The organism is Eubacterium sp. AF19-12LB (assembly GCF_003479125.1).
GTDB classification, from domain to species: Bacteria; Bacillota; Clostridia; order Lachnospirales; family Lachnospiraceae; genus Eubacterium_U; species Eubacterium_U album.
This window is the reverse complement of record NZ_QUGP01000003.1, coordinates 57,672-288,357: the sequence shown is the minus strand read 5'-3', so window position 1 is coordinate 288,357 and position 230,686 is coordinate 57,672. Positions and strand designations below refer to the sequence as shown.

Below are 230,686 nucleotides of genomic sequence, written 5' to 3'. Positions count from 1 at the left end.
CTTTCTAACCTTTTTCCACATCTGGCGTAGATATTCTGCACTGAACGGCGAATTTAAAAGAACATGCACCTCATCAATGTAAAACCATGTTGCTATTCCTCTCTCACCGTTATCAATTATTTTCTGCTGTATTGTTTCCATCATTACAAGCATTGCAAGTGGGGCAAGGGATTCCCCAAGGTCTCTTATTCCATATACAATGAATCTGTTGTTTACATTTATGTTTGTCTGATGGTTAAAGATGTTTAGTGCTCCGGTAACAAATATTTCAAGTCCAAGTGCCACGTCTCTTGCTTCCTTGTCTTCCTGTTCAAGAAGCCTGTTGTACAAGTCTTCCATTGTTACAAGAAGGCATTTGTATATACAAATGCCTTCTTGTTGTGGCATATTCCCAAACCCCTTTTACCTATCTAACCTTTACTTCCTCGTCTATTTTTATGTCCTTATCTGCCTTAAAATTTAAGAATTCTAAGCTGTCGAATATGCACTGCTTTTTCTAAAATCAACTAACTTCTTATCCCTCATGCTGAAATACCTCCCTTTCTCCGGACCAACAATAATGTGGTCCAGAAGAGGTATATCCATCAGATTACAGATATCAATCATTTTCGCCGTTGTCTTAATGTCTTCCTTAGACGGTTCTAATATATTGGATGGATGATTATGTAAAATCATCATGTTTGCTGCATTTAACAATATTGCTGATTTTAGTACTTCTCTTGGTGAAGCAATTGCATAATTAATAGCTCCAATGCTTGCCAGATTAAAATTTATTGGTTGAAGCTTACTGTTAAAATTGATTACACACAAAACTTCTCTGTATATGTCTCTTACGTAATCTCAACTGTCCTTGCCACCTTTTCAGGAGATGTGAGTTGTTCTTCTGATAACAGTGGACGTTCTTTTACAAGTCTAATTGATGCCTGATTTACCTTTTCCATCCGCTACAACCTCAACTTTTATAAAAAACTCTTCATTCTCACCATAGTTAGCAACTTCACTTTTTATTCTCTTTGCTAATTCTTTTTAAAAATCTTTCATGACTATCTGCCCTCTCTTTCCGGGGTTGATATTGCTCCACGGTCAACGTCATCAAGGCTCTTGTTTATCGTATCTGTTGCAAGTCTTAGTGTCCTTAAATCTTTGTCGTAGCAATACACCTGATTTGAAAGGCGGTCATTAATGTCTACCTGGTCCATATTGATTTCATAAACCATTTCTGCCAATTCATCAGGTGAACCAAAATCTGCTGATACGGCAATAACTTCATGGATACTTGATGGCAAGATCCTCAAACTCCCTATGGGGAACCGTCTTTAATAACTCTTTGTTCTGCTCGGCATTTATTAAAGTAAAAAACACGTTATCTTTAAGTCTTGATGTATCCAAAAGCTCTGCCTTGATTTCATCATTAAATGACTTGATTCCTCTTTCCATTGTTTCAGCTGCAATTCTTATGACCTCTTCATATTTTCCTGTTCTTTCATATTCTTCATAAAGATTATTTACATATATGGTTGGTGTGGCATTTTTTAACCCCGGAATGTCATAGAAATTCAATCCATCAACTTCACGGTTGGTTTTATTAACCTTTCTGATTACAACTCCACAATCCTTGTACTTTTCGTCCATATAATCCTTAATATCATCCTTAATTTTTTCCTTAAATTCTTCGTAATTTAAATTCATGTTCGTCCTCCTAAAAAATCCTTAATTTTAATTTTTGCTCTGTTTCACTCTTATGGTGGAACAACTAAAATGCTTTCACTTTTCATAAGACACCTCCATTTTTGCAATAAAAAATGCCCTATTGAAAAACAGTCAGTTCTTAAACTACTGTTCTCAATAAGGCATTTATTTATTTTTGATTTAAAGTTTTAAGGCCTGTTGCTCTCAAACTTTATGGTTATATTTTACTATTGCGGTGTGTCGATGTCGAATTCTATCGTGGATGGGATTTAGGATAATAAACCATATTGTAGTTTAAATTATTTGGTTGATGTGCAAAAAGGAAAGGTTGGGACACGGGGTCCCAACCTATTTCTACTACAACTGACTTCTTAACCTATGCTATTTTTGGATTTTTTATAATTCTGCTCAACCACTTTTCGTGTATGGAAAGAAGTTCTTTATTGATAATTTTTATCCATTTATTCGTAAATCTCTATTCATCTTCCTCCTCGAATATCCAATATAATTGTGTGGCAGTTCAGTCAATGGCTTCTCGACAACGACTGCCTTGATGTCTGTATGGAATCCACAGGAAAATACCGGATTCCTGTCTTTAATATTCTGGAAGATGAAATCAATGTTGTCATTGCCAATCCCAAATGGGTAAAGGCTGTAAAAGGCAACAAAGATGATACCAAAGATTCTAAATGGATTGGAGACTTGTTCCGTCTTGGGCTTGTCAAAGGCAGTTATATTCCTTGCAAGGCAGTCCGTATTCTGAGGGAATACACCCGCTATCGTTACAAGCTCGTTTCCTGTCGTTCAAGTGAAAAGAATAGATATCAGAATGCTCTTACTGTTTGTAATGTTGCATTAGATTCTGTTGTTTCCGATATCTTTGGGAAGTCATCCACGTCCATTATTGACTATCTGCTTGATCAATCGGGGACATCCATTAACCACGAAGAAATCGCATCTAAACTTCTTAGAAACCTCAAATCCAAAGAAGATGCTGTTATAGAATCCGTCGAAGGATATCAGATGACTGATACCCAAAAATACCGTATGCGTCTTGTTCGCGCACACATGGATTATATCACAGCCGAAATCAATGATGTTGATAAAATGATAGAAAATATGATTTCTTCTAATCCTGATTTTGAAAATGCTGTCCGGTTCCTCTGTACCATTCCGGGTGTCAAACGTGATAGTGCAATCACTATCATCTCCGAAATCGGTACGGATATGTCTCAGTTCTCGGGTTCCAAACGTTTATGTTGCTGGGCTGGTTTAACACCTGGCAGCAATGAATCTGCTGGTAAGAAGAAATCTGTCTGGATTACGCGTGCTGGTGTCTACCTCAAGCCTGCATTAGTACAATGTGCTCATGCAGCCGTAAAATCTGACAAATCTCCTTACTACAAAAAGAAATATGAAGCTCTAGTTAAACGTCGTGGCAAGAAAAGAGCCATTATCGCTATTGCCCGTATGATTCTTACTGCCATCTACCAGATGCTGTCTACCGGTGAGGAGTGGAATCCGAGCAATCTTTATAAAATCGATATGCCTGTAGCTCTTGTTGAAAAACAAAAGGCAAAAGCTATCAGACAGGCAAAGAAGCTATTACAACGTGAAGGAACACTTCCACCTGATAAGCCATTAGCTTCTTAATCTATTTTTTTAACTCTATAACACTTCAAAAAAGTTGCCTGCCTTAGACAGCTTATTCAAGTGCGCCAATTTATGGCTTGTTTCTACTTTCTTTCACACTATCTCCCTCTTAATAAACTTATTAGAGGCTACCTTTTCGCAGAATACAAGACATACATGACATGTCCAACTCTTGAAAAGCTAGCCTCTTTAATTACTTTTTAATTATTTAATTTTAAGTTTCTTCTTAAACAACTTAATGGCTTTCTTATTTCCTTTAAGTTTAGTCTTCTTAGACTTAATATTTTTCTTTGCTTTCTTGCTAAATGCATTCTTCTTTACAGTCTTAAGTTTGTCACCTTTGAATGTAATCTTCTTAATCTTGTTATCTCCTATAAATGCCTTAGAACTTATTGTCTTAACTGCTTTTCCAATTACTACTGTTTCAAGTTTTGAGCAGTTCTTAAATGCATTTTTTCCGATAACAGTTACCTTGTTACCTATTGTAAGCTTCTCAAGGGCCTTGCAGCCGGCAAACGCATTGTTACCAATTGTTGTTACATTTAATCTATATCCTTTACAATCTGCTCTGTCCGGAATTGTAACTTTCTTTATTTTATTCTTTTTAGCAGCTACTACACCAATAACCTTTGATTGTCCTACTGTTGCAGTATCAATTGATGTAATCTGGTATATTAAATTTCCTGCCGTATATGTCATTCCAACGTATACGCCGTAGCTATTGGTATGGCTGCTGCCTGTTGCGGGGATCGTTGCGGTTTCAAGAACCTTCTTGCAGACGGTGCATTCCTTATGCTTAGCGCCTTCTGCGGTTTCGGTAGCTGCCGTGTCAATGATCCACTCGCTGGTGCTGTGAGCCGCTTCGTCCTTTTTGTCGTGGCAACGAGAACATTCATGCCAGTGGTTAGTATCATCAGACTTCCATTCTGTGCCTGCGGTATGTCCGGGAGCCGGAATCTTCACACTGGTTTTATCGGTAATTTCTACCGATCCTGTTGCATCTGCGAACCACTTGTCACAGCCATCGCAGGTGTAGTATGCGGAATTGCCCGCAGTAGTGCAGGTGGCAGCTTTCGCAGCAACCAAAGTCAGATTGTGAGTGTGTTCTTCGTTTTTATTTTTGTAATAATATGTAACAACCGTTCCGTCCGAAACAATAGGCTTATTCAAGCCGTCAACCTTTATAAATTCATAATCATAAAGTGTTTTTGCCGGTGTTAAATCAAGCTTTGTGCCGTATGGCACGGTAAATGTTCCGCCGGCAGTGTTTGGAATTTCAGAGCCGTCCTCAAATTTATACTGAATTGAAACGGTTGTGTAGCGCTGTGTTTCCGTATTGTCGTCTGCAAGCACATTTCCGTTTTCATCGAGCACCTGAAATGCCACGGTATCGCCGCTCTTAAGCTGTGCATCAGACGGAATTTGATAAATAAGCGAGCAACTCTTTAAGCCTGAATTAAAGTCGCTTTTGATGTGATCCAAAGCACCGAGCGGCCAGAAATTTGCCTTATCATTCCAAACAGGAATGTCAAAGGTTTGTACTGTTTGAAGCGGATTCCCCGATGAATCGGTCGCAACGCTTCCGTCGGAGTGCTTAATCCACATTTTGAATTTTAATTGTCGTGCATTTTTATCTGAAATGTTTTGAATAACAGTTCTAAGCTCGATTTTTTTACCGTTCATATTAGTATTAAATCTGCTTTTGCTGTTGCCGCTCAAAAGTCGGTCATTGCGATTATATGTGTAATTATAATATGAACTTGTTTCAAGGTCGGTAAAATCAGACGGCTTTGAATAAGCGCCCGTATATTCCTTAACCTCGGGAGTTGCAACATAAAGGTCTACATCCTTAACAAGCTGAGACATTCGCTTGAAGCCCTGCAAACGGCAAACCTCACAGAATTGATAGTTTGTGTCTCTCATTATGCACTCATAACTTGAAACAAGCATTTTTGAGCCGTAAGCATTGCGGCAAGTATATGTGTTTCTAAAACCTAAAAGCTGTCGCCATTTTATCTTTTCCGGGTCTTCAACCGAGGAAAGATTGAGTGATTTAAGTTCCTTATCGTCAAGCAAATATCCGTTACTGTATTCATCACCGAGACCGAGCAAACCGTGTCCAAACTCGTGTGCAAAAGTTTTTGACGCACGATAACTGTCTGATGGCGAAATGAAATAATGGAAGCCGTATTCACGGTTATTATAAGCACCGCCGAAATCTGATTTTGTGTTTACAACCATAGCGAACTGAGCAATATAATCGTGAACATAATAATAAGGCTCATATTCCGAACCGGACGGAATTGTGTTTGGATCACACTTTTTTTTGATATGAGCATCGTGAATTTTCTCGATAAATTCAGGACCGATACATCTCTCAAAAATATGATTTTTCCACTGACTTCCGTGGAGATTATTAGAAATAACAGGCGAATTATATTTGTCGACTATAACATCAAAGAAGGTGCTTCCACCATTGTCAAAAGTCGATTCGGAAGCTGTGCAAAGAGCGTAAACATTGAATCTGTCGGCATAACTGCGATACGGTTCATATTTCATAGCGTCCTGCCAAAGTCGTTTGACATCATTGATGAATTTGCCCTGCTGACTTTTTGTGTATCCCTCGCCGCAAACGACAACAACCATATTTTCCGTGTCGCTGCGTGTTTTTTGGATGGTATAAACAGGGATGGTAGGATTAGAATATTTTCCGTCATTTGAATACCACGGGCCGAGGGTGAGCTGAATGCTTTGCTCGGTGCTGACATTCCAATCGGGATTTGCGTCCTCGGCAGGTTCCGAAATTGTATAATCATCCTCTTGCTTATTTGGAGCAGAGCCGATATAAGGACTGCTTTGTGAGCCGCTGCCGGAAGTTGTAACAAAATATTCGGAATCGAGATAAAATGCAGGTCTTACGCCCAAATCGGAATACCACGGAGCATAACGACCGACCTGACCCGATGAACTGATATAACGCATATCGTGATTGCAATCGGTAACAGGAGTGCGAAGCCAATAAGGCCAAGCCATACCGTCATTATTATACGCAACATAATAACCTTTGAGATTTTTCCACACGGCATTAGCCTGCTTTACATCAAGAAGAAAAACCTTTTCGGTTGTAGTTTCAAAATATGAACTGTCGTAGTTTGCCACCGCTTCCGAAATATCGGTGTAGTATAACAAATCCGAATTTGCGTCTCCATCAACTATGCCCTTGTTGTATTCGGGATGAGAAACGAGAGAACGCTGGGTAACGGTTTTCATTGCCGCAATTTCAGATTTTGAAAAAGCGTTGAGAAAACCCGCTTTTTCGTTGTACGCTCCCACACCGCTTACATATCCGTCTTTCGGAGGGTTGCCACAAAGCCAATCGACTTTGCCTTCAGCTGCGGTCGAATTTAACCAAGAACGCATATTGCTGTCTTTCCAATAGTTAGAACCGTAATCATCACGCTTATAGCTTCTGCTGTGTGATTTTGAATTGCTGTTGTCATTTGTTTTGGCATCATATGCAAGGGTGTCAACAATTTTGTCTGCAAGCATAAGCGGTCCGTTATTGTCAATGCTTACACATCGCCAAAGAATTGAGGCATTGTTATACGCGCCCATTTTAACATAGTCGCCAACCTTAATATCGGGCTTTGATGCCGCCTGAATGGTCATCGGCAAAACGGAAATTGCCATGCACAATGCCAAGAATATTGCGGTTATTTTTTTCGTCATTAAGGAACCTCCTTTATAAGCTATATATTTGCTTTTATTATATTGTAAGGTGTTATATGGGTCAATGAAAATCCAATTAAATTTTTGTTAATTTTACAGCCGACACATTTAATATTACACGAAGAAGAAAATCTTATTAAATAGGTTCTATACTTTACTTGGGGGTAAGGTATAGTTCCTTTTTTATCTTTTGTGATATTTCTACAAAAAAGTAGGCATAGATAAAATAATCTCTTATAATAGAATCACCACAAAACCACAAAGGAGATTATTACTATGCCTAACAATGATTATATTTCAAATATACTGGAAATAAAAGACCTTTTTATCACAAATATCGATTATACATCAAAAGAAAACCATATTTACTTCATGTTAAAGCGTAAAGACTGTGTCTGTCCTCACTGTAAAGCCATAACCAACAAAGTTCATGACTACAGGACTTCCATTATTAAAGACAGCCCCATTATGGGAAAAAGTACTTTCCTTCATTATAGAAAACGGCGATACCACTGTGATTCATGTGACAGACATTTTACGGAACCTTTTTCGCTTCTTCCTAAGAACTGTCGCCTTACCACCCGTTTATGTTTTGAAGCAATACACTTGCTAAAGAGTTCTCTTAATGTTTCAAATGTCGCCTCTCAGCTGGGGATATCCGTTTCCTCTATTTTCAGGCGGCTCAAAGACATCAAACATCAGAAACCGAAAACGCTTCCTTTAGTACTTTCAATCGACGAGTTTAAGGAAAATTCGGGTGGAAATAAATATCATTCCATTCTGACAGCACCAAAAGAGCATAAAGTTTTTGACATTCTTCCTTCCAGAACCCAATACAGGCTTGAAGAATACTTAAGAGACTTTCCCAACCGTAAGGATGTTCGTTACTTTGTTATGGATATGTACAAGGTTTATAAGGATATTGCACAGAGGTTGTTGCCTAACGCAACCATTGTTATTGATAAATTTCATGTGGTTAAACAGGTAACCGGTGCTACCGAAAGAGTACGAATTAGAATTCAAAAACAGATGCATCCTTCAAAGAGAAAATATTTCAAACGAAGCCGTAAATTAATTCTCGCCCATAAGGATAAGTTAAATGAAGAAAATCTTGAGGCTCTTGAAGTAATGTTACAGCAATCAAACGATCTAGCTCAGGCTTATTATTTAAAAGAACTTTTTTATGACTTTATGAACTCTAAAAGCAGTACTGAAGCCAAACCCAAACTTCGTAAATTTATTAATGCTGCCTCTGTCAGTGAACTGGATGAATTCAATTCAGTACTTATTACACTTGCCAATTGGGCGAAATACATACTCAACAGTTTTGATTGCCCATATACAAACGGATATACAGAAGGAATGAATAATAAGATTAAAGTAATTAAGCGAAATGCTTATGGATATAGGAATTTTGAAAATTTCAGAAACAGAATAATGTTATCATGTGATACTATATAAAAATCGTGTGTGATTACAAATCACACACGATATATATAAGTGATTACCCCCATGCTTGACAAAGAGCCAAAAAAAGAAGAACACCCTCTCGCCCATGTAAACATGGCTCGTGGATGTTCTTCTTTTTATTTGCACGGCTTTAGCCTGACTATTTCATCTGTTTTGCTACTTCAGCTGCAAAATCTTCTTCTTTCTTTTCGATACCTTCGCCTGTTTCAAATCTGATGAAGCTCTTAAGTGCAACTGGAGCACCAACTTCTTTTGAAACTTCTGCTAAGTATGCTTTTACTGTCTGCTTTCCATCTGCAGCCATAACGTATGTCTGATCAAGAAGACATACTTCTTTTAACTGCTTAGAAATACGTCCTTCAACTAAACCGTTGAAGATCTTGTTAGCACAGATTTCTTCCTTCTTGCTCATTGAAATAGCTGCTAATGAAGCAATAGCTTCTTTTGAAAGGAAGTTGAATAAGTACTTGTCGTTTTGTTTTTCTTCTAAGATTGCTTTGTCTTCAGCGCTTAATGCATCTGTGCTTAATGCTTCAGCAAAGATATCTTTCTGAATTGGCTTTGGAAGTGATGCTACATCATTTAAAGCACTATCAATTGTGATTTCTCTCATCTTAGCAAGTTCATCATCTGAGATGTCTTCTCTGCTAATATACTGTGGACTCATAGCTGCGATCTGCATAGCGATAGTCTTCATTGATGCTTCAACAGTTTCGTTAGCCTGTGCATCAGCTTCTACTAATACACCAATCTTTCCACCAGCGTGGATGTATGATACAACAACACCGTCAGATACGATTTTCTTAAATCTTCTGATGTTCATGTTTTCACCAATAACAGCAATCTGTGATGTTAATTCGTCTTTTACAGTCTTTGATGTGTCAAGAGCCCATGGTTCAGCGTATAAAGCTTCAACGTCAGCTGCATCTGAGTTAACGATCTGCTTAACTACGTTAGCTACGAATGTCTGGAACTTTTCGTTTTTAGCTACGAAGTCAGTTTCTGAGTTTACTTCTACGATTGCTGCTTTTCCATCTTCAACTAATGTTGCAACAACACCTTCAGCTGCGATTCTACCTGATTTCTTTACTGCAGTAGCTTCGCCTTTCTTTCTTAATACTTCGATAGCTGCTTCCTGATTACCATCAGTTTCAACTAAAGCTTTCTTACAAGCCATAATTCCAGCGCCTGTTAATTCTCTTAACTCTTTTACCATTGCTGCTGTAATATCCATTACTATATCCTCCTATTTAGAAAAAATTTAATTATTCTGCTTCTGTTTCAGCTACTTCTTCAGCTACCATTTCTTCACCCTGGTTAGCTTCGATAACAGCATCTGCCATCTTAGCAACGATGAGTTTAACAGCTCTGATAGCATCGTCATTACCTGGAATAACGTAATCTAATTCTTCAGGATCGCAGTTTGTATCAGCGATACCGATTAATTTGATTCCAAGTGCATGAGCTTCCTGAATACAAATTCTTTCCTTCTTAGGATCTACTACGAAAATAGCGTCTGGGATTCTCTTCATATCCTTGATACCGCCAAGGTTCTTTTCAAGCTTATCCCATTCTTTCTTAATTTCGATAACTTCTTTCTTAGGAAGAACATCAAATGTTCCATCTTCTGCCATCTGTTCGATGTCTTTTAATCTCTTAATTCTTGACTGAATTGTCTTGAAGTTAGTAAGCATTCCGCCTAACCATCTTTCATTTACATAGTACATTCCACAACGTTCAGCTTCTGTCTTAACAGCTTCCTGAGCCTGTTTCTTTGTACCAACAAAAAGAATTGTACCACCATCAGCTGCGATATCAGCCATAGCCTTATAAGCTTCATCAACTTTACCTACTGACTTCTGTAAATCGATAATATAGATACCATTTCTTTCTGTGTAAATGTATGGAGCCATCTTAGGGTTCCATCTTCTTGTCTGATGTCCGAAATGAACACCTGCTTCTAATAACTGTTTCATTGAAATAACGCTCATTTTTTTACCTCCATTTGGTTTTAATCTTCCGTCTGAATCCAATTCATCGGACAACCCCGAGCATGGGCACCGGTCCGATTTCATCAAACGTGTTTACTCTAACTTAGACATCTTATCATAAGTCATTTTATAATTCAAGCACTTTTTATTTACAAAAAACTGCCTTACTCACTATGTTTTCTCCACCATACTCATTTTTATATCTGTCTATTATTTCAGGTTCTCCCCAAAAATGCATAGGATAAATTTCATTTGCTCCAACATTTTTTATAAAATAGTCCATTCCCATATAATAGGCTTCTTCCTGTCTTGGATCAAGCGGTACGAAAGCAATATCTATCTTTCTTCCCTTCATGCTATCAATCTCTCTTTTAAAATTAACTTCCATATTTCGGTTCCAGGATTTTGGTTCTCCTTCCCAGTGCCACCAGTTCAAATCACCTGCATGATATATTGTACCATCTTTTTCACTTACTATAAAAGCTACCCCTTCATCTGTTGATTTCAATGTTTCGACAACTATATCATCTATCTTGTATTTTTCATGAGCTTGAACTCTTATTATATTAAGTTGCTCAGTCATTTTTGATAATATAGCATTTTTCTTTATTTTCTTAACAACATCGTAAGATAAAACATATGTTACATTATTATGCTTAGTCGCTATATCAAATATTATTTTACTGAAATGATCATCATGAACATGGCTTACCATTACGTAAATTTTCTTGTCCGATTTTATGGCTTTATCTATGTTTCCACCAATATAGTCAAACAAATATATATAATTTCTGCTTTCAACCATAAAACCACTATGTTTTAAATACGTAACCTTCATTCATTTACCTCTATTTTGCTGGAACAATTTCTAACCAATATCCATCAGGATCTTCAATAAAATAAATTCCCATTTCTTTATTTTCAAAACAAATGCATTCCATTTCTTCATGAAGTTTATGAGCTGCTTCCATATCATCTGTTTCAAATGCAAGATGGAATTCACAATCTCCAAGATTATAATTTCCTTTCCACTCTTTTAACCATGTTAATTCCAATTCAAAATCTGCTTCTTCGTTTGACATATAGACAATTATATATGAGCCGTCTTTTGCTTCTTTTCTGCGTGATTCTTTTAATCCTAAAGCTTTTGAATAAAATTCCATTGATTTATCTAAGTCAACTACATTGTAGTTTTCATGAACCATTTTAAATTTCATCTATTTTACTTCCTCTTTTTTCTTCAAATCTGTAACATATCCACATGTCGCGTCTGCGCATACTAACTTGTTTCCTTTTTCAAGCATATATCCACCGCACTCAGGACATTTTTCTGTAGAAGGTTTCTGCCATGACATAAAATCACATTCAGGATTGTCGATACATCCATAGTATCTTCTTCCCTTCTGTGTTTTTTTAAGAATAATTTCCTTTCCACATTTAGGACAAGGGATTCCTGTCTTTTCAAGATATGGTTTTGTATTTCTACACTCTGGAAATCCCGGACATGCAAGGAACTTACCGTGCGGTCCGTATTTGATAACCATTCTTCTTCCACATTCTTCGCATATTTCATCTGATTCTTCATCAGCAATTGTAATCTTTTCTAATTTCTTTTCAGCACTCTTTACAGCGGCATCTAAATCAGGATAGAAGTTTCTTATAACTGTCTTCCATTCTACTTTTCCTTCTTCCACCATATCTAAAAGTGATTCAACATTTGCAGTAAAGTTCAAATCTACAATTGCGCTAAATGCTGTCTTCATTACATTGTTAACCGCTTCTCCAAGTTCTGTTACATAAAGATTCTTCTTTTCCTTTGTAACATATCTTCTTGCAATAATTGTTGTAATTGTTGGAGCATAAGTACTTGGACGTCCAATTCCCTGTTCTTCTAGTGCCTTAACAAGTACAGCTTCTGTAAAATGAGCAGGTGGCTGTGTAAAATGTTGATTTTCATTAAATTCAACTAATGACAATTCTGATTCTTTTGTAAGTTTTGCAATTACATTATCCGTTGTTACTTTTTCGCTGTCACTATCTGTATAAACCTGCATAAATCCCTGGAAGTTAAGCTTTGAAGTTGAAGCATTAAAAATGTATTTGTCTGCTGCAACTTTTACTGATGTAGTCTCATATACGGCACTTGCCATTCTACTTGCTACAAATCTCTTCCATATTAACTGATACAATCTGAATAAGTCTCTGCTAAGCTGTTCTTTAACCTCAGCAGGTGTAATATTTACATCTGTAGGTCTTATTGCCTCATGAGCATCCTGTATCTTTTTATTAGATTTACTTGTATTAACTTCTTTTGTTATATTTTCAGCACCATATGTCTTGTCTATAAATTCTCTAACCTGAGTTTCTGCTGTATCTGAAATTCTTGTAGAATCAGTACGAAGGTAAGTAATCAAACCTATTGTTCCTCTTCCCTTAATATCCACACCTTCATACAACTGCTGTGCAAGTCTCATTGTTTTTTGAGTTGAAAAATTCAAAGTCTTTGAAGCTTCCTGCTGCAATGTACTTGTTATAAACGGAACCGGGCTCTTTCTTGAACGGCTTCCCTTCTTTACATCCTTTACTGTAAATTCAGCATTCTGCAATTCTTTTACAATACCATCAAGCTGTTCTTTTCCGGTAATTTCCATCTTTCCATTTCCATCTCCGTAAAACTCAACTGTTAATGGTTTCCTTTCTCCTTTTACATTTAAAGTTGCATTCATATCCCAATATTCCTTAGGAATAAATGAATTTATTTCTTCTTCTCTGTCGCATAACATACGAAGTGCAACAGACTGTACTCTACCTGCACTTAATCCTCTTTTTATCTTAGCCCATAACAACGGACTAATCATATATCCTACCATTCTGTCTAAAACTCTTCTTGCCTGCTGTGCGTCAACACGATTCATATCAATATCTCTAGGCTGTTTTAAAGATGCCTTTACTGCCGGCTTTGTAATTTCATTAAATGTTATTCTTGCTGTTTTTTTCATGTCAAGTTTCAATGCTGTTGCCAAATGCCATGAAATTGCCTCTCCTTCACGGTCAGGGTCAGTTGCAAGATATACTTTATCTGCTTTTTTAACCTGTCTTCTTAATTCTGCAAGTTTTCCACCTTTACCTCTGATGGTTATATATTTTGGTTCATAATCGTGTTCGATATCTATTCCGAGCGTACTTTTAGGTAAGTCTCTAATATGACCATTTGAAGCTACTACTTCATAATTAGCTCCTAAAAATTTTTTAATTGTTTTAACTTTCGCCGGTGATTCCACTATAACTAAATACTTCGCCATAATTACCCCTTTATATTTTTATTTATGTCACACTACAACCCTTGCATAATAATTTTCCATTGGTTGTTCTACCATTCCATCTAGTTGTAACTGTAACAATATTTCTGATAAACGTTCATATTCAATGCCGGTTTTCTCTATCAATTCTGAGATGTTAATCGGCTGTAAACCTAACTCAATATACACCAAGGAAAAATCTTTTTCAAGTAAATTTTCTTGAGACGTTATTTTTGAAGCCCTATTTTTTTCTTCTATATGCAATTCTTCAAGTATATCTTTTGCCGATGTTAATACCCCTGCACCAACCTTTAAAAGCCTATTACAACCGCCACTTAAAGCGTCTCCAACTCTCCCCGGAAGTGCGTAAATATCTTTGCCCTGTTCTAATGCCCATTCCACAGTTATTAGCGAACCGCTTTTTTCTTTTGCCTCGATTACTGCTACTATATCCGCCAATCCACTTATTATTCTGTTTCTCTGCGGAAAATGCCAATTAAGAGGTTTGCTTCCCGGTGGATATTCTGAAATTATCCCACCATATTCTATAATATTTTCATAAAGTTCAATATTTTCTATCGGATACACAATATCAACTCCACATCCAACAATTGCAAAAGTTTTTTCTCCTCCTTCAATTGCTCCTAATTGACTGTATGTATCAATTCCTCTTGCCATTCCACTAATTATCTGCACTCCATTTTCACTCAGTTCTTTAGCTATACTTTTCGCCATATTTCTTCCATAATTACTGCACGCTCTTGCCCCAACCATTGCAACTGTTTTTTTATCATTATCAGGTAGACTCCCTTTGTAAAAAAGGAAATATGGCTTATGGTCAAATATCCTTAATTTATCTGGAAATTCGTCGTCTTTAATTGTGACAAATTTTATATTATTCTTCTCTAATTCATCATAAAATCTGTTTTTGTCAAATTCAGTCTTTGCCTTAAGAATTGTCTCAACATCTTTCTTTGTAATATCTGTCATATTTAGTAATTTTTTCTCACTTGAATGATACAATTCTTCTATTCCATTTACACCTTTTAACAGTCTGTTTAACTTCGTATATTGTATATCTTTTACAGTTGAAATCCATGCAAAATAATCTCTTTCTTCCATATATATAGTATCCCCCTTTTTACTTCATCCAAGCCGGAGTTCTAAATGTCAAAGCCTTTGATATATCGCCCTTTGAAACATTTTTTCTCTCGTCCAAATCTGCTATCGTTCTTGCTACTTTTAATACCTTTCCATACGCCCTCATGCTCAATTTAAATTTATTAAAAATCTGTTCCATAAGTTCTTCTTCAGGCTTATTTAATTTACAAAATTCTTTAATATTTCTGCCATCTAACTGTCCATTGTAAGACACTGTTTCATTCTTATATCTTTCCCTTTGAATTTGTGCTGCTGCAATAACCCTTTCTTTCATCTTTTCTGAAGTTTTTTCACTTTTTTTAATATCCTTATACTCTACTCTGTTTAAATACACACATAAATCAAATCTATCTAATATAGGTCCACTTATTTTTGACAAATACTTATTAACCTCCCTTTGTGTACAGCTACATCTGTTTCTATCAGGATAATATCCACACTTACACGGATTCATTGATGCTATAAGTATCACATCTGCAGGAAATTCATAGCTTCCACTATTTCTTGAAAGCACAATTTTTTTGTCCTCTAACGGTTGCCTTAATGCTTCAATAACATTTCTCGAAAATTCAGGAAATTCGTCTAAATATAATACTCCACCATGAGCAAGGGTAACCTGTCCTACTTTTGGTTTCATTCCGCCGCCCGTCATTCCCGTTACCGTTGTAGTATGATGCGGACTGCAAAATGGTCTTTTATCCACTAGTCTTCCATCTAATTTCCCTGCTATACTATGAATCTTTGATATTTGTATTCTCTCTTCAAATGTCATATCAGGAAGTATTGTAGGAATAGTCCTTGCTATTACAGTTTTTCCGGCGCCTGGTGGTCCAACCATAAGCATATTGTGTCTTCCTGCTGCTGCAATCATCGCTCCTATTTTTCCCTGCTCCTGTCCGCAAATGTCTGCAAAATCATAACTTTCCTCTATTTCTTCCTGAATCTTCTTTTCTTCAAAATTAGCTTTTTGCCTTAATATTTCCTCGCTCAACTCATTAGGATTCATATCTAACACATACACTAATTCTGCAAGATTTTTCACTCCTATTATCTCTATCCATTCAATGGCTACACACTCTCCATAATTTTCTTCAGGAATGATGCATACTTTAATTTCCTTTGACACTGCCATTAAAACCATAGGTAATATTCCATTAACCTTTATCACATCTCCATTTAAACTTAATTCTCCCGCAATCATAAATTTACTGACATCCTGTTTTACTATATCAAGTGCTTTAAGAATCGACGCAGATATTGGCAAATCAAAATAAGTTCCTGATTTTCTTATATTCGCAGGAGCCAAATTTATCGTTATTCTTCTTGGCGGAATCATAAATCCCGAATTCTTTATTGCGGTTCTTACCCTCTCTCTTGACTCTTTTATTTCTGATGATAAAAGGCCTACCATATCAAATGATGGCAAGCCACTACATACATCTGTTTCAACACAAATCGGTAAAACTTCCGTTCCCGTAATTGCACAACAATTAACTTTACTAACCATATACCCTCCAAACATTCCGTTATTATTTAGGTTATAAGTTATCACATTTTATATGAATAGTCAATTGCCGATTTTATTTTTTCTAATGCTCTCTTTTCAATACGACTTACATAGCTCCTTGAAATGTTTAAATCCTTACCAATTATTTTCTGCGTCTCGCTCTCCCTCCCGTTCATTCCATACCGCCGCTCTATTATTTCTCTTTCTCGTTTGGTCAGTTTATTTTCTACAATATCCCTAATCATTTCTACATTTTCCTGTCTTTCCATATTACTTATTACGTCCTCATTATCTGACTCAACAACATCTATAAGACATATTGTATTTCCTTCTTTATCTGTTCCTATTGGTTCATTTAGCGATACGTCCCTGCTTCTTTTTTTCTCATTTCTAAACATCATTAGCATTTCATTTTCAATGCATTTTGCCGCATAGGTTCCTAAACGGTTTCCCTTATTTATATCATATGAATTTATTGCCTTTATAAGGCCTATTATTCCAATGGAAATTAAATCTTCATTATCTCTCTCACCCGAATATTTTTTTGCTACATGTGCAACAAGGCGTAAATTACTCTCTATTAATATATCCTTCGCCAGCTTATCTCCCTGTGCATATCTTTCCAGATATTTTTTCTCTTCCTTTGGTGTCAAAGGCTCTTTAAATGTCTTCAAAAAAGGCACCTCGTCACATGCTTTATACATTTTATGCACAAATCATATAACGGGTGCCTGTCATTTCTTATTTATTTTACGCAGTTACAACATCTTTTTTTCTAAGAATATCTCCAAGTTCTAAATCAATTCCTAAATCAATAAATAATTTTTGTTGTGGATGTGGACAACTTTCCATTTCATTTCCTTCTTCATCCTGAATTGAAATAACTTTAACTTCAATGTCCCTTCCATCCTTTTTCATAACCTCGATTGTATCTCCAACACAGAATTTATTTTTTTGAGTTATTGTATATTTATGTTCTCCAACTTTTTCACCAACAAGTCCTAAATAAACATAATTTCTTTCATATACATTTTTATCATATATCTGCGTTGTCTCGTCCGGTTTTCCAAAGAAAAATCCGGTTGTATACTGTCTGAATGTACACTGTGAAATTAACTCCCTGTACTTATCAAGGTTTGCATAATACTTATCAGGGCTTTCTAAATAATCATCGATTGCCATTCTGTATGTTCTTGCAACTGTTCCAACATAAAGTGCTGTTTTCATTCTTCCTTCAATTTTAAAGCTGTCAATCCCGGCATCTATAAGTTCAGGAATATGCTCTATCATACACAAATCCTTTGAGTTAAAAATATATGTTCCACGTTCATTTTCATAAACAGGCATATACTGTCCCTGTCTTGATTCTTCCATAACGGCATATTTCCATCTGCACGGATGAGTACATGCGCCTTTATTTGCATCACGCCCTGCCATAAAACTTGATAAAAGACATCTTCCTGAATAAGAAATACACATTGCGCCATGAACAAATGTTTCGATTTCCATGTCATCAGGAATATGTTCTCTTATTTCTTTTATTTCCTTCATTGATAATTCTCTTGCAGTTACAACTCTCTTAGCTCCAAGATTGTACCAGAAATTATATGTTCCATAATTTGTATTATTAGCCTGAGTGCTGATATGAATTTCAGTATCCGGAAGCATTTCTTTGGCAATTGTAAATATTGCAGGGTCAGCGATTATAAGTGCATCCATATTTACTGTTTTTAAATCTTCAAAATAAGCTCTTACAGGCTCTAAATCTGCATTGTGGGCGAGTATATTTGCAGTAACATATACTTTCACATTATGTTCATGTGCAAATTTTACACCTTCTCGCATTTCTTCTAATGAAAAGTTCTTCGCTTTTGCTCTAAGTCCAAATACTTCTCCACCAATATATACGGCATCCGCCCCATATTTTACTGCTGTTTTTAAAACTTCCAGACTGCTTGCCGGAATTAATAATTCTACATTTCTCATATTTATCTCTTCTTTACACTTATTGTTATTCCATCTCCAATTGGAACGATGGATGTTTCTAACTGTTCATTGTTCTTTACTTCATACATATATTCCCGCATTCGTTTATGAATTGTTCTGTCTCTTCTTCTTACAACATATTTAGATTCTATCAAATCACCTTCCTGAAGAACATTGTCAGTAATTAGTACTCCTCCTGTTTTCATTAATCTTAAAACATGCGGGAGAAAATTAATATACTGAGCCTTTGCCGCATCCATAAATACAAAGTCAAAGCTATCATCTTTTAGTGTAGGCATAATTTCCAACGCATCTCCTTCTAAAAGAGTAATCACATTTTCTTTTCCTGCTTTTTTTATATTTTCTTTTGCGATAGGAATTCTTTTTTCATAATTTTCTATTGTAGTAATTTTTCCATCTTCATCTAAACATTCACTAATTAAAATGGCTGAGTACCCAACTGCGGTACCCAGCTCTAATATTCTTTTAGGTTTTTTTATTGCCAGAATAACTCTTAAGAAACTTTCCATTTCTTTTCTGATAATCGGCACATTGTCCTTATGAGCTTCTATTTCTATCTGCTCTAAAACCTGACTATTATTTTTTTCCAACGAATGCATGTATGATACAATTCTTTCATTTACTATCATATCAACCTCTCTTATTCCGTTGTTGTCTCTTCTTCATCAGTTTTACCTTCACTTTTGATAACTTTTAATATTTTTTCACCGTTATCAGAAGTATTGAAAGTATATGTTCCCGGCTTTACAACCTTTACTTCATATATAAATGACTCAACCCATAATACTTTATCATCATTTATAATTCCGTATTCTTCTAATGTCTTTGCAAAATCTTTTATTGATGTGTTCTTAGTTACTTCAATTGTCATATCCATCCCAGGTGCAGGTGCTGCTCCCTTGTCTGTGAATAACTGTCTGCCAAATACAAAAGCTGCTGCTGCAAAATAGTAAATGACAACAAACATCACCAAATATTTTAATACTTTACTCATAACTCTTGCAAAGCCTTCTGATGTTTTTCGCCTAACCATAAGCTCCTCCCGGATTATTCAACTTCCATGATTATTGGAAGAATCATTGGATTTCTCTTCATCTTCTTCCATAAATATTCACCTAAACTATCTTTTACAACCATTTTAATTTTACCCCAGTCAACTGAGTTTTTACTTAAACAGTTGTCTAATGCTTCTGCCACAACTTCCTTTGCTTCGTCAATAAGATTTTCTGACTCTCTTACATATACGAAACCTCTTGTTACAATATCAGGTCCTGCAAGTAACTGATTTGTATATTTTTGCAAAGTAAGTACCACAATTATAATTCCGTTTTCAGCAAGATTCTGTCTGTCTCTAAGAACGATGTTACCTACATCACCTACTCCAAGACCATCAACTAATACGGAACCTGCAGGGACTTTTCCTGTAATCTTTGCATCATTTTCATCAATACTTAAAACATCCCCTGATTTCATAATAAATACATTTTCTTTAGGAATTCCTAATTTCTGAACTAACTGTCCATGAACCATTAAATGTCTGTATTCACCATGTACAGGTATTGCATATTTAGGTTTTAACAGAGAATATATTAATTTAATTTCTTCCTGACACGCATGCCCTGAAACATGTGTATCCTGGAAAATAACCTCTGCCCCCTTCATATATAATTCATTAATTACTTTACTTACGGCTTTTTCATTTCCAGGGATAGGTGTTGAACTAAACACAATAGTATCTCCCGGTTTAATACTTACTTTTCTATGAAGTGATGCTGCCATTCTTGAAAGGGCTGCCATTGATTCTCCCTGACTTCCTGTTGTAATAAGTACCAACTGGTCATCAGTATAATTTTTCATTTCTTCAATATTAATCAATGTATTATCAGGTATCTTTAAATATTCCAATTCTTTTGCAACTGAAATAATATTAACCATACTTCTTCCTTCTACTACAACTTTTCTGTTGTATTTGTCAGCTGAATTGATAATCTGCTGAACTCTGTCTACATTTGATGCAAATGTAGCAATAATAATTCTTGTCTTAGGATGTTCTGAAAAAATGTGGTCAAATGTTGCACCAACCGTACTTTCTGAAGGTGTAAATCCAGGTCTTAATACGTTTGTACTGTCACACATAACTGCCAATACGCCTTTTTTTCCTAATTCACTAAATCTTGCTAAATCAATTGCATCACCAAATACAGGTGTATAATCTACCTTAAAGTCACCTGTATGAACAATAACACCAACAGGTGTATGAATGGCAAATGCTGCCGCATCAGCTATACTATGGTTTGTCTTAATAAATTCAACTCTGAATTTACCTGCGTTTATGTTCTGACCATATTTAACTACTTTTCTTTTAACTATATCTTTGATCTGATGTTCTTCAAGCTTTCCTTCTATAATTCCCATTGTAAGTTTTGTTGCATACAATGGTGCACTGATTTCTTTTAAAACATATGGTAACGCACCAATATGATCTTCATGTCCATGTGTTATAAAAAATCCTTTTATCTTGTCCTTATTTTCTCTTAAATAAGTAATGTCCGGTATTACTAAATCTATTCCAAGCATATCATCATCCGGAAATGACAATCCGCAATCGACTACTATTATGCCATCTTCATATTCAAAAGCTGTCATATTCATTCCAATCTGCTCTAAACCGCCTAATGGAATTATTTTCAACTTTCCAGTCTCGCTCATTAATATTTCCCTCCTATATTTCTCCGTTCATATTCGTATTATACTAAATCTACATCTTCTAATAGTTCTGAAAAAATCTTTCCGATATATCCTACTTCATCTTCATCTAAAACTACTTCATAAACAGCTTCTTCACTACTATCATCTGATGTGTCCTTAAAAATATATGCTATCTCTTCATCTTCTTTTTCAACAAGAATATATTTTATATTATTTACTTTTGTTTCTAATAAAACTGTGAATTCTTCATTTTCACCCTGCTCATTTTTGAAAATTATCTTTCCATCCATTTGACTATATCTCCTCCTGAAAAATATATAATGCCCCCGCCCTTCGGTCGGCGGCTATTCGTCGGAAACATTTATAGAAAATGAACTTCGTTCATTTTGTTTCCTCCTATTACTTTTCTATACTAACTTTGGTATCTGCAAAGTACTTAATTAGGCATTTATAATTATTATTTATAATTATAAACATTCCTATCCTTCACGAAATAATACCTTCATTTTTTAATTAATCTAACTATTTATCTGCGTACATTCCATCAAATTAATGATTTTTTCCTGACAGTTAATAAAAATATCTATACATAGTCTGTTATGAAAAGTCATATTCCTACCATATAACTTTTAACGATGCGAATTAAGATAATCCTCTAGAATAATTGTGGCAGCAATCTGGTCAACATATTTGTATCTGTCTTCCCTTTTTATTCCTGCTTCATTCATTATTTCATATGCTTCAACCGTTGTTAATCGTTCGTCCTGAAAAATAATCTCCACTCCGCTTCTACGTGTAAGCATATCTGCAAATTCTTTTGTCTTTTCAACTCTTTCACCTGAACTTCCATCCATATTTACAGGTAATCCTAATACTATTAATTCAACATCATTTTCTTTAATAATTGTCTCTATTCTTGAAAGAGTCTTTCTTAATTTATTAGGTGATTCCCTTCTCACTATTTCCATGCCCTGTGCAGTCATCCCTAACGGATCTGTAATTGCAACTCCTACTGTCTTTGAGCCAAAATCAAGTCCTAATATTCTCATTATAACATTTCTCCTTTAAGCATACAGAATAAGCCCTGCCAAACCGTGGGCTCGCAAGCGCAGTCGCATTTTGGGGCTTTTGCTAATCGGCTTCGCCGCTTCCGCTTCCGCCAGCTCGAAACATTTGTTTCTCGCTGTTCTTGCGCCCGGCTCATGCGGCTCTGCGCAAGCGCAGTCGCATTTCCGGGCTTTTGCTAATCGGCTTCGCCGCTTCCGCTTCCGCCAGCTCGAAACGTTTGTTTCTCGCTGTTCTTGCGCCCGGCTCATGCGGCTCTGCGCAAGCGCAGTCGCATTTCCGGGCTTTTGCTACAAAAAAGAGTTTCTTCAATGAAACTCCCATTTGTATAGCCGTTGCTTATTTTAATTTGTTGTTGATATAATACTTAACTGTTTCTTCAATTAATTCATCGCGTTCTACTTTCATAATAAGGCTTCTGGCATTATTATGACTTGTAATGTATGTAGGATCTCCGGACATAATATAACCTACAATCTGGTTAACCGGATTGTATCCTTTTTCTGCTAACGCCTGATATACTCTTTCTAAAATCTCTTCAACGCCTAACTTCTGTTCCTGTGGAACTTTGAAGTATTGTGTGTTTCCTAAATTACTCATCTTATCCCGTCCTTTTGCCCTTTTGGCATTTTCCATGTACCTTTATACTAATATAAAACTTATATTGTGGCAAGCATTATTTCCTTGCCCACACCTTTTTTTTCAATATTTTCACAATTTAAACACTCATTTGCGAATCCAATTAATGAAACGTTTTTAATGTCTCCTGATATGTCTTTGTCACTCTTCATTATAACCTTAATATATTCTTTTGTGTGACCTACCCAATAATTTTCTCCTGCTACATTAATTATTTCTTCAAACAATACACTTACCTTTTTTCCTATAAATTTTCTTCTATATTCCATTGTAAGATTTTCGCCAACTTTAATCAAATCCTCGCTTCTTTCTGTCTTTACAGGCTCTGGAATCTGATTTTCCATTTTTGCAGCAACAGTACCATCTCGTTTTGAATATTTAAATACATGCAATTCTGAAAATCTTACTTTTTTTACAAATTCTCTTGAGATTTCATAATCTTCCTGCGTTTCACCTGGGAATCCAACGATTACATCCGTTGTAAATGCCGGATTGTCAAAATATTTTCTTAAAAGTTCGCATTTTTCAAAATATTCGTCAGATGTATAATGTCTATTCATTCTTTTTAATGTATTATCACATCCACTCTGCATTGACAAATGAAAATGTGGACATATTTTATCAACTTTTGCTAATCGTTTTGCAAAATCCTCAGTCACGATATTTGGCTCAAGAGAACCTAATCTTATTCTTTCAACACCTTCAATTCCGGCAATCATTTCAACAACATCTATTAATTTATTTTCATTATTGCCATATGAACTTAAATGAATACCTGTAAGTACGATTTCTTTAAATCCTTTTTGTGCAAGTTCTGTAACTTCCTGTTTTATATTGTCAAATTCCCTACTTCTGATTCTTCCTCTTGCATAAGGAATTATACAATATGAACAGAACTGATTACATCCATCCTGAATTTTTATATAAGCTCTGGTATGTTCTGTTACGGTTGCCAGTTCCAACTCTTCATATTCATTTGTGGCATTTATATCAATTACATTTTTATTATATTTGTTATCATCAAAATATTTTTGAAGTTCTTCAACTATATCTTTTTTCTTATTATTTCCAATAAGAATGTCAACAGACAAATCTTCTAACAATTTTTCTGTTGCTGTCTGAACATAACATCCTGCTGCAACTACTACTGCATCTTCATTCATTTTCTTAGCTTTATGAAGCATTTGTCTCGATTTTCTATCTGCCATATTTGTAACTGAACATGTATTTATAATATACACATCGGCCTTTTCATTAAATGGTACAATTTCGTAACCGGCATCTTCCAGCTTTTGTGCCATTGCCTCAGTCTCATATGCATTTACTTTACATCCTAAATTATGTAATGCTACTTTTAACATTTTTACAAACTCCAAACAATTTTTTTGATTAAATTTTGTATACTTTTATCATTGCCCTATTATCAGCCTCGTGTTAATATTGACGTATAAAAATATATTTAAGAGAGGTATTTATTATGAAAACAGTTACAATCAGCTTAAATTCAATTGATAAAGTAAAGGCTTTCGTAAATGACATAACAAAATTTGATTCTGATTTTGATTTAGTATCAGGTCGTTATGTAATTGATGCAAAGTCAATTATGGGAATTTTCAGTCTTGATCTTTCTAAACCAATTGACTTAAACATCCATAGCGAAGATGACGTTAACGCTATTTTAGATGTTTTAAAGCCATATCTTGTATAATTGATATTGCTAAAAAAGCAGGCAGGTTTGCCTGCTTTTTTATTACCCTCTTTTTTATTTAATTAGTCTCTTCTTATCTCGATTAATTCTGCAGTTTCAACTGCTTCCTTAAACATTCTGTCAATTTCTTCTTCCAAATGTGTTTCTGATCTTTTAATAATATTAATATTTGGTTTAGTAACCGGATGTTTAGCAACAAATGTTGTACAACAATCCTCATATGGAAGGATAGATGTTTCATATGTTCCAATCTTTAATGAAATATCTACTATTTCCTGCTTATCAAATGCAATTACAGGTCTGAATACCGGCATAGTACATACTTCATTTGTAGCTGCAAGGCTTTGCATTGTCTGACTTGCAACCTGTCCTATACTTTCTCCTGTTATAAGTCCTAATGAGCCTTCTTTATTTGCAAAATACTCTGCAATTCTCATCATGTATCTTCTCATAATGATAGTTAACTCATCATGCGGACATTTGTCATAAATATACATCTGTATATCTGTAAAATTAACTACATATAAATTCATTGGTCCTGTATACTTTGATATGATTTTTGCCAAATCAACAACTTTTTGTTTTGCTCTTTCAGATGTATATGGTGGTGCATGGAAATATACTGCATCAATATGCACTCCACGTTTTGCAACCATATATCCTGCAACAGGGCTATCAATTCCTCCTGATAATAAAAGCATACCATTTCCGGCTGTTCCAACAGGCATTCCACCCGGTCCCGGAATTATCTTTGAATAAATATTAATTTTATTTCTTATCTCGATATTAATTACAATATCAGGATTATGAACATCCACCTTCATTTCAGGGAATGCATCTAAAATTACGCCTCCCATTTCCATGTTAATTTCCATGGAATCCATTGGATAATTCTTTCTGCTTCTTCTGGCTGCAACCTTAAATGTAAGATTTTTATCTTCATAGTTATCTTCGATATGTTTTATTACATGTTTAGCTAAATCTTCAAATCCATTGTCCTCTATCTGCATCATTGGGCAAATGCCTACAATACCAAACACATATTGTAATGCTTCAATTGCTTCATCCATATCGCAGTCAGATTCTGTAGTAACATAAATTCTTCCTGCTTCTTTTGTTACAACAAACTCTCCATCTACACGTTTCAATGCAATCTTTGCCTGTTTAACAAGGGCATTTTCAAACAAATATCTGTTTTTTCCCTTTATACCAATCTCGGCATATTTAATCAAAAGTGATTGTGTCATTTTACTCTCCTTCTATCTTCTAACGTATTTTCTTAGCATAGGTAACAAGCTGTTTAACTGTTCCCCACAATATTCTATTTCTTTAATAGTGTTTAATGTGCTAAAACTAAATCTTACAGTTGATTCTAACAAATCTTTATCTATATTCATAGCTTTTAAAGTAGCACTTACTGCCGGTCTGTTAGATGAGCATGCTGAACCGGCTGATATATAAATACCTCTTTCTTCTAACGCATGAAGAAGTACTTCACTTCTTACGCCTCTAAAACTTGCACTTACAATATGCGGTGCACCTTTTTTCCCTTTCTGACTGTTTACAGTAACATCTTCCATTTCATTTAAAATATCAATAAGTCTGTCTTTTAAGGAAATAAGTTTGTCCACCTTTTCATCAAAATTTTCATAAGCTGCTCTTGCCGCTTCACCAATTCCTGCAATACCAGGCACATTCTCTGTACCTGAACGCATTCCTTTTTGCTGTCCGCCACCAAATATAATTGGCGATATTTTTGTTTTGTCTTTTATATATATAAATCCTGAACCTTTTGGTCCATGAATTTTGTGTCCGCTTACAGTAAGAATATCTATATTTAGCTTTTTAGGTTTTATGTCTAACTTTCCAAATGCCTGAATAGCATCAACATGGAATACAACATCTTTTTTTACTGACTTAATATATTTTCCAATTTCTTCAATCGGTTCTATTGCACCTACTTCATTATTTACAAACATAACAGAAACAAGAATTGTATTTTCATTCATAGCATTTTTAAGGCTTTCCATAGCTACAATGCCTTTGTTATCTACAGGTAGATATACAATCTCAAATCCCTGTTCTTCTAAGTATTTCATCGTTGCCGCAACAGAAGAATGTTCAATTTTTGTAGTTATTATTCTATTTCCTGCTCTTTTATTTGCATTAGCGCTTCCTATTATTGCAAGGTTATTCGACTCTGTGCCACCTGATGTAAAATATATTTCTTTCGGGTCTGTTTTTAATATTTTTGATATATTTTCCTTGGCCTGCTTAATATATTTTTCAGCATTTACACCTACCATATGCATAGATGATGGATTTCCATAATCCTGCGTCATAACTTTTACAACTATATCTTTTACATTTTCTGTCACTACTGTTGTGGCTGAATTATCAAAATACGCTTCCATTTTTGCTCCTTATTCTTCCATCATAAACATAATTACTGACATAATAGCCATGCCTGCCGTTTCAGTTCTTAAAATTCTTTTCCCCAAAGTTATTGGAGTTCCATTTTCCTCCATAACGGCATTTACTTCCTCTTTAGCAAATCCTCCCTCAGGTCCTATGAAAATTCCAACAGATGTGTCTTTTTTTAAGCCTCTAATGATATTTCTTGTCTTTTCCATATCATCTGCTTCTTCATACGGCATTATAATCATGTCTAATTCTTTAGCCATATCGATTGCCTGTTTAAATGTGCAGACATCATTTACTCTAGGAATTATTCCTCTTTTACTTTGTTTTGCTGCACTTTCTGAAATGGCATTCCATCTTTTCACTTTATTGGCTGCCTTTTTTGCATCTAACTTTACTATTGACCTTTTTGTACTTACCGGCACAATTCCATAAACTCCAAGTTCTACCATTTTCTGTATTACTGTTTCCATTTTATCGCCTTTAGGCAATCCCTGAAACAAATATACTTTTATAGGCAATTCTCTTCCCGGTCCGTTTATATCTAATATTTTTGCTTCAACTTTTTCATCATCCATATTTAAAATGCTACAGACATATTCCTTATCATTTCCATCGCTAATAAGTATTTCTTCTCCGATTTTCATACGAAGAACATTTTTTATATGATTAACATCACTACCTGTAACTAAAATAGTATCTTCTAATATATTTTCGGCATCAACAAAAAATCTATACATTCTATACCACTCTTTTAATCTAAAATCTTCTGTGCCATAATTGCACGCCAGTCACCTTGATTTACTGTTTCCATAAATTTTAATTTGTGATTTTTCTTTATGGCATCAACTACATCTTCTTCTTTCATGTAAATAATCCCTGATGAAATAAATATTCCACCTTTCTTTAAGAATTTATCTACGATTGCTGATATTGGAATAATTACATCTGCTAATATATTTGCAACAACAACGTCATATTTATTAAATCCGACTTTTTTCTGTAATTCTTCATCATCTATAATATTTCCATCATACAAATCAATGTCATCCATCGCAATATGATTTACCTGGAAATTTTCTTTTGATGCAGTAATTGCAGCCGGATCAATGTCAGTCATTGCCATTTTACCTGCCTCTAATTTTTTTGCAACTATAGATAAAATACCGCTTCCACATCCTAAATCAAGGACTGTATCACCAGGTTTTACATATTTTATTAGCTGATTGATGCAAAGTTGAGTTGTTTCATGTTTTCCTGTTCCAAACGCAGTCCCAGGATCAATTTCAATCATCTTCATATCTTTATGAGCTTCATCAATTTCTTCCCATGTAGGTTTAATATAAAATTCTCCTACAGTAAAAGCTTTAAAAAACTGTTTCCAATTATTAACCCAGTCAATGTCTTCTGTTATATCTTTTTCTATTGTTCCCTCTCCAACATTTATAAATAATGATGCTTCTTTTAATTTTTCTCTAACTTTATGAAGTAATGCTTCATCGTCATTATCTTCCTCTGTATAAAAACTTATATATGCTGTTCCATCATCTTTAGGAAGTGTTGGAAGATAATCTATAAACATTGCCTTCTTGTCCTCTTCTGATAAAGGCACATTGTCTTCTATCTGTATTCCATCTATCCCAAGTTCAATCATCAAACCACTTATATAATCTATAGCTTCTGTTGTTGTTTTTAACGTATATTTATTCCATTTCATAAATAAAATCCTCTCTTAAACCACAAAACATCATTTTATTATAAACGCTAAAACTTTTTAATGCAACCTTTCATAAATATCCATTTTAGCCTTTTCACTTTTTATTTTTCCATAAACTGTATGTTACAAAGTGGAACATACATCGCCGGGCACGCCAATATAAAAGAAACCTTATAAAAAGGAATTCTTCCTAATTATAAGGTTTCTCTCGTTTATTTATTATTGCAATTCAAACAGTTTATATATGTAGCTTTAATTATTTAACCTTAACTACTTTCTTAGCGCTCCATTCTTTGCTCTGCTTTCCATTCTTGTTTACAACAGCAACTCTAACGTAGTATTTCTTTCCACTTGTAAGATTCTTTAATGTTGCATTTGTCTTAGCCGTAACAACTTTCTTTGCACCAGCCATACTGCTCTTTGTTGAATACTGTACAACATATTTCTTTGCTACTGCACTCTTGTTAATAGTAACCTTAGCTACGCCTTTCTTAGCTCTTACTTTCTTAATTGTTGTAGCAACCTGTTTTACTGAAATGTTAGAACATTTTACAGATGATGAAAATGTAGGATCTCCATCCTTTGGTAATGTAACTAAACCATTGTAAAGACCTGCTAACTGTTCATCTTCTCTGTCACCCATTTCTCCGCCAACGCCAAAGTATAATGAAAGATGTCCACTATAATTCTTAGCCAAAGTAAAATCTAATGTTACTGTCTGTTCTTTATCCTGCTGTAACTGTACCCACTTAAATGCTAATGGAGCCTTATCAGGTTCGTATGCATTAGGATCATCTCCTTCAACCTTAACAAGAACCCATTTATCTAAATTAGTTGCTTTAAGTTTACAACTTACTGTATATGACTGACCTTTCTGGTACTTAAGGTTTTCATTCTTAACCTGAGCTCCCCAGATTCCACCCCAGCCAATTGAATTCATATCGGCTGTCCAAGATGACTTAGAATTTTCTGTCAAAGCTCCTTCTGCTCCTTCAGCCCATCCTGATGAAGCACCAAAGTAACTGTCCCATTCATTCTTAATTAATTCTGTTTTAGCTGCCTGAGTTGGTACTGCAGGTACTACTGCGATAGCCATTGCTGCTGCCATTGCTAATGTGGCGATTTTCTTTAAATTCTTTCTCATTTCAATTTTCCTCCTGAACTTTATAACTATTATACAGTCAGTATAGTTAAAAACGTTTCAAAAGTCAACATATTTTATTATAAACCACTTATTTTTTTGCTTGTTTTTGTACAATTTGACTATTAGTGATTATTCTCATTGGTTTTATTGTTCACAAAAACTTTTTTTTGCAAATTTTTCTTGTTTTATTGTTACTTAATTTAATATATACATTACTTATTTCTTCTTTATTTATTTAAATGATTGTTTTAATATTTTCTAACTTATAAAATTTTTTTCAAATTTTTAATATATAAAAATACGGATATAAAAGCAATTTTACTTTTATATCCGCAATATTTCTTTTTTCTAATCTCTTAATCTAGTTTAAATTTATCTTTAAAACTCTTTTTCTTTGGCTTTTCATCTTCACTTTGGTTTAGTGTATTTCCTGATATTTTGTCTAACTGTTTAATTAACTCTTTTTGTTCATGAGTCAATTTTTCAGGTACTCTTACAATCAAAGTTGTATATTGATCACCACGAACCGCTTTATTTCTAATACTTGGAACACCTTTTCCTTTTAATCTGATTCTTGTTCCTGTCTGTGTTCCCGGTTTTATATTAAACAATACATCTCCATCTACAGTGTTAACTCTTACATCTCCTCCTATTGCTGCCTGTGCAAATGAGATTGATGTATTTGTATATAAATCCATTCCATTTCTTTGGAAGTTTGGATTGCCTATAATTCTAACCTGTACTAATAAGTCTCCTCTTGGTCCGCCATTTCTTCCAGGTTCACCTTTTTCTCTGATTCTTACACTCTGTCCGTCATCAATACCTGCTGGAATTGTAACTGCAATCTTTTTAAGACTTGAAGTATATCCTGTGCCGTGACATGTTGCACATTTATCCTTTATAACCTTACCTGTTCCGTTACATTCAGGACATGTTGTAATATTCTGCATTGTTCCAAAGAAGCTCTGCTGTGTTGTAACTACCTGACCTCTACCTCCGCATCGGCTACATGTTTCAGGTTGTGTTCCAGGCTTTGCACCTGTTCCATGACATGTTGTACATTCATCTTTAAGATTAAGACTTAATTCCTTTTCGCATCCAAATACAGCTTCTTCAAATGTTATTCTGACTGAAGCACGAATATCTGCTCCTCTCATAGGACCATTGCTGTTTCTTGAACTACGTCTGCCTCCGCCAAATATATCTCCGAATATGTCTCCAAATATATCTCCAAAGTCTGCAGAATTAAAATCAAATCCTCCGGCTCCTGCTCCTGCGCTTCCATCAAATGCTGCATGACCGAATTGATCATACTGACGTCTCTTATCAGCATCACTAAGTACAGCATATGCCTCTGATGCTTCTTTAAACTTCGCCGCAGCTTCTTCCCCAGGATTTACGTCCGGGTGATATTTCTTAGCCAATTTTCTATATGCGCTTTTTATTGTGGCTTCGTCAGCATTTTTATCAACGCCTAATACCTCATAATAATCTCTTTTTTCCGCCATTTTTATCACCTTTCATATTAGTATGAATAAATAATCTGCAAATAAAACACGGATGTCATACCCTAGTCCTATTTTCATTATTTTTATATTAGTATAAATAACTTGTAAAACCCGTCCGGGCTAAACCCGGACGGGATACATTCTATCATATTCTATAACCCAGTGCTATATGTGTATTCAGATTATACTTCCTTGTAGTCACCATCAACTACATCATCTGCTCCAGCTCCTGCATTAGGATCCTGGTAAGCTCCCTGTGCTCCCATATCAGGACCTGCTCCCTGTGCTCCAGCCTGTGCCTGAGCCTGTTCATACATCTTTGAGAATACTTTCTGTGAGCTTTCCATTAATTTTTCTTTTCCATTCTTTAAGCTTTCAATCTGAGCATCTGTGATGTTCTGGTCATCTGTAATTTCAGCAATTACAGCCTTTAATGCATCGATGTCAGCCTGAACTGCTGCCTTATCATTTGCATCAATCTTATCACCAACTTCATTCAAAGCATTTTCTGTCTGGAATACCATTGAATCAGCTTCATTCTTAGCATCAATGCCTTCCTTACGTTTCTTATCCTGTGCTTCAAATTCAGCAGCTTCTTTTACAGCCTTATCGATATCTTCATCAGACATATTTGAACCTGCTGTAATTGTAATGTGCTGTTCTTTTCCTGTTCCTAAATCCTTAGCTGAAACATTTACGATACCATTTGCATCAATATCAAATGTAACTTCAATCTGTGGAACACCTCTCTTTGCTGGTGGGATTCCATCAAGTCTGAACTGTCCAAGGCTCTTGTTATCTCTTGCGAACTGTCTTTCACCCTGTACTACGTTGATATCAACGGCTGTCTGGTTATCTGTTGCTGTTGAGAATGTCTGGCTCTTCTTTGTAGGAATTGTTGTATTTCTTTCAATTAATCTTGTTGCGATACCACCCATTGTTTCAATTGATAATGAAAGTGGAGTAACATCAAGAAGTAAGATTTCGCCTGCGCCTGCATCACCTGCAAGTTTACCACCCTGAATTGATGCACCGATTGCTACACATTCATCAGGATTCAAACTCTTAGATGGTTCATGACCTGTAAGTTGTTTAACCTTATCCTGTACTGCAGGGATTCTTGTTGAACCACCAACTAATAATACCTTTCCAAGTTCAGATGCTGTAATTCCGGCATCTCTTAATGCATTCTGTACAGGAACTGCTGTTCTTTCAACTAATGCTCTTGTTAATTCATCAAATTTAGCTCTTGTAAGAGTTAAATCAAAATGCTGTGGTCCTTCAGCTGTTACTGTAATGTAAGGGATGTTAATGTTTGTCTGTGTTGCTGAAGAAAGTTCCTTCTTAGCTTTTTCTGCTGCTTCTTTAATTCTCTGAAGTGCCATCTTATCTGTTGTAAGGTCTACACCTGTCTTTGTCTTGAAGTCAGAAATCATATAATTTGTAATTGCTTCATCAAAGTCATCACCACCAAGTCTGTTATCACCTGAAGTTGATAATACTTCGATTACACCATCACCAATTTCGATAATAGATACATCAAATGTACCACCACCTAAATCGTATACCATAATCTTCTGTTCTTTTTCATTATCAAGACCATAAGCTAATGCTGCAGCTGTTGGCTCGTTGATAATTCTCTTTACATCAAGTCCTGCAATCTTACCTGCATCTTTTGTTGCCTGTCTCTGTGCATCATTGAAGTAAGCAGGTACTGTAATAACAGCTTCTGATACCTTTTCACCTAAGTAAGCTTCAGCATCACCTTTTAACTTCTGAAGAATCATTGCTGAAATTTCCTGTGGTGTATATTTCTTATCATCAATTGCTACTTTGTAATCTGTTCCCATATGTCTCTTAATTGAAGAGATTGTCTTGTCAGCGTTTGTAACTGCCTGACGTTTAGCTGTTTCACCAACTAATCTTTCACCTGATTTTGCAAATGCTACTACTGATGGAGTTGTTCTAACACCTTCTGCATTTGTAATAACTGTAGGTTTTCCACCTTCCATAACTGCTACACATGAATTTGTAGTTCCTAAGTCAATACCAATAATCTTTCCCATGATATATTTCCTCCTAAATTGATAATTTTCTTATTTCTCGGTTTTCCGAGTTCAAATATATGTTAAATAATTTCTTATTTGTAAAATTAATTAGCTACCTTAACCATGCTATGTCTTATAACACTGTCTCTATATTTATAGCCTTTCTGGAATTCCTCAACAACAACATTTTCTTCTAATTCGTCATTGTCTTCATGCATTACTGCATTGTGTAATTCCGGATCAAACTGTTGGCCTTTAGCTTCAATGACTGTAACTCCCATTTCTTCAAATGCTGTCATCAACTGCTTATATATTAAATTCATTCCCTGACCTGTTGGTGATTTTTGTTCTTCTTCTGATAATGCTGCGATACCTCTTTCAAAGTTATCCACAATCGGAAGAAGTTTTTCAATAATTGATCTTGCACCAACTTCAAACATTGCTGATTTTTCTTTTTCGCTACGGTTTCTGTAGTTTTGGAATTCAGCCATAAGTCTTTTATGTTTATCAGTTAATTCTTCTATCTGCTGGTCTTTCTTATCTTTCTTTCCAAATATTTTTTTCTTTTCTTTTTTGTCTGAAGAATTTTTATCTTCTGCTTCTTTTTTGTCTTTATCTTCTTTAGTATCTTCTGTTGTTTCTTTTTCAGTTTCTACTGTTTCATTTGTATCTTCTACTGTTTCTTCTTCAGTTTCAGATTTTTCTACCTTTTCTTCTTCAGGCATATCGTTAATATTCTTTTCCATTGGACCTTCCTTTCTATTCGTCTTCCTTCTTGAAAGCATCGCTTAACTGGCCCTTAACTGTTCTTAATGTCTCTACAACTTTCTCATAATCCATTCGCTTCGGACCTATAACTCCGATGGTACCTTTAATGCCATCTTCTAATTCATAAGTTGCTGTTACAACACTACAATCCTTCATTCCTTCTACCGGAGTTTCTTCACCGATATAAACCTGAATTCCTGTTTCATTATCATTTACCAAATTGGTTAATGGCTTCTTTTCTTCAAATGTTGAAAGCAACAAACTTGCATTCTCGTTACTGCTTAATTCAGGATACTTCAAAATATTCGTTGCACCTGATGTATAAATCTTCATCTGTGCTTCTGATGCAATGGCTTCTGTAATTGCCTGTAACACATCTGTTACTAATTCTTTATGTTCACCTGCATTAGATGTAAGTGTTGAAATAACAGCTATGTTAATCTGCTCAACTGCTAATCCTGCAAGACTTGTATTGAGTGCCACATTAAGTCTCAAAACCATTTCTTCATTAATCTGATCTTTAACTTTTATAATCTTGTTTACTACTCTGTTTCTTCCCGAAACAACAATACATAAAATCTGATTGTCATCCATAAGTGACAGCTGAATGAATTTTATCTTATCTTCGTTATCCCTTGATGTTGAAATCATTGTTGCATAATTAGTATTGGTTGCAAGCATCTTCGCCATATTCTGAAGAAGGGTTTCAACCTTATCAACCTTTTCAAATAAAAGGTTTTCTCTTTCAGTTACTTTCTTTTCTCTGTTGTCTAATTCCTGAACTTTTTCTTTCATTAAATCGTCAACATAAAGTCTGTAACCTTTATCTGTAGGAATTCGTCCTGCTGATGTATGAGGCTGAACTATATATCCCATCTCTTCTAAGTCAGCCATCTCATTACGAATGGTTGCTGAACTTAAGTTAAGATCTGTATACTTAGAAATGGTTCTTGAACCAACGGGCTCGCCTGTTTCCAAATAGTTACGAATGACTGCCTGTAATATTTTTACTTTTCTCTCTGTCAGTTCCATATTCCATCTCCTTTCTACTTTATTAGCACTCGTTAGTTTTGAGTGCTAACATCTTTCATAAATTAAAATAGCACCCACCATATTATTTGTCAACATTTTTGCAAAAAAAATTATAGAAACTTTTGTAAATAATTTGTGAACATAGAAAAATAGCACAAACCTTAAGGATGTATATAATATCGAAAGAACGCTTTCGCTGCTTGCAATTAAAAATGTATATAATATCGAAAGAACGCTTTCGCTGCTTGCCGCTCGTAGCAGTTCTAATGTTCCACCATATGGTCTGACATTAGAACCTTCGGTTCTAGTCATTCCATATGATGGAACATTGAACCGACGGCGGCAAATGCTCTTTCGGTATTATATACATTTATCCGGTTTGTGCTATGATTTTTATTAGTATTAAATAGAATATTTTCCATATTATAATAAAAACTCTGATAATACTACATTGCTTACATCAATTCCTCTTTCGGTAAGTTTTATATTGTCGTTTTCGGTTTTCAATAATTTCTCCTGTGTGAGTTTTTCTAAGACATTACCGTATACGTTTTCTATTTTCTTATTAAAAAGTGTTTCAAATTTAGTTTTGTTTACTCCTTCCATCATTCTAAGGCCTAAAAACATAAATTCTTCCATCTGATCATTTTTAGAGAGTCTTTCAATATTTTTATGAATTGAACCCAATCTGTTATAACCAGTATCAAAGTCTGTATCATTATCACTTTCCTTTTGATAAATTTTTTCTTTGAATACAGATTCATCTTCTCTTGATTGTTGATTATTATTTTCAAATTCATAATCATCTTCATCTTCAAATAAATAATCCATCATTTCTTCACTTCCATATTGAAAAGCTGTCATTTCATCCATATTATCTTCGCAATTGTATATTTCATTTATGAAAGCAATGTACTTATTTAAATCTGAAATATTATTATATCTTTCATTTTCTAATAAAGAAGCTGCTCCTATTCCAAAGCCAATATAATTTTTTCTCTGCCAATATCCTACGTTGTGTCTACATTCCATGCCTTCTTTACTATAATTTGATATTTCATATCTGTGATATCCATTTTCTTCTAAGATATTCTTTGTCATGTAATACATTTCACGCTCAGTATCTTCATCAGGAAGTATATCCTTTCCCTGCAATGCTGCTTCATTTACCCTGTCATACATTATCGTGCCTTCTTCTACTATAAGGCTATACGCTGATATATGCTCTGGATTCAAGGCAACTACCTTTTCTAGAGTTTCATTATATGATGAAATCGTTTGGCCCGGAAGTGCACTCATTAAGTCAATGTTAATATTGTCAAATCCACATTCTCTTGCTATTCGATAATTATCCAAAAACTCCTGCCATGTGTGTATTCTTCCGATGCTTTTTAATTCATCATCATTTGCCGACTGAAGTCCTATGCTTAATCTGTTCACTCCGGTTTTCTTGTAAACTTCTAATTTTTCTCTTGTCAAAGTGCCCGGATTACATTCTATTGTTATTTCTGCATTTTCATTTATATTTGCATATTTTTTTACTGCATTCATTATGCATTCAAATAAATGTGATTCCAATATAGAAGGGGTTCCTCCTCCAAAAAAGATTGAATCTACTTCATATCCATTCAAAATATTTTTTGACAATTCAATTTCTTTTATTAACGCATCCACATACTCCTCTTTAGTTTTGCAATCTGCCCTGTCGGAGAGAAAATCACAATAATCACATTTTTTTACGCAAAACGGAATATGGATATATATTTCTAAATGTTTGCTCATTTTTACCTCTCTTTTCAACTAATAAGGTCCCTCTGCCTGCTGCAAAGATACCTTTTATATTAATCTTCGTCCAATTTGAGTACTGCCATAAATGCTTCCTGTGGTATTTCAACGTTACCAACCTGACGCATTCTCTTCTTTCCTTCTTTCTGTTTTTCAAGAAGTTTTTTCTTACGTGAAATATCGCCACCATAACATTTAGCTAAAACATCTTTTCGCATTGCCTTAACTGTTTCTCTCGCAATTACTTTACTTCCAACTGCTGCCTGAATTGGAATTTCAAATAACTGACGTGGTATTTCATTTTTAAGTTTCTCGCACATTTTTCTGCCTCGTTCATATGCTGTAACATCCGGAACTATAAATGAAAGTGCATCCACTTCTTCCTTATTAATAAGAATATCAAGTTTAACTAACTTAGCTGCTTCATATCCTTTCAATTCATAATCAAATGACGCATATCCTCTTGAGCGGGATTTAAGTGCATCAAAGAAATCATATATTATTTCATTTAACGGAATATCGTATTCGAGTAATGCTCTTGAACCTTCTACATATTCCATTCCTATATATGTTCCTCTTCTTTGCTGACATAATTCCATAATAGCACCGATAAATTCAGTTGTTACCATTATTTCCGCATGAACAATAGGTTCTTCCATATGCTCAATTTCACTTGGGTCAGGCAAATTAGAAGGATTTGTAAGTTCTATAACACTTCCATCATTTTTATATATTTTGTAAATAACACTAGGTGCAGTTGTAACTAAATCAAGATTGTACTCACGCTCAAGTCTTTCCTGTACAATTTCCAAATGAAGCAATCCTAAAAATCCGCATCTGAAGCCAAATCCTAATGCAAGTGATGTTTCAGGTTCATACTGCAAAGCTGCATCATTTAACTGTAATTTTTCAAGAGCATCTCTTAAATCAGGATATTTTGCTCCATCTGCCGGATAAAGTCCACAGTAAACCATAGGATTAACTTTTTTGTATCCGGGAAGTGGTTCTGCACAAGGATTATCTGCATTAGTAATAGTGTCACCTACTCGCGTATCTTTTACGTTTTTGATGCTGGCTGTAATATATCCAACCATGCCTGCACTAAGTTCATCACATGGAATAAACTGTCCTGCTCCAAAATATCCTACTTCAACTACATTTGCTGTTGCTCCCGTAGCCATCATTTTTATATTCATACCTGCTTTTACAACACCATGTTTTAAACGGCAAAAAACAATAACTCCCTTATACGCATCATATAAGCTGTCAAATATTAATGCCTGAAGTGGTGCGTCAACATCTCCCTGTGGTGCCGGTATTTTTTCCACTATCTGTTCTAATACTTCTTCTATATTTAATCCTGTTTTTGCTGAAATAAGTGGTGCATCATGAGCTTCAAGTCCGATTACATCTTCTATTTCATTTATAACTCTTTCAGGATCTGCACTAGGCAAATCTATCTTGTTGATAACAGGGAATACTTCCAAGTCATGATCAAGTGCCATATAAACATTTGCCAAAGTCTGTGCTTCTACACCCTGTGCTGCATCGACAACAAGGATTGCACCATCACATGCTGCAAGGCTTCGTGATACTTCATAGTTAAAATCGACATGTCCCGGTGTATCGATAAGGTTAAAAATGTATTCTTCTCCATCTTTTGCCTTATATACCGTTCTTACTGCCTGTGACTTAATCGTTATTCCACGTTCTCTCTCTAGTTCCATATTATCAAGAACCTGTGCCTGCATTTCTCTGCTTGTTAACAATCCTGTTTTTTCAATAATTCTATCTGCCAAAGTTGACTTTCCATGGTCAATATGGGCAATAATGCAAAAGTTTCTTATTTTACTCTGATCAATGTGAGCCACTGTTGTTCCTCCATATTGTTTTATATTAGTTTCTTGTTTGATTATGTTCTATTTTAAATATAATGCATACTTTTCCATACTATCGCTCATTATAGCATATTATAAAACTATTTTCCATCGTGTTCTTTCAGATAAACTATGTAATGAGGTTGGTAATTTTGAGTCAAGATATATATACGAAACACATGACGAATATGTTGTTCTTCATTTAGTTTCCCAGAACAACGGGATTACTTTTATTCCTGATAAATTTTATATGTCGAGACCTTACAATAATTTAAAAGCCACCTCATGCAACAATAGTATTCTTTAACGTAGAAAAGGTAAATAATCAAATATCTACTAAAAAAATATACTATCATAAGCATATAGTGGCTTTTAATCTATAACTTGTGGCATTACATAATTTTACTTATTCAAAATCGTAAACCATTCCCCACTGATTTCTAACTGAAGTAAGAGTTTCCATTACATCTCTTACGATCTGAAGATTTTCCTGTCCTGAATTATTATTAATATATTCTTCCATATCCATAACTTCATATTGAAGTGCTTTTTTCGTATCACCTTCGTCTATAACCTCAGTATGTCCGTCAGCAGTATATGTAATTGTTGCTTTTTGAGCTCTTGGATATTCATCTATCTGTATATATCCCTTTTCTCCTGAAATAACACCTCTTTTTGGTTGTTTTGCTCTCATTGTAAGTGCAATAACAGACATTTGCCCATCATTATTTTTTAAAATAATTCCACTTGTTTCATCAACTCCTGTTTCAAAATAATTTGCAGTAGTAAGAATAACATTTGGTTTGCTTTCCATAAAATATCTGGCAAATGATACTGCATATACTCCTATATCAAGCAATGCCCCACCTGCTAATGATTTTGAGAAAAATCTGTTATTTACATCATATTCCTTGCAGCTTCCAAAATTAACCTGCACCATTTTTACCTTTCCTATTTCACCATCTTCTATCATTTTCTTTATCTTCTTATATAAAGGCATGTGAAGAAGTGTCACGCCATCACATATAACTAAATTATTTTTCTTTGCCACCTTGACGCATTCTTCTAACTGTCTGCTGTTTACCGTAATTGCCTTTTCACAAAATACATGCTTTCCTGACTTTAATGATTTAAGCATCATTTCATAATGCATATTGTGTGGAGTCGCAATGTATACTATATGAATATTCTTATCTGATAGCATTTCATCTAAATCATTATATGCATGTTCTATTTTATATTCTTTGGCAAAATTTTCAGCCTTCTCAAGCGAACTTCCACACACTCCATAAACAGTTCCATCTACTGCCCACAAAGCCTCTGCCATTTCACTGCCAATCCATCCTGTACCAACTATTCCCCAGTTTAAATTACTCATGATTATCCTCCTAACTTAATATCCACATTTTTCAAATTGCTTTTGTATAACACCACAATCTTTTAATCTATTACACGAATGCCACTTTCTCCTGCAATTAATGCTTTTGACACTATATTATAAAATAATGATGTTTCTACTATGCCTGTTATGTGCTTTAATTTTTCATCTAATGCTTTTACATCCTGCCCTTTTTCAAAGTACGCATTCATAAGATAGTTTCCGTCATCACTTAATAAAGTTCCCATTTTCATTTCTGTTGAACGTTCTTCTACTTTTGCTCCCATTTCTTCTAATTTAGATTTAACATATTCTTTTGCACTTTTTATTACTTCCACTGCAACTGCATGTTCAAATGTTAACTCATCTGAATATTTTTCTTCATCCGCTAATATCACATAATCTTTTGCCATAACAGCTACTATTTTTTCTCTTGTAAAAATTCCGCCATCAGTCTTTAACGCATTAAGATTTTTGTCAATCTCATTGCATCCGTCAAACGCAATATCAATTTGCTTAACAAATTCTAATGGTAATACTTCTATTCCTGCTTTGACACATAAATTCATTGTATCTTCGCTAGGTGTAACTGCTTTAACTTTCTTATTTCCATTTTTTAGTTCTTCAATAAGAAAAGCTATTGTTCTTCCTCCACCAAGTCCTATAACCATTCCATCTTTAATCATTTCATAAGCTGCTTTTGCACATTTTTGTTTCATTTTATAATTCCTCCTGTTAATATGTATTGCCCCCTCCCTTCGGTCGGCGGCTATTCGTCGGAAACATTTATAGAAAATGAACTTCGTTCATTTTCTATAAATGTTTCCTCCTCTTATAATTTTTCATCTGCCATAAGATTTTCACATTTGCTTAATCTTTCATAACTTTTCTGCTGTCCTACTGTTAAAAACAAATATAGAATTTCTATAATTGTTGTTGCTGATACTCTTGAGAAATAAAACTCATTTAAGAATAATTTTTCTCTGGTAGCCGTCTGTATATGATAGTCTACCGTCTTTGCAATAGTCGAATCGGGATTATTTGTAATGCCAATGGTTGTTGCTCCATTTTCCTTTGCGGCCTCAACCATTTTCTGAACCTGCTTCGACTCTCCTGTGTTAGAAATTGCAATTAACACATCTTGTTCTTTTAAAGTCATAGAAAATGATAATTGAGTTTCCCATATGCTTCCTGCCATGGAGCGGATTCCAATTTCATTAAACTTATATGCGCCGTCTAAAGCTACAGGAATCGTATTTCCTACTGCAACAAACTGTACAATTCCCGCATTCTGTATACTTTCAAGAATCTTATCAAATTCTTTTGTATCTATTAACGAAATGGTCTGCTTCATTTCTTCTATTTTATTTGCTAAAATATTTTGTAATGACTGTCCGATATCTTCTCTTGTAATATCATTAGAAACCGGTATGTTGTCATCACCTTCAACAATTTCTCTTGCCAATGCAATCTTCAAATGGTGAAATCCGTCCACGTCACACTTTTTACAAAATCGTGAAACACTTGCTACACTTGTTCCACTATTCTTAGCTAATTCTGAAATTGTCATATTTACAACTTCTTTATAATTGCTAAGTATGTAATTTCCTATCTTTTTTTCCTGTTCAAAAAACGAGTCATATAATCTGTTTATATTTTCAATTACCGAAATATTTTTTTTCATCTTATTTCCTTTCGCGAAAATCATTTTCATATCTTTATAATACATAATAATTTTTTTCACGTCAATATCTTTTATAAAAATTATTTTCTTGATTCCTTTTCTTATGAAAGATTTATTTTCCTACCACGTTTATTAATTTTTGTAAGACTAAAATCCACTTTGCCCAATTCAAAATGGGAATAATTTTTTCACTTCACATTTATTAATTTTTTAATAAATATTTTGACCTAATTAAATTTTTATTTTATGATTTATTTTAGATGTGATGAAAGTATCATAATATGCCTCAGAACTTGTAACATCTATGCCTTTATCACTATTATTTAAGTATTCGATTATTTTTATTATGAATTGGAGCATTATATATGATTATTTGTAAAAATAGAGAACTAAAAACCAAAACTAAACTTGTTATTTTTGATATGGACGGGCTGCTTTTTGATACGGAAAAGTTGTTTATGGAAACTCAGGCTCCTATATTAGAAAAATACGGTTATAAACAAAGAAAAGAAAATTATGTAAAAACATTAGGTATTGCCGGAGAGACTCTCAAACGTACTCTTTATGATATTTACGGTTCTGATTATCCTGATGAGATAATCTCTAACGAGACCCGAAAACAGGTGAATTATATAATTGAAAAAAACGGAGTTCAGATTAAGCCCGGAATAAAAGAGCTTTTGCAGGCTCTATTTGCCGCAAATATTCCATGTGTAGTTGCTTCATCCACTAAAACTGAAATTGTATTAAAATATTTAAAACGTGCAGAAATTGATAAATATTTTAGTTTCGTTATTGGTGGTGACAAAGTTAACGAATCTAAACCAAACCCTGAAATTTTTCTTAAAGCATGGAAATCAGTGGATGTTCCCTTAAAAGCTGCTCTTATATTGGAGGATTCTGAAAATGGTTTATTAGCTTCAAAGAATGCAAATATTCCTTCTATTTGCATACCTGACTTAAAATATCCTGAACCTGAGTACGAATCCATTCCTGCATATATTGTAGAAACGGGATTAGATGTTATTGATATTTTGGGAATTTAAATGAGTTTTATTTTTGTAAATTAATTAACTTTTTTTATTTTTGAGTTTTAAATAACTTTACTTGGAGAATTTGACCAACTTTATTGTTAAACTTTAAATAACTTTTATTTCGGAGAATTTAAACAACTTTATAACTCAGATATGAAATTTTTATTCACTTTAATTTAAAACAAAAACCACATCTTTACCTATTTTCTTTTAGTTAACTTTAAAAATAGTATATCTGATGTGGTTTTTATATTTCTAAATCTTATTTATATTTTTTAATCTGTTCACTTAAAAATTCAGGATCTTCAAAATAATCAATCTTCATTGCATGTTTAACTTCGCTTAAAGTCTGTGCTGCTCTTTCCTGTGCAACTTCTGTTCCTTTTTTAAGGATTTCGTATACACCTTCGATGTCTTTTTCGTATTCTTTTCTACGTGCTCTGATTGGAGAAAGCTCTTCCTGGATAACATTGTTAAGGAACTTCTTAACCTTAACATCCCCAAGTCCACCTCTCTGATAATGAGCTTTTAATTCATCAAGGTTTGCATATTCAGGAAGATATTCTGCAAAATGTCCTTCATTTGAAAATGCATCCAAATATGTGAATACTGTATTTCCTTCAATCTTACCCGGATCTTCGATACGGATATGATCAGGGTCTGTAAACATAGACATTACTTTCTTCTTAACTTCCTTCTCATCTTCTGAAAGATAGATACAATTTCCAAGAGACTTACTCATCTTAGCCTTTCCATCAATTCCCGGAAGTCTTAAGCATGCCTTATTGTCAGGAAGGAGAATCTGTGGTTCTACAAGTGTCTCCCCGTATACTGAGTTAAACTTGTGAACAATCTCTCTTGTCTGTTCAAGCATAGGCATCTGGTCCTCTCCTACAGGAACTGTTGTTGCCTTAAATGCTGTAATATCTGAAGCCTGACTGATTGGATATGTGAAAAATCCAGTAGGAATACTTGTTTCGAAATTACGCATCTGAATTTCTGATTTTACAGTAGGATTTCTCTGCAATCTAGATACTGTAACCAAATTCATATAATAAAATGTTAATTCTGTTAATTCTGTAACTGCTGACTGTACAAATATATTAGACTTAGCAGGATCAATTCCTACTGACAAATAATCAAGTGCAACTTCCATGATATTGTCTCTAATCTTTGCCGGATTATCTGCATTATCAGTTAATGCCTGTGCATCTGCAATCATAATAAAAATATCATCAAATTCACCTGAGTTCTGTAACTCTACTCGTCTTTTTAATGAACCTACATAATGTCCTACATGAAGTTTTCCTGTTGGACGGTCACCTGTTAAAATAATTTTTCCCATAACTACTATTTCCTATCTTCTATATCATTTTAATTTTATAAATTACTGTTTTTCCTCAAACACTAACATTTTCACATTATACCACAAATACTCTTTATGGGAAAGTTTCTAAAATATATTTCATACTGTGTTTCAAAAATACCTATTTTTTCTTTCAATATTTATTTTTTTCTTTTCTTTGACAGGCAAAACAACTAGGATTGTTGAAAAAAGAATTAAAAATATTCCCATTCCAAGTTTCCATGTCATTTCCTCTTTAAAAACAATCAATCCAATTATTACTCCTGTCAATGGTTCAAATGTACTCAGCAATGATGCAGTTAACGCACCACATAAAAAAGCACCTTTTTGAAATAATACCAATGCTATAACTGTTGCAAAAAATGCCAAACATATTTCTGCTAAAAATTCCTGCATGCTTCCTATAAATCTGAGTTTTCCAATAAATGCAGAAAATATTCCTGTCTCTATAGCAGCAAAAAAGCATAACCAAAAAGATATTAACATTACAGATTCACCCTTTAATTTAGATTTTTCCAATAATATAACATATAGTGAATATACTATTCCTGAAATTACAGCTAAAGCCATTCCTTTTACTCCAGCCTGCTTTTCCGGAGAATATAACATTATTATTCCCACTACGCACACTATAGCACACAAAACCTGTTTTTTTTCCATATTTGTTTTAAAAACTATAGCCATAATAATCATAACAGAAATAGGATAAGTAAAATGCAATGACGTTGCCAATCCTGAGTCTATGTAATTGTATGAAATATATAATAAAATTGGGGTAACTCCATATAAAATAGATAATCCCAATATTTTAATTAATTTGTCTTTACTTAACAGTATTTTTTTATTATAGAATCCTTTTATGATTATTGCCATAAATATACTCGCCCATAAAAATCTCCAAAATACAACCGAATAAGCATTACTACCACTTTTATACGCCATTTTTGTTAAAAAAGGCATTGTTCCAAAAAGAATTGCCGACGCAATTATATAGAGTTGTCCTTTCCAACTTTTTAACATTTTTTCCCTCTCTAACATAAAATATTAGACTCCGAAGTTTTCTATTTCTCCGGAGTCCATACACACAAAACTACTTACTTATATCTTTTCTTAATTAATTCAACCAAATCCTCCGTTATTTTTTCTGGTTCTCCCTGTCTAAATTTAGTGCTTCTTCCTTCATAGCATGTTTCGTATTCCTCTGACCTAACCATATATCCAACCATTCCATTTGTATATCCCCATATTATACAATATTTGGCTTTACTGGCTGCTTTTATTTGCAATCCGAAACATGAAAACAATTCAGCAGGTATCTGACATATCTCCAAATCTCCCAATCTTATTATCGATGCATCAAATTCATTTTTTACGTGTTTTTCATTATACTGTTGTTTTAAAAAAGTTAAACCACTTATTAATAGCTTTCTCTGATCAAAGTCTTTTTCAATTTTTAACTTTGCCACATCCTCACTTATTTCTTTTTTCAAATTTTCCATAGTGTCATTACTTTTGTCGAATTCGTCTAAATAATGATACTTATCTATTTTGATATCAGAAAATAATACCGGTTTATAGTCTCCTGCCATTCTCAATTGTGCAATTATTGCATCCCCTAATCTTTTAATCTCATCAAATCCAGCTTTTTTTCTATATTGTCTGTTTCCCATATCGCCACTTGCTCCTTGCATCATAAGTGGCGAAACACCCCATTCTTTCTCTATTGTCCTACTTAAATATCCAATAATGTCTGTTGTCAATTCAACACTCATTGGATCATTTACAGTTGCGTGACACGCTATGTTAAAACACCCTGCCACAATATTACCATTTTTATCAACAAACTTAATTTCTAATATATTTTTATCTTCAATACCTCCCTTGCCGTTTCGATTTCCATATAAACCATCGATAACTGTATTTCTAATGTAAGGTGTAACCTGTGTAAATCCTTTATTAAAGCACTCACTAACTGCTTCTTCAAACTTTTTGACTAAAAATTCCCTATATCCCGGAACAACTTTTACTTCATCCATTCCAAATGCATTTTCTTCTAATGTTTCAGGACCTGTATGGGTGTGAATTGTACCTATTATTATATTCTCATATGGTACATTGTACATCTTCTGTACAGATTTTCTCATAGTATCCGCTAATCTAAAATCTATTTCTATTATATCTATTTCTCCCCATACCATTAACTTGTTATTAATTTTGAATACTATTACAGTACACTCAAAACAATCATGAACTTTATTTGTTTTTTCGCTTCTCAAAGGATTTCCACTTACGAAGCATGGTAAGTAAGGTCCTGTGGGTGTGATTTTAACTGTACTTGTTGATACTAAAATCATAATAATTTCCTTTCTTAATTTTATTCATCTTCTTCATTCGCATCCGAACTTATTTCATTCACAAATTGTATTGTTTCTCTTGCTAATTTAACAGAGTTTGATAACTGCTCTTTGTTTATACATTCTTCAGGTAGTAACACAAGTTCCATTGCAAGAGGTGCATTTATACCTGTAATCAAAAATATATTTTCATTAACGTATGGGATAAATTTTTGATTTACACTTCCTGCTAAGACATCTGTCATTACAACGACCTTATCTTCTTTTGAAAATTTATCAAAGACTTTTTTAATTTCCTCTTCAATATTATAATTTTCCGTTACATAAGCCGAAATAGCATATACGTTTTCATTTACGGATGTTAAAAATTCTACTGTTTCCTTTAACCCATCTGCCATTCTATAATGTGATGCAAAAATATATCTAACCATAATTCCTCTCTCAACCTAAAAAATATTATCTTTTTCTAAAGGAAATTTCCCACAAAGAAATATACCTATTTCAATGTGTAGAAATTTCCCATTAGATATGTTATGCCAACAGTCCAGTTGCAGCACCTATACACCCAATAACTAATAAGCCTAAAATTATATATGTCAATTTAACGCCTTTTTTCAGCAATTTATAAACCACTACTGTTAAAGCCAACGGTAACATACAAGGTAATATTGCATCTAAAATATCTGTTTGTATATTCATAGACACATCTCCGTACTTAAACTTTAGCCCTGTTGTCATTGTTACTACACTTGGAATCATTGCTCCTACTACAAACAATCCTAAAATCGAAGCACATTCAGTAAAAGCATTTAACTTATTACCTATTGCTGAAATAAAGCTTGCTCCTAACTTATATCCATAATTCCACCACGATAGTCTCCAAATATAGAACACAACATATAATGTACACCATATAATTAATCCTATAGGGTTACCTTTAGTTCCCATATAACCGGCTATAGAACCAAATATTGTAGGTAATAATATCCATCCTAAAGAATCACCTACTCCAGCTAAAGGTCCCATTAGTCCTACTTTAAGTGACTGAACTGCATCCAAAGCCTCAAGTCCGTCTTTATCTTCCATTGCTAATCCAGCACCTAAAAGCAATCCATGAAAATATGGCATTGTATTATAATACTTAAACTGATTCATCATTGCCTTCTGATAATCATCATCATCAGGATAAATTTTTCTTAGTGCCTTTGCCTCTGCAAATGCTACTGCACCTCCAAGCTGTGTTTCATAATTAAACAGATTTACATTAATCCATGATCTTAATGCACAACGTCTTAAATCTTTTTTAGTCAATACTGGTGTTCTATCACTCATCTTCATCGAACCCTCCTTCCACAGAAACTGTTTCAGTTGTCGAAACAGCCTGTCTCTTGTAATACTCGTATGCTACTGCTGCACCTACAATAGCCACAGGCAATACACTCAAATTCATATATGCAACCAGCACAAAGCCAATTGCTACAAAGCCTATGTATTTCTTCGTAGGCATATATGTAAGTAACATTCCAATACCAATAACAGGTAACATTCCACATGCTATTGTTAATCCCCCTGTAAACCATTTTGGCATTGAATTAACTATAAAATCTGTTACATTTTCACCAAACGCTAAAATAATAAGTGTTGGTAAAGCTGCACTTAAGAAAAATAAAACAGGTCCTAAGTAAAGAATCCTCTCCATTTTTTTAAATTTATTTTCCATACAATATTTCTGTGCTTTTCTCACAACAAATCCATTAAGAATTTTTGCAATTACATCCATTTGCACTCCTAATGCTCCAGCTGCTATACCTACTGCAATTCCCACTGACATATCCTGCCCCGTGTGAATTGTAAGTGCAGTTGCAACTACCGCTGCCATTCCATAATTAGGAACACTTGAGCCACCAATTGCTGCCACACCAAGTGACATCAACTGTATACTTGCGCCAACTATCAAAGCAGTCTTCGGATCACCCATAACAGCACCTACCAGCACTGCATAAAACATATAATTGTCTGTTATAATCTGAGGACCATAGTTGTCTAAATACTGTAATCCTGCTATTACTGCCGCTGCGATTACAAATCCTATTGCCATTGTTTTTTCCTCCTACTTTCTTTATATTAATTTTTCCAACGGTTCAGGTTTATCATTTGGAACATACTGAACTAAAACTCTCGTGCCTTTTTCCATGATTTTTTTAAAGACAGATTCATCCTTTTTTTTCACATAAGCCCTTTTACTTACTTTTATACTTTCTGTATTTTCAGGCACTTCTGTTCCACCTAAAATTAGCGTTCCAATCTCATTTCCGTCCTCAATCAAATCTAAAATTATCTGCGGATCATTACATACAACAAAGACTTTCTGCCCATTGTATTTACCATTTTTAAAATTGGTATATGCAGTTTCTCTATTGATAATTGATAAAGAAACCCCCGACGGTTTTCCTATTCGCATTGCCTCCTTTAGCATTGGCGTATTAGCCGTTTTGTCATCAATTACCATAACTCTGTTTGCACCGGACTTTGGTGTCCACTGAGAAGCTACTATTCCATGTAACAATCTGTTGTCTAATCTTGCTAATGAAATTCCCATAATTTTCTCCTTTCCTGCTTTTAGTTTTTTTATTTTTAAATACATTCGTATCAACGAATTTCTCTATAAATATCCATAAGAAACTTTCCTACACCATCATTATTATTTTCTGTAATAACATACTTTGCACACTTTTTAACCTCATCTAAAGCATTTCCCATTGCCACTGGAATTCCTGCATAATTAAGCATTGATATGTCACTTTCGCTATCTCCAATTGCAACTACGCTTTTCCTATTAATTCCCAACTGTTCACATAACCACCCTAAAGCTATACCCTTACTAGTTTTTTTTGAACATGCTTCAACAGCCAATATGTTAGACTGCATAATTATTATTTTCTTATACTTATTCTTCAACCTCTTAATTTTTTTCACATCGCCAGGGCTGTTAAGTAATGTTCCTATTTTTTCAGGAATAATATTTTTCTCCATTATAATATCTATCAAACTTTCTTCATTCACACCTGATACTTCAAAAAATTCAGCAAACGTATTCAGTAAAAAATTTGTTATATTTTTTGTTGAATAATAAATTTTTTCGTTACTTACAAAATATGTAAATATTTGATATCTTTCCAATTCTTTTATTAAATCAATTGATTCAAATAAATCCATTGAAACTACTCTTAGATTTTTCTGTTTAACGCAATCTTTTATAATTCCACCATTCTCTCCAATAAAATATCTGATTCCAATTGGTTCAAGTTTCTTCTGAACAATATCATCATTTGACATCCTTCCGGATGTTGGCACAATGTATATACCTTTACTTATAATTTTCTCCATAACACGCATACTTTCAGGGGAAATCTTTTTGTTGTCATTTAATAGCGTGCCATCTAAATCTAATGCTATTAATTCTATTTTCTGCATGCAACCTCCTTATAATATGTTTTCACCTTCTTTTTAGTATATTCAAATATTAACACACAATTTCTGCATTTTATAGCATATAAAGCATAATATCATACTTTATTTTTGTGCTTACAGCACAATTTTATTGTGTTATAATGTATAATTATGAATACATTTTCGTGTATTAATCTGGCAAATCCGATTTTCTTCCCTAATGATTTAAAGGCAAAAAAGTCATAAAGTCTTTATCATAAAAAGAAATATATCTGATAATTAGGTTCTTTTATAACAATACCAAACTTAAAGACATATCATAAACTGCTATTTTATGCAGATTATGATATGTCACAAGCGCCTAATAAATACTTAAAAAGGAGATATTATCATGTCACTGACACTTGAATATTTTTATCAAAAAACAAGCACCAAATATAATTTAAAATTATTGACTACTTCTGTGAATCTTAATAAAGAAATAACTTGGGTATACCTTTTAGACGATATAAATAACAGTTCTTTTGTAAGAGGTGGAGAACTAATTATCACAACCGGTCTAACTACTAAATGCACTCAGAAACTAGACCATCTAATAAACGCGGCTTACATCAAAGGTTCCTGTGGTTTACTAATCAATACTGGTATGTATATTAAAGATGTTCCCTCTCGAATAATCGAATTTGGGGAAAAAAATAATTTTCCTATTTTTTCAATGCCATGGGACACTCATATAGCTGATATAATGCAGGAATATTGTAACGAAATTATTTCCGAGCAAAAAGTTGTTTTGCAAAAAAACAGTGTATTTCTAAGAAGTATTTTACGTTCTTCTTTAAAAGAAGATATACAGATTCTTAATCAATTCATAGGCTTTAGAGTTGTTGCCAGTAAAATACCTTTAACCATTCTACATTTTGCACAAATTGAACTTGATAATATTCATTATTATATTTGTTCCACTAATAGCATTATTTCTACCGATTGTAATATAGGCTTAAGTAATCATATTGAATCAATTGATTCAATGTACCAATACTATATGCAAGCCTATAAGGCTTTAAAAGTTTCATTTATAAAAGGACAAAATCTAATGCATTTTTCTGACATTGGACTTTACGACATATCTCTTTCTATTGATGACAAGTATGTTTGTGAATATGCCCATAAACTGCTTTCACCATTAAATGATAGTGAACTCTTAAATACTTTTCGTGTATATCTAGAATGTAATGGAAGCGTTAATTTAGTTGCTAATAAACTTTTTGTTCACAGAAATACAATTAATTATCGCATTCATCAGATAAAGGAGCAGTTATGCTTAGATTTAGACATACCTGAAAACAGATTAAAATATCTTCTTGCACTCTACATATGCGATTGTGATAATATTAACTTTTAATAATTATCTGCATAATTGAAATTTAACCTGAATTATTCGCAGAACAGACAGTATCTGAACTGACAATTGAACCATGAATATGAAAATTAATCCTTGCAGCCACTTTTACGGCATAGTCACGAATAATTCAGTATTAACAGTATTAACAATATTAATGATTAATTAACTATACAAAGGAGCGTGTTTATATATGAATAGAAAAAATATTAATGGAAAAACAGTTTCTTTTTCAAGGACTGAGCAGGTACATGTAATAAAGCCATGTGATTTAAATGGTGGCGGTCGTTTATTTGGTGGAGCATTACTTTCCATGCTTGATGAAATTGCCGGAATTGTTGCAAAGCGCCATTCCGGTTGCAATAATGTAACAACTGCTGCAATCGACCATTTAGACTTTAAAGATGGAGCCTATGTAAATGATTTGCTGGTAATTATCGGTTATGTAACATATACCGGAAACACTTCAATGGAAGTTCGCATAGATACTTATGTTGAAAATAATGAAGGAATGCGTCACCCTATTAACAGAGCTTTCTTTGTAATGGTTGCAATGGGCGCTAATAACAGACCAACAAAAGTTCCACCGCTTATCATTGAAAATGAATTTCAGCAGGCCGAGTGGGACTGTGCCCTTAAACGAAAAGAAAACCGAATCAAGATGAAGAATGATTTTTAATTTCATTCACATATGCAATATATTTTTCTCTTTAAATTTATAATTGCATTCAAATAAAATATATTTCACTTAATTAAATTAATTTATTTTTCACTTGACAATTTTTTATTTTCTGTTCCATCCCATTATTAAAGGCTCTCTTTTCTCAAACACTATATATTGTGTTTTTGTTTTTTAATTTTCGCAATATTTTGTAGACATTCGTTTAGCTTAGTGCTATAATCTAATGCATGCGAAAGAGTTAAACACCTTACTTGATTATCATAGTTTAACACATCGCTTTTTTATTGCCTAAAAACACAATGTATTTAATTGTGTTTAATATAGAACAGCATTATTATCGTATTTTTAATGCTGTATACATGATATATGAAAAGAAAGAAGGAACGAAAAAAATGATAAGTGTTATTAAACGTGACGGTCATAGAGCTACTTATGATCGTAACAAAATTGTATCAGCTATTCAGAAGGCGAACACAGAAGTCGACCAGGAAGAAAGAATTAGTGAGGAACAGATTTATAATATATTAGCTTCTATTGAAAACCGTGGTTTTGATGAGATGGCAGTTGAAGATATTCAGGATATTATTGAGCAGAAGCTTATGGCCGAGAAGAAATTTGTTCTTGCAAAAACATACATCATTTATCGTTATACAAGAGAACTTGTTAGAAAAGCCAATACTACTGATGATTCTATTCTTGCATTAATTGGTAATACTAATAAGGATGTTATGGAAGAGAATTCAAATAAGAATGCTGTAGTTGCATCAACTCAGCGTGACTTAATTGCCGGTGAAGTTTCAAGGGATTTAACAAGAAGAGTTTTACTTCCTGAAAAGATTTCTAAAGCTCACGATGAAGGAATTCTTCATTTCCATGATTCAGACTATTATTTGCAACCTATTTTTAACTGCTGCTTAATCAATATAGGAGATATGCTTGATAACGGAACTGTTATCAACGGAAAATTAATTGAAAGTCCTAAGAGTTTTCAGGTTGCATGTACTGTAATGACTCAGATTATTGCAAGCGTTGCAAGCAGTCAGTACGGTGGACAGTCTGTAGACATTAAGCATTTAGGAAAATATCTCCGTAAAAGCCGTGAAAAATATACAAGAAATTATCTTTCAAAATATGGAGATAAGGTTGACCCTGAGACATTAGAATCATTTGTAAATGACAGACTTTATGATGAATTAAAGTCAGGTGTTCAGACAATCCAGTATCAGATTAATACTTTAATGACAACTAACGGTCAGTCACCATTTGTTACTCTTTTCTTAAACATCGATGAAAATGATGAATATGTAGATGAAGTAGCAATGATTGTTGAAGAGATTTTAAGACAGCGTTATGAGGGAATTAAAAATGAACAGGGTGTTTACGTTACTCCTGCTTTCCCTAAACTTATATATGTTTTAGATGAACATAACTGCTTAAAGGGTGGCAAATACGACTACATTACTAAGATGGCTGTTAAATGTTCTTCTAAGAGAATGTATCCTGACTATATTTCAGCTAAGAAAATGCGTGAAAATTACGAAGGACAGGTATTCTCATGTATGGGTTGCCGTTCTTTCCTTTCTCCTTGGAAAGATGAAAATGGTAATTACAAATGGGAAGGTCGTTTCAACCAGGGTGTTGTAAGTATTAACCTTCCACAGATTGGTATTATTTCAGGACAGGATGAAGAAAAATTCTGGCCACTTCTTGAAGAGAGATTATCTCTTTGCTTTGAAGCACTTATGTGCAGACATCATGCATTAGAAGGTACACTTTCTAACGTCAGCCCAATTCATTGGCAGTATGGTGCTATTGCAAGACTTGGTAAAAATGAACCTATTGATAAATTATTACACGATGGTTATTCAACTATTTCTCTTGGTTACATTGGTTTATATGAAGTAACTAAATTAGTTAAAGGAGTTAGCCATACAGACCCTAAGGGACTTGATTTTGCATTGCGTGTTATGAAACGTTTAAGAGCTGCTTGTGATTCATGGAAAGAAAACACAGGTATTGCATTTGGTTTATACGGAACACCTGCTGAATCATTATGTTATAGATTTGCAAGAATTGATAAAGAAAAATTTGGCGATATCAAGGATGTTACAGATAAGGGTTATTATACTAATTCTTACCATGTTGATGTTCGTGAAAAGATTGATGCTTTCAGCAAATTTACTTTTGAAAGTCAGTTCCAGTCTATTTCTTCAGGTGGTGCTATTTCATATGTTGAAATACCTAACATGCGTAACAACCTTGAAGCTCTTGAAGAATTAGTTAAATTTATATACGATAACATACAGTACGCTGAATTTAACACTAAATCAGATTATTGTCATGTATGCGGATATGACGGAGAAATTATTATTAATGATGATGGCGAATGGGAATGCCCACAGTGTCACAACAAAGATCATTCTAAAATGAATGTAACAAGAAGAACTTGCGGTTATTTAGGTGAGAACTTCTGGAATGTTGGTAAGACAAAAGAAATTAAAGCACGAGTTTTACATTTATAGTAACATATATTTCCTACAGGGCCTTTGCAATTAATTTGGCGAAGGCCCATTTTAATGTATTATTTCAATAAATTTGGAGGTTGCTTATGAATTACGCAGATATTAAGCGTTATGATGTTGCTAACGGTCCCGGAGTAAGAGTTTCCGTGTTTGTTAGTGGCTGTACTCACAGATGTCCCGGTTGTTTTAACGAAGAAGCTTGGGACTTTAACTTTGGAAAACCTTTTACACAGGAAACAATTGATTATATAATAGATTTGCTTAAACCTGATTTCTACAAAGGTATTACGTTTCTTGGTGGTGAACCTTTAGAACACGTAAATCAGCAGGGGCTTCTTCCTCTTGCAAGAAAGATTCGTGAAGTATATCCTGAAAAATCAATTTGGTGTTTTACAGGATATGATTTTGAAAAAGATGTACTCGGTCGAATGATTAATGAATGGCCTGAAACTAAAGAACTTCTTTCTTACATAGATGTTTTAGTTGATGGTGAATTTATCGAAGCTCAAAAAGACTTATCTTTAGTATTTAAAGGTTCAGCTAATCAAAGACATATATTAGTTCAGGAATCAATGAAATCCGGCTCTCTTGTATTATGGGAAAAACCGGAATATATTACTAACTTTTAATATTCATTATGAAAGGATTTAACTATGACAGCAAATATTAATATTAAGAAACTTAAAGATTCAGCAGTCATTCCAACATACGGCTCTGAATGGGCTGCCGGAGCTGATTTGTATGCATGCCTTGATACACCGGCAACAATTCTTCCAGGAAATACTGTTTTCATTCCAACAGGTATCGCTCTTGAAATTCCTGTAGGTTATGCAGGACTTATTTATGCCCGCAGTGGTCTTTCCTGCAAACAAGGTTTGGCTCCTGCAAACAAAGTAGGTGTTATTGACGCTGACTATCGTGGTGAAATTATTGTTGCTCTTCATAATCATGGTGATTCTGCAAAAACTGTAGAACCCGGCGATAGAATTGCTCAAATGGTCATCACTCCATTTTTAACAGCTAACTTTATCGAAACAGATGAATTAAACGATACTGTTCGTGGTGAAGGTGGTTTTGGTTCCAGCGGAAAAAACTAAATAAAATAACGCTAAGTTATATGGCATCTTCAATTTTTATACAAAAATCGAAGATGCCATTCTTTATTCTCCCCGCATTACTTTATCTATCAGTACAGCAAGAGGTTCTGCTGCATTTACGGCCTCCTGATATGTATTTGTCTGAGCGCCAATTTCAATAAGCATACACTGTCTGCACACTCCAAGGTTATATTCATATGCATTAATGTAATTTCGTCGTGTAAAATCAGGATAATAAGCTTCCGCAGCTAATTTCATCTGGAGCGTAAGTGCTAGATTTTCAAATAAATAATCATTATGCAAATAGCTTATATCTCCACTTTCCTTAAATCTTGACATTCCATTTAAAAACATTATTTTAGCTGTTGGTTTTCCATTTATTTCTGTCACAAGATGGGTATTGTCATTTACGCCATCCCTATGTATATCCAACACCAAAGATATTGAAGGATTGTCTTTTAATATCTTTTTTACACCTTTTTCAGACTGGGTATAGGCTTCATTTCTATCAAGTACGCCATTTACAATATCATATGTTGTTTTATCGTGGATTACATTGTATCCAAATTGTTTTGATAATACTTTTTCCAATCTGTTTCCCACACCTATGATGGTTGTATTTTTATCCTCTGAATTACTATTTGAAAATGTCTCCATGGAATGTGTATGATAAATTAATATCTGAGGCTTTTTATTATTTCCTTTTATTTTAAATTTTTCGCTTAACGCCTTATCAAGTGGCATATCACTTTCTCTTATTGTAGTAGCTGCTGTAACAGTGTAAAATCTTTCAATGACTTTTTTAAACGAGCCTAAATTATCCTTTGTATATTTTGTGCCTGTCATTTTAGGTATTGGAACTAATTCTTTCTTCGCTTCTTCTACTTTTGTCTGTGGTTGTGTAGTTGTCTCTTCCACGGTTTCTAGTTGCGTCGTTTCCGGTTGTTCAGTTGCATTAACTTTATCATAAATTAACTGCACAACCTGTTTATATCCCGGGTCATTTGTATCATAAGAATATTCACTTCCATTTATATACTCTGTTACTACCGATTCTAAAATTTGTTTCTTCATTTCTTCTGACAAATCACCATGATTCTCCATATATATCATATACTGCGTTAATATGCTTGTATTTTCAATAATTTCTCCCACAAGAAAATTGGCTGTCTGCACGGCAGCCTCATTAATATTTTCTTTTGCTTTGTCTTTAACAAATGTATTAATGCATTTACTTGCTATATATATACTCAATACTATAATCAGTACTGACACAATTACCTGAAATGTCTTTTCTTTTACATTTAATCGCCATCCGTTTACATGTATTCCCTGCTGCACGCTATCACCTCAACATTTTATATTGATTAGCAGTATAATGGTAAAAACCTTTATCCCCACAATCATTATATGCAGCATGTTTATAATCTATTTATTGAATTTGCAATTATGGTACTTAGATTGTCTACAATTTCATCGACGTCTTTCGGCGTAACAAACATCTGTCCTATATCCTCTGTCATAATTTCTGCAAATAACTGATATTTTTCTTCAACAGTAAAATCCTCAAACACTTTTTGAAGACAGTTATTTTCCATATTCTGCGACAATAGATATATCAACTTATCCATCGTATCATTAACAATCGTAACACTATGCACAACCATAGGAACACCTATTGCTATTACTGTGCATCCAAGATTTTCCCTATTTAACCCCTCTCTATTATTTCCTATTCCTGAACCCGGTATAATTCCTGTGTCAGTAAGCTGAATTGTAGTTGTAACACGTGAAATATTTCTTGCCGCAAGTGAATCAATCGCTATTATCAAATCAGGCTTCATTTCATCTACTATACCCTTTACTATTGAGAATGTTTCCATTCCTGTCTGTGCAAGGACTCCCGGTGAAATACAATATATGTTTTTTCTTATTTGAACTAATGAGGCAGTTCTTGGTCCTATTGCATCAGGTGTAGCCTGAGCATTTCCTAATCCTACTATTAAAATAGCTTCAGGTCTTTTGTCTTTTCCGATATTTGCGTTAATTAAATGTCCTATATTTTTCAATAATTCGTCTGAAATTTTTTTCTGGTTATATTTATCATCTTCTTTGGCATACTTTGTTTCTATAGTAATATAATGCCCTTTTGGCTTTCCCATGACTTTAGCACCTTTTTCAGTTTTAATATTTACGAGAGTTGTTGTCATTTTAAGTTCATCATTATACTTTTTCTTTAACTCAACTCCATCTATCTCAACATTATCTTTAAATTTTTCACGTTCTTCTAAAGCTAAATCTGTATATATATCCACTCTATCTTCTCTATTTTTAAATCCTTTAAACTTCATATTATTCACCTTCACATTTTTTATTTATTTTGTGCAAATAATTGTAATTTATTATTCAAAAATATATTGACATTACATGCTCAATATCATAGAATACTAGTTGATGTCTGTGTCATACGTCCGCAAATCCAATGGCACAGATGGTGAAACTATTTAATTCCTAATCTCTCTCAAGGGAATTAAGAAACTTATTATTTCACGGAGGTGGACACGATGGCTAACATTAAGTCAGCAAAGAAAAGAATTCTTGTTAATCAGACAAGATATGAAAGAAACAAATCAGTTAAATCTGCAATCAAGACAGCTACTAAGAAAGTAGAAGCTGCTGTAGCTAACAAAGACAAAGAAACAGCTCAGGCAGAATTAATTAAGGCAATCAAGCTTATTGAAACAGCTGGTTCAAAGGGAGTATTCCACAAGAACAACGTTGCTAGAAAAGTTTCAAGATTAACAAAAGCAGTTAACTCAATTGCTTAATTATTAATAAAAAGAAGCTGTGGCTCTATTTATTAGAGTTACAGCTTCTTTTTTAATTCATACTTTTTTTACTTTCTTATACAACAAAGCTGCCTCTTTAATGAGACAGCTCTGTATTTATTAATATTTTTTAATTAACTATTATCAGGTTTTGTAATTATTAGTTCTATTTACTTCTAATTTTTCTAACCTTACTGTATTTTCCGTATACTTTCTTTCCGTTTACAATTACATATGCACGTACTTTTATATAGTATACTTTGTTACTCTTAATCTTTGTAAGAACTTTCTTAGTCTTGTTATTCTTCTTTACGTTAACTTTTGAAGCTTTCTTAAATTTCTTATTTGTTGCGTAACTAATTTCATAACCTTTTGCTTTCTTGTTCTTCTTCCATGTTACAGTAACTTTTGTCTTCTTAGCAGAAATTTTAACTTTCTTAACTTTTGCAGGTGATTTTACAGATGAACCATCAGTTAATGTTCCTGTTGTTACTTCCTGGTTTGATGAACCTGTTGTAGTAACATCCGGTTTCTTAGTAGTTGTTTCTTCTGTCTTTTTAGTTGTAGTTTCTTCTACCTTAGTTATTGTAGATTCTTCTACGTTACCTGTAGTTGTTTCTTCTACATCACCTGTAGTTGTTTCTTCTACATCACCTGTAGTTGTTTCTTCCGGTGTTGTTGTTTCTTCTTCTTTTGCCTTTGAGCCTAAAACTTCTATTTCTGCAAGACCAACTGCTGTTGTTGAATCTGAAACTTTATCTACAACAAATTTAATATTTTTAACAACTTTTTCTTCACCTAAATTGATAATCTTAACAGAACCATCATTTGGAAGTTCTCCAACTTCAATTCTTGTTCCATCATCTAATTCTAAATGTGATGCTGTTATCTGATCATCTGTGTTTGGTCTGTCATAAAGTTTAATTGTTGAAACTTTGTACTCTTCATTGAAAGCAAGATTTAACCAAGCTCCTGCTCCTTCGTTCTTTGTTACCCATTCAGCCCATGGGAATCTTGTATGAAGATTTGCAAGTCCTGTTGCATAACCATCTGCAATACCATCAACTGCCTTAACTGCACTCTGGTCATCCCATCTGCTGTCACTACTGTTTTCACTTGATGCAGTAATGTCTGCAAATAATCCAATACTATTTGTTTCATGTTTATAGAATACTTCGTTAACCTTTGAGAATGAAGCAATCCAGTTGTAGTATTCTGTTGTATACTCACGAAGTGCCTTATCCTTTAAGTTATACTTAAATGGTCCCTGACGCATGCTGTATGGAGTTAATACGTTTTCTCTTTCGCTCCAGTTAAGCATTGTCTTTTCTTCAAGACCATCAAGGTGCTGCCAAGCTCCTAAATATGTGTTAAGTTCTTTGCCCCAACCGTAGTTACCCTGATCTTTAGGATATACTTCATCAGTCATATGGCTATGGATAATAGCTTCGTGAACTGTTGGCTGGAATTTATCGTTTTCCTTCTGGATATTCTTAATAGCTTCATTACCGAATAATCCAAAGTATGCATGGTCATAATGCATATCGTATCTTGATGTCATATAAACATCTGTTGGGTTAACACTCTTCATTACACTTTCAAGGTCTGCTAAGAAGTTAGCACGTGTGTATGAAGCATGTTCTCCTGTCATAAGATAATGATAATCATTTCTTACACTTTCATCACCATATGTTTTTGTTACACCATTTCTTGAAGATATAACTTTATTATCATCTGCAATGAAAATATTATATACAAAACTGTCTGTAAATGCTGTTGTGTACTGTCCAACACCCATACCACCGTTATCTGCATAGCCTAAGAAGTACAAGTGATCTGTTGGTACACCGATTGTATTTAATGCATTTACTGTATCTCTGATTCTTAATTTACCATGGTCTACACCACTGTAATCTCCGTTTGTTGCATATACAACGTAAACTTCGTCGCCATTTGCAACAGCTCTGTTCATAACACCACCTGCCATTAACATTTCATCATCTTCGTGAGGTGCCATTACTAAGATTCTCTTATGATGTTTAACTTTTGCGTCAACACCGTCAAAGTGTACTTCTGAAACTTTTGCAGTCATACCCTTTTCGAACTGGAACTTAATTCCTGTAATTTCGTCTTTTGATGCTGATACAACTTTTCCTGAATCTTTTGAATCACATGAACCTGCTTCAACCCATCCTTCAGATGTGTTAACCAATACTTTGTATGGTGCAGCTTCGCCTTCAAAATCAACGCTGAAGTTTTCAATATTGTATTCTCTGTCTAAACCGATTGTTAATGATGGATTTTCATCATCAGCATCAGGTGTCCATGTTGTGTTTGCATCTCTATCTGTAACATTTTCTCCATCCTTAGATGATGAAACTGTTACCGGCTGGCTGTATGCCAAGTCAATATCAATGTTCTGTCCTTTTTCAGTAAGAACAATCTTGTTTTCTTCTTCAGGATTGATTACTTCTTCACCTAAAACTTTTACTTCACCAATTGCAGGCCAAACTGCTACTCTTGACTCTTTGTGAAGTGGTAACTGTGTTAATGTTACACGAACATATTGGTATTTGTTATTTGCATATTCTGCTGCAATCTTACCATACTGTTCCTTTGAGAAATCAGTGTTAGCTGTATTATCCCATAACATATCCCAGCTACTCTTATCATTTGAACCTTCTACCTTATACTGCCATGCCTGACCGTAAGCCGGTGTTGTTGCCGCCTGAGCATCTTCAAGTGTAGGAAGTACTTCATGTTCAAATACTAAGTCAAATGCCTGAATCTGCTGAGCCTTACCAAGGTCAACCATCCACCAAGCACCTTCTTTTTCTGAATCTCCGTCGCCTACCCAAAGTGTTCCGTCGTTTCCGTCAATTGCATTTGCAGGATCTCTACTTACTGTTGAAGCTGTTGCTTCTCCATCAAGTGCAAAGTTAGTAAGTTCTTTTGGTCTGTATACGTTAAACTCTGCTACTGCAGGCCATGCATCTTCAATAGTATCTCCAAATGTAAATCTAACATATGAGTATTTCTTTTCTGTTATAGATTCATCTAAAGTTACTTTCTGTGTAGATGCAACTTCTTCATTTGCTGTCTGATCCCAGATAACATCCCAGTTAGTCTTGTCTGTTGAAGCTTCTACTTTATATTTCCATGCTGATTTAGCTTTATCACCACCGAAAGTAACATCTAATTTTTCGATATTATAACTTCCGTCTAAATCTACAACAAAGTTTGCTCTGTCTTCTGTAACTGTATCACCCTGATTTGACCAACCATTTGAAATCCACATTGTTGTTTCATCACCATCCACAATGTTTGATCCTACGCATCCAGGATCCCAATCACTCTGAGATGATGTAGTTACAGTCTTATCAAGTGAAATATTAGTTTCTGTATCTGAAATTCTTTTCTTCTTTGATAAAACAATGTTATCAAACTTAACCTGATCTACACCATTATCTGACTTAATCACGATGTATGTTGCAGGAACCTGTTTCTTAAAGTTAGTTGTAAATGTCTGCTTCTTGCCTGTTACCGTAAATGTCTCGCTTTCTTCTCCTGCTTCAACCTTTACAGTAGCTGTTCCTTTAGCACAATATGCTTCAAAACTTGTTAAAGCATACTTGTCAGGAATAGCTATTTTGTTAGCCTGTTCTTCATTAGTATATGAAGTAGCCCATAATTTACCGTCTGTTACGTTCCAACCACGGTTACCGAAGTCACAGTTAGAATATACACCTGTTAATGCTCCGTTATTGCAATCATCAAAATCTAATAAAATCTTTCCTTCACCAAGGTCTTCTTTAATACCACTGTTGTAGCTGTTATCAGCACCAATGTTTGGCTTAACAAATGATTTTACTTCGTTTCCGTAGAAATCCTGTCCGCCATTGTCGATAACTGAAATACCCTGGTCAATAACTGTTGCTCCATCTTTAAGTTTGTATCCGTCAACAGTACCATAAGTAATCTTAAATTCGCCGTTAACGTCTTCAACTGTTGCGCTTGTTCCTTCTTCTAACTTAACATAGTCGCTCTTAACTGCTACCCTGGCATTTTCATCGTCAGCTCTTCTATTGTTAAGATTTGCTCCACCGTAAGCATTGTTATTTACAACACCCATATAACGTGAATCCCAAGCCTGTGCCTTATTTACTCCGTTGTCATCTATCTTTTGAGCTTCTGTTATAATGACATTATTTCTAATTTTAAATCTATCAGTAGAAGTTACTGCTGTTGTATCATCCCAGCTACGTGTAATAGATCCATCATGGTCTGCATCCATATAAATCAAGTTGTTATATGCATCCAAGCTTCCATTACCGCCCTGACATAATGTTAATACAGCACCACCGCCATAACGGTTTGTACCATATCCATCATTAACACTGATGTTATATCTGTAGTATGTCTGATATGATGTTCCTAATGCACATTCAAAGAATGAACCTGATGGATTGTCATGTGTATAGTTGTACTGAACATAATTTAAGTCTGCATAAACGTCAGCGTCAAATGCCTGTGAATCTTCCTTATCACCGGAAGCTCCTGAACCAAACACTTCGTTGTACTGGCAGATTGTTTTCTGACCATGTTCCCACCAAATAGGAACGTTTCCGTTAGGACCACTGTTACATCCATTTGCAACATTATATTCAATAAGTGCATTTTCATAATCTGATGGACAAATAGCTGCGTTACCTACGTTTTCGCAGTAATTGCTACGAATTACAAGATTTTTACTTCTATATGTTCCACCGCCACCTTCAGTAATTCCACTTTCATCAGGGAATGTTGAGCTTCCCCATGTTGAAATAAAGTTAATACCGTAATGGTTTACATTTTTTACATAGTTTCCTTCTACAGTAATGTCTTCCCAATTAGTAGCTTTCTTGTTACCACGGATAGCATATACAATACCACCACGACCGATACCTGCCTGCTGACCGATTGGAATAGAAATTACGTCATGAACGTATGTATTCTTTACATTAATTTCATGAAGTGTTCCTGCATCCTGTCCCATAATCAAGATACCATATTTCTTAATATGATCATCTTTAGTTTTTGTATGGTTTGTTACTTCAATAGATGTGATTTCCCAGTATTCCTGATTATAGAAATATACTGCTGTGTTAAATACACGATTCTCTAAATCATCACCTTTGTCTCCACACCAGCTATCACCATTGATAACAGGTCTGCCGTCTTTAACGTCACCATATGCGTCAATTGTAATAGGGTTTCCTTTTTCACCTGAACCCTTTGGACTTAAAAGACCGCTCCATGAGCAACCTCTTTTAAATCTAAGCTTATCACCCGGCTTGAAAGTAGTTGCATTAACTTTTTCAAGTGACTTCCAGGCTTTTGTTTCACTAGTACCGTCATTATCGTCATTTCCATTTTCGGAATCAACATAATAACTTACACCTGTTGCCTTTGCACTATTTTCTGTATCTGCTGCCGCAAATGTCACATTGCCCATAACTGTTGTAACAACTAAAGCAAGTGAAAGAAAAAGTGCCAACAAACGATTTCTCTTCATATCTTTTCTCCTTTGTTTATAACATTTTCCCACAACAAAAGTTGCAGGTGTTCCACGTTGTTAAATAAAAATCCGTTCACTATATGCGCGGACAAATTATAAATACTTTGCAGCATCCTTATCTACAATTACCGTAAGATTGTTATGTAACTGTAAAATAGATGCCGGAATTTTTGGAGTTACAGGTCCAAAGAATGCATCTTTTACAATCTGTGCTTTCTTTTCGCCATTTGCAATCAGTAAAATTCGTTTAGATTGCATTATTGATTTAATACCCATAGAAAAAGCTTTTTCAGGAACTTTTTCTCCTTCATGGAATAGTCTTGAGTTTGCATCGATTGTACTTTGTGTAAGTTCAACACAATGTGTTGTCTTTTCAAATGATTCGCCCGGTTCATTAAATCCGATATGACCATTTAATCCGATTCCCAATAACTGCATATCGATTCCGCCTACACTCTTTATGACATTCTCGTATCTTTCGCATTCAGCATCATCATCTATTGCCATTCCATTTGGTAAATGAGTATTTTCTTTTTTGATATTAATTCTGTCAAACAAATATTTGTTCATAAAATATCTGTAGCTCTGTTCATGTTCTGCAGGTAATCCTTTATATTCATCAAGATTAACTGTTCTTGCTTCTGAGAAATCAATATCTCCTTTTTCATACCAGTCAACTAACTGATTATATGTTCCAATAGGTGTCTCGCCTGTTGCCAGTCCAATTACAGCATTAGACTTCATTATTATCTGTGCAGATAAATAATTTGCAGCCTTTCTGCTCATGTCATTATAATCTTTAGCTATAATAATCTTCATTGTGAAATTACCTCTTTCCCTGTTCTATTAAAAAATTAACAAATGTGCTAACTCCACCACCAAGTACTTCTACATTTTCAGGTCTGCTTCCTTCAAGTGAAGATACATCGTAGAAATCACCATTTTTTGTTTTTTCTGTCTTCATAAAGCTATCACTTCCAAATAGTCCGTCTTCAATTCCCACATACTCATCACCCCAGTATGAACATTCCTCAGCTTTAATTCCTTCTGACTCAAATTTACTTAAAATAGTATTAACATTGTCGCTCTTACATGAAATTCCTACTTCTAAATATTTTGCATCACATGTTGCTGAAACCTTTGTTCCAAATCTTTCTCCAATTTCTTCTGAAATTGAAACCATCTGCTTTAAGCCACCATTTATTCCATGCTCACTTAAGATATTCTTTACTCTTGACATTTCATCTTCCTGCATAAACAATTGGTCTCCACGTTCGTCATTAACCATTAAATCTATTTTGCAGTAATTAGGTCTTGAGAAAACAATATCTGTTTCTAAGTTATATTTTTCTAATAACTCTCTGTGAACCTGATAACAAATATCATGAATAGTAAGTAAGCCATTTTTATCCGGGATGCAGTCGGCAAACACTACCGGTTTGCCGTCAACCATTTCATAGTTATATGCACCTCGTCCAAGTCCTAAGTAAAGATTTGAAGCTTCTTCTTTTGTAAAATGTTCATGAAGTTTTCCCTTTGCAATCTTGTCATAAGTTGTTCCACTTACAATAACAAGCTTTACTCCCTGCTGTAGCAACGGTTTCATCGCTGCTACAACTTCTTCTACAGGGGCCTGTCTTGACATAACTGCTGTTCCATCCCAGTCAAAAAATATTGCTTTATATTTCTTGGACATATTTATCTCCTTCCTTACTTAGAACTATCTTTTCTCCTAAACTTTCATATGAAAGTTCGCAATCATTAAGAAGTGTATATTCTACCTCTCTTTCAGCAACCTTTATATTAAGATTACTTCCTTTGTACTGAAGGCAGAATTCATATGACTTCCACTGACTTGGTAACTTAGGATTAATCTGAAGATATCCTGCATTTGATCTTACTCCTGCAAATCCAAATACAATTCCCTGCCATGTTCCTGCCATATTTGCTGCATGAATACCTGCATAAAAATTGTTGTGAATATCATCTAAATCCATACGCGCTGACTGTGAGAAATATTTATAAGCTTCATCATCATATCCAATCTGGCTTGCTAAGATTCCAAAAATACATGTTGATAAAGATGAATGATGAAGTGTTACTGTCTGATAAAAATCATAATTTCTCTTTAATTCTTCATTTGTAAAATAATTGCTATGAAGTAACATTCCTAAAATTGCATCAGCCTGTTTTGCCATCTTCTGTCTATAAACAAACAATGGATGATAATTTTCATAAAGCAAATGTCTCTTTTCTTCAGGAATCTTTGACTCATCCCAAGGTTTTCTCATTAAAAATCCATCATCCTGAGGATAAATCTGCATTTTTTCATCATATGGGAAATACATATTTTCAATGATTCTATCCCAGTAATCAATTTCTTCTTCCTTAAAATCTATCTTTTTAACTAATGCATCATAAGCATCTTTATCAATTTCTTTCATTTTTTCAAGTGCCCATTTAGCATCTCTTATATTTTCCCTTGCCATAAGGTTTGTATAGAAATTGTTATCAACTATAGCATTATATTCATCTGGTCCTGTTACTGCACAAATGCAATACTTGTTATCCTTACATTCTGCAAAGCATCCTACATCAGCCCAAACTCTTGCTGTTTCAACAAGAACTTCTGCTGCTTCATCTACTAAGAACTCATCATCTCCTGTAATATCAAGATAAAGTTTAAAAGCGTAAGCTATGTCTGCATTAACATGATACTGTGCCGTTCCAAGTGGGAAGTAAGTAGAAGCTTCTTCTCCATTTATTGTTCTCCATGGATATAACGCACCTTTTTCATGACCAAGTATTTTTGCGCGGTCTCTTGCCTGATTCAATGTGTCATATCTGTAATTGAGCAGCTGTTTTGCTAACTCTGATTCTGTATAAATGAACACCGGAAGCACATACATTTCTGTATCCCAGAAATAATGTCCCTCATAGCCTTCACCACTAAGTCCCTTTGCTCCCATGCCTGTTCTGCCATCACGACCTGCAGACTGCATTATGTGAAACAAATTGAATCTTATTCCCTGCTGAAGTGCCTCATCACCTTCAACCTTTATATCCGCTTTACTCCAAAATTCGTCCATATGTTTCTTCTGAAGTTTCTCCATTTCATCATATCCAAGATCCATTGCCTTCTTAAGCTCATCCTTAATGAAGTCAATCATCTTGTCTTCTGCGATATCAAAATCACAAGTATATCCAATCATTTTTTCAAATACATATGTTTTACCTTCCTCCACTGATAATTCATATGTAAGTGATGCGTCCTCTTCTAAAACTTCGCTGTTTTTTATTACACCTTCACATTTTGTAAGACTACCGCATGCCATTGACAATCCACTGTGAATTACTTTTCCTTTATGAAGTAAATAATTATCTTCTGCTTTTAACTCTTTAACTGCTAAATGCTTTCCATATGGACCATAGTCAATTAATGGATTTGTTTTTCTTGTATGGTTTTCTACTCCTGCTTCTAAATATGTAGTAAGTTCTATTTTTCCACTAAAATTAACAGGAGTTAATTTTATCTGAATCGCCATAATGTTCTTCTTTTCTAAAGAAACAAGTCTTCTAAATTCAGCTACAACTTTTTTACCATTAGGTGATTTCCATGTAACATTTCTTACTACAACTCCATCTTTCATTAAAAGCTTACGATTGTAATTAATTATTTCACCCTGATTTAAATCAAACACATCTCCATCAATAACAATCTTTGTTTTCTTAAGATTTGGCAAATTCAATAATGACTGACTTTTTTCAGGAAATCCGAAATTCCATTCGCCATACATAATATGTTCGCTCTCGTAAAATCCGTTAATGAAATTTCCTTCAAGACCTTCATCTACCGTAAATGGATATCCCTCATCAAAGGTTCCTCTTGTTCCTATATATCCATTAGAAAGAGCAAATGTAGTCTCATTTCTATAGTTCCACTCTTTTAAGAATTTTTCTTCTGTAATTACCCATTCTTCGATAGGATATGTATTTGCACCCATGCTGCAATCTCCTTTCTCTTATCCTTTTACTGCTCCTGCTGTCAAACTTTCCATTACCTGTTTCTGTAATATGATAAAGAATATAATTGTTGGTAATACCGTAATTACTACTGCCGCAAAAAGTGCAGAATAGTTATTTGCAAATGTTCCTAAATAATAGTTAAGTGCTATAGGTACTGTTCTTGCCGTATCCCCACTTGTAAGCATTAATGCGAAGTAGAATTCATTCCATGTATTGATAAACTGTAACATTGCGATTGTTGCAAGTCCCGGTTTAGCTAATGGTAAAACTACCTTTGTAAATGTCTGAATAAATGTAGCTCCATCAATATACGCTGATTCTTCTAATGCTAAAGGTATTGTTTTGTAATAACTTGTCATAACGAAGAATGACATTGGAATACCCATAGCTGCATAAACAATAATTAATCCAAGCTTTGTATCATACAATCCGACTGTCTTAAAGATTGAGAACAATGGCTGTGAAATTGCCTGTGCAGGAAGCATTAATGATGCTGAAATCATAAGAACCAAAATTGTTTTTAATTTAAAATTATATCTTGCTGTTACATATGCACACATTGCAACTACGCATAATGTAACTAATACGCTGACACCTACTACAATTACACTGTTTAAGAAATATTTCTGAATAGGTGCATATTTAAATGCATCTGCATAGTTTTTAAAATTAAAGCTCTTTGGCAATGACAATGCTGATGCATTGATTTCTGCATAAGTTTTAAATGAACTTAATGCTGCCCAAATAATAGGTCCAATTGAAATAGCTACTATTATTAATAAGAAAATATATTTCGCAATGCCTGCGATTACTCTAATAGCAAGAGGCTGTTTTTTTAAAGTTCTTGGTACGTTAATTGTTTCTGACATTTTATACCTCCTCTATTTCTTTCTTCTGATTAAACAATCTCTGAATTAATATAACTAATACAAGTCCTAAGATAATCTGAATTACACCTACTGCATTAGCTTTACCATAGTTATTTTCAAGTGTTATGATTTTATATAAATACATTGGAAGATTAAGAGTTGAGTTTCCAGGGCCTCCTCGTGTTGTCATGTAAATGATATCGAACTGAGAAACCATTGCTACTGATGCTAAAATTACACATGTTCCAAATGCATTTTTCATCATTGGAATTGTAATGTATCTGTCAGCCTGTCCTGCTGTAGCTCCATCAACCTGAGCTGCTTCATATATTTCAGGGCTTATAGCTCCCATTTCACCTAAGAATATAAGCATATTAAATCCTGAGTAGAAAACCCATGTAGCTGTTACTGTCCAGAAAGCATATTTTGAATTTCCGAAAAGGTTAACAACCTGCATAGTATCAATACCTAATTTTTCATATAACATTTTTACTACACCGAATGTAGGGTTTAAAAGCAATGAGTACATAACTGCTGTTGCTGCTGTTGGAATAATGTTAGGAATTACATATGCAACTCTTGCAAATTTCCATCCCTTTGGCTTTCTTCTTAAAATAAGAGCCATTATAAATCCCATAAGCACATGTAATGTTGACTGAATTACTACCCATTTTAATGTATTTATGATAGATACTCTAAAATCCGGGTCTGCAAATATTGTCTTGAAATTATCTAATCCTAAAAATGTTGGCGACTGAGTCAATGTATAATTACAAAACGAAGTTGCCATAACCATTATGAATGGAATAGCATACACTATGCAAAATAGGATTACACAAGGCAATGCAAATAAAAATATCCATCCTCTCTTGTTTTTTGTAGACATATTTTATACTTCCTTTCAAAAAAATAGTGTTGCACTAACTTTTATTAGTGCAACACTTGATTGTTAAGAATTAATCATTTTTCTGCGCTGCATCTGTAAGCTTCTTACAAAATCCTTTTGCATCTAAGCTGCCACTTGCAAGTTCAGGTAACTGATTTGAAAATTCATCGATTACATTCTGATACCAGTAAGCCTGATTCTGACCATATGTATATGTTGCTTTTGACTGAATATCTAATACTTCTGCCATTAACGGATCAGATTCCTTTAAGCTTTCAGGTACTTCAATGTTACTTGATACAGGCTGTAATCCTGCCATTTCCAATGCCTTTAACTGATTTTCAGCTGTTGTCTCAAACTTAAGGAATGCTACTGCTGCTTTAATCTTTTCAGGGTCTTTTGCACCTACCATGTCACCAGGTGTTGGAACACTTTCCATTCCGTTTCCTGGAAGAAGCATGATACCAACTTTGTCATAGAATCCTTCAGGTGCTTTGTCTTCGCTCTTGAAATCAGGAATCATCCATGGTCCGTTAGGAAGCATTGCTACTTCACCGTTAAAGAAGTGAGTTGCCATTGTGTCATATTTTCCGCCTAAAGCATCTGCTGTTGTGTAGTTCTTTAACATCTTCTGAAGTTCTGCTGTTGCTTTTTCAACTACAGGTACATTGTAATCTGTTGGATACTGAGTATTCATAAATGTGTTTCCTTCATCTCCTGCAGTTCCGATTAAAGCACTGTACCAAAGATTTGATAACCAACCTAAGTCTGCACTATCCATACTTACAGGTGTGATACCTTTTGATTTTAATGTGTCACAAGCTTCATAGAATTCATCCCATGTGCTATAAGCTACATCAGGAGCTTCGATTCCTGCTTTTTTGAATAAATCTTTGTTATAGTAGATATATGAAATTTCCTTTGATACAGGAATTCCGTATACCTTACCTTCATATGAGTTGAATTCAAGATCCTGTTCACTAAACATTGCTTTCCATTCCGGATCATCATCTAAATATGATGTTATATCCTGAACCTTTCCTGATTCAGCAGCTAAAGCCGTAATGTTGTTACCACCGTTTAATACGATGTCAGGAAGATCACCACTTGAGATTAATAATTTAATCTTCTGGTTGTAAGAATCTGTTGTAGGAATTTCTTCAAATTTAAATTCTACGTTCTTACCTTCTTCTGTCTTCTGGAATGCATCAAATAAATATTCATAATAATCTGCTGCATAATCAGTACCTACATGGTAGTTAATTACATTCAATACTACCTTTCCATCATCGCTCTTTGTGTCGTTCTTGCTTGACTTTCCGTCTGAGCCACAGCCTGTCATAAGACCAGCTACCATTGTCAAGCACATGAGTGCACATAACATTTTCTTTCTCATATCTTAACTTCCTCCTTAAAGTTGTTTTGTTTATGTTCACATTATATTGTTTTATTGCAAATATCTGAATAGAATATTTTTACATAAACTTGTGTTTTTTTTACATTATATATAGTAAAAAATCACATACTACCGTGTTGTTTATTTAATTTTTTATACATTTTAGACAATACCATTAATAAATTTACTTTTTATTTATTGTAAATATTAAATATAAGGAGAATAAGTGTAAAATTGTTAGATAATTTGGCAAATTATGTAAAAATTTACGGATGAAACCTGCTATTTTAGATTTCATCCGTAACTATTTAAATCTTACTCTTAAGTTTGTTCATCTTTTCCGACATTATAAACATAACTAAAGTAATTAACATAATATATATTGGAAATAGTGCGATTGTTATGTACTGGGATATTATTCCGAACAAAGCCGGCATAATAATAACTCCCATATATGCAAATGCCATCTGTATTCCTATAATTGCCTGCGAATTTTCTTTTCCAAAATTATCAGGCGTAGCATGTATTACTGATGGATATATTGGAGCACATCCAAATCCGACAAAGCCCAGACCTATTAGAGGGAATATTTCTTTTAACATTTTGTAACTTGAAAATAACTGATTTGCCGGAATTAGCAAAAATACAACTCCTATTAAAATTCCGCATATTCCAAGTCTGATCATTTTTTTATCGCCAAATTTGTCTGCTATAAAGCCACTCAAAAATCTGCCACCCGTAATTCCAATATAAAACAATCCAACAAAACTTGCTGCTGTATGGTTGCTTAACCCTCTGTTTATTACAAAATAACTTGATGCCCATAATCCTGTCGTCTGTTCTACCGCACAGTAGCAAAAAAACGCTATCAAAACAAAAGCTACACCTTTTATTTTAAATATTTCTTTTAATTTCTTTGGTTCTTTCTTTTCAGTTATGCTTTCTTCATTTTTTTCCTGATTTATTTTCCATAACGGTAATGCCGCAAATAAAACAATAGTTAGAACAAGCTGTATTACTGATATTGCCAAATATCCTCCACGCCATCCCTTTCCAAGTGACATTGCTACACCCATTACATACGGTCCAACAGCTGCTCCAATTCCCCAGAAACAGTGTAACCAGCTCATATGTCTTGACGCGAAATGAAGAGCAACATAATTGTTAAGCGCTGCATCTATTGCTCCTGCTCCCAATCCATAAGGAATCGCAAGGAAGCATAACATATAAAAGTTTCCGGAAACTGAAAATCCAAATAATGCAACAGCTGTTAAAAGTGTACTTACTGCCGAAATCATTCCCGTTCCAAACTTATATATTATCTTTTCAGAAAATAAACTTGAAATAACCGTTCCACAGGAAATTAACATTGAAATAATTCCCTCCATTGACAGCTGCGCCCCTAAATCCAAATGCATTTGCGGCCAAGCTGAACCTAAAAGTGAATCCGGCAATCCAAGACTAATAAATGCCAAATAAATAAGCGCTAATAATAATGTAACCATATTCTTTCCTCTCTTTTATATTCATTTAAATTAACATTTTATATAAATATTAGTATTCAAGAATTTAATTTCTTTAATTTACTTATAATAATTAATTATTTACTTTCTTTTATGCTAATACTAATTAATACTCTCATTTTCAATTTCCCATTGCTATAGTGTATCAGTTTTCCTCTATTTTATATATATTTTTTTACAAAAAAATACCTCCTTTCAGACTATGGTTTTACCCAAATTATCAAAAGGAGATATTCTTTGAATTTTCACGGTTGCCCGTTATCGTCTGTAATCTGATTTATTTTCATTATTAACAAACCTGATGACATGACATTTATTTAGTTGAAATTTGCATTTAGGTCTACAGCCATATGCCTATTTTGAAAATTATATAAAGCATATGACTTCAAGACCCGGGAAATGAGAAAGCGACTTTTAATATAAACCTGTCCAACCACTGTTTCCATTATTTATATCTATTACATGATCTAATCCATTCAAAAAATCATCATCACTAACACCGCTTGTTGTTATTACATCTTTTGTATCAAATTCTATTATTTCCATTTTAGGATATTCATATTTTCTCTTCATGTATTTCTCCTTACTGTGCCTGATTAGCATTGTACTTTGTTGCCCAACCTTCTATCATAGCTTTTATAGTCTCTCCAAGTCTATTAAGTTCAGCCTGTCCGCCCTCGCTTTGTGTCATGTTATACGCAACCTGTGCAACTGATCTTGTATCACTCATATTGTCAGAATAAACTGTTGTAGTTGTTCCATCTTTATAAGTAATTGTTACATATGCATTTGCAATAAAACCTCTTGCAAAATTTTCTTCTTTAATATTTACAACTGAGCCACAGTAAGTATTTGTTTTTGCACTTTCGTTTTCTCCATACCAACCATTATTTGCAATATCTAATTTTGTATAGTTACTTTCTTTTTCTAATACGTTACCATTTTTTTCATATAAATCTTTTGTAGTTATAAGCATTCCTTCCTTTATAGCTTTCTGCTCATTAACCGCTTTATAATTATCGCTTGTAACTGTTGTCTGGAATCTCATTCCATAAGGATCTGCCGTTCTGATTCCTGCACCATTTGCAATTGATAAGTTTAATGTATTTACAGCTTCCAAATTAATATTGTCTTTTACTGTTAATCCATCACCTTTTTTGTACATTTCTTCATTATAATAATAACCGTATGTAGCATCTCCATTAACTGTATATGTATCTCCATATGCCGCTTCTGTAGTTGAATCTCCTTCTGTTACAGTATAAACCGGTGAATAAATGTTAAATTCGTACATTGCTGCCCATACCTGTGCAGTACTAGATTGATGCAAAGGCATTCTATTTATTGTAAATCTCACATATTGATATTCATTATCTTTATCTTCACATTCACCGGACTGACTTCTACTCCAATTTTCATTGTCATCGTTCTCATTATTATTCCACAGCATAGTCCATGTGCTCTGATCATTAGAACCTTCTATAACATATTTCCATGTCTGACCATACTGACTTTCACTATCTGATGTATCAGCCTTGGCCTCTTCTAATGTTGGATACGCATCTTTTTGGAATAAAACATTGAATCCCTCTATTTTTCTAGTTTTTCCTAAATCAACTATTATGTACTGACCATTTCCATTTCCATTTCCGCCCCATCTTGATGAAGTGTTTCCATCGGTAACATTTGTAGCCGGAAATCCACCAGCCTCATTACCGCTTCCTCCGTCACTATAATATCCTTTCGCCGAGCATCCTTTTGCAACATTTGTCACTTTAGAATCACTAATTTTAACACCATAAGCACAAAATTCTCTCATTGCAGTCCAAACAAGCGTACCTGGAATATTAGTTATTTTTATTCTTAATTTATTATATACGTTTTCTCCGTATTCCGTGTTTTTTCCTGTTAAAGATTTACTGTTATCAGAATTGTTACTATTGTCCCATAACATATCCCAATTACTTTCATCATCCGTTCCTTCAACTGTATATCCCCACTCTCCGTCGTCTCTTGAGGCTTCAAATACAATCTTAAAATCTGATATTTTATAATATGCTCCTAAATCAATTGTTATTGTTCCTGTAATTCTGCCACCTGCTATCCATAAATTATTTTCATTTCCATCTACAATGTCAGATAAGCTTCCACTAGATACTCCCATATCCGAAGTAACTGTTTTTCCATAAGTCACACACTCATTTCCGGAAAATGTACTTACTTCGCATGTAGTTGTATCGTCTCCCTTAACAGCTGCATAATCACCCATACCAACTGTTGACACGGTCATTATTGCTGCAAGAGACATTGCCAATAATTTCAATTTTTTCATCTTTCCATCTCCATTCTTTATATGATAATGCAATTATATCGGAGTTATTTTTCAGTTTTAATGTAATATTTTTACAAATACTTTGAATTTTTTTACCATTTTTAGACATTTTTTACAATTTCTTTGTATACTTTAATATTTTTGATATAATGTTTATAGCATTCTAAAGTAATTCTTTAAAAATAATTACTTTAAGGTACGGAACTATAAAATAACATCATTCGAGGACAAGGCATGGCAAAAGGATTTTTACATAAAAAAAGGAAACTAAGAACACAGGTTACCATATTAATTACAGTTACTATTGCATTTGCTTTAGTTATTAGTGGTGCATTATTTTGCTATAAGACTATTAATGAACTTCAAAAAAGTTTTAAAGAACAGATTTTTCAGGAAAGCCGCTCTACAATTAGTGCCATATCAACTAATATAGATACTATCGATTCAATATATCGTATATTAATTTCAAACACCAGCGTATATGATTGGTTAGAGAACAATTATGCTGACTCAACTAATTCGGTTACTACTGCAAAACAGATAACTTCTTCCCTTATCATGAATAATTTGTGGGAAAAAAGTTATCTTGAATCAGTTTATATTTATAACAAACGCGGAAAGCAGGTTCATGTTTCAAAAAATGAAACAAATTCTTCATTAATTATGAATAGAAGGATTTACAATTCTCTTACATCTCCTTCTCCTTCACTTTCATTTAGAACCTTTAATGATTCAAACTGCATTTATTTTATAAAGACAATATACAGTTCAAATAATGGTCAGCAGATTGGCGATATTCTTATTTCAATTAACATTAATGAATGGATGTTCTCCCTTAGTCAATATGTTTCTAACGATTGGCGTATATTTATATACAATGATGATTTAGAAGTTATGTCGGGTTTTAAATATAATGCTGAATCAACTAAATTATCATCAATACATAAACAGATTAATGCAATTGATGCATTGAAAATATCCTCTGTTAAATTTGATTCTGACGATTACTTTGTTTTGTCAAATGAAATGGAGTCTATTAACATCAACGCTGCTGTACTTGCCCCTGTCAGTCAGATAGAACATCAGATTTACAATATTCTTTTGCCATATATTATTGCAATCATATCAATTATAATTATTGTTTTAATATTTGCATTTGGAATAAGCAGACTAATCACACAGCCTATTTCCTTAATGATTAATTATGTAAATCGAATTGCGCAGGGAGATTACTCAGGAAATATAAACGGGCTTGAAAAATACGAAGAATTTTATTCTCTCCAATTATCAGTTAACTATATGTTGGATGAGATTCATTCCTTCCACGAAGATATTACGGAACAAAAGTTATTGTTAAAGGATTCTGAAATACGTGCATTGCAATCTCAGATTAATCCTCACTTTCTCTTTAATGTACTTAATGCTATTGCATGGAAAGCTGAGATGTCTGATAACAATGAAATTTATGATATGACGATTGCTCTTGGAGAATTATTAAAAGCAACTGTAAAATCTAAAAATGACTTTGCAATACCTCTTTCAGAAGAATTAAAATATGTCAAATTTTACAGTTACTTACAAAGAATTAGATTTGAAGACCGAATAAGCATCAACTTTCATATTGATGCAGGTCTTGATTCATATAAAGTTCCTGTATTTTGTATACAGACACTTGTTGAAAATGCTTATGTTCATGGTCTTGAACCAAAAGAAAGTTCAGGTGAACTAAACATTTACTTATACGAAAAATATGAATATCTTCATATTTCAATTGAAGATAATGGTATTGGATTTAATGAAATCCCTGATTTTAATAACCAGGCACCTTCATCTAAAGAATCAGGTACATCTAAAGGGCATACCCACGTTGGTCTTCGTAACCTAAATCGGAGATTAATATTAATGTATGGTCCTGAATGTGCCTTACATATTGAAAGTACTCCTATGGTAAAGACAGCTATTTCATTTAAAATTCCATGTGAAAAATAAGAAAGGTGTGATAGTATGATTTTTCACTTATTAATAGTAGACGATGAATCTATATTTAGAAAAGGCCTCTCTGAATATATAAATTGGGAGACATATGATTGTGTTGTTTCGGCAACAGCAAAGAACGGAACAGAGGCTATTGAAATAATCGAAAGTACTCCTATTGACATTGTAATAACTGATGTAAGAATGCCTTCTCTTGATGGTATCGGACTTGCTAAATACATTTATGAAAATCACCCTGAAATATCTGTTATCATACTTTCAGGATATTCAGAATTTGAATATGCACGTTCTGCAATTCAGTATAATGTTGCAGAATACCTGTTAAAACCGGCTGCAAAAACAGATGTAATAAATGCAGTTCAAAATGTTGCGAAAAAACTAATTGAATCTAAATCTTCTATTAGTAAAAGTGAGCAGGCATTTCTTAAGGATCAATTTTTTCAGGAACTTACAGACCACGTTGTACCTGATGATTCCTTAAACAAGCTATCGGACTTTGATATTAATTTAAACAATTATTATGTAGCTGCATTTCAATTACCGGACGATATGTCAATGGTTGGAACGTTAAAAGATATAATAATCGACAACAAGCTTAACAGTTATTGCTTTAGATATAACAATCTTATTATAAATGTATATTTTGATTATGAAAATGAAGATACATCAGCAATAATTGATAACTGCAACACAATCGTTTCTTCATTTAAAAAGTTTACATCATTAAATGTAAATGCGGGTATAAGCGGTTATCATCACAGTGCACGTGATTTTTCAACAGCTGTTTCAGAGGCAATATTAGCGTTATCATTAAATTTTTATTCCTCTGCCCATGTTGTTGAATTCTCCAGTGATTACGTTGCAGGTAAAGAAACCTTTTCTGCGGATATTAATTTACTGCTACACGATTTTGAAAACTCAGTTATACAGTTAGATTTTAAATCTGCTTCAGATATTTTAGGCTCTATATTTAATAAACTTGAAAACAATTTTTCTGATGAAAATACTGTTAGAAGCATCTGCACTCAAATTTATCTTATTTGCTATAGAGTAATGCTTAAAAGTAATACTCTTCCTACAGAAGATGAATATATAAATAAAATAAATTCAGTTTCAGATTTCTTCCAGTTAAAAGAAACTGTCAGAAATCTTATAGATGATGTAAAAAAACAATTAACCCAGTCCTCTAAAAAATATAGTTCTTTCATAGAGGAAACAATTATATACATCAAAGAACATATTGCTGACGATTTGTCACTTGAGCTTATCGCACAAAATGTTCACACTAATGAATCCTATTTAAGCAGAACTTTCAAAAAAGAATGTGGTCATTCAATTGTAAGTTACATTACAATGCTTAGAATCAGTATGGCTAAGGATTTCTTAGCAAATACAAACCTTAAAACATTTGAAATATCTGATAAAATAGGAATTCATGACCCTGCATATTTTTCTGTTATTTTTAAGAAGAATACAGGTCTTAGCCCGAAGGACTATAGGAATCAATTCGTAAGATAATTATTAATACTTTAAGAACTAACATGTTATGTTATTAACATTAGTTATATATTAAGATGTCAGCGTCAAAAGGTTCAAGCCCACATGCGTTTGCTCATAAGTAGGTAAAAGACCTTAGAGCTCACCCTGACATCATATTAATTAACTTTTACAAAATATTGAAAGGAGATTTTAATATGGCAAACAGAATAATGTTAAATGAAACATCTTATCACGGTTCAGGTGCAATTAACGAAATTGCAACAGAAGCAAAGGCTCACGGATTCAAAAAGGCTTTTGTATGTTCAGATCCTGACTTAATCAAATTCAACGTTACATCTAAGGTTACAGATATCTTAGATAAAAACGACTTGGCTTATGAAATATATTCAGATATCAAAGCTAACCCAACAATCGAAAATGTACAGCATGGTGTTCAGGCTTTTAAAGATTCTAAAGCTGATTACATTATTGCAATTGGTGGTGGTTCTTCAATGGATACAGCAAAAGCAATCGGAATAATTATTGCAAATCCGGAATTTGAAGATGTAAGAAGTCTTGAAGGCGTAGCGCCTACTAAAAAGCCTTGTGTTCCTATTATTGCAGTACCTACTACTGCAGGAACAGCTGCTGAAGTTACAATTAATTATGTTATTACAGATATTGAAAGAAAACGTAAATTTGTATGCGTTGACCCACATGATATGCCAATTATCGCTATCGTAGATCCTGATATGATGTCTTCAATGCCAAAGGGACTTACAGCTTCTACCGGTATGGACGCCCTTACTCACGCCATCGAAGGTTACACAACAAAGGCTGCATGGGAAATGACAGATATGTTCCATTTAAAGGCTATTGAAATTATTAGCAAATCTCTTAGATGCGCAGTTGAAAATACTAAGGAGGGTCGTGAAGGAATGGCTCTAGGTCAGTACATTGCCGGAATGGGATTTTCAAATGTAGGGCTTGGAATTGCTCACTCAATGGCTCATACTTTAGGTGCTGTTTATGACACTCCTCACGGTGTTGCATGTGCCATGATGCTCCCTATTGTTATGGAATATAATCAGGAATGTACCGGTGAGAAATATCGTGAAATTGCCCGTGCAATGGGTGTTAAAGGCGTTGATGAAATGTCAACTGATGAATACAGAAAAGCAGCAATTGATGCCGTTAAGCAATTGTCAACTGATGTAGGAATTCCTTCAAAGCTTGATGCAATCAAAGAAGATGATTTACCTTTCCTTGCCAAGTCTGCTGCTGCAGATGCTTGCGCACCTGGAAATCCTAAAGATGCAAGTGTTGATGACTTTATAGAATTATTTAGAAAAATTATGTAAGAATATTTGAGAGTGTGAAATACTCTCTGTAAATCCGTATTTCTATTTAGTTTTATAAAACAAAATAAAAGTCGAAGCTTATTTCAAAAAGTTTCGGCTTTTATTCATATTATATACTCAGTCACAAGAAAGAGCATTGTGTTTTGATTTTAATCACTAACTCAATGCTCTTTTTGTTAAATTCGTTTCTTTTTTTCTTCTTTTTTACTATACTTAATTAACAGCATTTCTACTCCAATATTTTCATCCATAGCCCCTCTCTTTATAAGTTGCTCTGTTTTTATACTTTCAGCTAACCCGTCCTTAAGTTCTCTCATTTGAAAGTTTCTTGCCTGTTGTATGCTTTTCCCTGCTATAAACGCCTGAACTCCCATGGCTTTTGCCACATCATTTTTACCCATGCCCTGATTTGATAAATCTTTTGCCTGTAGCATAAGATTAAATTGTCTTGTAATCATATACAAAATACGCATCGGTGGTTCCTTAGCTGCTATGAGTTCATAATATGAATCAAGCGTCTTTTTCTGATTCTTTGTAGAAATGGCATCAATCATATCAAATATTTTGACAGACATCTGAGTTACGCATACTGCATCTATTGCATCTTTATCAACTACGTCTGTTTTCATACAATAACAGATTAACTTTTCTATCTCAGTGGACAATGTTTCCATATCCGTTCCTACTTTTTGAAGCAAATACATCATATTTGCTTTTGTTATACGTTTTCCTGCATTTGCAAATAATCTGGCAGCCCATACACTCAAATCACCTTCTGTCTGGCTTGTCATTTCGCAAATATATCCACTTGCCTTTACTGCTTTGTATAATTTACTTCTCTTATCTATATTGCTTTCTACAAACAACATAATTGTGCTTTCAGGAATTGACTTAACATATTCAGCAAGTTCATCTCCACCTGACTTAAACATCTCTGTGTCTTCAAGCACTACTAATCGATATTCAGCCATAAACGGCATTGTTTCAGCCACGTCGATAATTTCCTTTACATTAAGACCCTTTCCTTCATAAAAGTTAGAATTCATGGTATCTCCACCATTTATTGCCTGAATAAGCTGATTTTTATAATTTTTAACAAGATACTCTTCTTCACCGCATAGCAAATAAACTCTTTTAAACTTTCCTGTCTTTATATCTTCTGATAATGTTTTCATTTTTATTTCTTATATCCTTATTACTTAATTAAATGCACAAATAATTTTAGCACAGAAATTCATTCCATTCATCTATTTTATTCTAATGTATCATATTTTTATTTTTTTACGGAAAAGATTTTCATTTTCTATAACATATTTATGCTTCACAAACAATTCTTCTAAATAGTCGGTTCATTTTACTTTGGATTATCGTATTATTACTGATAATATTTAGCAAATCTCTTTTTAACATTCGATTTCATTTTGCACATAAAATCTATCACTCCATCCTAAAGTCAATCTCGCCAATTAAATCTGTTCGCAATATTTCTGTATTATGCATATTTAATCTATCTATGGTTTCTATATGAGGATGTCCATAGCTATTTCCCTCACCGCATGAAATCACGCTGTATTTGGGACTGACCTTGCTTAACAGCTTTTCTGAAGAAGAAAACCTTGACCCATGGTGTGGAACCTTTAATACTGTATATTTTTGTGCCAAATTTTTTTCAATATTATTTTCTACCTCACTGCTTATATCTCCTGTTAAAAGCATTGAAAAATTTTTATACTTTACATCAAGTACAGTGCTGTTATCATTTTTGTCATCCATTTGATTTTTAATATCTGGATTTATGCATTTAATTTTTAATGGCCCTGCCTCTATTGAATCACCATTTTTCAAATAAAGCACCTCTACACCCATTGCATGGGCTAATTTCTCCATCTCCACATATTCATCGTCTTTATTTAAAAGCTTTGGCAATACTATATTTCTGACCTTTATTCCTCCGTTGTCTGACTGTTCTAAAAGCTCTCTTACCCCACTTACATGGTCATTATCAAGATGGCTGATTATTGCATAATCAATCGCCCTTATTCCTTTGTATTTAATAAACGGAATTATTCTGTACTTCCCTACATTTTTAACATCACTGCTTCCTCCGTCAACAGTTATAAAAGCATCATGTGTCCGAATCGCAATTCCATCTCCCTGCCCTACATCAAGAAAATTAACTTCAAATCCCGTAAATATATGCACAAATAAACTTATCGTTATTATTATGAAACTTCCAAAAACAAATATAATTTTTTTAATGAAAATTTTTCTCTTTTTTGCTTTCTTACTCTTTTTGCTTTCGACAATTTGCCCTGTTTTTGGTATTATCTTTTTACTCTCCTTATCCTCACTTTTCTTTAGATATATTTTCATTCCTATGCACATGCCTGCAATCGTACAATAATAAATTATAACCACAAATATATTGGGTTTGCCACATATCATATTATAAAATGGAATATGCTCTACTATCGTGCATAACAAACCATACAACTTTATAATTAGACACGCCGGCAAAATAGTTATCTTTCCAATAATTACAAACAAATATGAAGAATATAGTCCCACAAATCCACTCGCTATAACGATTCCCATTAATGGAACAATAATTAAATTTAGTAGTACTGAATACATTGGTATCTGATAATAATTCCAGGCTATAATAGGGTTCATAACAATAGTGATGCACAAGCTAAATCCAAATGCACTCCACCTTTTTCCTTTTATATCCATAAATTTTTCTGTTATTTTCCATACAAAATTCGCTCCTATTATTGCCGCAAATGACATTTGAAATCCACTGTTTATTATTACCATCGGATTACTGCATACAATAAGTAAAAATGCTAACGCTATCGCATTTATCCTATCATTTTTTCGTCCCAAAACTTCGCCGGCAATATTCATTATAAACATAATTGTTGCCCTTACTGTCGCCACCCCGAATCCGGTCATCATTGAAAATAACAAGATAATTGAAATTGAAAAAAACGCTGCCGGTATAAATTTAAGTTTCTTTCTAATTAATGAATACACAAACAAGCCGATTAATGAAATGTGTAACCCGGAAATTGCCAAAATATGTGAAATTCCATTCATTTGATATAGTGACTTAATATCGTCATTAATATCATTCTTATTACCAAGCAAAATTCCCTGTATAATCCCTCCGTTTTCCAGGTTACATATCTTAAAAACACCTACGTTATTATCATTGCAAATCTTTTTAAGTTGCCTTGTATAACTTTTCTTCAAATCATATAATCTCTGTTTTATAAGGTTTGTCTCATTAGAAGTTATCTCTACACTGCAATTTGCTATTTCTCCATACATTCCAAGAGACTGATAGTATTTGTCTGAATCAAAATTTCCTTTGTTTCGTGCTTTGTCAAATCTATTAATTATGCCTTTGCATTTAACATTGTTGCCGATAGATACAGATAACTCTTCTTTCGTTTCAAAAATCAAATTTACATCCTTTATTTTTTTCAAATTTCTTTTATTATTTTCTGCTAAATTCTCTATCGTTGTTTTTATTTTGTATCTAAATCCATATTTTGTGTCTGTTATCTGTAAAATTTCTCCATTAACAACGATTGTTTGTCCATTCATCTCATCTATTGATTTCTTTTTAGAAAGTTCTCCCTCAGTAATCAAATATCCAACAACCATAAAGCATAAACTTAATGTCATTAACATTACCTTTTCAATCTTTTGCTCCCTGTTTTTAAATAGTAGTAAAATAAATGAAAGCAAAACAAGCAGCACTGTTACAAATAACAATGCTGCCTGTGCATATATAGCTATCACCTCTCCAAGTACAAAAGCCAATGTTATTGTTAATATTGGTCTTTTAATAGCTATTCTCCTTCTTTTGTTTCATTTTCAATATAATCTAAGTTTCTAATGAAAGCGTTGTCTAACTTCACTCCTTTAAAACTTACATTTGTATCTCCATTTACCATTATCTGAACTTTATGAACATAGTTAAGTTCTGATAATGAATTTACTATAGAATATATTGCAAGTTCAGGAGAACCAACTATCTGTTCTGTCAGAAAATTTGAATTGAAATTTACATAACAGATATTATCAGTAGTCATAACGCTGATTAACTTTATATCTTTTGAAAAAATTCTATTGTATTCCTTTTCATCCGGACCTTCTATTAGTCTCTTTACAATAAATTCTTCTTTAGATTCTTCTCCTGTATAATTTTCCATAACATCACATTCTTTTAAATTAGAACTATCTTCATTTCCGTAATAGAGAATAAATCTTGTTGAAAATACAATGTTATTATCACTACCATAATTATCCACAAAATCAGTGGCCTGCATATTTCCTATAATAGTTCCATCTCTTCTTGTCAACGCACTGTCATTAACGGTAAATGCAACATAATCTACAGACTCAATCTGAGTTAAAGTAAGAACTACTGCTGCTCTTATTAACACTTCTTCATCCTTGCTGATTTCAAGATATTCCTCACTAAAATCCAATGTTAAAATTCCATCCAAAAGATTGTAACTGTTTACAATTACTTTTTTAGGAATGGCTTTACCGGTTAACTTCTTTATCATTTCATCTACCTGTTCTAAGGTATCTGAACTCTTTGTTTTATATTGTTCATTTTCAAGTTTATCTTTGTCCCGGCTAACATAAAAAATATAATTCCCATCATATCTTTTTGTGCTGCTATTTTTTGTTTTTCCACATCCTACCGCTGTAACCATAAGTACACACACAAGAATGCTGCATATTATTTTCTTATATCTGTTCATTTTATTAAACACCACGTTTCAATCTTTATTGTTCAATATACTTTAATGGAATACGAACTGTAAATGTAGTTCCTTCTCCCTCTTTACTATGAACTTTAACTGTACCTTCATGAAGCAATATAATATTTTTAGTTATTGACAAACCAAGTCCTGTGCCACCTGTTTCTCTTGCTCTTGCCTTATCAACTCTGAAAAATCTTTCAAAAATATGCTCCTGCTGGTCATCTTCGATTCCAATTCCTGAGTCTGCAACTTTGAGATAGAAATACTGATGATCTGCATTTAGCGATACTCTTACCCATCCGTCAGTCACATTATATTTAATGGCATTTTCAACTAAATTAGTTACAACCATGTTAAATTTGACTTCATCTACATCTGCCATTACAGGTCTGAAACTTTCAAGCACAACTTCAATATTTTTTACTTCTGCTATAGGTCTTAATCTCTTTAAAGTGCTTTCAACAAGTTCATTGATATTTACTGTTGAAATATTAAGTTTATCATTTCCACTGTCCATTCTTACCAGATTAAGCAAATCTGTTATTATATCATTTTCACGGTCAATTTCTTTTGCTATATCCGTCAAAAATTCCTGATACAATTCTTCCGGCACATTTTCCTGACCTACTAAAGAATCCGCAAGAACCTTCATTGAAGTTATTGGTGTCTTTAATTCATGGGATACATTTGAAACAAATTGCTGTCTTGACTCATCCTGCTTAGCAATTATTTCAACCATCTGGTTAAATTCCCTGATTATGTTTTTAACTTCCGTCTCACCTTTTTCTTCAATATTCGCCTTCAAATTTCCGGTTGAAATACGTTCAATAGACTCTTCTATACTCTTAATAGGCTTAACTAATATTCTTGAACAAATCCATGACATTATCAATGCAAATACTCCCAAGAGTAAATCAATAACAACTATGTAGTTAAGTATTGTGTAATAAAATTCCTTAAATGCTGTTGTTGAATATCTTGTATACATTGCTCCAAGTATTTTAGTCTGACTGTTACCATTTACATCTGTAACAGTAGACATTATGGGCAGTACATATTCAACATATTCCTGCTCCTCATAATAATTATATACTTCATCACCTGTCATTGCCTTTATAACACTTGAAGAAATATTTGTTTTTCCTTCGTCTGAATTATATGTGTCCTTTATTATAATATAGTCACTATTTATAACTTCAACTCTTCCTTCAAATCCTGTAGCAAGTTGCGACATTTCTGCCTCAGCAATTTCAGAATCCTGGTTGTCCATATAATTTTCGCTTAATATACAGTTTCTAAGTATATAATTTTGTGTTTTAAATTTTTCAAATCTTTGTTCTGAATAGTTATTGACCGCCATCTTTCCAATTAAAAAATTCGATACAATAACCGGTATTATAATCGCAATAAATGTTATTACAAATACTTTAAATCTCATACTTGTAATAACATTTACAAATTTATCTACTATCTTCTTCATTTATTTAACCCTGGAAAAAGTATCCCATTCCCCATTTTGTATGTACGTACTGTGGCTGGGCAGGATTTTTTTCTATTTTTTCTCTTAATCTTCTAACATGAACATCTACTGTTCTTGCATCTCCCGGGAAATGAGTTCCCCATACCAATCTTAACAATTCATCTCTGCTGTAAACTTTTCCAACATTTGTCGCTAAAAGTCCTAACAAATCAAATTCTTTTGACGTTACATTTATTTCTTTTCCTTCGATAAATAATCTCTTATCTTCTAAATCTAGCTTCATATCACCACTTACAATAACCTTTGGCTTTTCCACAGCCTTAGGTGCCTTCTTCGTATTTCTTCGGTTTATTGCTTTGATTCTGGCCTTAACTTCTAAAATATTAAAAGGTTTTGTGATATAATCATCTGCACCGTATTCAAGTCCTAATATTTTGTCCATATCATCGCCTTTAGCCGTAAGCATAATTATTGGAACATCTGAAAATTCACGCACCTGTTGGCACACTTCATACCCGTCAAATATCGGAAGCATTAAATCAAGTAAAACCATATCATATATATTCTCTCTGATTTTCTCTATAGCTTCTCCACCATCATATGCACAATCAACATCCATTCCGTCCTGTTCAAGACTAAATTTGATTCCTTTAACAATTAATTTCTCATCATCTACCACTAAAACCTTCATTTATACCTCTTCTTCTAATTTACAGTTATATCATTTTGTATATTTTCAAAAGTAGAATCTCCAATTCCTGACACATTCTTTATGTCTTCTATTGTCTGAAACTTTCCATTCTTCTCCCTGTATTCTATTATAGCCTTAGCCCTTGTTTCACCTACTCCTGAAAGACTCTGTAGTTCTTCAGGTGTCGCTGTATTAATATTTATCAAAGCATTATCACTATCTGTATTCTGCACAATATCAGTGTCCTGCTCCTGACTTTTCTTATATTCTTTCTTAGACAATATATGAATCTGTTGTCCATCATATACTGTCTCTGCAAGATTTAAATATTCTTTCTGGGCATTTTTTGTCATGCCCCCTGCTAACTCTATTGCCTGATATAATCTTGCTTCATTTTCTAATTTATAAACACCCGGGCTTTCAACTTCTCCACTTAAATATACATAAATATGATTTTTATTTTCTGTATATTCATAACTCTCTTCAATTGTTTCTTCGTTAATCATTATTTCCTTAGAATCATCGCATCCCGTTAAAATAATACCTGCACATATCATCAACACTACAATGCTTACATTCTTTGTAAAATAACTTAATTTATTTAATATTCTGTACATTTTTCCTCCTTTTTACGGAGTTTCCCTTAAACGTACACAATAATAATACCTAATAAAATTTCAAATCGCAATATCCAAATACCTGATTTTATTGATTTTATTTAATATTAATCTACTTTATATGCTCACTTTATTTTTTAAATATAAATATACCCACAACGGCTAAAACAACTCCCACTAATTTACTCCATTCAAAAGGTACCTTTTCCACTCCAAATATTCCAAAAACTTCTATCAGATATGCAACAACAATCTGGGAAATAACAATTATCAGTACAGCCTGCGCCGGGCCAAGATTATCCATACTTTTAATTACTGTCCATGTAATTACTGCCCCTATAGTTCCACCAAGAAGCATGTATTTATGTTCTACATTAAATATTGCAGTCATACTTTCCCTGCCTGTTACAAACCATGCAATTATGCAGACAATTAAAGCTGTAAACTGTACCCAGCTGTTTGCGACCCACATACTTGAACTTTCCGTTACTTTCGTATTAAAAACTCCCTGAATACTCATTAGAGCTCCTGAAATTAATGCAATAATAAAACCCCACATAATACTTTCCTCCCTCTTGAAGTATTATGTGAGGTTTTGAAATTTTTATACTAATGACTTTCTTAATATTTCAATCATTTCATCAACATTTTCTTTTGTAATCGTAAGCGGTGGCACCATTCTTAGTACATCGCTTCCGGCTGAAATTACTAATAAACCATTTTCAATAGCCTTATTAACTGTCTCTCCTACAGGTGTTGTAAGGACAAGTCCCTGCATAAATCCTTTTCCTCTTCTTGCAGTTACATTGTCAAAATCTTTAACTATTTCATCCAATTTTTCTTCCAAATATGGAGCAACTTTATTTACATTTTCTACGATTTTTTCTTCTTTAAATAAATCAAATACCGTAGAAACTGCTGCAGTAGCTAATGGATTTCCACCATATGTAGTTCCGTGATCTCCCGGTACTAATGAATTACATGTTTTTTCTCCTGCAACAAATGCTCCAACAGGAACACCACAACCTAATGCTTTTGCTACTGTAACGATATCCGGTTTAATTCCATAATGTTCATAAGCAAACATTTTACCTGTTCGTCCCATTCCACACTGAATTTCATCACAAATCATTATTATATCATTTTCATCACAAAGCTTTCTTATTCCTTTGATAAATTCTTCATCTGCAGGATATATTCCGCCTTCGCCCTGAAGTGTTTCTAAAACAATCGCGCATGTTTTATCAGTTATTAATGACTCAACACTTTCAAGATTGTTGTACTCAGCAAATTTTATTCCATCAATCATAGGTCCAAATGGTTCCTGATAATGTGCATTTCCTGTAACTGCCAACGCTCCTAATGTTCTTCCGTGAAAAGAATGGTTCATAGCTATAATTTCATGATTTGCATGACCGTCCCTATCATACGCATATCTTTTAGCCATTTTTATAGCACCTTCAATTGCCTCTGTTCCGCTATTTGTGAAAAACACTTTTTTAAGACCTGTTGCCTCAACAACTTTTTGTGCTGCTTCAATTGCCGGTACATTGTAATATAAATTAGAAGTGTGTATTACCTTGTCAATCTGCGCTTTCAATGCATCATTATATTTTTTATTATTATATCCTAATGCAAATACAGCAATTCCTGCTGCAAAGTCCAAATATTTCTTTCCATTTACATCATACAAATATACTCCGTCGCCTTTTTCTATTACAATTTTAAATCTGTTGTATGTATGTACTAAAAATTGCTCTGCTTTATCCATATATTCCTGAGCTGTCATTTCATTTCTCCTTGTATAAATATATTGCCACATCCTTTGATTGTTGGCTAATTATAGGAAATATTTATAGAAAAACTCTCTTCATTTTGTTTTCTATTCATTCCCAAATTTTTCCTGGTCATCTGCTAAAATAGCTGTTCCGATACCTTTATTTGTAAATATTTCAAGTAATAAGCAGTGTGGAATTCTTCCATCTAAAATATGTACTCGTGAAACGCCATTGTTAATAGCATTTATACAGTTATTAATCTTAGGAAGCATTCCTCCCTGAATAGTTCCATCCTCAATCAAATTTTTTGCTTCAGATACTGTCATTTCAGAAATAACTGTATTTGGATCATCCTTATCCATATAAACACCTTCTGTATCTGTAAGGAATGCCAATTTTTCTGCATTTACTGCTTCTGCGATTGCACTTGCAGCATCATCAGCATTAATATTATATCCGTGGAAATCTTCATCCAATCCTATCGGACATACAATAGGAAGGAAATCCTTTTCTATCAAATCTAAAAGGATATCCGGATTTACCTTTGTTACTTCTCCTACATATCCAATATCTTCACCCTGTGAATATTTCTTTTTAACATTAAGCATGCCACCGTCTTTACCACTTATTCCGATTGCTTTTACGCCAAGCTGTTCCACAATCTGAACAAGTTGTTTATTTACTTTATTAAGGACCATTTCCGCAACTTCTAATGTATCTTCATCTGTTACTCTTAATCCGTTTATGAATTTTGGCTCCATTCCAAGCTTATTAACAAAACCGCTTATTGCTTTACCTCCACCATGAACGATGATTGGCTTAAATCCTACTAATTTCAAAAGAGTAATATCCTGTATTACACTCTGCATAAAGTTTTCATCAAGCATAGCACTTCCGCCGTATTTAATAACAATAATTTTTCTGCTAAATCTCTGAATATAAGGTAACGCTTCAATTAATACATTTCCTTTTTCAATCCATTTTTCCATCTCAAGTTCTTTTGATCCCTTCATAATCATGGCCTGCCTATCCTTCTTTCTCTATTCCTTTTTTTATTATTAATTGCTTTTTTAACTTCTGTAATCTGCATTAATTGATACATATTCATGAGTCAAATCACATCCCCATGCTGTTGCTTCACAATCTCCCATTTTCACATCAGCAATTGTTGTAACTTCAGGCTCTGACAAAATCTTTGTAGCCATCTTTTCACTGTAATCTGTTGCTCTACCATTTTCAACTATTTTTAATTTTCCAACTTTGCTTTCAAAATAAATATCTACACTATCAGGATTAAATTTAGCTGTTGAATATCCCATTGCACATAAGATTCTTCCCCAGTTTGCATCATGTCCGTAAATTGCTGCTTTTACAAGACTTGATGTAACTACAGATTTCGCTAATGTAACTGCCTGTTCTTTTGATTCGCAGTTAATCATTTTTACTTCTAAAAGAGCTGTTGCCCCTTCACCGTCTCCTGCAATCTTCTTTGATAAAGTTACTGTTACTTCATGTAATGCTTCTACAAATTTATAATAGTCTTTGTTCTTTTCAGTAATCTTTTTATTTTCTGCTAATCCATTTGCAAGTAATAATACTGTATCATTTGTGGATGTATCTCCATCTACAGAAATCATGTTAAATGTATCTTTTATATCATTACTTAATGCTTCATATAATAAATCTTTTGAAATGTTAACATCGGTTGTAATAAATCCTAACATTGTACACATATTTGGATGAATCATTCCTGATCCTTTACACATACCACCAATTGTAACCTTCTTGCCACCTATCATTAATTCAACTGCTACTTCTTTTGGTACTGTATCTGTTGTCATTATTGCTTCCGCTGCCAAATGTCCACCATCTAAACTTGCATCTAATGTAGGTACGAGCATTCCTATTCCGTTTACAATTTTATCCATAGGAAGCTGAGCTCCTATTACACCTGTAGATGCAACTAATACGCTTTCCTTGTCAATCCCAAGCATTGCTGCTGTTTCCTGTGCCATTTCTTCACAGTATTTCATGCCTTCTTCACCTGTGCATGCATTAGCTACTCCGCTGTTACATACAACTGCCTGTGAAAATTCGTTTTCATATATCATTTTCTGATCCCATTTTACGGGAGCTGCTTTTACCTGATTTGTTGTAAATGTTCCTGCCGCTGTACAAGGTACAACACTGTATATCATTGCCATGTCTTTTTTATCTTTTTTTATTCCTGCGTTTAAGCCCATTGCTGAAAAGCCCTGTGGTGCTGTTACGCCGCCTTTTATTTTCTTCATTATATTGCCTCCAAATTTTACATCTGCTTCGCAGATTTCATCTCGCTGTGTTTACATTTGTGATTCCCCGGCTTTCGCCATTCTTTTCACATCGTCTCTTCGTTCCGATGTACAACACGGCTTTCGCCGTGCTTCTCTAACCATACAAAACATATTGTTTGCAAGCTAGCTTGCCCTTTTGATTATCCATATTCAGCTCGATTCCAGTTGCTTTGCAACTTTCATCTCGCTGTGTTTACATTTGTGATTCCCCGGCTTTCGCCATTCTTTTCACATCGTCTCTTCGTTCCGATGTACAACACGGCTTTCGCCGTGCTTCTCTAACCATACAAAACATATTGTTTGCAAGCTAGCTTGCCCAATATGTTTTGTATGGTTAGTAGAATGGCGATAAGTTGTACTTATGGGAACATTGGTACTTGTTGTAAGCCTTCGTTTTCCGGTAATCCAAATATTATATTCATGTTTTGGACTGCCTGGCCTGCTGCTCCTTTTATGAGGTTGTCAAGGGCTCCCATCATTATGATTCGTCCTGTTCTTTCATCTATTTTGAAGCTTACATCTACATAATTGCTTCCTTCTACCCATCTTGTTTCAGGTGGTGTTTCGTTTTCTAATACTCTTATAAACTGTTCTTTTTTATAATATTTATCGTAAACTGCTTTTACTTCTTCATATGTAACTTCTTTTTTGAGATTTGCGTATGCAGTTACTAATATTCCTCTCTGCATTGGTACTAAGTGTGGTGTGAAGTTTATAAGCACTTCTTCGCCTGCAGCATATCCTAACTGCTCTTCTATTTCAGGTGTGTGTCTGTGTGTTCCTACACCATAAGCTTTTATGTTTTCATTTACTTCGCAAAATAAGTTTGGAACTTTTGCTCCTCTTCCTGCTCCTGACGTTCCTGATTTAGCATCTATAATAATTGATTTTGGATCAATTAATCCTTCTTTTACCATAGGATATATTGACAAAATGCTACATGTAGTGTAACATCCCGGATTTGCAATCAATCTTGCTCCCTTTGTCTTTTCCCTATTTATTTCACATAATCCATAAACAGCTTCATCTATAAATTCAGGACTTTTGTGTTCTATCTTGTACCATTTTTCATAAGTAGCAACATCCTTAATTCGGAAGTCTGCACTTAAATCTATAATCTTTACCTTATTTAATATTTCTTCATTAACTAATGATGAACATAATCCCTGTGGTGTTGCTGTAAATATTACATCTACTTTATCTGCCAACTCTTCTATATTGTCATCCAGACATTTTTCATCAACTATCTCAAACATATTCGCAAATACGTCTGCATATTTCTTATCTATATAGCTTCTTGAGCCATACCATACAACCTCTGCATCTTTATGCTGCTGAAGCAATCTTACTATTTCTACTCCCGCATATCCTGTAGCACCTATGATTCCTACTTTTATCATAACAGCCTCCTCTATTTATTCGGTAAAAAACTAACTAAATTCTATAATTACCTATTTAATTGCCGTAACTTTTATTTTAATCCTTTCCTTTATATATGTCAAAGATTGGTTACTGTAATCCTATCTTTTCTTATTAAAGATATAAATTTATTAATTTCTCTTTCTTTTGTCCGTGGTTCAGTATACATCTTTTATGTATATTATGCAATATATTCTTTAAATTTTGCATAAAACAGCTCATTTTTAATTTTATCTTGCATTTTATACATCATTGTTGTATAGTATCAGATAGTAAAAATATTAATGGAGGAATCACATGAAAGAGAAAGTTGTTTTAGCATACTCAGGTGGACTTGATACTACTGCTATCATCCCTTGGTTAAAAGAAAATTATAATTATGATGTAGTTTGCTGTTGTGTAGACTGTGGACAGGGTGAAGAATTAGATGGTCTTGAAGAAAGAGCCAAATATTCAGGTGCTACTAAATTATATATAGAAGACATTACAGATGAATTTTGCGATGACTATATTGTTCCTTGCGTTCAGGCTGACGCCGTATATGAAAACAAGTACTTATTAGGTACTTCAATGGCTCGTCCGGGCATTGCAAAGAGATTAGTTGAAATTGCAAGAAAAGAAGGTGCTGTTGCTATTTGCCACGGTGCTACAGGTAAAGGTAATGACCAGATTCGTTTCGAGCTTAGTATCAAAGCTTTAGCTCCTGACATTAAGATTATTGCTCCTTGGAGAGATGATAAGTGGAAAATGGATTCTCGTGAAGCTGAAATTGAATATTGTAAAGCTCATGGAATTGACCTTCCATTTGGTACAGATCAAAGTTACAGCCGTGACAGAAACTTATGGCACATCAGCCATGAAGGCTTAGAATTAGAAGATCCTGCAAATGAGCCAAACTATGAACATCTTTTAGTTTTAGGTGTTTCTCCTGAAAAGGCACCTGATGAACCTGAATATGTTACAATGACATTTGAAAAGGGTGTTCCTACTTCAGTTAACGGAAAGCAGATGAAAGTTTCTGACATCATTCGTGAATTAAACCGTCTTGGTGGAAAGCACGGAATTGGAATTATCGATATCGTTGAAAATCGTGTAGTTGGTATGAAATCACGTGGTGTTTATGAAACTCCAGGTGGAACAATTCTTATGGAAGCTCACAGACAGCTTGAAGAATTAGTTCTTGACCGTGCTACAATGGAAACAAAGAAAGATATGGGCAACAAGTTAGCTCAGATTGTATACGAAGGAAAATGGTTTACTCCTCTTCGTGAAGCAGTTCAGGCATTTGTTGAATCAACTCAGGAATATGTTACAGGTGAAGTTAAATTCAAACTTTACAAAGGAAACATTATTAAAGCCGGAACAACTTCTCCATATTCATTATATAATGAAAGTCTTGCATCATTTACAACAGGTGATTTATATGACCATCATGACGCTGACGGATTTATTACTTTATTTGGCTTACCATTAAAAGTAAGAGCTATGAAAATGCAGGAATTAGAAAAAAATAACAATAAATAATTAATTAAAATTTAAAAGCCTGACAATAGATTGATTGTCAGGCTTTTTGTCTTTCCTTTTTTTACATTTTATAGTAAAATGGTCTTTGTGTTTAACTATTATTATTGTTAGTTATTACGGTGATTTTATTACTTTTTACCAATCACCCGATTTTACAGATAAAAGATAATAAAAAGGATAATAAATTATGAAAGTAAAAGATTCAATTATTGTTATCCGCAAGGCTATTTTGTGCCATATAAAAAATCCCGAAATAAGGCAGTTTCTATATGGTCTTTTAAGTTATGAAATGATATCATACGTCTTTTTTGGCGTATTTACAGCTATTATAGATTATTGTGTTTATGCATTTTTGTCTGTTCTTGGAATAAACGTTATGTTTTCAAATGCATTGTCATGGTTGTGTGCCGTGATATTTTCATTCTCGACTAACAGACGATGGGTTTTTAAAATGGGTTTTGATAATATTAAGGATGTTTTACATTCCTTTAATAAATTTGTGTGTGCAAGATTTGCCACCCTTATCATGACTGAAGTAATGTTATTAATAGCACAGTTTGCGGCTTTCAATATATATCGTACTAAGATATTTGCCATGGTTTTAACGGTAATTATCAATTACATAATAAGTAAATTATTTATTTTTAAGTAAAGCGGACTTATATTTATATCGGTTCGTGTTTACATTAATATATAATGAATTGAGGATGTTTAAGGAGAATAAAAATGAACAAGAAAAATTTTTCAATCTCAAAATGGTTCGATGAAAACAAGTTATATTTGCTTGCTTTTATTTTGCCTGTAATTTCAATGTTATTTGTTTACTACTTTAAGGATGTCTATCCTTTTGGAGACCAAATGTACCTTCGTAGTGACTGTTATCATCAGTATGCACCTTACTTAGATATTTTAAAAGAAAAATTATCTTCCGGTGGCAGCCTTCTTTATACCTGGGAAATTGGTGGTGGTATGAACTTTGTAGCTCTTGCGGCTTACTATCTTGCAAGTCCGTTCAATCTCTTAGTTTTATTTTTACCGGGAACAATTTCAGATGCAGTAAGTTTCTTTATTATTGCTAAAATGGGACTTGCCGGTTTTTCAGCTGCATACTATCTTTCAAAAAGATTTGGTAATAAAGACTTAAGCGTTGTGATATTTAGTATGCTTTATGCTTTATCAGCATATTTTGCAGCTTTTAGTTGGAACATTATGTGGCTTGACTGTATGTTCCTTCTTCCATTTATTATGCTTGGACTTGAAAGACTTGTTAATGAAGGAAAATGTAAAATGTACTGCATTTCTCTTGCTTTAACAATTTTTTCTAATTACTATATAGCAATTATGTTATGTATTTACAGTGTTTTATACTTCATTTACTTATCATTAGTTCGTAATTTTGATGAAGAAATAAATAAAGTTAAATCTCACCTTATTGCAATTAAAGATTTTGCTTTATATTCATTATTAGCAGGTGGACTTGCAGCATGCGTTGTTCTTCCTGAATATTTTAACCTTTTAACAACAAAATCTGCTGACTCAAGTTTTCCTGAAAAACTTGAAGAATATTTTTCAGTATTATATATGTTATTCAGATCGTTATTTGCAATTCCGGTTGCAGATTTAAAGTATCCACATGACCCTAATATCTACTGTTCTATCATAGTATTTATTTTGGTTCCATTATTTGTAATCTGCAAAAAAATTAATATCAAAGAGCGAATTGGCAAAACAGCTTTAGCTTTAATTTTCCTTTTAAGCTTTAGTTTTAATATTCCAAACTACATATGGCATGGATTCCATTTTCCAAACAGCCTTCCATGTAGAGAATCATTTATTTACATTTTTCTTATTGTAACTATGGCATATGAAGCATTTTTACATATAAGAGAAATAAATGGAAAACATTTAGCCGCTACTTTTGCAGGCTCTGCTTTATTAATTCTTGTATTAGAAGAATTGTTCAAGAATGCTGACTTTTTCAGTGATTTAGTAATAACAACAGACATTACAAAAATAATTTACACAAGTTTATTATTCCTTGTTATTTACGTTGTACTTATTGCATTGTATAAATATCATGAGAACAAATCATTTATAATTTCCTATTTAATTGGATCTATTATTTTCATAGAATTGATACTTAATTTTACTATTACAGGTATTCCAAGTACTTCTAACAGGGATGCTTATGTTGAAAGTAACGAAGCCTTCAAGCAGTTAAATGAAGCTGCAAAGAAAGATGCTGACGCTGATGGAGTTAAGTTCTATAGAAGTGAACAGTTATCACATAGAACACGTAATGATGGAGCATTGTTCAAATACAATAGTATTTCTACTTTCTCATCTGTATCATCCGCAGCTATTCAGGATTACTTTACTTCTATCGGATTACAGACATCATTTAACGCTTATTCATCATATGGAATTACTCCACTTACAGCAGCTTTATTCTCATTAAGATATGAATACTCTACCGGTGATACTTCTTTCCCTTCAGAAAGTTCACTTTTATCATCAGCAAGTTATATGGCTGATGGAAATAATCAGACAACACTTAATATTTATAAATATGAAAAGAGTCTTCCTCTTGGATTTGTAATTAATTCAAGTACAATGTCTGAATGGGATTTATCAGGTAGTGACCCATTTACAATTCAAAACAGTTTTGTAACTACAGCTATTAGCGGTGGCAGTACAATATTCCATAAAATTCAGTCAGATAGTACAGCTTCATTTACTGCAGAATTTGCTACAAGCGACGGAACAGATAACAATATTCCATCTGTTACTCCTTCAAGCCTGGATGTATATTTCTACTGTCCTACATCTGCTGAAACATTAAATGCAAATATTACTACACCTGATGGTGTTTCAACTTCACAATCTTTCTCATCAACACAGCAGAATTATATCTGCCACATTGGTACTGTTGAGAAAGGAAGTGCAATTACAATTACAGCCGGAGACGGTTCTGCAATTTCTGAATGTTATGGATATGCTTTTGACAGTGATGCATGGGCTGTTGATTACGAATTATTAAATTCTCAACCATACACTATTGAATCATTTAAAGATACAAAAATTGAAGGTTCTGTAACTGCTGCTTCAAGCGGATTGCTTTACACTTCTATTCCATATGACAAAGGTTGGTCAGTATACGTTGACGGGAACAAAGTAAAACCTATTGCTATATGTTCCGGCTCATTAATGGGTGCTTATGTATCGCAGGGAACACACTCCGTTACATTTAAATATACACCTAGTGGATTTGTTTACGGAATACTTATTTCACTTGTATCATTGTTAATTCTTTTAGCTCTTATATTTAAGAAAAAATTAATTGCATTAATAAAGAAAGAAGCTATAAACGGCAATGGCAGCAAGAGCAAAAAAGATAATGCCAAAAGTAATAATTCTAAAATTAAAAATGAAAGTATAAATACAAATAGTAATAAAAATAAACAGAAAGAAATAACTTCTGAAAACAATGCTACAGATAATAATCCTAAAGCTTCTGAGCATTAATCAAATAAAAGATTTATGAATTAGAATTAATAATAAGCATAGATATGAATATATACTAATACGAATATATATCAATGTATTATATTTCATTCATAACAATATAAAAAAAGAACTGAAAATGATATTTTGTCTGCTTGACATTAACGTATCATTTTCAGTTCTTTTTTTTTATTATTAAATTAAATATATGTTGGGTCAAAAACCCCAGTTTGGATACTTACGGATTTTTTGTGTCATGTACACTCACAATCCCAATCTTAAATAATTCAAATTATATTATTCAGCTGCAATAGTATCAAACACATCCATTATATTTGTGCTAACCATATTTTCTCCATCAGGAAGTGCTATATCATCCCATGCAGATGTATTAAAATCACTCTTTACGTCGCTGATATAATTGTCATATACCTTACTAAATGCAGAATTCTTAGTACTTTCAATAATTGCACTCTTATTCTGTGCTGTCTCATCTTTTAAATAACTGTTTTCACAATATACCAGATATAATCCGTCATCCTGAGTAATTATTGAACTCATTTCTTCATTTGCTAAATCAAATGCGGCAATTTCATAATCCTGTGTTGCCTCATTTTTCTTTATTGTTTTTGTTACTAATTCATCATCACTATACTGCTTTGCTTCTTTTGCAAATGTCTGATATCCACCATTAACAAGACTTATTACTTCCTCTAACTGTTTAGTTGCTTTATTTGTTTTCGTCTTTGTAGTATCGATATGAATATACTGAACTTTAATTACTCTGGCTTCTTCATCGCTTATCTCTTCTCCTACATTAGCTGTCAATGTATTATAAGCTTTCTTTGCCTTGTAATAATTTGTAAATAATGTTTCAACTGTCTCTTCTGTTGCCGTTGTATAATCCTTTTCTTCATCTGTAAGACTATTATAATACTCTTTTGCTGCTGCAGCTATTGAAGTCTTTTCTGCATCATCTATTGTTACATTATTCTTATCAGCTAAAGCTGCCATTGTGTATGTGATTGATATATCATTCTTTACTTCGTCTTTTACAAAATCACCAAGTGTAGTCTTCTCAATTTTCTGGCTCCAGTCAACAATTCCTCCAAAGTCATTTTTGTATTTATTTGCACTGTTAAGTATTATTAATTTTGCTTCCGACACCGAGCATATTAATTTGTCTACTACAAATGCCTCATCACTTTTAAGTCCAAACAACTCTCCGACTACAGGAGTATCGCTTTTTAAACCACATCCACTAAGAACTGTTGTTGCCATTACCATACTAATGCCTAAGGCAATAACTTTTTTCTTTATCATAACTGATACCCTACCTTTCAATTACATTCTCAAAATATCTTCTAATATAGAGTCAACATCAGGAGTTATATGCTTTGCACACTTTCTTATATCTGAAGGAGAATGTTGCATTGCATAACTATAATAAGAACGTTCAAACATTTCAACATCATTATAATTATCTCCAAATGTTACTGTATCTTCTGAAGTAACTTCGAATATATGCTGTACAACTGCAAGTGCATTTCCCTTATTCACATATTCATCAGTTAAATCTACCCAATTATTGCCTGATATGGCGATTTTTATTTTATCACCCCATCTGTCAACTATTGATTCATAAAATTCCTCTGTAAGTCCATATTTTGCATATATGGAGATTTTTGTAATAGGTTCTTTAACTTCCTTAAAGTCCTTTACATTTTCTGTGGAAAATCCATGCTCTGCAAGATATCTTGTAAAATCAGTATCATATGTGCTTACATAAGATCCTGTTTCTCCTGCTAAAAGAACTCTGCAGTCTCTTTTCTTCTGCATTTCATTCATTATTGTTACGCTAAGCATTTTATCTATAGGTGTCTTACATAAGACTTTCCCCTGATACATAACAACTCCACCATTATTAGTGATATAAATAATGTCATTTTTTATCTTTCCAAAAAGGGGTCTGATAGCATCATAGTCTCTCCCTGATGCTACCGCAAACAAAACTCCTTTTTCCTTTAATTCACCCAAAAGAGACAATGTTTTCTCACTTATTCTTGTCTCCCCCGGTTTTATTAATGTTCCATCTACATCGCTTACAACTAACTTTATCATTGTTTTCTCTTTCAATTCCTTTTAATTTATTACTACATATTACTGCTATTTGCTCAAAGATACAACCTTAGAATATTTTCCATATACTTTTTTCCCATAAACTACCTTGTAACTTCTTACTTTGTAATAATATGTATAGCCGGAAACTGCTTTACCATCAGTAAATTTTACAACAGTATTTTTCTTTGTTGTTCTTACTCTTCTATATTTTAACTGGATGTTTGACTTTTTGTATACCTGATATCCTGTAACCCATTTATCTCTCTTCCATCTTACTACAGCACTATTTCCCTGCAACGCCATTGCGGATACAAATTTTACCCTCTTTGGAACTACTTTTGCAGATGCTGCTGCTGAGAATGATGATTTATGTGTTTTTCCACCACTAACAGTATAAGTTCTTATTTTGTAGCTATATGTGTTTCCTGTAACAAGTTTTTTATCTTTATATGATGTTACGGAAGCCGACAATTTAGCAATCTTTTTATATTTGCCTGCACTGTTTCTTCTGTAAATAATATATCCACTTACATTTGTTGCCGCATTCCATGTCAGTTTAATTGTGTTCTGATTATATGAAGCAACAGACTTAAAGCCAATCTGACCTGAAATAACAGTTATCAATGCCGTTGCTGTCTTTTTACCATTGTTAGTAGTAACTGTAATTGTTGCTGTTCCCGGAGCTACTGCTGTTACCACTCCCTTTTTAACTTTAGCTACTGCCGTGTTATCTGATTTCCATTTTACATTTTTATTAGTAGCATCCTCAGGAATCACAGTTGCTTTTAAAGTATATGTGTTTCCCACTCTTAAAGTCTTCTTTGTTTTATTAAGTTTTACTCCTGTTACCGGACGTATAACTTTAATTTTACAAGTACCTACAGCTCCACCTATAGCTGTTGCAGTCGCAGATATTGTAGCATTTCCTACTCCAACACCTGTTACTTTTCCTGTTTTTGAAACTTTAGCTACTGACGTGTTACTTGAAGTCCATGTTACTGTCTTATCCGGTGCATCAGTAGGATATACTGTTGCATTTAATTTTACTTTCTTACCTACACCAATTGTTGCCTTTGTCTTATCTAATACACATCCTTTTGTGAATACTTGTATTGTATATGTTGCAAAATTACCACTTACTGCAAATGCTCTTATTGTAGTTGTTCCATCACCTACAGCGGTAATATTTCCTGCATCATCAACTGTTGCTACAGCAGGATTGTCTGAACGGTAAATTACTTTTTCATTAGGATTTGATGTAGTTGCCTTAGCACTTACTGTTGTACCTGTAATCAAATTATTTTCAACTTCAGGTGTAACATATTCTGTTGAAACATATCCTGTATAAGAAACTCCGTTTTTTACTACATCAACTTTGGTCCAATATGGATTACTTAACCAGCTTACTGAATACTTTCTGTCTGTAAGCACGTTTTCTTTTATTGTAACGACATCATCTTTACTTAATTTAGTTAATGAACTATATCCGGTACTTGGGCCCTGTCTAAGATTTACATTTGATGTAATAACACCTGTCTTATCTCCTGATTTGCCCATTGTAACAGTTGTATTATCTCCAGGCATATTGTTGTATACAGGAATTATAAAATGACGCTGATTACTTTTAATTCCCAATGTATCATAAGCTTTTGCTGTAGTTCCTGTCTCTGATGCACAGCCAAATATATTTGTCATGTACTGATGTTTATATGTATTTTTAGCTGTTACATTAAACTTCTGCAAATATGTTGTATTCTGTCCTACATTGATATACTTTTCAGCTATATATTGTGCTCCACCTATTATTGAAGCTCCCGGAGTATTCCAAGGTGTACCATATCCATTCTTTGCGTTTGAAGCCCATTTTAAACCGTTTAAAATGGGCTGTGAACTTGTACTTGCACCTATATTATAGAAATTATAAATTCCTTTATATGATGTTGAATAATTTCCGGATACACTTCCACTTGCTCCCATTCCTGCATAAATTCCGTTTCTACCTGAACCTACTTCCTGTAATATTTTTGAAGCAATATAATATGCACTTGCACCTGAAGTCTGAGCCGCCTGCAATATCTTTGATGAATAGCTTTCTGCCGTTGGAATATATGTTCCATTTGCATCAAGGTAAGCTATATTTGTATTAGCCATAAATGAACCTGTAAGTATTGCCTCAACGCCTGCCTGTGTCTGATTAGCTACATCATATGCTAAATTTTCAAACATAAAAACATATGTATCGTTAAGAAAATTTCTTGGATCCATAAAGTATGCTACTGCATTTTTAGAAGCTGTTACCCATGTACTTCCATCTTTTGCAATATATTTTCCTGTAGCTGTATTATAGTCACCTGAAGCATTGCTCTGTAAAAACTCTGAATAGTTTGTATGTGTAAGACTTCTGTCATTAGATGCTTCATTATCTACTGCTGTTCCAAAATCAATTCCTGTATTAAAAGGCTGAAATGTCCAGTTAGGATATGTTGCATGTAACTGTCTTAAATACGGCTTGTAACTTTCCGGAAATCCACTTATGCTCGCCTCAAATGTTGCGTCATCTGCTTTGACTTCCGTAACTCCACTAAACTGTATGCTACTTACGATAATTGCAATTGCTAAAATTGTAACCTGTATATTCTTTGCTATTTTTGTAAAAATTTTACTTTTCAAGTGTATCCCTCTTTTCTCCTAAGTCCTTATTTATATTCGGACTTTAACACCTTTCGTATCTCTTCTTCCTGTTTTAAGTTTTCTAAGTTCAACTTTCTTTCCCTTGTATTCAACAACATCATTGTCTCCTACATCTAACAGATAAACATTACTTACACAATCATCTGCATTTAATTTAATTCCTCTTACACCAACTGCAGTTTTCTTCTTTTCAGGAATCTCCTTAAGTGGAAATCTTAAAAATACCCCATTTTCCGTCTGAAGAACTAATATTTCCCTTGTATACTGAAGTTCTGTATTATTTCCTGCACTATCCATTTGCGAAGGTGTATCAAAATTCATTTCTAACTGAACATCATCCATAGGCATAAATTCGTCATCTGAACCTCCTGTTAATGCAATCGGCATTTCATACTCTTCATCCTCGACAGGCTTTGAAGTAATTCTTGTAATCTGAACTCCTACAAGACTGTCATCTTCCCCAAGCTTTGTAGCTGCAATTGTATTTCTTGTTGTCTCAAATTCACTGCCATCAACAAGCTTCATCATACCTTTTTTAGTAGTAAACAATAATTTCTTATCTTTAATCATTGAAGCACTAAATAATGCCACAATGCTTTCTCCTGCACTACTGTAATTTCCAAGATTATCTATTGGAACACCTTTATCCCTAAATTTTTTAATCGGCATTTTTATTATCTTTATCTGATGCATGTTTCCATTGTCTGTAAAAATGCACACCTTGTCTGTATTCATGCAATTAAAATAATATTTGTTTTCTTTAATTACCGCTTCTCTGTTTCTGTCAAATGTGGCCTGGTCAATTAATTTGGCATAACCAAATTTATCCATTACAAATACTACTTCCTGCTCAATTATCTTATTATCATCAAATACAGCTTCTTTTCCATCTTCAATAACAGTTCTTCTTGGCTGACCATATTCTTTCTTGATTGCAAGCAAATCTTTCTTGATTACTTTTGTCATGGAACGTCTGCTGTGAAGAATATCCTCGTATTTAGCAATTTTATTTACTAAATCTTCATATTCTTTCTGCAATGCAAGAACTTCTAAACCTATTAATTTAGCAAGTCTTAAATCAAGAATTGCCTGTGCCTGCTTTTCTGTAAAATTAAGATTAGCTGCTAACAGTTCTGATTCAGGATTCTTAAATTTAATGCCTTCAGTATTTCCATTTACAAGACACTCCTTTGCCTGTTTTAACTGCTGACTTCCTCTGATAATTTCAATAATCAAATCAATAATATTTGTTGCTCTTATAAGACCTTCTTTTATTTCTTTTTGTTCTAAAGCCTTATTAAGCATTGTTGTATATTTTCTAGTAGTTATTTCATACTGAAAATCCACATTATACTTAATTATTGATTTAAGCCCCATAACTTCCGGTCTTCCATCAGCTATGGCAAGCATATTTACACCAAATGTATCTTCAAGCCTTGTCTTTTTATATAGCATATTTGTAAGTTTTTCTACATCTGCTCCTTTTTTAAGTTCAAGTACTATTCTTATACCATTTTTATCTGATGCATTTGAAATATCAACAATATCATTTGTTTTTTTATTTTCCACAAGTGAAATAACGTCTGATATAAATTTACTAATATTAGCACCTATCATTGTGTAAGGAATTTCTGTTATTACAAGCTTGTCTTTCTCTTTTCCTTTACCTTTTTCAAATTCAAGCTTTCCACGTAATTTTAATTTACCGTTTCCTGTCTTATAAATGTCTGCCAACTCGGATTTGTTGGCTACAATTCCTCCTGTTGGGAAATCCGGTCCCGGCATTATTTCCAGTAATTCTTCTGTTGAAATGTCATTATTCTCCATATATGCGATAACTGCATCTATTACTTCACCTAAATTATGAGTAGGTATATTTGTTGCCATACCAACGGCAATACCTTCTGCTCCGTTAACTAAAATGTTAGGAACTTTTACCGGAAGAACTACAGGTTCTTTTTCCATTTCATCGAAGTTAGGCATGAAATCAACAACATCTTTATCTAAGTCTGCTAAATATACATCCTGTGTAAATTTCTTTAATTTTGCTTCCGTATAACGCATTGCGGCAGCTCCGTCTCCTTCAATTGAGCCGAAGTTTCCGTGCCCGTCTACTAAAGCCATTCCCTTTTTAAAATCCTGAGACATTACAACTAATGTTTCATAAATTGAGCTATCACCATGTGGATGATATTTACCCATTGCTTCACCAACTATACGTGCTGATTTACGATGTGGTTTATCATAGTTAAGTCCTAACTGTTCCATGGCGTACAAAACTCTTCTCTGTACCGGCTTAAGTCCATCTCTTGCGTCAGGAAGTGCTCTGGCACAAATTACGCTCATAGCATAATCTATGTATGATTTTTGCATTACCTCAGAATATTCTGTTTTCACTATCTGTTCTGACATATGTTACTCCTATATAATATGTATTGTCCCTCTCTACGATGGGGTTGGTAATCGGAAACATCTATAGAAAATAAATTCATTTTGTTTCCTAAATGCTTATATATCTAATTCTGCATCTGTCGCATGTTCGTAAATGAAGTCCCTTCTAGGTCCTACGTTATTTCCCATAAGCATTTCTGTTACTTCTGATGCTAATCTTGCATCTTCTATTTCTACCTGCTTCAAAATTCTCGTTTCAGGATTAAGTGTAGTTTCCCACAACTGGTCTGCATCCATTTCTCCTAAGCCTTTATATCTTTGAAGCGTAAATCCTTTATGATCTTTTCTGTATTTTTCTAAAGCCTTGTCATCATATAAATACTGACCTTTTCCCTTTTTAGGTACAACCTTATATAATGGCGGTGTTGCTAAATAAACATGTCCATGCGTAATTAATTCAGGCATAAATCTATAGAAAAATGTTAATAACAATGTATCGATATGAGCTCCGTCAACATCGGCATCCGTCATTAAAATAATCTTGTTAAACTTTAATTTTTCTATATCAAAATCATTTCCATAACCTTCAGAAAATCCACATCCAAACGCATTAATCATTGTCTTAATTTCTGCATTTGCAAGAACTTTGTCGATAGAAGCTTTCTCAACATTTAAGATTTTTCCTCTTATAGGTAAAATTGCCTGTGTTCTACGCTTTCTTGCGCTTTTTGCTGAACCACCGGCAGAATCTCCTTCGACAATAAATATCTCACATTCTTCTGCTTTTCTGCTTTCACAGTTAGCAAGTTTTCCATTACTGTCTATTGAAAACTTTGTCTTTGTAAGCATATTTGTTTTTGTTTTTTCTTCCTGCTTACGGATTTTTGCTGATTTTTCAGCACATGCAATAACATTTTTAAGCACTTCAACATTTCTGTCAAAATACAATACCAATTCTTCACCTGTAATTTCAGCAGCAACTTTTCCGGCATCAGGATTATCTAATTTTGTCTTTGTCTGTCCTTCAAATCTTGGTTCAGGGTGCTTAACTGCCACAACTGCCGTCATACCGTTTCTAACGTCTGCCCCTGTAAAATTAGCATCCTTTTCCTTTAATATTCCTAATTCCCTTGCATACTGATTTATTACCATTGTAAATTTTGATTTAAATCCTGTAAGATGTGTTCCACCTTCCTGTGTGTAAATATTGTTACAAAATCCTAAAATATTTTCAGAAAATTCATTTACAAACTGAAATGCTACTTCCATTTCAATCCCATCAACAGTCTTTTTGAAATAAATTACATCATGAACCTTTTCTTTTTCTTTATTTAATTCTGCAACATACGCACAAATTCCATCAGGCTCATGGTAAGTAATTACTTCTTCTTCTGCAACTCTTTTATTTTCAAATATAATTGTAAGATTTGGATTTAAATATGCTGTTTCATGTAATCTGCTTTTAATTGCATCTGCTTTAAAATAAGTTTTTTCAAATATTTCGCCATCCGGGTAAAACTGTACTGTTGAACCTGTGTCATTTTTTCTACATGTTCCTACTTCTTTCAAAGGATACATTATTTTCCCACGCTCATATCTTTGATTATAAACTTTTCCGTCTCTTTTAACATTTACCTCTAACCATACTGAAAGCGCATTTACAACTGATGCACCAACACCATGGAGACCACCGGAAATCTTATAACCTCCGTCTCCAAACTTTCCTCCGGCATGAAGTACTGTAAATACTACTTCAACTGCAGGACGCCCTGTCTTATCATTTATATCAACCGGAATGCCTCGACCATTATCACTAATAGTAGCACTACCGTCTTTTTCCAATGTTACTTTTATTTCATTACAATATCCTGCTAAATGTTCATCAACTGAGTTGTCAACAATTTCATAAATCAAATGATTAAGCCCTTTTGTTCCAACACTTCCTATGTACATTCCGGGTCTTCTTCTAACCGCTTCTAACCCTTCTAATACTGCAATACTATTACCGTCGTAATTACTTTTTGCCATTACTAACTCCTTGATTACTTATTTGGATTCAAAAATCCATTGCCAAAATGTTTTCTTAATAATCTGTCTTCATCTTCAAAATGAGCATAATCGTTAAGTCTCTCGATATGATATGTTCCCAATTCTTTATCATACATAATCTCAGATATACTACAATTTTCAAGTTGTCTGCCAAATGTAAGCCACTTAGCATAATCAGCCTTAACTATGCCTGTAAGTAATGCCCTTATAGCACCTCCATGAGTTACTACCACTACATTTTCATAATCTTTATGTGCTATCTCATCTATCGCTTCAAAAACTCTGTTAAATACCATTTCACAATTTTCGCCACCGGGATATGCCATATCCTTTTCCATCTTTGAACGCTCTGCGAGAAAATCCTTATATCTTTCTTTAAGAACACTGTTTTCAAGTCCTGTTAAATCACCAAACTCTGCTTCCCTTAATCTTTCATCAACAAATCTTGGTTTCTTAACATATTCATTTATTATATCTGCTGTTTCCTTCGCTCTTATTAAATTACTTGAATACACAGCTTCAATTCCATATTTAGCCAAACGCTTTCCTACCAAGTGCGCCTGCTCTCTACCTTCATCCGACAATTCCACATCAACATTACATAATTTACTGTTCTGTCTGCCATGTCTAATTAAATAAATATTCATATCACACCTGCCTTATCTTAATCTTTCCTTTTTTCTACATATATATGATACCTTCAGATTGCTTCGTGCTTCACACTCTCGCAATCTGACCAACATTCGCATATCGTGGGATTTCATTCCACTTTTATGCTCATGTTGGGACGGGTCATGAATTCCATAAACCACATTTGAGCAAGCTCATGTGGTTTATGGAATTATAACCCTGGTATCACAGGTATTGAATCATTCCAGGACCTAATTTGTCCGTTGGTCTTTCTATAAATCCACATTTTTTATAAAAATGTTCTCTTCCCTTTGCACACATTAAATCAAACATCATTTCCGTACCTGGAATCTTTAATTCTAAAACAAATTCTTTTATATTTTGTAATAGTCTGTATCCTATACCACTTCCCTGATATTCCGGTACTACAATCAAATCCTGTACATAACATATAACTGCTCCATCTCCCACGACTCTTCCCATTCCTACCGGTTTGCCATTTTCATATGCAACAACTGTATATAAACTGTTTTCCAATGCTTTTTCAGCCTGTTCTTTAGTCAATGGTTTCCATTTAACTTTTCCCCTTAACATCAAATATGTATCTACATCTAAAACATTTTCTTCAAGTACCATCTTGTTCCTCTATTCAATCACATATTTTGCCCACTTTAACTAATACATTATACTTTATCTGCCAATTCACTTCAAGAAATTTTATTTTTTGCTTTGTTTTTGCTTTATTTTCATGATTATTATTTTTCATTTTGCCCACACTATTTTTATGCAGATTATTTTGTAAACCCATTTTGTAGATTATTTTTGTGGAGGTAATTACAGATATGAAAAACAGATATGCTTTTATAAATTCTTTTAGTTTTTCCCTGATTTTCAAATTATTCGTTTTAGGAATAGCATCATTTTCTTTATATTTACATATTGATATTGATGATTTACCAAATACATTTAGATTTTTTGGATACTTTACCGTACTTTCTAATTTATTCTGTTTTATTATATTACTTTTAAATATTATCAAAATGATTTATAACCGTATTTCTTTTTCGGAAAAATATACTGCTTTAAAAGAATACTCACATTTTTTTGTTTTATTTAAAGGAATGAGCCTTATGTCAATAATCTTAACATTTTTCATATTTCACTATATGGTTGCTAATTACAAATATCCTCTGCTTATAAATAACATCTTAAATCTTCCTATAAAAGATTTATTCGCTCATTATCTGCTTCCACTTTTTTATGTTATAGACTGGCTTCTTTTCGCCCCTAAGGGATTGCAGAAATTAAATGCTCCCTTCATCTGGACTTTATATCCTTTTGTTTATCTTATTTTTACATTTGTAAGACTCTATCAGGTGCCTGAGTCTTCATATTTTCATTTAAATGAGGCTCCTTATTTTTTTCTTGATATAAATAAACTTGGATATGAGCGGGTAACAATTTTTTCAATAATTATTCTTTTTATTATTTTGTCTATTGGATATTTGATTATCGGAATCGAAAAAATTATGTGTATACTTCAAAATCGAAAGTTATAATCCAGCTTTCACTTATTTTGCACGCAAACAAATACCAGGCTGTGAATGTAATTCGCAGACTTGTTATTAACTTGAGTTACCCCCCCATTCTTGACAAAGGGCAAAAAATAGTGCTTCACTTTTCCAGCAAAGCACTATTTTTATACTTATTTTCTGAAAGTCGGTTTTCATACCACTTTCGGTTTTCTTATTAAGTTTATTTTTCAATTTCTAACCTAATACAAAGCATCTGATTGCCATGTCAATTCCAACGATAACCAACAATGCTCCACCTGCTATATAAGCCTTTGTTTTTTGTTCAAATCCTGCTCTGTATCCTGTATACATTCCTGTATATGCGGCAACCCATGTTACAACCACTACTAAAATTCCTAAATTCAAAGGATTCGTATTACAAAGTCCTGCTGCAATACCTGTAGTTATTGTATATCCTCCAATTACCACCAATGGAAGAATGTATTTTTTTAATTCCATTTTCTCTTCTAATTTTTCATTGATTATATCATTCTTTAGTGCCTTAATAATTAACCTTATTCCTAGCAATACAAATATAGCAATTGCCAAAATGTGTCCAATAACTACTTCGTCGGCTGTTGTTACTATGTTAATTAAAAGTCTTGAAATTATATATCCTACTCCAAGCATTACAAGCTGAAGCAACGAAAGAATTACTCCAATTATAGTAAGTCTGCTTTTTTTAATATTTGCCACCATGGAGCCATTACACTCCATGATTGCAAATACTTCAAAGGATATACCAAATATAATCATTACATTTTCAATCCAAGTCACACAACCCCTCCCTTTTATCTGCTTTAATTTGAGGTTGAATATCAATTGATTTTATATCAATTTATTTTCACAACTAACTAAACCTAATGTTATTCACATAACATATTATGTGCTTTATTTTTATTATTTATCAGCTGAAACTCCATCAGTCTTAATAATGAACTTAACGTTGCTGTTTACTCCATCTGCTGTCTTAGTAAATGTTGTATAATCCTGAGCTGCTCTTGAAGTTGCGTTTATTCTGTTAACTAACTTCTTAACATCTCCGTTGTATGATGAAATAAGTTTCTGAATTGCTTCATCATTGAATTCTTTCATTCCATCTTTAAGTTCATTTGCACCATCATCTAACTTACTTACGCCATCACTAACAGTTGTTGTTGCTTCATTTAACTGTTTTGCACCTTTGTTAAGAGTATCATTGTTTGCAACTAATTTGTCACTACCTGTTTTTAACTTCTTAACACCTGACTTTAATGTTGGCATGCTATCATTTAATGTTCCTACACCTGTGTAAAGTGGAGAAATAGCTTTTTCATATAAAGTTTCAATTCCTGAATCTAATGATTTTGCACCATCTTTTAAGTCTGAGCTTCCTGATACAACTGATGATAAACCTGATTTAATCTGGCTTGCACCTTCAGATACTGATTTTGCTCCGGCTGCTAACTGCTTTGTGCTGCTTGCTACGCTTGTCATTGTAGTATCCAATGTATTTACACCTGTTGCAGCTTTTCCGGCTCCTGTTGCCAATTCTTTAGCACCATCCTGTAATTCTTTTAAATCTTCTTTCTTAGCTGAAACATTGTCTGCTACTTCATCCATAACTTTCAATGAAGCTACAGCTTCTGATAAAGAATTAACATTTTCTGTTGTTTTTGTAAGAACCTTTGCTGCACTCTTTGCATCTGTAACACCATAAGCATCAAGTCCTGTATAAGTATCTGCTGCAATTGCTGTAAGAATTGCAGTCTGAAGTTTCTTAGCATCTTTTAATGCTTTGTCAGCCTCATCGTATGACTTAACTCCGGCTTTAGCTAATTTTGTATAAATTCCTTTTTCCTGCTCTGCGATTGTGTTTCCAAGTCCGTTAATTGTGTCAGCTACTTCATCAACACCTGCGCTTACTTTCAATGCTCCATTCTTCAAATCTGTCATTGAAGTATTTAATATTGAAACCTGACCTGCAATTGTTGTTACACCATTGCTTAATGTTTCCATGTTAGTGCTTACAGTATTACTTCCTGTAGCTAATGTATCTGCACCTGTTGATAACTTATTAACACCTTCATTTAATGTCTTACTTCCATCTGCAAGTGCTTTAGCACCACCACGGATTGTCTTTGAATTTTCTTTTGTTCCAAAGTTTGTATAAATAGCATCTACAGCTTTTTTAACTGACTTCATGCCTTTTACAAGTTTTCCTGAAGATTTATATAATGTATTAATTCCTGAGCTAACCTGACTTACACCACCTGTATATGTTGCAATACCATTTTTAAGTGTAACCATTCCTGATTTAAATTCAGGCATATTGTTATTTAATGTATCAAGTCCATCTGCCAAATCGCTTGAACCATCCTGTAATTTTCCTGCTGCATCATCAATTTCGTCAACTTTTTCATCTAAATCAGATAAATCAATATCGCTAATGTCAAATCCTTCATTACACAACGCAACTGTCATTGTCATATCAAGACTGAAGTTTTCAACGTCTGCTGTCATCTCAACATAATCAGGAATTTCCACTTCATCATCACTCAAATCAAGATTATCTTTCATTCCCGGCATTGCCATACCAACTACTATCTGATTTTTGCCATCAGAAATTACTTTACCATTTTTAACATCTACATTCTGGAAATCATCATTTAAAATCATTCCCGAAACTGCGATAAACGGTACATAAATTTCTTCTTCTGCTCCATTTATGTCTGCTTTAACTTTTTCGTTATTTGTGTAATCAAATCTTACAGTAACTTTTCCACTCTTTCCGGCGATTTCATCTGCTGTCATTTCTTTTCCGTCTAAATAATATGTTATTTTAACATTAACAGGAGTTTCTTTTTCTGTAGTTCCCTGATAATAAATATCATTTCCTTTTGCTTCCCATTTGATGTTTTCGCCATCTTTTGTAAATGTTTCATCTCCATTTACATTCTTAATATCTTTCAAATCAGATTTATCTACAATAACATCTTCTCCTGCTGCATTTTTCAAATGATCACTTACGATTGTGCTTGTAGCTTTACCTGTGTTATCAGCAATTACATATACTGTTTCATCTTTGCCTATTTCTTTTTCTGAAACTGAGATAACATTGTCAATTGCATCTTCTAACTCGCTCTTGTCATCACTATTTACATCTGTCTGAGTTTCTTCTGTAGAAACATCCTCCGGATTTGCAAATGTTGTATATCCATATGTTGATGCACCTGCAACAACAACTGTCATTGCACATGCGATTGTTCTTATTATAAACTTCTTACTAATTAAATTTGATTTTCTCATAGCGAACCTCCTACTTATTTGAAACTAACTCTTTGTTAATGAAACCTTTACTTGTTTTAATTATTAATTTATCAAATATCATAAATAATGACGGTAAAACAAATATAACTACTATCATACTTATGATTGCTCCTCTTGCCATTAAGTTACACAATGAACTAATCATATCGATGTTAGAATACATACCTACACCAAATGTGGCTGCAAAGAAACTCAAAGCACTAACTATAACTGACTGCATTGATTCTGTAAGAGCCTTTGTAATTGCTTCTTTCTTAGGTAATCCTGAATATCTGCCGTTCTTATATTTTGTTGTCATAAGAATTGCATAGTCAACTGTTGCACCTAACTGAATTGTACCAATTACAATTGATGCGATGAATGGTAATGTTGTTCCTGTGTAATATGAAATTCCCATATTCATACAAATAGCCGCTTCAATAACCGCTACTAAAATAAACGGTAATGAAATTGATTTAAATACAAATAATATAATTACAAATACCATTGCAATTGAAAGCGCATTAACTACTTTAAAATCGGTATCTGTTGTTTCAATTAAGTCTTTAGTACAAGGTGCTTCACCTATTAACATTCCATGCTTGTCATAACTCTTTATTATTTTTTCCAACTGAATACACTGTTCATTTACTTCATCTGAAGCCACCGCATATTCAGAACTAATTAATAAAAGTTCATATTTATCATTAATCAAATCTTCTGAGAGATTCTTCGGAATGATATCTCTTGGTATTGACGGACTTAATATTGAATCAATACCTAATACTGTTTTAACTCCATCTAAGTCTTTCATCTGATTAATCATCTTATTTGCATCTGCCTGTGAAAGACTGCTGTCTACCATTGCGATATGAGTTGCACCCATTGCATACTGTTCATCCATCTTAGTATTTGCTGTAATACTTGGAAGTGTCTTTGGTAATGAACCGACTAAATCGTAGTATACTTTGTTGTTCTTGTAACCAAATGCTGCAGGTACTAATAATATTAAGAAAATAATTATGCAAATAGTTCTTCTCTTAATAACTGTTTTACCAATTCTACCTACATCAGGGATAATTGGTTTATGTCTTGTCTTCTGAACAAATTTATCAAAGATTAAAAGCATTGATGGTAAAATTGTTACACATCCAATTACACCGAATACTACACCTTTTGCCATTACCACACCAAGGTCTAAACCTAATGTAAATGTCATAAAACATAATGCAATAAATCCGGCAATTGTTGTTATTGAACTTCCTGTTACTGAAGCAAGTGTTTCACTAATTGCATTTGCCATAGCCGTATTATGATCATCCGGCGTTTTTTCACACTGTGCTTCATAACTGTGCCATAGGAAAATTGAGTAGTCCATTGTAACAGCCAACTGAAGTACTGCTGTTAACGCTTCTGTTAAATATGACATTTCACCTTGAATGAAATTTGTACCAAGGTTATAAACAATTGCCATACCAATTCCAAGTAAGAAGAATAATGGTGCTGCTGCTGAATCCATTGTTAACTGTAAAATTATAAGTGAAAGGATTGCTGCGATAATTACATAAATTGGAATTTCATGCATTACCAAATCTTTAATATCTGTAACTACAGACGACATACCACTTATATAACAATCTTTAGATGCAACTTTTCTTAATTCTTTTACTGCATCCATTGTTTCATCTGAAGACATTGATGAATCATATAAAACAATCATTAATGTGCTGTCAGCATCTTTATTATTGAAAAATTCCCGGATATCATTTGGAAGAACATCCATTGGAACTGTAAGGCCTGCAATTGAGTCATACCAGATAACTGATTTTACATGTTCAACTTTCTCCATGTCCTTTCTCATTGCTGATATATCTTTTTCATCCATTCCTTCAACTACACATAAAGAAAAGGCTCCTGTTCCAAATTCATCTAACAGAATATCCTGTCCTTTCATAGTTTCCATATCCTGTGGTAAATAGGATAAAATATCGTAATTAATTCTTGTTGTTATAAAACCAAATGCAGAAGGTATTAATAAAAGTAAACTGATAACAAATATCAATACTCTGTATTTAACAACTTTTTGTCCGAATTTTTTCATTCTTATCACTTCACCTTTCTTATTTTTCTGCACTCAGTATAAAAAAAAAGACCGAATACTTAAATATTCAATCTTTTTGCCATGTCTCTTTTAAATATACAAATCTGTCAATTTGTATATTTGATTTATTCAACTGTAATATCATTGTATTTTACATCTGACACAAAATTTTAACATTAAAAGAAATCTGTCATCTGCTTAGTCATCATATATTCATACGCTGCTGCAATTTCTCTTGGTGGGATATTCATCCCTGACTTTATCCATTCTATAACGATATAACACATAGACTGCGCATAAAACTGTGCAACCCTCTCATACGTAATCCACGGATGAGCCTTATCCATCTTAGGTCCCTTTTTCTCCATAATTGCAAGTAGTATCTGTCTTACACAATCCTCTGCGATACTCTGCAATGAATTCTGTCCTTCTAACTTTACTGCATTCATATAAAAAGGCTTGTCTTTTTCTAATGATGTAAACATCAAGACAACCGCTTCATTAAACATTCCATTCTCAATTAACGGAGCCGCCGGCCTTATAATCTGCTCCATAACTATCCATTCTATCAGTTCATATTTATCTTGAAAATGATTATAAAATGTTGGTCTGATTACTCCTGCTTTATCCGTAATATCTTTTATGGTTATTTTTTCGATAGGATGTCTACTTGCAAGTTCCTTGAAACTTTCTGCCAACGCTAAATCAATTGCCTGCTTTCCCTGTCCTGTCATATTCTCCTCCTAGTGTTTCACACGCATTCTCTGTTCACTCTCTCCATAATATTCACAACTATGGCTTAGTATAACACGTTTCCACTTTTTTTCAACCTGTGTTATAATTATAAAAATAGTAAAATTATACGATTTAATCATATATTTACGGAGGATTTTAAAATGAATAAAATAACAAGTTTTACAATAAACCACCTGAAATTATTACCGGGTGTCTACGTTTCAAGAAAAGATAAAGTAGGCGATAATGTTCTTACAACATTTGACCTTAGAATTACCCGTCCAAATTATGAACCTGTTATGAATACTGCCGAAATTCATACAATAGAACATCTTGGTGCAACTTACCTTAGAAACAACTTTGAGTGGGGTGATAAAACTATATATTTTGGACCAATGGGATGTAGAACAGGTTTCTATATGATTCTTGCCGGAGACCTCACTTCTAATGATGTATTGCAGCTTGTAAAAGATATGTTCCTATTTATAAAGAACTATGAAGGTGATATTCCGGGTGCAAGTGCAAAAGACTGCGGAAATTATCTTGATTTAAATTTATATATGGCTAAATTTATTGCTGCAAAATATTATGACATTTTATCAAATATTACTCCTGAGCAATTAGTTTATCCTGAATAAAATATATTGTTATATATAACAAAGACCCTCTTACCTTATTTAATAAGAGGGTCTTTACTATTACTATTTTAATTTCATTAATTTACAATTTTCTATACCTGCGTCCCAAAATTTGCTTAAAGGAAGGTTTCTAATCTGACACACAATACTTGAATTCATTGCTCCATGCCCTACAATAAGAACATCTTTTCCTTCATTTAAATCAGGCATAACAACTTCTTTAAGGAATTCTCCTGTTCGTTTAAACAACTCATAAAATGTTTCGCCTTCCTTAACTCCTTTGTATTTTTCAGGTTCTTTAAAAAATGTACGAATAGGACTATCTGTCGCTTTCGCCGGATTTTCCATTCCTTCATATATTCCAAAGCTCATCTCTCTTAATCTCTCATCATATATAATAGGAACATTTCTTCCTTCAAGAACTAATTTAGCTGTTTCTTTCGCTCTTACTAAAGTTGAACAATAACATACATCAAAATTAATATCTTTATATTTTTCCCCGGCAATTTTTGCCATCTGTCTTCCTTCTTCATTTAATGGTATATCTGTTCTTCCCTGAAGTTTATGTAATTCATTCCATTCAGTTTTTCCATGTCGCATTATGTAAAGCATTTTTGCCTCCTAAACTATGCTCTTCCTTCCGGTAATTTCTTTATGATTGTATTATAAATCCTTATTAAAAATGTAAGTGATACTGCCAACGAAATAATTTCTGCAATTGGGAATGACCACCATACTGCATGTAATCCGCCTACTTTTGCAAGAATATATGCTGCCGGTACTAAAACAAATAACTGACGCATAATAGAAACTATCATACTAAATACCGCTTTTCCTAAAGCCTGAAATACTGTTCCCGCAACGATACAGAACCATGCAATTAAGAAATGAATTCCTATTATTCTAAGTGCCGGTATACCAATTTCTAACAGCTGTTGTGAAGAATTAAACATTCCAAGAAGTACCTGTGGTATTGCTTCAAATGCTATAAATCCAACAAACGTCAGACAAAATGCTACTGCCATACTTAATTTAATGGTATGAATCATACGTTTTCTCTGCTTTGCTCCATAATTATAAGCAATAATAGGTGTAATTCCGTTGTTCAATCCAAATACAGGCATAAAGAAGAAACTCTGTAATTTGAAGTAAACACCAAAAACAGCCGTTGCCGTCGATGAAAATTCTATTAAAATGCGGTTCATGCAATATGTCATAATTGAACCTATTGACTGCATAATAATAGATGGAACACCTACTGCATATATTGTTCCAATAATTTTTAAGTCCGGTTTAAATCCTTTAAAGCTTAATTTAACATCATGATTATATTTATGATTACATGCGGCTGCCACAATTCCTGCAACACACTGTCCAATAACTGTCGCAATCGCCGCACCTGTAACACCCATTTTTGGTGCCCCAAATAAACCGAATATTAAAATAGGGTCTAAAATAATATTAGTTACTGCACCTGTAAGCTGTGATGTCATGCTGAAAATAGTTCTTCCTGTTGATGTTAATAAACGTTCAAAGAAAAACTGTGTAAATAACCCAAATGAGAAAATCATAACTGTACTCAAATATTCAATTCCCATTTCCATTATTTCAACATCTGCATTGCCAATCTGACTTAAATAAAAAGGTTTAACAACACTAAATCCTAAAATCAAGAATAAAATATAGCTTAAAATATATAATACTGCTGCATTTGCCGCCGTGTCATTTGCCTTTTTAAAATTCTTTTCTCCCAATGACTTTGATAATAAAGCGTTCATACCAACTCCGGTACCTGCTCCCACTGCAATTAACAATGTCTGTAATGGAAACGCTAACGAAACTGCTGTCAACGCATTTTCTGACAATTTGGCAACAAATATACTATCCACAATATTGTACAATGCTTGAACAAGCATTGATACCATCATAGGCAATGACATATTAAAAATCAGTTTACCTACAGGCATTGTTCCCATTTTATTTTCTTCTTTTACTTCTGTTGCTATTTCCTGACTCATTTTTCCTCCAAGCTACTATCTCATGATTATTAAAATATTAAGTATATAACAATCTATAATAATTCCAGTTTAATAATTTTTTAGTTCCAATCGAGTACTATAACACAAACCTTTTTAATAGACAACTATTTTAATTACAGCCAGTACAAACAAGTGAACCGGATAGAAAAGGTAGAAAAACCATTTCCATTTATATTTTCCTCTTTTTCCATTATAAAAGGCAATAGGAATAACACTTAAACTTCCAAGCCATTGAATACCCAAAGAATAAAATCCCATATTAAATACCATATTTCCAATTGCTTTTCCTATATGATATTCTCTAAATGTATAGAAAAAGAATATAAGTAAAATTCCTGTATAACTGTATGTAACCTTTAGTATATATGCAAGTCCCATAGCGCCAAATACAGCAATTAACTGGGTAATCCAATTTAATGTACCAAAACTAAATACTTTTAATAAGATTTTTGGATATCTTATTCTAAACATTGATATATTATATAAAATCCATATCATTATATAGCCTATAAGCAGTCCTACCATTACGCTCTGACCTAATAGATTTATAAAATGTCCATGTATCATATCGTAAGGTACTTCCGAAACAACAGCAAATAGCAAAAGCCTGTATAAATGTTTTTTCTTATCTCTTGTGTGATAAAATCCTTCAACAAGTAAAAAGCAATATATAGGAAAACTCAATCTTCCAATACTTCTCATTACCATATATAAACTACTGCCTTGCGCTAAAAAAGCCATAGCAATATGGTCAATAAGCATAGTCACTACAGCTATAATTTTTAAGGCAAATGAGGATAGTCCATATTTATCCAAATCAATATACATCCCCATTCCTTTTTTATTTAATTCCTGAAAATTCATAGATTATGTATAAGCCAATTACATTAAATTGTAATTGGCTTTTCCTTTCTAGTATTATTTTGCAATTAAAATTGCCACACTCCTTGGTTGGGCAGTAAATATTCTGTCACCATCGTAAGCTGTATTTGAATCAGTTGTGCATAATAATTCCCATTTTTTCTTTTTTCTTGCTGATGGGATTCCAAACTTCTGTGGTTCCCAATGCATATTATAGGCTACATACACATCTGCCTCTTCGTCTCTTCCTGCCTCCATGGCGTATACTCCGCAATACATAGCAGAAAAATGTCTGTTAATATGTGCGAAATCCGGATACCACGCTTTACTTCCATGATATGACATATCCGGAAGTCCATATGATTTATAGTCCATTAATCTTAATTCTTCAGGCATGTGTAAAATCTTATGTTCTTTTCTAAACTTTATCATTGCCTTTGTATATGCAAATATTTCTTTTGCACATGCATTAGTATTCCAGTTTGTCCATGAAATTTCATTGTCAAGACAATAAGGATTGTTGTTTCCCTTCTGAGAATTGCACATCTCATCTCCTGCATAAATCATCGGTACTCCCTGACTAAGTAATACTAATGCCAAAGCATTTTTCATCTGCTTCTTTCTAAGATCCATTACCTTTTTCTTGCGGGTTTCACCTTCAAATCCACAATTCCAGCTATAATTGTATACTGCACCATCATTGTTATTTTCACCATTGTCTTCATTATATTTTCTGTCATATGAAACCATGTCAAACAATGTAAATGTGTTATGATTTGCCACATAATTTACATAGGCTACTCCCGGTGGATTTGCCTTAATCTTATATGAAATGGTATTAAGCATATCCTCATCCCCTTTAAGGAATCTTCTTGCTGTCACCATAAAATCATCATTAAAATTAGCAAGGTTCTTTATTTCAGGTCTGTCATTATAAAAATCAGTATCTGCAGCAAAACTATATGTAAAAATCTTTGTATCTGATAACAAATTATCCGTCTGAATCATCTTCATAACCGCCGGCTCACAATTTGCATGAATTCCATCTATGTGATAACTCATAACCCAATAATGAAGGCAATCTAAAATTAGTGTTGGATTCGTTCCTTCCGGGAAGAAAAATTCCATTGAAACTTCTATTCCGTTCTTATGAAGTTCCTTTACCATATATTTAAATTCATCTACTTCACTGCCTGATTCCTTAGCATAAGCGTAAGAAGCCTTTGGAGAAAAAATATATCCATCGGTATATCCCCAATAATTTAATTTTTCATTAGGAATACTAAAGCTACCTTTCATTGACGTCGGCTGTTTTTCAACATATACTTCATTAAATTCATACGCCGGCATAAGTTCTATCATTGTAATTCCAAGTTCCTTTAAATACGGAATCTTATCTACAATTCCAAGATATGTTCCCGGATGCTTTGACTTTGCACTCTTATGCTTTGTAAACCCTCTTACATGCAAACGATATATTATTGTTTCATCAAATGGATGATGCAACGGGCCATCACCTTCCCAATCATAATCATCATCTATAATTGTTCCTCTTAAATTTTGTGGCTGTACTCCCCATTCTTTCTTTCCTGAAAGCGACTTTGCATATAAATCAGTTACAATATTTCCATCAACAATAAAATTATAGTCGTATTTTCTATAATCCAAACCTTCTACTGACATTGCATGAACATTGCCTATAACCTGAGAAGCCTCAAATGATAATTGTTCTTCTTTTCCTGTCTCTCTGTCATAAAGAATCACTTTACACTGACTTGTATTCTTTGCGGTAATTGCAAAATTAACTTTATTTCCAATTACGCTTGCCCCCATTATTAAAGGGTTTCCTCTTGTGATTTTTATATTAGTTATATCCATGCTGCCTCCTTGATTTGCTGACCATTTTTATCATAAAAATCTGTAAGTAAACTTAAGCTTTTGTTGTTTACGCAATACATTATTGCTTATTACAGACCCTAATACAAATGTAATTATATCATAGTAAAAATATAAGAGAAACCTTGAATTTAATTTTACATCCTTATAATTTTATTTTTCATTGTCACAATTGCTATTTTTCAAAATTTTATTTTCCTATTTATATGTATTTTTCACCGTTGCTTTAATAGATAAAAACTGATATACTCTAATTTACGGAAAATTTTTGAGTATTATAAATTCATGAGAGGTAATATTAAATGATAAGTACAAGTAATGTTTCATTGAGATTTGGCAAGAAAGCCTTATTTGAAGACGTAAATATTAAATTTACACCGGGTAACTGTTACGGATTAATTGGTGCTAACGGTGCCGGTAAATCAACATTTTTAAAAATTCTCACAGGTGAACTTGAGCCAACAAGCGGTGAAGTTATTATAACTCCGGGTGAGCGTCTTTCATTCTTAAAGCAGGATCATTTCCAGTATGATGAATATACTGTTCTTGATACTGTTATTATGGGTAACCAGAGATTATACGAAATTATGAAAGAAAAAGATGCCATTTATGCAAAGCCTGATTTTAGTGATGAAGATGGAATCCGTGCTTCAGAATTAGAAGGTGAGTTTGCAGAAATGAACGGATGGGAAGCTGAAAGTGATGCCGCTACTCTTTTAAATGGTTTAGGTGTAGATACAGAATACCATTACAGCACAATGAAAGATTTAAACGGTAATTTAAAGGTTAAAGTATTACTTGCCCAGGCATTATTTGGTAACCCTGATATTCTTCTTCTTGACGAACCTACAAACCACTTAGACTTAGATGCTATCGGATGGTTAGAAGAATTCTTAATCAATTTTGACAACACAGTTATTGTTGTATCTCATGACAGATACTTTTTAAATAAAGTCTGCACTCAGATTGCAGACATTGATTATGCTAAGATTCAGCTTTATGCCGGAAACTATGATTTCTGGTATGAATCAAGTCAGTTAATCGTTAAGCAGATGAAAGAAGCTAACAGAAAGAAAGAAGAAAAAATCAAAGAATTGCAGGACTTCATTCAGCGATTCAGTGCTAATGCTTCTAAATCAAAACAGGCAACATCAAGAAAACGTGCTTTGGAAAAAATCGAACTTGACGACATTAAACCATCAAGCCGTAAATATCCATATATTGATTTCCGTCCTGCCCGTGAAATTGGAAATGAAGTATTAACTGTAGAACATTTATCAAAGACAATTGATGGTGTTAAAGTATTAGACGACATCTCATTTGTAGTTGGACATGAAGACAAAATCGCTTTTGTAGGTTCTAACGGACTTGCTAAAACAACATTATTCCAGATTTTAGCAGGCGAAATGGAACCTGATGAAGGTTCATATAAATGGGGAATTACGACTTCACAGTCATATTTCCCTAAGGACAACACAAAAGATTTCGATTGTGACGACATTATTGTTGACTGGTTAACACAGTATTCTGAGATTAAAGATCCTACATATGTAAGAGGATTCCTTGGAAGAATGTTATTTGCCGGCGAAGACGGTGTTAAGAAAGTTAGAGTTTTATCCGGTGGTGAAAAGGTTAGAGTTATGTTATCAAAGCTTATGATTTCAGGTGCTAATGTTTTAATTATTGACGAACCTACTGACCATTTAGACATGGAAAGTATTACAGCACTTAACAACGGATTAATCAAATTCCCTGGCGTATTATTATTCTCTTCAAGAGATCATCAGGTAGTTCAGACAACAGCTAACCGTATCATTGAAATTGTAAACGGTAAATTAATCGATAAAGTTACTACTTATGATGAATATCTTGAAAATGACGAAATGGCAAGAAAGCGTACTGTATATACAATGGACGGTCAGGATTCTGATAACTAATTTAGTATTACTACGATATATTGTTAAATATCATTTTCATTACAATTCATATTACTTTTATGATGTAATAGAATGGAGAATATTATGAGACCTGCAACTATAATGTTGCCTCCCGGAGATATGGAGGCAATAGGAATTATAGAATTTGTTCACGGTATGTGTGAACACCGTAATCGTTACAACCATGTACTTAAATATTTCAGTGATAAAGGATTTATCTGTGCAATTGCAGATATTAAAGGACACGGAGAAAATGTTCTTACTCCTGACGACTATGGATATTTTGGCGAAGATGGTTACAAGGGACTTATTCAGGATATTGACGACTATACTACATTTTTAAAAAGAGAATACCCTAATCTTCCATTAATTTTAATTGGTCACAGTATGGGTTCTCTTCTTGTAAGAGGTTACATTAAGAAACATTCAGAGAAAATTGATGCTTTAGTTGTATGTGGTTCACCATCTGAAAATTCATTTACAGAATTAGGTAAAATTCTGATTCGCGTTATGGAGGTTTTTGTTGGCAACAGATACAGAAGTCCTTTTATTTCAAGGATGTTAAACGGACCATTTGAAAAACCATTTAAAAAAGATGGAATTAAAAACGCCTGGTTATGCAGTGACCTTTATGAGGTTGACAAATATAACAAAGACGAAAGATGTGGATTTGATTTCACACTAAACGGCTACTACTCATTATTTTCTTTAATGCAGTATGTCTACAATAAAGATGGCTATAAAAATAAAAACCGTGATTTAGAAATAATGTTTATCTCCGGTGATGATGATCCTTGCAAAATTAACGATAAAAAATTTAAAGAATCCGTACTTCTTTTAAAGAAAAGAGGATTCCAGAATACTTTTTCAAATACCTATCCCGGTATGAGACATGAATTATTTAATGAACCGGGTAGAGAAGAAGTTTTTGATGATATTTTAAAATTTATAGAAATTAAACTTGGAATTGAAACTTCAAGAGAATAAATATAAAACCTCCTGTGATATTAAGATGTATCACAGGAGGTTTTATATTATTTTAATTACTTTTTTACCTCATTCAACTATTTATATATTCCTTATCCATGCATTTGCCAAATCCATCCAGCATTCACATTCCTTTACTACTCCATATCCGTCAGAACTCATTGTAAGTTCTCCTGCTGTTCCGATTCCATGCGCTCCGCCTGCAAACACATGTAATTCTGTAGGTATATTATGCTGTCTTAATGCTGTTGCAAACATTAATGAATTTTCTACTGGTACTGTCTCATCATCAAAGCAATGCCATATAAAAGTCTGTGGAGTATCATTGTTCACATATTTTTCCATGGACATTTTATAATTAAGTTCATCAAATCTGTCTCCTAAAAGGTTTTCTATTGATTCCTTATGTCCATATTTACCTGATGATATAACCGGATAACACAAAATCTGTGCATTAGGTCTGCATACTTCATTTCCATTTGCCCTGTTATTTGTAAACTGTGCTTTATTCCATGAATTTCCATAACTTGCAACCAAATGACCACCCGCTGAAAATCCACAGATAATTATCTTGTCTGCATCTATGTAATATTTATCTGAGTTTTCCCTAAAATACTTAACAGTTGCTGCTAACTGTAATAATGCTGTTGGATAAACTGCCGGTTTTACCGAATATCTTAATACTGCAGCATGATATCCCATAGCCATGAATTTTAAAGCAATTCCTTCAGCTTCTCTATCAGACGTCATCTCATAACCGCCACCCGGACATATAATAATCAATGGTCTTAATCTTCCATCGTACAATTCTTCTGAATTGCCAATCATATATGTAGTTATCTCAGCTGTTGGATGATGCTCCCCTATCTTTACACTAATCTTTTTGTGTATCATATTCTTTCCTTTCCCTTTGAAAATTCAAAGTATTTTCATCCGTCATAAAGTTATATTTTGATAAATTTATAACGGATTTTATTTTTATTAATAAAACAATATATATAACGTTAAAAGGCAAAAGCCCCGACTTTGATGCCTACTGATTGTTCTGTGCTACGCACTCCCTCAATCTTAATAATTTCCTAAAATCTGCATATTTAACGCCTCTGCATTAATACCACTTAAAGCATTAACAACTCCCGGCTGGTCTGATTTTCCTTCAAATTCAACGTAAAATCTGTATTCCCATTTCTTTCCCGGAACCGGTCTTGATTCAATTCTTGTCATATTCAAATCATTATAAATAATATGTGAAAGCATTGTATACAATGAACCACTTTCATGAGGCATTTCAAAACTTATACATATATTATTTGCTTCACGTCTTGCAATCTTTCTACGGCTTACTATTATGAACTTTGTTGTATTTATACTGCTTTGATTTACATCTTCAGCTAAAACTTCTAATCCATATAGCTTAGCTGCATTTTTGCTTGCAATACATGCCCTTGTATTATCTTTTTCCTGAGATATAATCTGTGCCGCAATTGCAGTATTAGCACAATTTACTTTATTCCATCCGTATTCATCAATAAATTTGCTACTTTGCATTAATGCCTGTGGATGAGAATAAACTTCTTTAATTGTTTCTAAAGTTGTTCCTTTTACCGCACTTAAACAGTGGCTGATTTTTACATCAAATGAATCAACTATATAATTTTCAAATTCAACCAATAAATCATACACGTCTGTTACAATTCCTGCTGTTGAATTTTCAAATGGAAGTACAGCATAATCTGCAACTCCATCTCTTACTTCTTTCATTGCCTGTTTAAAGGTAAGCACATTATGGTATGTTGCATTGTCACCAAAATAACTCATTGCTGCCTGCTGACTGTACGCTCCATCGATTCCCTGATATACCACCTTAACATTTTCCATAGGAAGTTTACTTATGATATCAAATCCTATATCATTATTTATTCCTTCTTCTGTTAAAAGCTTATACTGAAGTTTTCTACTCATTGACATTATTTGCTCAAATAATTCTTCAATGCTATGAGCATAAAATTCATCTGAAGCCATAGATTTAAGAACTGCGATTTTTTCCAATTCTCTTTTTCTGTCTAATACAGGCTTTCCTGTATAAAGTTTATACTCTGCAACTTCCTTGCAAAGTTCCATTCTCTCTTCAAATAATTCTATAATCTGTTTATCTACGCGATCAATCTCGCCTCTTGTTTCTTTAAGATCTAACATAATAGTACCTGCTTCTCTATGATTTATTTTCTCATTGCACAGCCCTGACATCCTGCACATCCCGAATTAACATTTTCTGACTGTCCTCTTAATTCATCTAAAAGCTGTTCTGCTGTCTTTTTACTTATTGGATTTATTGCATATGGTGCAATCTGAACTAATGGTTCTAATACAAATTCTCTTTTATGCATTTCCCTATGTGGAATAAATAAATTACTGTCTGCAACAATCTCGTCGTCATACAACACTATATCCACATCTAATGTTCTTGGTCCCCAGTGAATTTCTCTTGTTCTATTAGCTGCTGCCTCGATAGCATTAACAGCCTTCAATAATTCCTGTGGAGAATATAATGTTTCAATTTCAACACATCCGTTTAAGAAATCATCCTGTTCTACCGGACCATAAGGCTTTGTCTGTATAAACTTGGAAATTGCTCCTACTTTACAGTTTTCATCATCATATAGCATATCTACAGCCTGATTAAGATATCCCTCTTTATCACCTATATTTGAGCCTATGCTAAGATATGCCTTATGCCACTCTCTGCTCACACTTACAGCCACATTTCCAAATGGTAATTTAATAGGGGCATTTGGCTTATTTATAGTAAAATCTACTTTTCTTATTTTCGGAAATTCTTTTAATAATGCCCTTGTTGTCTGCTCAGCAACTGCCTCAATTAAATCAAATCTGTTTTCAGTTAAAAACTTATTTATAAATTTACATGCTTTTGCATAATTAACCGTATCCTCTAAATCATCGCTGAGTCCCGGTGTCATTACATCTGTATACAGATTAGCATCTACATAAAATTTCTGACCATCTCTCTTTTCTTCTTCATTACATCCATGATATGCGAATATCTCAAGTTGCTCTATTCTAATAATGTCCATAAATACTCCATTAATATATTTAAAATTAGATTATCTTCTATAATAATAGTGACATAAATATAATGCCGGGGTCAAAAACCTCAACTTTGATGTCACTTTATTTCTTATTCATTTTCATTAAATATTATCTTATCTTTGTTTGCAAATAGCCTGAGCCATTAAAAGTGCCTGATAATTATCTCTTACATCATGTACTCTGAATATTCTGCAACCTCTTTCATATCCGATAACAGTTGTAGCACATGTTCCAACGCTTCTTTCAGGTGCAGGAATATCTAATGTAAGACCGATAACTGATTTTCTTGAAGTTCCAAGAAGCACAGGGAATCCAAGATTTACTACCTTGTCACATTCATTAATAATCTGAAGATTATGTTCGTATGTTTTACCAAAACCTACTCCCGGATCAAGCACTATCTGGCTGTCCTTCACGCCATTTCTTCTTCCTATCTCAATACTTTCTCTTAAATCATTTAACAAATCTTCAACATAGCTATCATATTCTGCCTTAGGTCTGTTATGCATAACGCATGCTGCAACATCTGTTCCGGCTATTGACTTTGCCACTTCTTCATCATATTTAAATCCCCAGATGTCGTTAATCATATCTATTCCGGCTTTCACACCTGCTTTGGCAACATTTCCTTTGTAAGTATCAAGAGATACTGCTACATCAAAGTTATTTTTTATTGCTTCAATAATAGGTACAGTTCTTTCTATTTCCTCTTCGTCACTTATCTTTGTGTATCCCGGTCTTGTAGATTCTCCACCTACATCTATTATCTTTGCACCATCTCTAATCATCTCTGCTGTATGCTTTAAAGCTTTGTCTACTGAGTTAAATTTACCACCATCTGAAAATGAATCCGGTGTTACATTTAAAATTCCCATAATAACAGGTTCGTTGTCTAAATCAAAATAATATTTTCCTATTTGCATTGTAAAACTCCCATAATTTCTCTTTTCAATTCTTTATCTGCATTAAATTCACCTCTTGAAGCAATTGTAATGGTTTTGCTTCCCGGCTTTTTTATTCCTCTTGCTGACATACACATATGCTCAGCTTCAACTAAAACTAATACACCCTTTGCATCCAAATATTCCATAAGAGCATCTGCTATCTGATTAGTCATCTGTTCCTGAATCTGAAGTCGTCTTGCATACACTTCGACAGTTCTTGCAAGTTTGCTTATTCCTACCACTTTTCCATTTGGAATATACGCTATATGTGCCTTACCGTAAAACGGCATTAAATGGTGTTCGCAAGTTGAATAGAATGTAATGTCTTTTTCAATAACAACATCACTATTATCACACGAAAATGTCCTTGCTAAATGTTCCCCGGGATCCTGATTCATCCCTGAAAGCAGTTCCTCATACATACGTGCCACACGGTTTGGAGTATCCACTAACCCTTCTCTTGTTACATCTTCTCCAATACCCTCTAACAATAATGTAATCGCCTGCTCAATTTTTTTCTTGTCAAACATGTCAATCTCTCCTTCCGGCTTTAACTGTTTGCGTCATTAATAATATTTTTCAAATCACCTAAGTACGATAAGGAACCAAAAGCAAGTATCATATCTATTTCATTATTTCTGTACAATTTTTCTGCTTCCTTTACTGCTTCTTCTAATGTTGGTTCAAATATCACATTCTTATTAGAATCGGCAACCGCCAAAGCTAACGCTTTACCATTAAGTGCTCTTTTATTATCTGGCGTAATTGTAAAAATCTTTTTGGCTAAACCTGCTACAATTTTTATTTCCTTACTGTAGTCCTTATCCGCCAACACTCCCATTATAAAGGCTATTCTTTTATTTGTAAAATACATTTCTATAGATTCTTTAAGCTTAACTGCCGCTCCAGGATTATGAGCACCATCAATTACAATAAGCGGAGACTCATTTATTATCTCCATTCTTCCAGGCCATTTTGCATTCTTCATTCCTTCTATTATATTTTCATCCGAAATATTATACCCTTTATTTCTTAAGACTTCTAACGTTTCAATAGCTGTACAGGCATTAATTAACTGATATGCTCCCATCATTGATATTTTAATAGACAGTTTTGTATCATTTGCCGTTACATAGTCAAATGAAGTTATATACCCATCTATCTTTATGTTGTAAGGTTCATTTGCTACAACAACTTTGCTATTTTTAATTTCTGCCTTAGACTTTATAACATTTATTATGCTTTCATCCTGATTTGCCACTACTACATCACTGTTTTCTTTAATTATTCCAGATTTAACCCTGGCAATCTCTTCTATAGTTTCTCCTAAAAACTGCATATGATCCAGACTAATCGATGTTATAACACTGCATAATGCTTCCTTTTCCACATTGGTTGCGTCTGTCTCTCCACCCATACCTGTTTCTATCAAAACTATGTCACAAGGCTTGTTTGAAAAATATAAATAAGCCAACGCTGTTTCAACCTCAAACGATGTAGGGTGGTGCTTTCCATTTCTTACCATTCTTTCACAAGCCATATTTACCGTTGTTATATATTTTGCAAATTCTTCTTCAGTTATATTTTTCCCATCAAACTGAATTATTTCTCTATACTCAAATACTGCCGGAGAAGCATATCTGCCAACATGATACCCTGCCTGTAAAAGCACATTCTGTACAAATGTAAAAACTGAACCTTTTCCGTTTGTTCCCGCAACATGAACTATTTTCACTTTATCCTGAGGATTTCCAAGTTCACCAAGCAGTGTTTTTATAGTATCTAACCCTAATATGCTTCCATATTTTGTAGTTTCTTCAACAAATTTTCTTGCTTCACTATAATTCATAATCTTCTCTCTTTTATATATAATCTTATTCTATATTTTGCATTTTTCATAATAAATGTTTCATAACAAAAATTACATTTTCTATACAATAAAAGTTGCAGCAAATATGCTGCAACTTTTATTATATCATATGATGTTGGGGTCAAAAGGTGTTCTGCCCCTATGATACACGGATTTCTTCGCACTTGTGTTCCCGAAATCCTAAATACATTCTAAGGTGTAGAAGTTGTTTCTACTGCACTTGTAGTTTCTTCAACTGAACCTGACTCTTCAGCCTGTTGTGTTGTCTGACTTTCATCAGCCTTAAGATACTCTGCTTTAAGATAGCCCTGCTTATCACCATACTGAACCTGATACCATTCTCCTTCGTTATTTAAAACTGTAACAGCTTTTCCTGAAGGTACCTGTGTTATAATCTCAGCTTCTGTGCTGGCTGACTGCCTCAAATTTAATGTATCTGTAGTGTACATTGTAAGTACCGCCTGTGTTGTTTCTTCAACAGTAGTTGGTTCCTGAGTTGTTGTCTCTACCACAGGTGTTGTAGTAGGTACTTCATTCTTTTTCTTACTTCCTCCGGAAGCAATCTTTGAGATAATTATTATCAGAACAATTAAAACAACTAAAGCTATGCCACCAATCATAAAAATCTGATTTCTCTTTCTGATTTGTTCTTCTCTGGCCTGCTCAGCTCTTTTCTTTCTTTCTAAAATTCTCTGCTGTATCTCATCATCATAAGTTCTTGGCATATTAACTCTGCCTCCTTTTTAAGATGCAATTTATTCTTCTGCATCCTCTTCTTCTGCATAAATCTGTTCAAATACTTCTGCTACCATTTCATATTCTTCATCATCAGGTATAGATTCAATTGAAGGTGTTCCTTCTTCATCTTCATAATGACGATAAAATTCTACTGAAAAATCTGGCTTATCTTCTTCATAATCATCAGATACTGCTACATAATCCTGACCTTCAATCTCAAAAATGCCAATTACTTTGTAATCTACTTCTGAGCCATCATCAAATTCTATTGTTACATACATATCCATGTCATCTTCATCATCTTCAAACTGTTTTCCCATAGTTCACCTCTATTAATTATATTTTTAATACCACTACTTTATCAAAAACCGCCTAAAATTGCAATGCTTCTCCCACAAACTGCGACATTTGCATTGTATTTCCAAGATTTTGCCGCATTCCAAAAATGTGCAGTTTTTTCTTTGTTCTTGTCATTGCAACATAAAATAATCTTCTTTCTTCTTCAACTTCATCCTGTTTTATCGCCCTTGCTGAAGGAATAAGGCCCTGATTTGCATCAACTATAAAAACCACCTCAAACTCAAGCCCCTTAGCACTATGCATTGTAATTATATTTACTCCCTCACACTCTTTTGCCGTCTCATTATCCATTGCATGTTTCATCCATGCTTCAACTGTTTCATATTTCTGAGCATCATACTGAATTATATTTATTATATCTGATAATTTTGAAAATTTTATGCCTTTTTCTTTTGAATACTGTTGCAAATATTTTTCATAATTGCATCCGTTCTTTATATACAAAACACAGGCTGCCGGATTCATTCTTCTTATCATTTTAAAATGAAACTCTAAGTTTCTTATGTTATTCATTATCTCGTCATTATGCCCATATATCTTTTTCAGATTATAAAAATTCATATTATTGTCATTCATAACCTGTCTACTTATATACCTCACAGGCTTATTCATAATTCTTACTAAATCTTCATTTTCACAAATAGGTTTATTCAAATCTGAATAGGCACATCTTACATACGATAATATATCTTTTCCCACCGAATTATCGTATATGCTTTGTTTTTTCTTCTTTACGCTGGAATTAATCCTATAATCCGAAAACACATTTTTTATTGAAGGAATCTGGCTGTTATTTCTTACAAGTATTGCAATGTTTTTTAATTCAATTCCTGCCTTTTGATATTGATTTATTTTCTTTGCTATATATTCAAATTCTTCTTTTTGATTGTAAAATATCCTCACATCAGGTTTATTTATATCTTTAAATTTTTTATTTGCAATAATTTTTTTACTAAATCTTTCTTTATTATTTTCAATGAGACTTAACGACATCTGTAAAACTTCCTCCGGACATCTGTAATTGATGTTTAATAAAATTTCTTTACAATCAGGAAAATCCTTCTTAAAATCAAACATCAGCCTTGGTACAGAACCCCTGAATCCATAAATTGCCTGGTCATCATCCCCTACTATAAAAACATTATTTCTCGGAGTTATTAACATTTTTATATTTTCATACTGCATTTTATTAATATCCTGAAACTCATCTATTAATACATATCTATATTTATCCCGCCATTTTTGTAATGCTTTTTCATCATTTTTAAATATTTCATTACATATAATTACCATGTCATCAAAGTCTATATTATTATTTTCTCTCAATTCACAATTATACTCAGCATAAATCCTGTCAAATTCTTCCTTTTTGCACACTAATGATTCGTATTCATCTAAAGGTATTCCATTCCCCTTTACTTTGCTTATTTCTCCGATTATACATCTTGTAAACTCCATCAAATCATTAGTCTGTACTTTTAATCTGGCAACTATCTCCTTGATAATATCTGCCTTATTCTGCTCTGTTAATATCGAACACTTTCTTCCATTACTATCTTGTATAATCCTATAAAATATACTGTGAAATGTTCCAAACGAAACAGGATAAGTTATTATTTCGTTTCTATTACTATCAGATTCATTCATCAGATTCGTAAATCTTTCCTGCATTTCTACTGCTGCTGCCTTCGTAAATGTAACTACAAGAATATTATCAGGACTTACTCCTTCCTCTATAAGTTTCTTTGTTCTTCTGGTAATTACCGTTGTTTTTCCACTGCCAGGACCCGCTAATACTAATGCAGGTCCATCAATATGATTTATTGCCTCTAACTGACTTTCATTAAACATATGTCACCTTTCGCGGCATCTCTCTTTTTAGATGGTATCATATTGTATATATTCTTTCAACAGTAATTTTGCCTACTTATTTTTTGCCGAACTAAAATCCATATCCAAAAAAGCTACTATCACACCATGCGGTAATGATAATAACTTTTTATTAGTTTTCGACTTTTTTATATTTTAGTATATGCTTTATTATAATAGCCTCATTTGGCCATAAAATATGGGCACACCGCCTCAAAGCGATATACCCATATTTTTATATACTATGCTTTTAACATTTCAATTCCTTTTTTAATTCTTGCTAAGGATTCTTCCTTACCAATAACTTCCATTATTTCAAAAGCTCCGGCAGGTGTCATCTGCTTTCCTGACACTGCTGTTCTAAGTGGCCATAAAGCCTGACCATTCTTGCATTCCTTCTTAGCAATATATTCAAATACTACATCATGAAGATTCTGTACTGAATAATCGTCTGTAGCTTCTAATATTGGTAATAATTCCTCTAATACTTCTAATGAATTTTCAGAATTTGTTTTCATCTTCTTATGTGTGTACATAGCCACATCATATTCAGGTAATTCTTCAAAGAAATCAACCATTTCAGGAATTTCAGGGAACACTTCAATTCTTGTTTTTACCATATCAAGAATCTTCTTTAAATCGTAATCCTTTGTAATTACTTTCTTTATATATGACATTGCAAGTTCATAATACTTGTCATTATCCATCGCCTTAATATATTCACCGTTCATCCATTTTAATTTAACAATGTCAAATACAGATGGTGATTTATTTACCTTATGATAATCGAATTCTTTAATTAATTCATCTAATGTAAAGATTTCCTTGTTATCTTCAGGGCTCCATCCAAGAAGTGCTATATAATTAACAATTGCCTCTGAAACAAATCCCTGCTCAAGTAAATCTTCATATGAAGAATGTCCGCTTCTCTTGCTTAACTTCTTGTGATTTTCATCTGTAATTAATGGCAAATGAACGTACTTTGGTGATTCCCATCCAAATGCATCATATATTCTCTGATACTTTGGTGATGATGAAATATATTCATTTCCTCTTACTACATGTGTAATCTTCTGAAGATGATCATCAATTACATTTGCAAAGTTATATGTTGGATATCCGTCAGACTTAATTAAAATTATGTCATCTAATTCCTTATTTTCAACTGTTATTTCACCATAAATTTCATCAACAAAAGTTGTTGTTCCTTCTGTTGGCATATTGAATCTGATAACATATGGCTTTCCTGCTGCAAGATTAGCCTCTACTTCTTCTTTTGATAATGAAAGGCAATGCTTGTCATAAACTGTAATTTCCTTATCAGCACCTTCTTCTACCTTTGTCTTTAAAGATTCAAGTCTTTCCTTGTCACAGAAACAATAATATGCATCTCCCTGCTCAATAAGCTGCTTAGCATACTTAAGATAAATTCCTGATGCCTGACGCTCACTCTGAATATAAGGACCATATCCCTTATCTTTATCAGGTCCTTCATCATGTATAAGACCTGTAGATTCCAATGTTCTATAAATGATGTCTACAGCACCTTCAACATAACGTTCACGGTCTGTATCCTCAATTCTTAAAATAAAATCGCCACCTTCATGTTTTGCGATTAAAAATTCATACAATGCTGTTCTTAAATTTCCTACATGCATTCTGCCTGTTGGGCTTGGTGCAAATCTTGTTCTAACCTTTGACATTTTCTTTCTCCTCGATTTAAGTATCTCTTTTTACACACTATTTTTATTATAGTTTATTTTTTATAGGTTGTCTATTGATTCGTATGACAGGTTAAAGATTTTTCTATTCCTTTATTTATCATATTTTACGTCAAAAAAGATGTCATTACACTCTAAGCTAAAAGCTATCTATGTAATAACATCCTTTTTATCTTTTCTAATTCTTAATATTCTGCAATTATAAATTATTGAAATAATCTACTGCATTCTTTAATGATTCCTTAAATGAGTTATCAGATGAATTGTCAAATTCAAATAAATTCTTAATTCCCTGTGGGATTGAGAAATCAAGTTTCTTAACATATTCATCCCAATGCTCTAATTTCCATGTATCTCTGTCTGAATCTCTCTGAATCATTCTCTGACGACAAACTTCTACGTCACATTTAACCCAAACAACAACTAATTCAGCACCACGTTTTAATAACTGCTGTCTTAAGTTTTCCATATATTCAGGCTGTCTTACTTCTCTTGTAAATGGAGCATTGATAAATACTGTATCATTGTACTCTAATGCTTCATATGCAACTTCCATTATTGCATCATATTCATAATCTCTAATATTTTCTTCAAAGAAATCTGAACTTCTGTTATATTCTTGATTAGCAACTACAAATATCTGTTTTGATAATACAATTAATGTATCCTTATCAAGATATACACAATTAGGCATTGCCTTAGCTAATTTTCTTGTTACAAATGTCTTACCACATGCTGGTGGTGATGTTACCAGAATTAATTTCTTCATAATGATTACAACCTCTTTCTAACATATTATCTTTATTGTAAAATATAGAATTTTCTTTCCTAAAAAAAATCGTTACAAAAAACCCGATTTTCAAATTATTTTACCACTTCTATTCTTTATTAGTCAATAGGAATAGCATAAGAAAGTCGCTCTAATTATTTACTTTATTTTTGTTTAATTTTACTAAATACTATTATGGTGAACTTTTTTGATTTTATCAAGTACAATTATGGTGAGTTTTTTCGATTTTACCAAGTACTATTATGGTGAACTTTTTTGATTCTATCAAGTACTATTATGGTGAGTTTTTTATTTTTACTAATAGCACTATGGGAATCTTTTTTATAGAATAAACACTTTTTTCAAATTGATTCTACATCAGAAACAGGAAATGGCATCTTAGATGCCTCTAAGATGCCATAAAATTGAAAGGGTTTAGATTATTATATTACCTAAAAATCTAATACTCCTTTAGTTTAATAATTAAAAACGTTTTTTGCAATATTCTTTAAAAATATTATTTTTTTTGTAAATTTATTCTATGTTTCATCTATTTCTTTATACATAATGCACATTTTTTAGGTCGTTTTTGTAAATTTTTGAAGCTTTTTCTCCTATTTTTACTATTTAACCAATAAAAAAAGGATAAAAATGTTTTTATCCTTTTTTATCATTATATTTAATTGCAATTGAAGAAAATCCTTTCTTATTTTTTACTGTTATATTTAATTATAATTAAGAAATTTTTCTTCTCACTTTATTATTATATTGTTATATTTTACTTTAGCTATAGAACTTCTCTTCTTCTTTTTTGTTTCCTGATTCAACTTTGATGTTGTTTTCATCCATCTTAATCTTTGGAATTACAATAGGTGGCATACCTGCTGTTGTCAGTACTGACATTGTTAATGCTCTCATATGTGGATACATTTCATCGTATGCTTTCTTATGTACTTCTTTCTTTTCCATTTCTCCTTCAATATCAAAGCTTGCTCTTACGCTTATTTTGAAATTAAAATCATTTGGTGCATTCTTATTCATCATATCTACTACACAAGTTGCAATACAATGTTTCATATCCTGTGTATATTTAACATTGAAAGATGCTCTCTGTTCAATATCTAACTTTACCTGTCCCTGTAATTCATTTGACATGTCGATTTCATTTACCTGAATGCCTCTAAAAACTAATTCGCCCATTATTCTGTCTCCTTTGCGTCTTTTATTTTATGATATATAATGGTTAATTAACCAATACCTTCATATATCTAAATCGTTACATGACTAGCCGTTCTTACCGACGTCGCCGTTAGTTGCTATTATATCAGATTACATTTTTGATTTCCATAAAATCACACCAACTTTACACGACTTTGTATGACTATACAAAAATACTTAAATTAAATTATCACTTTATACAATAAAAGAGAGCAACTACTGCTCCCTTTTACCTCCCGTTACACTATATAATATTTAAACCCTCTCCTGATTTTCCTTGATGGAAAATCTATATCCGAACAGATAAATAATCTGCTCCCTTTCAATTTTATAATAATTATAATACTTTTTTTCACTGAATAATTAAAGTTCTCATTTTTTATTTTTAGTACACTATTTTATATGTTGAGTGTTTATTTAACTGGTTTTGCGCCATGATGGTAGTATTTTGACTTATATATTACACTTTCATCGCTTGAAGCGTGTTTGTACTATACACCGTCAATATAGTCACACCTTTTACTATCTTTCATTCAGTATTAATAATTTAACTATTCTAAAGATTTTGCTAAATTAATAACAAGCTATGTTATACTTTTTTAACAACACCCCTGCTCTTTTTAACTCAACGCAAAATTGAATTCATGTAATAGAGCATTGTTTGTGTAGTCAAATGTTCAATGATATATTTTAATCACGGTACCGATAATCAATTAGGAGGATGCCAGATTATTGGCTAAAAATTTTATGGAATCAATAGGAAATAATATAAAAAGAATACGTAAACAATTAGGTTTAACACAAGAAGAACTTGCTATGCATGTAGGAGTAACACCACAGGCGGTAAGCAGATGGGAAAACGGAACCGGAATGCCGGATATTTCTTTAGTTGTACCACTTGCAAAAACTCTTCGTGTTTCTACGGACTCACTTTTTGGCATTAATGAAGAAAAATATGACAGTCAAATCTATATTAATCTTAAGAGAAACATCGAAAAAATTGAAGCAGATGCAGAAAGCAACGAGGAAGCTGCATTGGCAAAATGCCAGTTCATGTTAAAGAAGATCTACGAAGATCCTGATAATTATATTTATTCAGTTTATTTCGTAGAGCAGGTTGCAAATTTAAGCCGTTTTGTTCACTATAATCATTTTGCGGAAGATAAATGGTCTGAATTTAGGGAACTTGCAATTAAATATGGTTCAAATGCAATAAGATTTACAGATGATAGAGAATGGAATGAAAGAGCTCATTTCGCACTCGCCTGGATTTATATTCATGATGGAAATTATGCATATGCCAGGGAGCATATCGAACAGCTTCCAACAATAAAATCGAATCGTCTGCAGGAAAGCATACTCGCTCAAATTACTTTATTTGAAAATGGATTTGAAGAAATGAGTAAAGTTTTAACTGTTAATCTTCAAAATTTTGTCAGAGCAATTAACAAAGAGAATTTATATGCAGTACAAAGTTTTGCTTGGGGAAATCCTAAGAAAGCTGTTGAGCATGGCAAATATTCTCTTTCATTAATGGAAACTTTTTGCCAGAAAAAAGAAATGAAATCATATTGTCGAGGCTTTATGAGAGATATTTATAAGTTTATTATTTTTGCAGAAATTCGATTAGACAATATCGATGAGGCAAAAAAATATTTAGATGAATTAAAAGAACAAATGAAAAGCATGTATGAATATCATCAGGAAGTTCTTGCATCAGAGACTGAACGTGCCAAATACAATGACCGTGCAATAGGTTATATGGAATCTTATACAAAAGAATTTATGGCACAACAATTGCAGGAAATCATTGACTTTGTAATCGGTTGCAATATGGATAATAATGGTGAAAAATTTGCTAATGTAATAAAAAGCAACAAAAATAACTAGACTTTACCTTTTATTAAGATAACCCGTGCGGGTTCGAGACACGCCATAAAAAAAAAGCGCGAGACGGGTTGCGGGTGTCCGGTGGACACCTCTGCGTAGCAGAAGCAACGACCGAGCCGGTAGGCGAGACATCGAACCCTAAAGTGAATTGTTCAGAGCCCCCATAAATAAAGGGGTTCTGGCAATTTATCCCGATAAATAAGGTTACTTTTAATTACTTTTAAGTTACCTTGTAGTTACTGTTAGCTAAATAGATAAGGCTTTAATGACTGCTTTATCGGTGTCTGACGCTTCATTAGTGTCAAATGTATAATTTCTTAAAGTTGTTTCTTCGTCGGAGTGTACCATGATTTCACGAACTGTGTTAATATTGATACCTGAATCAATCAGAGTAGAACATACAGTTTTTCTTATCTTATGAACAGACCGATATTTAATATTTCTGTCAATAATGTTAAATTCTTCATCAGAAGCCAAATCAAAAATTTCTCGTAATATCAATGCCATACTGCCAAAGGCTTTAGAGGTTAATTGATAGTCTATAATTTTTGAATAAGCCCAATCCTTGAGGTAACGTTTTGTCATATGGCTGTTTGTCTATTTCCAAGCATTAAAAAAAGAAGAGAAAACCGGATTTTGGCTTTCCCTTCTATTTTTAACTGTTTATAATTTTATTTTTTTATCTCAACCTGCTTTGGCTTTGACCATTTGCCCTGATAAGTTTTCTCTCCTTTGACAACAATGGCTTTTGCTCTTGCATACAATTTTTTAGCCTTTATAAACTTGCTATTTGATACACTATATGTCAATTTCTTAGTTGTTTTTGTCACTATTGTCTTTTTAAACTTCTTATCTTTTGCAATCTGTACTTTGTACTTGGTTGCGCCTTTAACTCTCTTCAATGTAAGACTTATTTTCTTAGCATTTTTCTTTTTAATTGCTTTTTTAACAACTGCCTTTCCAACATTTACAGATGATTTTTCTGTAGTCTGACTTGGTTGTTTTTTAGTCGTTGTTTGTGCATTTGTATTTGACTCCTGTGGCTTTGTAGTTTCTACTGCTGATGTTGTCTCTGTTTTCTCAGTTGTAGTTTCTATTTCAGGTGTTGTCTCAACTGATGGTGTTGTCTCAACTGATGGAGTTGTCTCAACTGATGGAGTTGTCTCAACTACTGGTGTTGTTTCATTTTCTGCAGTAGTTGTTGGATTTGTAGTTGGTTCCTCGTATTCTGAATATGCAGGATCTGCAAGTTCTGCAGGTGTTTTTCCTGAGAGTCCAGGGTCTGCCTTAATTGACACAGTTTTCTTTAATCCAAATGATTCTACATTGTTACTTGTATACTGTGATCTTACTTCTACTTCATATGTACCTGTCGCAAGTCTGTTTTCATAGTAACTTGCCACATCCCCATTGATTCCTACCTTAATACAAACACCATCTACAAAAAGATTCAATCTCTGACCTGTTAAATCTGCCTCACCAGACCATGCAATAGTAAATCCATAGTCTATACCTTCTGTTAAAATTGAAAGTCCAAGTGGTAAATTTGGCTGATTTGGTTTGTCAAATGACTGTGCATTATCTATAAACTGACCTTTAACAGTAACCTTTGATGACTGACCAAATGATGTTGCCGCCAAAGCTGACTCTCTGCCTTCTGCATCCACTGCTGATAAATATGCCAGATATTCACCTGCCGATACACTTTCCAATATAACATTTGACTTGGTAATTCCGTCTACATATACACGTCTGTAAGGTGTACCTGTCTTTGCATCAAATAAATATAAATTGTATCCTACAACTGATGAATCTGCTGATGGAATACTTGCGTTTGATGATGCTGCCCATGCAACACCTAATTTATTGTCTGCCTGCGCCGGATTGTCAGCAGGAACTTCCGGATTTCCTGTAATATAACTTAATCCCGCCGGTGTTTTTGGACCTATGCAATTAACAGGATATGTGTAATTAAGAGTTGCTCCTGTTACTGTAAAACTAACTGTTTCTGATAATTCTCCTTCTCCCATGCTGTTTACATTTGCGGCCTTTGCTGTATATGAACCTGCTGAAAGTCCACCTACTACACCGCCTTTTGTAGCATTGCCAATCTTTGTAACTTGCTTTCCATCCTTGTAAATATAAATAACTGTTGATGTAACTGTTGGATCATATCCAGCTACATTTGCTGGGTCATCGGCTCCTGCCCATGCAAACATAATTGCATTTTCAATTGTATCCGAACCACTTTTGCTATTAGCAACAAGTCCTATTACTTTCTTAGGTAATGCTGTTGCTGCACTTACATTGCTTGTTGGATAGTATGTAATCGAAGATACTATCATTGCAATGGCACAAATAATTGCACCAAATTTCTTTAACCCTTTCATTTCTTAACCTCTCTTTCATTTGATTAAATATTCATTGCAATTATACACTTTTAAAGAGTTATTTGTTAGTATCCTAATTTTATATATGGGATTATTTTTTTAGGAAAGTGTTTTAATTCTAAGATTTTCCATATATATGTACAAACACAAAAAACTCCTAAAAATGTAAAAAAAAAGCGCGAGACGGGTTGCGGGTGTCTGGTGGATGACTCTGCGAAGCAGAAGCAACGACCGAGCCGGTAGGCGAGACATCGAACCCGCACGGGTTCGATACACGTCGCGGAACAAAATAACAAAAGAGGTATCCATTGGATACCTCTTAAAAAATAAAAGCGCGAGACGGGGATCGAACCCGCGACCCCCTCCTTGGCAAGGAGGTGCTCCACCACTGAGCCACTCGCGCAAATCTTACGTGCACATCACACGCAAAAAATAATATACTATACTCTTTATATTTTGTAAAGTCCTTTTTTATTTTTTTCGATAGTGCCTCACTAATATCTTTTAAGATGTCATCAGTAATCATCACTCCTTAGAATTCTCTAATTTACTTCTTAAATTTATATTTTCCTTTTCCATAACCAGATACCGGTTCAATAATATCCGCCTGCACCAAATTGGAAATAAGTTTTGAAGCACCTGAACTTTTCATCTCAAGAAGTTCCATAACTGCACTTCTTCCAAAAACTTCATCAAAACCAAACCCATCAAAAAGTCTATGGATATGAACTGTCGTTTTTATCGAGAAATCGCTGCTTTTTTCGGAAAGTATATTTTCAATATTCACCTTTTCGTCTTGAATGTCCACTTTTTTATTTTCAATGTCCACTTATATGAAGATTTCGATTATGAAGTTCTTTTTTCTCGTTCAAAAGCAAGTTTCTGGGAAACGCTTCCAAATATTCTGTTGTTTCGTGAATACCTTTTTGCAGGTTCGTATAGTTTGCACGAACGAGTGCATTTATTTAGATGTTTTGAGTCCGTCCACCACCTGAAGTCCGATTGCCGTACTCCAAGCATAACCTTTATAAGCTTTATCCGGTTCAGACTCCCTCAAATATTCCTTAAACGGGTCTTTTTCCATATCCACTACCTCTCTTCATAGCTTTTATAATTCAATCTTACCTATTTGTACCTTCTTTATCGGGTGTTTATTACTATTTTGCATTTCTCCTATACAACTTTTCTTAGGTCTGACAAATATATTTCATAACGATATTGCTTGTCAGTAAAATCATTTTTAATCTTCGTCACACTTATCCGTTTAATATTATAATTATATATTGAATTTTCAAACGTTTCAAGATTTCAACCACTAACTGTCAGTATAGTTATTTATCGTTACCCAAAAAGCGAGACGGGTTGCTGGTGTCCGGTGGACACCTCTGCGAAGCAAAAGCAACGTCCGAGCCGGCAGGCGAGACATCGAACCCGCGCGGGTTCGATACACGTTGCAGGAACAAAATAACAAAAGAGGTATCCATTGGATACCTCTAAAAAAATAAAAGCGCGAGACGGGGATCGAACCCGCGACCCCCTCCTTGGCAAGGAGGTGCTCCACCACTGAGCCACTCGCGCGCATTAAATGCAAGAATTACTATACTATAAGACTCAGCTGTTGTCAACAATTTTTTAATTTTCTCAACTTTTTCGACTTTTTTATTCTTATCTCGTCATTTCACTTATCTGTGCAAACAAATCCAAATCTTCCTGTTTTATCTTTACATTTGTAGTTAAATCCTGTCCGTCAGGGTAAGTAATTTTAACTTCAATTATAGTGTCAGGTGTTATTCCTTTTGCATTTGCTGCATTCAAAAACGGTACTAATCTTGGGTGATTATTTGAAAACTTCTGCCAAGCTCCTTTTATTTTAAACAATGCTGCCGGATTCATATTCTACCTCCTATATAATATGTATTTCCCCCGCCTTTCGGTCGACGGCTATTCGTCGAAAACATTTATAGAAAATGAACTTCGTTCATTTTGTTTCCTATTTTTACTATTGCTATTGTTCTTAATCATTATTTTAACTATTTAAATTAGTTTCATATTCTATTTTACAAAAAATTTATAAAACTATCTATGTAATAATCACATTCTTTTAATATTTCTTTTTCATCTTCCTTTGAGCGTTCCTCATATACTGCTGCTGTCTTAAAGCCGCCTTTTTTTGCTCCAAGAATTCCTGCAAGTATATCTTCATACACAACCGTATCGCATGGATTTGTGCCAAGCCTTCTGGCCGCCTCCAAATACACATCAGGATGGGATTTGCCTTTGTTCACTTCCTTTACCATTACAACTGCATCTATGAATTTATTTAAGCCTGTACGTTCTAATGTCTTTTCAAATAAAACTTTATCTGATGAAGTGGCAATGGCTATCTTTACGCCCTGATTGTGCAATTTTTCAACGTACTCATACGCTCCCTGTTTGCAAATTACATCATAAGCATATTTATCTTTTGCCATTTCAAACCATTCATTTACAATGTCGTCTATATCTTCACTTAACCCAAATCGGTCTATTGTGTATCTTGCCGTGCGATGTGCATCCATATGTGCTATTGCTTTTGTATAATCGTCAGGCACTTCAAATCCCCTTTTACCTAAGAAATCTAAATCTACCTGATTCCATACCCACATTGAGTCAAATAAAGTTCCATCCAGGTCAAATATAGCGCCCTGCATGTCTAATCTGAATTTTTCTTTGTTCATAAATCTCCTAATTTGTTATTTTCTGAAGTTCCTCTAATAAATTTCCAAATAATTCAAGTGCTGTCTCTATCGGTTCTGAGCTTGTCATGTCAACGCCCGCTATCTTTAACAACTCAATCGGATCCTGTGAACTTCCGCCTGTAAGGAATTTCATGTAATCCTCAACTGCCGGCTTTCCTTCCTCTAATATACGCTTTGATAACGCAATTGCTGCTGATAACCCTGTCGCATACTGATATACATAAAATGGATTGTAAAAATGTGGAATCCTTGCCCATTCAAGTTCAATTTCCTTATCTATTACAATGTCATCTCCAAAATATTCTTTATTAAGATTGTAATATATTCCACAAAGTCTGTCTGCTGTTACACCCTCACCATTTTGTACCATGCTATGGGCAATTTTTTCAAATTCAGCAAACATTGTCTGTCTATATAATGTTCCCTTAAACTGTTCAAGAAAATGATTTATCAAATAAGTTTTTTCTTCTTCATCTTCAGTAATTTTAAGCAAATGCTGTATAAGAAGCGATTCGTTACATGTTGATGCAACTTCTGCCACGAAAATCTTATATCCGGCATTTACATACGGCTGATTTGCGTCTGAATAATAAGAATGTATAGCATGTCCCATTTCATGTGCCAAAGTAAATACATGATCTAATGTTCCATGATAATTCATAAGAACATATGGATGTGTTCCGTAAGCGCCCCATGAATAAGCTCCACTTCTTTTGCCTTCATTTTCATACACGTCAATCCATCTGTTGTCAAATCCTTCTTCTAATACTTTAATATATTCTTCTCCCATAGGAGCTAAGCCTTCTAACACGATATCCTTTGCTGCCTCAAATGAATATTTTGTATCCGGTGCCTTAGCAATCGGAGTATACAAATCATACATATGAAGTTCTGAAACATCCAAAATCTTTTTTCTAAGAGATACATACTTATGCATCTTATCCATATTTTTGTGAACTGTTTCTATTAAATTATCATACACACTTTCAGGAATATTGCTTCCATACAGATACATTTCTCTTGCTGATGAAAAGTTTCTAACCTGTGCATAAAAATTTGCCTGATCCAAATTTGCTGCAAATGTAGCAGCTAATGTATTTCTCATCTTACCATAAGTTTCATATACACCTTCAAATGCTGCTTTTCTCACTTCCCTGTCCACACTTTCCAACAATGGCACAAAATTTCCGTGGGTAATTTCTATCTCTTCCCCTTCCTCCGTTGTAATTGAAGGGAATTTAATATCAGCTCCATTGTACATTGAAAAAATATTTTCCGCTGCATTTGCCATCTGTCTGCTTTTTGCAAGGATTGTCTCTGTCTTTTTATCAAGAGTATGATTTTTACCTCTTAAAATTTCACTAATGTATCTCTTATAAGTTTCAAGTTCAGGATTTTCATTAAAAAATATATTTATTTTTTCTGTTGTTATTTCTAATATTTCAGGTTCAGCAAATGCACTTGCGCCACTTATCTCCACCATTAATTTCTGTGCTCTGGCAGCAAATTCCTGATACATGCTGTTTGCCATATCCTGATGATATCTCATATTTGCATAAACATATAAACGCTCCATTAGCAAATTTGTTTCATCATTGAATTTAAGATATTCAAGAAGACTGTCTGCACTTTCTCCTAGTGTGCCTTCAAAATCTTCATACTGAAAAATCATTCTCTGGAGTCTTCCAAATTCCTCCTCCCAGAAATCATCACTTTCAAACATATCTTCAAGACACCATGTATCTTCTACTTTTTGCTCTATTCTCTTCATATTCTGTTCCTCCTAAAATATGTATTGCCTCTTCTTTAAGTCGGCAGCTAATCATCAGAAACCTTTATAAAAATAAACTTTGTTCATTGTGTTTTCTTCTACAAATATCCTAATGTACGCAATACAAAAACAATTAATGTTATTGTAAATGCTGACATCATAGTAGTTATTACTACCATACTGCTTGTAAGAGTTCCATCACACTTCATATTTTTTGCCATTATGTAACAACTTGGCGTTGTTGGTGAACCTAACATTATTACTAATGCCATTAACTTAGCATCTCTGTAACCAAGCCACACTGCAACAGGTAAAAATACAGCAGCCATAATTACAAGTTTTATGGCTGAACCTGTAACTGCCGGTCCCATTTTCTTTAATGCATTTGAAAATTCAAATGAGCCGCCAATCGCAAGCAAAGCTAAAGGTGTTGCCATTTTTGCTATATTCCCAATAGTATTATCTATCATAAGTGGGAAATCTACTCTGAAAATTGAAAGTAGCAATCCTACTACAATACCTATAATAATTGGATTTGTAGCAATACCTTTTATTGTATTTTTGACAGGTGAGCCTTCAATTTCTTCTCTTCTTGGGCTTTCTATTGTAAGCACTATTACAGAATATATGTTATAAAGCGGAACTGCCCCAATAATCATAAGCGGAACCATTCCTGTGTCACCATACATATTTAATACAAATGCCGTTCCAAGCACTGCCGCACTTCCCCTAAATGAACCCTGCACGAATTCCGGAACAAGACTTTTATCTTTTAGGAATGCTTTTGCAAGCGTCCATGTTGCGAAAAAACATAGTGATGTCACTATCATGCAATACAAAATATATTTGCCATCAAATTCCTGTCTAAAATCTGTATTCATTAAATCCTGTATCAAAAGGCATGGCAATGTAACTTTAAAATTTATTTTATTTGCGACCTTTATAAATTCAGGTGTTATCCAGCCAATTTTTTTCAAAACATATCCTACTACAATTACCAAAAATACAGGAACTGTAGCGTTGAGGCTGTATATCAAATTACTCATTATTTTGTCTCCTTAGTAATCATTTAAGCATTTATGATGAATGGCTGTTATCGTAAGATGTATAGTTGCCTTTGATTTACCTATCATCATATTATCAATCTTATTTATGATAAAAATATGAAATCACTTGCGAAGCATCGCTATTTCTTCCTTGTATGGAGGATATGAGTTCTTACTGTCATTTTCATCTTTAATATATGGAGTTTCCAAAATTTTAGGAACGCTCTCAAATTCAGGCAAATGAACTATTTTGTGCAATGTTTCAAAGCCAATATAACCTTTGCCGATATTTTCATGTCTGTCTTTACCTGCTCCAAGTTCATTTTTGCTATCATTTATATGAAATACCGCAATCTGGTCTGTTCCGATTGTCTTATCAAATTTTTCTAAAGTCGCACTTAAATCATTTACCAAATCATATCCACTGTCATTTACATGGCATGTATCAAAGCACACTCTTAATTTATCATTGTATTTTACACCATCATAAATTCTTGCAAGTTCTTCGAAATTTCTTCCGATTTCACTGCCCTTTCCTGCCATTGTTTCAAGTGCAATATTTATCTTAGTATCACTCGTAAGTACTTCATTTAAACCTTCGATAATTTTGTTAATTCCTGCGTCTACTCCTGCTCCAACGTGAGAACCCGGATGAAGCACCATGCTTTTTGCCCTCATCGCCTGTGCTCTTTCAATCTCTTTTGCGAGAAACTCTACAGCTAATTCATAAGTTTCAGGTTTAACTGTATTTGCCAGATTAATAATATACGGTGCGTGAATTACCACTTCATCTATTCCATGTTCATCCATATATTCCCATGCTTTATCAATATTTAATTCACTTATTTCTTTTCTTCTTGTATTTTGCGGAGCACCTGTGTAAGCCATAAACACATTTGCACCATATGAAGCTGCTTCCTTTGCAGAACCAAGCATCATTTCTTTACCATTCATTCCAACATGGGATCCAATACGTATCATTTTACTTTCCTCTCATTTTTAATCAGTCCATTTGATATTTTACTACAAACATTCATACTTGACCACATCTGTAATATATTTAATCTCCATTACTTCCAATATTTTATCTCTAAAATTCTCCAAAATGTGATACAATAGTTTTATTGGAAACAGTTGTTGGGAGGATTTTTATGGGTTTAACAATTGAAAAAACTGTCCGTTCTGACCATATGGATGTACTAAAAAATATTGTATCCATTTGTTGTCAGAATGATTCGAAAAAATATTCCTTTTTTTACGAGGAGGATGACTCTTATTTATTTGGTCACCCGGGATTTTTTTATTTTAGTGATGACAGCAATAATATATTAGGATTTATTTGTCTTTCCGGAATCGACATGCAAAACTTTGATGTATGTGGTTTTGTTCTGCCTGCCTATCGTAACAACGGAATTTTTTCTCAATTATTAACTGCTGTTAAAGAAGAATATAAAAATATCAATCTTTCATTTCCGCTTCCTGCTCATTGCAAAAATGCAGCTGAAGTTTTGAGAAAAAATAATTTCAGATACTCAGATACAGAATGTAAAATGTCTTTAAATTTGAAAAATTTAATCATTTATCCTTCTGAATTTGACATAGATATAACAGAATCAGGTAAAGGTGCGCAACAATGTGCATTTTTTAAAGACGACTTTTTTGTCGGTTCATGCTCAATAACTTTAATAAATGATTCCTATTGTATTTTAAGTGAAGTTGAAATTATAAAAAAATATCGTGGACTTGGACTTGGTGCACACTTAATTAACTGTCTGTTAGGTTATTTAGACGAAATAAATATTGACAAAATAATTCTTCACGTTACTAAAAGTAATATACCTGCATTCCGCCTTTATCAGTCGATGGGATTTGTTGTCGATTCAAGTCTTGATTACTATTGTCTTAATTTATAATAAAATAAGAAAGCAAGCTTAGTTTTCCCCATTTTTTGAGGAATAAAAAGAGCTTCGTATTTGTATCACTTTCAATTTTCAGATTTTACATCTGTTTTAAACTGATACATACGAAACTCTTTTTATTATTTTTCTGTATTTTTCTAATTATATTCCGCTGATTCTAAAGCATGCATATGATTAAATGGGAAATAAACGCACATTGCTTTTGCAATTATTTTATCTTTCTTTACATAAGTGTTATTCCAGTATCTTGCATCATTTGAAATATTTCTGTTATCACCCATTAAGAAATAACTTCCCTCCGGCACATTGTATTCGTTCTTTCCATCAGGAAGATTGCTTACATCATTTCCAACTGTCCATTCCTCAGGCAAATAATCTTCTTCTAATGGTTCTTCTGAATCATTTATGTAAATTTTTCCTTCTTTAATTACAACCTTATCACCAGGCAAACCGATTACTCTCTTTACAAATAACTGACTTTCATCATCCGGGAATTTAAAAATTACAATATCTCCACGCTTTATGTCGCCTGTTTTATATGCCAGTCTGTTACCAAGCATTCTATCTTTAGTCATAATTGTTGTTTCCATTGAACCACTTGGTACATTTGCATTAATTATTACAAAATTATTTACTAAAAATGCAATTACAACTGCTGCAATAAATATTCTAATCCAACTGAAAATTTCTTTTTTCAAATCAAAAGGTTCTAATTCTTCTAATTTTCTTTTTATCTTTTTCTTTTCTTTCTTAGTTAAATTAGGATCATTCAATTGCTCCTGATACTTTTCCCTCTCTAACTCTTTCTTCTTCAGTTCTTCTGCCTTCTTAGCCTCTTTCTCAGTCATATTTTCATTTATATTTTCACTCATGTCATTTCCTTTCCGAAGAAAAAAGTTATTTTCTCTTCCCCTAAATTCTTATTCATTATATCCACAAAAACAATGATGTGCAAGACTTCCTCCTTTAACTCTTTGTAAACTTGCATTAAGTTTTTGTGAACTTGAATATTTCTTATTAACATTTGTGAAAAATTTTTTTCATTTTAAGCCAATCATCTTCCAGGTAGCTCCTTTATGAGTGGTTTCATTGTATGATAGATTTGCTTAACAACATTACTATCCGAATACAATTTTAGCAATTTGTTATTTACCTCCTGTCTTGTTTTCGCATTTATCATTATTTCTATTATTTCTTCCTTATTGTCAACATATATTTTTTTCTTAAAATTTTGTCCAAAAAAAGAACGTACCTGTGCTTCTCTTTTTGTTTCCGACTTATTTTTTATTTCAACAAATTTTTCAAGAACTATTTTTATATCCTGATATACTTTAGAATAATCATCAAATTCTCTTTTTATATCATTATGTATTTTATTTAGCATTTGTTCATCATTGCAATGTGTAATTACGTATTTACATACTTTATTTGCATCATTTGCTATATATCCTAATTCTACCAAACCATGTTGTACAAAATTATTTAATTCACTCCTATCTTCCCCCGAAAAATTACAGTTCATCCCTTCACTAATCTTATGGTTCAATCTCTGTGTATTAGTCCCTCTTTTTATTAACTCATTCTCCAATTCAGCTCTATTTAAATCTTTTTTTGGAATCTCTATTTCACGACATATGTGGGAACAACCTTCTTTTTTCCAAAATTCGATAATATTATCGTAATCTTTGTCCTTACTTACTACAACATATTTACATTCCTTCCCATAAATTCCGATTATATACCCAAGGTAAGAAACTAAATGCATATCCAATGACTGATTTCTAACCGGTACTAAATGAGCATTTATGTCGCTTTTAAGCCAAAATACTTCCGGTCGAATGTTTAATGCATTTTGTGTTGAAAAAATATGTACATGTTCTTCATTTGACAAATTATCAATATTTGCAATTCCATTATTATGAACATTCTCAAAATCTATTAAATAAAACGTCTCCATTTACATTATATCCCTCTCATTATTGCTAAAAAAATTGTTTAATACAATTCTGAGTGAACTATATTAAAAAATTTTATCTTTTATTTATCGTTGTTTTTCATCCACCCCATTATATTTGTTACTATTTATAATGTACATATTATCACAAATTGATTTATGAAACAACATTATCCAATTTGCGACACCCTAAAAAAACAAAAGCGACTAAAAAGCCGCTTTTTTTTATAAATTCGTATATCCCATAAGACTTTCATCAACAGCCTTTGCTGCTTCACGGCCTTCATGAATTGCCCATACAACTAATGACTGGCCTCTATGCATATCTCCTGCAGTAAATACTTTTTCAACATTTGTCTGATAACTTTCAGGTGCTGTCTTAACATTTGTTCTTTCATTTACAGCAACACCAAATGCCTTTGTTACGTAATCCTGACTACCGAGAAATCCTGCTGCTATTAACACGAGCTGAGCCTTTACTTCATATTCACTTCCCGGTATTTCTACCATGTTAAATCTTCCCGTCTTTTCATCTTTCTTTGACTCTAATTTAACTAAAACAACTTTTTCAAGATTTCCATTTTTGTCTTTCTTGAATTCTTTAACTGTTGTCTGGTAAACTCTTGGGTCATGTCCAAATACAGCAATTGCTTCTTCCTGACCATAGTCTGTCTTGCAGACTTTTGGCCATTCAGGCCATGGGTTATTTGCTGCTCTTTCATCCGGTGCTTTTGGCATCATTTCTAACTGTAATACACTTTTTGCTCCGTGACGGATACATGTACCTACGCAGTCATTTCCTGTATCACCACCACCGATGACAATTACATCTTTACCTTTTGCAGAAATAAAGGTTCCTTCTTTAAGTCCGTTATCAAGCAAACTCTTTGTTGTTGATTTTAAGAAATCTACTGCAAAATAAATTCCATTTGCATCTCTTCCTGTAACCTTAATATCTCTTGGATTTGTAGCTCCGCACGCAAGAATTACCCTGTCATATTCTTTTAATATCATATCTGCCTTTATATCTTTTCCAATATCTTTACCTGTTACAAATTCAACGCCTTCTTCTTTCATAATATTGATTTTTCTATCAATAATATGCTTTTCAAGTTTCATATTTGGAATTCCGTACATAAGCAATCCACCAACTCTGTCTGCACGTTCAAATACTGTAACATTATGTCCACGTTTATTAAGCTGGTCGGCTGCTGCAAGTCCCGAAGGGCCTGAACCGATAACCGCAACCTTTTTTCCTGTTCTCATTGATGGAGCTTTTGCTGCCGCAAAGCCCTTAGCATATGCATTTTCAATAATTGTATTTTCATTTGCTCTACATGAAACCGGATTTCCATTCAATCCACAGGTACATGCCTTTTCACATAAAGCAGGACATACTCTTGATGTAAATTCAGGAAAATTGTTTGTCTTGTGTAAACGATTATAAGCCTGTTCCATATTTCCATGATATAAAAGGTCATTCCACTCAGGTATAAGGTTATTTAGAGGACAACCTGATGCCATGCCTGCTAACATTTTACCTGACTGACAAAATGGAACTCCGCAATCCATACATCTTGCAGCCTGGCATCTTTGTTTTTCAAATGATAATGGTTCGTGAAATTCATTAAAGTTTTTTATTCTTTCTTTTGGTGAATAAGCCGGTGCATCTTCACGCTCATATTCTAAAAATCCTGTTGGTTTTCCCATTTTTCTTTCTCCTCTTCATTTAAATTTCTTCCATTAGGACATGCAGTTCGATTACGCAGCCTTCGCTGCTTCATCTCACTCGCTTTGCTATCCTACCTCTAACCGATAGGACAAGCAGTTCGATTCCGCAGCCTTTGCTGCTTCATCTCACTCGCTTTGCTACGCAAATAATAAATAATTACTTCCTTCGGCAGTACGTAAACGTCCTGCCGACGTAGTAATTATTTATTGCTTGTCCTATCTTGTTGCCGCATAAAATGCTTCGATTTGTGCCTGTTCCGGATTTAATCCTTTTTCTTCCATTTTTGCAATGGCATTTAATATCTTCTTATAATCGTAAGGAATGATTTTCTTGAATTTTGGAAGATATTCTTCAAAGTTTTCAAGTATTTCTTTTCCTCGTACTGAGTTTGTATATTTAACATGTTCTTCAAGCGTTTTCTTTAATTCCTGAACATCATATTTATTTGACAACTCTTCTGTAGATACTAACTCTTTATTTGTTTTCATATATAAATCGTTGTTTTCATCAAGTACATAAGCAACACCGCCGCTCATACCTGCTGCGAAGTTCTTACCTACTTTACCGATAATTACTACACGTCCGCCTGTCATGTATTCACATCCGTGTTCTCCAACACCTTCTACAACTGCTGTAGCACCTGAATTTCTTACACAGAAACGTTCTCCTGCTACACCGTTTATATATGCACTTCCACTTGTAGCACCATATAAAGCAACATTACCGATAATGATATTTTCATCCTGTTTAAACTTAGATTCCTTAGGTGGTTTAACAACAATCTTTCCACCTGATAACCCTTTACCAAGATAATCATTGCTATCACCTGTAAGTTCTATGGTTAATCCTTTAGGAATAAATGCACCAAAGCTCTGTCCACCGGCACCGTTACATTTTACAACGTACATATCGTCATCTAATGTATCGTTATATTTCTTTGTAATTTCTGAACCGAATATTGTACCAAATGATCTGTCTAAGTTATTTACATCAACTTCAACACTTGCTGCCTTTTTAGCATCTAAAGCCTTGCCTAATTTTTTCAATAATACAGTTACGTCTTTTGTCTGGTCTAACTTAAAGTCATATACATTTTTCTTGTTGTACTGAACTCTTTCATTTGCAAAATCAGCATTGATTATCTTATCAAGATTTACTTCAGGTGCATGACCTGCTGTAACATTTTCTTTTACCTTTAATAAATCAGCTCTACCAACTAATTCATCTACTGTTCTAACGCCAAGTTTTGCCATGTATTCTCTTAATTCCTGAGCTATAAACTTCATAAAGTTTACCACATATTCAGGTTTTCCTTTGAATCTCTTTCTAAGTTCAGGATTCTGTGTTGCCACACCAACAGGACATGTATCAAGGTTGCATACCCTCATCATTACGCACCCCATTGTTACTAATGGGGCTGTCGCAAATCCGTATTCTTCTGCACCAAGCATTGCAGCAATTGCTACATCACGTCCACTCATTAACTTACCATCTGTTTCAACAATAACTTTATTTCTTAGACCATTTGCAATCAATGTCTGATGTGCTTCTGCTAATCCAAGTTCCCAAGGAAGACCTGCATTGTAAATTGAATTTCCCGGAGCTGCACCTGTACCACCATCAAATCCTGAAATAAGAATTACCTGCGCTCCTGCTTTTGCAACACCTGCTGCTACAGTACCAACACCTACTTCTGAAACTAATTTAACTGAAATTCTTGAATCTCTGTTTGCATTTTTCAAATCATAAATCAACTGTGCCAAATCCTCAATTGAATAAATATCATGATGAGGTGGTGGTGAAATTAAGCTTACACCCGGTGTTGAATATCTTGTTTTTGCAATCCAAGGATAAACTTTCTTTCCAGGCAAGTGTCCACCTTCACCAGGTTTAGCACCCTGTGCCATTTTAATCTGAATTTCTTCTGCACTTACAAGATATCTTGATGTAACACCAAAACGTCCTGAAGCAACCTGCTTAATCTTTGAACATTTGTTAAGTCCGTCTTTTCCAACAACTAAACGTTCAGGAGCTTCTCCACCTTCACCTGAATTTGATTTTCCGCCAATCATATTCATTGCAATTGCCATTGTTTCATGTGCTTCCTGAGAAATTGAACCATATGACATTGCTCCTGTCTTAAATCTCTTTACAATTGAATCAACACTTTCTACTTCATCAATTGGGATTCCACCATTTTCAGGATATTTAAAGTCAATTAATCCTCTTAAATGTACCGGACTCATTTCCTCGTCAATCATATGCGTATACTGTTTAAATAAATCATAGTTTCCTGTCCATGTTGCCATTTGAAGAGTATGAATTGTCTGTGGATTATATTTATGCTCTTCTTTTCCACTTCTTAATTTATGAGAGCCTGAACTTTCAAGAGTAAGGTCGACATCAAGTCCTAATGGATCAAATGCTTTTGAATGAAGTTCTTCAACATTTTCTTCAATATCACGCATTGTGATACCCTCTACTCTGCTTACAGTTCCTGTAAAATATTTATCAATTACTTCACTACTAATTCCGATTGCTTCAAAAATCTGTGATCCCTGATATGACTGAATTGTTGAAATACCCATCTTAGATGCTATCTTAACTATTCCATGAAGTATCGCATCGTTATAATCATCAATTGCTGCGTATGGGTCTTTATCAATCATATTTTCATCAACCATCTGTTTGATTGTATCATGTGCCAAATAAGGATTGATTGCACTTGCACCATAACCAAGTAATGTTGCAAAATGATGTACGTCTCTTGGTTCACCACTTTCAAGAATAAGTGAAAGTGTTGTTCTTTTCTTTGTTTTTACAAGATGCTGATGTACTGCTGATACAGCTAAAAGTGCCGGTATCTGTACATGATATTCATCTACACCTCTGTCTGAAAGTATTATGATATTTGCTCCATCCTTATGCGCTTTATCTACATCTACGAATACCTGTTCAATAGCTTTCTCTAATGCAATTCCTTTGTAATATACGATTGGAACCTTTGCAGCCTTAAATCCATCTACATTCATATTTTCAATCTTAAGTAAATCTGTACTTGTAAGAATTGGATTATGAATTTTTAATACCTTACAGTTTTCAGGTTTTTCTTCTAAGATATTTCCGTCTTTACCTATATAAACAGAAGTTGATGTAACTATTTCTTCTCTGATTGCATCAATAGGTGGATTTGTTACCTGAGCAAATAACTGCTTAAAGTAATTGTATAATGGATTCTTTGCTTCACTAAGTACTGCTATTGGTGTATCTTTACCCATTGCACTAATTCCTTCTGCTCCGTTATTTGCCATTGGAATTATCTTCTTTAAATCTTCATAAGTGTATCCAAAGTTTTTCTGTAATCTCTGTCTTTCTTCCTTTGTATATGATTCAACTTTTTTATTTGGAATCTTTATATCTTTCAAATATACAAGATTGTTATTTAACCATTCACCATATGGTTTTCTTGTTGCATATTCTTCTTTTAATTCATCATCATCAATTAATTTTCCATTTACAGTATCTACAAGAAGCATACGTCCTGGACGAAGTCTATCTTTTACTACTATTTTTGCAGGGTCAATTTCAAGGACACCTACTTCTGATGAAAGAATCAACTGGTCATCATCTGTAATATAATATCTTGATGGTCTTAGTCCGTTTCTATCAAGGATTGCTCCCATGTAATCTCCATCTGAGAAAAGGATAGATGCCGGTCCATCCCATGGTTCCATCATTGTTGCATAATACTGATAGAAGTCTTTTTTGCTCTGTGAAATTGTGTTGTTATTTTCCCATGGTTCAGGAATACACATCATTACTGCAAGAGGCAAATCTACTCCATTCATTACTAAGAATTCTAATGTATTATCAAGCATTGCTGAGTCAGAACCATTTGTATCTACTACAGGCATAACTTTCTGAATAGAATTTTTCATATATTCACTATCCATTGATTCTTCTCTTGCAAGCATGTTATCTGCATTTCCACGAATTGTATTTATTTCTCCATTATGAACAATAAATCTATTTGGATGAGCTCTCTTCCAACTTGGATTTGTGTTAGTTGAGAATCTTGAATGAACCATTGCTATAGCTGATTCAAAATCTTTACTCTGTAAATCATCAAAAAACATTCTAAGTTCTCCAACTAAGAACATACCTTTGTATACTATTGTTCTACTTGACATTGAAACTGTATATGTTCCAACACTGCTGTGTGAAAATACTCTTCTTACAATGTATAATTTTCTATCAAAAGGTAATCCTTTTTCTACATCTTCAGGTTTCTTTATGAAGCACTGCATAATGTATGGCATGCATTCAACTGCCTTAGTTCCTAAAATTTCAGGATGTGTTGGTACTTCTCTCCATCCTAAGAATTCAAGTCCTTCTTTCTCAACTATTATTTCAAGCATTTTCATTTCACGCTTACGGACAAGTTCGTCCTGAGACATAAAGAACATTCCAACTCCGTATTCTCTTTCATTTCCAATGTCAAATCCTAAATTCTTTGTAGCTTTCTTAAAGAACTTATGTGAAATCTGTAACAAAATACCAACTCCGTCACCAGTCTTTCCTTCTGCGTCCTTACCTGCTCTATGCTCAAGATTTTCTACTATCTTTAAAGCATTTTCTACTGTTTCATGAGATTTGATACCTTTAATGTTTACAACTGCACCAATACCACAGTTATCATGTTCAAATCTTTCATCGTATAAGCCATCTTTTTTTGCTTTCTCAAATAATTCGTTTTGATTCATCGTATCCCTCCTGATAGTTAGAATATAAAAAAGGTACAAAGGACTGCCTCAGTTGCATAGCAACACTGAAGTACGCCTTTGTACCTTTATGCTTACTTTTTTATTTACTTAATTTTATAAACTATTTTTATGACAAAATCAAGTAAAATTAAGTAAAAAATACATATTTTTTTATTTTTTTTACTTTCTCTATTTTAAGTATGTGCCTTAACTTAGTTTGTCTTAACTAATTTAACCATTTGGTTTACTTTAGAAAGCCTTTTATAAAAAAATTCTTCCATGCAAAAATGCTTTTCTTTATGCACGGAAGAATTTTTATTTATTAACTATTAAGGAAATCCTTAATCTTCTTACTTCTAACAGGATTTCTTAACTTTCTTAATGCCTTAGCTTCAATCTGTCTGATACGCTCTCTTGTAACATTGAATTCCTTTCCAACTTCTTCAAGAGTTCTTGGATGTCCGTCTCTTAAGCCAAATCTTAAGATAATAACTTCCTTTTCACGTTCTTTCAAATCTTCAAGTAATACATCAATGTGTTCTCTAAGCATAACTGATTCAATGTTAGCTTCCGGAGTAACTGTATTGTTGTCTGCAACAAAATCTCCTAAGTTAGAATCATCTTCTTCACCGATAGGTGTTTCTAATGATGCAGGCTCTCTTGCTATCTGCATTATCTCTAAAACTTTTTCTTCTGTTATATCTAATGCATTGGCTAATTCCTGAGTTGATGGCTCGTAACCTAACTCTAAAGTTAATTTACGCTGCATCTTTGACATTCTGTTAATTGTCTCAACCATATGAACAGGTACACGGATTGTTCTTGCGTGGTCTGCAAGTGCTCTTGTTACAGACTGTCTAATCCACCATGTAGCATATGTACTCAGCTTATATCCTTTTTCGTAATCAAATTTTTCAACACCTTTTATGAGTCCTAAATTGCCCTCCTGTACTAAATCAAGGAAACTCATACCTCTTCCTGTGTATCTCTTAGCAATACTAACAACAAGACGTAAATTAGCTTCTATTAATTTGTCTTTAGCAACAGGATCGCCTTCTGATTTACGTTTGGCAAGTTCAAGTTCTTCTTCTGCAGTTAACAATGGAACTGTACCTATTTCTTTTAAGTACATTCTAACAGGGTCTTCTGTTCCGACACCTTCAAGTAAACCAACATTATCTAATTCAACAATTTCTTCTTCATCTTCAAAATCGTCATCTGTAGGTTCTAAATCAATAGGGCCTTCTGCTGCAAGTGTCAAATCTGCTTCTGTTGGTTCTGCATCAGATGCAGTTTCTTCTGCATTATCCACCTCTTCATTATCAGTATCATCTACCGCTTCCACATCAGTTTTCACACTTGTCTTCTTTGTTAATTTCTTTGTTTCTGACTTTCCGTCTGAATCACCTGTTTTAATTGTCAATCCATTTTCAATTATATACTCGGCAATAGCATCTTTACGTTCGCCTGTAAGTGGCATCCCCTGAAACATGTTATCAACATCAGCAGTTGTAACCACTCCACCATTCTTCTTGCCAAGTTCTACTAATTCTGTCAGTTTTTCTGTAAAGTCTTTCTTCTTCACTACAGCAATCCCTTTCTTTGAATTTGAATAACTCCGACTAATCATGAACTCATAAATATATAAAAACTCTCTTCGTCGAGATAGACCTATCCACATTAAGTGTTGGTTATTCAACTTACAATTATACGCATATGTTTAAAATCCGTCAACATTATTTTTAAATATTTTGTAAAAAAATACGCAAATTTGTATCAATGAGTAGATATTGCATAATTACTGTCTACTTATTATGAATATTTGGTAGGATTATTGGACTGCGTAGCACGAAACAATCCGTAAACATCAAAGTTGGTGCTTTTGATTCCAACATATTTTATTCTGAAATAATTTCTCCTCCGCAAAGCACATATCCATCCTGATATACAACTAAAGATTGTCCCGGGGTCACTGCTCTTTGAGGTTTGTCAAATTCACAATACAATTTTTCATCTTCCATCCACACAGTACAGTCTGCCCCTTCATGGTTATATCTTATTTTCGCAAATGCTCTTTGTTTTCCACTAATGCTTTCCTTTGCCATCATATTAACATTGTGCGCAACTACTATCTTTTTAAACAGGGATTCATTGTCGCATACCACAATCTGATTCTTATTGGCATTGATTTCACAAACATACATATTTTTATTTTGCAATTTCAAACCTTTTCGCTGTCCGACTGTATAAAAAATAATTCCTTTATGTTTTCCAACAACTTCTCCATCCATTGTCACAATATCTCCCGGTATTGCCCTTTTTCCTGTTTCTTTGTATATAAAATTTGCATATTTTCCATCGGGAATAAAGCACATATCCTGACTGTCTTTTTTATGTGCAACAGGAATTCCTACTCTTTCAGCAATCTTTCGCACTTCATCTTTTTCATAGCTGCCAAGAGGCATAATTGTATGTTCTAACTGTTCCTGAGTCAGTAAATGTAATGCATATGTCTGGTCTTTTTTTGCCGTTTTTGAATTTTTAATTGCGTACCTTCCATTTTCTAATTTTTCTATCTTTGCATAATGACCTGTTGCAATATAATCCGCTCCTAAATTTCCTGCCTTTTCCCTTAAAGCCTGCCATTTTACATATCTGTTGCATACCACACAAGGATTAGGTGTCTTTCCGTCATTATAAGTTTTAACAAAATATTCTATAACATTTTTATGAAATTCTTCATTAAAATTAAGCACATAATGAGGAATACCCAAATACGCCGCCACTTTCCTTGCGTCTTCCACTTCTGCTATTCCTGTTTCTCCACTTTCAGGAATATCTTTCTGCCACACCTGCATTGTAACGCCAATTACATTGTAACCCTGTTTCTTTAATAAATATGCCGTAACCGATGAGTCAACTCCCCCTGATAACCCTACTACAACTGTTTTATTTTTCATTTTTGACCTCTTAAATATTTCTTATTTTTATAGACATCATGTTGTCTTTTTTCTTATCCTCTATTATAATATTTTTGTAAATAACTTCAAGTAAAGGAAAGGCCATTATACCATATGTAATGACTAATATTATACATGAATATTAAAATAGATAAACGTAGTCAGCGCACAAGGGAAGCTTTGAAGAAAACGCTTGCGCAAATGATGATAAAACAGAATATTAATGATATTACAATTAAAAATCTTGTTGTTCTTGCAAATATAAACCGTTCAACTTTTTATCTGCATTATACGGATATATTTGACCTATTACAAGAAATGGAAAACGACATTATTTCCCAGATTCAGAAGGTACTTGATTCCTATCCTTCATTATCGAGAGCTCAAAGTTACAGTTTTGTAACTGACCTGATTTCTGTTTTTGAAGCAAACAGAGATTCATTAAAAGCTTTAATGGGATATCACGGCGATGCATTTTTTATACAACGTATGGAAGACGTAATCGAAAGTAAGGTAAGAAAACAGATTAATCTTATATATTGTTTTAACAAATCAATTGCCCCTGAATATGTTTATTCGTTTTTAAGAAGCGGTTGTATTGGAATGCTTAAAACATGGATTTTTTCTGATTGCGTTACACCACCTGAAGAAATGGCTGTATTTGTATACAACACAGTCCATGATATTATCACAAGACTTATAGAAGATACTTCTAAGTAATATATGAAAAATTTTTGATAAACATAAAAAATGAACACAAATTCGTTATCACTAAACGTAACTTATTTGTGTTCATCTTTTTTATCTTTTTATCGCAATCAGTTCTTCATCATCTTCTCTGTTGGTATCAGAAAATTCACTTATAAAACCATAAATATAATTTTCCTAAATACACTGAGGCCTAATTAATTTTTCCTTCAAATCATAATTTATTTTCCAGTCCGTAATCTTTCCAGTTTTCATATCACATTCCTTATATCTTGGTTCTACAGAATCTACCTCTGCCTCTGCTTTTTCTATTGTAGACACACCATTTGCGTCTTCTTATCCATACTTTCTACAAACAAAAAGCATTCAGACTTTCGTGTGGTTTATTACACATGAAATCCAAATGCTTTTTATAATTAATTTTATAAAATTCTAAATAAGCTAAATTTTTCACCCCGTATATCCCCACAATTAACTAAAATAATTTAATTTACATCATCAGCCGGTACAATTGGTGACCATCCATCATCCTGTCCCGGATATTCTTCTGAGTCGCCACTTACCTGTTCATCTGCTGTATTTTCGTTATTACCTTCGTTATCAGCTGCATTGCCATCTTCTATCATGTCTACTGAATCCCAATAATTCGTTTCGCCTTCAGCTGATTCGTTATCCATTGAATTGTTGTCATCTGCCTCATCTGTCTGATAATTAGCTGTTGTCACTTCCATCTTATTCTCAGCATCTTTTCCGGTGCCTGAAGGATGTAACACAACAATCAAAACTACTGCTAAAATAACTGCCACAATTCCTACTATAATTATACTTTTTTTCTTTGGCATAAATACCACCCCTTAGTACAGATAGTTTAATTTAAACATCATCCATACCATATGTCAATATTATTATTCATTTTCAATTTTATCTACATACTGAGACTTGTAATATAAGTAAAGTCCCTTATATTCCTCACTATGTTTGTCCATCATATGTCCATGCATATCATCTAAATGCAATTCTTTATTTACCCTCTTAGTAATATGCAAAGCTATATTTTCACAGTGGCTGGCAATTCTCTCAAAATTAGTAAGTAAATCTAATAAAGTAATACCTGCTTCTATGCTACATTGTCCGTTTTCCAATCTTGAAATATGATTGTCTTTTATCATATTTTTTAATCTTGAAATTATCTTAACCATTGGCTCTACTCTGATAACTGATATTTCATCATCTTCTTTAAATGCCTGGAATGTTGTATTAATAATAGATTCTATTGCATCTACTAAGACCTCAACTTCTTTTAACCCCTTATCAGAAAAATGAGCTTTTCTTTCATTCATTTCTTCCATAAGGAATGAAATATTTATACAGTGATCACCTATTCTTTCCAAATCTCCAACTGAATTTAATAATTCAGATACGACTCTTTTTCCATCTCCAGGAAGCTGTTTTGCATCTATCTTTAAAATGTATGAACTTAAAACGCTTTCACATTTATCAATAAAGTCTTCATTTTTTCTTGCTTCATCTAATAACTTAATATCAAAATGTTTAATGAGCTCGCATGCAATCTTATAGTTATTTGATATTGCATCCGTCATTGCCCACATAACTTCTTTACTCTGCTTTAAAGCTACTGTAGGTGTTTTTAATAACATTGGATCAAGTGTTCCAAGTTCTTTATCCATAAGAGACTCTTCTTCATTTCCAACAATCTTTCCTGTCAAATCACCTACTTTATCTGCAAATGGAAGTAAAACTAAACTTGTAACAAGGTTAAATCCTACATGGATAATAGCAATCTTACTTCTGTTTACAGTTTCTCCAAATATTGCTAAACCAAATGCTTCTTTACATACACAGAATATAACCATAAATGAAAATGCACCTATAATATTAAACAATAAATAGCTAAGAGAAACTCTTTTTGCTTTTTTATTTGCACCGATTCCACCTAAAATAATAGCAACACATTTACCAATGTTCTGACCGATAATAATAGGAATTGCAGTTCCATATGTTACTACTCCTGTAGCGGAAAGTGCCTGTAAAATACCTACTGAAGCAGATGAGCTCTGAATAATTGCCGTAAGTACCATACCTATTAAAAATGCAAGTAATGGATTACTTATTGTTCCAAACATATGCTCAATAGCTGCCGTAATCTGTGCATTACCGCTAAACACAGATTCCATTGTTGTCATACCTGTAAAAAGTATGCCAAGACCAACTAAAATTCCCGCTGTATCTTTTAATTTCTTTTTCTTAGAGAAAAGAATAATAAAAGCACCTACAACCAATAACACGCATGCTAAATATTTAGGCTTAACTAATTTTAAAATTAAAAGATTATCACCAACATCTCCTAAACTTAAAATAATAGCTGTCGCTGTACTACCAACATTGGCACCAAATACTACCGGAATAGCCTGTCCTAATTTCATAATTCCGGCATTTACAAATCCGATAAGCATAAGTGTAGTTGCCGCTGAACTTTGAATAATGGCAGTTACCCCTGTTCCAAGGCCCCAACCTTTAAGCTGTCCTGTTCTTTTGCTCTTTCCTGTTGTCAGCTTTTCCAAAATCTTTTCAAGACTTCCACCTGCTAACTTTTCAAGAGATGAACCCATAAGACTCATTCCATACAAAAACAGTCCTACGCCACCAAGTAACTCTAATACTAAAAGTACATAGTCCATAATTACTTTCTCCTTGCACACTATGTATTGCCCCCTCCCTTTGGTCGGTGGCTAATCGTCGGAAACACTTATATATAATGAACTTTGTCCATTTTGTTTCCTATGGAAAATAGATATTTTACTTCATTTTTTCTTATTTTTTCCTTGATTTTTACATATAATTTACATATCCATAGTCCATAATAACGAATACACATACTTTTTTCAATAAAAATTTTAATGTTATTTAAAGTTGTGAAATTATCTTTGCTATAGCATCCTCAGTGTTTGCAACTGTAATTCTGTCAGCCTTTTCTTTCAATTCTTTTACTGCATTACCTACTGCATATCCAATATCAGAACATTCAATCATATTTATATCATTTTCATTATCTCCAATTCCGATTGTAGTATGAATAGTATTTCCATTTTCTTTTCCTAAATGTTCTTTCAAATATTTTATTGCAATTCCTTTTCCACTGTCTATCGACTGCATTTCTATTCCTTCGGGCCAGCTTAAATCAAATCTGAATTTATCCCCAAATCTTATTTTTAACTGCTCCTGCAATTTTTTTGTTACATCAGCAGGTTGAATAAACAGATTTTTATATAAATAATCCGGAAGCTTTGTTATATATTCTTCCAAACTATTTTCATCATACTTATGTTCTGCCGGCTTATAACCTACACTTTCATATATGTTTCCACTTGTCCATATTTCCCATATTTGTGGCCATTCTTCATTTACATATCTTAAAACTTTAGCAAAACGCTCTTTCTCCATTTTCCATGAATTTAACATTTTCTCTGCGTTAATATCATAGAGTACCGCACCATTTAAGGATACTATTGGTGCATTAACCTTAAATTTATCTTTAAAATTATTTGCGAAATGAGGAAATCTGCCTGTAGCTAATGTAAATAATCCACCCTCTTCTTCAAAATATTTAATAGCCTCTGCATTTGCATCTGATACTTTTCCTTCATTGTCTGTCAATGTTCCATCGCAATCCGTGCAAATAAGATATCCCTTAAACTTATTCATATGTTTCTCTCCATAATTAAATTTTATTAACATTTTTGTAAGTTTTGATTACACTATGATGTTAACATATAACTATATTTATTTACACTATTTTGTTGTATACTCTATTATGAATTTAAATATTTAGGAGAATTAATTGATATGAATATTACAAATACAGATATTATTTTGGCATCTAAATCGCCAAGACGTATGGAACTAATGAAGCAGGCAGGGTATGACTTTAAAATTGTTACTTCTGACACTCCTGAAATCACAACTAAAACTGCTCCTTTTGACGTTTCCATGGAACTTTCATCTATCAAAGCTTTTGGCGTTGCAAATTCCCTTTCTTTATTGGAGAACGACACTTTAATTATTGGAGCTGATACTGTCGTCTTTTGCGATGATGAAATCATGGGAAAACCATCTGATTATGATGATGCATTTCGTATGTTAAAGAAATTACAGAATAAAACGCATCAGGTTTATACAGGCGTAACCTTACTTCATTACACATCCGGAAATTCATCTCCGAAAGTTAAATCTTTTTATGAAAAAACAGATGTACATGTATGCCCTATGACTGACGATGAAATAAACAGTTATATTAATACAAAAGATTCTTTTGATAAAGCCGGAGCATATGGAATTCAGGGACCTTTTGCAATTCATATTGAGAAAATAAATGGTGATTACAACAACGTAGTAGGTCTTCCTATTTCGCGCTTATATCATGAAATCAATAATTTTTCAGACTTGTGTTAACTTGTTCAACTGATATGTACCTAGAATTCCGGACATTTTTGTCCGGTAAAGAAGGTACATACAGTTTGTGAAGAGTTCTTATTATACTTATTATAAAACCTGATTTATTGAAAAGTCTTCATTAACCAATACAAATCCCGGTTTTTTGCCTATTTCTATAGTTCCAAATTCATCAAGAACTCCTATTGCCTTTGCCGGATTATAAGTTGCTGCTTTAATCGCATCTGCTATAGGGATTCCAAATTCTATGGCCTTAACCATACAGTCGTAAACATTTGTTACGCTTCCTGCCAATTCTCCTGTAACAATTCTTGCCTCATTTCCTTTCTTTATAACAACCTGACCACCTAACTCCGATTCACCATCAGGCATTCCACAGGCTCTCATGCTATCACTTATAAGTATCACTCTGTCACTTCCAAACATTGAAAATGTTGCTCTTACAACTGAAGGATGAATATGTACGCCATCGCAAATCAATTCTGCTGTAACATTTTTGGCATCCCTTGCTGCACCTACAACGCCCGGATTTCTATGATTTAATCCTGTCATTGCATTATATAAATGTGTTGCATGTTTTGCTCCGCTTTCATATGCCAATGTTGCTTCATCATAATTTGCCATTGTATGTCCTACTGAGAATCTGACTTTATCGTGTAATTTTGAAATACACTCTATAGCGCCTTCTCTTTCAGGTGCTATTGTTACAAGCTTTACCATATTACCTGATTCGTCAATAAGTTCTTGTAACATCTCTGCGTCCGGTTTCTGAACATATTCAGGATTCTGAGCTCCTACCCTGTCCGGAGATATAAATGGACCTTCAAGATTTATCCCTACGAGCTTTGCCTTTAATTTTTCTGAAGTATTTACCTGTTCATTATCTTTTTCCAAAGACTTAGTATTCATTTGAATATCCTTATATTCTTTTGCATTTTTGCAAATTTCCATAAGACGTTGTTTTGGCAATGTCATTGTTGCCGGACAAATGGCAGCTATTCCATGCTCTTTTTCATATTCTGCCATTTTTTCTACAGCTTCAAGTGTTGCATCACAAAAATCACTGCCAACACATCCGTGAAAATGGATGTCTACAAGCCCCGGAATTACCATTAAGCCATTAGCATCGATAATTCTAGTGTAATTATTATCTGATTTATTGTTATTTGCATCTGTACTACCGCTAATATCACTTGTATTATTTGTACTGTCACCATTATTTCCAAAATATATAATATCCTTAATTTCACCTTTATCTAATATTATATCTGCCTTTTCAAATGTAAAATTCTTTGTAAAAACCTTACCATTCTTTATAATTTCCATAAAACCCTCACTTTTGCTTTTCTATAAAATTAATCCTTTATTAACACAAAGCAATTACCAAAATACGAAATTTAACCGAAAGTTTAAATAAAGTTATTTTAGTAATTGCTTTTACTTGTTTTAGTATTCTACTTATTTACACATAATTACTGTTACATCGTTATGTAACTGTAATACTGATGCCGGTACTTTTGGAGTTACCGGTCCAAAGAAGGCTTTTTTAGCTATCTCTGCCTTACCTTCACCACTTACTACAACAACAATCTTTTTAGCCTGCATTATGGCTTTAATTCCCATTGTATAAGCTTCCTTAGGTACTTCATCGATAGTATCAAAGAATCTTGAATTTGCCTTAACAGTACTTTCTGTCAATTTAACGCAATGAGTTTCTTTTTCAAATGCTTCACCTGGTTCGTTAAATCCGATATGTCCATTATTTCCAAGACCTAAAAGTTGTAAATCAACCCCTCCTGATTCTCTTATTATTCTATTATAATCTGAGCATGCTTTATCAGAATCCATTTCCAAACCATCAGGCACATATGTATTCTTTTTATCAATATTGATACGATCAAACAAATGCTTGTTCATAAAATATCTATAACTCTGTTCGTTATCAGGAGCAATTCCTTTATATTCATCTAAATTAATTGTAGTAACATTAGAAAAGTCTAAATCACCTTTCTCGTACCAGCGAATCAACTGTTCGTAAGTTCCTATTGGTGTAGAACCCGTTGCCAACCCAATGACACTATTTGGCTTAATTATTATCTGAGCTGAAATAATATTTGCTGCAGTTCTGCTCATATGATAATAATCCTGTGTTTCTATAACACGCATTTATTTTCCTTTCCCTCCATAATTTCTGTAATCCGATGGAGATTTTCCTACATAACTTTTGAATATACGGCAAAAGTGTGTTACATCCTGAAAACCTACGCGTTCAGATACATCCTGAATCTTATAATTTTTATTCTCTAACAAATCTTTCGCCTTATCTATTCTTATTGTGTTAACTATTTCAAAAAATCCTCTTCCTGTGTACTGATTAAGTAACTTACTTAAATGCCAGCTACTTATAAAACATTGTTCAGCCACATCTAAAAGACTTAATTTCAATTTGTAATGTTCATATATAAATTTCAATGCGTTTTTAAGTATAAAATTGTTAGCATCAGTACATTTTAATCTATCCTTTTCAGGAGTATCACATTCAGGATGATTTTTTATAAATGTTTCATATATATAATTCTCTTCTTCATCTGAACGGCTCCATATAGAATCAATTTCTGCATTGCTGCTATCATTTCCCTTCTGCTTAAGATTGTTAGTCATTGCACTTATTGCTTCTTCTAACTCATCTATCTTTGACGGTTTTAATAAAAATCTTGTCACTCCAAGCTTTATAGCCTGCTGTGCATATTCAAAATTTCTAAATCCTGTCAATAAACACACTTCAATATCGGGATACTCAGACTTAATTGCTGCAACCATTGCAAGTCCGTCCATATTATTCATTGATATATCTGAAATTAAAATGTCAGGTTTTATTTTTCTCATAAGTTCTAAACCTGCTAATCCATTGCTGGCTGTACCAGCAATTCCACAATTCCAATTTGCCCATTCAATTCCTAATTTAAGCCCCTCTACTATAATCGGCTCGTCATCCACGATAATTACTTTATACATAAAACTCTCTCCTTATTATCCCTTAACAGCACCTACTGTCATACCTTTAATAATGTATTTCTGTAATGCCATATATACTACTAAAATAGGTATTACAATCAAAGTTACTGATGTGAACAGCATACCATAATTTACACCTTCTTTTGAAGCAATATTATTAAGAAGAATTGTAATTGCCCAGTTATCTTTTGTTCTAAGGAAGAACATCTGAGTAAACAAATCATTGTAGCTCCAAAGGAAACTAAAAATTCCAACTGTTACAAATGATGGCTTTGATAGCGGCATGATTATTCTAAAATAAATCTGGAATATATTACAGCCTTCCATATACGCTGCCTCTTCCAGTTCCACCGGAAGCCCTCTCATGTAACTTCTGAGTACTATTATAGCAAATGACATATTTCCTGCAATCTGCGGAAGTATAACTGATAACAAATTTAATGAAACATGTGGTGTGTTTACAATTCCCCAACCTGTCATCATTCTTAATACAGGAATGATGGTGGAGTAGATAGGGAACATCATTCCTGCATAAAGTAAGGCATCCAAAATTCCCTTGCCCGGGAACTTATACCTCGTTAATATATAAGCTGCCATTCCGGAGAATAGAATAACAACTACTGCAACAGTACCAGATATAATAAAACTGTTCCTGTATGCATTCAAAATGTCATAGTTGGCAAATACTGCTTTATAATTATCTAATGAGAACAGTTTACCAACAGGCAATGCAAATGAATTATTGTATATTGCCTTTTTATTTTTAAACGAATTCATGATGGACCATAGCAGAGGGAAAATTGTCGTAAGAGCCCAAACAATAAGAATTGTATATACAAATACCAAAGATATTTTAAAATTTTTCTTCTTCATGTCTTTTCTCCCTTCTATACATCATAATCGTCATTTGTCTTAAATATTTGATTTACTACAACTGACAATACTACACCTATTATTACAATAACAACTGCTATTGCCGAACTGTAGTCAACATCTACATATACTTTTGAGTACATGTATGTTCCTGTTAACCATGTATTTGACATACCATTTACAAACATTGTCCATGGTAAATCGAATACTTTTAAAGCTCCTGTTACTGCTAATACTACGCATGTACAAATACTATTTCTTAATAATGGAAGCGTTACATATCTAACCTGCTGAAGCTTTGAAGCTCCATCAATTTCTGCTGCTTCATATAAATCTTCCGGTATTCCGCTTAATCCCGTAAGTAAAATTATGAAATAAAATCCAACATATTGCCATATAACCGGAACAAGCATTGTAAACATCGGATGTGTTGCCTTCCAGTCAATCAATTCATTTTTACCTGCATCCAAAACACCAATAAGCTGTAGAAGCTGATTTATCATTCCTTTATCATAAAGGAAAACTAAGTTAAACAATAAGCCAAGGGCTGTTGCTGAAATAACAATTGGGAAAAAATATACTACTCTGAAAAATCCTGCACCTTTCTTTATATTGCTTACTAACAATGAAAGAACAATAGCCAGTCCTACTTCTCCAACAATTGTTGCTATAATCATAATTCCTGTATTTTTCAAGGCTATTAACATTTTCGGATCCTTGAAAATTTCAAGATAATTTTTGTAAAACGGAGCATTCCATTTGTCAGCTGCCGTCCCCATATACTTTATATGTTGAAAACTGTTAATTATGTTTTGTATGAATGGGTAGTAAAGAAATATCAACATAAAAACAAATGCCGGTATTAAGAAAAATGCAATATATTTTTTGTTTTGGTATATTTTTGCACCCATATTATATCTCCTTATTTTTTTAAAGCCGGAAGGTTTTTGTTCCTTCCGGCTCTAATTTCTACTTGATTATTTTAATAATTTATTCACCAGAATTAATTGTTAATGCTTCATCTACAGCTGCTGCAACTTTTGTGTTACCCTGAACAATATCTGCCATACCTGCAAAAATAGGATCTTTTGCTGCTGTTGATAAACTATCCTGTACAGCTGGAGAAATTCCAGTTGCTCCTGCACATAATTCTACACCTGCATTTGCAAGACTTGACATTGAATCAGCGTCAACTGTTGCACCATTCTTTAATGCTGTTGCTGAGCTTCCTGCAAATTTTGATACCATTTCATCACTTGTCATGTATTCAATGAAATCTACAGCTGCTGCACGTTTTTCAGGATCATCCCAGCATTTCTTTGTAATATAGTAACCACTTGAAAGACCACCGATAAGGTCTGTTGACTTACGATTTCCTTTTCCAGGAACGTATGTAACTGTGTAATTATCAATATCATCTACTGCTTCTTCAATACCACCAACTTTCCATGAACCATCAATTAAGAAAGCTGCTTTATCAGATGTAAATAACTCAAATGTTTCACTATCTGATGCTGTTAATGTATTGTCTGGGAAATATCCTTTTTCATAAAGGTCTTTGATATCATTGATACCATTTACCCAAGCTTTACCATATTCATCATCTGCTGATTTAGGTAATGTACTATGTGTAGCTACATCCTGGAAGTTGAAAATTGTGTATTCAAACCAATAATGTGGAATTTCCTGTAATGAAGCTGCTATTGGTGTGTAACCTGCTTTCTTTATTGTTTCACACATTGTCATAAATTCATCCCAAGTTGTATCTGCTGTTGGAGCTTCAACTCCTGCTTCTTTAAGTACATCCTTGTTTACAAATAATCCTTCCCAGTATCCATTAACCGGTACTGAATAATTCTTTCCATCTACAGGTGATGCTCCAAGCATGTCATCTTTCATATTTGATGCATAATCAGGATATTCCTGTCTGATTTCATCAATTGAAACTACCTTACCCTGTTCAACGAACTGGTTTGAATCAACTCCGTTGAAGAAGAATAATACATCCGGTTCTGAACCTGTTTCAAAGTCTGTAATAACTCTTGATTTAAATGTTTCATCAGATGTTGCTGAACTATCTTCAATCTTGTTTCCTGTTTCTTTAGTCCATGCAGCACAGGCATCTTTATAATTTCCTGCATTTGTGTCTTCACCTGCATATGTTGTTGTAACCTTTAATGTTACCTTTCCTGAATCTGCTTTGTCTTTGTTGTCGCTGCTGCTTGCGGCATCTCCATTGCTTCCGCATCCAACCATGGATACTGCCATAAGTCCTGCGAGCATAAGTGCTAATGGTTTTCTCATATAACTCCTCCAATCCATTCACTGATACCTTTTCTTTTTTCCTTATAACCATATGCTTTTTTTATTTGGTTATAAGTTTTTTCCGTATCTATTATTTATTACATGTATTATTCTATTCGAATTGCACAAAAAAGTTAATGATTTTGCTTGTTTATTTGTTGAATATAGTTGTTCATTTTTGTATAAAATATTTAATCTTTTTGCAAAAATTTGTATTTTATTGTTTTCAATTTAAAAATTTTGCTATTATTGTCAATTTTCCATTTTGAACCTATCTATTTTCAGTTTACTTTCAGTAAGATTGTCATCAATGTTTTCTATAGATAAACCACTGTTTTCACCATATAAAAGCTTAAGTCTCATGTTTACATTTCTAATTCCGATATTATGTACATTCTCTTCCAGTTTCTGATCCGAAAGTAATATTTCTATCTTCGCTTTATCAGCCTCAGTCATATTTCCATTATTATGAACAACTATATACAAGTTATTGTAATCTGCATATATTTTCAGGCTTCCTATAATATTCCCCTCTTTATCTCCTCCATGCTCTACAGCATTTTCTACAATTGGCTGTACTATAAGTCTTGGAATCTTTAAATTAAGTAAATTTTCATCCACATCTTTATCAAAATGGAATCGGCTTCCAAATCTCTGATGAATGATATACAAATAAGCATCTACGTACTTAAGTTCCTCTTCAATAGTGATGAATTTTTCTTTTTTTCTATTCATTGTCGCTTCCATCATTACTCCAAGAGATTCAATCATTCCACTTACATCATGATTTCCACTCATTCTGGCCTTCCAGTTAATAATCTCCAATGTATTATTTAGAAAATGTGGATTAATCTGTGACTGCAACGCTTGCATATTTGCATCTCTTAATGCTACTTCTTCTGCATATATTCGATTAAAAGATTCTTCAAGTCCTAATGACATATGGTTAAATGTATCTATTAGTTTTCCAAATTCTTTATTTCCTTCAAATGCAGGTAAAGTTATTCCATATTCTCCTTCTTCAATCTTTTCAGACATTTCCATCAAATCTGAAATTGGTTTATTGATATTTCTGTAAAAATAATAAAATGTTAACGCTGCCAATAAAATTGTAATCAAAATGATTAATACATATATATATACATACGTAAACGATTCATTAAGTACTTCCATTCGATTTAATTTAACAATATATGTAAACTGCTGATTATTGCATCTTGTGTACAGATTTACAGTATAATTGTTACTATCATAATTGCTTTCTGTTTCTGTAACTTCTCCATAATTTCTTTTATTATTATCAGCATAAATTTTGAATTTTTCATTATTTATATCATTTTCATAATCAGGTTCACATACCATATCTCCATCTAGAAATATAGCCCCATTTTCTCTCCACACTACATTATCCATGCTTTTAAACATATTTGATTTATTTATTTCCATAACAATAATTGCATAAGGATTGTAATCACTTGTAACCAGATTTCTAACTAAATACAGATGTTCTCCTATCTCTATAAATTTAGTATTAGTTCCCATTCTTTGAGCTACTGACTTTATCTGTGTCATAGCATTATTTTTAAAATCTGAAATACTTGCATAAGTCGCTCCCGCAACATTGCTATACGTATAATATTCCATTGTTGTTTTTTCTTTAAATACAACAATTGTGCTTGAAATCATTGAATTATATTTGTACTTTTCACTAAGATAACTAGATATTTCTCTGTACATTACCGCTTCATTTTTATCTTTTAGGAATTGTAAATAACTTGTTCTTATGACATTGTCATATGAAGCCTGCTTTGATTCCTGTATTACTTTTTCTATATTACTGTTGCAGTTTTCTGCAGCATTTTCCATAGATGTAACTACTGTATTTCTTACCTGATTAGAAGTTTTTGAAGCTGACGAGAAAAAAAGAACAACCGACAATGCTCCAAACGGTACTACAAGGCATATTACCAGCAGTCGAATCATCCCAAAGGTCAGATTTGCCTTTTTCCCTTCTTTATTTAGTGCATTATATCTGTTGTTCTTTTTCATTATTAGTCTCCCTTCAACTTTTACTATTATTTCTGTTGGGAAACTTATTTATTATTCTGTTACTAATATTATATAAATAATTATTATATAAATGACTTATTAAACTTATGTTACTCCAAAATTACTACTTTAATCCTAAGAATTTCTCATATATTTCACAAACTTCAATAGCCTGTTCTTTTGTTGGCATTTCACAGAAAATACGAATCAATGGTTCAGTTCCTGAGAATCTGCCAATTACCCATCCTCCGTTTTCAAAATAAACTTTGCTTCCATCCATATACGAAACATGCTGAATCTTATATGGCAATTCAGGAATCTGTTTATCTTCCATTAATATTTTGTGAATTTCTTCTTTCTTTTCTTTTGTAAATTTGTAGTCACGCTCTTCCATATAAATAGCTCCGCATTCAGCTTCAATGTCTTTATATATTTCAGATAACTTTCTTCCTGTAACTGCTATCATTTCTATAAGTAACATTGCTGCATAAATACCATCTTTACCATTAATATGTCCACGTACTGTAAGTCCTCCGGAAGATTCCCCGCCAATAACTGCATTTTCTTCAGTCATTTTTGCTGATATATACTTAAAACCTACCGGAACTTCGTAACAAGTTTCCCCAAACTTATTTGCTACCTTATCAAGCATATGTGTTGTAGCTACGTTTCTAACTACTGCACCATGCCATCCTTTATATTTTACAAGATAATAATATAATAACACAAGAATGTCATTTGGATGAAGAAATCTTCCTGTATCATCAATAACTCCAATTCTGTCCGCATCTCCATCTGTAGCAATTCCTATGTCAAATCCATAATCAATTACTCTTGTCATAAGACCTCTAAGAGTTGATGCACTTGGTGATGGAAGCTTTCCACCAAATAAGGTATCATGTCTGTCATGTATTGTTTCTACATCACATCTTGCCGTAAGCAGTAATGTTTTTAAAGGTATTTCAGAAACTCCATACATCGGGTCTAAAGCAACTCTAAGACCTGCATTTCTGATTTTCTGCATATCTACAGCATTAATTATATTATCTAAGTATTCATTTAAAGGATAAATTTCTTTAATCAACTCTTTGCTTACTGCCTCATCATAATCCATTTCTTCTATAGAATCCACATCTATTTTTGAAGCGTAGTCTTCTATTTCTTTTGTCTGATTTTCATCAGCATCTCTGCCACCATAAGTAAATACTTTTACACCATTGTAAATAGCCGGATTATGGCTTGCTGTTACCATCATTCCATATGGCATTTCATGTTTTTCTACATAGAACATAATAAGAGGAGTAGGCGCTGATTTGTTAACGAGCAATGTTGTAATTTCCTGTGCTGCAAATACCTGTCCCATCCATCTCATAGCTTCTTTTGACAAAAATCTCTTGTCATAACCAATTATCATTCCTTTATCAGTCTTGCCTTCTGCTTTCATTTTGTTGCACATAGCCTGAGCTAATAATTGAATGTTTTTCTTAGTAAATTCATCTCCTATGACTGCTCTCCAGCCGCCTGTTCCAAATTTAATCATGTAATCCTCCTCATTATACCTTATGCTACCCCATGGTGATTTCAACCAGATTATGGCTTCCTTTTTCCATAACCGGAATAAAATCTACTATTTCCCCATTTAATTTTATTTCTTTAACTCCTTTATTAACCTTATTAGGGTTAACTACATTTATATCGTACTCCGCGCCTCTCCATACACGGTGAACTTTAAATTTATCCCATTCCTTTGGAATGCATGGATCAATATTTAATTTATCAAAATCAGGTCTGATTCCAAGCATATATCTTGTTGCTGAGAAATATGACCATCCTCCACTTCCTGTCATAAACGGATGTCTTGCTCTTCCGTATGCAGTATGGTCTTTTCCCATGATAAACTGGCAATAAGAATATGGTTCTGCTTCTCTGATTTCAATCATGTCATTCTGATTGTATGGACATAATGAATTATAATATTCCATTGCCCTGTTGCCTCTTCCAAGTACACATTCCGCTGCCCATGCCCATGGGTTTGGATGTGAGAATATCGCACCATTTTCCTTGACACCCGGATATACTCTTGTGATAAATCCTATATCATCATCAGGAACTGTATACGATGGAGCATTTAACATTATTCCATATGGTGTTGCCAAATATTCTTTTACACTGTCCATAGCCTTAATGCCTTTTTCTTCCGATGCCGCCCCCGACAATACTGCCCAGGCATTTGACTCTAAATGAACTTTACCTTCTTTATCTGTACTTGTTCCAATTTTCTTTCCGTTTTTGGTTATTCCTCTTATAAACCAATCTTTATCCCACAATTCATTATTACATACATCTTTTACATGCATGGCCATTTCCTTATATTTCTTAACATCATCATCTCTTCCAAGATACTGTGCTAATTCTATAAAATTGTTTATTGCCCAATAATGTAAAAATGATACTAAAGCACTTTCTCCTCCGCCAAGATTTAAGCAGTCATTCCAATCTGCCCTAAGTCCTAAGCAAATTCCTGTTGCTCCTACTTCTTTTGCTGAAAAATCTAATATTCTCATCATATGTTCATATACAGTACCTTCTCCCTTATCTGCATATGGAACAATCTGATCAGCAAATTCGATTTCTCCTGTTTCTTTTATATATTCCACAATAGATGGTATAAGCCATAAAGCATCATCTGAGCATGCATCTTCAATACCATGTATTATATCTGACTTATTAATTCCCGGAATTACTGTAGGTGATTTAAAAGGTTTCTTATCATCCTTTTTCTTTTCAAACCATTCCGGTTGGAATAAATGTAATCCATATCCTTTTGAAACTAATCCATTAAGAAGCTGTACTATTCTCTGTTTACACTTTTCCGGATTAGAATGCGGTATAGTCATTGAATCCTGCGCCGTATCTCTATATCCTAATCCCGTTCTTCCACCTACTTCGATGAAAGATGCAAATCTTGAAAACATTACATTAACTTCTGACTGATATAAATTCCATATATTAATCATTGTGTTCATTGCTTCACTTGGAGTTTCAATTGTTAATTTATTAATTTTATCATTCCAATACTTTTCCAAATTTTTGTATGCTTTGTCCACATTTGTAAAATCGCTATACTTTTCTCTTATTCTTCTGCCTTCTGTGTCATCGCCTTCACCTAACATAAAGATAAGTCTGACTTTTTCGCCCGGTTGTATTACAATATTTTTCTGTAAAGAACCGCAGTGATTATTTCCTTTTTCAAATGAACCTGTACATTTTCCATTTATTACTGCCTGTGGATTATCTTCCGTATGATATAAACCCAGGAACTTGTCTCTGAGGCAATCGAAGCCATCTGGAGAAAAATTTGAAGTAAAATACTGATAACCAAATTCTTCATAGAATAAGTCATACAATATAATTCCATCCTTATATGAGGAACCCGCACAATACAAACTCATCTGAAAATTCTGATTATCTATCATAATATGATGGAAGGAAAATTCACAATAAGAAAAAATACTTAAGTTCCTAGGTTTATTGTCTGTATTTTCAATAACTACATCCCAAAGTTCAACATCATCTTCTATTGGAACGCAAAGTTTCTGACTTGCTTTTAATTTATCATATTCGCATTCATAAACAGAATATGATAATCCATGTCTGCACTTATACTTAGCTTTATCAAGTGGCTTTCCTACCGGCTGCCATGAAATGCTAAAGTAATCACCATTATCATTGTCTCTTACATACACATAATGTCCCGGTCTGTCCATTGGCACTGAATTGCCTCTAAACCTTGTTACTCTATGATACTCAGGTGTTTTATAAAACATATAACCACCTGCCGTATGATTAACTACCACACATGTATCTTTCACACCTAAATAATTCGTCCATGATGTAGGAAGATCCACTCTGTCTATTACATACTCTCTTTTTTCATTATCAAAATGTCCGTATCTCATAATCCTCTCCCTGCCTATTTTCTTAGTTAAAATAATGATAGCAAATATAATCTCTTTTTTGAATGAACGTACTTGTTATTACTTTTCTCTTTTTGTCAGATTTGTTTTTATTTTTTGTTATTTGGAACAAATAAATACAAATCAGCAATAATTTACGGATTAATCAATCTATTACATTTGTCATAAATATTATTTGATAGCAGAGTCAAAAAACCACAACTTTAATTCTTACGGATTGTTTCAGTAAATTGTAGATTCATTATGAAAATAAAGAAAATCAATTTAATTTTAGACTTTATTTATGTTTGTTTAGGTGTAAAATATACATATAAATAAACATCAAAGTTGGGAGGTTTATATGAGAGAACGATTACAGGAATTTTTGGACCATATGGAAATGGTCACATCAAAAGAATTGTCAGACAATGAACGTGAAGCAGTTTTTAACGATTTTATGAAACAGATTCAGTTTTTCCAAAATGAAAGACTTATTCATTTAATCGTAACAGTTACATTTGCAATTATTGCAATTTTTACAACTTTGGCAAATTATGTTCTCCAAAGTATATGTGTGTTTGTATTTTTGCTTGCAATATACATTCTTCTTTTATTTTACATAAGGCATTATTTCTTTCTCGAAAGAGGAGTACAAAAGCTTTACCTCTACTATGATAAACTTGTCAAAAACACTTATTATAGTGATGATGTGAAGAAAAAATGCAGTTTAGTTTAAAAATAGCGTACTATTTTCAAATAAAATAATTATCGACTTTTTTCGACTATAATTAATTTGTAATGTTAAAATCAAAAAGCCACTTTTAGAAAAACAATGTTTTTCTAATCATGTAAAAATACCAAATTGGAATGTTTTACAAAAAAAGGCTACCACTTTACGTAATTTGTAAAGTGGTAGCTTTTTTAATTAATAGCTTTTAACTTAATAATAAAATTTTATCTATCCCATTTATCACAAAGTGCCTGTACCTGGTCGGCAAATTTTGCAAGGTCTTTATTTGCACCGCCTTCATTACGTTTAATAACTGCAAGAAGTCTCTGCCCTGCAGCAAGTAATCTTTCATATACAGTAGATGGTTTTCTCTGTTTTGAAGAGTTGCTTTGTATTCTGATTGGAACTCCTTCTTTTATTAATTCACCTGTTGCCAGGTCAAACTGTGTTCCACTGTAAGGAGCATATGCATCATATCCATGTTCATCTCTTAAAAGTTTTGCAAAAATATCACATACCTCATCTTCACCATGAACTACAAAGACTTTCTGTGGTCTTTTCTTCATAGCTTCGAGCCATTTTACTAACTCTTTCTGATCTCCATGACCGCTTATACCTTTTAAGGATTCTATTCTTGCCTTAACAGCTATTTCTTCACCAAAAAGTTTTACTGTTGTTGCTCCTTCAAGTATTGCTCTTCCTAACGTACCGACTGCCTGATAACCTACAAATAATATTGTAGAGTTCTCTCTCCACAGATTATGCTTCAAGTGGTGTCGTATTCTTCCGGCTTCACACATACCTGATGCAGACAATATAACTTTTGGCATATTATTCTGGTTAATAGCAACAGATTCATTACTTGTAACTGAAACCTTTAATCCATCGAACTTCAACGGGTTAACTCCCATGTTAATTAATTCCATTGTTTCTTCATCAAAGCAATCAATTACGTTATTATTAAATACATTTGTTGCCTCTATGGCAAGCGGACTATCTACATACACTTCAAAATTAGGATAGTTCTTAACCATATTATCTCTTTTAATAATACGGAGGAAATATAGCATTTCCTGAGTTCTGCCTACGGCAAATGACGGGATAACTACATTTCCACCTCTTGCAAATGTTTCGTTTAATATTCTCGCCAGAGCTTTTACATAATCAGGTCTTTCTTCATGGAATCTGTCACCATATGTAGATTCTATTAAGACATAATCAGCTCCATCCATTGTCTTAGGATCTTTAATTATTGGTTTATTAATATTACCAATATCTCCTGAGAAAATTATCGTCTTAGACACATCACCTTCAGTAACTTTTACCTCGATGCTTGATGAACCAAGCAAATGTCCTGCATCTACAAACTTAATCTGGAATTCATCACATACACTCACAGTTTCATCATAGTTTACCGGAACCATTAATTCACAGGCAGCTACTGCATCTGCCATCGTATAGATTGGTTCATATTCTTCCTTACCGGCTCTCTTTGCCTTTCTGCTTTTCCATTCAGCTTCAAATTCCTGGATATGTGCACTATCACGAAGCATTATGTTACATAATTCGCAAGTTGCTTTCGTTGCAAATACCTGTCCCTTAAAGCCTCTCTTTACCATAAGCGGAATTAATCCTGAATGGTCAATGTGAGCATGAGTTAAAAATATGTAATCTATATCTCCTGCTGCCACCGGCAACTCCTGATTTACATAAATATCCTTTCCCTGTTCCATACCACAATCTACAATAGCTTTTTTATCTCCAACCTGTAAATAGTGGCAACTTCCTGTAACCTCATGGTCTGCTCCAAGAAATGTTAGAATCATAAAATCATCCCCTTTATATTAAATTTTAATCCGTACTAATTAATATATTTATTATAACATTTTATGATTACAGGGTCAAAAATATAAAACGATTTTATTTTTTTATTTCTTTATTTTATAACTTGTTTTATTTTTTGTTTTTTATCTTCTTTATTTTGCTCCAGTTGCCATATACTTTTTTACCATTAATAACTTCATATGCTCTTACTTTAACATAGTAAGTTTTATTTGGTTTAAGCTTTCTTACAACTACATTAACTTTCTTAGAAGTTATCTTAATAACTTTCTTTCCGGCAAATTTGTTATTTCTAGCAACTAAAACTTCATAGCCTTTTGCTTTCTTAACTTTTCTTAACTTAATTGCTACTTTCTTAGCTGATTTTTTCTTTACTGCCTTTTTAATTTTTACAGTCTTAACTGCTTTTGTTGTAGCATTTGTTGTTGTAGTTACAGTTTCTGTTGTCTGACTTGCTGTAGTAGAAACATTTGTTATGTCTTTAGCAGTTGTACTTTCCATAACTTTTTTTGTTGTTGTCTCGTCTGTTGTACTTTCCACAACCTCTGTTGTTGTTTCTACAGTAGATTCCTCTGTTGTTTCCTCTTCAATTTCAACTTCAACTGTGTAACCTTCTGTTTCAAATCCATTAAGTTCTGAAGTAATCTTAATCGTATGTTTTCCTGCTTTATCAAATGTATATGTCAAAGTTGTTGCTGCCGGATATTTGTTGTATAACTCTCCATCAACATATACATTGTAAATCTGGCCTAATCTTATCTGTTCTAAGCTCTGTCTCCACATAACTGTCACTTCATTTTTATTCTTTTTAGCAATTGCAACACCTTTTACTTCTAATGGTTTTGCCCACTCTACATTTATTGTTGCCTGCTGCATTAATATTGGAGTGTTGTCTTTATCATCAACATATGCTGTAACAATATATTTTCCTTCCTTATCAATGTTTACTGTTGCATTACCATTTTCGTCAGTAACTGCTCCATCGATTGGTGTAATTTCACCTGTTTTAACATCAACAATTCCAATCTTTGCACCTTTAACAGCATGTGTATTTGCCTCAATAACTGACTGTTCACATGCACCATACCATGCATAATTATATCCACTTACTGATACATTAAATGTTTTATCTGTTGTTGTGCTGTCTGTATCAAGCTTAATTGTTGATAAATCATCTGAATATCCTGCATCCTGAAGGAAATAGAAATCAACTACATCATTGTCTGCTGTTTTAGCCTGGTCTACTGTATATCCTGTGTAATATCCATTTACTAATTCATCATTATGTGGATATTTTCCATTAATTGAATACATAAATGTTGAAGCATCTTTTCCAAATGTCTTTGAAACAAATGTACCATACTGGCTTGTACTAAAATCAATGTAATCTTTTGCTGTTGAAGTTGTGAATTTATCTCCGTATACATATTCATGTGCTGCAACGAGAACATCGAGAGCTGATACTCCATCTTTTACTGCATCTGTATAGCCATATCTTTCAGCTAAATATCCATTAACTTCTACTGTCTTTGAAGCTACGATAAATTTGTTATTAGCCTGAGCATTTACCGTAACATTTACATTTTCATTTTCTAATATGCACTTATCAAAGTTTTCATTAGAAATATCTGAAATTGCATTTATTTTTTCTTCTGTAGTCTTACTGTTATCCATAAGTAACTGTGCATACTTAGAAGTAATTTCTACAATTTCATTTTTAGCATCTTCGCTACAATCATTTAACTCTTTTCCTGTTGCATATTTGTAAAGTACTTCATTGCAATCATCTGATGCATAGCTATCTGTTACTGTTGCATATGTAGCATTTACTTTACCGCATACAACTTTATCTTTTGAAACACCGTAACAGTTTGTTACTTTTCCTCTTGTTATTGAACCAATTATTGAGCCTAATGTATCACCTGTTGCAGCACTTGAAACTGTTCCAAGAGAGATACAGTTATTTACTGATGAATCTACAGAACCATTTGCATAACCAACAATTCCACCAATCATTAAACCTGTTTTGCTTTCAATATTTGCTGTATTGATACAATTTTTAACAACTGCACTTGTTGTAATTTCACTTGCGATTCCACCTGCATAACCTGCTGTTGAAATAACATTTCCTTCATTTACACAATTTTCAACTGTGCCATTTGTATTACCTACAATACCACCTGTGTATCTGTTTCCTGAAATAGTTCCTTTGTTCTTTGAGTTTTTAATTACTGTTCCTTTTGTATATCCACAAATACCACCAATGTAACTCCAGTTTCCTTTTACGTAGTCTTTAATTTCAACATTTACATCTGCTGTTACATTATTAATTTCTGTATTTGAAGCATATCCTACAATACCACCTGTATTTGCGTTTATTACACTCATTGTAGATAGAGCTGTAATTGCAACATCACCTTCTACTGTAAGATTTTTTAATTTTGCACCATTTGTATATGCAAATAATCCACCATAAACTGTTGATGCATTAATTGCTGTTTTATCAATTCTTAAGTTGTATATCTTATGATTATCACCATCAAATGTTCCACCGTAATATACATATGCAGAACTTGAAGTATAATAACTAATCTGTGGGAAATTGTATCCGGCAAGATCAATATCCTTTGTTAATTTTGCATTTAATGCTGATGTTGTCTTTGCTGTTGATGAATTTACTTCATTAGCAAACCATGCAAGTTCTGAACCTGTTCCAATTAAATATGTACCTTCTTCATCCATCTGTGGTTCTGTGAATGTTTTTCCATCCCATGCATTTTCATCAGCTTTCTTTAACACAATAGTTATTGTTGTTTTCCCGTCAGTTACCTCTGTCTTTGAACCTAAAGTAAATGTTCCATATTTTGCTACATATCCCGGTGCACTAATGCTGTAACTATATTTTGCATATCCAAGAGCACTGAAATCTTCAACTGTTTCGTTTGTATTTTTATTTACTACAGATAAGTCATAGTCTTTAATTTCATTTCCCTGTTCATCTGTTACATTAACATTAACTCCATAAGTTACCTTTCTATTTACAGGAATAGAGAAATCTGAAATTGTTGAATGCTGTCCTGTAACAATTACTGCGTTAAAGCATGTTCCAACACCTGCATCTGTTAATGTATACATATACTTCCATGCATCTGCATAGCTGTACATTGACTGTAAGTTAATGTATCCGTTTGAAATTGTATAATCTGTCTGTTCCTGTCCATCTTCAAATGTTAAATCAGAAGGTATTGTAACTTCTAATGAACCACTATCAGCAACCTGATACTGTGAAATCTGACCTGTTAACTTAGTACCATCCGGTGTATTTCCTACTATCTGTAATACTACCGGATTGAAAATACCTGAAACCTTTGGAATCGATCTGTAAAGCCCGTCAAATATTATTTTAACCTTATCTCCCGGCATAATTTTTTCTCCGGGATTTGACATGTTTTCATAATTCATCTGAACTTTAGCAGCTCTTACAACCTGATATCCTACAGAACCATTCTTTGATGTAACTTTTATAATGTTATTTCCTTCTTTAAGGTTTACATCATATGTTCCATTTTCATTTGATTCAACTGCTGTTCCATCTTCAAAACTACTATGTAAGTCATCTGTTGTTTTTACCGGAATAACTTCAACTTTATCAATTCCACTTGAAGCATATGGTGCAATGTTCATACTTCCTTCTTTTCCATTAAAGAAGAATGTGTCATAATTCCAGCACCAGTCTTTTCCATTTACATTTTTTACTCCTATATCAGAAATGTCTGATTTTTCATTTCCGACATGGATTATTGCTATACCTGTTCTCTTTGGAGATATTGCAGGGTAAAATCCTCCGCTTGATGTACCATCAACATCTATAGCATTATAGGTAACTGCAATTACGGCTGTTCCTGCTTTAACACCTTTAATATCTAACCAGTTTCCTTTTCCGTTAGTTCTATTATCTTCTACTTCTTCTATATCAATATTATCTGCACCTGATAAAATTTCATAATTAAAATCAGGTTCAATCATTATATTTCCTGCATCACTATTAATAATTTCCCATACTCTGTAAGCTCTGAGTCTAAATGTTTCATCAACGTCAATGTTCTTAACATTCTTATCACTTACATTCATAATTAAGTTTGCTTCATCTCTTGTTAATACTCTGCTGTCTAAGCCACTGAAATCATGACTTGTAACATCTTTTCTATCCAAATCAACTGAAAATGTTGCTGATTGTTCGCTTCCAAGGCTCATATATCCTGCCTTAGTTACATATCCATCTTTAGATACACGATATGAATAATTTCCATTTGACTTTGGAACATAGAAATACCATGTTACTGTTCCATCTGAATTAGTTTTTTGCTTATAACTTTCAATTTCTTTATCCCTAAAGTTGTTCATCTGGAAATATACCTGTGCTTTCGCTTCATCAGGTACTGTAATAGCTGATGTAATTCTTGAAACAACTGAAGGTGACCATGAAAATGTTGAATAACCTTTTTGTACTGTACCGTTAATTCCATATCCATAAGTAAGATCATATTCTTCTGCTATGTCTTTATTTGGATATGCAAAATAATTGTAAAGGCATGCATTTCCCTGAGCTACAAGCATATATGGATAGTATGTAATGCCTGCATTTACATATGGTGTACCAGGTGTAGCTGTACAACTATAATAAGGGCAAACAACTTCTGTAGTATACTGGTCCGCTGTTAAATAATTATTTCCGTCATACTTTGTTCTTGAACTTACATTTGTACATCTGATATATACTGATTTTGAATCATATCCTGACTGAGTTACATTAGATGACATTGGAACGTTAACGCACATACCGCCTAATGGATTTGTATACTCTTGTGTACTTTCATCATATCCAAATGCTCTGTATGAATATGTTCCACCATTTAATGAAGCTGTATATACTCTATACTGTCCACTTGAATCAATATTTCCTCCTTCAAGTTCAATTTCATCTGATTCATCAAATTCATCGTAACCTGTTTCATCATTCTGTCCTAATGTTTTGTATAATTTAATTTCAGGATTCTTATTTGCTCCTGCATTGTCTCTTCCAACATAAAATGTCATATCATATGTTGTTTCTTCCGGATCCTGTACTGTTAAATTAACTGTATAAGTTGCCTCTGAAAGTAATCCTGTTGTTTTACAATAAGCTTTCCAACTATACTTATATTTTCCCGGAGTGCTTTCTGTAACTGCATATTCCGGAAGACTACTTGCGAATCCGATAGTGATTTCTTCATATTTTGAAGGTTCTGACCATGTTTCACTTTCTTCATCGTAAACACTTCTGCTTACATAATAAAGCATTCCATGTTTTTCGCTGTCAGTGAATTTGTCCCCTAAATATGGCTTATATCCATTATAGATATAAGTTGTCTCATTCACTTCTTCCTTTACACCATCGCTTAATGTAATGCATGGTGCTTTTTCTTCTGCTCTTGCAATTGTGACATCATTAAGTGTCATACCGGCAATCATTGTTATTGCCAATAAAAATGCAAGAATTTTCTTTCCCACTTGTTTCATCTCTTCTCTCCTTTGTTTTTTTAGTCCCATATTTTTGCTGTGAGACTTGCCATAATTAGTGAAAGTAAAACTTACCTGATAGCTCAAACATCATCCACATTTTATTTATCGCCTGCTCTGTTTTTACTTTTTTGCCGAAACATAATTATATATATCAAACACGTTGTTTTTCTTATTTTGCTGCACCGTTTATTGTAAATAAAAAAGTAAAACTCGCCTAATGGCTCAAACATTACTTTTTTATTTACCACCCGCTTTTTTTCACTTTTTGATAAAAACATAATTATATATATCAAACACGTTGTTTTTCTTATTTTGCTGCGCCGTTTATTGTAAATAAAAAAGTAAAACTCGCCTGATGGCTCAAACATTACTTTTTTATTTACACTATGCTCGCAATATTGCGAAAAACTTCCTATCGTTTGCTACATATAATTATGTTCCATCAAAAAGTCACAAATATTAGCAACGATAAATAAATAACTTTGTATCAGTAATGGTAATTTTTATTTCATTAACTATGGCAAATTTCACAATTTAAACCAAAAGTTATACTTTTATACATCTTCGCCATAGCTGCAAATTCCATGCACGTGTAATCTGCAGTTATGGCTACTTATGTATAATTTAACGTTTTATAGATTTTACGGCTGAATATTTTCCGTATATCTTCTTTTTGTCTACTGTTCTGAAACCTCTGATTTTGTAATAATACTTTTTGTTTCTTTTTACTTTTCTGTCTATATATGTTGTCTTCTTATTCGAAGTTATTGTTTTTATTATTTTGAATTTTTTACTCTTTCCTTCTTTTCTGTAGACAACATATCCACTAAAGTTTTTATTTCTGTTCCATTTTATTTTTAAGTATTTTTTGCCCTGTTTTCTTACCTTAAGTCCGTTTGCTTTTTCAAGTTCTGATTTTGTCTGTACAATGGATTCATTTCCTAAAATTACCCCATCTGCCTTATTTGAAATTCTGATAAAAGGAATAATTTTATATTGATATGTACTACCAACTATTGCCTGTGTATCTTCGTATCCTGTTTCTTTAAAGTTTGCAATTTCCTTATATTCCCCTGTTTTATTATCTAACTTATAAAGCAGGTATCCGTCTGCATAACTTAAGTTATTCCAACTTAAATTTATTTTCTGGAATCCTTTATTGTTTCCGGTAAATCCAAGTGAATTTGAATCCAAATATTCTTTTGCAATTCTTCTGAATACATTTTCAGCATCAATTAACTTTTGGTAGTTAGTTACAAATTTTTCAAGTGAACTATCAAGCTGGTCATATGCATTTCTTGCATCAATTATTGCCTGCTTTGAATCAAGAGTTATAACATCACCTATACCGTTTATTTTATTTACGACATCTGCTGCTTTTTCTTCACCTTCTTTGTCTGTAACGGTAATGTTTACAGTGTCTATTAATGGATCAAATTTGCCGTAAGTAGAAAGTTCATCATTATAAAGTACATAATTAAATGAAACTTCCACATCAGACATCACTGACGTCAGTGCTCTATCATCAACAGTTACATATTTAGTAACATTTCTTGTTTTTCCATTTGAATAAAAAGCTGTAACTTCCATTCCGCTAGGGTCAAATTTTTCGCCTACTTTATATTCAAGTTTATCCGGCTGTTTTGTTACCTGTATTTTTGTTATTTTGCTTCCAAGTGCCATCATGTATGCTGAGTCGTTTTTAAAATACATTGTTCCATAATCATCCGAAATCAAACTGCAGATTGCATAATTTGCCTGAGCACCTTTTGGTGAAAACAGAACGTTATAATCATTTTCATCCTCGTACTCACTATCTCTTGTAATTATTGCTTTGGTCTGTCCCGGTTTATCTTTAAGTACTCTTATTTTTCCCGGCTCATAATTATCTATAAAGTATACATATGTATATCCGTCTTCTGACTCATATCCTGTCGTTGCAAGACCACTTGTCTGAGGATAGCCTCTTGTGCTTAAGTTATATGCAACACTCATATCATCCAGATTTACAACTGCAATATGATGTCCTGAATTAACTCCGAACTGTTCTTTTCCTTTAACTCCAACATAAGCCCTTTTATTGCAAATAACAGGAGTTGAAGTGCTTGAACTTCCCATATCAAGTTTTTTCACTTCTTCAATTGTTCCATCTGAATCAATTTTTGCTGAACAGAAATCTCCACCTTTTGATGTGAAATAAAATCTTTCTGTTTCTTTATCAAAACTAACACTACATCTAATATCGCCTCTTACATCATCATATTTTGATATAAGATTGCCTGTTAACGAATCAAGAACTATCAATGAACCTTTACCTTCTTCATCCGCTTTCGCTCCATCATCTGTTCCTACTACAAGATATTTGTCACATACATAACTTCCTGCCCAGTAAAATCCACCTTTTGATGTATATGTCCAGCTCGCTGTCTTTTTTTCTGTTTTGTCATTTACATCTTCATCTGTAACTGACAAACAAACATAATTTGCATTTCCTGTCTCACCATTCCAAAATCCTGTATAAATATATCCGTTGTGATAGGTAATCGGTGAATTTGGCTGACCATATAATGGGTCTTCATAAACCCATAAGGATTCTAATGTATCTGCATTAAATGCCTGTATTGCTCCACTTGCAAGAGCAACAAATATCATTCCGTCTGCATATGTTGGAGGTGTAATATTAAAAGCTGAGGTTCTTATCATGTTTCCACTTTTAATTACTTTTCCTGTTATGGTATCTACCTTTACAATCGATGTCGCTGTAGTATATACCAAATCATCTCCAACAAGAATCGGCGAACTTGGTGCCCCGCTTCCAAATCCCGTACCAACTTTTTCTGCCCAATAAAGCATAGAATTTGTATAGTCAGTAGGTATTAGTGCTTTTGTCACACCATTATTTTCATCATTGCCTCTGAAATTACTCCATATAGAAGTAATTCCTTTATTTATTGCATTATTAACATCAGCTTCTTTTAGTGTTGCATCTATATTAGTATTTGCTCCTGCAACAAAGCTTCCACTTACAGATTTATATCCGTATTTAGTAACGACATAAGTATATTTTTCACCTTCAAGCAAATTTTCTGCCGTAAACTGCGTATCAACAACATTTTTACCTGCTATAATTTCTCCATCACTATTTTTTATCTGAATAATACTTCCGTTCGTTAATTTAAAATCTGTATTAGCAAGATTTATTTTTGCAATTTTAATTATGTAAGTCGAATAACTGCACTCATCTTTTTTAGCACTAATCTTTATTCCATCTATTTCTGTGCTAATATCAATCTTACTGTTTCCATCAACAGGTTCGTCATTTACATATATGTTGTAATTTTCATCATATGGAACTATCTGTGTTTCTATCTTTTCCAAATTTTTCGGAATGCTTATTTCATATTCGTAAGTATCCCTGTTGAATTCAGGTTGTATGGAAATATTTCTGCCTGTTTTTTCATTTGCAAATGTAATACCTTTTAATGTTGTCTGTCTTTTTATATTGAATGTGTATTTTTCTACAACTTTGCTATAAGCTGCTGTTAATACAAATTTATTATCAACAGTTCCTTTTTCAATGATTTTTCCCAGTTTCTTTCCCAGTTCATCATTTCCACTGATAATTATTTCTTTGCTTTCACCATTTGTATCCGTATAGTTAGCTTTAATTTCTGTTCCATCAGGTACACTTTCTTCTAATCCCACCTTTACGCATACTGAATCTTCATAATCGGGAACCGTAATTGTATATTCTTTTGTATTTGCATCAAATGGTGCATCAAACTTATAAGATTTCGAATTATCTGAAATGCCATTACTTATTTCAATGTTTTTTATTAATCTGCCGTCATATTCTCCAGGATGATTTTCTGTTGTTTCTTCTGATACATTTTCTCCGGAAACATTGATTACTGCAATTGGTGGTGCAACGCATGCATTTCCTGAACTCAATTTATAATTTTCATAAGTTGATGTTGATGAAACATAATAAGTTCCGGGTTTGTCAAATGTTAATGTTATCTGTCCATTATCGTCAGTTTCCTGACTTAATTCTTTCCAATTATCATTGTTATAATCCGACACCGCCTGCAAAGCATTACAGTACACTACTTTTTCACCGGGCATCGCTTCACCTACGAAAGATGAATTACCATCATTTGCTGCATTTGTTGCAGTTCCCCTCATTGTCAAAGTTATGTTTTCATTTGTATGTATGTCAAAAATTCCGGGATTTGTACACTTTGTGCTTTCACTTGTAAAAAATGAAAATGCACCCGTGTGATAGAAATCCCAATCAGAAAACATTGCCACATCGATTTCCATTCCATCTTCAAGTAAAATATAGTCAGATGTTGACCCCCATCCTGCTGCCTGAAGCGGATATTCGTGATTAACATAATACATTAAGTTTTCATCATGTCCCCAAAATCTTGTCATATATAAACTTGTTGCAGAACCGGAAATACTCATTGCATCCTGTAATCTGTCATTTACTACAAATTTTTCTCCTTTTCCAAGATAATACTTTTCAAGCATTTTAATGAAAAGATGAAGTAATGTCGGTCTTTCTACAATTTTATCACTATTGTATCTTCCACCTTCTTCAAATGAATCTGCTTCATATCTGTAGTAATCCTCCATACCATATTCAGCTAAGTCAAAATAACTTATAGTCACAGGAATATGGCACAAAACAGTTTCATTATCATCATTTCCCGTTACAAATTTTCCATCTTCACTCAATGTAAAATAAACTGTAACGGTACCTTTCTCTTCTGTTTCTCCATATACAGTAATTAGACTTCCACAATTAGCAAAACATGTGGTTATTACAATTATTAAACTTAAAATCCATCCATAAATTCTTTTTTTCATTTCGTTCTCACTCATTTTACTTTATATGTTTTTTCATAAACTATTTGCTACTATCTTATATTTCTCTTATTTTGCATTTAAACATTATTTAAGGCTTCCATATTTATAAACAAATTTCCATTTAAATTTCTGCCATTTGCTAAGTTTCAGGAAAATATCTTTTCTAACATTTTCACAGTAATATTTCATTTGATTTACCTGCTCCTTAGTACAAGTCTTGTTGCTATATCTTGCCTTTTGATATAATGTCATCATTTCCAAATATCCTGCTTCACACTCACTCTCATAAGCCTTTAGAAATTCTTCATATTTTTCTAAATTCTTAAATCTATTAGTTTTATCAATGATAAAGTATGCATTCATAAGATATGAAAATAAATTCATTATTGCCTTATTTGTATTGGCATTGTTGTTATCCTGTTTTATATTTTTTCTGATAAAATATAATCTTATTTCATAGATAACAGCCGTAATAATTGCAATTGCTAATAAACTGCAAATAATCCATATCAGGTAATTTAATTCAGATTTATTTTTATCATTATCATCATTTTTTTCTTTTTCAGGTTCTTCACCATTATAATTATCTCTGTCTATTTCCTGACTAATCTGCCTGTTATCATTTGTTTCATTCTCCAAGCCCGATGTAAAGCTGTCATTCATTCCCATCAAATCCATATATGATTTAATAGTTTCAAATGGAATCCATCCAACACCATCCTGATAATATTCTGCCCAACAATGAAAATTATTCTTAGGTATGTTAATAGTGCTGTTATCATCAGCATCTTTCACATCATCCTGCGTAATAAGATATCCTTCAACATACCTTGCCGGTATTCCAAAGTATCTGAACATTAAAACTGTTGCCGTGGCATAATCCTTGTCATTACCCACTTTTTCAACTTCCATAAATTCATTTACGAAGTTTCCATAATCATTTATCCCCTGAAACTTTTTACTATATTTAATATTTTTATTTAAATAATTTAGTATCTCTGATTTCGCGTAACTGTATGAATCATGATTATCATTATCTTTTTTCAAATATGTACCAAGTATTTCCTTTTGCTTTACTGTCAAATCCAAATATGTTTTATATACAAATTCATTATAGTAATTTTCGTTTTTTAAATACTTTGTCGGCTTATCTCCATTATTTTTAAGATTTTCCACAATATCCGAATAATTAGTCACTATGTTATCTGACACATCAAGTTCATATTTTCTTGTGCCATATAAGCCTTTTGACAGAAGCTTTTCATCTCCTATTTCATCTTTATCTGTTAACCCATCATTATCTGAAACATATTCATATGGTGAATAAATGTATTTCGAAGATGCCCCTAAAACATTAATAGTCATCTTGTTTATATCAATTTCACTATTGCCCTCGCTTTTTGCATTAAACAATTGTGTCTGCCCATAAAAATTTTCTTTATGTAACCAGAAGAATAAATCTGCATACTTGTACATTTTCTTTTTATCTGTTTCATTCCAACCGTTTTGCGAAAAATCCCCTGCCACTAAGCCTTTCAAATAATAAGACTGTGGCTTTGACATTTTTACTTTCAATGCAATCTTATTTTTCTCTAAATATCTCAAATCATCTGTTTTATGATTTATATTTTGGTTTAAGTTCTCCAACATCTTATCTGTATTAGTCTCATATGATATTGGAACACATAAAATGCTAATAACAAGCATTGAAAAGACTATTAATACTTTACTTTTATTATTTTGTTCAAATGCACTGCTTAATCTTTTTTTATTTAGGCAAATTATATTTGCAAATATTAAAACTGCTGCCATAAGGCAACTTTTTTTACCACCAAACATTCCCTGAATAACTACTGTGACTATTATTCCAATTGCAAATACTGCCTGATTTTCATATTTAATTGCAATATATAAAACAATTGCAATTAAAGCTAATAGTCCTATTAAAAGCAAATCCATTTTAAAGTCAGGATTTAATATGTACTTTTGAGTAATCATTCCATATTTTTTTCCGATTAAATCAGAAATATCATTTAAAATAACTTTCATATTTAATCCAAATGCCGTTATCCTAAACTCTGTCACTTTAAATACAAATCCTGTTATTCCAACCAGAACAATTAATTCCATAATCAAAGCCATCAAAATATCTGTTGATTTTTTATCTTCTTTATTCAGTTTTCTTAAATCAACAGTATTTTGATTTTTCATATTTTAATTGCCCTTCTTTGTTTTAAGTTGTGCGAATTTAATTCATCATCTACAGTAAGCCACGTAACGCCTTTTGCCGCTATATTATGTACATCAGATTTTGTTTCTGCCACTATAACCGTATGTGCTTTTTCAAATGACATTTTTGCTATATAATTCTCATATTCTGATGTCTTGTTTAAGCATTTTCCTGCTGCTAATACTTTAGGTAATCTGCTTACTAAATCCTGTTCACTTCTTATGTTATATGAAATATATTTTTCTTTATCTTCCTGCCACCATCCTATAGTATGAGGAATATTTTCGTTAAAAAGATTCCTACTTAATGATATGAACATTTCTGCTAAAGCATCCGCCATTTCATATTTGGAATTTTCAAATCGGTTGTCAAAAATTAATATGATTGAATCTTCTGCCTCTTTAGCCATTTTTTTAACCATTGGATTTTCATATTTACCTGTTAATTTCCAATGGATATTTTTAATGTTATCTCCAATCTGATATTCCTTAATATCAAATACCTCTCCTGAAACTCCTGCTACATTCTCCATGAATTGCCATGTATCTGACGCTTCCTTTGCATTTGAATTTCCAAGTTCAATATCTTGTGTAATGGTATACGGCATAACATATACCTGCTGACTTTCATTAAAATTTTTCTTAATAGACGCTATTCCCCAAATATCAAATATCTCGATATTTTTCAGTTCTACCTTTATGCATCCACAATATTTAGATTCAAGTTCAAGTGGCATTTCACTTTTCTTTGTTATACCAAGGAACAAATTCTCTTTAACTTTCTTTGTCTCGCTTGTAAGTATGTTCTTTATTTCAAAATTAAAAACCATCTCATTTAATGGAACAGGGTATTTATTGTTTACTATTATTTTTCCTGTAACATTTTTGCCCTTATCCACTACATTTGTGAATTTAAGTTCTGCATTTAAATTCGTAGTTGCTAATTTTGCATAGGCAAATGTAAGTATTCCTGTCAAAATCATAATTATAGGAATTATTAAAAATAATTTCTGCCGCCACACTACTGCTGATATCAGAAATAATAACAGCAGTAAAAAAAATCCTAAGCTCTTTCTATTCATTTTCTACACTTTCTATTATTTCTTTCATTATTTCGTCAGTGTTTACTTCATTAATCATTGACCTTGATTCCACGATTATACGGTGGCTGCATACATCTTTAAAAATATATTGAACATCCTGTGGCACTACATAATCTCTTCCACCAAGCATCGCTTTTGCCTTCGCCATTTTGCAAATTGCCAATGCTCCTCTAGGGCTGATTCCTAATTTTATGAGTTCATGTTCTCTCGTTTTTTCTACAAGCTTACTTATATATTCATAAATTTCATCTGACACATAAATATTCCCCGCCAATTCCTGCAGGTTTATTAATTCATTTTTATTAATAACATGCTTTACTTTGTCTAACGGATTCTCATGATGTCTGTCTTTCATAATTTCTATCAGATTATTCATATCCGGATATCCCATATTAAGTCTAATCATAAATCTGTCTAACTGAGAATTTGGAAGACTTTGTGTTCCAATCCATCCTGTAGGATTTTGAGTTGCAATTACAACAAATGGTTTTTCCACTGTTCTTGTAACTCCATCTACCGTTATCTTTCCTTCTTCCATTACTTCAAGTAACGCAGATTGGGTTTTGCTTGAAGCTCTGTTAATTTCATCTGCAAGCAATAGATTTGTCATTGCACACCCTTCCATATATTGAAATTCGCCACTATTTTTGTTATATACCGAAAATCCTGTTATATCTGATGGAACACTATCGGGTGTAAACTGCATTCTCTTATAATCAAGTCCTAATACTTTACTAAAAGTTAATGCCAATGTAGTTTTTCCTACTCCCGGCACATCTTCTAATAAAATATGTCCTCCGGCTAATATCGCCATTAATACTTTTTCTATGATTTCATCTTTACCTATTACAACCTTTTTAACTTCTGAAACAATATCTTCTATTTTTTTATTCATCTTTAATACCTTTCTTTTGAAAGCCTAGTCGTTTAATATGTAACACTATATTTATCTTTGATACCATAAGAACCGCTTGACGGATTATATCCTCCAATATCCTTTCCATATGCCAAAGTGTATCTAATCTTTATATCATCACCATCTTTTGGCTTATATTCCGACATTCCGTATTCTTTATATTCATCATTAACACTGTACGCCCAACCTGAACCCTGACAGAAATCAAGTTGTCCTAAGCTATCCATGTCATATATGTACTCTCCGGTTGAAGGGTCTATATTAAACTGAAGTCCATCCTCAATGATTTCATCTTTTAATTTCTCATCAATCATCCAGCCTCTTAAAATTCCCGGTCTTGATATAGTTTCAAGATAAAATCCTTTATCCACTGTTCCGCTGTTTGTATATGAGAATCCGCTTTTCTCTATAGCACGTTCAAATATATCTGCTGCGTTATCTCCATAATAAATATCTACTGTTTTAGGTCTTAATAGGACTCCTAAATGAATAACCTTCGCATCGATGCTTACTGTTGCCGTACCAATAACGGTTCCTTCATCTATATATGTACATTTTAATTTGTAACTATATTCCTTATACCTTCCATCGCTGTCTGTTATCTTAACTTCAAGGCTATTGTCTCCATTTTGCAAATTAAGCAAATATCCAACATAATTAGCAGACCATCTGTACTGAATTTTCTTTCCATTTAATTTAACTTCAATTCCGTCATAATAAATTTTATTTTTCTTATAGTCCATTGCCCCAATGTATAAGGTAAAACTCTCGCCCTTAACCTCCATTCCATCAGTGACATTTATATATGAAATAACCGGTTCAGTATCTTTTGTAGCCAACGGAACATATTTAATTGTAAAGGTTTTATTCAAGGATACATTTCCTGAATCTGTTGCCTTAAGTCTAATGGTGTTATTACCAATTTTTAAACCGGAAGTATATGCTCCTTCATTTCCTGTAATTATGTTTCCATTAACAATTACAGATAATTTCGCCTTATCTGTTCCATTTCTTATAACTGCCTGAAATTCAATATTTTCTGCATTAACTGTTTTATTTTCCAAATCGGTTTCAATTCCAAAACCATCCTCATATTCAAGAGTTATTTCATACTTTTTTGTAATCGAATATTTATCATATTCAGCTTTTGCGACTATTGTGTTTTTTCCTTTTTTTAAAATTACAGAATATTTGCCATCTTTTCCCGTTATATTTTTACCATTTAACGATACCTTTACATCTGCATCATTTTCACCCATTTTTGCCTGCAAATTAAATTTGAAAAACGGATTGTTTACAGTCTGGTCCTTCAAATCTGTTGATATAAACAAATTGCCTGTATCTACATTTACCGTATATTTTTTCTTTGCAATAATTTCACGACCGTCATCTCTTCTGTAATTAACCACTATTTCTATAGTATTGGTTCCTTCCTTAAGAATAACTCTGCCATCAAAATTATTTATCTGCTCATCATTCACATACACTAACTGTTGTTCTACCGTAAGACTTTCAACTAAATGTGTAATCGTAAATGCATATTCATATGTAGAAATTGTTTCTCCATCTATAATTGAAGTTGTAAAATATAGGGTTTCTGTTTTTTGATTTACTTTATCCACAAAAGATTTACCTTTGCTTTTATTGAATTTTCCTTCATCTGCGGATTCTTTTCCATTTCCTGATTTGTTAGAAGTGCTTTTAAGATTTACATTTCCATTGCCATTTCCATCTGTTTCATTATTAGTCTCTTCACTGTTGTCATTACTGTCATTATTTTCTTCATTATCTTCGTTATCTGAATTTTGCAAATTAGAATAATCATTAAATTCATCTACCTGCAAGCCATCGTTTTCATACACTTTAGATGCCTTTGCCTTATTATTCATTGGGTTTACCGGTGTATCCCCCTTGTGATACCGAATCCCCCACGTTCCTATGATTAAAGCCATGGCAGTAAGTATAACTATTATTCTATTAATAATCCGTTTATTATTTTTCACCATAGCCTCTCCTAATTTTTCTCTTTAAAAAATGGCAACAAAAAAAACACATCCTCCTCACCCGGAAAATATATTTAAACCGCATATATGGCAGGTCTCCTGACTCAGCTTCATCCTTAAAAGCGCCTTCCCGGTTTCCCAGTGACATATTGCTTTCTCGTCTGCATTACAGTAGTGGTGACTGCTTCGGGTTCTAACCGAATTCCCTATTAATCGACACGAATATAATTCTGTCAAACCATATACTGATATGAAATTTAAATCGTATTAATGATAGCATTATTATTTATATAATGCAATTCTTTTGTATTGTTAATTAGCAAAAGAGTGACTATTTTGGTCACTCTTTTACTCTTAATATACCGTATAGTCTATAATTGAACCTTTGTAGTTTGCTTTATACACATATACATAATTGTTTATACTTTACCTCAACTCCTTCAAATGGTCTAAATTATTAACTATAGTGTCGTGCTTGAACATTGTACATATTAAAGTATAAACCTTTTTCGTTTTCCATTAATTCCTCATGGCTTCCCTCTTCAACTACTAAACCATTCTCCAAGACTATTATTCTATCGCAGAATCTGCATGATGATAGTCTGTGAGAAATGTAAATTGCTGTTTTCCCATGAACCAGTTTGTCAAAGTTCTTGTAAACTTCGTATTCAGAAATAGGATCAAGTGCTGCCGTAGGTTCGTCAAGAACAACTATAGGTGCATTCTTATACAATGCTCTTGCAATAGCAAGTTTCTGAGCCTGACCGCCTGATGGTTCAACACCGTTTTCCACAAACATTTTATAAATATGTGTGGAATCTTTTTCTTCAAGGCTGTTAATCCAATCCTCAATTCCTGCAATCTTGTATATTTCATCTAAATCAACTTTTTTATCCTCAAAAACTGTTACGTTTTCCTTAATTGTAAAGGCAAAAAGTCTGAAATCCTGAAATACTACAGACAACAATCTTATATATTCCCTAAAGCTGTACTCTCCGGCTTCCCTGCCATTTATTAATATTTTTCCTTCGTAATTATCGTATAAATGACATAGTAACTTTATGAAGGTTGTCTTTCCGGCACCATTTTGTCCTACAATGGCAACATGTTCTCCTGCCTTAATTGTTGCAGACACGTTTTTAAGAATATACTTTTCTGTGTTTGGATATTTAAAACTTACATCCTTAAATTCAATTTCACACTTATCAAAGTTTGCCAAAATATCTTCTGTTTCTTCTAAAGTTATATTGTCTGACAATCCGTTTTCCGCTGCTGAACTATCAAATTCATTGTCTTCAACAGCTACACTTTCAACAAAATCAATATAGAACTTTAAAACTGAAGATGTATAATTCATTTCAAGATATGAATTAACTATGTTTCTAATTGCACTTGCAAACTCGCCTGTAGCCTGAAATAAACTTGAAAACTCGCCAATGGAAATGGTTTTGTTAAAAATATTTACCACCAGCAATATATAAATGGTCATATCACTTACAGAATAAAATATATTATTTACATTCCAATATTTCAAGAATCCCATGAAATATTTTTTACTTGTATCATATATTCTGTCCACATAGCCGTCATATTTCTTTTCAAATATTTCTGACGCGTCATAAAGACGAATGTCCTTTGCATATCTGCTTTCCTGCAATTCAGTATTAAAATATGTACTGCCTCTTTCCACATTGCTCATTTCTTTGAAGAACTTACGTCTGCCCTTGTTTACTTTCGATGTGGTATAAGAGTTTACCGCAAAAGAAATAATTACAGGAATCATTAACCAAGGAATTCTTGCACAAACAAGAACCACAACTCCAAGTGCTACAAAGAACTTAGTGATAATGTTTGCCAGTGCTGTAATAAGACCATTAACCTGTCCTGTTTCATTTAATGCTCTTTCCGCATTTTTAATAATATCTAAAACATCTGTGTCCTCTGTATTTTTAAACTTCATTTTAATGCAGTTCATACATAAATTGGTTTTAAATATTCTGTCAAACTTTTCGCCAATTCTTGATATGTTTTCTCCTGTCCACTTCTTAAGGTTTGAACAAATAAAACTTCCAATACAAATAAAAGCTACCCAAAACACAATCCAAAACATATTTCTCTTAGATTCATCTGCAATTTCATCAATAAGATACTGGGTTCCAAGAATTGTTACAAAGGGAGACAGTGAATTTACAATTATGTTTAAAATAAGAAAAGCATAATATTTCTTGTCATTCTGCCACGCAAATTTTCCAAAAAACTTAAAGCAACGGATATTATCTTTATTATTTTTCATACTACTGTCCTCCCTCCATTTCAACTTTTAATGCTTCTACACCTTCATTGATTTCTAAATCAGCATCTTCCACATTATCGCTGTTTTTTTGTTTTTCATCATAATATTGTGACTGAATGCCAAACATATAAGCATATTTTCCATTCTTAGCCATTAGTTCTTCGTGAGTTCCTTCCTCAACAATTGTTCCATCTTCAAACATTGCAATCTTGTCGCAGAACCTTGTACTTCCAAGTCTGTGTGAAATAAAAACTGCTGTTTTTCCATAAATCATATTTTCAAATTCACGATACATTCTGTCCTCTGCCAACGCATCAAGTGCTGCTGTAGGTTCGTCCAAAATAACAACTTTTCCATCTTTATACAAAGCCCTTGCCATGGCAAGTCGCTGTTTTTCCCCTCCTGACAAATCAATTCCTTCTTTATCAAAAATTTTTAATAAATTAGTATGTATGCCCTTTTCGTATGAATTGATTTTTTCACTTAAACCACTTTGCTCCAGCACCTCATTTATCTTATTCATATCAGTTTTGTCTTCCTCTGCAAATGAAATATTCTGATAGATTGGCATTGCAAAACATTCCACATTTTGGAATACAGGTGAAAACAGTTTAAAATATTCTTCCCTGTTGTATTCTTTTATGTCAACATCATTTAAAAGGATTCTTCCTTCACTTGGTTCGTACAACTTCATCATAAGTTTTATGAAAGTAGTTTTTCCGGCACCGTTAACGCCAACTACCGCAAGTTTCGCTCCATTCTTAATGGTTAGATTAACATTCTTTAAGACATAATTATCGTGTCCCGGATACTTAAAGCTTACATTTTCAAATCTAAATTCAAACTTATCAAGATTTATTTCTGTAATGTGACCATCTTTTTCATCTGCTGTTTCCCTGTCTTCCTTCCAGTCAACAAAGTTTCTGTAATCATTAATCATAAGACTATTAGTTCTCATATCTGAATAAATCCAGTTAACATATCCTACTGACGCATGGAATGTAGATACAAGTCCAACATAAAGAACAAAATCCGATATCTGATACGCACCTGTAACAACATTGTAAACAAGCCATGTGTACATAAGAATCTTCTGAACAATCAATACTGATCCAAGGCTTACTTCCCACAAAACCATTCTGTTGTGATGTTTCCTGTTTAATTCTTTGTATGTTTCATTTACACCTGATAACTGATTGAAAAATGCATTTGACATATTAAAAAGTCTGATATCTTTTGCAAAATCAAAATTCTTTGTAGTTGACTCTAAGTAATTCATTTTACGCCATGTTGGTGCCATTGCATCTGAAAACTTGATCTTATCTCTTTTTGTAAAGAAAGATGAAATCTTTACTATTCCAAAAGATATTACAATGAAAATTATCATCATTAATATATTTTGGATTCCTATTAATGCCGCTGACAAAATCATTAATGTTCCCTGGGCAATAAAATTTCTACTTTGGTATAAAACTCCATGAAATCCCTTGCCTCTGTTCAATGCTGTTTTTGCTCTTTGGGCACAATCAAGAAAATCCGGTGATTCCATGTTTTTAAAGTCAGTATGAAATAACTTGTCCATTCTCTTCTTTTCAACATAGCCTTCTGTCTTTCGATATTCAAACTCGAAACTGTTGTAACATGTAGTGCTGATAACATCTAAAATCATCATTATTAAGCAAATAATTACTGTATACATAATTATTGTGTTAAATGGCAAATCATCCTCAATAAATGACAGCACATATTTAGGAGCATATGAATTTAACAAAGTACCCACTATGTCTCCTATAGGCTTAATTAATGTAATTGCCAGCAGTCTTAAGTTACTCTTTCTCTCAATATTCAGGGCATAAATAAAATTATTTAAAAAGCTATATTCCTTCTGTTTTTTCATATGTCTCCTCTTTACTAATGTTACATCTAATTTAATTTTGCGACTTTCATTTTCACATAATTAAAATCAGAAATAAAAGTATACTTTCCTTTTCCTTTAACTTCTTTAACAAAACCTATTTCTTTTAATTTTTTCATAACATTCCTAGCCGTTGAAGTTGAACATTTCAATACTCTCTATCTCAGGAGCACCAAATATCTGATTAGTTTCAATTTCTTCATATATTTTTAATATGTTTTTTCGTTGGTTCATTATAATTCTGACTCTCAATAGCAAACTTTATATTTTGAAAAGACAACTTTTTACTCTCAATAGTTAACTTTTCAGACAAATAGGCATCTTTTTCAACGTTGAAATTATAAATGACTGCGTGCAACACAAAAGCATTTGTATGATAAACTGAAAGCTATTGGTGGATATACATTCTGGTCATATTGGGTTCTCCATCTCCCTGTACCATGCACAAAAATTCCCAACCGTATCTTTCATAGAAACTGGTATGGTCTGTAATCAAATAGACAGGTGTTATGTTTTTTGATTTTAAATCTTCTACAACCATATTAAGCAGATGTCCTGAGATGCCCTGACATCTATATTCCTCTTCTGTGTAGACTGCACAAACATTCGGAGTGAGATCTTTTCGAGCATGGAAATCGTTCTCGATTACTCCCAGCCCACCTACAATTTTATTTTCATCCAAGCAAATATACCAACCATATTCTGTTTTCTTATTCAGATAAGCTTCCATACATTCAAGATAAGCTTCTGTTGGAACTCCCCATTTACTGTGAAACCATTCGGCTGCACAATTTTTTAGTTCTGGCTTTTCTCTTAAAGAAATATACGTGTAATTTTTCATTTTTTCACCATAATCCTTTTTCAAATTTCTTTATCTCTACAAATTTTTATCTATATATTTAAAATAAGGTTTCTTATTAACCTCTGTACTATGTTCCAAATACCATTTAACACTATCTCTCAATCCGTCTTCTAATGATATGGTTTCTGGGTATATTTTGTTTTGACATGATACATTCTTTTGCAAAGTCTATAGCCTCTTTTACACTAATTCTACAACTTACATTTTATTCAAATCAATCCAAAATCTTTGTTCCATAACACCATCAACTACAACTTCGTTTTCTAGTATTCCTCCATTGTTTTCAATACTTTTAGCCGAGCCAATATTTCCTTTATCACAAACCATCAGAACTTTATTTATTCCTAGCTTTCTACACTCGTCCAAAGCCAACGATATCATTTTTGTTGCAATCCCTTTTCTTCTCTCTGATGGACGAACACCATCTCCTATGTGTCCACCATTTAATAACAACTTTTCGTTTAAATAATGCCTAATATTTACAGCACCTACAACAATGTTTCGTTCTTCATCTAAGCAAAAAAATGTTGAATCAGGAACTAAGCCATCACTTGTATCTTTTACCTCCAGATTGTTACAATAGTAATCAAAATCGCTGTAATCTAAACGACCAATTACATAGGGTATAATTTCTTCGCCAGTATTATTCCACTCATCCAACATATCTACGATTTGATTACGATACTTGTTTGTTGCTTTTATTAACTTAAGTTTCACAATAATACCTCCGGCACTAATCCTTTGTTATTAGAATTTATATATCTCCTCTATAATGCACCAATTCCGCTTTGTATATCAAATTTATTTTCTCACATTATATCATCTTCATCTTCTAAATTCCATTTTTCATCTTGGTATTCCCCCTATTTTGATTATTAAATTAATTATTTCTTTACCAATCTTCTCATTATAGATTTTCCTATTTGTAATGTAGCAAATCGTATGGATAGTATTTCATATCTTTTAATTCATAATCATCTAATTTAAGTATTTTAGCTATAGCCCCTGCTTCAAAGCTCCACTATCCATAATAACAGTTAGTGCTTAAGTTGTGCGTATTATGCCAAAAGGCTTGTATATGTTCTCTATACCAGAATCTTTTGACATATTCTTTGAGTTTTTCCACCTTGTCTTCACTGTTTATATTAGTTTCATATTATCCAGATTTCTTCTAAAAAATGAAGCCGGATTAAACTGTACTTCCTACAATCCATCCAGCTTCTTATATATGAATCTCAATTTTTTCCCCCTATTTATTAGAGTCAGATATATTTTACCAAAAAAAATGCTTCAAAACATTTTTTTGCGTAACTTGTATCATTTTTTGCGTAACTTGTCATTTTTTGCCAGGGGGAAGACAAATTTTTGTGTTTTTATATATTATGTGATGTCGAATTTTGTCGAATATAAAAATAGTTTTGGCTATACATTTAGTAATAACGCTGTAGCTTCAACCTCTTTTTCTTTAAACTCAAGTTCAAATTCTCCCTGATATTTTTCTACTATACGCTTTATACTTTTCAAACCAATTCCGTGGTATTCTTTATCTTTCTTAGTTGTTTGTAATTCATTATTTTTATTTCCATCATAAGAATTTTTTACTTTTATTATTATAAATTTCTTCTGTGGTTTTATTACAATACTTACGTTTCCATTTTCGACTTTTTCAGCAGCTTCAATTGCATTATCTAGGAGATTTCCAATTATATTTGTAAAATCAATTTCATCAACAATACATTTATCAGGAATGTTTCCATCTGCATAAAAATTAATTCCCTTATGCTCTGCCGAGTTTTTCTTTGTTGCTAAAACAGCATCAATAACTTTATTTCCTGTCATTTCGTAATGTGTCTTTATTCCTAGTTGTTGTATTTCATTATTTAAATATTTTTTTATCTCCGCTGTACTTTCCTCTTCAACAAGCTGTGCCAATGTAATAATATTATTTTTATAATTATGAATACTTTCTCTCCACAAATCAAATGCTCTCTCTGTGTCTTCAAGTGATTTGCTAAGCATTCTATTTTGCATTTCAACTAATTCTATGTTTTTCTGTTTTTCATAACTGTCGGCCAGTTTAAGTATGAAATACAAAAGAAGCACTCCCAATATCATATCTGCCACAAAAAATATAGTGCTTATTAATGCAACATTTGAATCCTGCTGTTTTAATCCTAAATATATAATTGAAAAATTTGATGCGAAAATAAAGAATGCAACACATCCTATAATTGCTGCATATTTTCCTGAAATAATCCTTCTTTTGCTAACAATTTTATCAATAATCATTATTACCAGAACTAAAAGTACTTTGCTAATTACCATACATACATATCTTGTAGGACTTTTATCTTTAATAGAAGATTGATTTGTCAGGAATAAGGTTACATATACAACTACAAACTCTACTGCTGTTATGATTACACCATATAAAAATACCAATAATATGGCGAACTTCTGTTTTTGTCTGTATATAACCCATTGAATGATAATATACATAATCATAAAAGAAAATGATAAAATAAATGAAACCGTCTTTATGGTATTTAAACCTGTTATTATCGCTGCCCCTATCAAAGAATACAAAAATATTTTCTTTCTGTATTCATCATTTTTTTCGCCTATAAATATTCCACAAAATATACAACACATTAATGTGTCAATAAAACTCCCCAAATACTCTACTACCCAATAAAAAGCTATCATACTTTCTCTCTCCAATACTTTAATAATGTCTTTTTAACATCACTCATCCTCGTTCTGCTAACCGGCAGTTTTTCGTTATTATCCAGTGTGATTTCAACTTTAGAAAACTCACTTACATATTTAATATTTACTGCACATCCACTATAGATTTGAATGAAGTTATTATCATCCAGTTCCTCTAAAAAATTTTTTAAACTTTTTCCAATATACATTACTCTTCCATCATACATGCATATTTTTAATTTTCTTTTATCCACTTCTATATGCATTATTTCAGAATTTTTTATTTTTTTATTTCCTTCATCTGTTTTAATTATTGTATATTTATCATCTTTATCCTTTAAAAGTTCAAAAACATCTTCTAATACCTGAGGCAGTTCCTCATCTAACCGTGTCTTTCTCATATATCTAAATGGTTGATATTGTATGGCATCAAACACCATCTCATCATGTGCCGATACAAATATTAGAGTAATGTTTAATTTTCTTTTTCTAATTTCATTCGCAATCTGTAACCCTGATATATGAGGCATATCGATGTCTAACATTAGAACATCTATGCTTTCTTTTTCTTCACAGATTTCATTTAGCAAAATATTACCATCCGTATAAATAAATATCTCAGTATTGTATTTCATATTCTTTGATATTTTTATGATTTTTGTCTTCATATTATCAATAAATATTTTATTGTCATCGCATATTGCAATATTAATATTCATTATATTTACCTTCTCCGTTAATCTTTATCTTTATTTGTATTTTTCATTATATCATAATTCGTAGCTTTGCTGCTTCCGTGTCTATCATTATCGCAATTTGCCGTTCGCTGTAAAGCTACAAGTAGCTTTTCGCTTTCCCCGCTCATTATATCACATATTCTAATCGATTTTGTTTCAATTTTCTTTCTAAAGGTGTTGAAATTCTTTATCAAATGGTTTATTCTAAATTTAGATTCCATACGACTGGCGGATAAGTGAGAGCACTCACAGGGAGTATGGAGATGTATCGAAGCCGACCGCCTGGGCAACCATTTAGGTTTCCCAGGTGGTTTTTTTATACCCATTTGGCAGGATTTGCGTATGCTATGTCTTATAAGGCACCTTGCTTACCTTTCTATATTTGGAAACCAAAGAAAAAATTTTTTATAAAGGAGAAACACTATGCAGATGTTATCACTTGAAAATGAATTAAAAGAAAATGCGTACCCTGGAAGAGGAATCGTAATCGGTAAAACTCCTAATGGCAAATACGCAGTAACAGCTTATTTCATCATGGGAAGAAGCGAAAACAGCAGAAACAGAGTTTTTGTCGAAGATGGCGAAGGAATCCGTACTCAGGCATTTGACCCTTCTAAATTAGTAGACCCAAGTCTTATTATCTATGCTCCTGTTCGTGTTCTTGGTAACAAAACAATTGTTACAAATGGCGACCAGACAGATACTGTTTACGAATTAATGGATAAAGGTCAGACTTTTGAACAGTCATTAAGAACAAGAGAATTTGAACCTGACGGTCCTAACTATACTCCTAGAATTTCAGGAATTATGCAGGTTGAAGACGGTTCTTATAACTATGCAATGTCTATTTTAAAGAGCAACAACGGTAACCCTGATGCATGCAACAGATACACATTTACATATGAAAATCCTGTAAATGGAGAAGGTCACTTTATTCATACATATATGCATGATGGAAATCCGCTTCCAAGTTTTGAAGGTGAACCAAAGCTTGTTTCAATTAAAGATGATATGAACGAATTCACAGATATGCTTTGGAACAATTTAAATAAAGATAACAAAGTTTCTTTATTTGTAAGATATATCGATATTGAAACAGGGAAATACGAAACTAAGATTATTAACAAGAATAAATAATTTAAAGATTGGAGATTTATAATGAAAGAATTAGAATTAAAATATGGTTGTAATCCAAATCAGAAGCCATCAAGAATATTTATGAATGAAGGTGAACTTCCTATCGAAGTTCTTAACGGAAAACCGGGATACATCAATTTCCTTGATGCTTTCAATGGTTGGCAGTTAGTTAGAGAATTAAAGAAAGCTACAGGACTTCCTGCTGCTACTTCTTTTAAGCATGTATCACCTGCCGGAGCTGCTGTTGGTCTTCCTTTAAGTGAAATCGAATCAAAGATTTATTGGGTTGATGATTTAGGAGAATTATCACCACTTGCCAGCGCTTATGCAAGAGCCAGAGGTGCTGACAGAATGTCTTCATATGGTGACTTCATTGCTCTTTCTGATGTTTGTGATGTTTCTACAGCAGCAATCATTAAGAGAGAATTCTCAGATGGAATTATCGCTCCGGGTTATGAACCTGAAGCTTTAGAAATGTTAAAAGGAAAGAAAAAAGGAAGTTACGCGATTATTCAGATTGACCCTGATTATGAACCTGCTCCAATTGAACATAAAGAAGTATTTGGTGTTACATTTGAACAGGGACGTAACGACTTAAATATTGATGAACATTTCTTTGACAATATTGTTACTGAAAACAAAGACCTTCCTGAAAAAGCTAAAATTGACATGGCAATTGCTATGATTACATTAAAATATACTCAGTCTAACTCAGTATGTTTCGTTAAAAACGGTCAGGCAATAGGTGTAGGTGCAGGACAGCAGTCAAGAATTCACTGTGTAAGATTAGCCGGACAGAAGGCTGATAACTGGTTACTTCGTCAGGCACCACAGGTACTTAACCTTCCATTTATTGAAGGTATGAAACGTGCTAACAGAGATAATGCAATCGACCTTTACATTGGTGAAGATTATATGGATGTTCTTGCAGATGGTAAATGGGAAAGTATCTTCACAGAAAAACCACCTGTATTTACAAAAGAAGAAAAACAGGCATGGTTAGCTCAGGCTTCAGATATTACACTTGGTTCTGATGCATTCTTCCCATTCGATGACAATATCGAAAGAGCTGCTAAGAGCGGTGTTAAATATGTTGCACAGCCGGGTGGTTCAATTCGTGATCAAGATGTTATCGATGCTTGTAACAGACATAATATGGTAATGAGCTTTACAGGAATCCGTTTATTCCATCACTAAAATATTATTTCTGTAATGAAATTTAATGACAGATTACTATTATTTAATTATAAAATTTTGTAATTTGAATAAATCATTTCAACTAAATAAATATATAAAAGCAAAGAAATCCGGCAGCACTTAACCGTCTGCCGGATTTCTTTGTTCAATAAAAAATATAAAGATAAGATGACCTGTCCACTTTTTATTTTTTATCATTAGTAGATAACGCTTTAATAACTTTGTCATAATCCACTGAAACCACCTCAAGAAGTTCATTTACCTTCTCCATTCTTCTTTTCTTTAGAGAATCGACTAATGGAATAATATGATTATACAACTGGTTTAAACTTAAGTTACCTGTAATCCCCTTCAATGCATTCGCTGCCTGAAAAGCCTGTTCTGCGTCTCCTTTGCTAATTGCTTCACACATTATGTCGTAGTTTACATCCTTTGGGAATGTAAACAAAAATCTTTCATACAAATCCTCCTTGTCATTAAATCTTCTTATTCCATCGTTAACATCAATTCCCGCTTGTGTTAACAACTCTTTATTCATTTTTCCTCCTTTAGAATAAGATGTTCAATATACTTTGCTTTTTACGAATAAAGCTAGACTGTTGTACAAAAAAAGTCTTGGGCACAGCACACCAAGACTAATAAAGTGCAACTGGCTGCCATTTTAAAGGCCCTATAGCTTTGCGTCACAGGTTTTCACCTGCTTTGCTAAATATATTTACTATATTTATAGTATATCGCTTTTTTTGATATATACAATGCGATTTACAATTTGTTTACAGTTTTCGTGAATTTGTCTATACAAATTCACGTTTACTATAAAAATTTCTTTAAATATGAAATACCTTTTTCAATCTTTCATCTTCATATAATACCTTCTTTGCCAAATCTCTATATTCTTTTTCATGTAAATAAGTATGTCTGTGAGGCTTTATTGAAGGTGCCATATCTATTGCCTTTTCATAGTCTTTGATATCCAAGTCTAATTTCTCAACAAAATTCCAAAATCCCGTATCGGTAAATATTGTATTTACTCTCTTATATCTGTGATTCTGAACAACGCTCATTAGATAAGTTGCAATGCCAACCTGGACTCCGTGTAATTGTGGTACAGGAAGCATTTTATCAAGAGCATGTGAAATCAAATGTTCACTTCCACTTGTAGGTGCACTTCCTCCTGCAATTTCATTTGCGATTCCACTCATTGCAAGCGAGTCTAACAACTCTTTTAAGAACAAATCATCTTTAATACTTTCAAACGGTGTTCTTACAAAACTATTTACAGCCTTTTTTGCAATCATCATTGCAAAATCATTTAACTCTGTATAACCTTTTTGATCTTCATACACCCAGTCATAAAGTGCCGTAATTTTTGATACCATATCTCCAATTCCTGAATAAATAAATTTTTCAGGAGCACTTTTTATTATCTGTGTGTCGGCAACAATTCCATATGCCATTCTTGCCGGAACCGATGTACGTCTTCCATTAACAAGAAGTGATGCACTGGCACTTGAAAAGCCATCACTGGATGCTGAAGTAGGCACGCTTATAAATGGTAATTTTCTAAGATATGCGGCATATTTTGCACCGTCAATAACTTTACCACCACCAATACCTACTACAACCTGTGCTTTAGAATCAATATCAAATGCAATCCCTATCAATTCTTCTATTTTAATTGAATCCATTTCTCTGTAGCCAAGCACATTGACTCCTGCATCTTTAAGTGACTTCATTACTGTTTCACCAAACATGTCTATTAAATCATTTCCAAAATATATTACGGCATTAGACATTCCACTCGATTTAATATAAGTACCAAGATTTTCTAATGTTCCTTTTCCGACTTTCAAAATTGTAGGTATTGCTATATGACTACCACCCATTATTGTGACTCCTTTGATTAACTTAATATTATTTATGCCGGGAACATTAATCTAAAACCTATCCAATATATAATGATTTCAAATATTTCCCGGCATAATAAATTTTATATTTTCTATAAATTATTCTTTGACCAATCCATCAGGCTCTTTGAAAAATTAATTGTTGCTGTTGATGTCCAATGGCATCCGTCACCGCCATCACATGATGATTTCAAATATCCTTTTCCATCATCAAACAAACCTGTGTAATCATAATAATATACATTATCTGTTGCTGCTGCCAAATCTGAGTACGCTTTATTAAATTTCAAACGCTGTGATTTCTTTGGCACATTTGCAGTACTTCTTTTGCCCGTTGGTGCTATTGGAAGAAGGACTATCTGTACATTTTTATTTTTCTTTTTAAGTTTATTTATCATCGTTTTAAAATTGTTGATTGTAGGAGTTGTATTGTCAGTACCTGATTCATTCATTCCTATTAAAAAATATACTCTGTCAGGATTATATGATGCAACTTTTTCTATACCTGTAGCACTTTTTCCATTAACTTTAAATTTCTTTGAATTTATAAATCCTGAACTACTTACACCTACACTACTTATAAAATGTGTTCCCTTTGGATACTGATTCTTTGCCCAAAGTTCAATTCCTTCAACATAGCATTCTCCTGCAACTACAATACTTAAATCTTTAGTTGCAGCCTTTACATATTTAGCCTTTGAAAGACTGCTTTCTCCCATGCTTCCGGCAACTGTTCTTACAGCCTGCACTTTATAGTAGTATTTTTGACCGCCTACTGTATTTGTATCCACGTAATTTCTGGCAGTTGTTGATGTAAGAAGGCTATAAGTTCCACCCTTTGTTGTAGCTCTGTATACTTTGTAACTATTCGCTTTTTTTACACGATTCCATTTAATCTTAACCTGTTTTTCAGTTTTATTCTTTACCGTAATTGTTGGTGCATTTAAAACAATTGTCTGGTTCTTTTTTTGATTTTTAACAGTTTCAGCCTTAACATTTTTTACACATGAATATTTTTGAATTTCATTGTCAAATGAACTCATTTCACACATTCCTGCCAAAATAAGTGCTATTGTGCATGCCCATGTAAAAGTAATAAATTTTTTCATAATTATAATCCACCTTTCTGATAAAATAGCAATGTCTAAAAATCCATACTAAGTCTTGTTTCAACATTAGGTCTTACATATGTGTTTGCAACATGCTGATGTTTTGGATGTGTCTGATATGCCTTCAATGCATACTCATTTTCAAATTCACTATCCATCATTATATCAGCAGATGAAGATGGCAAATATTCTATTCGGATGTTCATTTTTAACAATCCGTCAATCTGTCCTTCTAATGCTTCTAAATTTTCCTTTATATCTTTCTTCGCCTGTATCTTTTCTTCTTCTGTTAATGTTTCCTTTAACTTCCATAAAATAATATGCTTTACCATTTCATGCCTCCTAAAATTTATTCTTTCCACACCATTGTAACCGACCTAAATAGTTTTTTCAATTGTTGTAGACATTCATATTTTCATTATGGTACTATAACTTTTGAAAACGATAAATTTATTATTAAGAATTAATTAAAATTTAAGGTCAATATCATTACATTTTTAATCTGACAAAATTTAGCAAAATTGCATTTGTCGTCGCTGGTTCAAATCGACATATATGTAGTTTGAATGAAACCATCGTTTGAAATTCAAACTACATGTTGAAGATTTAGAACTGTTGCGAGTGACAAGTTGCACAAGCGTAATTCTGTTAATTTTGTCAGATTGAAATATAAATGAAATTATACTTATTTACGGAAAGGATATTTTAATATGGCAGCAGAAACAAAATTTACCGGGACTGATACTTATGTAGCATCTGACGATTTATTAGCAGCAGTTGAGGTTGCAACAAAGCTTCAAAAGCCTTTGCTAGTTAAGGGAGAACCGGGAACAGGTAAAACTATGCTTGCTGAGGCAGTTGCTAAAGCTCTCGACAAAGAATTATTAATTTGGAACATAAAATCTACAACTAAAGCTCAGGACGGTTTATATATTTACGATACAATTCAAAGATTATATGACAGCCAGTTTGGTGTAGATGGTGTGGATGATATCAGCAGATATATCAAACTTGGAAAACTTGGAGAAGCCTTCAAAAAAGAGGAGCAGGTTATTTTATTAATTGATGAAATAGATAAGGCTGATTTGGAATTTCCTAACGATCTTCTTTGGGAACTTGATAAAATGGAATTTTATATTAATGAAACTAAAGAAACTGTTAAGGCAAAAATCCGTCCTATAGTTATCATTACTTCAAATGCTGAAAAGGAACTTCCTGACGCATTTTTACGTCGTTGTATTTTCCACTATATTTCATTTCCAAATGCAGATTTAATGAGACAGATTGTTAATGCTCATTTTGAAAATTTAGAAGAACATTTGCTTGAGCAGGCAATGAAAACATTTTACTGGATTAGAAGTATTAGAGATGTTAGAAAGAAACCTAGCACATCTGAATTTATAGATTGGATTAGAGCTCTTATGATTGGTGGCGTTGACCCTGATTCTATTGAGAAAACACTTCCATATCTTGGTGTTTTAATTAAGAAGGATGAAGATTTAGAAACAATAAAACAGATGAGCTTATAGGAGGGAATTTATGTTTACTGACTTTTTCTATGTATTGAAAAATCACGGATTAAACATTTCTACCACCGAATGGCTTATGCTTATGGACGCACTTGATAAAGATTTGGCCCATTCAAATTTTACTGATTTTTATTATCTTTGCCGTACAATTTTAGTTAAAAGCGAAGGTGATTATGACAAATTTGATATTGCCTTTCAGGAATATTTTAACGATATAAAAGATAATTCTTTTGATATGAGTAAAATTGATGCATGGCTGCACAATGATGTTGAAACGGGCAAGAAAACTTACCCAAGCAAATATATAGACAAGCGTACCGAGCGTGAAGCCAAGGAAGTTCATCGTAAATTTGAGGAACGACTTGGTGAACAGAAAACTGAGCATCACGGTGGAACTTACTGGATTGGTATGGGCGGTGGCTCTGAATTTGGTAAAAGAGGTCACGTAGCCGGTGGTATTCAGTTAGGAAATGAAGCCGGAATGAAAACTGCTTTCACTGTTATGGGCGAAAGACGTTATAAAGATTTCAGACGTGATACAAAACTTACAATGCGACAGTTTCAGGTTGCTTTCCGTGAACTTCGCCAATATTCAAGAAAACTTGATTTGCCAAAAACTGAACTTGATATCGACGGAACAATTAATTCAACCTGTAATCAGGGTGGTTATTTAAAATTAGAATTTCAACAGCCAAGAAAAAATACTGTAAAGCTTATGCTTTTATTTGACAGTGGTGGTTCGATGTATCCTTATAGTTCTTTGTGTAACGAGCTTTTTCAGGCTGTGCATAAAGCTAATCATTTTAAGGATGTAAAAACTTTTTACTTCCACAATTGTATTTATGCTAAATTATATAAAACACCTGAATGCGCAAGTGGTGACTGGATAGATACTACATGGGCATTTAGAAATTATGATAAGGATTATAAAGTAATTATTGTTGGCGATGCAGGTATGGCACCTGAAGAATTCAAAGATAAAAACGGTAATTACAGTGGTCCAAACGGTGGACTTTCAGGTAAGGAATGGATTGAACTTTTTAAGAAGAAATATCCACACAGCATTTGGTTAAATCCTTCATATCACTATGGAGATTTGAACAATATGTACTGGATGGAATCTGAAAGAGTAATTCGCGAAAACATCGATATGTTTCCTTTAACTGTTGATGGACTTAAGCGTGGCATTAAAACACTTATGTATGATAAGAAGAAATAAAGGCTCGTGGATGCGTCTGACGACTTGTGATTGTGTAAGTCGGACTTGATTTACGGATAATATTAAATCAATTTTCGTCCGTAATATATTTTAGTAATTTAATTATTTTGAATTCTACAATTAAATTATGTAAACCAAATTACGGATAATTTTTCAATTTGAAATATTATCCGTAATTTTATTTTTACTTTAATTTATACTGAACCTATGGCCGTGGGCACATACACTTCATCTGTTAATTCTGCATTTTTATCTGCTGTCCCTGTATTAAAGGATATCTCACAAGGCTTTCCCCTTCAAGATTTTCCTTATGCATATCAACTGCAGTAATCTGATTATTTTCATAAGTAGTGTAATAGTAAATTCCCTTTGTCGCATTGCAGCATGAAGTATAAATAGTTATTTCGTATTTACCCTCATCTACTTCACAACATCCTCTTTGTTGTTCAACTGAACCTAAAATATGAAAGAACTGACTAACACTCTCATTTTCCGTTTCCCCTGATTTGGAATTCATTTTTGTAAACGCTACTCTTACAAATCTTGACCCTGAAGACAAATCTCCCGGCATTCCAATTGCACCCATTCCTCTGCTATATGAATTAAGTTGCAAATTATCTGAGAAACTGTTAGTCGGTTGTTTTGATGATAAATGCATGTAATTGTTAAGTTGAAACATCTGCTGTTCAAATGGTGGATTATTAGTCAATACCCCTACCGGATTGTCATATACATGTAATCCCGATTCAGTTGATTCAACTGTTATTGCTTCATTTGCATCTGCTATAATCCAGTGAAGACTTGCCGCCGGCAATTGCTCGCTAAACTGAGTTCCTACTAAATTCATTTCACTTAATACTTTTCGTGCCTCTTTTACTGATTCACATTGTCTAAGTATCCATGGTATAAATTCGTATTGTGCTACATTTTTAGTGTCAGATTTTACTTCACTGTACACAGCATTTCCTACGAAATTGAGTCCTGCCATTCCTAATCCTTTTTCATTTATCGCATCATAATATAAAGGATAATCATTTACAACAAATGCCATTCCAATAATTGCATAATTATTTTTTGCCTCAATTCCATGTCTGAATTTCAATTTATAGTTTCTTGGTGTAATCGTAACTTCCTCATTATAAGAAAATTCGTAATCAAGTGTTCTGCCAAAATAAAAATCTTTTGTCTTATATGTTGCTGCTGTACACATATAATTTCCTCCATTTTCTACTTATAATATTTAATTTGTAAAATAGGTAAGTTTAATTTTAGGATGTTCCACTGCTTGGAGCCAGTAATGGTTCAAAAATTATTACACTTCAATATAATATGGACATATGTCTTCATATTTCCCATTTTTCAATCTGAATCCATTAGGTATTATACCCAATTGTTTAAATCCAACACGTTCGTATAAATGTCTTGCATGTACATTTGTTGCCACTACAGCATTAAACTGAAGCACTTTATAGCCATTATCGTAAGCTTTTAAAATGCAGTCTTTTACTAGTTTTTCTCCAATATGCAATCCTCTGCTTTTTGATGATACTGTGTAACTTGCGTTACAGATATGTCCGCATCTTCCTACATTATTTGGATGCAGAATGTATAAGCCTAAAATTTTTTTTCATCATTCAATTCTTCCATTCATAAAAAACCCCTACATATCTGCCAATATGTAGGGTGATTCTGCCATCATTAATTATTATTTTTATGCTCATCCCAATTTGTAAAACCTATATCGATTTTATCATACTTTATTGCTCAGTTCCAGTATTTTTCTCCCTATTGCAACACCTGAACCGAAAACGCTGTTGTCTGTGGTGGAATGCTTGCCGTCTGGAAATTTGCATGATTTATTCTAACTAATTGTCCCGGTCTTAAGTTTCGTAATCTGATTCTGTTTCCTTCTCTGTCTGTTATAACTGTATTATTATTTACGATAAATCTCGTTTGTGAATTAATATCATTTCTATTTCCCGTATAAAAAGAGCTGTTCTCCAAATCTATAGATGCAATTCTGTCTATTGTTACTGAGCTAACCGATTGCTGACTTCTTCCCTGTACAATAATTAAAAATGCATTTGCCTGTGGTGGAATACTTCTTGTCATAGCACCTGAAAAAATTGCATTAATCCACATACCTTCCTGTATGCAACAAGTACATAAATTTTGTCCTCTAAAGTTAATAATTTTTGTATTTCTATTTATATTTAATCTGACCTGCTGCCTATTGTTTCTTCCCATTGATGTATCATTATATGAAACTACAATGTAGCCTCCCGCAGTATTAAAACATACCGATTCTTCAACAAACCCATTATCTATTCTCATTATATTTCCTAATTGAAACATAAGTCCATTTACATTACTATCCACCATAAACCTCATATTATATTTCTGATAATATTTATTATATGTTTAATTAAGATAAAAGTGTTGAAATGAGATTTACTGCACATAACAAAAAATGTAGATATTGGTTACCATTCATACTAAGACCTGAATTACACCATATTGGGCAATGAATACAAAAAAGAGACGCTGAACTAATCTTTTTAGCTCAACGTCCCTTTTTTATTAAGTAAAATTATTTAATTGTAACTTTCTTCTTTGCTGAGTATGGACTGTAAATCTTCTTGCCATTGTTTTCAAAGTAACTTCTTACTCTTACATAATATGTTTTCTTTGCTTTTAATTTCTTAATTTTGATTGATGTCTTCTTTGTTGTCTTAACCTTTGCAGCTTTCATGTTCTTCTTTAATGAATACTGAACTTCATATTTTTTTGCTCCGCTTGATTTCTTAAACTTTACAACCATAGCTTTCTTCTTAGGTGTTACTTTTGTAACTTTAACCTGTGAAGGTGACATAATATCAGCTACAACAGAGAAATCTTTTACTTCGATTGTACCACTCATGTTGTTTTCATCTTCATATTCTCTTAATAATGCACCGAATGCAAATTTAACACCTACTGTAGGATTTTTAACTCCACTCTGGTATTCTGACTTAAGTGATGGAATCATAAATGATGCTGTTACTGTAACCCATCCGTCATCTGCTGTATTCTTGCTATCAAGTGCGATAAATGATGAGAAATCTTTGTTGATGTTAGCATCGCCTGTTGTAAGAACACTTGCGCCACCAATTGTTGCTGTTAAATTTGTTAAATCTAATGCAGCACCATCTTTATCATTATTATCAAATACTTTGAAGTGAACATGTTTAACATAGTTATATTTTCCTGTTCCTTCATTATAAGCTGTACCATCAGCTCTTTCTACTGTCTTTGTAAGTTCATTTGATAATGTACTCTTAATCTTGAATGAAAGATTGTAATATCTTCCTCTTTCAACGTTCATAATCTGAGTTGCTGTAACTCCCCATGGATTAGACTGTGTAACTTTTCCTGTGAATGGATTCCAGTTAGCACTCCATCCTGTACTTACAACATTCATTGTAAATGATGAAGCTGTCTTAGCTGTTAAAGATGCATTTTCACCATAACTCTTGTAAGCATTAGCTGTGTTCATGTAACTCTGACCATCTTTAATTAACTTGTCTTCCCATTCACCATTGTCTTCTCTTGTATGAAGAGAATATGATGTCCATTCATTCTGTGATACGTTAGTTCCCTGTGCAACTGCTGCTGATGTAACTCCTGCTGCACCAATAATCATTGTTGCTGACATAGCTACTGCAGTAATCTGTTTAAATAACTTTCTCATTTTTCTTCTCCTTTTCAATTTGTTACTCTAATCATATATCGAAAACGTTTTTATTTCAATAAAAGAATGCAATTTTGTTGTTAAAATTTTCTTAATTTTATCTGAAAAATGTTATTTGATTGTTAAATTTGAATAAATAACCTATTTACACAATTCTTCTTAATTCGACCTTTCGATTTAACACTCCTTTTTTCCAAATCATCAAATATACTTTAAATTCTATTGAGTCTTTTACCCCAACAAAAGGTTCTTCAGTAATGACGGATGCCTCAATTCCATCTTTACTTAACTCTTCCTTTAACTGTTCTGCTTTCTTTATATATTTTTCTAATTTTTCATTTTCTTTTCCAAAATTTCTCACAGGATAATTTTCCGACGCTTTCACAAATATATTTATCAAATAATCAACCAATTCTTTGTGAGAATTTCTATGTAACATAGAAGCTATAATTTTTGCGACACATTTTTCAGGATGATTTTTATAAAATTTCAGCATCCTTTGCATTTTTCTGTCTCTAGTCAATTCTGCCATATCATACATTACCTGAATTGCTTCATTTGACGGAGTCCATGGATCGTCTTTTGGAACAATATATTTTTGTGGCACTGACGGATAGCAGCAATAATTTAAAGGTGGAAAATCCGACAAATGTGCTAATTTTAATTCTTGATTATTGCAATACTCTTCTCCTAAATATTCCCTTTTGTCCCGCACTATTGCAATCTTATATTCAATATTTCTTAAATATTCGTATCCTTTCACCCAAAAATGTCCGATTTTTCCGTAGTTGTATAAATGATTTTCCATGTACATTTTTTGAAAAAATATTGAAAATACTGATTCATTCTGATGTACTACCATAACATATTCTTTTTCATTTCCGGTTAGTGAAGCTGTAACACTACCTTCAAATTTACTATCATATGTGCCTGTTAGTCTTGCATTGTCAAATACAATAAAGCTTTCCACTGCATCATTCATTATGTATATCAGTCTGATTTTTCCATTCTCAGGTTTATCTGATACAAGTTCAAACTGCCCCGATTCTAGCAGTCTTTCTAAATTATATAAAGTCTCAAGTTCTTCCTGTTCATATTCTGTATTTTCATTTGTAACATCTATGCTTTGATTTTCCATTGTTTTTCTCCAAATTTATTATTAATCTCTTTTTATGATTATCATTCTTACGAATTTTTATAAAATAAAACAAGTTTAATTTAATAATAACTTTTTATATACGATACCTATTCGTAGCACGAACCAATCCATAGGCATCAAAGTTGGAAGTTTTTGCCCCAACATCTTATATATTTATTATACAGTATTGTCTGTACAATTTTTATATCTTTTACGTAATATTTTAATATAAAATTAATGATTTATTATTTATCATAAATGCATAAAGCAACTTAAATATATGTTTTATATTTTCACACCATGTTATAAAATATATATACAATTTATTTTTTCTAATTATACAAATGAAAGGACTTAAGTGATTTTTATGAGAAGAAAAGACCGTGAAATAACAGATTTTAATGAAATAATCGAAATAATCCGCAAGTGTGACTGTTGCAGACTTGCCTTTAATGATAAGGATTTTCCTTATATTGTACCTCTTAATTTTGGATTACATGTTGATGGCGATAAAGTCGAACTATATTTCCATTGTGCTAAGGAAGGAACTAAATTGGATTTAATCAGACAAGATAACAGAGCCACATTTGAAATGGATTGTGGTCACAGATTTATAATGTATGAAGAAAGAATGTCTTGTACTATGGGATATGAAAGTGTCATTGGCCACGGAACCATTGAATTTGTACCGGACGAAGATAAATTTGATGCATTAAAAATTCTTATGGCTCAGTATCACGAAGAAGACTTCAAATTTAATACAGATATGATGAAAGTCACTACTGTCTTTAAACTTGTTGTTTCTGATATGACAGGTAAAAGAAGAAATAATGTTCATTAATTAATGTAAAATATTATAATTGGGTAATATTGTAGGAATGCGTAGCATGGGACAATCATACACATTCTTGGCTGATTAAATATTTCTCTCTGATTGTGGAAATACGTAGCATGGGACAATCCAAAGGTATCAAAGTTGATGGCTTTTTTCCCGACATCATATCAAATAAAAGATTAACTAAAAAAAGAAATCCATATATTAACAGGTACCGTTCTAAAATTGCACTCTTTGTCAGTAATTAGAATCTGATACCATGCTACATTGGATTTCTTTTTTATGTTCTAAATCTCTTTATTACTTTTCTTTTTCCTATATTCTCTAGGACTTACACCCATTATTTTTTTAAAAATTTCCGCAAAATAACTAGAGCCATTAAACCCACATTCATATGCTATTTCCGTCATTTTCATATCAGTTTCCAAAATTAAATCAACACTTTTATTTATCCTATATTCCGTAAGATAATCATTCGGACTTTTATTCATTATTCCTTTAAATATTTTACAGCACTGGCTTCTGCTAACATTTCCCATCTGAGCAATCTCATCAAGACTTATTGCATTTTTGTAATTAGATTGAATATATCCAATCATTTTGTGGAGAGTATCTGTCCACGGTGACACTCCGATTCTTTCTACACCTCTACAATTTAATCTCTTTATTATTGCTGACATTAATTTGTAAGCTCCTGCAACCATATCAAATTCATAAGCATCCACCTTATTTTCCAATCGTGACATCATTGTATTAAATGTATTTGTCAATTCATCATGACCTCTGTCTCCTTTTCTAAATACAAAACTCGAAAACTTAGAGTCGTAAAAAAATGGATTTACGTATTTTTCTGCCAATTGTTTCGGATAAACTAAAACATTTGTAGGGACCAATATTCCATCAAATATACATTCCTCATAATTAATATGCCTGTGTCCATGAATCTGTTGACTGTTAACAAATATAATATCTTCTTCGTTCAATTCTATTACATTATCATTTACTAAATAATTCATTCTACCTGAGACAATTCTAATAAATTCAATATCATCATGCCAATGCATTATCCCACACATGTTAGGATAGTTTGACTGTTGCTCTCTCACTGCATATATTGGTATGCTTTCTATGGTATATGGTATAATTTCCGAATTATCCGTTCTAAGTCTGATGTTTTTAATTTTTTCCATTATTTACTCATCTCCTGTAATAATTAATCATAATCCAATATCTTTTATCGCTTTATGTTTAATAAGCTTTTATTATATTCTTTAATGTCAAATAATCTATGTATTGTATAAATGTACTATTGTTATAATCTTTTTATACTATTGTTATATTTATATTGTTCGATTGTTACATTAATTTTTATATAATTATAACATATTTTTATTTTTTTGCACTATTGTTATAATATATAAATTTGATATTTGTATTATTTTTGCATATTTTTATGTATTATACTTATAGAAACTAAATCTTTCATAAATTATTAAATAAAAAGGAGGCACCTAGATATGAACAAAGATATTGAATATGTATGGGATGAAGAACTTATGGACCTTGTGCCTGTTAAGAAATAACTTAACTTCCGACACAACTATATAAAAAATTTTAAACATCGTTAGAAATTTCATTAACTCACCTAAAGAAGCATCTCCAAATTATGGAAATGCTTCTTTTAACTGTTACATACACTGTTCCTCTTTTATTAATTGTTATTGCATAGGTTTTCAGTTTTTTCATTTTCTTTTTGAACAAAAAATATCCAAAAATAATATATGAATATTCCTATATTTATTACCGCCAAAACCGTAAGCATATGTTCCTGCTTGAATAAATATGATGAATAAGTAAAAAATGTAATTAATTGTAATATAATACATGGAATAATCGTACGCTTATAAAGCAATGCAAGCATAATTGCAAATATCTCATATAAATATCCATATCTCTCATGCATGTGCGGCATAGTAAGTACTGCTATGTATACAAAAATAAATGCCAACTGTAAAATTTGTTCTTTATTAATGTTTGACATTTTTTTCATTAAATAATAAAAAATCATTCCTATTATGCATATTGATATCATTGTAGCAGCAGTTGAATATTTTATATTTAAATCTGCCATCTCTGTAGAGAATATGGCCCATAATCCCGGATAATTAGATGTGAGACTTGAATTATAAGCCTGTGTCTGATTTTTAAAAATTAAAAACACATCCCAAATTTTTCTACCATAAATAATTCCAACACCACTTAAAACAATCATCATAAATGGTACATAAAAAATTTTTATAATAGAAAATTGTTTCTTTATCAGATAAATTATAAAAATAAATGGGAGCAAAAATATAGCCTGCAATTTTAATGAAAGAGCAACCCCATATGCGATAAACATAAAAGAATACTTTTCTTTTATACAAAAATATATTGTCCACGCACAAAAGGTTGCATATATCGAATCGCATTGTGCCCATGCCGATGAATTAAATATAACTATAGATGAACATACAACAAGTACAAAAGTCCAAATCATATACAAACGATTTTCAGTTAATTCTCTAATGACCATAACACATGCTAATGCCAATAAATAATCAAAAATGCACGATATCACCTTATATGTCACTAATGGTTTAAGCGGTAAATATGTAAATAAGGCAATTAGTGTCTGGTACAAAATACAATAATCACCTGTCTGTTTAGAAAGTGCATCTAAGCCTCCGCTATTTTTAATTTCTTCATACCATGGTAGTAAGAAATAATTGGCATCACCTGATACGATTGGAAGCAATCTGTTTCTTATATAAATAGATAATATTGTTATTGCTAACACAAATAAATAATCCGAATATTTAATTAAAATATCTACAATTTTTCGTTCGTTTTTTAACATAATTTTTTCCTCTTTTTTATTCAAAATAGCCGGATAACACATTTCATTGTTTACATATTTTAGCCCAATATCTGTTATTCCTTCTTCATTTTCTATAATTATCGGATGATAATTTTTAGAATAAAAAGCATAATTTAGCAATGAAAAATGTGCATCTAACATTGCCGGAATCATAAGAATACATTTTTCATCAATTTTGTTTCGTCTATCCTATAAATAAAATCATCCCCTAAAATAATATTAATTAATAATATATCATCTTTAGAGGATAATTCAATATTTAACAAAATTTTTTCTGCTTCTTTACTTACTCTGAGCTACTTTTATTCACACTTATCCTTCCAATACCCACCCGTTATTCATCACACGTAATCTTTTCTGCAAAATCTCTTATAAGCAACACTAAATAAAATACTTACAATACAGGTTTGCACCAAAATACTAATCCAATCATAAGCTTTAAACGAAGTAAATAAATGATTTTCCATAAACCATGAACCACAATCATTCCAGCTTGAAGCCAGATTAAATGATATTAACAAATCAAACCATGTGTTTGTAGAAAATTGTAATACATTTAATAATCCCAACATTGTAATGACAACAATAATTATACTTATGTAACTATTGTTAGTTACTAATTGAATGGCACTACTTAAAACACTGATAAGTATTATCAACACTGTTGCGTAGCATATTGTGAATAAAAGATATTTTGCATAACTCATTTTCGCATAAGTAATGAATGGATATTTAAGAATTCCTCTCGATTCCATAGCCATTGCCGATGATAATGAGGTATTCCAAAGTCCTTTATAAGAAATATTTGCGAAATAATATCCTAGAGTTCCTATCATCAAAATACCATTAATAACACTCCCGGCAATCATTGCACTTATCATTTTACTTTTCTGAATTGTTCGTCCCTTTTTGGTCGCATATACTATTCCTGTCGTATTGTTTATCCTTTCATAATCCATTAAAAATAATGTGCATATGCTTATTACAACAGCCATTTCCAGCAATAGTTTTTTAAATATGTTGTAATAAAGCAATTTATGTAATCTATATACCTGACCCGGATAAGTTAATTGTGTACTTTCTCCATCATTTTTTATTTCTTCTACTCTTTTTTCTAATTTTTTATAACAGTTGTCTATAAACAGTTTATACTTTCCACTTGGATTGTAATCATACAAATCCATTTTAGTATTTTTTACAATCTGCATATTAAAATCATCATATATTGAAACAACAGAATTCAGATATTCTTTATCAATTTTGTCGTTTAGAATATACTGATGCGTAAGTTTTATGTCTTTCTTATAATCATGAACCTGCATTTCAATATTCAAAATATTAATGACAAGAAAAAATAACATTAATATCCACACAATAGGATTTTTTATTATTTTTCTTATTTCATATTTTATCAGCAAATTACCACTTCCTTTTTCATCTATTAACAAATTTTTATACTTTAATTTTACTTATTAACAAATAGTTATCTTTTAATCTGCTTATTAACAAATAACTACATCTTTTTTCTTTTCATATTTTGCTAACGCTACTGCAATAATCAAACCAATAATTGTAAAACTTATGCAAATCAATATAGGGCGGTAAACATCGTAAGTTATTTTCATTTTGTTTTCTATTATCAAATATCCATACATTATTTTATTAAAAATAATAGCTATGATAACCGTAAAAGGAATTGCACTTGCAAAACCAACCACATAATTTAGTGATATTTTTGATATTAAAAAATACAGCATTATAAGTGACATAATTGCAAATATGTATAGTAATAAATTTAAGCAAATATATGTACCAAAATTCAAATCATACCATGAATTAACTCTTGCAGTGCAATATATAGGACAATCCAAATATTTTCCAACTCCTCTAATTATCAAATATACATAAAATATAATTATATGTGCTATTCCAACTAAAACGGTAGTAATAACGGTAGCTGTTATTCTGGTGTTAACCAAATTTCTTCCATGTTTTGTAGTATAAAATAATGTATTCACATTTCTTATTCTTTCCCGTATCTGATAAGGTATTATCAATAAAGCAGAACATATTAACATTAGCAAACCAATCAAAGGTAAATCACTTTTTACACATTCAGCTGCATCTTCTGATAAAAGCGACGTGTAATCTCTTGTATATAGTTTTTCCATTCTTTCAAGAAATTTAGGATTCAGCTTATTTACTTCCCCTGTATGTCGTCTTACATTTTCTGTTATATTACTCTCTGCATTTTCCCTACTAAGCCCTGCAAACTGTAACCCTGTTTCCCATTCCTGCCAGTAATCCACCTCCTGAATCAGAAATGTTTCTTCAGCATAGCTTCCAAATGAAATGTCATTTAATTTTTCTTTTACCTTATCATCCAGTCCTTCTTCTGAGCGCATTGATTTGTAATCTTTATAGTTAGTTATACCTGCATTTTTCAATACTTCATCCCCTGCAATATACTTGTCAACTTTTTCAATATATTCTTGTTTTATTTCTTCTAACTTATTTCTTTTACTAACCGGTAATTTTGTTCCGTATTCTTTCATTAATATGGTGCATAGTTTATCTTCTGCCCCCATATTAGATGTAGCAAAATAATTAGTGCTTAAAAACATATTGTAAAATAATGCTGTTAGTACAAAGATTACAAGCACGATTTTTATATTAAATATCTTTTTTAACTCAAATTTAATCATATTTTTCTCCTATTAACCATTATTATGTTAATTGTAATTAACTAAAAATACATCTTCCAAATTTGGTGAAACACTTACCTTATTATCATTATCCGTTCCATCATCTGCCTCGTCAAACACTCTTATTGTCATAAATCCTTTTTCCTGTCTTGCTGACAAAACAATATACTTTTCTTCCATCTTTTCATATTCTTTGTCACTTACCTGCATCTCAAATACCTTTCCTGATAACTCGTTACAAATATTTGCTACGGAATCCATTTTGTAAATATGCTTATCTCTTATAAGAATTACCTGATTTGCAATTGATTCAATATCTGACACAATATGGGTAGATAGTATGACTATTCTATCTTTTGACAATACTGAAATTATATTTCTAAATCTTACCCTTTCTTTTGGGTCCAATCCTGCTGTTGGCTCGTCCAAAATCAATATCTTAGGGTCATTTAACATTGCCTGTGCAATGCCAACTCTCTGAATCATTCCACCTGAAAATTTTCTCATTTTCTTGTCAGCATTTTCTGACAATCCTACCATTTCTAACAAATAATCAATTTTTTCTGCTGTTTCTTTTTTAGGTACTCCCTTTAAAGCTGCCAAATATGAAAGATACTGCTTTGGAGTATTATTTTTGTAATATCCAAAATCCTGTGGCAAATAACCAAGCAATTCCCTATACGCCGCTCCCATTGTTTTTATATTTACTCCATCATATAAAATTTCACCCTCAGTAGGATTAAGCAAAGTTGTTATCATCTTTATAATGGTCGTCTTTCCTGCTCCATTTGGTGCTAACAGTGCATATAATCCATTATCCATGTTTAAACTTATATTTTCTACTGCCGTAAATTTTCCAAAATTTTTCGATACATTATTAAGCGTAAGCATTTTCTTTTTCCACCTTTCTTAAATAAGCTATAAATATTCCAAAACTAATAGCTGCAATTGCAACACAAACAACAGTAGGCACTGTATTTAGCATTGTATTTATAATTAATGAATTATATTTTGATATTCCTGTCGTTCCCACTATCCATGCTATGCATAAAAAAACTATATTGTAATAATTATTAAACCTGTCATACAGCCATAGTGATACTACAGAAAAAATAAATGACGTAGCAAAAGCAATAATGACTATTTTTAACTGATATTTAACATCAGTTATAATTAACAGCATTGCCTCATTGATGACGATTGCTAATATACTCACATACAACATTCTAAGTGTAATAATATAACTTTGTGAGTATTTCAATGTGCGTTTAAGTTCTACTATTGCAGACTGTTCTTCATTCCACATTGATAGTGCAAAAAATGACACATTAATAACAGGAAACATTATTATTATCATGTATTCAGGACTTATATAATCATTTATTGAAAATGAAACATATCCTAAAGATATTGCAAACAAATATATAGCAAGTGACATTAATACAAGTAATTTTGACTGATAGAATATAACATTTATTCCCGGTCCTAAGAATAGATTTTTTAGCCTTGTAATCAATGGCTCTTCCTCTTTTTTAGTCGCATCAAGTATAAAATTTATACTGTTTTGTTTTTCGATTTGTGTAGGGTACTCAATATCAAATTTATATTTATTTTCCATAATTACGCTAACTCCTTTTTCAACATTTTAATCATCGTATAATAACGCGTTTTAACCGTGTTTTCTGAAATACCTAATTCCTTAGAAATTTCTTTAAATGATAACTCCTCAAATATTTTCATTTGGAATATCCTAATCCACTCATTGTTATATCCGGATATAAGTATCATCACATCCTGAATCATTTTTTCATTTGTCATTTTATTAATAATCATTTCTTCCTGATTATCATTCGTCCCGATGTAATCTGTTTCTACCGGACCGGCTTCTAATAATTTTTGTTTATAAAATCTGCTCCGATAAAAATCTGTTATTTTATTTGAGGCCAACCTGTAAAGCCATGTTCTAAAAGAAGCTTTTTTCTCATCATAGCTATGTAATCCATTTAATACTGCTATAAAAATGTCCTGCGTCATGTCCATCGCTAACTCTTTTTCCTGAAGTTGTTTATAAGCATAAACATAAATTTCGTCATAATATCTGCTGACCAGTTCATTTGCTGAGTTTCTGTCATTTTTCTTTTTTATCTCTCTAATAAGCCTATAATCTGAATGCATTCTTTTTCTCCTGTAATTTGTATTACATTATTATATACGAAAATTAATTGAAAATAGTTTTAATATTTATTATATTGGAGGAATTTCTTATTTAATCCCTCTTTTTCTACTTATAATTAACTTTATGATAATTAATATATTAAAATTAAAATCAGACAGATAACCTAGATTAGATATATTTAATAAATGATTTAGATATTTATTATCTAAAAAGATATTACAAACTCAAAATGCCACTTGATTTTATTTCAATCAAGTGGCATTTTATCTGGACACTCCTAATTTTGACATCATGAGTTCCTGTATTACTTACATTTAATGCTTTTTACTTTACTCCATTTTGTGTATTTTTTCTTTCCTTTTGTTATGTTATATGCTCTTACTCTTACAAAATATTTCTTACCGGCTTTAAGTTTTTTAATCTGCATTGAATGCTTATTTGTTTTCACAATTTTTTTATTCTTTGTGAATTTCTTATTCATTGCGTATTGTATCTGATAGCCTTTGGCATTAGACACTTTATTCCATTTAACTGTTATTGTCTTTTTCTTTTTAGATGATAATTTTATGTTAATTTTTGCTTTCGCAATTTTAGTTTTTTCCTTAGTTTGATTCGTTTTATCTGCGTTTTTATTCACAATCTTGCATTGTATTCCATTTGCTTTAGCATACTGTGCTGCATATGAATTTTCAGTTGTATATATTGTAACTGAAATAACCGGTTTTCCACTGCCAATCCAGAAATATCCTGTTTCGAAACAACTTTTTCCTATGCTATTAACGCTTGCAGGAATTGTTATTTTTTTCAAATTTCTGCAACCATAAAATGCTTCATCCCCTATCTTCTGTAAACCTTTGCCAATTTCAACTTCTTCTAAATTATCAAAACTTTTAAATTCATTATCCGGAATGCTTGTTATTCCTGACTTAATTACAATTTTCTTTACTTTGTTCCTTATATTTGTCCATGTGTTGTCAGATGATGAATAACTAAATCCTCTACTTGTTGATGAAACTGGATATCTATAATGAACTTTTGTATCAATATCTATCGCACCTGAACCTGATATTGTTAATGTTCCATTTGAAGACTCAAAATCCCATGTTGCATTTTGTCCTGCTACACGATATATTTTTTTATCCATCTTTCCACTATTAATATCTATAGAATAAAAATCAACCATATTTGAACTTGATGCATAATATATAATCTTTGAGCCATCTACAATCGGATGACAATCTGAAATTGGTGCCGATGCTGTAAATTCCCGGCTAATTTTATTACCATTTCCATCTACAAAAATGTAATGTAAAATAGATGACTCTAATAAATCTTCTGTCCCTGCAGTCTGACTTTTTCCATATTCTTCCCATGAAATCATAAACTTGTTATCATTTATTTTTGTTATTTGAGTTCCAATAAAACAACTTCCATCATCTTTATAGTTAGTCATCCATTTTATCTGTGTATTTTCTTCATCAAATTCATTCTGTGAAGTAACTGTAAGATAAATATTATGTGCAGTATTCGTATTTACAACTTCATATTGACTTTGATCTATAGATGTTCCCAAACACAAAACATTATCTTCTGAAACAGCCAAATCATCTACACTTGCATAACATGATATAGCCCATGCTGATGTATGTTCTCCACCATATTCAAGTAATGGAATAGATTCTGCTCTTAATGAATCGGCATTGTATTTTGTAAGTTTAGTATATCTTGAACCTTCACTTTGTTCTAAAACATACAAATTTGAATTCTTCTCAACTATGTATTGTGCAAAAGAATGCCACAAATCGCTTTTAACTATCTGACCCGTCATTGTATTTTCATCCACGCTAATCATTAAAAATCCCTGATGTCCCTGCTTATACATTGGGTCTACATAGCCCTGATGCCCTGTTACAACAAATAATTTTCCATTGTATTCTGTCATTTCAACACACCCATAGTCAAATGGATACCTTACTTCACCACCAAATAAATTGCTGTTTCCTGTAATTGATGCTGCTCCAATTCTGTTCCAATCTTTATCATATTTTATTACACGAATTACCTCAGCAGTATCTGATTCATCAGTGTTGCTTACTCCTTCAACCAAATAATAGCCATTATTTCCTGCATAAAATCCACCCCACATCGGCAATTCCATATTTATATTTTTTCTGCTCTGTATATTAAAATTCTTGTCATAATATTCTATTCCAATGTTTTCTTCATTATAAAAAACACGCATATATCCATTCGCCAAATTAACCAGCTGTGACTTTTTCCTTAATGATCTGTTCAAATTATCATATGCTGTCGGAATTAGTCCGTTATCTGCTTTAACCTCTTTCTTTGTCACAATTCCATATGAACAACTTAACGATATTGTTAATACTGTTGCTACAAGTTTATTTAAAAAATTTTTCATTTTATTTTGTTTCATTTATAACCTCCTGAATATTTCTATAAGGAACATCCGTAAATAATTCCCTTAATTCATCTGCTACACCTAAAGCTGTTGCTATCTTTGTAAGACTTATTAGCGATATCTGTCCTGTTGCTTCAAATCTTTTTATTGAGCCATAACTAACTCCACTCATATTTGCAAGTTTTTCCTGAGAAATAGAACGTCTTTTTCTTACCTTTCTTAATCTATCTGCAATTTTTTTCCAATAAGAGAAACAAACGGGTAAAGCCAGAGCTGATGCAGTACTGGTTACTCCTGAAAATATATATGGAATAGAAATAAAAAGTGATGCCGATACCTATACACGGTTAGCTAAACAGGTTAAATATTATAATTTATATATTAAAATTAACCCCAAAAGTTTAATTTCATATTTAAAAATTACAATATTTATACAGAAACTTATTTTCAATCACATAATTTCAAAAATCATAATCCGTTCTCTACTATCATTTCCGTCAAATAAATCTCTGCAATCAATCTCATCATAATACATTAATTCGTCTACCGTCATTAAATACGAAATATATTCATCTGATGGATAATAAAAAAACAGTTGTATCGTTCTTATATTTTCATAATAAGAATCTAGTATCTGTGCAATTACTTTTTGCAAGATTTCTACAGAAAATGGGTTAAAGAAATAAATCTTATCCACACTTTCAAGTACTTCAAATTTCTCTGCATTTGCAAGTTCAATTATGACTTTATTAGATGACACTGCAGTTTCTTTATTTGTCATTGCCCTTTCATAAATACGCTCATCGTACTCAATTCCAATTGATTTGCATTTTGTCTGATATGCCATAAAATAATCAACTCTTCCTTTGCCGCATCCATAATCAATCAATGTATTATTTTTACGTATAAGCCCACTGTTGGCAAGACGCTCTAGCACTGAATACGGCGTTGGCTCATAAGGATATCTATATTGGTCTGCTTTTGAATCATCTCTTCCTGTGGTGCGAATCTTAAGAAGTTTGTCCCACCTTATTTCGTTTTTGTCTTGTTTCATAATTTATCGCAAAAATGCATATCTCCTATCTTACACTTTCCATTTTTTGACCTATTAATATCAGTAACTCAATTACTTATTCACCTTATTCATTCCCTTAACAATTCCTACGGCAATTGTTTCTAATGTCTTATTTGAATGATTACTACTCTTATCTCCCACTTCTAAATCTACAGAAGGTATTGTAGAATAGGAAGTTTGAGTCAAATCAATTCCCATTACACCATTCCCATGTATTTTAACTCCGGCATTTTTCATTCCCAATACGAGATTTTTTCCTAATTTGTTATGTTTTTTCCAATTTTTAGAAACCGGATACATATTTTTATATGACTGATTATCTGGAACACCAATATAAAAAGCCCCTTTATTTGATGAAGTCGAATCATAATGAAGTGCAATATGATAATCTGCGCAGTTATTTGCATATACAGTTCTTCCTATATTGTCTATCTGAGCATCTTCGCCTTCCCTAACCATT

The 230,686-nt window shown here is 32.9% G+C and carries 184 protein-coding genes, 2 tRNA genes, 1 pseudogene and 3 riboswitches (2 of these 190 only partly in view); of the genes and pseudogenes, 30 read left to right on the top strand and 157 right to left on the bottom strand.

What is annotated here, in order from left to right:
• The 4 genes from DWX29_RS04435 to DWX29_RS04425 all read right to left on the bottom strand — a co-directional run.
• Window positions 1-387: the 5' portion of a hypothetical protein gene (locus DWX29_RS04435; protein WP_199663672.1), read on the bottom strand. 324 nt of this gene lie to the left of the window's left edge; the window shows 387 of its 711 coding nt (coding positions 1-387); its start codon is at window positions 385-387; its stop codon lies off the left edge, out of view.
• An 81-nt stretch (window positions 388-468) separates the two neighbouring features.
• Window positions 469-810 carry a JAB domain-containing protein gene (locus DWX29_RS04430; protein ID WP_158574499.1) on the bottom strand — a complete coding sequence of 114 codons (342 nt, stop codon included), beginning with the start codon at window positions 808-810 and terminating at the stop codon, window positions 469-471.
• Between the two features lie 233 nt (window positions 811-1,043).
• Entirely contained in the window at window positions 1,044-1,286 is a 243-nt protein-coding gene (locus DWX29_RS12910; RefSeq protein WP_243053227.1) for a DUF5688 family protein, read from the bottom strand.
• Window positions 1,267-1,689 (bottom strand): DUF5688 family protein, encoded by a 423-nt coding sequence (locus DWX29_RS04425; protein WP_243053226.1) that lies wholly within the window; start codon window positions 1,687-1,689, stop codon window positions 1,267-1,269. The genes DWX29_RS12910 and DWX29_RS04425 overlap by 20 nt, the downstream gene beginning before the upstream one ends.
• Window positions 1,690-2,199: 510 nt before the next feature.
• Between DWX29_RS04425 and DWX29_RS04420 the strand changes: the two genes are divergently transcribed.
• Entirely contained in the window at window positions 2,200-3,342 is a 1,143-nt protein-coding gene (locus DWX29_RS04420) for an IS110 family transposase (RefSeq protein WP_347497648.1), read from the top strand.
• A gap of 204 nt (window positions 3,343-3,546) precedes the next feature.
• Here the strand turns inward: DWX29_RS04420 and DWX29_RS04415 are convergent, their stop codons facing one another.
• A complete protein-coding gene (locus tag DWX29_RS04415; protein WP_118565252.1) occupies window positions 3,547-7,071 on the bottom strand; it encodes a M64 family metallopeptidase in 3,525 nt (1,174 codons plus the stop codon).
• Window positions 7,072-7,347: 276 nt separating this feature from the next.
• Between DWX29_RS04415 and DWX29_RS04410 the strand changes: the two genes are divergently transcribed.
• Window positions 7,348-8,532, top strand: a complete 1,185-nt coding sequence (locus DWX29_RS04410) for an ISL3 family transposase (RefSeq protein ID WP_117910489.1) — start codon at window positions 7,348-7,350, stop codon at window positions 8,530-8,532.
• Window positions 8,533-8,680: 148 nt separating this feature from the next.
• Here DWX29_RS04410 and tsf read toward each other — a convergent pair whose 3' ends face one another.
• From tsf to mtaB, 16 genes are all read right to left on the bottom strand, one after another.
• Window positions 8,681-9,775, bottom strand: coding sequence for a translation elongation factor Ts (gene tsf, locus DWX29_RS04405; protein ID WP_117909910.1), 1,095 nt, complete (start codon window positions 9,773-9,775; stop codon window positions 8,681-8,683).
• A 31-nt stretch (window positions 9,776-9,806) separates the two neighbouring features.
• Complete coding sequence (rpsB, locus tag DWX29_RS04400) at window positions 9,807-10,532, bottom strand: 30S ribosomal protein S2 (protein ID WP_117909909.1); 726 nt, start codon at window positions 10,530-10,532, stop codon at window positions 9,807-9,809.
• A 145-nt stretch (window positions 10,533-10,677) separates the two neighbouring features.
• Complete coding sequence (locus DWX29_RS04395; protein ID WP_118565251.1) at window positions 10,678-11,370, bottom strand: MBL fold metallo-hydrolase; 693 nt, start codon at window positions 11,368-11,370, stop codon at window positions 10,678-10,680.
• A gap of 10 nt (window positions 11,371-11,380) precedes the next feature.
• The gene (locus DWX29_RS04390) at window positions 11,381-11,749 is read right to left on the bottom strand and encodes a VOC family protein (protein ID WP_022089218.1); all 369 of its coding nucleotides are present in this window, start codon (window positions 11,747-11,749) and stop codon (window positions 11,381-11,383) included.
• Window positions 11,750-13,834 carry a type I DNA topoisomerase gene (topA, locus tag DWX29_RS04385; protein ID WP_118565250.1) on the bottom strand — a complete coding sequence of 695 codons (2,085 nt, stop codon included), beginning with the start codon at window positions 13,832-13,834 and terminating at the stop codon, window positions 11,750-11,752.
• Between the two features lie 27 nt (window positions 13,835-13,861).
• Window positions 13,862-14,953: a DNA-processing protein DprA gene (gene dprA, locus DWX29_RS04380; protein ID WP_022089220.1), complete on the bottom strand. Its 1,092-nt coding sequence runs from the start codon at window positions 14,951-14,953 to the stop codon at window positions 13,862-13,864.
• A gap of 19 nt (window positions 14,954-14,972) precedes the next feature.
• Window positions 14,973-16,499 carry a YifB family Mg chelatase-like AAA ATPase gene (locus DWX29_RS04375; protein ID WP_118565249.1) on the bottom strand — a complete coding sequence of 509 codons (1,527 nt, stop codon included), beginning with the start codon at window positions 16,497-16,499 and terminating at the stop codon, window positions 14,973-14,975.
• Window positions 16,500-16,540: 41 nt separating this feature from the next.
• The gene (sigK, locus tag DWX29_RS04370; protein WP_117909903.1) at window positions 16,541-17,173 is read right to left on the bottom strand and encodes an RNA polymerase sporulation sigma factor SigK; all 633 of its coding nucleotides are present in this window, start codon (window positions 17,171-17,173) and stop codon (window positions 16,541-16,543) included.
• 76 nt (window positions 17,174-17,249) lie between these two features.
• A complete protein-coding gene (locus DWX29_RS04365) occupies window positions 17,250-18,485 on the bottom strand; it encodes a U32 family peptidase (RefSeq protein ID WP_117909902.1) in 1,236 nt (411 codons plus the stop codon).
• 2 nt (window positions 18,486-18,487) lie between these two features.
• Window positions 18,488-19,135, bottom strand: coding sequence for an O-methyltransferase (locus tag DWX29_RS04360; protein WP_022089224.1), 648 nt, complete (start codon window positions 19,133-19,135; stop codon window positions 18,488-18,490).
• Window positions 19,136-19,146: 11 nt separating this feature from the next.
• Entirely contained in the window at window positions 19,147-19,539 is a 393-nt protein-coding gene (locus DWX29_RS04355; protein WP_118565248.1) for a hypothetical protein, read from the bottom strand.
• Window positions 19,540-19,553: 14 nt separating this feature from the next.
• Window positions 19,554-21,215 (bottom strand): ribonuclease J, encoded by a 1,662-nt coding sequence (locus DWX29_RS04350; protein ID WP_022089226.1) that lies wholly within the window; start codon window positions 21,213-21,215, stop codon window positions 19,554-19,556.
• A 38-nt stretch (window positions 21,216-21,253) separates the two neighbouring features.
• The gene (locus DWX29_RS04345; protein ID WP_022089227.1) at window positions 21,254-21,505 is read right to left on the bottom strand and encodes a DUF1292 domain-containing protein; all 252 of its coding nucleotides are present in this window, start codon (window positions 21,503-21,505) and stop codon (window positions 21,254-21,256) included.
• 339 nt (window positions 21,506-21,844) lie between these two features.
• On the bottom strand, window positions 21,845-22,264 hold the full coding sequence (gene ruvX / locus DWX29_RS04340) for a Holliday junction resolvase RuvX (RefSeq protein WP_022089228.1): 420 nt from the start codon (window positions 22,262-22,264) through the stop codon (window positions 21,845-21,847).
• Between the two features lie 355 nt (window positions 22,265-22,619).
• Window positions 22,620-22,880 (bottom strand): IreB family regulatory phosphoprotein, encoded by a 261-nt coding sequence (locus tag DWX29_RS04335; protein WP_022089229.1) that lies wholly within the window; start codon window positions 22,878-22,880, stop codon window positions 22,620-22,622.
• Window positions 22,881-22,939: 59 nt separating this feature from the next.
• Window positions 22,940-24,280, bottom strand: a complete 1,341-nt coding sequence (mtaB, locus tag DWX29_RS04330; RefSeq protein ID WP_022089230.1) for a tRNA (N(6)-L-threonylcarbamoyladenosine(37)-C(2))-methylthiotransferase MtaB — start codon at window positions 24,278-24,280, stop codon at window positions 22,940-22,942.
• A 116-nt stretch (window positions 24,281-24,396) separates the two neighbouring features.
• Between mtaB and DWX29_RS04325 the strand changes: the two genes are divergently transcribed.
• A complete protein-coding gene (locus DWX29_RS04325) occupies window positions 24,397-24,627 on the top strand; it encodes an HPr family phosphocarrier protein (RefSeq protein ID WP_022089231.1) in 231 nt (76 codons plus the stop codon).
• A 62-nt stretch (window positions 24,628-24,689) separates the two neighbouring features.
• Here DWX29_RS04325 and thiI read toward each other — a convergent pair whose 3' ends face one another.
• From thiI to DWX29_RS04255, 14 genes are all read right to left on the bottom strand, one after another.
• Entirely contained in the window at window positions 24,690-25,874 is a 1,185-nt protein-coding gene (gene thiI, locus DWX29_RS04320; protein WP_022089232.1) for a tRNA uracil 4-sulfurtransferase ThiI, read from the bottom strand.
• A 12-nt stretch (window positions 25,875-25,886) separates the two neighbouring features.
• A complete protein-coding gene (locus DWX29_RS04315) occupies window positions 25,887-27,041 on the bottom strand; it encodes a cysteine desulfurase family protein (RefSeq protein WP_022089233.1) in 1,155 nt (384 codons plus the stop codon).
• 9 nt (window positions 27,042-27,050) lie between these two features.
• Window positions 27,051-27,788 (bottom strand): 16S rRNA (uracil(1498)-N(3))-methyltransferase, encoded by a 738-nt coding sequence (locus DWX29_RS04310; RefSeq protein WP_118565247.1) that lies wholly within the window; start codon window positions 27,786-27,788, stop codon window positions 27,051-27,053.
• 14 nt (window positions 27,789-27,802) lie between these two features.
• On the bottom strand, window positions 27,803-28,765 hold the full coding sequence (gene prmA, locus DWX29_RS04305) for a 50S ribosomal protein L11 methyltransferase (protein ID WP_118565246.1): 963 nt from the start codon (window positions 28,763-28,765) through the stop codon (window positions 27,803-27,805).
• A 256-nt stretch (window positions 28,766-29,021) separates the two neighbouring features.
• On the bottom strand, window positions 29,022-29,909 hold the full coding sequence (locus DWX29_RS04300; protein ID WP_118565245.1) for a fibronectin type III domain-containing protein: 888 nt from the start codon (window positions 29,907-29,909) through the stop codon (window positions 29,022-29,024).
• A gap of 356 nt (window positions 29,910-30,265) precedes the next feature.
• The gene (dnaJ, locus tag DWX29_RS04295) at window positions 30,266-31,417 is read right to left on the bottom strand and encodes a molecular chaperone DnaJ (RefSeq protein ID WP_118565244.1); all 1,152 of its coding nucleotides are present in this window, start codon (window positions 31,415-31,417) and stop codon (window positions 30,266-30,268) included.
• Window positions 31,418-31,599: 182 nt separating this feature from the next.
• Window positions 31,600-33,483: a molecular chaperone DnaK gene (gene dnaK, locus DWX29_RS04290; RefSeq protein ID WP_118565243.1), complete on the bottom strand. Its 1,884-nt coding sequence runs from the start codon at window positions 33,481-33,483 to the stop codon at window positions 31,600-31,602.
• An 86-nt stretch (window positions 33,484-33,569) separates the two neighbouring features.
• On the bottom strand, window positions 33,570-34,211 hold the full coding sequence (gene grpE, locus DWX29_RS04285; protein WP_118565242.1) for a nucleotide exchange factor GrpE: 642 nt from the start codon (window positions 34,209-34,211) through the stop codon (window positions 33,570-33,572).
• 13 nt (window positions 34,212-34,224) lie between these two features.
• Window positions 34,225-35,265, bottom strand: coding sequence for a heat-inducible transcriptional repressor HrcA (hrcA, locus tag DWX29_RS04280; protein ID WP_022089240.1), 1,041 nt, complete (start codon window positions 35,263-35,265; stop codon window positions 34,225-34,227).
• A gap of 423 nt (window positions 35,266-35,688) precedes the next feature.
• Entirely contained in the window at window positions 35,689-37,047 is a 1,359-nt protein-coding gene (gene hemW, locus DWX29_RS04275; protein ID WP_118565241.1) for a radical SAM family heme chaperone HemW, read from the bottom strand.
• Between the two features lie 59 nt (window positions 37,048-37,106).
• The gene (lepA, locus tag DWX29_RS04270) at window positions 37,107-38,921 is read right to left on the bottom strand and encodes a translation elongation factor 4 (RefSeq protein WP_022089242.1); all 1,815 of its coding nucleotides are present in this window, start codon (window positions 38,919-38,921) and stop codon (window positions 37,107-37,109) included.
• Window positions 38,922-39,333: 412 nt separating this feature from the next.
• Window positions 39,334-40,305 (bottom strand): Gfo/Idh/MocA family oxidoreductase, encoded by a 972-nt coding sequence (locus DWX29_RS04265; protein WP_022089243.1) that lies wholly within the window; start codon window positions 40,303-40,305, stop codon window positions 39,334-39,336.
• A 62-nt stretch (window positions 40,306-40,367) separates the two neighbouring features.
• Window positions 40,368-41,024 carry a ribose 5-phosphate isomerase A gene (gene rpiA, locus DWX29_RS04260; protein WP_117909892.1) on the bottom strand — a complete coding sequence of 219 codons (657 nt, stop codon included), beginning with the start codon at window positions 41,022-41,024 and terminating at the stop codon, window positions 40,368-40,370.
• A 113-nt stretch (window positions 41,025-41,137) separates the two neighbouring features.
• A complete protein-coding gene (locus DWX29_RS04255) occupies window positions 41,138-41,989 on the bottom strand; it encodes a MurR/RpiR family transcriptional regulator (protein WP_117909891.1) in 852 nt (283 codons plus the stop codon).
• A 365-nt stretch (window positions 41,990-42,354) separates the two neighbouring features.
• Between DWX29_RS04255 and DWX29_RS04250 the strand changes: the two genes are divergently transcribed.
• Complete coding sequence (locus tag DWX29_RS04250; protein ID WP_117909890.1) at window positions 42,355-43,035, top strand: HAD family phosphatase; 681 nt, start codon at window positions 42,355-42,357, stop codon at window positions 43,033-43,035.
• 250 nt (window positions 43,036-43,285) lie between these two features.
• Here the strand turns inward: DWX29_RS04250 and trpS are convergent, their stop codons facing one another.
• From trpS to DWX29_RS04210, 8 genes are all read right to left on the bottom strand, one after another.
• Window positions 43,286-44,368 carry a tryptophan--tRNA ligase gene (gene trpS, locus DWX29_RS04245; RefSeq protein WP_022089247.1) on the bottom strand — a complete coding sequence of 361 codons (1,083 nt, stop codon included), beginning with the start codon at window positions 44,366-44,368 and terminating at the stop codon, window positions 43,286-43,288.
• Between the two features lie 132 nt (window positions 44,369-44,500).
• Entirely contained in the window at window positions 44,501-45,409 is a 909-nt protein-coding gene (locus DWX29_RS04240) for a DMT family transporter (RefSeq protein ID WP_158562659.1), read from the bottom strand.
• Between the two features lie 74 nt (window positions 45,410-45,483).
• Window positions 45,484-46,743: a hypothetical protein gene (locus tag DWX29_RS04235; RefSeq protein WP_118565240.1), complete on the bottom strand. Its 1,260-nt coding sequence runs from the start codon at window positions 46,741-46,743 to the stop codon at window positions 45,484-45,486.
• A gap of 20 nt (window positions 46,744-46,763) precedes the next feature.
• Entirely contained in the window at window positions 46,764-47,174 is a 411-nt protein-coding gene (locus tag DWX29_RS04230) for a PTS fructose transporter subunit IIA (protein WP_117909887.1), read from the bottom strand.
• Window positions 47,175-47,274: 100 nt separating this feature from the next.
• Window positions 47,275-48,081, bottom strand: a complete 807-nt coding sequence (locus DWX29_RS04225) for a PTS system mannose/fructose/sorbose family transporter subunit IID (RefSeq protein ID WP_243003034.1) — start codon at window positions 48,079-48,081, stop codon at window positions 47,275-47,277.
• Window positions 48,068-48,841, bottom strand: coding sequence for a PTS sugar transporter subunit IIC (locus DWX29_RS04220; RefSeq protein ID WP_117909886.1), 774 nt, complete (start codon window positions 48,839-48,841; stop codon window positions 48,068-48,070). Before DWX29_RS04220 ends, DWX29_RS04225 begins: the two co-directional genes overlap by 14 nt.
• Window positions 48,842-48,862: 21 nt before the next feature.
• The gene (locus tag DWX29_RS04215) at window positions 48,863-49,342 is read right to left on the bottom strand and encodes a PTS sugar transporter subunit IIB (protein WP_117909885.1); all 480 of its coding nucleotides are present in this window, start codon (window positions 49,340-49,342) and stop codon (window positions 48,863-48,865) included.
• Between the two features lie 50 nt (window positions 49,343-49,392).
• Window positions 49,393-50,217 (bottom strand): Cof-type HAD-IIB family hydrolase, encoded by an 825-nt coding sequence (locus DWX29_RS04210; protein ID WP_117909884.1) that lies wholly within the window; start codon window positions 50,215-50,217, stop codon window positions 49,393-49,395.
• 367 nt (window positions 50,218-50,584) lie between these two features.
• On the opposite strand from DWX29_RS04210, the gene DWX29_RS04205 reads away from it, so the two are divergent.
• The 5 genes from DWX29_RS04205 (at window position 50,585) to dut (ending at window position 55,893) form a co-directional block, all read left to right on the top strand.
• On the top strand, window positions 50,585-51,595 hold the full coding sequence (locus DWX29_RS04205) for a PucR family transcriptional regulator (protein ID WP_117909883.1): 1,011 nt from the start codon (window positions 50,585-50,587) through the stop codon (window positions 51,593-51,595).
• Between the two features lie 190 nt (window positions 51,596-51,785).
• Entirely contained in the window at window positions 51,786-52,271 is a 486-nt protein-coding gene (locus DWX29_RS04200; protein ID WP_022089248.1) for an acyl-CoA thioesterase, read from the top strand.
• Window positions 52,272-52,666: 395 nt separating this feature from the next.
• Entirely contained in the window at window positions 52,667-54,796 is a 2,130-nt protein-coding gene (gene nrdD / locus DWX29_RS04195) for an anaerobic ribonucleoside-triphosphate reductase (protein WP_022089062.1), read from the top strand.
• An 86-nt stretch (window positions 54,797-54,882) separates the two neighbouring features.
• Window positions 54,883-55,425 (top strand): anaerobic ribonucleoside-triphosphate reductase activating protein, encoded by a 543-nt coding sequence (gene nrdG, locus DWX29_RS04190; protein ID WP_022089061.1) that lies wholly within the window; start codon window positions 54,883-54,885, stop codon window positions 55,423-55,425.
• Window positions 55,426-55,449: 24 nt separating this feature from the next.
• Window positions 55,450-55,893 (top strand): dUTP diphosphatase, encoded by a 444-nt coding sequence (gene dut / locus DWX29_RS04185; protein ID WP_022089060.1) that lies wholly within the window; start codon window positions 55,450-55,452, stop codon window positions 55,891-55,893.
• Window positions 55,894-55,956: 63 nt separating this feature from the next.
• On the opposite strand, the gene spoIIP is transcribed toward dut, so the two are convergent.
• Together spoIIP and gpr are read right to left on the bottom strand one after the other, a co-directional pair.
• Window positions 55,957-57,234, bottom strand: coding sequence for a stage II sporulation protein P (gene spoIIP, locus DWX29_RS04180; protein ID WP_117909882.1), 1,278 nt, complete (start codon window positions 57,232-57,234; stop codon window positions 55,957-55,959).
• An 80-nt stretch (window positions 57,235-57,314) separates the two neighbouring features.
• Window positions 57,315-58,244 (bottom strand): GPR endopeptidase, encoded by a 930-nt coding sequence (gene gpr, locus DWX29_RS04175; RefSeq protein WP_117909881.1) that lies wholly within the window; start codon window positions 58,242-58,244, stop codon window positions 57,315-57,317.
• A gap of 213 nt (window positions 58,245-58,457) precedes the next feature.
• Between gpr and rpsT the strand changes: the two genes are divergently transcribed.
• Window positions 58,458-58,721, top strand: a complete 264-nt coding sequence (gene rpsT, locus DWX29_RS04170) for a 30S ribosomal protein S20 (RefSeq protein WP_022089057.1) — start codon at window positions 58,458-58,460, stop codon at window positions 58,719-58,721.
• Between the two features lie 166 nt (window positions 58,722-58,887).
• Here the strand turns inward: rpsT and DWX29_RS04165 are convergent, their stop codons facing one another.
• The 10 genes from DWX29_RS04165 to DWX29_RS04125 all read right to left on the bottom strand — a co-directional run bounded on the left by DWX29_RS04165 (window position 58,888) and on the right by DWX29_RS04125 (window position 75,310).
• Window positions 58,888-64,275: a discoidin domain-containing protein gene (locus DWX29_RS04165; RefSeq protein ID WP_117909880.1), complete on the bottom strand. Its 5,388-nt coding sequence runs from the start codon at window positions 64,273-64,275 to the stop codon at window positions 58,888-58,890.
• A gap of 96 nt (window positions 64,276-64,371) precedes the next feature.
• Entirely contained in the window at window positions 64,372-65,097 is a 726-nt protein-coding gene (nagB, locus tag DWX29_RS04160) for a glucosamine-6-phosphate deaminase (protein WP_117909879.1), read from the bottom strand.
• A gap of 7 nt (window positions 65,098-65,104) precedes the next feature.
• The gene (locus DWX29_RS04155) at window positions 65,105-65,974 is read right to left on the bottom strand and encodes an HAD family hydrolase (protein WP_118565239.1); all 870 of its coding nucleotides are present in this window, start codon (window positions 65,972-65,974) and stop codon (window positions 65,105-65,107) included.
• On the bottom strand, window positions 65,958-68,282 hold the full coding sequence (locus DWX29_RS04150; protein WP_118565238.1) for a glycosyl hydrolase family 65 protein: 2,325 nt from the start codon (window positions 68,280-68,282) through the stop codon (window positions 65,958-65,960). Before DWX29_RS04150 ends, DWX29_RS04155 begins: the two co-directional genes overlap by 17 nt.
• A gap of 18 nt (window positions 68,283-68,300) precedes the next feature.
• Entirely contained in the window at window positions 68,301-69,173 is an 873-nt protein-coding gene (locus tag DWX29_RS04145) for a carbohydrate ABC transporter permease (RefSeq protein WP_117909876.1), read from the bottom strand.
• A gap of 1 nt (window position 69,174) precedes the next feature.
• Window positions 69,175-70,059 (bottom strand): sugar ABC transporter permease, encoded by an 885-nt coding sequence (locus DWX29_RS04140; RefSeq protein ID WP_117909875.1) that lies wholly within the window; start codon window positions 70,057-70,059, stop codon window positions 69,175-69,177.
• 70 nt (window positions 70,060-70,129) lie between these two features.
• Complete coding sequence (locus DWX29_RS04135) at window positions 70,130-71,455, bottom strand: extracellular solute-binding protein (RefSeq protein ID WP_117909874.1); 1,326 nt, start codon at window positions 71,453-71,455, stop codon at window positions 70,130-70,132.
• Between the two features lie 308 nt (window positions 71,456-71,763).
• Window positions 71,764-72,960, bottom strand: a complete 1,197-nt coding sequence (locus DWX29_RS04130) for an MFS transporter (protein ID WP_022088516.1) — start codon at window positions 72,958-72,960, stop codon at window positions 71,764-71,766.
• Between the two features lie 432 nt (window positions 72,961-73,392).
• A complete protein-coding gene (locus DWX29_RS12770) occupies window positions 73,393-73,551 on the bottom strand; it encodes a hypothetical protein (RefSeq protein WP_022088517.1) in 159 nt (52 codons plus the stop codon).
• 10 nt (window positions 73,552-73,561) lie between these two features.
• Entirely contained in the window at window positions 73,562-75,310 is a 1,749-nt protein-coding gene (locus DWX29_RS04125) for a discoidin domain-containing protein (RefSeq protein WP_118565237.1), read from the bottom strand.
• Window positions 75,311-75,544: 234 nt separating this feature from the next.
• On the opposite strand from DWX29_RS04125, the gene DWX29_RS04120 reads away from it, so the two are divergent.
• The 3 genes from DWX29_RS04120 (at window position 75,545) to fucO (ending at window position 80,145) form a co-directional block, all read left to right on the top strand.
• Complete coding sequence (locus DWX29_RS04120) at window positions 75,545-77,299, top strand: histidine kinase (protein WP_117909871.1); 1,755 nt, start codon at window positions 75,545-75,547, stop codon at window positions 77,297-77,299.
• Between the two features lie 15 nt (window positions 77,300-77,314).
• Complete coding sequence (locus DWX29_RS04115) at window positions 77,315-78,823, top strand: response regulator (protein WP_117909870.1); 1,509 nt, start codon at window positions 77,315-77,317, stop codon at window positions 78,821-78,823.
• 176 nt (window positions 78,824-78,999) lie between these two features.
• Window positions 79,000-80,145, top strand: a complete 1,146-nt coding sequence (gene fucO / locus DWX29_RS04110) for a lactaldehyde reductase (protein ID WP_118565236.1) — start codon at window positions 79,000-79,002, stop codon at window positions 80,143-80,145.
• A gap of 176 nt (window positions 80,146-80,321) precedes the next feature.
• On the opposite strand, the gene holA is transcribed toward fucO, so the two are convergent.
• The 11 genes from holA to argC all read right to left on the bottom strand — a co-directional run bounded on the left by holA (window position 80,322) and on the right by argC (window position 93,231).
• Window positions 80,322-81,320 (bottom strand): DNA polymerase III subunit delta, encoded by a 999-nt coding sequence (holA, locus tag DWX29_RS04105; RefSeq protein ID WP_117909868.1) that lies wholly within the window; start codon window positions 81,318-81,320, stop codon window positions 80,322-80,324.
• Between the two features lie 262 nt (window positions 81,321-81,582).
• Window positions 81,583-83,955: a DNA internalization-related competence protein ComEC/Rec2 gene (locus tag DWX29_RS04100; protein ID WP_158574498.1), complete on the bottom strand. Its 2,373-nt coding sequence runs from the start codon at window positions 83,953-83,955 to the stop codon at window positions 81,583-81,585.
• A 50-nt stretch (window positions 83,956-84,005) separates the two neighbouring features.
• The gene (locus DWX29_RS04095) at window positions 84,006-84,929 is read right to left on the bottom strand and encodes a GerMN domain-containing protein (protein WP_117909866.1); all 924 of its coding nucleotides are present in this window, start codon (window positions 84,927-84,929) and stop codon (window positions 84,006-84,008) included.
• 25 nt (window positions 84,930-84,954) lie between these two features.
• Window positions 84,955-86,412 (bottom strand): HAMP domain-containing sensor histidine kinase, encoded by a 1,458-nt coding sequence (locus DWX29_RS04090; RefSeq protein WP_243003033.1) that lies wholly within the window; start codon window positions 86,410-86,412, stop codon window positions 84,955-84,957.
• A 4-nt stretch (window positions 86,413-86,416) separates the two neighbouring features.
• Window positions 86,417-87,103, bottom strand: coding sequence for a response regulator transcription factor (locus tag DWX29_RS04085; RefSeq protein ID WP_117909865.1), 687 nt, complete (start codon window positions 87,101-87,103; stop codon window positions 86,417-86,419).
• Window positions 87,104-87,117: 14 nt separating this feature from the next.
• The gene (locus tag DWX29_RS04080; protein WP_022089371.1) at window positions 87,118-87,720 is read right to left on the bottom strand and encodes a helix-hairpin-helix domain-containing protein; all 603 of its coding nucleotides are present in this window, start codon (window positions 87,718-87,720) and stop codon (window positions 87,118-87,120) included.
• A 130-nt stretch (window positions 87,721-87,850) separates the two neighbouring features.
• Window positions 87,851-88,279 (bottom strand): DMT family transporter, encoded by a 429-nt coding sequence (locus DWX29_RS04075; protein WP_022089372.1) that lies wholly within the window; start codon window positions 88,277-88,279, stop codon window positions 87,851-87,853.
• Window positions 88,280-88,324: 45 nt separating this feature from the next.
• Window positions 88,325-89,509 carry an aspartate aminotransferase family protein gene (locus DWX29_RS04070; protein ID WP_022089373.1) on the bottom strand — a complete coding sequence of 395 codons (1,185 nt, stop codon included), beginning with the start codon at window positions 89,507-89,509 and terminating at the stop codon, window positions 88,325-88,327.
• A 93-nt stretch (window positions 89,510-89,602) separates the two neighbouring features.
• Window positions 89,603-90,517: an acetylglutamate kinase gene (gene argB, locus DWX29_RS04065; protein WP_117909864.1), complete on the bottom strand. Its 915-nt coding sequence runs from the start codon at window positions 90,515-90,517 to the stop codon at window positions 89,603-89,605.
• Between the two features lie 51 nt (window positions 90,518-90,568).
• Complete coding sequence (argJ, locus tag DWX29_RS04060; protein ID WP_118565235.1) at window positions 90,569-91,789, bottom strand: bifunctional glutamate N-acetyltransferase/amino-acid acetyltransferase ArgJ; 1,221 nt, start codon at window positions 91,787-91,789, stop codon at window positions 90,569-90,571.
• A gap of 401 nt (window positions 91,790-92,190) precedes the next feature.
• Entirely contained in the window at window positions 92,191-93,231 is a 1,041-nt protein-coding gene (gene argC, locus DWX29_RS04055) for an N-acetyl-gamma-glutamyl-phosphate reductase (protein WP_022089376.1), read from the bottom strand.
• A gap of 316 nt (window positions 93,232-93,547) precedes the next feature.
• Between argC and DWX29_RS04050 the strand changes: the two genes are divergently transcribed.
• The 3 genes from DWX29_RS04050 to DWX29_RS04040 all read left to right on the top strand — a co-directional run bounded on the left by DWX29_RS04050 (window position 93,548) and on the right by DWX29_RS04040 (window position 98,299).
• Window positions 93,548-94,774, top strand: a complete 1,227-nt coding sequence (locus DWX29_RS04050; RefSeq protein ID WP_022089377.1) for an argininosuccinate synthase — start codon at window positions 93,548-93,550, stop codon at window positions 94,772-94,774.
• Between the two features lie 187 nt (window positions 94,775-94,961).
• Entirely contained in the window at window positions 94,962-95,426 is a 465-nt protein-coding gene (locus tag DWX29_RS04045; RefSeq protein ID WP_022089378.1) for a GtrA family protein, read from the top strand.
• Window positions 95,427-95,500: 74 nt separating this feature from the next.
• A complete protein-coding gene (locus DWX29_RS04040; RefSeq protein WP_118565234.1) occupies window positions 95,501-98,299 on the top strand; it encodes a YfhO family protein in 2,799 nt (932 codons plus the stop codon).
• Between the two features lie 276 nt (window positions 98,300-98,575).
• On the opposite strand, the gene DWX29_RS04035 is transcribed toward DWX29_RS04040, so the two are convergent.
• The 7 genes from DWX29_RS04035 to DWX29_RS04005 form a co-directional block, all read right to left on the bottom strand.
• On the bottom strand, window positions 98,576-99,601 hold the full coding sequence (locus DWX29_RS04035) for a peptidylprolyl isomerase (protein WP_147365039.1): 1,026 nt from the start codon (window positions 99,599-99,601) through the stop codon (window positions 98,576-98,578).
• 21 nt (window positions 99,602-99,622) lie between these two features.
• Complete coding sequence (locus DWX29_RS04030) at window positions 99,623-100,399, bottom strand: Cof-type HAD-IIB family hydrolase (protein ID WP_022089381.1); 777 nt, start codon at window positions 100,397-100,399, stop codon at window positions 99,623-99,625.
• A gap of 45 nt (window positions 100,400-100,444) precedes the next feature.
• Window positions 100,445-103,069, bottom strand: a complete 2,625-nt coding sequence (locus tag DWX29_RS04025; protein ID WP_118565232.1) for an Ig-like domain-containing protein — start codon at window positions 103,067-103,069, stop codon at window positions 100,445-100,447.
• 30 nt (window positions 103,070-103,099) lie between these two features.
• Window positions 103,100-105,502: a DNA topoisomerase (ATP-hydrolyzing) gene (locus DWX29_RS04020; protein WP_022089383.1), complete on the bottom strand. Its 2,403-nt coding sequence runs from the start codon at window positions 105,500-105,502 to the stop codon at window positions 103,100-103,102.
• 96 nt (window positions 105,503-105,598) lie between these two features.
• A complete protein-coding gene (locus tag DWX29_RS04015; RefSeq protein WP_022089384.1) occupies window positions 105,599-107,509 on the bottom strand; it encodes a DNA gyrase subunit B in 1,911 nt (636 codons plus the stop codon).
• 14 nt (window positions 107,510-107,523) lie between these two features.
• The gene (locus DWX29_RS04010; protein ID WP_118565231.1) at window positions 107,524-108,177 is read right to left on the bottom strand and encodes a histidine phosphatase family protein; all 654 of its coding nucleotides are present in this window, start codon (window positions 108,175-108,177) and stop codon (window positions 107,524-107,526) included.
• 208 nt (window positions 108,178-108,385) lie between these two features.
• Window positions 108,386-108,796 carry a GNAT family N-acetyltransferase gene (locus DWX29_RS04005; protein WP_118565230.1) on the bottom strand — a complete coding sequence of 137 codons (411 nt, stop codon included), beginning with the start codon at window positions 108,794-108,796 and terminating at the stop codon, window positions 108,386-108,388.
• Between the two features lie 206 nt (window positions 108,797-109,002).
• On the opposite strand from DWX29_RS04005, the gene DWX29_RS12635 reads away from it, so the two are divergent.
• Window positions 109,003-109,719 carry a Pr6Pr family membrane protein gene (locus tag DWX29_RS12635; RefSeq protein WP_158574497.1) on the top strand — a complete coding sequence of 239 codons (717 nt, stop codon included), beginning with the start codon at window positions 109,003-109,005 and terminating at the stop codon, window positions 109,717-109,719.
• A 210-nt stretch (window positions 109,720-109,929) separates the two neighbouring features.
• On the opposite strand, the gene DWX29_RS03990 is transcribed toward DWX29_RS12635, so the two are convergent.
• The 4 genes from DWX29_RS03990 to DWX29_RS03975 all read right to left on the bottom strand — a co-directional run bounded on the left by DWX29_RS03990 (window position 109,930) and on the right by DWX29_RS03975 (window position 115,857).
• Window positions 109,930-110,511, bottom strand: a complete 582-nt coding sequence (locus tag DWX29_RS03990; protein WP_118565227.1) for a manganese efflux pump — start codon at window positions 110,509-110,511, stop codon at window positions 109,930-109,932.
• A gap of 123 nt (window positions 110,512-110,634) precedes the next feature.
• Entirely contained in the window at window positions 110,635-113,022 is a 2,388-nt protein-coding gene (locus DWX29_RS03985; RefSeq protein ID WP_118565226.1) for a hypothetical protein, read from the bottom strand.
• Between the two features lie 10 nt (window positions 113,023-113,032).
• Window positions 113,033-115,123: an MMPL family transporter gene (locus tag DWX29_RS03980; RefSeq protein ID WP_117910014.1), complete on the bottom strand. Its 2,091-nt coding sequence runs from the start codon at window positions 115,121-115,123 to the stop codon at window positions 113,033-113,035.
• A 176-nt stretch (window positions 115,124-115,299) separates the two neighbouring features.
• Window positions 115,300-115,857 carry a TetR/AcrR family transcriptional regulator C-terminal domain-containing protein gene (locus tag DWX29_RS03975; protein WP_022089391.1) on the bottom strand — a complete coding sequence of 186 codons (558 nt, stop codon included), beginning with the start codon at window positions 115,855-115,857 and terminating at the stop codon, window positions 115,300-115,302.
• Between the two features lie 162 nt (window positions 115,858-116,019).
• Between DWX29_RS03975 and DWX29_RS03970 the strand changes: the two genes are divergently transcribed.
• Window positions 116,020-116,496 (top strand): S-ribosylhomocysteine lyase, encoded by a 477-nt coding sequence (locus DWX29_RS03970; protein ID WP_022089392.1) that lies wholly within the window; start codon window positions 116,020-116,022, stop codon window positions 116,494-116,496.
• 63 nt (window positions 116,497-116,559) lie between these two features.
• On the opposite strand, the gene DWX29_RS03965 is transcribed toward DWX29_RS03970, so the two are convergent.
• The 4 genes from DWX29_RS03965 to DWX29_RS03950 form a co-directional block, all read right to left on the bottom strand.
• Complete coding sequence (locus tag DWX29_RS03965) at window positions 116,560-117,108, bottom strand: histidine phosphatase family protein (protein WP_118565225.1); 549 nt, start codon at window positions 117,106-117,108, stop codon at window positions 116,560-116,562.
• A 14-nt stretch (window positions 117,109-117,122) separates the two neighbouring features.
• Entirely contained in the window at window positions 117,123-118,514 is a 1,392-nt protein-coding gene (locus tag DWX29_RS03960; RefSeq protein WP_117910013.1) for an MATE family efflux transporter, read from the bottom strand.
• Window positions 118,515-118,628: 114 nt separating this feature from the next.
• Window positions 118,629-119,363: a TraX family protein gene (locus DWX29_RS03955; protein ID WP_158574496.1), complete on the bottom strand. Its 735-nt coding sequence runs from the start codon at window positions 119,361-119,363 to the stop codon at window positions 118,629-118,631.
• 90 nt (window positions 119,364-119,453) lie between these two features.
• Window positions 119,454-121,274 carry a hypothetical protein gene (locus DWX29_RS03950; RefSeq protein WP_117910011.1) on the bottom strand — a complete coding sequence of 607 codons (1,821 nt, stop codon included), beginning with the start codon at window positions 121,272-121,274 and terminating at the stop codon, window positions 119,454-119,456.
• Between the two features lie 320 nt (window positions 121,275-121,594).
• Between DWX29_RS03950 and DWX29_RS03945 the strand changes: the two genes are divergently transcribed.
• Together DWX29_RS03945 and DWX29_RS03940 are read left to right on the top strand one after the other, a co-directional pair.
• On the top strand, window positions 121,595-123,229 hold the full coding sequence (locus DWX29_RS03945; protein WP_022089397.1) for an ATP-binding cassette domain-containing protein: 1,635 nt from the start codon (window positions 121,595-121,597) through the stop codon (window positions 123,227-123,229).
• A 72-nt stretch (window positions 123,230-123,301) separates the two neighbouring features.
• Window positions 123,302-124,216: an alpha/beta hydrolase gene (locus DWX29_RS03940; RefSeq protein WP_117910010.1), complete on the top strand. Its 915-nt coding sequence runs from the start codon at window positions 123,302-123,304 to the stop codon at window positions 124,214-124,216.
• Between the two features lie 81 nt (window positions 124,217-124,297).
• On the opposite strand, the gene DWX29_RS03935 is transcribed toward DWX29_RS03940, so the two are convergent.
• The 12 genes from DWX29_RS03935 to DWX29_RS03880 all read right to left on the bottom strand — a co-directional run bounded on the left by DWX29_RS03935 (window position 124,298) and on the right by DWX29_RS03880 (window position 136,795).
• A complete protein-coding gene (locus DWX29_RS03935) occupies window positions 124,298-125,110 on the bottom strand; it encodes an alpha/beta hydrolase (protein WP_022089402.1) in 813 nt (270 codons plus the stop codon).
• 174 nt (window positions 125,111-125,284) lie between these two features.
• Window positions 125,285-126,412 (bottom strand): bifunctional chorismate mutase/prephenate dehydratase, encoded by a 1,128-nt coding sequence (locus tag DWX29_RS03930; RefSeq protein ID WP_118565277.1) that lies wholly within the window; start codon window positions 126,410-126,412, stop codon window positions 125,285-125,287.
• Window positions 126,413-126,435: 23 nt separating this feature from the next.
• The gene (gene folK / locus DWX29_RS03925) at window positions 126,436-127,308 is read right to left on the bottom strand and encodes a 2-amino-4-hydroxy-6-hydroxymethyldihydropteridine diphosphokinase (RefSeq protein WP_117910009.1); all 873 of its coding nucleotides are present in this window, start codon (window positions 127,306-127,308) and stop codon (window positions 126,436-126,438) included.
• A 129-nt stretch (window positions 127,309-127,437) separates the two neighbouring features.
• The gene (folP, locus tag DWX29_RS03920; protein ID WP_118565223.1) at window positions 127,438-128,247 is read right to left on the bottom strand and encodes a dihydropteroate synthase; all 810 of its coding nucleotides are present in this window, start codon (window positions 128,245-128,247) and stop codon (window positions 127,438-127,440) included.
• Window positions 128,238-128,798 carry a GTP cyclohydrolase I FolE gene (gene folE / locus DWX29_RS03915; protein ID WP_022089406.1) on the bottom strand — a complete coding sequence of 187 codons (561 nt, stop codon included), beginning with the start codon at window positions 128,796-128,798 and terminating at the stop codon, window positions 128,238-128,240. The genes folP and folE overlap by 10 nt, the downstream gene beginning before the upstream one ends.
• Before the next feature lie 20 nt (window positions 128,799-128,818).
• Window positions 128,819-130,117: a folylpolyglutamate synthase/dihydrofolate synthase family protein gene (locus DWX29_RS03910; RefSeq protein ID WP_117910007.1), complete on the bottom strand. Its 1,299-nt coding sequence runs from the start codon at window positions 130,115-130,117 to the stop codon at window positions 128,819-128,821.
• A 212-nt stretch (window positions 130,118-130,329) separates the two neighbouring features.
• Window positions 130,330-130,863, bottom strand: coding sequence for an SH3 domain-containing protein (locus DWX29_RS03905; protein ID WP_117910006.1), 534 nt, complete (start codon window positions 130,861-130,863; stop codon window positions 130,330-130,332).
• A 30-nt stretch (window positions 130,864-130,893) separates the two neighbouring features.
• The gene (locus DWX29_RS03900; protein WP_022089409.1) at window positions 130,894-131,196 is read right to left on the bottom strand and encodes a DUF1292 domain-containing protein; all 303 of its coding nucleotides are present in this window, start codon (window positions 131,194-131,196) and stop codon (window positions 130,894-130,896) included.
• Window positions 131,197-131,248: 52 nt separating this feature from the next.
• The gene (locus DWX29_RS03895; RefSeq protein WP_117910005.1) at window positions 131,249-133,087 is read right to left on the bottom strand and encodes an ATP-dependent helicase; all 1,839 of its coding nucleotides are present in this window, start codon (window positions 133,085-133,087) and stop codon (window positions 131,249-131,251) included.
• Between the two features lie 260 nt (window positions 133,088-133,347).
• Complete coding sequence (gene gltX / locus DWX29_RS03890) at window positions 133,348-134,808, bottom strand: glutamate--tRNA ligase (RefSeq protein WP_118565222.1); 1,461 nt, start codon at window positions 134,806-134,808, stop codon at window positions 133,348-133,350.
• Between the two features lie 217 nt (window positions 134,809-135,025).
• Window positions 135,026-135,595 carry an AAA family ATPase gene (locus tag DWX29_RS03885; protein ID WP_022089412.1) on the bottom strand — a complete coding sequence of 190 codons (570 nt, stop codon included), beginning with the start codon at window positions 135,593-135,595 and terminating at the stop codon, window positions 135,026-135,028.
• 783 nt (window positions 135,596-136,378) lie between these two features.
• Complete coding sequence (locus DWX29_RS03880; RefSeq protein WP_022089413.1) at window positions 136,379-136,795, bottom strand: hypothetical protein; 417 nt, start codon at window positions 136,793-136,795, stop codon at window positions 136,379-136,381.
• Window positions 136,796-137,545: 750 nt separating this feature from the next.
• Between DWX29_RS03880 and DWX29_RS03875 the strand changes: the two genes are divergently transcribed.
• Entirely contained in the window at window positions 137,546-138,703 is a 1,158-nt protein-coding gene (locus DWX29_RS03875) for a helix-turn-helix transcriptional regulator (protein WP_147365038.1), read from the top strand.
• Window positions 138,704-138,949: 246 nt separating this feature from the next.
• Here the strand turns inward: DWX29_RS03875 and DWX29_RS03870 are convergent, their stop codons facing one another.
• From DWX29_RS03870 to DWX29_RS03825, 11 genes are all read right to left on the bottom strand, one after another.
• A complete protein-coding gene (locus tag DWX29_RS03870; protein WP_158574495.1) occupies window positions 138,950-139,204 on the bottom strand; it encodes a tyrosine-type recombinase/integrase in 255 nt (84 codons plus the stop codon).
• A gap of 170 nt (window positions 139,205-139,374) precedes the next feature.
• Window positions 139,375-141,093: a hypothetical protein gene (locus DWX29_RS03865; protein ID WP_118565220.1), complete on the bottom strand. Its 1,719-nt coding sequence runs from the start codon at window positions 141,091-141,093 to the stop codon at window positions 139,375-139,377.
• A gap of 331 nt (window positions 141,094-141,424) precedes the next feature.
• A tRNA-Gly gene (locus DWX29_RS03860) sits at window positions 141,425-141,496 on the bottom strand.
• A gap of 144 nt (window positions 141,497-141,640) precedes the next feature.
• Window positions 141,641-141,922, bottom strand: coding sequence for a hypothetical protein (locus DWX29_RS12905; protein ID WP_243003044.1), 282 nt, complete (start codon window positions 141,920-141,922; stop codon window positions 141,641-141,643).
• Window positions 141,923-142,054: 132 nt separating this feature from the next.
• The gene (locus DWX29_RS13020) at window positions 142,055-142,177 is read right to left on the bottom strand and encodes a hypothetical protein (protein WP_279218235.1); all 123 of its coding nucleotides are present in this window, start codon (window positions 142,175-142,177) and stop codon (window positions 142,055-142,057) included.
• Window positions 142,178-142,599: 422 nt separating this feature from the next.
• Window positions 142,600-142,671 (bottom strand) — tRNA-Gly (locus DWX29_RS03850).
• An 87-nt stretch (window positions 142,672-142,758) separates the two neighbouring features.
• Window positions 142,759-142,986: a hypothetical protein gene (locus DWX29_RS03845; protein WP_022087998.1), complete on the bottom strand. Its 228-nt coding sequence runs from the start codon at window positions 142,984-142,986 to the stop codon at window positions 142,759-142,761.
• A gap of 164 nt (window positions 142,987-143,150) precedes the next feature.
• Complete coding sequence (locus DWX29_RS03840) at window positions 143,151-143,810, bottom strand: HAD family phosphatase (RefSeq protein ID WP_243003043.1); 660 nt, start codon at window positions 143,808-143,810, stop codon at window positions 143,151-143,153.
• A gap of 7 nt (window positions 143,811-143,817) precedes the next feature.
• Window positions 143,818-145,602 carry an oligoendopeptidase F gene (gene pepF, locus DWX29_RS03835; RefSeq protein WP_117909998.1) on the bottom strand — a complete coding sequence of 595 codons (1,785 nt, stop codon included), beginning with the start codon at window positions 145,600-145,602 and terminating at the stop codon, window positions 143,818-143,820.
• A gap of 98 nt (window positions 145,603-145,700) precedes the next feature.
• Entirely contained in the window at window positions 145,701-146,648 is a 948-nt protein-coding gene (locus tag DWX29_RS03830; RefSeq protein ID WP_117909997.1) for an AEC family transporter, read from the bottom strand.
• A 123-nt stretch (window positions 146,649-146,771) separates the two neighbouring features.
• The gene (locus DWX29_RS03825) at window positions 146,772-147,629 is read right to left on the bottom strand and encodes a deoxyribonuclease IV (protein ID WP_199522682.1); all 858 of its coding nucleotides are present in this window, start codon (window positions 147,627-147,629) and stop codon (window positions 146,772-146,774) included.
• 170 nt (window positions 147,630-147,799) lie between these two features.
• Between DWX29_RS03825 and DWX29_RS03820 the strand changes: the two genes are divergently transcribed.
• Window positions 147,800-148,561: a GNAT family N-acetyltransferase gene (locus DWX29_RS03820; RefSeq protein ID WP_118565219.1), complete on the top strand. Its 762-nt coding sequence runs from the start codon at window positions 147,800-147,802 to the stop codon at window positions 148,559-148,561.
• A 143-nt stretch (window positions 148,562-148,704) separates the two neighbouring features.
• On the opposite strand, the gene lepB is transcribed toward DWX29_RS03820, so the two are convergent.
• The 6 genes from lepB to mnmA form a co-directional block, all read right to left on the bottom strand.
• On the bottom strand, window positions 148,705-149,439 hold the full coding sequence (gene lepB, locus DWX29_RS03815) for a signal peptidase I (protein WP_347497647.1): 735 nt from the start codon (window positions 149,437-149,439) through the stop codon (window positions 148,705-148,707).
• Between the two features lie 182 nt (window positions 149,440-149,621).
• Window positions 149,622-150,524 (bottom strand): PIN domain-containing protein, encoded by a 903-nt coding sequence (locus DWX29_RS03810; protein ID WP_022087990.1) that lies wholly within the window; start codon window positions 150,522-150,524, stop codon window positions 149,622-149,624.
• 222 nt (window positions 150,525-150,746) lie between these two features.
• Window positions 150,747-152,231 (bottom strand): glutamate synthase subunit beta, encoded by a 1,485-nt coding sequence (locus DWX29_RS03805; RefSeq protein WP_118565218.1) that lies wholly within the window; start codon window positions 152,229-152,231, stop codon window positions 150,747-150,749.
• Window positions 152,232-152,468: 237 nt separating this feature from the next.
• Window positions 152,469-157,016 carry a glutamate synthase large subunit gene (gene gltB / locus DWX29_RS03800; protein ID WP_118565217.1) on the bottom strand — a complete coding sequence of 1,516 codons (4,548 nt, stop codon included), beginning with the start codon at window positions 157,014-157,016 and terminating at the stop codon, window positions 152,469-152,471.
• A gap of 322 nt (window positions 157,017-157,338) precedes the next feature.
• Complete coding sequence (gene rpoD / locus DWX29_RS03795) at window positions 157,339-158,601, bottom strand: RNA polymerase sigma factor RpoD (protein ID WP_243003041.1); 1,263 nt, start codon at window positions 158,599-158,601, stop codon at window positions 157,339-157,341.
• Between the two features lie 313 nt (window positions 158,602-158,914).
• Window positions 158,915-159,976 carry a tRNA 2-thiouridine(34) synthase MnmA gene (gene mnmA, locus DWX29_RS03790; RefSeq protein ID WP_022087986.1) on the bottom strand — a complete coding sequence of 354 codons (1,062 nt, stop codon included), beginning with the start codon at window positions 159,974-159,976 and terminating at the stop codon, window positions 158,915-158,917.
• Window positions 159,977-160,156: 180 nt separating this feature from the next.
• Between mnmA and DWX29_RS03785 the strand changes: the two genes are divergently transcribed.
• On the top strand, window positions 160,157-160,696 hold the full coding sequence (locus tag DWX29_RS03785) for a TetR-like C-terminal domain-containing protein (protein WP_158574494.1): 540 nt from the start codon (window positions 160,157-160,159) through the stop codon (window positions 160,694-160,696).
• A 165-nt stretch (window positions 160,697-160,861) separates the two neighbouring features.
• Here the strand turns inward: DWX29_RS03785 and DWX29_RS12630 are convergent, their stop codons facing one another.
• The 4 genes from DWX29_RS12630 to DWX29_RS03770 form a co-directional block, all read right to left on the bottom strand.
• Window positions 160,862-161,005, bottom strand: coding sequence for a hypothetical protein (locus DWX29_RS12630; protein ID WP_158562665.1), 144 nt, complete (start codon window positions 161,003-161,005; stop codon window positions 160,862-160,864).
• A gap of 164 nt (window positions 161,006-161,169) precedes the next feature.
• Window positions 161,170-161,526 (bottom strand): hypothetical protein, encoded by a 357-nt coding sequence (locus DWX29_RS03780; RefSeq protein ID WP_118565215.1) that lies wholly within the window; start codon window positions 161,524-161,526, stop codon window positions 161,170-161,172.
• Between the two features lie 63 nt (window positions 161,527-161,589).
• On the bottom strand, window positions 161,590-163,383 hold the full coding sequence (locus DWX29_RS03775; protein WP_118565214.1) for a Na/Pi cotransporter family protein: 1,794 nt from the start codon (window positions 163,381-163,383) through the stop codon (window positions 161,590-161,592).
• 226 nt (window positions 163,384-163,609) lie between these two features.
• Window positions 163,610-164,407 carry a Cof-type HAD-IIB family hydrolase gene (locus tag DWX29_RS03770; RefSeq protein WP_158574493.1) on the bottom strand — a complete coding sequence of 266 codons (798 nt, stop codon included), beginning with the start codon at window positions 164,405-164,407 and terminating at the stop codon, window positions 163,610-163,612.
• Window positions 164,408-164,548: 141 nt separating this feature from the next.
• Between DWX29_RS03770 and DWX29_RS03765 the strand changes: the two genes are divergently transcribed.
• The gene (locus tag DWX29_RS03765; protein ID WP_117909989.1) at window positions 164,549-165,154 is read left to right on the top strand and encodes a Maf family protein; all 606 of its coding nucleotides are present in this window, start codon (window positions 164,549-164,551) and stop codon (window positions 165,152-165,154) included.
• 90 nt (window positions 165,155-165,244) lie between these two features.
• Here the strand turns inward: DWX29_RS03765 and nagA are convergent, their stop codons facing one another.
• From nagA to DWX29_RS03720, 9 genes are all read right to left on the bottom strand, one after another.
• Window positions 165,245-166,480 carry an N-acetylglucosamine-6-phosphate deacetylase gene (nagA, locus tag DWX29_RS03760; RefSeq protein WP_118565212.1) on the bottom strand — a complete coding sequence of 412 codons (1,236 nt, stop codon included), beginning with the start codon at window positions 166,478-166,480 and terminating at the stop codon, window positions 165,245-165,247.
• Window positions 166,481-166,612: 132 nt separating this feature from the next.
• Window positions 166,613-167,320, bottom strand: a complete 708-nt coding sequence (gene nagB / locus DWX29_RS03755; RefSeq protein WP_022087979.1) for a glucosamine-6-phosphate deaminase — start codon at window positions 167,318-167,320, stop codon at window positions 166,613-166,615.
• Window positions 167,321-168,169: a response regulator gene (locus tag DWX29_RS03750; RefSeq protein WP_118565211.1), complete on the bottom strand. Its 849-nt coding sequence runs from the start codon at window positions 168,167-168,169 to the stop codon at window positions 167,321-167,323.
• A gap of 15 nt (window positions 168,170-168,184) precedes the next feature.
• Window positions 168,185-169,042 carry a carbohydrate ABC transporter permease gene (locus DWX29_RS03745; RefSeq protein WP_022087977.1) on the bottom strand — a complete coding sequence of 286 codons (858 nt, stop codon included), beginning with the start codon at window positions 169,040-169,042 and terminating at the stop codon, window positions 168,185-168,187.
• 14 nt (window positions 169,043-169,056) lie between these two features.
• Window positions 169,057-169,953, bottom strand: coding sequence for a sugar ABC transporter permease (locus DWX29_RS03740; protein WP_022087976.1), 897 nt, complete (start codon window positions 169,951-169,953; stop codon window positions 169,057-169,059).
• Window positions 169,954-170,032: 79 nt separating this feature from the next.
• Window positions 170,033-171,346 (bottom strand): extracellular solute-binding protein, encoded by a 1,314-nt coding sequence (locus DWX29_RS03735; protein WP_022087975.1) that lies wholly within the window; start codon window positions 171,344-171,346, stop codon window positions 170,033-170,035.
• Between the two features lie 252 nt (window positions 171,347-171,598).
• On the bottom strand, window positions 171,599-173,395 hold the full coding sequence (locus DWX29_RS03730; RefSeq protein WP_117909987.1) for a histidine kinase: 1,797 nt from the start codon (window positions 173,393-173,395) through the stop codon (window positions 171,599-171,601).
• A gap of 124 nt (window positions 173,396-173,519) precedes the next feature.
• Window positions 173,520-174,935, bottom strand: a complete 1,416-nt coding sequence (locus tag DWX29_RS03725) for a phosphoglucomutase/phosphomannomutase family protein (protein ID WP_022087973.1) — start codon at window positions 174,933-174,935, stop codon at window positions 173,520-173,522.
• 25 nt (window positions 174,936-174,960) lie between these two features.
• Window positions 174,961-177,354 carry an amylo-alpha-1,6-glucosidase gene (locus DWX29_RS03720; RefSeq protein ID WP_118565210.1) on the bottom strand — a complete coding sequence of 798 codons (2,394 nt, stop codon included), beginning with the start codon at window positions 177,352-177,354 and terminating at the stop codon, window positions 174,961-174,963.
• Window positions 177,355-177,712: 358 nt separating this feature from the next.
• On the opposite strand from DWX29_RS03720, the gene DWX29_RS03715 reads away from it, so the two are divergent.
• On the top strand, window positions 177,713-178,087 hold the full coding sequence (locus tag DWX29_RS03715) for a hypothetical protein (RefSeq protein ID WP_022087971.1): 375 nt from the start codon (window positions 177,713-177,715) through the stop codon (window positions 178,085-178,087).
• Window positions 178,088-178,305: 218 nt separating this feature from the next.
• On the opposite strand, the gene DWX29_RS03710 is transcribed toward DWX29_RS03715, so the two are convergent.
• The 14 genes from DWX29_RS03710 to DWX29_RS13015 form a co-directional block, all read right to left on the bottom strand.
• Complete coding sequence (locus tag DWX29_RS03710) at window positions 178,306-179,907, bottom strand: MBL fold metallo-hydrolase (RefSeq protein WP_022087970.1); 1,602 nt, start codon at window positions 179,905-179,907, stop codon at window positions 178,306-178,308.
• A 127-nt stretch (window positions 179,908-180,034) separates the two neighbouring features.
• The gene (locus tag DWX29_RS03705) at window positions 180,035-185,482 is read right to left on the bottom strand and encodes a hypothetical protein (RefSeq protein ID WP_118565209.1); all 5,448 of its coding nucleotides are present in this window, start codon (window positions 185,480-185,482) and stop codon (window positions 180,035-180,037) included.
• A gap of 627 nt (window positions 185,483-186,109) precedes the next feature.
• Window positions 186,110-190,360 carry a cadherin-like beta sandwich domain-containing protein gene (locus tag DWX29_RS03700; RefSeq protein ID WP_158574492.1) on the bottom strand — a complete coding sequence of 1,417 codons (4,251 nt, stop codon included), beginning with the start codon at window positions 190,358-190,360 and terminating at the stop codon, window positions 186,110-186,112.
• A gap of 84 nt (window positions 190,361-190,444) precedes the next feature.
• Complete coding sequence (locus tag DWX29_RS03695) at window positions 190,445-192,571, bottom strand: transglutaminase-like domain-containing protein (protein ID WP_118565207.1); 2,127 nt, start codon at window positions 192,569-192,571, stop codon at window positions 190,445-190,447.
• Window positions 192,568-193,671: a DUF58 domain-containing protein gene (locus tag DWX29_RS03690; RefSeq protein WP_118565206.1), complete on the bottom strand. Its 1,104-nt coding sequence runs from the start codon at window positions 193,669-193,671 to the stop codon at window positions 192,568-192,570. The genes DWX29_RS03695 and DWX29_RS03690 overlap by 4 nt, the downstream gene beginning before the upstream one ends.
• The gene (locus DWX29_RS03685; RefSeq protein WP_022087965.1) at window positions 193,664-194,587 is read right to left on the bottom strand and encodes a MoxR family ATPase; all 924 of its coding nucleotides are present in this window, start codon (window positions 194,585-194,587) and stop codon (window positions 193,664-193,666) included. The genes DWX29_RS03690 and DWX29_RS03685 overlap by 8 nt, the downstream gene beginning before the upstream one ends.
• A gap of 32 nt (window positions 194,588-194,619) precedes the next feature.
• Complete coding sequence (locus DWX29_RS03680) at window positions 194,620-196,614, bottom strand: DUF4430 domain-containing protein (protein ID WP_118565205.1); 1,995 nt, start codon at window positions 196,612-196,614, stop codon at window positions 194,620-194,622.
• Window positions 196,615-196,682: 68 nt separating this feature from the next.
• Window positions 196,683-196,869, bottom strand: a riboswitch (cobalamin riboswitch).
• 199 nt (window positions 196,870-197,068) lie between these two features.
• Window positions 197,069-198,904 carry an ABC transporter ATP-binding protein gene (locus DWX29_RS03675; RefSeq protein ID WP_118565204.1) on the bottom strand — a complete coding sequence of 612 codons (1,836 nt, stop codon included), beginning with the start codon at window positions 198,902-198,904 and terminating at the stop codon, window positions 197,069-197,071.
• A gap of 1 nt (window position 198,905) precedes the next feature.
• Window positions 198,906-200,801, bottom strand: a complete 1,896-nt coding sequence (locus DWX29_RS03670) for an ABC transporter ATP-binding protein (protein WP_117909977.1) — start codon at window positions 200,799-200,801, stop codon at window positions 198,906-198,908.
• Window positions 200,802-201,207: 406 nt separating this feature from the next.
• Window positions 201,208-201,660 (bottom strand): GNAT family N-acetyltransferase, encoded by a 453-nt coding sequence (locus tag DWX29_RS03660; protein WP_022087961.1) that lies wholly within the window; start codon window positions 201,658-201,660, stop codon window positions 201,208-201,210.
• Window positions 201,661-201,879: 219 nt separating this feature from the next.
• Window positions 201,880-202,398: a GNAT family N-acetyltransferase gene (locus DWX29_RS03650; protein ID WP_118565203.1), complete on the bottom strand. Its 519-nt coding sequence runs from the start codon at window positions 202,396-202,398 to the stop codon at window positions 201,880-201,882.
• A 705-nt stretch (window positions 202,399-203,103) separates the two neighbouring features.
• Window positions 203,104-204,387 (bottom strand): sensor histidine kinase, encoded by a 1,284-nt coding sequence (locus DWX29_RS03635; RefSeq protein WP_118565201.1) that lies wholly within the window; start codon window positions 204,385-204,387, stop codon window positions 203,104-203,106.
• Window positions 204,384-205,109, bottom strand: coding sequence for a LytTR family DNA-binding domain-containing protein (locus DWX29_RS03630; RefSeq protein WP_022088548.1), 726 nt, complete (start codon window positions 205,107-205,109; stop codon window positions 204,384-204,386). The genes DWX29_RS03635 and DWX29_RS03630 overlap by 4 nt, the downstream gene beginning before the upstream one ends.
• A gap of 17 nt (window positions 205,110-205,126) precedes the next feature.
• Window positions 205,127-205,255, bottom strand: coding sequence for a hypothetical protein (locus DWX29_RS13015; protein WP_279218234.1), 129 nt, complete (start codon window positions 205,253-205,255; stop codon window positions 205,127-205,129).
• An 83-nt stretch (window positions 205,256-205,338) separates the two neighbouring features.
• A riboswitch (ZMP/ZTP riboswitch) is annotated at window positions 205,339-205,422 on the top strand.
• 128 nt (window positions 205,423-205,550) lie between these two features.
• On the opposite strand from DWX29_RS13015, the gene DWX29_RS03620 reads away from it, so the two are divergent.
• Both DWX29_RS03620 and DWX29_RS03615 read left to right on the top strand, forming a co-directional pair.
• Complete coding sequence (locus tag DWX29_RS03620; RefSeq protein ID WP_118565199.1) at window positions 205,551-206,264, top strand: IMP cyclohydrolase; 714 nt, start codon at window positions 205,551-205,553, stop codon at window positions 206,262-206,264.
• Window positions 206,265-206,285: 21 nt separating this feature from the next.
• Window positions 206,286-207,461 carry a phosphoribosylaminoimidazolecarboxamide formyltransferase gene (locus tag DWX29_RS03615; protein ID WP_118565198.1) on the top strand — a complete coding sequence of 392 codons (1,176 nt, stop codon included), beginning with the start codon at window positions 206,286-206,288 and terminating at the stop codon, window positions 207,459-207,461.
• Between the two features lie 184 nt (window positions 207,462-207,645).
• Here the strand turns inward: DWX29_RS03615 and DWX29_RS03610 are convergent, their stop codons facing one another.
• The 4 genes from DWX29_RS03610 to DWX29_RS03595 all read right to left on the bottom strand — a co-directional run bounded on the left by DWX29_RS03610 (window position 207,646) and on the right by DWX29_RS03595 (window position 210,809).
• Complete coding sequence (locus DWX29_RS03610) at window positions 207,646-207,999, bottom strand: hypothetical protein (protein WP_022088545.1); 354 nt, start codon at window positions 207,997-207,999, stop codon at window positions 207,646-207,648.
• Between the two features lie 103 nt (window positions 208,000-208,102).
• Window positions 208,103-208,178, bottom strand: a riboswitch (cyclic di-GMP riboswitch).
• Between the two features lie 110 nt (window positions 208,179-208,288).
• A complete protein-coding gene (locus tag DWX29_RS03605) occupies window positions 208,289-209,347 on the bottom strand; it encodes an iron-containing alcohol dehydrogenase family protein (RefSeq protein ID WP_022088544.1) in 1,059 nt (352 codons plus the stop codon).
• A 113-nt stretch (window positions 209,348-209,460) separates the two neighbouring features.
• Window positions 209,461-210,477 (bottom strand): GDSL-type esterase/lipase family protein, encoded by a 1,017-nt coding sequence (locus DWX29_RS03600; RefSeq protein ID WP_118565197.1) that lies wholly within the window; start codon window positions 210,475-210,477, stop codon window positions 209,461-209,463.
• A gap of 35 nt (window positions 210,478-210,512) precedes the next feature.
• Window positions 210,513-210,809, bottom strand: coding sequence for a Dabb family protein (locus tag DWX29_RS03595; RefSeq protein WP_118565196.1), 297 nt, complete (start codon window positions 210,807-210,809; stop codon window positions 210,513-210,515).
• Window positions 210,810-211,187: 378 nt separating this feature from the next.
• Between DWX29_RS03595 and DWX29_RS03590 the strand changes: the two genes are divergently transcribed.
• Together DWX29_RS03590 and DWX29_RS03585 are read left to right on the top strand one after the other, a co-directional pair.
• Complete coding sequence (locus tag DWX29_RS03590) at window positions 211,188-212,006, top strand: MoxR family ATPase (protein ID WP_022088541.1); 819 nt, start codon at window positions 211,188-211,190, stop codon at window positions 212,004-212,006.
• Window positions 212,007-212,016: 10 nt separating this feature from the next.
• Complete coding sequence (locus tag DWX29_RS03585) at window positions 212,017-213,225, top strand: VWA domain-containing protein (RefSeq protein ID WP_199522680.1); 1,209 nt, start codon at window positions 212,017-212,019, stop codon at window positions 213,223-213,225.
• A gap of 235 nt (window positions 213,226-213,460) precedes the next feature.
• On the opposite strand, the gene bsh is transcribed toward DWX29_RS03585, so the two are convergent.
• The 5 genes and pseudogenes from bsh to DWX29_RS03560 all read right to left on the bottom strand — a co-directional run bounded on the left by bsh (window position 213,461) and on the right by DWX29_RS03560 (window position 218,093).
• Window positions 213,461-214,435: a choloylglycine hydrolase gene (bsh, locus tag DWX29_RS03580; protein ID WP_117909953.1), complete on the bottom strand. Its 975-nt coding sequence runs from the start codon at window positions 214,433-214,435 to the stop codon at window positions 213,461-213,463.
• A gap of 102 nt (window positions 214,436-214,537) precedes the next feature.
• Window positions 214,538-214,849 (bottom strand): annotated as a pseudogene (locus tag DWX29_RS03575) (GNAT family N-acetyltransferase); the annotation flags it as partial.
• A 161-nt stretch (window positions 214,850-215,010) separates the two neighbouring features.
• Window positions 215,011-215,607 carry a hypothetical protein gene (locus tag DWX29_RS03570; protein WP_347497646.1) on the bottom strand — a complete coding sequence of 199 codons (597 nt, stop codon included), beginning with the start codon at window positions 215,605-215,607 and terminating at the stop codon, window positions 215,011-215,013.
• A gap of 208 nt (window positions 215,608-215,815) precedes the next feature.
• The gene (locus DWX29_RS03565) at window positions 215,816-216,955 is read right to left on the bottom strand and encodes a hypothetical protein (RefSeq protein WP_117909951.1); all 1,140 of its coding nucleotides are present in this window, start codon (window positions 216,953-216,955) and stop codon (window positions 215,816-215,818) included.
• Between the two features lie 145 nt (window positions 216,956-217,100).
• Window positions 217,101-218,093, bottom strand: a complete 993-nt coding sequence (locus DWX29_RS03560; RefSeq protein WP_118565195.1) for a DUF3878 family protein — start codon at window positions 218,091-218,093, stop codon at window positions 217,101-217,103.
• A gap of 367 nt (window positions 218,094-218,460) precedes the next feature.
• Between DWX29_RS03560 and DWX29_RS03555 the strand changes: the two genes are divergently transcribed.
• Window positions 218,461-218,934, top strand: a complete 474-nt coding sequence (locus DWX29_RS03555; RefSeq protein ID WP_117909949.1) for a pyridoxamine 5'-phosphate oxidase family protein — start codon at window positions 218,461-218,463, stop codon at window positions 218,932-218,934.
• Between the two features lie 281 nt (window positions 218,935-219,215).
• On the opposite strand, the gene DWX29_RS03550 is transcribed toward DWX29_RS03555, so the two are convergent.
• From DWX29_RS03550 to DWX29_RS03500, 11 genes are all read right to left on the bottom strand, one after another.
• The gene (locus DWX29_RS03550) at window positions 219,216-220,118 is read right to left on the bottom strand and encodes an AraC family transcriptional regulator (protein ID WP_118565194.1); all 903 of its coding nucleotides are present in this window, start codon (window positions 220,116-220,118) and stop codon (window positions 219,216-219,218) included.
• Between the two features lie 521 nt (window positions 220,119-220,639).
• A complete protein-coding gene (locus DWX29_RS03545) occupies window positions 220,640-222,001 on the bottom strand; it encodes a hypothetical protein (RefSeq protein WP_118565193.1) in 1,362 nt (453 codons plus the stop codon).
• Window positions 222,002-222,189: 188 nt separating this feature from the next.
• Window positions 222,190-223,266 (bottom strand): hypothetical protein, encoded by a 1,077-nt coding sequence (locus tag DWX29_RS03540; RefSeq protein ID WP_118565192.1) that lies wholly within the window; start codon window positions 223,264-223,266, stop codon window positions 222,190-222,192.
• 84 nt (window positions 223,267-223,350) lie between these two features.
• A complete protein-coding gene (locus tag DWX29_RS03535; RefSeq protein ID WP_118565191.1) occupies window positions 223,351-224,553 on the bottom strand; it encodes a hypothetical protein in 1,203 nt (400 codons plus the stop codon).
• Between the two features lie 27 nt (window positions 224,554-224,580).
• A complete protein-coding gene (locus DWX29_RS03530) occupies window positions 224,581-225,444 on the bottom strand; it encodes an ABC transporter ATP-binding protein (protein ID WP_118565190.1) in 864 nt (287 codons plus the stop codon).
• Window positions 225,431-226,171 carry a hypothetical protein gene (locus DWX29_RS03525; protein WP_022088528.1) on the bottom strand — a complete coding sequence of 247 codons (741 nt, stop codon included), beginning with the start codon at window positions 226,169-226,171 and terminating at the stop codon, window positions 225,431-225,433. Before DWX29_RS03525 ends, DWX29_RS03530 begins: the two co-directional genes overlap by 14 nt.
• Before the next feature lie 2 nt (window positions 226,172-226,173).
• The gene (locus DWX29_RS03520; RefSeq protein ID WP_118565189.1) at window positions 226,174-226,728 is read right to left on the bottom strand and encodes an RNA polymerase sigma factor; all 555 of its coding nucleotides are present in this window, start codon (window positions 226,726-226,728) and stop codon (window positions 226,174-226,176) included.
• A gap of 305 nt (window positions 226,729-227,033) precedes the next feature.
• Window positions 227,034-229,166, bottom strand: a complete 2,133-nt coding sequence (locus DWX29_RS03515; RefSeq protein ID WP_118565188.1) for a leucine-rich repeat protein — start codon at window positions 229,164-229,166, stop codon at window positions 227,034-227,036.
• Entirely contained in the window at window positions 229,153-229,386 is a 234-nt protein-coding gene (locus tag DWX29_RS03510) for a helix-turn-helix transcriptional regulator (protein ID WP_346432192.1), read from the bottom strand. Before DWX29_RS03510 ends, DWX29_RS03515 begins: the two co-directional genes overlap by 14 nt.
• Before the next feature lie 216 nt (window positions 229,387-229,602).
• Entirely contained in the window at window positions 229,603-230,205 is a 603-nt protein-coding gene (locus tag DWX29_RS03505) for a class I SAM-dependent methyltransferase (RefSeq protein WP_118565187.1), read from the bottom strand.
• 72 nt (window positions 230,206-230,277) lie between these two features.
• Window positions 230,278-230,686: the end of an N-acetylmuramoyl-L-alanine amidase gene (locus tag DWX29_RS03500; RefSeq protein WP_118565186.1), read on the bottom strand. 815 nt of this gene lie beyond the right edge of the window; the window shows 409 of its 1,224 coding nt (coding positions 816-1,224); the start codon falls outside the window, past its right edge — the gene reads right to left on this strand; its stop codon occupies window positions 230,278-230,280.

Bases quoted from the DNA above. Each gene is read 5' to 3' on its own strand.
- DWX29_RS04425 (WP_243053226.1), bottom strand. From the start codon at position 1,689: ATGAATTTAAATTACGAAGAATTTAAGGAAAAAATTAAGGATGATATT.
- DWX29_RS04415 (WP_118565252.1), bottom strand. From the start codon at position 7,071: ATGACGAAAAAAATAACCGCAATATTCTTGGCATTGTGCATGGCAATT.
- DWX29_RS04410 (WP_117910489.1), top strand. From the start codon at position 7,348: ATGCCTAACAATGATTATATTTCAAATATACTGGAAATAAAAGACCTT.
- tsf (WP_117909910.1), bottom strand. From the start codon at position 9,775: ATGGATATTACAGCAGCAATGGTAAAAGAGTTAAGAGAATTAACAGGC.
- rpsB (WP_117909909.1), bottom strand. From the start codon at position 10,532: ATGAGCGTTATTTCAATGAAACAGTTATTAGAAGCAGGTGTTCATTTC.
- DWX29_RS04395 (WP_118565251.1), bottom strand. From the start codon at position 11,370: ATGAAGGTTACGTATTTAAAACATAGTGGTTTTATGGTTGAAAGCAGA.
- DWX29_RS04390 (WP_022089218.1), bottom strand. From the start codon at position 11,749: ATGAAATTTAAAATGGTTCATGAAAACTACAATGTAGTTGACTTAGAT.
- topA (WP_118565250.1), bottom strand. From the start codon at position 13,834: ATGGCGAAGTATTTAGTTATAGTGGAATCACCGGCGAAAGTTAAAACA.
- dprA (WP_022089220.1), bottom strand. From the start codon at position 14,953: ATGGAAGAAAGAGATTATTTTGCATGGATTTCAACTGTAAAAGATATA.
- DWX29_RS04375 (WP_118565249.1), bottom strand. From the start codon at position 16,499: ATGGTTAGTAAAGTTAATTGTTGTGCAATTACGGGAACGGAAGTTTTA.
- DWX29_RS04365 (WP_117909902.1), bottom strand. From the start codon at position 18,485: ATGAGAAATGTAGAATTATTAATTCCGGCAAGCAGTCTGGAAGTTTTA.
- DWX29_RS04360 (WP_022089224.1), bottom strand. From the start codon at position 19,135: ATGATAGTAAATGAAAGAATTGTATCATACATGCATTCGTTGGAAAAA.
- DWX29_RS04355 (WP_118565248.1), bottom strand. From the start codon at position 19,539: ATGGTTAGGCGAAAAACATCAGAAGGCTTTGCAAGAGTTATGAGTAAA.
- DWX29_RS04350 (WP_022089226.1), bottom strand. From the start codon at position 21,215: ATGAGCGAGACTGGAAAGTTGAAAATAATTCCATTAGGCGGTTTAGAG.
- DWX29_RS04345 (WP_022089227.1), bottom strand. From the start codon at position 21,505: ATGGATGGAAAGATAATTTTCAAAAATGAGCAGGGTGAAAATGAAGAA.
- ruvX (WP_022089228.1), bottom strand. From the start codon at position 22,264: ATGAGAATATTAGGACTTGATTTTGGCTCAAAGACAGTAGGAGTTGCA.
- DWX29_RS04335 (WP_022089229.1), bottom strand. From the start codon at position 22,880: ATGAGTAATTTAGGAAACACACAATACTTCAAAGTTCCACAGGAACAG.
- mtaB (WP_022089230.1), bottom strand. From the start codon at position 24,280: ATGTTAAAAGTAGCATTACATAATTTAGGATGTAAAGTAAATGCATAT.
- DWX29_RS04325 (WP_022089231.1), top strand. From the start codon at position 24,397: ATGAAAACAGTTACAATCAGCTTAAATTCAATTGATAAAGTAAAGGCT.
- thiI (WP_022089232.1), bottom strand. From the start codon at position 25,874: ATGACACAATCACTTTTGATTAAATATGCCGAGATTGGTATAAAGGGA.
- DWX29_RS04315 (WP_022089233.1), bottom strand. From the start codon at position 27,041: ATGGAAGCGTATTTTGATAATTCAGCCACAACAGTAGTGACAGAAAAT.
- DWX29_RS04310 (WP_118565247.1), bottom strand. From the start codon at position 27,788: ATGTATAGATTTTTTGTTGATGCCGAAAATATATTAGAAGATACTATT.
- prmA (WP_118565246.1), bottom strand. From the start codon at position 28,765: ATGAAATGGAATAAATATACGTTAAAAACAACAACAGAAGCTATAGAT.
- DWX29_RS04300 (WP_118565245.1), bottom strand. From the start codon at position 29,909: ATGAGAAAGAATTTAAAGAAAATCGCCACATTAGCAATGGCAGCAGCA.
- dnaJ (WP_118565244.1), bottom strand. From the start codon at position 31,417: ATGGCGGAAAAAAGAGATTATTATGAGGTATTAGGCGTTGATAAAAAT.
- dnaK (WP_118565243.1), bottom strand. From the start codon at position 33,483: ATGGGAAAGATTATTGGTATTGACTTAGGAACTACAAATTCATGTGTA.
- grpE (WP_118565242.1), bottom strand. From the start codon at position 34,211: ATGGAAAAGAATATTAACGATATGCCTGAAGAAGAAAAGGTAGAAAAA.
- hrcA (WP_022089240.1), bottom strand. From the start codon at position 35,265: ATGGAACTGACAGAGAGAAAAGTAAAAATATTACAGGCAGTCATTCGT.
- hemW (WP_118565241.1), bottom strand. From the start codon at position 37,047: ATGAGCAAACATTTAGAAATATATATCCATATTCCGTTTTGCGTAAAA.
- DWX29_RS04265 (WP_022089243.1), bottom strand. From the start codon at position 40,305: ATGAGTAATTTAAACTGGGGAATAGTTGGTACAGGATGGATTGGCAGT.
- rpiA (WP_117909892.1), bottom strand. From the start codon at position 41,024: ATGAAACAAAAATGTGCAAAAGCAGCTTATGAAATGATTAAAGATGGA.
- DWX29_RS04255 (WP_117909891.1), bottom strand. From the start codon at position 41,989: ATGAAAAAAAATATTTCGGTAATTGAAAATATAAACAGATTATATGAC.
- DWX29_RS04250 (WP_117909890.1), top strand. From the start codon at position 42,355: ATGATTATTTGTAAAAATAGAGAACTAAAAACCAAAACTAAACTTGTT.
- trpS (WP_022089247.1), bottom strand. From the start codon at position 44,368: ATGGGAAAAATTATTTTAACAGGTGACCGTCCAACAGGAAAACTTCAT.
- DWX29_RS04240 (WP_158562659.1), bottom strand. From the start codon at position 45,409: ATGTTAAAAAGTTGGAAAGGACAACTCTATATAATTGCGTCGGCAATT.
- DWX29_RS04235 (WP_118565240.1), bottom strand. From the start codon at position 46,743: ATGATTTTAGTATCAACAAGTACAGTTAAAATCACACCCACAGGACCT.
- DWX29_RS04230 (WP_117909887.1), bottom strand. From the start codon at position 47,174: ATGGTTAGATATATTTTTGCATCACATTATAGAATGGCAGATGGGTTA.
- DWX29_RS04225 (WP_243003034.1), bottom strand. From the start codon at position 48,081: ATGAAGATGAGTGATAGAACACCAGTATTGACTAAAAAAGATTTAAGA.
- DWX29_RS04220 (WP_117909886.1), bottom strand. From the start codon at position 48,841: ATGGCAATAGGATTTGTAATCGCAGCGGCAGTAATAGCAGGATTACAG.
- DWX29_RS04215 (WP_117909885.1), bottom strand. From the start codon at position 49,342: ATGGGAATTTCATTAGCAAGATTAGACAACAGATTGTTACATGGAATA.
- DWX29_RS04210 (WP_117909884.1), bottom strand. From the start codon at position 50,217: ATGCAGAAAATAGAATTAATAGCATTAGATTTAGATGGCACGCTATTA.
- DWX29_RS04205 (WP_117909883.1), top strand. From the start codon at position 50,585: ATGTCACTGACACTTGAATATTTTTATCAAAAAACAAGCACCAAATAT.
- DWX29_RS04200 (WP_022089248.1), top strand. From the start codon at position 51,786: ATGAATAGAAAAAATATTAATGGAAAAACAGTTTCTTTTTCAAGGACT.
- nrdD (WP_022089062.1), top strand. From the start codon at position 52,667: ATGATAAGTGTTATTAAACGTGACGGTCATAGAGCTACTTATGATCGT.
- nrdG (WP_022089061.1), top strand. From the start codon at position 54,883: ATGAATTACGCAGATATTAAGCGTTATGATGTTGCTAACGGTCCCGGA.
- dut (WP_022089060.1), top strand. From the start codon at position 55,450: ATGACAGCAAATATTAATATTAAGAAACTTAAAGATTCAGCAGTCATT.
- gpr (WP_117909881.1), bottom strand. From the start codon at position 58,244: ATGAAGTTTAAAGGATTTAAAAATAGAGAAGATAGAGTGGATATATAT.
- rpsT (WP_022089057.1), top strand. From the start codon at position 58,458: ATGGCTAACATTAAGTCAGCAAAGAAAAGAATTCTTGTTAATCAGACA.
- DWX29_RS04165 (WP_117909880.1), bottom strand. From the start codon at position 64,275: ATGAAGAGAAATCGTTTGTTGGCACTTTTTCTTTCACTTGCTTTAGTT.
- nagB (WP_117909879.1), bottom strand. From the start codon at position 65,097: ATGAAGATTATTATAGCTAAAGATTATAATGACATGAGCAGAAAGGCT.
- DWX29_RS04155 (WP_118565239.1), bottom strand. From the start codon at position 65,974: ATGTCCAAGAAATATAAAGCAATATTTTTTGACTGGGATGGAACAGCA.
- DWX29_RS04150 (WP_118565238.1), bottom strand. From the start codon at position 68,282: ATGGGTGCAAATACATATCCTATCGAAGAATGGGTAATTACAGAAGAA.
- DWX29_RS04145 (WP_117909876.1), bottom strand. From the start codon at position 69,173: ATGTCAGAAACAATTAACGTACCAAGAACTTTAAAAAAACAGCCTCTT.
- DWX29_RS04140 (WP_117909875.1), bottom strand. From the start codon at position 70,059: ATGTCTACAAAAAACAAGAGAGGATGGATATTTTTATTTGCATTGCCT.
- DWX29_RS04135 (WP_117909874.1), bottom strand. From the start codon at position 71,455: ATGAGAAAGAAAATGTTATGTGCACTCATGTGCTTGACAATGGTAGCT.
- DWX29_RS04130 (WP_022088516.1), bottom strand. From the start codon at position 72,960: ATGGTTACATTATTATTAGCGCTTATTTATTTGGCATTTATTAGTCTT.
- DWX29_RS12770 (WP_022088517.1), bottom strand. From the start codon at position 73,551: ATGAAGAGAAAATATGAATATCCTAAAATGGAAATAATAGAATTTGAT.
- DWX29_RS04125 (WP_118565237.1), bottom strand. From the start codon at position 75,310: ATGAAAAAATTGAAATTATTGGCAATGTCTCTTGCAGCAATAATGACC.
- DWX29_RS04120 (WP_117909871.1), top strand. From the start codon at position 75,545: ATGGCAAAAGGATTTTTACATAAAAAAAGGAAACTAAGAACACAGGTT.
- DWX29_RS04115 (WP_117909870.1), top strand. From the start codon at position 77,315: ATGATTTTTCACTTATTAATAGTAGACGATGAATCTATATTTAGAAAA.
- fucO (WP_118565236.1), top strand. From the start codon at position 79,000: ATGGCAAACAGAATAATGTTAAATGAAACATCTTATCACGGTTCAGGT.
- holA (WP_117909868.1), bottom strand. From the start codon at position 81,320: ATGAAAACATTATCAGAAGATATAAAGACAGGAAAGTTTAAAAGAGTT.
- DWX29_RS04095 (WP_117909866.1), bottom strand. From the start codon at position 84,929: ATGAACAGATATAAGAAAATAATATGCAGCATTCTTGTGTGTGTACTT.
- DWX29_RS04090 (WP_243003033.1), bottom strand. From the start codon at position 86,412: ATGAAGAAGATAGTAGATAAATTTGTAAATGTTATTACAAGTATGAGA.
- DWX29_RS04085 (WP_117909865.1), bottom strand. From the start codon at position 87,103: ATGAAGGTTTTAGTGGTAGATGATGAGAAATTAATTGTTAAAGGAATC.
- DWX29_RS04080 (WP_022089371.1), bottom strand. From the start codon at position 87,720: ATGTACAGAATATTAAATAAATTAAGTTATTTTACAAAGAATGTAAGC.
- DWX29_RS04075 (WP_022089372.1), bottom strand. From the start codon at position 88,279: ATGTGGGGTTTTATTATTGCATTAATTTCAGGAGCTCTAATGAGTATT.
- DWX29_RS04070 (WP_022089373.1), bottom strand. From the start codon at position 89,509: ATGACAGCTCAGGAATATATGGATAAAGCAGAGCAATTTTTAGTACAT.
- argB (WP_117909864.1), bottom strand. From the start codon at position 90,517: ATGATTATGAAGGGATCAAAAGAACTTGAGATGGAAAAATGGATTGAA.
- argJ (WP_118565235.1), bottom strand. From the start codon at position 91,789: ATGAAGAAAATAAAAGGCGGCGTAACAGCACCACAGGGCTTTTCAGCA.
- argC (WP_022089376.1), bottom strand. From the start codon at position 93,231: ATGATAAAAGTAGGAATCATAGGTGCTACAGGATATGCGGGAGTAGAA.
- DWX29_RS04050 (WP_022089377.1), top strand. From the start codon at position 93,548: ATGAAAGAGAAAGTTGTTTTAGCATACTCAGGTGGACTTGATACTACT.
- DWX29_RS04045 (WP_022089378.1), top strand. From the start codon at position 94,962: ATGAAAGTAAAAGATTCAATTATTGTTATCCGCAAGGCTATTTTGTGC.
- DWX29_RS04040 (WP_118565234.1), top strand. From the start codon at position 95,501: ATGAACAAGAAAAATTTTTCAATCTCAAAATGGTTCGATGAAAACAAG.
- DWX29_RS04035 (WP_147365039.1), bottom strand. From the start codon at position 99,601: ATGATAAAGAAAAAAGTTATTGCCTTAGGCATTAGTATGGTAATGGCA.
- DWX29_RS04030 (WP_022089381.1), bottom strand. From the start codon at position 100,399: ATGATAAAGTTAGTTGTAAGCGATGTAGATGGAACATTAATAAAACCG.
- DWX29_RS04020 (WP_022089383.1), bottom strand. From the start codon at position 105,502: ATGTCAGAACAGATAGTGAAAACAGAATATTCTGAGGTAATGCAAAAA.
- DWX29_RS04015 (WP_022089384.1), bottom strand. From the start codon at position 107,509: ATGGCAAAAAGTAATTACGACGGTAATAGTATTGCAGTATTAGAAGGG.
- DWX29_RS04010 (WP_118565231.1), bottom strand. From the start codon at position 108,177: ATGAATATTTATTTAATTAGACATGGCAGACAGAACAGTAAATTATGT.
- DWX29_RS04005 (WP_118565230.1), bottom strand. From the start codon at position 108,796: ATGGTACTTGAAGAAAATGTTTTAGATGTAGATACATATTTGATGTTA.
- DWX29_RS12635 (WP_158574497.1), top strand. From the start codon at position 109,003: ATGAAAAACAGATATGCTTTTATAAATTCTTTTAGTTTTTCCCTGATT.
- DWX29_RS03985 (WP_118565226.1), bottom strand. From the start codon at position 113,022: ATGAGAAAATCAAATTTAATTAGTAAGAAGTTTATAATAAGAACAATC.
- DWX29_RS03980 (WP_117910014.1), bottom strand. From the start codon at position 115,123: ATGAAAAAATTCGGACAAAAAGTTGTTAAATACAGAGTATTGATATTT.
- DWX29_RS03975 (WP_022089391.1), bottom strand. From the start codon at position 115,857: ATGACAGGACAGGGAAAGCAGGCAATTGATTTAGCGTTGGCAGAAAGT.
- DWX29_RS03970 (WP_022089392.1), top strand. From the start codon at position 116,020: ATGAATAAAATAACAAGTTTTACAATAAACCACCTGAAATTATTACCG.
- DWX29_RS03965 (WP_118565225.1), bottom strand. From the start codon at position 117,108: ATGCTTTACATAATGCGACATGGAAAAACTGAATGGAATGAATTACAT.
- DWX29_RS03960 (WP_117910013.1), bottom strand. From the start codon at position 118,514: ATGAGTCAGGAAATAGCAACAGAAGTAAAAGAAGAAAATAAAATGGGA.
- DWX29_RS03955 (WP_158574496.1), bottom strand. From the start codon at position 119,363: ATGTATATTGATTTGGATAAATATGGACTATCCTCATTTGCCTTAAAA.
- DWX29_RS03950 (WP_117910011.1), bottom strand. From the start codon at position 121,274: ATGGATATAACTAATATAAAAATCACAAGAGGAAACCCTTTAATAATG.
- DWX29_RS03945 (WP_022089397.1), top strand. From the start codon at position 121,595: ATGATAAGTACAAGTAATGTTTCATTGAGATTTGGCAAGAAAGCCTTA.
- DWX29_RS03940 (WP_117910010.1), top strand. From the start codon at position 123,302: ATGGAGAATATTATGAGACCTGCAACTATAATGTTGCCTCCCGGAGAT.
- DWX29_RS03935 (WP_022089402.1), bottom strand. From the start codon at position 125,110: ATGATACACAAAAAGATTAGTGTAAAGATAGGGGAGCATCATCCAACA.
- DWX29_RS03930 (WP_118565277.1), bottom strand. From the start codon at position 126,412: ATGTTAGATCTTAAAGAAACAAGAGGCGAGATTGATCGCGTAGATAAA.
- folK (WP_117910009.1), bottom strand. From the start codon at position 127,308: ATGGACATTATTAGAATAGAGCAACTTGAGATATTCGCATATCATGGA.
- folP (WP_118565223.1), bottom strand. From the start codon at position 128,247: ATGCAAATAGGAAAATATTATTTTGATTTAGACAACGAACCTGTTATT.
- folE (WP_022089406.1), bottom strand. From the start codon at position 128,798: ATGTTTGACAAGAAAAAAATTGAGCAGGCGATTACATTATTGTTAGAG.
- DWX29_RS03910 (WP_117910007.1), bottom strand. From the start codon at position 130,117: ATGAATTATAGTGAAGCAAGAAAATTTGTTGAAGAAACTACAAAATAT.
- DWX29_RS03905 (WP_117910006.1), bottom strand. From the start codon at position 130,863: ATGCCAAGAACTTATGATGATGAGATACAGCAGAGAATTTTAGAAAGA.
- DWX29_RS03900 (WP_022089409.1), bottom strand. From the start codon at position 131,196: ATGGGAAAACAGTTTGAAGATGATGAAGATGACATGGATATGTATGTA.
- DWX29_RS03895 (WP_117910005.1), bottom strand. From the start codon at position 133,087: ATGTTTAATGAAAGTCAGTTAGAGGCAATAAATCATATTGATGGACCT.
- gltX (WP_118565222.1), bottom strand. From the start codon at position 134,808: ATGTCAAAGGTTAGAACAAGATTTGCACCAAGCCCAACAGGCAGAATG.
- DWX29_RS03885 (WP_022089412.1), bottom strand. From the start codon at position 135,595: ATGAAGAAATTAATTCTGGTAACATCACCACCAGCATGTGGTAAGACA.
- DWX29_RS03880 (WP_022089413.1), bottom strand. From the start codon at position 136,795: ATGGGCGAATTAGTTTTTAGAGGCATTCAGGTAAATGAAATCGACATG.
- DWX29_RS03865 (WP_118565220.1), bottom strand. From the start codon at position 141,093: ATGAAAGGGTTAAAGAAATTTGGTGCAATTATTTGTGCCATTGCAATG.
- DWX29_RS13020 (WP_279218235.1), bottom strand. From the start codon at position 142,177: ATGGAAAAAGACCCGTTTAAGGAATATTTGAGGGAGTCTGAACCGGAT.
- DWX29_RS03845 (WP_022087998.1), bottom strand. From the start codon at position 142,986: ATGAATCCGGCAGCATTGTTTAAAATAAAAGGAGCTTGGCAGAAGTTT.
- DWX29_RS03840 (WP_243003043.1), bottom strand. From the start codon at position 143,810: ATGAACAAAGAAAAATTCAGATTAGACATGCAGGGCGCTATATTTGAC.
- pepF (WP_117909998.1), bottom strand. From the start codon at position 145,602: ATGAAGAGAATAGAGCAAAAAGTAGAAGATACATGGTGTCTTGAAGAT.
- DWX29_RS03830 (WP_117909997.1), bottom strand. From the start codon at position 146,648: ATGAGTAATTTGATATACAGCCTCAACGCTACAGTTCCTGTATTTTTG.
- DWX29_RS03825 (WP_199522682.1), bottom strand. From the start codon at position 147,629: ATGATACGTATTGGATCCCATGTTGGAATGAATGGTAAAGAAATGATG.
- DWX29_RS03820 (WP_118565219.1), top strand. From the start codon at position 147,800: ATGGGTTTAACAATTGAAAAAACTGTCCGTTCTGACCATATGGATGTA.
- lepB (WP_347497647.1), bottom strand. From the start codon at position 149,439: ATGAGTGAAAATATAAATGAAAATATGACTGAGAAAGAGGCTAAGAAG.
- DWX29_RS03810 (WP_022087990.1), bottom strand. From the start codon at position 150,524: ATGGAGACGTTTTATTTAATAGATTTTGAGAATGTTCATAATAATGGA.
- DWX29_RS03805 (WP_118565218.1), bottom strand. From the start codon at position 152,231: ATGGGAAAACCAACAGGATTTTTAGAATATGAGCGTGAAGATGCACCG.
- gltB (WP_118565217.1), bottom strand. From the start codon at position 157,016: ATGAATCAAAACGAATTATTTGAGAAAGCAAAAAAAGATGGCTTATAC.
- mnmA (WP_022087986.1), bottom strand. From the start codon at position 159,976: ATGAAAAATAAAACAGTTGTAGTAGGGTTATCAGGGGGAGTTGACTCA.
- DWX29_RS03780 (WP_118565215.1), bottom strand. From the start codon at position 161,526: ATGCCAAAGAAAAAAAGTATAATTATAGTAGGAATTGTGGCAGTTATT.
- DWX29_RS03775 (WP_118565214.1), bottom strand. From the start codon at position 163,383: ATGGACTATGTACTTTTAGTATTAGAGTTACTTGGTGGCGTAGGACTG.
- DWX29_RS03770 (WP_158574493.1), bottom strand. From the start codon at position 164,407: ATGAATAAGTTTAAGGGATATCTTATTTGCACGGATTGCGATGGAACA.
- DWX29_RS03765 (WP_117909989.1), top strand. From the start codon at position 164,549: ATGAATATTACAAATACAGATATTATTTTGGCATCTAAATCGCCAAGA.
- nagA (WP_118565212.1), bottom strand. From the start codon at position 166,480: ATGGAAATTATAAAGAATGGTAAGGTTTTTACAAAGAATTTTACATTT.
- nagB (WP_022087979.1), bottom strand. From the start codon at position 167,320: ATGCGTGTTATAGAAACACAGGATTATTATCATATGAGCAGAACTGCA.
- DWX29_RS03750 (WP_118565211.1), bottom strand. From the start codon at position 168,169: ATGTATAAAGTAATTATCGTGGATGACGAGCCGATTATAGTAGAGGGG.
- DWX29_RS03745 (WP_022087977.1), bottom strand. From the start codon at position 169,042: ATGAAGAAGAAAAATTTTAAAATATCTTTGGTATTTGTATATACAATT.
- DWX29_RS03740 (WP_022087976.1), bottom strand. From the start codon at position 169,953: ATGGGTGCAAAAATATACCAAAACAAAAAATATATTGCATTTTTCTTA.
- DWX29_RS03735 (WP_022087975.1), bottom strand. From the start codon at position 171,346: ATGAGAAAACCATTAGCACTTATGCTCGCAGGACTTATGGCAGTATCC.
- DWX29_RS03730 (WP_117909987.1), bottom strand. From the start codon at position 173,395: ATGAAAAAGAACAACAGATATAATGCACTAAATAAAGAAGGGAAAAAG.
- DWX29_RS03725 (WP_022087973.1), bottom strand. From the start codon at position 174,935: ATGATTAAATTTGGAACAGGCGGCTGGAGAGCAGTCATAGGAGATGAA.
- DWX29_RS03720 (WP_118565210.1), bottom strand. From the start codon at position 177,354: ATGAGATACGGACATTTTGATAATGAAAAAAGAGAGTATGTAATAGAC.
- DWX29_RS03715 (WP_022087971.1), top strand. From the start codon at position 177,713: ATGAGAGAACGATTACAGGAATTTTTGGACCATATGGAAATGGTCACA.
- DWX29_RS03710 (WP_022087970.1), bottom strand. From the start codon at position 179,907: ATGATTCTAACATTTCTTGGAGCAGACCATGAGGTTACAGGAAGTTGC.
- DWX29_RS03705 (WP_118565209.1), bottom strand. From the start codon at position 185,482: ATGAAACAAGTGGGAAAGAAAATTCTTGCATTTTTATTGGCAATAACA.
- DWX29_RS03700 (WP_158574492.1), bottom strand. From the start codon at position 190,360: ATGAAAAAAAGAATTTATGGATGGATTTTAAGTTTAATAATTGTAATA.
- DWX29_RS03695 (WP_118565207.1), bottom strand. From the start codon at position 192,571: ATGAAAAATCAAAATACTGTTGATTTAAGAAAACTGAATAAAGAAGAT.
- DWX29_RS03690 (WP_118565206.1), bottom strand. From the start codon at position 193,671: ATGAATAGAAAGAGCTTAGGATTTTTTTTACTGCTGTTATTATTTCTG.
- DWX29_RS03685 (WP_022087965.1), bottom strand. From the start codon at position 194,587: ATGAATAAAAAAATAGAAGATATTGTTTCAGAAGTTAAAAAGGTTGTA.
- DWX29_RS03680 (WP_118565205.1), bottom strand. From the start codon at position 196,614: ATGGTGAAAAATAATAAACGGATTATTAATAGAATAATAGTTATACTT.
- DWX29_RS03675 (WP_118565204.1), bottom strand. From the start codon at position 198,904: ATGAAAAATAATAAAGATAATATCCGTTGCTTTAAGTTTTTTGGAAAA.
- DWX29_RS03670 (WP_117909977.1), bottom strand. From the start codon at position 200,801: ATGAAAAAACAGAAGGAATATAGCTTTTTAAATAATTTTATTTATGCC.
- DWX29_RS03660 (WP_022087961.1), bottom strand. From the start codon at position 201,660: ATGAAAAATTACACGTATATTTCTTTAAGAGAAAAGCCAGAACTAAAA.
- DWX29_RS03635 (WP_118565201.1), bottom strand. From the start codon at position 204,387: ATGATAGCTTTTTATTGGGTAGTAGAGTATTTGGGGAGTTTTATTGAC.
- DWX29_RS03630 (WP_022088548.1), bottom strand. From the start codon at position 205,109: ATGAATATTAATATTGCAATATGCGATGACAATAAAATATTTATTGAT.
- DWX29_RS13015 (WP_279218234.1), bottom strand. From the start codon at position 205,255: ATGAGCGGGGAAAGCGAAAAGCTACTTGTAGCTTTACAGCGAACGGCA.
- DWX29_RS03620 (WP_118565199.1), top strand. From the start codon at position 205,551: ATGCAGATGTTATCACTTGAAAATGAATTAAAAGAAAATGCGTACCCT.
- DWX29_RS03615 (WP_118565198.1), top strand. From the start codon at position 206,286: ATGAAAGAATTAGAATTAAAATATGGTTGTAATCCAAATCAGAAGCCA.
- DWX29_RS03610 (WP_022088545.1), bottom strand. From the start codon at position 207,999: ATGAATAAAGAGTTGTTAACACAAGCGGGAATTGATGTTAACGATGGA.
- DWX29_RS03605 (WP_022088544.1), bottom strand. From the start codon at position 209,347: ATGGGTGGTAGTCATATAGCAATACCTACAATTTTGAAAGTCGGAAAA.
- DWX29_RS03600 (WP_118565197.1), bottom strand. From the start codon at position 210,477: ATGAAAAAATTTATTACTTTTACATGGGCATGCACAATAGCACTTATT.
- DWX29_RS03595 (WP_118565196.1), bottom strand. From the start codon at position 210,809: ATGGTAAAGCATATTATTTTATGGAAGTTAAAGGAAACATTAACAGAA.
- DWX29_RS03590 (WP_022088541.1), top strand. From the start codon at position 211,188: ATGGCAGCAGAAACAAAATTTACCGGGACTGATACTTATGTAGCATCT.
- DWX29_RS03585 (WP_199522680.1), top strand. From the start codon at position 212,017: ATGTTTACTGACTTTTTCTATGTATTGAAAAATCACGGATTAAACATT.
- bsh (WP_117909953.1), bottom strand. From the start codon at position 214,435: ATGTGTACAGCAGCAACATATAAGACAAAAGATTTTTATTTTGGCAGA.
- DWX29_RS03570 (WP_347497646.1), bottom strand. From the start codon at position 215,607: ATGGTGGATAGTAATGTAAATGGACTTATGTTTCAATTAGGAAATATA.
- DWX29_RS03565 (WP_117909951.1), bottom strand. From the start codon at position 216,955: ATGAGAAAGTTATTTAAACAGATTACTGCAGTAGCTATGTCAGCAACA.
- DWX29_RS03560 (WP_118565195.1), bottom strand. From the start codon at position 218,093: ATGGAAAATCAAAGCATAGATGTTACAAATGAAAATACAGAATATGAA.
- DWX29_RS03555 (WP_117909949.1), top strand. From the start codon at position 218,461: ATGAGAAGAAAAGACCGTGAAATAACAGATTTTAATGAAATAATCGAA.
- DWX29_RS03550 (WP_118565194.1), bottom strand. From the start codon at position 220,118: ATGGAAAAAATTAAAAACATCAGACTTAGAACGGATAATTCGGAAATT.
- DWX29_RS03545 (WP_118565193.1), bottom strand. From the start codon at position 222,001: ATGATTCCGGCAATGTTAGATGCACATTTTTCATTGCTAAATTATGCT.
- DWX29_RS03535 (WP_118565191.1), bottom strand. From the start codon at position 224,553: ATGATTAAATTTGAGTTAAAAAAGATATTTAATATAAAAATCGTGCTT.
- DWX29_RS03530 (WP_118565190.1), bottom strand. From the start codon at position 225,444: ATGCTTACGCTTAATAATGTATCGAAAAATTTTGGAAAATTTACGGCA.
- DWX29_RS03525 (WP_022088528.1), bottom strand. From the start codon at position 226,171: ATGGAAAATAAATATAAATTTGATATTGAGTACCCTACACAAATCGAA.
- DWX29_RS03520 (WP_118565189.1), bottom strand. From the start codon at position 226,728: ATGCATTCAGATTATAGGCTTATTAGAGAGATAAAAAAGAAAAATGAC.
- DWX29_RS03515 (WP_118565188.1), bottom strand. From the start codon at position 229,166: ATGAAACAAAATAAAATGAAAAATTTTTTAAATAAACTTGTAGCAACA.
- DWX29_RS03505 (WP_118565187.1), bottom strand. From the start codon at position 230,205: ATGAAACAAGACAAAAACGAAATAAGGTGGGACAAACTTCTTAAGATT.